This is a genomic window from Paraburkholderia sp. MM5384-R2 (assembly GCF_014201025.1).
Taxonomy (GTDB): domain Bacteria; phylum Pseudomonadota; class Gammaproteobacteria; order Burkholderiales; family Burkholderiaceae; genus Paraburkholderia; species Paraburkholderia tuberum.
The window spans coordinates 1-222,570 of sequence record NZ_JACHDI010000011.1; the positions used below are offsets into that span (position 1 = coordinate 1).

Consider the following 222,570-nt stretch of genomic DNA (forward strand, 5'->3'; position numbering starts at 1 on the left):
CAGTCCTTCACCTTCTCACACGACGTCGGCAAGGCAACATTGCGACAACAGAAAACCACATTTGTGCTTGCGCTCAATGGGGAAGCCCTTGTAGTTGCCTTAATTTGACATAAATATAATGACCAATTTTTTGTGCCTATGTGTAGGATCACTAATTATTTGTAGTGTTGCTCCATACGTGCCTTACTTCACCGATGACCGTTTCCCCGTCCACGAGTCCGTCGGGAACCCAGTCGTTTCACGCTAGCAACAACGCCGGCTCGACTGGCCGGATCAGGGCATCCATTCATCTATCGGAAGCGCAGTGCTTCTGCCGACGGCTGGTGATCGGCGCGTGAACCATGCATCCACGATGCAAACGTCAGGAGCTGCGGCTTCGCGCGATATGTTGGTGATGGGCGCGATACTGTAAATTGTTGATCGGATGCGCGTACCTGGGCGCCGAAGACTGTGGAGTGGATGCCAGATCCTGGGCGGCCATTGGCGCGGAGTGCCTAGCAAGCCCTGCTGATCGAGGGGGCGATGAAATGAGGAACGAGACATGAGCATGCCCGCAGTCGGTTCGTCCTGTGGATCAAAGGCGAAGTCCGGCGATACCTGACACGGGGCGACTATGACGGCTTCTTTGCCGGCTGGCCGGGAAGCACAGTGATTGATATCGCGACCGACGCCACGCAACGGCTCCGGGCGGCGCTTGTGGAAGTCACCCTGCGCCGGGCGCGTGGTTTCGAGCGATCGGTGACATTGCCGGAGCCGATCGATCGATGGCTGCGCAGCAAGCTCGGCCCCATGGTGCAGGGACTGTTCACCGTTTATGAGCGTGACTGCGTGCTCGACGCGCTCGCAGGGGGAATCATCTTCCTCACACCGCACAATATCGTCGACGTGCTTACCACGGAACCGTGGCTGTCGACCGCGTGGCGCCTCGCGAATCTGTATCTGGATAGCCTGGGCGCGCAGCGGCTCGGCTCGCAGGCCGGCGAGCTGGTCGGATTAAGCCAGGGCGCTACCTGCTACGTGTCGCTCGCGTACTTCGACCAGACCGATCCGTTTGCGGACTACGTCGTGCGTGAGGCGGCACACGTGTTGCACAATTGTCGCCGCACAGCGATCGGTCTACCAGAGCGTCGTCACTGCCCAATGCCGCTCGACATCGCTTTCCACCAGCGCGAGACCTTTGCCTACGCGTGTGAGGCCTACAGCCGGATTGTTGCGATGGGGCGCGATGGCGAGTCCAGGCAGACGGCGCTCGAACGGCACAAGGCGTCGGAGTTGCCGCCGGATGAGCGGGTCGATCACGGAACATACCTGGCGATCCTGGAGGAGGCAGTTCGCGCGCGCAATGGCTGGCGATGCATCGCAAAGCGGTGTGCGCCGCCATGACGGATTCAGGACGCGGCCGCATCCGGGATCCGCGCGCTGCAGAGCGCGCTACCCGGCGATCGGAGGCGAGGGGCGCGGGTGAGTATCGCGTCGAGGATTGAGGCAGATCAACACCGAAGCTGAAATATAGCGTTGGTTCAATTTCCGGCACGAAGGCGATGATCATGCAAAGCACTTCCACCTGCCGCCTGCGGCACGCGACAGCAACTGGGGCCCACGTGGATGTCGGGGACTGGGGAAAAACGGGCGAACGGGGCTGGATGCCCATGAATCCATGGAGGGTTCTAATACGATGGCCGCACCGAGTTTTGTCTATACGATCTCCTGTGTCGCGAAGATGCTCGGAGAGCCGGAGGACTGGCTGGAGGAACTGGCGAGTATGAACCTGGAGCCAGAGGACGGGTGTCTCGGGATCATCGACGATCTCGACGTCCCCGCTGAGCAGTTGGCCACGGTAACCGCGTTCACGAATGCCGGGATCGAGGCGCTCAGGGAGCTGGTTGCTGAAGCGAAGCGACAGTCTGGCGGGATGGGCAGCCAAGGGTAGATAGGCGCCGATCAGGTGGGGCGCCTCTTGCACCATGAGACCAAAAAGACCCCTTGGGCGGGTGGGTATGCCGTGGGGCGCGCCAAAGCATTAGTTTGCGCTTGCGAGCGACGTGCCCGGATAGTCGCCCGCGAGCCAATCATCAAAACCGCCCTCGGACTTGAAAAACACTCGTTTGGATATACAATACGATTTATGTGTATCTACTGGAGATCATGATGCAAGTCGCTAAATGGGGCAACAGCCTTGCCGTCCGGCTGCCTGCGAGCGTCGTCGATGCACTCGGTTTGAAGGAGGGCGACGACATTGAGATCTATGCCGAACAGTCCGGCGCGTTCTCGGTCAGCAAAAAGCCGACGGTTGCTGAGCGGATCGAGCGCCTGCGTAAGTACCGCGGACGACTGCCTGCCGACTTCAAGTTCGATCGGGAATCGCTCAGCGAAAGGGGGAAACGCTGAATGACGGTTGAGGCACCGGCGCGATTTGCCGTCGATAGCAATGTGATTGCCTATCTGTTCTCCGGCGACGCCGCGAAGGCTGACCGGGCCGAGGCGCTGGTGGTGCAGGGGGCGCGGATGCCCGTCATCAGCACGCAGGTAATGAACGAGGTTACGCTCGTCATGAGCCGGAAAATGGGGCTCTCGTGGCCGGAGATCAACGTTCTCCTGGGCGATGTGGAGGAGTTCTGCGAGATCGTGCCACTGACGCTTGAAGTCCACAAGGAAGCACGCCGTATCGCCGAACACTACGGATTCAGGTTCTACGATTCGTGCATCATCGCCTTCGCGTTGCTTGAAGATTGCGAAGTACTCTACAGCGAGGATATGCAACACGGCCAGGTCATCTTCGACCGGCTGACGGTGGTCAATCCGTTCCGATCACCCAGTTGACCCGCTGTCTGATTCGTCGCGCGTCGCACGGTTCGTACCGTCGACGCTTTTTCCATCCGGCGCGGCGGACTGCTGCGCCAGGAAACGGTCGACCGTCCATATCCACGCGCCGCTGTTCAGCTCGCAGAATTCCTTGCGCGAGCCGGGGTAATCGTCCTTTTCGTGCTAAATCTGGCGGTTTCTCCTCAGAGCCTTTATTTATCAGGCTTACAGGGTGACGCTGACTATTGTCAGCAGGCCAAAAAAGCGTCTGCGGTAACATACCTGCCCGCGATTACGGATCGCGCGACCTTGACGGGAGGCAGGAGATGTCGGGCCTCGAATTTCGCTATGTGGGACAGGATCGCCTGCCCACCCGGTTGTCGGAATTTGACGTGGAGGGCTACTTCGCGCTGACCGACAGCGACATTGCCGCAGTCAACGAGCGCTTTCGACGCGATCGCCGTGCGGGCGCCGCCATCCAGCTGGTCTTTCTGCGGGCCAGTGGCCACACCCTCGATCATGTGGGCACGCTGCCGCGCCAGTTGCTGCGCTACGTCGGCGAGCGGCTCGGCCTGCCGACCCCGACGATCGCCTCGCTTCGTACGCTCTACCGGCGCTACAAAACGCTGTACGAGCATCAGGTCTGGGCCTGCGAATACCTTGGCCTGACGTCGATCGGACCGGACCACTGGGCGGGACTGGAAGCGTGGATGCGACAGGACGCCACCGAATCACTCACGCTCGACGAACTGCTCCAGCACGCCCATTGCTGGCTGTATGAGCGCCGCATCCTGATGCCCGCCGAACGCAAGCTGCGGGATCTCGGCCGTTCGATCTGGTCGGACGTTGAGCGCGGTCTGCTCGCAATGATCGAGGCAACTGTCACGGAAACGCAGCTGGTGCACGCCGATGCTGTCCTATCTTCCCAGCACGGCACCTCCGGTATGAGAGTTCTCGAATGGCTGAAAACCCCGCCGGCGCGACACAGCCCCACGACTCTCACCGAAACGCTTGCGAAGGTCCGGTTCCTCAAGGAACTCGGAGCACATACGTGGGCGCTCGGTGCCGTGCCAATCGAAAAGCAGCGTGCGTACGCGCAGCGCATCCAGGCCCGCCGCCCTGCGAAGGTCCGCGAACTCAAGGCGTCCACCCGAACGATCGAGCTGATCTTTTTCCTGCGCGTTACGCTGCTCGAGATGACGGACGCGCTGCTCTATCAAACGGGGCGCAGGGTCTCCGATCTCGTACGGCAGGCTTACGACCGCACGACAGTCCGGCAGGCACGCTCGGCCGTCGAGTACTGGCAGCAGCTGGTCGCGATCAAGGCGCTGGTTCAGGATAGCAGCCGGCCGGCGCAAGAACGTCTCGACGATATTGGAAAGCTGCTTGAGGACCTCGCAGACAAGCCACCGGCAAGTCACGCAGCTAGCGTCCGCGAAACGCTCACCGACGATCACCACCGCATCCGGAATCTGCTGGGGCCGTTACGTGAGCTGGGTTTCGCGGGCCGGGATGCGGAACCAAGCCTGCGGCAACTCGAACTTATCGGCACACTGCACGACAGCGGCGCGACCGAGTTGCCGCCCGACTGCGATGTGCCGGTGAGCGCCGCCTGGCGCGATCTGGTCAAGGGTGACGATCGGGCGCGCGCGCTGCGGGCACTGGAAGCATCGGCAATCACGGGTCTGCGCAAGGGGCTTCGCCGCGGTTCGGTCTGGATCAACCACAGCCTGTCGTTCCGGGAGCGCGACCACCTGCTGATTCCACCCGCGCAATGGGAAAGCGAACGCGACCGGTACCTGTCGTCGCTCGGATTGCCGGGGACAGCGGAGCCGTTCCTCGAACGGCTGACGGAACACCTGAAGGCGGGCCTGGCTGCGCTGGAGGAAGCTCGCGAGGCTGGTCGCGTGACGGTCGGCACCGACGGCGCGCTGCACCTGTCGGCGATCGAAGCGCTGCCAACCGATGGCGTACCGAAGCGTACGCGGGACCTGCTGTTCAGGGAGATCGGCACGGCGCAGTTCGCCGACATGATCATGGAGATGGATGCCCACACAGGCTTCAGTGAAGTGCTGCTGTCACGCAAGGCGCGCAACGCGAGCGAACTCGTCTCGCTGTATGCCGCGCTGATCGCACACGGCACGGAACTCGACGCGAAGAACGTCGCCGCGATGATTCCGCAACTGGACCCGGCGCACATCTCGACGGCGATGCGCGCTCTCGAGATGCCCGGCCGGCTGCCGCGTGCGAACGAGCGCGTAGTGGAATTCCAGCGCACGCATCCGATCACGGAACTCTGGGGCACCGGACAACGGGCATCGAGTGACTCGATGAGTCTGGATACGTCACCGCACCTCTTTTATGCCCGGGTCGATCCGCGACGTCGGACCCATGCGGTGGGCAAGTACACGCACGTGCTGGACCAGCACGGCATTGTCTATAACCAGCCGATCGTGCTTAACGAACGGCAGGCTGGAGTAGCGATCGAGGGCGTGATCCGTCACAATGAGAACCGCGAAGACGGCGGACTGCTGCGGCTTTCAGTAGACACGCATGGGTACACGAGCGTAGGGATGGCCGTGTCGAAGCTGCTCGGTTTCGACCTTTGCCCGCGTCTGCGCAATCTCTCGGAACGCAAGCTGTATCTGCCGAGAGGCATGGCCGCGCCCGAGGGTCTGGCGGCGGTCGTCGCCTACGAGATCTCCCACAAGGCAATTCGCGAAGGTTGGGACGAACTGCTGCGGCTCATTGCCTCGATCCACTCGGGACGTGTGAGCGCGATCGTCGCGTTGCAGCGATTTGGCAGCGCGGCACAGGGCGACCCCGTGTACCGGGCGGCTGACCATCTCGGCAAGCTGTTGCGCACGCTCTTTCTGTGCGATTACTTCAGCAACGTGGAGTTTCGTCGTGAGATGCATACGCTGCTCAACCGGGGCGAGTCGGTTCACCAGTTGCAGCGCGCGATCTACACTGGCAAGATTGCGGCCGAGCGCGGACGGCGCCGTGACGAGATGATCGCGATATCCGGATCGTTGACCCTGCTGACGAACTTGGTGATTGCGTGGAACACACAGCGCATGCAGGTGACCATCGACGACTGGCGACGCAAGGGACAGGAGGTCGACGATGACTGGCTGCGGCGGATGGGGCCGGCGCACTTCGCACATGTCAATTTCCGCGGGACGTTGAGCTTTCCCATCGACCGCTACCGCGAGATGCTGCTGGATGCGGCACCGTGGCAGCGCACGGCAAGCTCGTAAGGCGAGTCTGCGAAGGAGAGACGATGGATATCGATACCGCAGCCATTGATGAGGTGGTGCTGGCACTGCTGCACCTGAACCTGTGCGACGGGAATCGCGCCTGGAAAAGCTTTGACTGGTCTGCGCTGAACCGCCTGCACGCGAAAGGCTTTATCCGCGATCCGGTCAGCCGCGCGAAATCCGTCGGGCTGACCGACGAGGGCCTGCGCGAAGCCGGGCGGCTGTTCACGAAGTACTTCGTGCGCCCGGCCGGTCCACAGCCGGCAGGCAAACCGGCGTGATCAACGCCAGTACCGGTTGGCGATCGGATCGTGCAGCACCGCTTCGGCCATGCAGTCGCACAGCTCTGCCGTCGAGTGGATTTCGCCGAGCAACTCCTCGATGGCGGCTTCCAGTTCCGGACCATGTGCGAACGGCATGACGATTTCGTATCGCGTACGGCGTCCGTTGATGCAGCGCATCCGGTACTGGGACTGGCAGAAGCTTTCGATCCAGCGCCGGGCCTTCGACATGCCCCGAACGAACTTGCTGTTGCGCTCGATGACTAGGTGGAGGTTCAGCGGTGTTTCGATTGTCGGCGGGATTGACGGTCGCTCCACGGACGGCACTGCTTTCGTGGGAACGGCGAGCGCCGATTGTGGCGGCGCAATGGTTGGCGTCACCGCGAGCGCGGATTCGATCCGGTGCTGCGCGAACGGGTCGGCGGCGTCGATGTAGCGCATCGCGGAACGCACGTCCTTCCACCCGACGTACTCCATCAGCATCTTGATATCCCAATCGTTCGAGTTGGCCCAGGTCGCAAAGCCCCGCCGCAGCGAGTGGCTGCTGTAGCTGTCGGGCGCCGGCACGCCCGCTGCGCGAAACAGCGTGCGCAGCAGCGGCACGAAGCTGCCGGCGTGTAGTCCGTCCTCGCTGACGTGCCCCCAGCGGTCAATACTTCGGAACACGGGGCCTTCAGTCAGGCCCGAGGCCGCGACCCACGCTTCATAAGCGGCCACCGGGCACAGACGGGAGAGCGCTGGCGCCCTGAAGGTCGTGCCCAGCTGCGCGCGGTCGCCTTTGGTGCGCGGCAGGAACAGTGTCATGCCCCGGCCGGGTTCGATCGCAATGTGTTCGATCTGCAGGCGGCCGAGTTCGTCGGAACGAAAGCCGCGCCAGAAGCCGAGCAGCACCAGCGACCGGTTGCGAATGTGCGTGATGCGGGTTCGCGGTTCACTCATCGCCGTTGCATTCCCGATCTGCGCGTCGAGCCATGCCACCACCCGTTCGAGTTGTGCAAGCTGCAGCGGCTTCGCGCGCTTTTCGGTTGCGGGATGCAGCGCCGCGATGCCCTTGAGCACCTTGCGCACATGGGGCGTCTTCGTCGGGTCCGGGAAGCCCTGCGTCTGATGCCACTGCGCGAGCGCCGCAAGCCGTGCCCGCAGCGTGTTCACCGACAGCGACTGCGCATGGTCGGCGAGGTACCGCGCGATCGCATCGGCGCTCGCGGGCAGGAAGCCGCCCCATTCGATCTCGAAATGACGGATCGCCGACTGGTAGCTACGCCGTGTGTTCTCGCGTGTGGCGGCATCAACGTAGCGTTCGACGGAGGACATGGAGATTGCTGGCCAACGTGTCAGATGGCCGAATGATACCGGAACAGACGTGAGCGTTTCCGGGACCATTCGCCTGCCACAGCGAGCCGACCTCCAGAGCAGTCATTGGCCTGACCACTGGCGAATGTTCTCTCCCCGAGAAAAAGGTCTCGTCAGTACCCGCTGCAATAAGGTGGCGTGAGCCTTGAACCGGGCTCGCACGTTGCGTTGACGGTGTCTGGCGAGGTCGGATTACCCAACAGCGGCCACCGCCGGTTGTTCCCGGTGCTGGGCAATCCACTCGCTGAAAAGTCTCACCTTTGGCAGGTGTGCAACGGAGTCGGGGTACACAAAATAGTAGCGTGATCCCGTCTCGACCGCGGTATCGAATGGCATGACAAGGCGCCTGGCCGTCACATCCTCGCTGACCAGCGTCCGGTCGCTGATGGCAACGCCAAAACCCTGCATGGCGGCATTCGTTGCCAGATCGAGCGTTTCGAAGCTCGGCCCGAGATTTGGATCTATATGGCCCGCGCCGACGTGATCTAGCCACAGCTTCCAGTCGCGATGGTCCCGGGTCGGATGTAGCAATGTGTGGTTCGCAAGTTCGTCAGCGCTTGCGAGCGGCTTCCCGTCCAGCAGCTCCGGTGCACAGACCGGTGTGAGTTGCTCGTCGAAGAGTGATACTGCGCGCACTTCGGCGCCTGGCGATGAACCATAGATGATCGCCGCATCGAATGGCTCGATCCGAAAGTCGACATCGTGCTGCCAGGTCGTTGTAATCTGCACCTGCAGTTCCGGATGTTCGCCCTGAAAGCGCATGATCCTCGGTAGCATCCATCGCATGACGCAGGTCGGCACCTTCAGCGCAAGATCCGTCCGCTGGCGGGTAAGGCGCAGCGAAACCTCCTCGATGCGCGCAAAGCCTTCCTTCACGGCGGGCAGCAGCATCTCTCCCTCGGCTGTCAGCGTCAGTCCCTTCGCCCCTCGTATGAAAAGCGGAAACTTGTAATAGTCCTCCAGCGCAAGAATCTGACGGCTGACCGCCCCCTGCGTGAGGCACAGATGTTCTGCCGCACGCGTGAAGCTGCGGTGACGCGCAACCATCTCGAAGATCTGGAGCGCGTTAAGTGGAGGAAGTCTTCGCATGGGATGCGGATATCCAGCAGGAGCGAAAGGGAGGCACGTCTAAATCCCGTCCAGCGGGATAGCGCCATTACATTTGTGCATATAGGTCGAATACAGGATTTGCGCGATACGGACTTTCCCGGGGGCGTAGTCATGTCAATTCGTCGGTCTATTTCCGCATACGCCTGCCCGGCGCATACCTGCGCAGCCGGGCATATCAGAACGTGTTGTCGTCCCGGCAACAAAGCGGCGAAACTCCGCGCCCGTTAAACATTCAACCGGCATGCGCCCTTTTTGGGCGCCGCGCTTGTCCCCGTTGCCACCCAACGCGTCAGCCAGCGTGGTTTGGTGCGTGGGTTTTTTGGGGCAGACCTGCCTGGAAGAGCAACCGGGGAGCGCAAATGAACTGCAGACCGGGCAACATGTGGCGAGCCCGGTCCGGTAGCCGAGCGACTAATGCAGGATCTTCGAGAGGAAATCCTTTGCCCGGTCAGACTTCGGGCGCGCAAAGAACTCCTCCTTGAGATCGTCTTCGACAATGCGTCCGTGATCCATGAAGATCACGCGGTGTGCGACCTTCCTGGCGAAGCCCATCTCATGCGTGACGCACATCATGGTCATGCCCTCCTGGGCCAGTTCGACCATCACGTCGAGCACCTCGTTGATCATTTCCGGGTCAAGCGCCGATGTCGGTTCGTCAAACAGCATAGCGATCGGGTCCATCGACAGGGCGCGCGCGATGGCCACCCGTTGTTGCTGCCCGCCGGACAACTGGGCGGGATACTTGTCCGCGTGTGCGCGCAGGCCGACCCTATGGAGCAGCCGCAGGGCCTTGTCCGCTGCCTCGTCCTTCGCGCGCCCCAGTACCTTCGTCTGTGCCAGCGTCAGATTTTCCGTGATCGACATGTGCGGAAACAGCTCGAAATGCTGGAACACCATCCCGACCTTCGAGCGCAGTCTGGACAGATTCGTTCTCCTGTCGCCGACCGACTCGCCGTTGATCGTGATCCCGCCGTTCTGGAAAGGTTCAAGTCCGTTGACTGTCTTGATGAGCGTCGACTTGCCGGAACCGGAAGGGCCGCAGACCACCACGACCTCGCCCTTCTTCACCTCGGTCGTGCAGTCGGTCAGCACCTGAAACTGGCCATACCACTTCGATACATTGCTGATGGAAATCATGTCAAAACCCGCTTCCTGAAATGTTGGACTGATGCGCCTGTGGCTCGTGCCCGTGTCAGCGACGCCGGCCTTGCTGGTAGCGACGCTCGAGCACGCGCGCGTACCAGGTGAGGGGAAAGCACATCGCGAAGTAGATGAGCGCGACCATCCCATAGATGGGGAACGGCCGGAACGCTGCGTTCGTGATCATCGAACCGGTCTTGGTCAGTTCGGTGAGACCGATGATTGACGTCAGCGCGGTACTTTTCACGACCTGAACGAGAAAGCCCACAGTCGGTGGCACGGCGATCTTCCAGGCCTGCGGCCAGACGACGTAGCGCAACTGCTGGGTCCACGTCATGCCGAGGCTTGCTGCTGCGCTCCACTGGCCGCGCGGCACCGCCTCGACAGACCCTCGCCAGATGTCGGCAAGATAGGCGCCCGTGTACAGCGTGAGCGTCACGGCCGCTGCGGCCCAGGGTGACACATCGACGCCCAGCAGCGGCAAACCAAAAAACCCGAGAAACAGCTGCATCAGCAGCGGCGTGCCCTGAAACACTTCGACGTACAGGACCACGACGCGACGCAGCCAGGGCAGCGGGGACACCCGCATGGCGAGCAGCACGAGGCCTGTCACACCACCGCCGAGGAAGGCGATCAGCGACAGCAGGATTGTCCAGCGCGCAGCGAACAGCAGGTTGCGCGCGATATCCCATAGGGTGAATTCGATCATGGCGAACGCTCCGTCGGAAGGGCAGATGCCGCCGCGCGGGTACGGGGGGTGAACAGCGCACGTAGTCTGCCTCGTGGCGCGACTGTTGTGGAACCGCGGGCTGCCCGACCCGCAAAGAGCCCCTTGCCGAGGTGGTTGATCAGCTGGCGCAGCACGATCGACAGCAACAGATAGATTGCGGTGATGATCACGTAACTTTCGAACGAGCGGAAGTTGCGTGACTGGATGAAATTGGCCGCATACGTGAGGTCGGGTACGGAGATCTGCGACACTACGGCCGAGCCGAGCATCACGATCAGCACCTGTCCCAGCAACGCCGGGAACACGTTCGCTAACGCCTGCGGCAGCACGACGTGGCGGAACACCTGCCGACCCTGCAGGCCGAGCGCCATCGCAGCCTGGATCTGTCCACGTGGAATCGAGTCGATCCCCGCGCGGACGATTTCGATCGCATAGGCACCCAGGTTGACAGTCATCGCGAGCACGGCAGCCTGCATCTCGTCGATGTGCACGCCAAGCCCCGGCAGCCCGAAGAACACGAAGAAGAGCTGCACGAGAAACGGCGTGTTGCGGATCAGCTCGACGTAGGCGGCCACCAGCGCCCGGACCCACCTCCCGCCCGCGACCGCGAGGCTCGCTCCCACGATACCAACGATGCCGCCCAGCAGCGTCGAGACTGCTGTCAGGCCTAGCGTCACCGTGACGCCGCGTGCGAGCATGCCCGCATAGAGACCGAAGCCACTGAAGTCAAATGCGTAGGTCATCGCGGCGCCATCCGTTGCCCGGGTGAATAGAAACCGGACTGCATCAGAGTACAGCCGGCAGCGGTGCACGCAGCCACTTCTGCGAGATCGCGTTCATCGTGCCATCCTTCTTTGCGTTCGCGATGGCCTCGTCCACCTTCTGCTTCAGGCGCGGCTCGTTCTTGTTCAGGCCAACGTGGTCCGGCGAGCTGAAGAGCGAAAACTTCTGCTCCGGATCGTTTGCCGGATGACGGGCCATGATCGTCGCGCCAACGTCGTTGCCGACCACCAGCAGCTGCGCCTGACCTGACAGGAACGCCGAAATCGCACCGTTCGGATCATCAAAGCGCTTGATGACAGCGGAAGACGGGGCGACCTTGCTCACGCTCAGATCCTCGAGCGTGCCGCGCGCGACGGCGACCGTCTTGCCGGCCAGATCGTTCGCATTCTTCACCGTGAGCGTCTTGGGCCCAAATACCGCGAGATAGTACGGCGCATACGGCTGCGAGAAGTCGATCACTTTCGCGCGTTCCGGTGTCTGGCCGACGGAGAGCAGCATGTCGGTCTTGCGGTCGGCGAGGTAGGCCATGCGGTTGTCACCCGTGACCTGGACCAGTTCGACCTTCGCGTTGAGCGCCTTGCCGATCAGGTTGGCGACGTCGATGTCGTAGCCCATCGGCTTCATGTCCGGTCCGATCGACCCGAACGGCGGATAGTCCTCGAATACGCCGACGCGCACGACGCCCGATTTCGCAATCGTGTCGAGTGCGTCGGCGTGCGCGAGTGGCGCGAACATGGAAAGGCTCGCCATACCGGCGAAGGCGAGCGTGACGGCGGTGCGTGCAAACAGGCGCTGCACGGGATTCATGGTCTGGATCAGGGTGTTCACGAGGGTGTCTCCTTTTGCTGCTCTTTGGGGTGAAATCGGGTCAATGTACGGCGCGCGCGGCGATCAGCTTGCAGGCATGTTCTGGCAGTTCCGCGAACACCCGCATGCCCACCTGCAGGTCGGGCGTCTCCCGCGGCGTGGTGGCGGCGGTCAGCGTGAAGCCATCGCAGTCGATCGTGGCCTCGATCGCTGCGCCGACGTCCCGGACAAACGTCACCTTGCCGGCCAGGATGTTCGGCCCGGGACTGGCCGTCGCGGACCTCACACATATGTCCTCGGGGCGAATCAGCAGCCGGATGTCGCCCGCCGCGTCCAGTGCGCGCGTGGTGGCGTTCACCACGATCTGCTGCCCACCGGGCAAGCCGATCCTGTTCCGGCCATCGAAGGTGATCGGCAGGATGTTGCCGAGGCCGATGAAGTCGGCGACAAATTCGCTGACCGGATCGCGATAGATGTCGAGCGGCCTGCCGACCTGCGCGATGCGGCCTTTTTCCATCACGACGATCTCGTCGGCCATCGTCATCGCTTCGCGCTGGTCGTGCGTGACCATGATCGTCGTGATGCCAAGGCGCTGCTGCAGCAGGCGGATCTCGACCTGCATCGCCTCGCGCAGCTTCGCGTCGAGCGCGGAGAGCGGCTCGTCGAGCAGCAGCAGTTTCGGCGCCGACGCAATCGCGCGCGCGATCGCGACGCGCTGGCGTTGTCCGCCGGAAAGCTGTGTGACCGGCCGGTTTGCCATATGCGGCAACTGGATCAGTTCGAGCAGCTCGGCGACGCGCCTCTTTTGCGCTGTCTTGTCGAGCTTGCGCAGCCGCAGCGGATAGGCGACGTTCTCGGCGACCGTCATATGGGGAAAGAGCGCAAGTGACTGGAACACCATGCCGAAATCGCGCCGGTTCGCCGGCACGTGCGTGAGGTCGCGGCCGGCGAACCTCACTGTGCCGGAGCTTGGCGTTTCGAGGCCTGCGATGATCCGCAGGAGCGTCGTCTTGCCGCAACCGGAAGGCCCAAGAAAGCACACGAGCTTGCCGTCGGGCACGCTGAGATCGACCTGGTCGACCGCGTATGCGGTATGAAAGCGCTTCGTCACGCCCTGGAGTGTCAACTGAGTCATGAAGGTTCCTTATGCTCGCGATCGGAGAGTCGGTGGGACTTACAGCGCCACGCCTTCATCACCGACCAGCTTCTCAAGCAGCCAGATCAGCCCGAAGTCGATCGCGACGATGAACACGGCAAACGAGAACACGGTCGGATCAAGCGACGATACAGTGCGGCTATACAGCCAGATCGGCAGCGTCATCGTGTTGATCCCGTAGAGAAAGAACGTCACCGTGAATTCGTTGAACGAGATGATGAACGCGAACAGCATGCCGGCCAGAATGCCCGGCCGCATCAGCGGCAGCACCACGTCGATGAGTGCGCGGCGCGGATTCGCGCCCATTACGCAGGCCGCTTCCTCGAACTCCGGTCCGATCGACGCTACCGATGCCGCGCAATTCTTCACGGTGAACGGCAGCGACAGGATCACGTGCGCGATGATGAGTCGAAAGATGCCGAGTTCGACCGGCAACGCGTTGAAGACGAGCAGCAGCGACAGCCCGAGCATGACGAGCGGGTAGACGAGCGGCAGCGCGACCAGCTGCTCGACAAGCCCCTTGCCGCGGAACCGGTAGCGGGAGAGCGCATACGCGGCAGGGACCGAGATGGCAGTCGCGATCAGCATGGTTGACACCGCCACAATCAGGCTGGTGCTCAACGCGCTGCCCATCGACATCACGTCGCTCGCGTCGGGCGACACGAAGGTATGCCATGCCGCGCGATACCAGTGCAGCCCGAAACTTTGGGGTGGGAATTCGAGCGTGTCCGAGTTGCCGAACGACATCGTGATCATCGTCAGGATCGGCAGCGCAGCCAGAAACAGCACGATCGTGGCAAGCAGACTCGCCGGCCGGCCGAGCCGGCCCGGCATCGTCGTCGGAAGGCGTAGGGTATTCATGTACGGGGCTCCTCGATACGTTGCATGCGACGCACGAGTCCTTGCGATACCGCCATCACCGTGAGCGTGGCGACCATCAGCACGACACCCGATGCGGACGCGGCAGGCCAGTTCAGAAGCGGCGCGACCTGGTCGTGCACGAGCACCGCGAGCATCGGCACCCGCCGGCCGCCGAGCAGCAGTGGCACGGCGAACGCGCTTGCGTTGTACGCGAAGACGAGCAGCGCACCAGAGATGAGCCCTGGCATCGCGAGCGGCAGCATCACGTGACGCAGCGTTTGCCAGCGCGTTGCGCCAAGCGTCGCCGCTGCTTCTTCATACGAGCGTGACACGGCGCGCATCGCGCTCGACAATGGCAGCACGGCGAGCGGAAACGCAGTCTGGATGAGCCCGAGCAGCACGCCGTTCTCGCGATAGAGCCACTGCAGCGGCCGCTGAATCACACCGCTCGCGAGCAGCGCCTGATTGAGCAAGCCCGCGGGTCCAAGTATCACGAGCCAGCCGTAACCTTGCAGCAGCAGATTGACGAGCAGCGGCAACAACACGCCAGCCAGCAGGAGGCGCCGCGCGAGCCGCGATTCCGTGCGTGCCATTGCCAGCGCGACCGGGATCGCGAGCAGCACCGCGCACACCATGCTTTGAAACGCGAGCCGCAGCGTGAGCAGCAGCGAGTGCACGAAGTACGAATCGGCGAGATCCACATAATTCTGCAGCGTGAACGCATGCCACTCGTTGCCGGGCGCCCCGAAGCTCATGCGCAGCACGGCAATCGCCGCCGCGACGAGCACCGCGAGGAATGCCAGGATCGGTGCGAGCAGCAGCCACGCCGGCACCTTCGGCAGGGCGGCAGCAGCGGATGGTTCGGCCGCCGCCGATCCTGCGCGGCGCGAAGAGAGCGCGGACATGGTGGTCATGCCGAGAAGAGTTCGGTATAGCGTTTGATCCACGCCGGTTGGACGACGGCCAGCGCCTTGTCGTCGTGCAGGATCGACTTCTCGGCGATCTGCTGCGGCGACGGCACGAACGCACGGCTCGCTGTCGGGATCACCGCCTTCGAGTTCACCGGGCCGTTCAGCACATCGGCCGCCATCTGGCCTTGCACGCCCGCATCGAGCGAATGATTGATGAACGCGTGGATCAGGTCGCTGTCACCGGGATGCGATTTCGGAATGACGGTGAACAGCAGTTGCGTCGCGAAGCCTTCCTTCATTCCATACGTGATGGCCATCTTGTACTCGGGCTTGCGGATCTGGTCCGGGAAGAACGCGGGCGAATAGATCCCGCCAATATCCAGAGAACCCGTGCGGAACAGATCGGCAATCTGATTCGGGTTTTCGCCGAGCGTCAGTACACGATCCTTCAGAAGTGCGAGCTTCCTGAAGCCGGGCTCGATGTTCTGCTGCGAACCGCCAGACATCTTTGCCGCGATGATCGCGAGATCGACGGCCTCGGCGAATTCGGGAGGCGGCAGGAACAGGCGGCCCTTGTATTTGGGGTCCCACAGCGCTTCGTAGCTTGCCGGCGCCGTCTTCACGGTCGACGTGTTGTAGATCAGCCCGTCAGACCACAGCAGATAGCCGACGCCGAAGCCATTGGCGCCGGTTCGATATTTCTCGGCGACGTCCTTCAGATTCGGCAACTGGTTCAGGTCGGGCTTCACGAGCAGACCTGCATCGGCAAGGCCGGATGCGCCGACACCCGCAAGCGTGATCACGTCATAGGTCGGACGGTCGCCTGCTGCCTTGACTTTCGCGACCATGCCGGACGTCCCGTCGGCACGGTCCGCGATGACCTTCGCACCCGTCTTCGCCGTAAAGGTCGCGGCGATATTGCGCAGGGCCGCTGTACCGGTATCGTCGGACCATGTGAGCAGACGCAGCGTCTTGCCCGAGAAGTTGCGTTCCTGCGCACGTACGTTGATGAAAGGCATCGGTAACGCCGAAGCTGCGAGCGCCAGCCCCATCGTCTTGATTGCCTGCCTTCTGCCCTGTTTGATTTTTTGCATGGCCGTCTCCAGTTTGAACAACACGATCGTGGATCAATTGAGATCCATCGATCGATGGCGTGGTGCGTAAATCCACTCTAGGTGTGTGATGGTTCGGCAACAAACGAAATCTCTGCATGAGCGCCATGACGCAAGCACATGCGCTTCCGTCAGTCGGGCTTGATCGCCGTCAGTACCTGCTTGATTTCCTGAAAAGCTGCGAGCCCGAACGGACCGAGTTCGCGACCGATGCTGCTGTGCCTGTAGCCGCCCCACGAGGTCTGCGGAAAGATCAGTTGCGGCGCGTTGATCCAGACGACCCCCGCAGCCAGGGCGTCCGCGACCCGTTTACCGCGCACCGCATCGCGGGTGACGACCGTCGCGACCAGTCCGAACTCGGTGTCGTTGGCGGCATCGATCGCGTCCTCTTCGGTGTCGAAGCTGCGCACGCACAGCACCGGGCCAAAAATTTCCTCGCGCCACACCGCGCTATCGGCTGGAACGTCGACAAACATGGTTGGCTTCACGAAATAGCCTGGACCCGATGGCACTTCGCCGCCGATCACGAGACGCGCGCCGTCGGCCTTGCCCTGCGCGATGAAGCGCTGCACACGTTCGTATTGCGCGCGGTTCGTGAGAGGGCCCATCTGCACGCCAGGCGCAAACGGATCACCAACCACGGTTTGCGTCGCACGGTCCGCGAGCCGCTCGATCAGCGCGTCGGCCATCGATTGCTCGACCAGTACACGCGAGGTCGCCGAACACATCTGTCCCGCGTTGTAGAAGGCTCCGCTTGCCACGAGGTCGACAGCAAGATCGAGATCGGCATCGCCGAACACAATGATCGACGACTTGCCGCCGAGTTCGAGACTCACGCCCTTGATGGTTTCAGCGGCGGTCTTCATGACCTGCTCGCCGACGCCGGTACTACCCGTGAACGATACCTTCGCGACGAGCGGATGAGCGGTCAGCGGCGCGCCCACCTCCGCGCCGGTTCCTGTGACGACGTTGAACACACCGGGGGGCACCCCTGCTTCGGCGACGATCGCGGCCAGTGCCAGCTCGGGCAGCGGGGTGACTTCCGACGGCTTCAGCACTACGGTGCACCCGGCTGCGAGCGCGGGCGCCAGCTTCCATGCGGTCGTAACCATCGGGAAGTTCCACGGCACGATCAGCGCGGCGACCCCTGCCGGCTCGCGACGGATCACGGCCCGGTGGTCAGCGCTCGGAATCGCGACTTCGGACTCACCCGTCTCATCGAGCTGTTCGGCTAGCTCGGCGTAGTAGTCGAAGGTCGCGACGACGTCACCGATGTCGACCCGCGCCTCAGCAAGCGGTTTGCCGTTGTTGAGCGACTGGAGCGTGGCGAGATATTCGCCGCGGGCCTCCACGCCGCGGGCGATCGCACGCAGGCAGACCGCACGGCTGGCACCGGTTGTGTTCTTCCAGCTGCGCAACGCGCGGGCGGCGGCCCGCACTGCGCGATCGACATCGGGTGCGCCACCCGCTTCAACTTCGGCGAGTGTCTCTTCGGTGGACGGATTGACGATTGACAGGCGGCCAGCGCCTTCGCTGTTGCACCAGCGCCCGTCGATATAGAGCTGGGTCCTCAGCAACTGATCGAATCGCAGGAGTTCTGGCGTGCTCATGCGGACACCTGCTCGAACCAGTTGGCCTCGCGGATCTCGATCACGGTCGGGACATTGCGCAACACAGCGTGCTGCAGCTCGGCGATAAGGGCATCCGGGGTATCTACACGACTTGCCGTACACCCGAAGCCGCGTGCCAAAGCGGTGAAGTCCGGCGTATAGATATCGACGCCGACGGGCGTGATATCGCGCCCGACCATGTATTTTCGAATCTCGCCGTAGCCGAAGTTGTTCCAGAGCAGCACGATCACCGGCACCCGTGCCTCGACTGCGCTCGCCAGCTCCGGCAGCGTGAATTGCAGGCCGCCGTCACCGATCAGGCAGACGACTGGCCGCTGTGGCGCTGCAAGTTTCGCTCCGATCGCAGCCGGCAAGCCGTATCCCAACGTGCCGTAGCCTGTCGACGAGTTGAACCACGAGCGGGGCGCAGGTGCGTCGTGCACGAAGTTCCCCGCATAAACGGGGCTCGTGGAATCACCGGCGATGATCACGTCGGGTAGCACGCTGATGATCGTATCGATGAACCGCTTTTGCGAGCGCGTCGCTGCATCGTAGCTGGCCATGACCGCGTCGCGCACCGTCGCGACGCGCGCTGCGCCCCAGTCGCCTTGACGCGATGGCATCGGGCGCTCATGCAGCCGCACCGAGAGGCTGCCAAGTGCCTGCCTCGCGTCGGCAACGATCGCCACATCCGGACGAAAATTGCGCATCAGCTGCTGCGCATCGATATCGATGCGAATGAGCTGGCCCTCGATTGCGAAGCCGCTATCAAAAACGACGTCGTAGTCGGTTTCGCCCAGTTCGGTCCCAACGGCGAGGATGACGTCGGCTTCCCGGACCAGAGCCCGCGTCTCGGGCAGCGATTGTGTTGAACCAATCAACAGAGGATGACCACACGGCAGGAGTCCTTTCGCATTGATCGTGAGCGCGACCGGCGCCTGCAGGCGCTCGGCCAGCTCGCGCAGTTCGACCGCGGCCTCTAACGCCCCGCCGCCAGCCAGGATCAGCGGGTGCCGGGCGTTGGCGAGCCGGTCCGCGGCGTCAGCCAGCGCAATCGCGCTGGCGCTCGGTCTGGCCGGCAAAGCCGCAGGTGTCAGCGTCAATCCGCCCGCCGACGCAACGATCACGTCGAGGGGAATCTCGATGTGCACCGGACGGGGCCGCGCGCTCCCAAACACCGCAAATGCGCGGGCGAGCACCTGGGGCAGTTCGGCCGCATCGAGCAGCGTATGCGAGAACGCAGTGAAGCCCGCGAATACTTCGCGTTGCGATGGCAGTTGATGGAGACGCCCGTCCCCGCTGCCCAGCTCTCGCCGCGCATTCACGCTGGAGATCACGAGCATCGGGATCGAGTCCGCATAGGCCTGTGCCATTGCAGTCGCGATGTTGGTCATGCCTGGACCCGTGATGATGAAGCAGACGCCGGGCCTGCCGGTGACCCGCGCATAGCCGTCCGCCATGAAGCCGGCTCCCTGTTCATGGCGTGGCGTCACGTGCCGGATCGACGAAGCAGCGAGACCCCGGTAAAGCTCGACTGTATGCACCCCCGGGATACCGAACACGTACTGGACGCCGTATCCTTCGAGCAACGCAACGAGCGCTTCGCCACAGGTTTGATCTGGCGTAGACCAGAGGTCGGTTGTCCTGGCGACGACTTCACTCAAGCAGGTAGTGGTTTCGGGAAAATTCATTGATCATCACACTCGTGGTTGGTTTTAACCCTGCAGACAGGTGCCCGCGTCAAGTCAGAATCTTTTCCGGAATTTGCTGCATACGCTCGCAATCAACTACGCGGCCGGCTGACAGGTCTGGGTGCATTCACACGCTCTTCCATGCGACCAATTCTCGTCGCTGGACACGCCCGGAACAATCGATGGTTTTTCATGACGCGCATGTTCTACGCGCATGACCGAGGGGAAACCCGACTCCGTTTGATCTGCATATCTAATGGATGTCGCCTCCCCACCGAGAACGCGTCACCGGTTGGCAACTTGTCACATAAGTGCGGGACCCTGGCCAGACGTTTTGGATCTTCGTACGACGGCGATCGCTTCTCAACGCTTTGCCAGGCTTCGATACGATTGCGGGCCATCGCGGCTTTGCCGAAGCAGCTGATCGGCCCTGTGTGGCGCAACGCGCAACAGGCCACCAGATCCGGTCATTGGACGATTACCACGGTTTCGCTTATTCGCCCGGCAAGAAAGTTGGCGTTGCCCTCTGAGGGCAAAAGGTCGCTGCCTGCCCTCAAGGTATGCTGCGCGAGTTCGAAGAGGTGACGCCAAGGTTGTGCCAGCGTGAAAGTTTGCACTCCATGTACCGCCGCGCCGATGGGTTCAATCCCGCAAAAAGCATCCGGCGTCGAGCCGACTGTATGGGCGCACATGTGCAGAGAATGGACTCATGGCATTAGCACGAGGATTTCCTGATGGAGCCGTTCGACGCAGCGATCGTCGACGGACCATTGGCGCGTGTCAATGTTCACCGGGCGAGATCTTCTGAAGAGAGCCCCGCTCCTGTTTGCGCGTCAGCATGGCTGAAGCACAACCTCACCCAATCCCTCGCGCTCGTGCGTCGCACACGACTGCCCCGACCTGCGGCCGGGGCGACTGACGGATCTGGCTGCAGTTTCCAAACGACCGGGATGCTGATGCCGTGCCCGGCCGACGCCTTGAAACGCTGCATTGGGCGACCAACGCTGCCATGCAGGGTTTCGGTGGCGCGACAGGCGCTGGCCTGCGCGGAGAGGGATGTTGCCGGGCGACGCCTTGCGGCATCCTTCAGAATCGCGCTGGAAACTGGACAAGCCGCAGGCTGCAGCGTGTCGCGCGGGAGTCCCTGAGGTTGACCCTCGGGAGACTCCCGGCCAGGTGTCAGGACCCTGCGAGCGGTTAATCAGTTCGCGGACACGTCAATGTTTCCGAAGTACTTCTGCGCCAGCGTCTTGACCGTGCCGTCGGCCTCCAACTTCGCGATTGCCGCGTCCAACTCCTTCTTCAGCGATTCGTCGCCCTTGCGGATACCGAACGCAATGCCACTGCCAAGGATCCTGTCATCACGCACCGGCTGGCCGACGAACGCGAAGCCCTTACCATCCGGGCGCGACAGGAAACCCGTCTGACCTGCTGGCGCGAGCACCAGTGTCGCGTCGAGTCGTCCGGCAACGAGGTCCGCATAGACCTGGTTCTGGTCCTGGTACGACACGACGTTGACGCTCGCGCTTTCCCAATGCGCCTTCGCAAAGGTTTCCTGGATTGACGCCTGCAGCACCCCAACGCGCTTGCCCTTGAGCGATTCAGCCGTCGCCACCAGGCCGCTGTCGCTGCGTGCTATCAGCTTCGTCGGCACGCGGTAGATGACCTTCGTGAAGTCGATCGCCTGGCGGCGCTGTTCGGTGGCGTTCATCGCCGAGTTGATCGCATCGAACTTGCGCCCCTGCAACGCCGGGATCAGGCCGTCGAACGACGTCTCGACCCACTTGCACGTCAGATGCGCGGTCGCGCACACCGCGTTGCCGACGTCGATGTCGAAACCTTGCAACTGGCCGCTGGCGGCCTTCGATTCGAACGGCGGATACTGCGCTTCGAGCCCGAAGCGTAGCGTCGAGGTCCCGGCGAGCGCCGGCAGCGAGACGAAGGCACACCCGAGTGCGAACCAGATTCCGGATCTTTTCATGAGAGAGTCTCCTTACAGTTGGCAGCGCGCTGCGCAATTCGGACGTGACGCGCCGCAGTGTCAATGACGTTAGAATTTGGGGCGGCAAAAGAGAGCGCTTTTTTTTATTAGGTATGCTAGTTACGAAAACGGGAATTCACGTAGTTCTTGTGACACTCACGAAAGCACTGAAGGCCGGTCGCCCCCCGCGGCGAGCCGCTGCGCGTTACACCGGGCAGCCCCCATCGCACTTTTCGACGAGACGTGCTGCGAAGAGGGCGGCGGCGCCAGACCGTCGATTCCCGACTCGCGGGTTGAGGATCAATCCCGTCGATATCGAATAATGAAGTCCAGACGGAGGCGGCCCGTCAGCGATCGACGCCGCCCATGCACAGGTACTTCAGTTCAAGGTATTCCTCAATGCCGTATTTCGAACCTTCACGGCCCAGGCCGGACTGCTTGACGCCGCCAAACGGCGCCACCTCGTTCGAGATCAGGCCGGTGTTGATGCCGACCATGCCGTACTCCAGCGCTTCCGCAACGCGCCAGATGCGGCCGATATCGCGGCTGTAGACGTACGACGCCAGACCGGATTCGGTGTCATTCGCCATCGCAATCACTTCCGCATCGCTGGAAAACCGGAACAGCGGCGCCAGCGGCCCGAACGTTTCCTCCCTCGCCACGCGCATGGCCGGCGTCACGTCTGCCAGCACGGTTGGCTGGAAGAACGTGCCGCCCAGGCTGTGGCGGCTACCGCCAGTCAGCACCCGCGCCCCCTTGCCCAGCGCATCGGCAATATGCAGTTCCACCTTCGCCACAGCGGCTTCGTTGATCAGCGGGCCCTGCAGCACACCGGATTCCACCCCGTGGCCGACCTTGAGCGCGGCGACGGCAGCCACCAGTTTCTGCGCGAAGGCGTCGTACACGGCGTCGTGCACGTAGAGCCGGTTGGCGCAGACGCAGGTCTGGCCGGCATTACGGTACTTCGAGACGATCGCGCCTTCCACGGCCGCGTCGAGGTCGGCGTCGTCGAACACGATGAAGGGTGCATTGCCGCCCAGCTCGAGCGAGAGCTTCTTGATGGTGTCGGCCGACTGGCGCATCAGGGTGCGCCCCACTTCCGTGGAACCCGTAAAGCTCAGCTTCCGGACCACCGGATTGCTCGTCAGCTCGCCGCCAATGGCCACCGCGTCGCCCGTCAGCACGCTCAGCACGCCGGCGGGCACCCCCGCGCGTTCGGCCAGCACGGCCAGCGCGAGCGCCGACAACGGGGTGTCCTCGGCAGGCTTGAGCACCATCGCGCAACCCGCGGCCAGCGCAGGGCCCGCCTTGCGGGTGATCATCGCCAGCGGGAAATTCCAGGGCGTAATGGCGGCGCACACCCCGACCGGTTCCTTGATGACCAGCAGCCGCCTGTCGCCCGCCGGCGTTGCCAGCACGTCGCCGCACACCCGCTTGGCTTCTTCGGCAAACCATTCGATGAACGAGGCGGCATACGTGACCTCGCCACGGGCTTCGGCCAGCGGCTTGCCCTGCTCACTCGTCATCAGCAAGGCCAGATCCTCGGCATTAGCCAGCATCAGCTCATGCCATTTGCGCAGCACCTGGCTACGCTCGCGCGCCGTCCTGGCACGCCATGCAACCTGCGCCACGCGCGCGGCGTCGACGGCACGCCGCGTTTCGGCCGCGCCCATCGCTGGCACCGTGCCAAGCACAGCGCCGGTTGCCGGGTCGGTTACGGCGAAGGTAGCGCCGGAATCAGCGTCCGACCACTCGCCTCCGATCAGGGCCTGTGCTCGCATCAGGCCCGGGTCCTTGAGTTTCATGTTTGGCTCCCTTGCTGAGCTTGTCAGCGAGTCAGGGCGTCGGTGAGGATGTCCAGGCCTTCGTTCATCACTGCGTCGGAGATCGTAAGGGGGAACAGGAAGCGGATCACATTGCCGTGCACACCGCATATCAGCAGGATCAACCCACGCTCGAGGGCGCGCGCCTGCACGCGCTTCGCAAACGCCGGGTCCGGCGCGCCGGTCTGCGGGTCGATGAATTCGGCGGCGACCATGCTGCCCGGGCCACGGACTTGCGCGAGTTGCGGCACGTCCGACTTCACGCGGGCCAGCCGCTCCCTGAGCTGCGAGCCGAGCTGAACGGCGCGCGCCGAGAGGTTCTCTTCGACGATCACGTCGAGCACCGCGTGCGCCGCGGCGATCGCGAGCGGGTTGCCCGCATACGTGCCGCCGAGCCCGCCCGGTGCCGGCGCGTCCATCAGATCGGCGCGCCCGACCACGCCCGAAAGCGGCATGCCGCCGGCCAGACTCTTGGCCATCGTCATCAGGTCCGCCTCGACGTCGTAGTGCTCCATGGCAAACAGCTTGCCGGTACGCGCGAAGCCGGTCTGGATTTCATCGGCGATCAGCAGGATGCCGTGCTGATCGCACAGCGCGCGCAGGCCGCGCACGAATTCCGGCGGGGCCATGTAAAAGCCGCCTTCACCCTGCACGGGTTCGAAGATCATGGCCGCGACGCGCTGCGGATCAATGTCCGACCTGAAACGCTGCGCGATGCCTTGCAGGGCATCGGCAGCCGTGACGCCATGCAGTTCGTGCGGATACGGTGCGTGATAGATCTCGGCCGGAAACGGGCCAAAGCCGAGCTTGTACGGGATGACCTTGCCGGTCAGCGCCATACCCATCATCGTACGGCCGTGGAAGCCCCCGTCGAACGCGATCACACCCGAGCGGCCGGTTGCGGCCCGCGCGATCTTGATCGCGTTTTCGACGGCTTCGGCGCCCGTGGTAAAGAACGCCGTCTTCTTCGGCTGCGAGCCTGGCGCGAGCCGGTTGATCCGCTCCGCAAGCTCGACGTATGACGCGTATGGCACGATCTGGTACGCGGTATGGATGAAGCCTTCGTCGAGCTGCCGGCGGATCGCCGCCACGACTTTCGGATGACGGTGGCCGACGTTGTTGACCGCGATTCCGCTCGCGAAGTCGACGAAGCGACGTCCCTCGACGTCCCACAATTCGGCGTTTTCCGCCCGCGCCGCGTAGAAGTCGCACATCACGCCGACGCCCCGCGGTGTGGCGGCGTTCTTGCGGGCCTGGAGGTCCTGGTTGCTCATCATCAATGTCTCCGGGTATGTCTATAGTGTTTGAACGGTCTTGAACGACGGCCCGTCGTGAAGCGGGCCCTGCCTGTCAGTCGCGACGCTTCACGCCCGGAAGCACGCACAGCATCTCGTACGCGAGATTCGCGCCGAGCAGCGCGGTCGTGCCGAACGGGTCATACGGCGGCGCTACCTCGACCACATCCGCGCCGACCAGATTGAGGCCCCAGCTTCCGCGAATGATCTCCAACGCCTGCGGCACGGTCAGCCCCGCGATCTCCGGCGTGCCGGTGCCTGGCGCATACGCCGGGTCGATGCCGTCGATGTCGAAGCTCAGATAAACCGGACCGCCGTCGACGCGCGCCCGCACCTCTTCCATCAGCGGCTCGAGCGAGCGGTTCCAGCATTCCTCCGCCTGCACGACCCGGAAACCCTGCTCCCGGCACCAGTCGAAGTCCTCGGCGGCATAGCCCGTGCCGCGCAGGCCGATCTGCACGACGCGCCCACAGTCGAGCAGCCCTTCCTCGACCGCGCGGCGAAACGGCGTACCGTGCGCGATCTTCTCGCCCATCATCGTGTCGTTGACGTCCGCGTGCGCGTCGACGTGAATCAGCCCCACCTTGCCGTGCTTCGCGTGGATGGCCCGCAGGATCGGCAACGCGATTGTGTGGTCGCCGCCGAGCGTGATCGGCTTCACGCCGTGCTTCAGGATCCCGGTATAGGCGGCCTCGATGCGCGCGATCGAGTCATACAGGTTGTATGGATTGATTGCGACATCGCCGATGTCGGCCACGCGCAGCGAATCGAACGGCGCGGCGCGTGTGGCCATGTTGTAGGGCCGCAGCAGCACCGACTCCGTGCGGATCTGGCGCGGGCCGAAGCGCGCACCGGTGCGGTTCGACGTGCCCAGATCGAACGGCACACCGACAAAGCATGCGTCGAGTCCTTCGGCGGTCGGAACGTTCGGCAGCCGCATCATCGTCGCGATGCCGCCGCAGCGCGGCATTTCGTTTCCGCCCATCGGTTGAAAGTATTCGGTTGCCACGATTTCCTCCATTTGCATTCAGCCCGTCGTATAATTGCAAGTCACTACAGGCACAGTTGTATGCCACCATAAAGGAAAGTTGAATCACGGTTTTCAAATGTTCACATTGACGTTTTCTTATGCAACGTTGCGACAAGGGGGGCAGAAGTGCTGGGAGCGCTATCCGATCTTGATCTGCGGCTGATCCGAGTGTTTCTGGCGGTCGCCGATGCCGGCGGCGTCACGGTCGCGCAGACCATACTCAACGTCAATCAGCCGACGATCAGCACGCAACTGTCCACGCTCGAGACGCGTCTCGGCTTCCGCCTGTGCGAGCGTGGCCGCAGTGGGTTCTGGCTCACTGAAAAGGGAGAGCGCTTTCGTGAACAGTGCAGGCGGCTTCTTTCGGCCGTCGATGAGTTCAGTGCCGAGGCCCGAAACATGGACCGGAAGCTGGTCGGGACGTTAAGGATCGGCCTCATCGGCCACACGCCGATCAGCCAGAACGCGCGGATCAGCGACGCAATTGCGCGCTTCCGGCAACGCGACGAAGCGGTTCGGTTTGCGATATCGGTCAGGTCGCCGGGCGAGCTGGAAGAGCACCTGCTGAGCGGCGCGATCCAGATTGCAGTCGGCTATTTCTGGCATCGCGTGCCGACACTCGACTACACGCCGCTCTTTACGGAGCGGCAGCTCGCTTTTTGCGGCCGCGGCCATCCGCTATTTGCGCGGGCAGGGGGAGTAAAACCGGAGGAGGTTGCGGGGTTCGAGTGGGCGTGGCGCAGCTATCCGCTGCCGGAGGCGCAACTGCCTGTGATGCCAGGTCGAATCACGGCGCAGGCAGACAACATGGAGGCCGTGTCGCTGCTGATCCTGTCCGGCTATCACCTCGGCTACCTGCCCGAGCACTTCGCGGCACCGTATGTCGCGCAAGGGCTGCTCGCGGCACTCAACCCGGCGAAGCTCAGCTATGAGGTACCGTTTCACATGGTCACGCAAAAAGAGGGCCGACGCCATCCGATTATCGCGGCGTTTGTCGAGGACCTTCAAGTCGCCCACGCTGGAAATGGCTGATCAGAATACGCCGCAGTGATAATGCAACGGCTATACGTTGCGAACAATCCGATGGCTCAGTGCCTACGGGAGGGCTATCGCAACGCTTGCGCCGCACCGCGCTATAAGGCGGTGCAGTGCACTCGTGTCGGTCGGCCGGCCTGATTTTGCGAAGTCAGGACCTGCTGCGGGCCGCAACGTTTTCCTTTGACCGCTGCCGCGATCGGCTACGACCTATGCTTGCGGTGCAAGACGGCCCGCCGCTACTGCCGCAGTGCTTTTGGACAAGGCGGCGCCCGGAACGAATTGCTTGCAAACTCACTCGCGCGCCGCGCTCAACTCGGCCCGACGCCGATCTCCATTGAGTCATTCCAGAAGGACGGCGGGACCTGCTCGTTATTTCTGAATCGCCAGACGAAATCCGGCTCCACAAAATCTGCGGTACGCAAGCCATCGGAGCCGCCCAGAATCCCATAAAGGACGGCGGGAAGCCACGGCTGCTCTCGTGGGCCGGAGAATGCCGTGGCCCGTGCACTTCTGGCGGGCTTACGCATTGGTTTATGCGCTTCGCATCCCGCTGGCGCGGGCGGTGTTGTACCGCAGGCGACCACGGGTCGCCATTTTTTGCGCCTGACACGGGATAATGGGCGATTATCCAATGCCAAAAATCAGCGCTCCCAGAACATCTTGACGCCTTCAATTGGTGCGTATATACATATTACGTACCACAGTACGAAATTCGAAGGAGGAACGATGGCTCGCGCCGGTCTCAGCCGCACGGACATCAAACGCGCCCGCGACGCCTTGCTGGCGCAGGGGCAACACCCGTCGATCGACGCGATACGTATCGCGCTCGGCAACACCGGCTCGAAATCGACGATCCACCGCTACCTGAAAGAACTCGAAGAGGAGGACGGCGCGTCGCTCACGCGCACCGGGTCGCTCTCCGATGCCATTCAGGATCTCGTCGCCCGGCTGGCCGCGCGCCTGCACGAGGAAGCGCAGGCGGCGGTCGACCAGCAGACGGCTACGGCGGCGGCGCAGCGCCTCCAGGCGCAGGCCGAGGTCGCAAAGCTGGCTGGCGACGTTGCGGCGCTGCGCACACAACTGGCCGAAGCCGGCGCCGCCGTCGTACGCGAGCAGGCCGCGCATGCAGACACCCGGACGGCTTTGCAGCAGCGCGCGCTTGATGTCGAACGCCTCACGCAGCAGGCACGCGACCTGACTGAGCGGCTCGCCGAACACGACGGCTTCCGACGCTCGCTCGAGGAGAAACTGCAGCACGCGCACGCAGCACTCGAACACTACCGCATGGCCAGCAAGGAACAGCGCGAACAGGAAGCCCGCCGGCACGAGCAGCAGGTTCAGCAACTGCAGGCGGAACTGCGCCAGGTGAACCAGACGGCGATCGTCAAGCAGAACGAGATCACCCAATTGAACAGGGACAACGCGCGGTTCGTCGCCGAAGCCGGCATCGCGACCAGGCATCTACGCGAGCAGCAGGCGCACAGGGAGCAGTTGCAGAATACGTTGAACCAGGCACTCGTCGATCACGCACGCGCCAAGGCCGAGCACGATGCACTGCAGGCAACGGCAAGGACTCAGGCGACTGAACTGACGCAGGTGCGCGAGGCACGTGAATCGCTGACCGCCGATCTAACGAAGCTCGCGGCGCAGTTCGACGCGCAGCAGCAGTTGCTTGGGGACTACCGGATGCGTCTGGGACTCACAGACGCGGCGGGGTGAAAACGCCAGATTCTGCATCAAAAGGATGCGTTTTTCGCGAAATCGCAGCGCATTCAAGCTGTTGATTTTTCGCGTTATTTAAAAACAAACCGCCAGATTTTCCACGAAAAGGACGATTACCCCAAGACGTGCTTCATGTCGGCCAGCTGCGGTACCTCGGCCCTTGCCGCCGGATAGCTGCGCAGCTGGTCGGTGACAATCTTGCGCGGTACCGGGTACGCACGCAGCACCTTTCTGAAGAAGCGCTTTGCCGCGGCCTTGTCGCGGTGCTTTTGCAGCAGCACATCCAGTTCGACGCCGTGCTCATCCACCGCGCGCCACAAGACATAAGGCTCACCGCGCAGTTTCACGAACAGCTCATCAAGATGCCACGTCGTGCCCGTCCGCGGCCGGACCGCTTTCATCCGGCAGGCGAACATCGTGCCGAACCGGTCACACCAGTTGCGCACCGACTCGTACGTGACTGTCACGCCGCGCTCGAGCAGCAATTCCTCGATGTCGCGCAGGCTCAGGTTGAAGCGGTGGTACCAGCGTACCGCGCAGCTGATGACTGCAGCTGGAAAACGGAAGCCGTGATACGGCGAGGGGTTCTTCTTCGTCCCGCCGTTCTACCCAGCGCCACCTTCAACTTGACAATGCCGAGCCAGCATATCCGGATGAAACTGAACCTTGCCGGGAACTGCACCGGGAAGCACGCAGTTGACGAGAATCTGGTCGCGGGCATAGTCCAGCGCTGCGGAGCGCACTAAACCCGCTACGCCCGCTCGCGCGGCACCGTAGGCGCCATTGCCATTCAGTACGGCATGCGTGGCTCCCATGGTAGTCACGTTCACGATGCGTCCACCCCGGCCTGCGGCGAGCATGTGTTTGATCGCTTCTCGCATGCAAAAGAACACAGACTTCAGGTCGATCGCCATCACTTCGTCCCAGGTGGCTTCGGAGAACTCCGTAAGCGGCCCGTTATTGGTCATGGCCGCGCAATTGACCACGATGTCCGGGCTACCCAGGCTGCGCTGACCTGATTGAACAACGCAATCACGGAGGCTTCACGTTCCACGTCTGCCTCGATAGCGATTGCTTCGCCGCCCGCCGAAACGATCTTGTCGACGACCGATTGCATGTGCGCTGCGCTGTGATCGGCGACTACGACCCGTGCGCCAGCCTCGGCCAGCACAGGGGCGATATCGATGCTGGAATTGCATCCCTTGTCAGTCACGACAGCGATTTTTCCGCTGATGCCGAATAGCCGCACAAGCATGGATGTGGTCATCGAGTTGTCTCCAGGGGGCTGTGTGTCGTTTTTTATGAATTCTAGCGGCAACGTCCGACGCGCAATGGTCACCGTGGGGAACAATTAGAGTGAGCTGGTTTCACTAATCCCGCGCTCTAACGAACAGCAGGAATGAAGCGACTCGGCGCCGTGCTAGCGGGGCCTCGTCGGAATGGGTTGAGCGAAAATACGCACGCCATTCTAAAAACGCAACGATAATACCAGCCGGGATTTCCCTCGTTGCGGGTTTTCGGACGTGCCGCGCAACATGCGCGTGGAGAACGTCGGTCCGCCAATGATGATGTCGGCACGAACGCACATACAACCTCACAGGAAGGCGCCAAGATGAAAGTTGCGAAAAGAAGCCCCGCCCAGATGGAATCGCACCGACCGCAGCCAGATACCGGCACGCTTCCTTTGCAGGTTGAGGACATCACCCCTTCGTGGCTGACGTCGGCGCTCGCGCGCAGCCATGAAGGGGTGGCGGTCGAATCACTGGCCATCGACGACGTGATGTACGGCACGGCTACCAAAGTCAGGGTGCGTCTTGCTTACAACGCAACAGGGCGCGAGCTTGGCTTGCCGGAGTCTCTGATCGTCAAGGGCGGTTTCGTTCCCGAGTACCGGAACTTGAACGCCTACATATACGAATACGAGGCGAAGTTCTTCAAGGAAGTCCATCCCTGCTTGCGTGCAAATGTGCCTGCCTGCTTCTATTCAGAGACCGAAAGTCGAAGCGGGCAGTCGATCGTGATCCTCGAGGATCTACGTTCACGGGAAGTGGAGTTCTGTCGTGTGCAGCGGACGCTGACGTTTGCGCAGGCGGCGGCAAACCTGGACGCGCAAGCGCGGTGGCACGCGCAGTTCTGGCAATCGCCTGCGCTCGAAAGCGATGGCGAACTGGCGTGGCTCGCGTCGCAAGACCCGCTGCCCGATGGCGAGTCCGGCACCTATCACTGGGGCCAGTTGAAACCCGAGGTGTTCGCCCGCTATACACAGTTGCCGCGCGGGGCCGCCGTGCCAAAGCGGTTTCACGATCGTGACTGGATGGAGCGGGCGCTCCTCGATCTGCGCGCTTTCGACCGCATCGGGCCGATGACGTTTCTCCATGGCGATGTTCACCTCGGAAACCTGTATTTCGACCGCGACGGCACGCCCGGCTTTCTCGACTGGCAGTCATATCGACGCGGACCGTGGGCTCATGACGTCACGTACTTCCTGATATCGGCTCTGGATATCGCGGATCGGCCGAGATGGGAGCGCGCGTTGCTCGAATACTATCTTGAGCGGCTCGCCTTTCACGGCGTCAACAACCCGCCGTCAATTGAAAGCGCGCTAGATGCCTACCGGCGCCACATCGTCTATGGGCTGTTCTTCTGGCTCGTGAATCCGGTGGAGTGGCAGGTCGAAGTCAACAATTGTGCAGTTGCGCCCCGGTTCGCGATGGCGGAACTCGATCACGAGATTCATGACCTCATGGGTCGATAACCCACCAGGCGTTGAGCGACACGCACTTGACGTCGCCGTTTCCGCAGGAGTACAGTTTTGCGATCGACATTCTAAAATGTGAATGCCGGGAATAATGTAGGAGGCAAAGCATGTCGGAAATGGTCGCTCGACGCAGCACAACCTGGCCCAGCGTGTATGCGTGGGCAGGGCTCGGTGCGCTTTTCGCTTTTGCACAAATCCGCACCTACGTCGCATGGATTCGTTCGGAGGACTTCCGCCCCGTCGAGTTGGGCGCGGATCCGCTACCGGAATCCGTGAAGGCGACGATCGACCATTACCAGTGGGTCAGCGTGCTGATCCTGATTCCCGTAGCGATCTGGTATGTCTACGGAATCGTCAAGAGTCGCCGCATCGACGCGGTGCGTTTGCTGATGATCGGTTGGCTCTCGGCATATTGGCTTGATCCGTGGCTGGACTTTCTTCGCCCGATGTTCACCTATAACGCCTATGCGCTGAACTACGGCTGCTGGTGCCGCTTCATTCCCTTCTGGCAATCGTCCCATGCTCGCATCGCTGAGCCTGTCCTGATCGACGCGCCAAGCTACTTCTATACCTTTACAGGCACCGCCGTAGTGGCGGTGTGGGCGATGCGCGCGGTCCGTAAGCGTTGGCCCCGCGCGGGCAACGTACGACTCGCACTCGCTGGTTTTGCCGCCATCTGGATGACAATGGGGTTGCTCGACATCGCGGCCAGCCGCTTCATGGGCTTCGACGCGTGGCCGGGCGCGTTCCAGAGTGTCTCCTTCTGGGGCGGTCACTACTACCAGTTTCCGGTCTATGAGTTCCTGCTGTTTCCGTCTGCTTTCGTGGCGTCGGCCTTCCTTCTGCTGAACGTCGACGAAGACGGATATACGGCCATCGAGCGAGGTGTCGATCGTGTCGGGTGCCATCCAGCGGTGCGCACGGCGCTTCGGGTGCTGGCTTTCATCGCATTTTGCAACATACTGAATCTGGCCTACACGAGCGCGATGGGTGTGCACGCGGTGTATGCCGATCCGTGGCCGGCGGATATGCCGAGCTGGCTCGCTAACAACCGTTAGGCGTACAGTGCCCGCCATCGTCGAACGCCATGGCGGATAACCGATGACGCATTGCAAGCTGCATCGCTTCGCCGACGTCGAGTATCGTGTAGAAGACGAAATCGCTATCGTCACGATGAGCCATCCGCCAGTCAACGGATTAGGTCTGGGCATCCGTCGCGGACTCGTTGCCGCGTTTGAAGCGGCCCGGCGCGACGCGCGGGTTCGCGCGATCGTACTCAATGGCAGTGGACGCGGCTTTTCCGCGGGAGGTGACATTCGCGAGTTCGGCACTTCCGCGGCCACAGCTTCGCCAGCGTTGTCGCTGCACGTTCATCCGGTGATCGAGGCGAGCGACAAGCCGGTTGTAGCCGCTATCCACGGGTTTGCCATTGGCGGTGGTCTGGAAACCGCGTTGGTGTGCCACTACCGTGTGGTCGCGGACAATGCGCAGATCGGTCTGCCCGAATACAAGCTCGGCGTGATCCCTTTGTCCGGCACGCAGCGCTTGCCGCGTGTGCTGGGCTTCGCGAAGTCGATCGAATTCATTCTTGGTGCTCAAATCGTGCGCGCAGGAACCTTCCGGGGCACCGCGTTATTTGACCGGATCGTCGATGGCGATGAGCATGAAATGTCGCGCCTTGCGCTCGAGCTTGCGCGTGAGAAGATAGGCGGTACATCGTTGCCATTGATTCGCCGGTTACCATTGCCTGGTGGCGATCCGGTTTCCATTGTCGCTGAAGCGCGCTCACGCCTCAGCTGTAGCGATGCAATAGAAAGGCAGTGTCTGGATGCCATCGCCGCCGCGGCCGAGTCGCCCGATTTCGATGCCGGCATGGCCGCAGCGCGTGCGATCTACGATCGGCTCGTTTCGTCCGATCAGGTGTCAATGCAACGAGATCGGTTTTTCAAGTCGCGCCGGGACGGCTCCGCTCGATAAGCGCCAGCTGATTTGCTACTACGCGGAAAGTTGCTTGCGCAGATCGCCTTTTCGCACCTTTCCCGAAGGCGTGCGCGGCAGCTCTGCAACGATGCAAAGTTGCTCGGGCGTCTTTTGCTTCGCCACCCCGGCGCCGGCAAAGTGGGTCTGGACTGCGATCAGGTCGAGCGACGTGCGTTCGTGCAAGACGACGACCGCACAGACTCTTTCTCCATATCGTGCGTCTGGCTGCGCCACGACGGCGACATCGCGCACGGCCGGGTGAGTGGCAAGTACTCGCTCTACTTCGAGCGACGATATATTTTCTCCTCCGCGAATCACGATGTCCTTCTTTCGGTCCGTGATGGTCAGGCAACCGTTTTCGTCGAGACGGCCGATATCGCCGGTCCGGAACCATCCGTCGTGAGTGAACGCGGCCGCATTGAGCGCCGGGTCGGTGTAGCCGATGAACAGCTCCGGTCCTTTGATCAGAATCTCGCCGTCGCGTCCGGCAGGCAGGTCGGTGTCCAACTCGTCGACAACGCGCACCTGCGAGCCGGGTTGAATGCGACCGTCCGTGCAGGCCCGGATATCAAAAGGCGAATCGGCCCAGCCGACACTCACTGTCGAATGCTCGGTCAGCCCGTACGCGCGGGTTCCCGCGAATCCGGCCCGATCGGCCATGGCGACGTGCTCCGGCGTGACACCCGTGCCGCCCAGACCGTAAGAAGCGAGGGACGCCAGGCTGCGCCCGTCGCGGCGGGCGGCTTCGAGGAGCCCCTGGAGATGAAACGGCGTGCCACCCGAGAGGCGCACGCGATACTCGTCGACCAGTCGCGCGGCAAGCGAGGCGTCCCATCGGTCCATGAACACCATCTCGGTGCCTGTAATGAATGGACGCAACAGGAAATTGAAGCCTGCAATATGGCCAGCAGGGAACGGCGTGAGATACGGCCCAGGCCCGTCGATGAACGGAATCTGCCACTCTGCGCCTACTGTGCGATGAGAGTGCTGCACGCCTTTGGGCGAAGCCGCCGTTCCCGACGTGTACAGCAGCAGGCAGATGTCTTCCGACGTTGGCGGGTCAGCAGGGCGTTGTTCATGCGTTGTCGCGGCGAGTCGTTGCAGCGCGTCAAACGTGATGCCGTTCGAGGGCGCCCGATCGCCAACGACGATCACGCGCTCGAGGTCGGGCGTGTCGCCGAGCGCGGCGACACGTTCCAGGTAGTCGGTTCGGGACCAGACATCGGGCACGCACAGAACGCGGGCGCGGGATTGTCGAAGGATGAAGCCGACTTCGGCGGGACCGTAGATGTGTACGATCGGCACGAGTACCGCACCGATCTCCAGTGCAGCCAGATACAGAAGCGCAGTCTCGCGCTGTGTGGGAAGCTGTATCGCGATCACATCGCCTCGACGCAGACCGATGGCTGTGAGTGCCTTGCCAATCTCTTTCGCGTCGTGCAGCAGGGACTCGGTGGTGCAAGTGTAGGCACCGGCCTGGGTATGAAAATGGAGTGGCGTCGCGCCGTGCTTTGCGACGGCGCGCGCAATCAGGGCCGCAAGAGGCAAACCGCTCGACCACGGCGCAGTTTTCGATTCGCGCAGATTGGAATTCATGCTAGCAAGGCTCGCAAGAGACTCACCAGCGCGAGTGGCTGGTCAAGCATCATGTGATGGCCCGCGCGTGGCATCGTGATGGGACCCTTCGCGCCGGGAATCGCAGCTACGATGCGGCGCGCGCGATCGGCGCTGACGACGCTGCTGCACTCGGCGTGCACGTAGCTGACGGGAACCGCGATGCGGGTCAGCAGCTCTTCTTCGCCTTCGACCGGCTGGAGATTCCGCAACTTCGGGTCGAAGCGCCATACCCAGCCGTCGGCGGTTTGACGAAGTGATGTCCGCGCGAGATGCTCGAGCAGCCACGGCTCGCAATCTTGTTCCGGGATGAGTCGAAAGCGACTGAGTGCAGTATGCCAGTCCGCATAGGGACGGGGCGGCGGGCGTCGTTCCACTGCAGGCAAGATTTCGCCGCGTAGCATGAAATACGAATCCAGCACGACCGCATGCGAGAGACGATCGGGAAAGGTCGCGCACGCCTGGAGCAGACGCGATCCGCCGAAACTGTGGCCCACCGCGACGCACGGTCCAGAGCCGATTGCATCCACGACAGCGACGAGGTCGCGCACGAAAACGTCGGCGCTGTATTCCTGCCTGTAGGCGCTGTCGCCCATGCCGCGGAAATCCAGAGCAAAGACGCGAAAGCGATCGGTGAAGAAGGGCGCAATGAAGTCCCACCAGTGCGTGTGCCCGAGAAAACCGTGTGCGAAGACAAGTGGCGGCTTACCGGTGTCTGCGGCGTTCCACGAGACATAATGGACAGTCACCCCGCCGCCTTCGGTGAAGTGAGATCGACGCGGCTGGGCCATGGCGTGGTCGAACCATGAGGGGACACGATCATTCATTGCGGATTTTCCATTACCTGAGGCTTGCACACGCGGTCCAGCGACCAGCTATGCGAGTACGATGTGCTGTCGATTCGCATCGATCCAGTCCACCATCGGGGTGAGCTGGACACCACGTTTGGAAAGCGAATCGATATCGACGCGGTACCCGACCGCGTTGATCCATTCTTGTGCATTCACCCATCCGGGTGCGAGACCCTTTGCCCGGGCTTCATCCGGTGACACGTGCAAAACGTTGATCTGTGCGCCCAGAACGTTGCCGAGGCGATTCGCAACTTCAGACATCGTGAGCCTTTCCGACGCCAGCGGCACGGTCTCACCGTGCCAGCGTTGTGGATCGTTTAGCGCGCTGGCCGCGAGCGCGCCCACGTCGTCGGCGGCAATCCAGTCGAGTCGTGCGTCGGGTAGCAACGCGCTGAGCAACAAGCCTTCGCGCAGGTGCGGAAACATCGCGCCCGCTTTCGGTTCAGCGAGATTGTCCATCATGAATGCCGGTTGCAAGACCGTCCACGATTCGAAACCCGCGGCGCGAACGGCCTCTTCCACTTCCCATTTGTCCGTCCAGTATTTTCGGTTCCAACGTTTCTCGCTCCAGCCAGGAAACGTCTCATGATTGCCGGCCTGCGCCACGGAGGTGTGAACGAACTGCGGGACCTCCGCGTTGCGCGCTGCGTTGACGAGCGCAAAACCCTGGCGGCGTTCCCTGTCGCTGCGATCAAAATCAGGCAGGAGAACGGAGAAGACGGAAACGACGTCCTCCATCGCTTTTGCGAGCAAGTCGCGGTCGTCCAGATCTGCCCGTAGCGCCTGCGCATCCATTTCGACGAGTGCCCGCGCAGCCGGCGAGTCTGGATTTCGTGTCAGGAACCGTACCTTGCGTCCAGCCGCAAGAAGATGGCGAGCCGCGGCGCCTCCTTGTGCGCCAGTGGCGCCGATGACGAGTACCGCGGCGGATGAATCGATCATGACTTGTCCCGAGGTCGAACGTTAGACGTTGGCCAGGCGTGTCACGCCTGGGCGGCTTGCGCGCGATGCCGCTAACCCTGTGACAGCCATTGCAGGCTCGCGGCCTGGTTGTTCACAAGCAACCGTTCCGATATTAGCACGATGTTCACAAAACCGCGAGCAAAGGATGCCAGTGATCGATGCTTCAGAGTTGCCACGCCAGAGAGCAAGGCGAATGGCGCGAGGCGCAAAGACGAAGCTTCGTCTTTGCGCCTGACACGACGATCAATGCTGCGGGCGCAGCGTTTGAACGAGGCCGCCTTCATGTGCAACGATCACCTCGGATCCCGGCTGATAAACCCCGGCAATTTCGTCTCCGCGCAGGCGGTTGCCCTGGAGGCCGCGCAGATAACTCGTGTCGTCGAGTCGCAACACATGTTCACCATGCGCGTCGCGCACGACGATCTGGTCCGATGCGATCGACGTCAGCGTGCCCACATAGGGCAGCCGGGGCTCAAACGGGAAACTTCCGCCGTGCGGCAGGATGCGCGTGTCGAGTGACAGACGAAAACGGTCCGAATGATTGCTGAGACCGGAGTGCGGCGTGCGTCGGCTCATCAACAGGACGTCGCCCAAGCGGTAGTTCGTGCGGCGCCATGCGTCTTCTGGCACGCTCGCGAGATCGATAGGAACGATCTTGTCGCCGTCCTTCCTGTGCAGGCACGCAAGCTTATGCAATCCTTCCGCGACGGCCAGTCCGCCGACTTGCGCATCGATATCGCTGAGCGGAATCCAGCAGATGATGAAATCGAGGCGGTCGCTGTAGATCGCATCTTCATGAATGAAGTCGAACCGTGTGCGGCTTTTGTCGATAGCGGGCGGCGACGTGCGGTATTCGGTGAAAGGTACCCAATAAAGCGGTACGCCGAAGAGCCGCTGACAGAATGCACGAACCGCGGGGTCTTCCATCACGGTGCGTGCCGCACGCTGCTCGTTCATCGCCTTCACGGGAAAAAAGCTGAAATTTTCGCGGTCTTTGCCAGTCCATCGCACGTCTCGGTCGTTGCGGTCCACGAAGCCGTTGCTGTCGAGGTGATCAACAAGCAGACCGCGCATGCGCTCCAGCGGCTCGTGATCGAGAACGTCGCGAAAGAACAGGTAGCCGTCTTCGTTCCAGCGTTCTTGCAACTCGGCGTGATTGCCGAGCAGGTCATTGGAAACGTTGAATTCGCGCATCGTCGGCACGATATCCACGCCTGGTGTGCTCATAAATTGTCTCCTTTGGTCGCGGGGGCGCTCTGATGTCGGCTCACAGCAATCCGCGTTCTTCCGAAGTGCGGGTCGTGGTGTCGATGCCAAGTTCCCGCAGTGTCTCCAGAACGGCCGTGGTCGCGGAAGCGACGGCCGGGAAGCCTGCATACGGAAGCGCCTGAATCAGCACCCCTTCGAGTTCCCGTGCGCTCAGACCGTTGCGCACGGCAATGCGGACGTGGTTCTTCAGTTCGAGCGTCTGCCGGCTGGCGATGAGAATGCCCAGCGTGACGAGGCTGCGCTGCTTGCGCTCGAGTTTGTCGTCGCCCCAGACATCCGCGAACGCGTAGTTGATGGCAAGGCGTGAAATGTCGGATCCGAAGCCGGTGGACTCGCTTGCGGCACGTAAGCCCGCTGCCTTGTCTTCACCCATGATTTCGCCGAATACCTTTAAACCATAGGCAAGTTTTTCTCCGAGGCTCTTCACTTGTGTCTCCTGTTTAACTGCGGCGGCGCGGCTATTGATAGCGGATGCGACTCACCCGAGCCGCCTTGGTCATTGTTCGTATTATAGAACGACATTCTAAAATGTATGTTGAACGGTGCGGGACGTCAAGATAGTGCGGACCCGATATGACCAGGGTTCGTCCGTAGTGCACCGCAACGGGACAAAGGCGATATGCTGGGGACACCCGATATCAAAGCCATATCACGTCATGGAATTGCGGCATCTCAGACACTTCGTTGCGGTTGCGGAGACCCAGCACTTTGGCCGTGCGGCTGCGCGCCTGGGCATGGCGCAGCCGCCGCTCAGCCAGTCGATCATGCGGCTGGAGGAGCAGCTTGGTATCAAGCTGCTCGAACGTACACCGCGAGGCGTTTCGCTCACAGCCGCCGGAGCCGCGTTGCTCGCGGAAGCGAAGCCACTGATCGCGCAAGCGGAGCTGGCCGAGCGGCGCGTGCGGCAAGCCGCCGACGAACTGGCGAGCCTGAGCGTAGCGTTCGTGCCGATGTGTGCACTGCGAATCATGCCGCTAGCCATTCAGGGGCTTCGCAAGCAATGGCCGGGCGTTGACGTCCGGTTGATCGAGCGCGGCAGTGCTTTGACCGTCGCCAGCGTGAAAAACGGCAGCATCGACCTGGGCGTGGTAGTCACCAGCTCGGCGGACGTCTCCGGTTTGGAAAGCGTGGTCATCGAGCGTCTGCGTGTGGTGGCCGCGGTTCCGGCGAAGTGGCCCGTGGCGGCGCAGCCTTCAATTCGTATCGCGGATCTCGCGCGATACCCGCTCATCATGTTCCCTCAGCAGATGTCGCAGCCGCTGTTCGCTGCGTTCGATACAGCGCGCCGCGAGGCGGGGCTGTCGCCGCGGGTGACCCAGCAAGCGCGCCATCCATACACGATGCTCAACCTCGTGTCTCATGAACTGGGCATCGGTCTAATGCTGGACTCGGCGCGATACCTGCCCGTGGAGGGTGTCGCCTTCGTCGACATCGAGGACGTTCCGGCTGCAGGCGAAACTGAGGTGTCGCTGGTGTGGGCCGATAGACCTCACAAGCCCTACCACCGTTCTATGCTCGACATCATGCGCGATATCGCGTCGCCGGCGGCGGGGTGATACGCGCAATCGCACTGCTCGACAGCTTCGTCCATGCTGCTCCTTTCGTCATCCGCTTCCCGTTCATCTTGACACTCCAAGGTGGTGTGTTTATCTTTGCGAATGACGTTCAGAAAACAACCCGCTCGCGCGGCGAGCCAAAGGAGGAGCAATGAGCACGAATGTGGCGAGTCTTTTCAATCTCGATCAGAAAGTGGCGGTGGTAACAGGGGCGGGCTCAGGCATCGGCCGCGAGACGGCTTTGCTGCTGGCGTCGGCCGGCGCGGCGGTGGTCGCGGCGGACCTGAATGAGGAAGCGGTGCAGCAGACGGCCAGGCAAATCGAAAGTGCGTCTGGCAAGGCTATCGCGATCAAAGTGGACATCGGCGATGAATCGTCGATTCTTGCGATGTACGAAACGGTGCAGGCCAAACTTGGGCGCCTCGACATTCTCGTGAACAACGCGGGTATCTATCCGAAGACGCAATTCGTCGAGACGTCGGCAGAAAAGTGGGACAAGGTGCTCGGCATCAACTTGCGCGGCACCTTCCTCTGCATGCGAGAAGCGATCAAGCGAATGCAAGGTGCCAAAAACGGCGGTTCCATTATCAATATTTCGTCGGTGGCTTCGCTGCAGCCGGTGATTTTCGACAACGGTGACTACGGCGCGTCGAAGGCGGGTGTCAACAACCTCACCAAGGTGGCAGCGCTCGAATTCGCAGCAGACGGAATTCGCGTGAACGCAGTGCTGCCCGGCGGCGTGGCAACCGAGGGCGCGGCCGCATCGACGAAGGTTCATCAGGCCCACGGGCCGATCACCCAACCTGGCCGCATGCCGCTGGGCCGCATCGGCGTCGCCTCCGATATCGCCAGGGCAGTGTTGTTTTTCGCGTCGCCGGCATCGGACTACGTCACCGGTCAGCTTCTCGCTGTCGACGGCGGCTTCCAGGTCTCCTGATTACTCGTCTGCGTGTCATTTTCGAATCGCTAAGCTGCGTCGAGAACGCGGCTTAGCACTGCAATTGCCTTTCCCCGATTGATTGCCGACCCGTTCGCACACACGTCCATGTGTGCAGCGGGCGCTCGCGCATGCGCGTCGGTCTGTGCCTTGTCGGGTAGTGAAAACACCGACGCCGTTAATTGAACGACGTGTTGCATAACCATATTCCATGGCCTAGGATGTCCATCAAGAGGCGCCATGCAAGCGCCCGAGAGGCATAAGCCTGATCGGAGACATGCGATGTACTTTCTCGACAGCGATTTACGTGGTCCTCTTGCCGACTATACGTACGACTATCGTCGCCAGCGCGCTGAAAAGGGTGCTCCGTCGTCGGACGAATCGGCTCGCGCAAAGCAATCAAATTGGGTGGCGCGCGTGTTGGGCGCGGTGGCGCCTCGTGCTTTGGGCAAACTGCGGACGGAGGGCCGGGCGCGATGAAAACGCTGACTCGCGAGAGCGCTCGGGAAGCGCGTAGAGTATGGCTCCCACTCATTCTCCTGGCGATTTCCGCGGCGGCGGTCTGGCTGCTGCAACGCGATGTGCGCATGGAAGAGCTAGGCCGGTCCGCACTCTTCGACGTCGTGATGATGTTTGCCGTGCTCGGGGCGACGGCAATGGCGGGCATCGTCGGATGTGCGATTGCGAGCCGTGCGCGAGCGCAGGAAGCCGATTTGTCGACAGGCGAGGGTTATTGCTTCATTGGCGCCGTGATCGGTGCGGTCGTCTTTTTTGTCACCATGACTATCTAACGGTAGAAGCCATGAATGAAGAACTGAGCGCACGCGTCGAAGCACTGTTGGATAAGCAGGACATACTCGAATGCGTACACCGCTATTGCCGCGGGGTCGATCGCATGGACCGGAAGTTGACGCTGTCGGCGTACCATCCGGACGCAATCGACGACCACGGCGCATTCGTCGGAGATGCAGAGGAATTCGTTGACTGGGCCTTTGCGTACCATACCGAGCATCAGTTGTCGCACCACCATATGGTGTTCAATCACAGCGTCGAATTGCAGGGCGACGAGGCGCACGGGGAGACGTACTGGCTTTTCTTCGGAGAAAATCGCGTCAAGCCAGACACGCTAGCGGTGGGGCGCTATATCGACCGCTTCGAAAAGCGTGATGGCGTATGGGCGATTGCCGCCCGTGTCTGCATCTCCGAAGCGATCAACGAACTGACCCCGGCGGAAGTGCCCTCTGCGTGGCGCGAAATCCTGATGGGCAATGGCGTCAGTGAACGAAATCGTGAAGACGTCTCTTACGAACGGCCTTTAAAGACGCGCCAACCCAGCGAGGTTTAAGGCCAGACGCAAGCCTGCAACGACGCTTGCCACCACGGATACCAGCATCGATTTGCCATGAAAGCCAACGTCGGCAGGAAGCCGACGTTGGCTTTCAGCTATTGGGTAATGGCGCAATCGTGCTGTGACCGACAATCGACAGAAACTCGCGGCGGGTGGAAGGATCGTCACGGAATGCGCCCAGCATTCGACTCGTCACCAGCGATGCGCCGGGCTTGTGCACGCCTCGCGTACTCATGCACTGATGCGCGGCTTCGAGAATGACAGCGACTCCCTTCGGCTGCAGCACGGTGTTCAGCGCATCGGCGATCTGAACGGTCATCTTCTCCTGAATCTGTAGGCGCTTGGCATAGACATCGACGAGGCGCGCGAGTTTGGAGATGCCGACCACGCGATGCTCGGGCAAATAGGCAACGTGCGCACGTCCGATGATGGGCACCATATGGTGTTCGCAGTAGCTCTCGAAACGGATGTCCTTTAGCACCACCATCTCGTCGTAGCCATCCACTTCGGAAAACGTGGTGGCGAGAATCTGCATCGGATCGGAGTCATAGCCCGAGAAGAACTCGCGGTATGCGCGCGCCACCCGTGCAGGTGTTTGAATGAGACCTTCCCTTTCGGGATCGTCACCGGCCCATCGGATCAGCGTGCGAACGGCTTGTTCCGCCTCGTCCCGCGTGGGGCGAATCGACGCTTCCGCAGCGCCAATCTGATTGTCTCGCTTGTTCATCAACTCTCCTGATCATTCATGCCTCGTGCAATCGCATCGGCGTCCGCGAGTGCGGCACACGACTGTCGGTGATGTGGAGGAAGTGTATATAATTGCACAGTGTTCGTAAATACAAACGACCGGCGAATCTGACACGCGACGTTCGACCATTGCGGGTCGAAAAATCAGGTTGCACTTACACAGGGATCAGCACATGAAAACGCGCATTACAGAGCTGCTTGGGATTCGATACCCCATTGTTCAAGGGGGCATGATGTGGGTGGGTCGCGCTGAACTTGCCGCTGCCGTCTCGAACGCCGGTGCGCTCGGCACCATCACCGCTCTCACGCAGCCCACGCCCGAGGCGCTGCGCAACGAGATCGCTCGGGTTCGCTCAATGACGGATCAGCCGTTCGCCGTCAACCTGACCATTCTGCCGACGATCAAGCCAGTGCCGTACGACGAGTACGTGCAAGCGGTCGTGGAGAACGGTGTGAAGATCGTCGAGACGGCGGGCCGCAATCCCGAGCCATATATGCCCGCATTCAAGGCTGCGGGAATCAAGGTCATCCACAAGTGCACGTCGGTGCGTCACGCGCTGAAAGCGGAGGCGTTGGGCTGCGACGCCGTGAGCGTGGACGGATTCGAGTGCGCCGGACATCCGGGCGAGGACGACGTGCCCAATCTGATCCTGTTGCCGGCCGCGGCCGCGAAACTGCATATTCCGATGCTTGCGTCAGGCGGCATTGCCGATGCGCGCGGCATGGTCGCCGCGCTCGCGCTCGGCGCGGATGGGATCAATATGGGTACGCGCTTCATGGCGACGCGGGAGGCGCCGATTCACGAGAACGTCAAGCGCAGGCTCGTAGAGCATGACGAGCGCAATACGGCGTTGATCTTCCGCACGCTGAAGAACACGTCGCGTATCTTCAGGAATTCGGTAGCGGAGCAGGTGTTGGAACTCGAGCAAAAAGAGGGGGTGACGTTTGCGGATCTCAAGCCGCTGGTGAGCGGTGAGCGCGGTAAGCGAGTGTACGAGACGGGTGACACCGAAGACGGAACGTTTCCGGCTGGCCTCGCAATCGGGCTTATCGAGGATATTCCCACCTGCGCGGAACTCGTGAGTCGGATGGTCGCCGAGGCGCGCGCACTCATTCATGGCCGGCTGGCCGCGCTTGTAGAAGAGAGCTGAGTCCGCAACAAGACGGCCGTCGAACAAGGCTGCCCGTGCCCCCGGTTTTAGCGGACGTGGCAGCCGATGGATGCATGACGATCACAATCATGCCTGCGAAGTCGGACGACCTTGTTCGTCGAGTCGTTCGAGATGCGCCAGCAGCGACCGGGATGCCGCTGGCCAGAGCCTTTCGGGAACATCGGTATAAGCAAGACGCAGCCAGTCGTCGATCGAACCGGTCGGCAGTGCCTTTACCGCGCCGGCGATCTTTGCTTCCCGGGCGAGACGGTGTGCCCCTTGAGGCGGGCGATCTGGTCATGCGGTCGGTCCAGCACGTACCCATGGGCGGGCAGAATAAAGTCGATCTCACGTTCGGTGCAAATCGCGTTCAACCGGTCGAGTGACGTAAGGTACGCCGTCATGTTGCCGTCGGGAGGATCGATGATGGTCGTGCTGCCATTCAGAATGTGATCGCCGCTGAATAGCAGTCCGTCTTCCAGAAGGACCAGGCACACGTGGTTGCTTGCGTGCCCCGGTGTCGAGACGACCAGCAATCGATGCGTCTCGCCGTCATGCGCAAGTGTCAGCACATCGCCATCGAGCAATCCCGGTGTCGTGTTTAACAATGAGAATGGCGTTCAGAAATTAGTGCAATTTTTGTTTTCTGTCCACGTTGTTGTGCGATGCGCAAGGCCGCGATCGTGCCGGACATTGCGCGCATCATTCGCGCCAGATTGCGTGTGTGCTATCAGGCCTTCCTCGTGGTTGACGACGGATAGACGTGGCTGGGATTTCGCGTTATTCTGGTTCAACTAGATGATCGACGTTCAATTATTGGTTGAACTTGGCCCGCAACATTTCCAGGTATCGGAAGGCGATGCGAGCGCTCGCGGGACATGACTTGCCAGATAACAACAGGACGACTCAGATGGATGCAGGTACGGCTTCGCACGATGCCCTGATGGATGTGCCGTTTCGCCCGATTCGCGTCGGCAGCATGGATGCCATCGTCGAGCGAAGGCCAGACGGAAGCGTGGTGTATGAACTGCAGGAACCGCTCCAGGCGTATCCCGTCCGCTTGACGGAGCGGCTCGAACACTGGGCGAGCGTCACGCCCGAGCGCGCGTTGCTCGCGCGGCGGACGCCGGACGGCAAGTCATGGGAGTCTCTGACCTACCGCCAGGCGTTCGACGGTGCGCGTGCGCTGGGGCAGGCGCTGCTCGATCGAGGATTGTCGCCGTCTCGTCCGTTGATGATTCTTTCCGATCGAAGCTTTGAACACGCGCTCTTCGCGCTCGCCGCATTGCACGTCGGGATTCCCTATATCCCGGTGGCGCCCGCGTATTCGCTGTTATCGCAGGACTTTTCGAAGCTCAGGCAACTCGCGGCGGTATGCACGCCCGGCCTCGTCTTCGCGGAGGACGGCGCGCAGTATGGCCGTGCATTGCGTGAGGTGTTCGGCGACGTGGAATGTGTCGTCGTCGGTCCGTTGCCGGAGGGTCGTGGCGGTTCGCGCGTCGCGCAGTGGCTGAAGACGCCGGTTACAGCCGACGTCGACAAGGCGTTCAAGGCAGTCGGCCCGGATACGGTGGGCAAGATCATGTTTACTTCGGGAACGACAGGCGCACCGAAAGGCGTGATCTACCCGCAGCGCATGTTGTGCAGCAATCGACAGCAAGTCGCCCAGGTGTTCGCGTTTCTTCAGGACGGGCCATCGGATCTCGTCGACTGGCTGCCTTGGCATCACACTTTTGGCGGCACGCATAACTTCGGCATGGTGCTGTACGGCGGGGGGACTTACTACCTGGACCCAGGCAAGCCAACGCCGGAGGAAATTGGCCCGACGGTGCAGGCATTGCGTGAAATCGCGCCGGCGGTCTACCTCAATACGCCGCAAGGGTTGGCCTCGCTCATTCCGCATCTGCAGGCGGACAAGGCACTGCGCGAGAAATTCTTTAGCAAACTCGCGCTCATCTACTACGGCGGCGCAAGTCTGCCGAAATACATCTGGGCTCAACTCGACGAGCTCGCGGTGCGTACCATCGGCCAGCGTGTGCTCATCATGTCGGGCATCGGCAGCACGGAAGCAGGCCCAACGCCGCTATCGGCGGCCTGGGATCCGCGACGCGAAGCGATTGCGGGGTTGCCCGTGCCCGGCGTCAAAGTGAAGGTGGCGCCGGTCGGCGCAAAGCTGGAAATCCGTTTCCTCGGCGACTGTGTGACGCCCGGCTATTGGAAAGATCCCGAGCGCACCGCCGCCGCGTTCGACGAGGAAGGCTATTTCCGCTCCGGTGACGCAGCAACGTTCATCGACCCGCAGCGCCTCGAACTGGGACTGCGCTTCGACGGACGCATTGCGGAAAATTTCAAGCTGTCCTCGGGCACCTGGGTCAACGTCGCCGAGTTGCGACTGTACGCGCTGAACGTGTTGGGCCCGTATGCGCGGGATATCGTGATTGCCGGGCACGACCGCGACTACCTGAGCGCGCTCGTCTTCCCTGACATCGAAGCGTGCCGTGCGCTTTGCGACGACCTTCACGATCCGATGCCGGGCGCCGACCAGATCATCAACAGCCGCGGCGTGCGCGCGTTCTTCCAGACCGGACTCGACCAGCTCGCCGCGCGTCCTGGCGGCAGCTCTACGCGCATTGCGCGCATCGTGCTCGAAAGCGAGCAGCCGACGCTCGATAACGGCGAATTGAGTGCAAAGAGCGCAATCAGCCAACGCAATGTGCTCGAGCGACGGCGCGGTGTCGTGGACGAGCTTTATTGCGTGCCGCCCACGCCGCGCACATTGGTCGGCAACGCTGGCGCAGCAGCGGGCGCAGATCGAGTTCAACGTACTGAAAACGCTGGAAGCTAAACCATGGATTTTCGCGTAGATCCCGCGGACATCGCATTCCGCAAAGAAGTTCGTGCGTTCCTCAACGAGCATTTGCCGGCCGACCTGGCCTTTCGCGGGCAGCAGGGCTTTCTGGCAGGTGACGACGATTCACAGCGCTGGACTCGCATCTTGCACGAAACGCACGGCTGGTCGGTGCCGCATTGGCCGGTTGCTGACGGCGGCACGGGGTGGACCGCGATGCAGCGTTACATCTTCGAGGAAGAATGCTATCTGGCAGGCGCACCGATACAGAATCAGGCGGGCGTGTCGCTCGTCGGACCCGTGATTTGCGAGTTCGGCAACGAAGAGCAGAAGCGCCGCTTTCTTCCTCCTATTCAGCGTGGTGAAGTGTTCTGGGTACAGGGTTTTTCAGAGCCGGGCTCGGGTTCCGATCTTGCATCGCTACGTACGACGGCGGTTCGCGATGGAGACCACTACATCGTCAATGGACAGAAGATCTGGACCAGCTTCGGCGCCTACGGTCAATGGAATTTCGTGCTGGTCCGCACGGATAGCGAAGCGAAGCCACAAAAGGGCATTTCCTTCCTGCTGCTCGACATGTCGTCGCCGGGCGTTACCGTACGGCCGATCGCGTCGCTCGATGGCTGCCATCACCTGGCGGAAGTCTTCTACGACAACGTGCGTGTGCCCGCTGAAAACCTTATCGGCGAGGTCAACAAGGGGTGGGGATACACCAAGTTTCTGCTGTTTAACGAGCGGGCGTTTCTTGGCGCTGAAGCGCCTGCCCTCAAGCGCTATCTGCGCAAGATCCGGCACTACGCCTCGCGCGAACGGATGGCCGGCAAGCCATTGATCCAGGATCCGACGTTTGCGGCACGTTTCGCGCAGCACGAATTGGAGGTTCGCGCTATCGACATGGCGGTGCAGAAAATCCTGCATCAAGGGATAGACGAGCGCAGCGGCGGTATGGCGATCGGATCCATGCTCAAAGTGCGCGGATCTGAACTCCATCAGAAGCTCACGGAGATGCTGCTTGAGGTGATCGGCGATTACGGCGCCGTGTTCTATCCCGATCCGAATGAAGAGCGAGAGCTGCGCGACGCCCGGTTCATCGGACCTGAATACGCGCCAGGCCTGGCGGCAGAGGTCTTCTATCGACGGGCTTGCTCGATCTATGGCGGGACGGCCGAAATTCAGCGAAACATCATCGCCAAAGCACTGTTCGATCTTTGACGCCGTATCGAGTCACGACGGTCTTCGATCCCCGAGACGTGGGATCGCATCAATTGCCGGCATAAAGAGGGTGCAGCATGGACTTCGAGTTGAGCGACGAACAGCGGATGTTGCAGGAAAGCGCGCAACGCTTCTTGCAAAAGAGTTATACGTTCGAACATCGTCGCAATCTTGCTTCGCAAGGAGGCGGATTTTCGCGCGAGACGTGGCGTACGTTCGGCGAAATGGGTTGGCTCGGTGTCGCGGTGCCGGATGAATTGGGCGGGCTCGGTTTCTCGTCAGTCGAAAGCGCCATCGTGGCCGAGCAGATCGGGCGCGCGCTGGTGCTGGAACCATACGTGATGTGTAGTGTGTTTCCTGCGTCGCTTGTCACGCGCTGCGGGCGAGACGGGCAGCGCGAGGCGATACTTGGCGAGATCGTTTCAGGCGAGACTGTCTACGCAGTCGCGCACAGTGAACGTGAAGCGCGGGGTCAGGTGCATTACGTGACGGCCGCCGCGAAGAAGACAGAGGACGGGTCTTGGCGGCTGGACGGCTATAAGACGCTCGTGGTTGGAGCGCCCGTTGCAGACCGTCTGCTTGTTGTCGCGCGCGCGGCGGGTGCAGCCGATGCCACGGACGGCATCGGGGTTTTCGTCGTCGATCCGAAGCAGGCAGGCGTGACGCTGAAGACTTGCGCGTTGCTCGACGGCACGCCATCTGCCGACTTGCTGCTCGATGGTGTGATCGTCGCGGAATCGAATGTTCTGGGTGAGGCTGGGCGAGCGTTCGAAGGACTGCAGGCCGCCGTTGACGAAGCGGTCGTTGCGATCTGTGCCGAACTGGTGGGCGATATGGAAGACGCTATCGAGCTCGCGGCGGAGTACTTGAAAACGCGCAAGCAGTTCGGGGTGGCGATTGGCAGCTTCCAGGCGCTGCAACACCGGATGGCCGACATGGCGATCGAAGCGATGCAGGCGCGCGCAACCCTGCACCGTGCGTTGCTCTCTATCAGCGAGGACAGGGAGAACCGGAGCGTCGAAATCTCGGGCTGCAAGGCACAGACCACTCGTGGCGCGAAGTTCGTCACGCAACAGGGTATCCAGTTGCACGGTGGCTACGGCATCACGGATGAATACAAGGTGGGCCATCACTATCGCCGTCATCTGGTGCTCGACGCATTGTTCGGCAACACGGACTACCACCTGAATCGCTACGCACGCCAGATTCAGCACGAGGCATTGGTCGCGGCGGCGTGAACCCTTTCGAGGCATTGCCATGAACGCGAAAGCAACCGATCTGCTCGGCGTGCAGAGTGACGGAACGGTTCTCACGTTGACACTGAACCGGCCCGCGGCCCGCAACGCACTGAACCTCGCATTGACCGAAGCGCTGGTCGACGCATTGCATCGTTTCGAAGCGGACCAAAGCCTGCGCGTCCTTATCGTGACGGGCGCCGATCCGGCCTTTTGTGCTGGGCTCGACCTGAATGATTTTTCCGCGCCCGATGCGCCGCGCATGCGGGTCGCGGACATGATCGATATGTGGCCGCGCATCACCAAGCCGGTAATCGCGGCGGTCAACGGCGCTGCCGTTACAGGCGGACTGGAACTTGCAATGGGGTGCGATTTCATCATTGCGTCCGAGCGTGCGCGCTTTGCCGACACGCACACGAAAATCGGCGCGCTCGCGGGGGGCGGCATGACCGCGAGGTTGCCGTATATCGTGGGTCCGCGGTGGGCGAAGCAGTTCAGCTTGACGAGCGATCCGATTGACGCGGCCACGGCGTTGCGCATCGGCCTCGTGAACGAGGTGGTCAGCCACGAGCAACTGATGGAGCGGGCAGCATCACTAGCGAAGACGATTGCGAGCCGCCGACCCGAGCTCGTCGCGACGGTCAAGCGGGTGATCGATCAGGGTGCGCTAGCTTCGCTGGAAGAGGCGTTGCGGATCGAGAAGGCGGCATTGGCGCAAAGAAAGCAAAGCGGCGGCATGGCGTGGCAGGTGGGGAAATAATCGCTTGCCTGAGCGAAGCGCGCGACGCGAGGGCTTTCATCGACAAGCCTCCATTTTTGTGGAGTACGTACGCCCTCATCGCTTTTTGACCTCACGGACAAGGTCGCAATCGTCACCGGATCGAGTCGCGGCATTGGCTATGCCAGTGCGCTCGGCATGGCGGAACATGGCGCCAAAGTCGTCGTTTTCGGCCGTAACGCCGACGCCTGCGAAACTGCCGCGCAAGGCATCAACGAAAAGGTCGGAACTCGGGTGGCCTTGCCGTTTGCCTGCAACATCGGCCGAAAAGCGGAATTGCAAGGTCTCGTGGCTGCGGCGAACGGCGAGTGGGGCAGGGGCGACATCGTGATGGCCAATGCCGCGATTCACCCATGGATAGGCTCGGCACTCGATCTGCAAGACGAAACGTTCAACAAGTTCATGGAGGTCAACGTCCAGAGCAATATCTGGCTCGCGCAGATGACTGTGCCCGGCATGATCGAGCGTGGCTTTGGGCGGTTTATTTCGGTGGCATCCGTGGTTGGCCTGTTCGGCGATGCCGTGACGGGAACCTACGGGCTCACCAAAGCCGCCGACATGCAACTCGTGAGAAACCTCGCGATGGAATTCGCCGCAAAGGGCGTCACCGCCAATTGCATCGCGCCTGGCACCTTCAAGACCGAGATGGCGCGATCGCAATGGGAGGACGAGGCGATGGTCGAATGGTACCGTGGTCGCAATCCATAACAGCGCTTCGGTGAGGTCGACGAGATCGCTGGGCTAGCCGTGATGCTCGCATCGCGTTCGGGCGGCTATATTAACGGCCAGACGATCGCGGTGGATGGCGGCCACACGATCTCGTTTCGCTGACCTGCAGGAGGGAAGGACATGGTGCGCCCCCAGATGTTCAGGACGCGAATCACCGATCTGCTCGGCATTCGTCACCCGATACCGAAGAGAACGTTGCCTGCGTGGAGACCGGTGACCGTTGAGGCGGACAGGCAAGCGCAGCGCTGCCGCTACTCCAGCCACGTCCTGATACCCGCGATGTAGTCGGCCATTTGCCTGCGAGCCTGCTCTTTATCGCGGGCAATGATCGCGCGCGCGATCTCGCGATGGTATTCCTTGATCCTCGCCACGACGCGGTCGCGGTCCGTTCGGCTGCGCCGATGAAACGTGGAATGCGCATCGGCCAGTTGCAGGACGATGCCGTCGAAGAGACACAGTGCGGGATCGCCGCAAAGTTCAGCGAGCAGGAAATGAAATCGCAGCAACTCATCGGCGCCGGCACGACCGTCGAGTGGCGCCTCGGCCTGAACCTGGTCGTGCACGCGTCGCTCACCTTCATGGTCGAGCCGTTCGATGACGAGATTCAGGACGGCCAGTTCGAGCGTGCGGCGCGTCGCGAGGATATCGCGCGGCGCGATGCCCGCATACTCCAGATAGACGCTGACTGCCTGCATCGTCGCGCTCAGGTCCGGCTGGGCGACGATCACGCCGCCTGCGGTGCCGCGCTGCACCCTCACGATGGAGTGGTGCTCGAGCAAGCGGATCGCTCCGCGCAACGCAGCGCGACTTACTCCATGGACCTTCATCAATTCCTGCTCGGAGCCGAGCGGTAGTCCTGCCGGCCATCCCAGATCGATGATGTGTTTCAGCAGCGCCATGAAGAGCGTCTGCGCGCGCGTGATCGGTGCGCCGATCGCATTGCGCTTGCGGCGCGACTCGGCAGTTTGGGGCAGCGCAGGCGTCATCGCGGCCAGCATCGAGAGCCACTGCTGGCGCGGGGCTTGGCCAGGATGCATGTTGTCGCGCAGCTTTTCGCGGCGTTGCGCGGCGAACTGGCTGAAGAGGGCGACGTCGGCTGCCGGGACGACCAGTGTCAGGCTCACCATGCCTTCGGCCTTCTTGCGGGTGCGATAAGCGGCGACGCGTTCGGCAGACGACTTTGGCATGTCCGGGATCAGTATTAAATGCGAACGTCGTTCAATATATCGCACATGATCGTTACGTGTAACGAAGTTTTCGTGCGCGCAGGCAGCGCGCGTTTCCGGACCGCAGAGAAAGCCGGTAAATCAATACGTTAGCTCCTGTGCCCCTGTGCTGATCGCGCGCCGGGCGTGCTCGTGGCCAGACGGGCGGATCGATCGGTTTTCGGCCACGCGCGAGGATACCTATAGTGAGCCGCTCCAACCACTTCACCATCGTGACGGGTGTAACGACCATGAGCGACACCAAACTATCCATGCCGCGCCGCGGCGACTTTGGCTGGCAGCCTCTTGTCAGCGCCTTCGAGCCCACCATCGAGGACATGCTGTCCAACCGCGCCTACTTCGGCATGCCGCCCGAAGCGCTCTACCTGTGGGGAACGCTGCGCGACGAGGATGGCGAGATCTATTGCCCGATGCGGCGGATTCCCGCTGGCCTGCGGACCGACGCGAAGGACACGCGGCGGCGTTTCTACCTGTGCACGACGCTCGGCCACGACGACGGCATGCATATGCATCCGGTAGGCAAGGAATCGGTGCCGAACGATGGATTCGCAAGAACGCTCGAAGAGGAGCGCATCCACTGGCGAAGCCACCCGCAGGCGCCCGGCAATCGCTTTCACGTCACCTGGACGCCCGAGGATTGCAGCTGGTACGAAGAGAACGGCATGGATATCAAAGGCAAGCTCGTCAAGCCCGGCATGCACTGGTATCTGCCGGGCCGCGACGCGGGCATGTACTACGTCGCGAACATCTTCGAGATGGAAGGGACGATACTCGGAAAGAAGGTACGCGGCATGATCGGCTTCGATCCGATCCATATGTACGAGGGCGGCGAGATCTACAAGACGAAAGATGCGCTGGTGCAGGAGAAGCTGGAACTCGTCTGGTACACGTGGGCGACGCGTTATAAGGACGGCAGCATCGACTTCGGGCACTTCACGCTCGGTAACGACATGTTCGGCTTCGCGATTCTCGGCAACGAGAAGGGCGAGGTGCGCTTTACCTATGACGTGACGGGCACCATCGATTTCGGCGCGAATGGGTATTGGCAGGAAGGCATCCGTTACTCAGCGTTCGGCGAAAAGTGGGAGTTCATGCCCGATCCGAAGGGGCGCCTGGTCGGCCTCGGCACGCTAAAGAACCCGCAAGTGGACGGCCGGTGGCGCCGCGTTGGCGACACACGCGAACCGGACGTCTGGTTTGCGTGGGGAGAGGCAGCACCGGAGCACGGCGATCGCCCGGTCAACCGGCTGCCGGGCCTGGGCACGCGTGTCGGCGTGAACTTCCGCAAATACTGAACTTCGGCGCGCGTATGCGAAAAGGGCGACGCCGAAGCTGAGCGTCGCCCCGCCGGCATTTCCGCCGGTCACTTCACGTACTTGCGAAACTCAGGCTTGCGCTTTTCGCGGAACGCATTGCCGCCTTCCTTCGATTCGTCGGTGTCGTAGTACATCGCAAGCGCCTGCATCGCGAACGCGCCGATGCCGCGGATGTTCTCGGTATCGATATTGAACGAGCGCTTTGCGAGCGCAATAGCGGTGGGGCTCATCTGCAGAATCTCGTCGCACCACTTCTTCGTTTCGGCGTCGAGTTGTTCCGCAGGCACGACGGCGTTGATGAGACCCCAGTCGAGCGCCTGTTTCGCGCTGTATTTGCGGCACAGGTACCAGATTTCGCGCGCGCGCTTCTCGCCGACGATGCGCGCGAGGTAGGCGGTGCCGAAGCCCGGATCGACCGACCCGACCTTCGGGCCGACCTGACCGAAGACCGCGGTCTCGGCAGCGATGGCGAGATCGCAGAGCGTCACCAGCACGTTGCCGCCGCCGATTGCATAGCCGTTCACGCGTGCGATCACGGGCTTCGGAATGTCGCGGATGATGCTTTGCAGTTCCTCGATCGGCAGGCCGACGGTGCCGCGCCCGTTGTAGCCATCGCCGGACTGGTCGCCGCCCGTGCAGAACGCCTTGTCGCCTGCGCCCGTGAGCACCACGACGCCGATATCCTTGTTCCATCCCGCGAGGCCGAAGGCCTTGATGAGCTCCTCGACGGTGTTGGCGCTGAATGCGTTGTACACCTTCGGGCGATTGATGGTGATCGTCGCGACCCCGTCCGCCTCCTGATAGCCGATGTCCTTGAATTCCATGTCGTATTCCAATGTTGTTGGTTGATTGCGTTCGCGCTGCCGTTTATCCAGCCATCGTCAGACCACCCGACACGCTGATGACCTGACCGCTGATGAACGCGGCGTCGTCACTCGCGAGAAACGCCACCACGCCCGGGATGTCGCCAGGTTCGCCCATGCGGCCGAACGGCACGGCCTTCACGAGGGCCGCCTTGATGCGCTCGCCTTTCTCGCCCTGCGCGAGGTTGTCGAGAAGCGGGGTCGCGGTCGGGCCGGGGCAAACGACGTTGACGGGAATCATCTGGCGGGCCATTTCGCGTGCCATCGTCTTCGTGAAGGCGATGAGGCCGCCTTTGCAGAACGAGTACACCGCTTCCATCGAGGAGCCCACGCGTCCCGCATCCGACGAGATGTTGACGACGCGGCCACGGCCACGTTCGGCCATCCGTCGCAGCACGGCATGGTGCATGTTCAGCGGTCCGTACAGATTGATCGCCACCACCTTGTCCCAGAACGGTTTCTCGGTTTGCAGGAAGAACGCACCCATGTCCCAGCCGGCGTTGTTCACGAGAACCTCGATCGGTCCCAGTTCTTCCTCGACTCTCGCCACCGCGGCATGCACACCTTCGTGATCCGTGATGTCGACGCGGTAGGCTTGGGCCTTGCCGCCCGCCGCCTCGATTTCCGCCGCGACACGCACGGCGCCTTCTTCGTTCAGGTCGAACAGCGCGACGGTCGAGCCTTCGTCGCCGAATCGTCTGCTGATGGCGGTTCCGATCCCACCTGCCGCGCCAGTGACGACGACGACCTTCTCCTTGAGCCCCTTCATTGATTCCCTCCGTGATGTGCGAGGCGCTGTCGCGCCAGTTAATCCTTGCTCAGCGCTTCCGATACGGCTTCGCCCCTTCCTGTGGCCAGGGCGAGGAGCGCGCTCGCTTCGTCCGCGCTATATCCCGCTTCGACCAGAACCTGGATGCTGTGCTCGCCGAGATTCGGCGGCAGATAGCGAACGTTGCCGGGCGACTCGGAGAAGTGCACCGGTATCGAGGTCATGACCATGTCGCCTTCGGTCGGGTGCTCGAAGCGCTGGAAGAACCCGGTCTCCTTGATGTACGCGTCGTGCATCAGGTCTTTCAGGTCGCGCACGGGGCCGTGCGGCACGTCCGCCGAGGCGAAGATCGCATTCCATTCCGCAGTCGTCTTGTTGCGGATGGCGTCGCCGACGATGCGATACAGCTCGCTGATGTTGCGCATACGCTCGGCCATGTGGCGGAAGCGCGGGTCGTCGAGCAGATGCGCTGCATCGATTGCGCACAGCACGCGGCGCCATTGCTCGTTATTCACGGCGAGCAGGCAGATATGCCCGTCTTTTGTCGCGTAGGGCCGGCGGTGCGGCGAGAACATGCGCGGATAGCCCAGGCCGGTTCCGTCATTGGAGCCCAGCGCACCTTCCCAAAGATGCTCGAACAGATTGAATTGCAGCATCGTTTCGAACATCGGCACATGGACGAGCTGGCCGACACCGGTCCGCTCGCGGTGATAGAGCGCCATGCCGATCGACGACGCCAGCACGTAGCCGCAGAACTTGTCGACGATCACGGTGGGGAAGTACCGCGGCGAGCCGTCCGCGTCGCGGTTCATCGCGGCAATGCCGGTTTCGCCCTGAATCACGTCGTCGAAAGCGGGGCGGTCCTTGTAGGGTCCGTCGATTCGATAGCCGGCACCCGACGCGTACACGATGCGTGGGTTGCGCGCCCGCACGGTTTCATAGTCGATGCCGAGGCGCTCGGCGGCACTCGGGCGCATGCTGTGCACGATGACGTCGGCGGTCTCGACGAGCTTGAGCAGCGCTTCGCGGCATTCGGCCTGCTTCAGGTTCAGGATCACGCTGCGCTTGTTGCGGTTCATGATCGTATAGAACACTGCCATGTCGGGATTGCGGCCAGGGCCATTCTTGCGGTTCTGGTCGCCTTCGGGCGGTTCGATCTTGATGACGTCCGCGCCCATGTCGCCGAGTAGCTGCGTGGCGACCGGACCGAGCACGTTGATGGTCAGGTCGATCACGCGGACACCGGCTAACGGGCCGGTCGCCGGTTCGAGGGGTTGTTGGGGATTGTCCATGCTCAGGCCTTGTACTCCTTGCCTTTAACGAGCCTGAGCGGCGTGTACACCATCACTTCCGTGCCGTCCTGCTTGATCACGCGGTTACGGGTGCGCACCAGCCCAAGTCCGGGGCGTCCCTTGCTAGGCCTGCATTCGATCACCTCGCATTCCACGTGAATCGTGTCGCCCACATAGGTCGGGCCTTTGATGTCGAGTTCCATGTTGAGGAACGCGAAGCCGACGCCCTGCATGGTGGCCTGCGTGAGCAGCCCTTCCATCAGCGTGAAGACCAGCGCGCCCGGCGCGACGCGCCCCTTGATGGCCGACTGCTCGCGAAGAAACTCGGTGTTGGTGAACAGAACTTCCAGCATGCCGGTCACCGAAACAAAATTCACGACATCCGTTTCGGTCACCGTGCGGCCCACGGTCTTGAACTTGCGTCCAACGGGCAGGTCCTCCCAGTGAATTCCCAGACCAACCGTTTCGATTTCTTCCATTGCCTGTCCTCTGTCGTTGTCGGCTCGGCTGTTAGCTGAGCTGTCGTTGTCAGTTCTTCTTGATGCGGCCTAGCACGCTGTCCGCGACGATGTTGCGTTGGATCTGGTTGGTGCCTTCGATGATCTGCACCACCTTCGCGTCGCGGAAATAACGGTTGATCGGGTACTCGTTGGAGATGCCTGCGGCGCCGAATAGCTGCACGGCATCGGTCGCGACCTTCATGGCGACATCCGACGCGAACATCTTCGCCATCGCCGCCATTGGGGCGAGCTCGCGGCCGCTAACGCCCGCATCGACGAGCGACGCCGTGCGATAGACGAGTTGGCGCGCGGCCTCGGTCTGGGTGACCATGTCAGCGATCATCCAGCGCACACCCTGAAAGTTGCTGATGCTCTGGCCGAATGCAACGCGGTCCTGAATGAATTTGACGGTGTGATCGATCGCGCCCTGCGCGATGCCAACCGCGCGCGCGGCCACGATGGGACGGCTCGTGTTGAGCGCCTCCATTGCCACCTTGAACCCCTGGCCGCCTTCCGGCCCGAGACGGTCTTCCGCGCGGATGAAGGCATCGTCGAAATAAAGGGGGCACGACGCCACGCCGCGCGCGCCCATCTTGTCTTCTTCGTTGCCGATCGTCAGGCCCGGCGTGTGGCGATCGACGATGAAAAGATTGATCCCCAGCGCCTGTCCTTCCTCGTCGAGCGTCCTGGCGGCGACGAGAATGAAGTCGGCGATATGCGAATTCGTGCACCAGATCTTTGAGCCGTTGAGCACATAGCCGCCGTTCTTGCGGCGCGCTGTCGTGCGAATGCCCGAAACGTCGGAGCCGCTTTGAGCCTCGGTAATGGACAGCGCACCGCGCAATTCACCGGAGGCGAGACCCGGCAGCAGGCGAGCCTTCTGCTCTTCCGTGCCGCCTTCAAGAATGGCTCCGAACGGTGTCCATTGCACGACCAGCAGATAGCCCGTGTTGTAGCAAACCCGCCCGAATTCCTCGACGGCGATGCAGGCCGACATCACGCTGCCGGCGCCGCCATACGCTTCAGGAAACGGCAACGTGAAGAGGCCGAGTTCCTTGAGCAGTGCGTACATGTCGTGCGGATACCCGGCCGTACGGTCGATCTCGTCGGCCCGCGGCGCCACGCGCTCCCGTGCGACGCGACGGATGAGGTCGCGGATCTGAAGCTGGTCGTCTGTTAGTTCGTATGTCACTTCGAGCTCTCTTGCTAACGGTTTTTTCGGGCCGGCCCCCCGGATTCGTCTCCGGAGTGGGGATACGTCGCCCCCGCCGACCACTTCCTGATCACATTCGAAGTCTTCACGTTTATGAACGATGTTCGATAAATTAAACGAAGGGCCGGGTGATCGTCAAGCGCTGAAACCGGCTCCCGCGGGTTTGTCCGAGGTGCGTCGGGAATTTGGTCGGGATGTAGTTTCAGCCTTGCGCGGCGGGGCACGGCAGGGCTTTCCCGCCGTTGACAGCGCGCTCCCAGTACGTTTAAGATTTGGAACAGTGTTCGGTTATTTGTTCCATTTTGGCCCGACAGAACGGCTCGATTCGGCGCGAGCCCATGGCAAAACGATTTGGAGGAGCGGGGAATGGACTCTCTTTGTCCTGAAGTCGATTATCAGAAATTCCTGGCCGAGGGCCGCTTGATGATCCAGCGCAGCCGCGGCAGCGGCCGCTATGTCTTCTACCCGCGGGTGGCTGAGCCGGTTACCGGGATGCGCGATCTGGAGTGGGTCGAAGCCTGCGGGAAGGGGACGGTTTATTCCACTACCGTGGTGCGCCAGAAATCGCCCACGCCCAGCTACAACGTCGCAGTGATCGATCTGGAAGAAGGTGTGCGCATGCTGAGTTGTGTGGAGGGCATCGAGCCGGAGGCCGTGCGCATCGGCATGCCGGTGCAGGCGAAGATCGTGTACCGAGGGGATGCGGCATTGCTTGTGTTCGAACCGGCCTGACGCCAGCTAACCCGCAGCCGGCCGTCAAAAGCCGGTCACACCGATGAAAGGTAGATCGAATGGAATTCAACTTGCGCGGGCGTACCGCACTGGTGGCAGGCGCCACCTATGGGATGGGGGAAGCACCTGGCTTGTCGTCGCTGGACCTTGCTGCGCGTGCGTCCGTTGACGCGCTCGCCCAGGTGGGACTTACGCCTGGCGATGTAGACGGCCTTTTCGTGTGCACGCCGGACGACATGCTGTCGGGTCTCACGTTTGCCGAATACCTCGGTATTAACCCGAAGTTCACCGACAACAACCGAAGCGGCGGATCGGCGTTCGAAATCTACGCGCACACGGCGGCCATGGCGTTGTGTACGGGACAGATCGATGTTGCCTTGATTGCATATGGGAGCAATCAGCGCAGCGCGGCGGGCAAGCTCGTGCAGTCGTCGCGTCCTTCGCCGTGGGAGAGCCCGTATAAGCCGATGAATCCGGTGTCGTCGTATGCGCTTGCGGCGGCGCGTCATATGCATCAGTACGGCACGAAGCGTGAGCATCTGGCCGAGGTGGCCGTCGCCGCCCGCAAGTGGGCGCAACTGAATCCGGATGCGTATATGCGCACGCCCATATCGATCGACGACGTGATGGGCGCGCGCCTCGTGTCGGATCCGCTTTCCGTGCGCGATTGCTGCCTCGTGACGGATGGCGCGGCAGCGATCGTCATGGTGCGCGCCGGTCGAGCGCGTGATCTCACCGACAAGCCGGTGTATCTGCTCGGCGCGGCTTCGGCCACTTCGCACCGCGAAATCGCGAGCATGCCGGATCTCACGGTGACTGCCGCAGCGGAATCGGGCAGGCGTGCGTATCAAATGGCGGGCGTGAAGGCGAACGATATCGATGTCGCGATGCTGTACGACGCCTTCACGATCAACACCATCCTGTTTCTCGAAGACCTCGGCTTTTGCCCTAAAGGCGAAGGCGGCCGCTTCGTTTCAGACGGCGGCATCGCGCCGGGCGGCCGGCTCGCGGTCAATACGAACGGCGGGGGTTTGTCGTGCGTTCACCCCGGCATGTATGGGCTGTTCCTGATGGAAGAATCGATGCGGCAATTGACGGGCCGCGCTGGTGAGCGCCAGATACCCGGTGCGAAGCTGGCGATCGCGCACGGTAACGGCGGTGTGCTCTCGAGCCAGGCCACGGTGATTCTCGGGACGCAGGAAACCCTGTAAAGACACGCTGTAAGACACGCCGCCCGCCAGGGTCACTGTCAACAGCTTTGCATGGGATCGGAGTAAGCGCTAAAGCGCTAACCCCGATCGACAGGAGACGGACAGATGAGCGAAGAGACCAGCAACGATGCGGCAGAGATCGTACAGGTCCGGCAAGACGGTGCAATCGCGATCGTCACATTGAACTATCCCCAACGGCGAAACGCGTTTTCGCTAAAGATGCGCGAGACGTTGTACGCGCGGCTTTATCGCCTGATGCATCACGAGGAAGCGTGCCGTGCGATCGTACTGACCGGCGCGGGCAATACGTTTTGCGCGGGTGGCGACATCTCGGAAATGCAGACGCGCAAGGTGCTCGAATATCGACAGCGCAATGAACTGCCGCTCGATATCTTCAGACTGATGGTGGAAGGCCCGAAAGCGATCGTCGCCGCCGTCGAAGGGTTTGCGTTTGGCGCTGGTCTGTCGCTCGCCGCTGCTTGCGATCATGTCGTCACGTCATCGGCCGCGTGCTATGCGAGCGCGTTCGTCAAGGTCGGGCTGCTGCCCGATACGGGGCTCTATTGGTCGTTGTCGCAGCGCGTGGGCGGTGGCCTTGCACGCGAGCTCATGTTGAGTGCTCGTGAGTTCGACGGCGTCGAAGCGGGCGAGACCGGTTTTGCCAATCAGGTCGTCGAGCCCGGCGAGGCGCTGAACGCGGCCTCGAAGGTGGCGCAACAGTACGCGGAACTGCCCTCGGTGGCCACCGCGCACCTGAAGGCCGCGCTCGCGACGGGCATCCGTACGCTCGACGACGCCATCGAAGCGGAAGTCAACCTGCAGCCCATCCTGCGCCGCAGCCGCGAACACCAGGAGGCAGTGAGCGCCTTCATGGAAAAGCGCAAGCCGGTGTTCGTGGCCGACTGAAGGAAGCCAACATGAGCGAAAAAGAAACGGCAGAAAACGATACGACGTCGCTGATCGAGGTGACCCGCGAGGGACCGGTCGCGATCGTGACGCTAAACAATCCCCGACGCCGCAACGCGATGGGACGTCAGATGCGTCAGTTGTTGCGCGACACGATGCATCGGCTGATGGTGGGCGATCCGGACTCGCGGGCAATCGTCCTGACGGGCGCGGGCGAGCACTTTTGCGCCGGCGCCGACATCTCCGAGATGACGCAGCGCACGATCCTGCAAAGCCGCGAGATTCTGGCGGAGTCGTGCGTGGTAGTGCGTGAAATGGAGGCGGGACCCAAGCCGGTCGTGGCTGCCGTGGAAGGCGTAGCCTTCGGCGCCGGGCTGTCGCTCGCGGTCGCGACCGACTATGTCGTGGCTGCGTCGAATGCGCGCTTTTGCGCGGCGTTTCTGCGCGTCGGCCTGACTCCGGACACCGGCATTCTGTGGACGCTTCCGAAGCGCATCGGCATGGCTCGCGCGAGGGAGATGCTCTCGCTCGCCACTGAAATCGACGGCGACAAGGCCGGAACGATTCACCTTGCCAACGAAGTCGTCGGGCAGGGTACTGCGCGCGCAAAGGCAATCGAAGTTGCGCGCGGTCTTGCCGACTTGCCGCCGCTCGGCGTGGCGCTGCTGAAGGACGCGCTGACCAACGCCGCGACGACCATGGAAGGCGCGCTGCGAGCCGAGATCGACTATCAGCCCATCCTGCGTCGGTCGAAAGACCATCAGGCTGCGTGTAAGGCGTTTATGGAAAAGACCAAACCGGTCTTCACGGGTGAGTGAGCGCGGGGAGCAAGGCGATGAGTATCGAGCAGAAGGAAAAGGCCGCGGGCGCCGACGAGATCGTGCAGGTGCGCCGTCAAGGCGACGTGACCATTGTCACGATGAACTATCCCGAGCGCCGCAACGCATTCTCCATGAGGATGCGCGTTGCGCTGACCGAGCTCTTGCACCGGCTGATGCACGACGATCCGCAAACGCGCGCCATTGTGCTGACAGGCGCGGGCGGCCATTTTTGCGCGGGCGGCGACCTGTCCGAAATGCACGCGACCACTCTACAGTTGCTGGCGCTTCGTGAGCGCATCGCGGTGGGCGTGCGTCTGTTCAAGCTGATTTATACGGGCACGAAGCCGGTCGTCGCGGCGGTGGAGGGCACGTGCTATGGAGCGGGGCTGTCGCTGGCGGCTGCATGCGATGTCGTGGTCGGTGCCGATACCGCGAAGTACTCATGTGCGTTCGGCAAGGTCGGACTGCTTCCCGACACTGGAATGCTATGGACGCTGCCGCAAAAGGTCGGCGGCAGCAAGGCGCGTGAGTTGATGCTGAAAGGCGATGTCATCGACGCGGCCACGGCGCGCCGCATCGGCCTGGTCAGCGAGGTGGTCGCGAGCGGCGGCGCGCTCGCTGCGGCGATCGAGGCCGCGGCGCGCTTCGCGAGCTATCCGCCAGTGACGCTGGCGCTCGTGAAGGCGAGCCTCGTCAATGCGGGCAATTCGATCGAAGACGCATGCCGCCTCGAAACTGACCTCAATCCGCTGACCCGTCAAACGAGCGACCACGCGGAGGCGGTGACGGCCTTCATGGAAAAACGCAAGCCGGTTTTCACGGGTGCCTGACGCTGCCATTCTCCGTTGCTGTCCCTACTGGAAGTTCAACGCATATGTTTACGCCTGACCTGCTGAAGAACAAAAGAATCCTCATCACCGGGGGAGGCACCGGCCTTGGTAAGAGTATCGGCCTGCGCTACCTCGAACTGGGCGCCGATCTCTTCATCTGCGGTCGCCGCAAGGAAGTGCTGGACGCGACGGCCGCCGAGTTTCGCGGCGTCGTGCCTGACGCGCGTGTCACGACGGTGCAGGCGGACGTGCGCAGCGCCGAGTCCGTCGAGTCGATGATGGAGACCATCTGGCGGGATGGTCCGCTCGACGTATTGCTGAACAACGCGGCGGCCAACTTCATCGCGCGCACGGAAAGCCTGTCGGCGCGCGCGGTGGATGCGGTGCTCGACATCGTGCTGCACGGCAGCTTCTATTGCACGATCGCGGCGGGCAAGCGCTGGATCGACGCGGGTCACCCGGGCAACGTGATCAGTACCGTATCGACGCCCACGATGACCGGCTCGGCCTTTACCGTGCCGTCCGCGGCCGCGAAGGCGGGTATTCTCGCCATGACCCGCAGCCTTGCGGTCGAGTGGGGCCCGAAGGGCATTCGCCTGAACGCGGTGGCGCCCGGACTGTTCCCGACGCCGGGCGCATGGGAGCAGTTGTACCCGCCGGGCTCGCAGGTCGAGCCGCAGGAGCGCTCGGTGCCGCTGAGGCGCTTCGGCGATCACGCGGAACTTGCCAATCTCTACGCCTATCTGGCGTCCAATGGCTCCGGCTACATCACCGGCGACATGATCGTGATCGACGGCGGCCGCTGGATGCAGGGGGTGGGCGGCCCGACCTTCCGCGCGATGCAGGACTGGACCGACGAGCAATGGGACGCCATGCGCGCCCACGCTCGCAAGGGTTGAACCATGGGTCCGCTTGCAGGAGTTCGAATCATCGAGCTGGCCGGCATCGGCCCGGGGCCCATGGCGGCGATGCTGCTCGCCGATCTGGGTGCGACGGTGTTGCGCATCGAACGTCGCCAGCCGGTCAAGCTCGGTATCGAGCGTCCGCTGCGCTACAACCTGTTGCTGCGCAACCGGAAGACGATTGCGCTCGACCTGAAAGACCCGCAGGCCGTCGAACTCGTGCTCACGCTGGTGGAGCGCGCCGATGCCCTGATAGAAGGTTTCCGACCCGGCGTAACCGAGCGACTCGGGCTGGGTCCGCAGGCCTGCCTCGAACGCAATCCGAAGCTCGCTTACGGACGCATCACGGGATGGGGCCAGCAAGGTCCGCTCGCGCAGTACGCCGGGCATGACCTGAACTACATCGCGATCACCGGCGTCCTCAACGCAATTGGTCGCCGCGATCAGCCACCGTCGATACCGCTGAATCTGATCGGCGACTATGCGGGCGGTTCGCTGTACCTTGCAATGGGGCTCCTGTCGGCGATCCTGCATGCGCGTAACGGCGGCGCGGGACAGATCGTGGATGCCGCGATCGTCGACGGCACGGCCAACCTTGCTACCACGTTCTTCGGCATGCAGGCTGCCGGCATTTGGCGCGACGGGCGCGGGACGAATATCACGGATTCGGGATCGTACTTCTACGACGTTTATGAATGCGCGGACGGCAAGTGGATTACGGTCGGCCCCATCGAGGACAAGTTCTATCTCGAACTCCTCCGCCTGCTCGACATCGATCCGCAAACGCTGGGTACGCAGCTCGACGCAAGCAACTGGCCCGCCGCGCGCGCACTGTTCGCGCTGAAATTCAAGCGACGCACACGCGAGCAATGGACCACCTTGCTCGAACACACGGACGCGTGCTTCGCGCCGGTTCTGTCGTGGACCGAGGCACCCGAGCATGCGCATCTGAAGGCGCGCGGCACGTTCATCGAAGTGGACGGCATCGTGCAGCCCGCGCCGGCGCCGCGCTTCTCCGCCACGGTGCCCGCGAAGCCGACGGCGCCCGAGGCGCCCGACGCGACCACGATCGACGCCGCGCTGGCGGCATGGCTCGAACCGGGCCGCATTGGCGAGTTGAAAGAAGCGGGAACGCTGGCCTGAGCCGCACCCGACAGGCGACCCATAAAGACGAAACGAGACACTCATGGATCTGCGATATACCGACGAAGAGCTGGCGTTCCGCAATGAGGTCAGAGCCTTCTTCAAGGAAGCGCTGCCGGCCGACATCCGACGCAAAGCTACCTTGGGGCAGCGCTATTCGGCGGCCGACCTGCGCCGCTGGCAACGCATGCTCTACGAGCGAGGCTGGGCGACGCCAGCGTGGGACAAGGCGTGGGGCGGGACGGGCTGGAGCGCGGTGCAGCAATACATCTTCAAGGAAGAGCTGCACATGGCCCCGGCGCCCGAGACGCTGTCATTCAACGTGAACATGATCGGTCCGGTTTTGATCGCGTTCGGCAGCGAGGAGCAAAAGCGCCATTTCCTGCCTCGCATCGCGAGCCTCGAATACTGGTTCTGCCAGGGATTCTCCGAGCCCGGAGCCGGTTCGGACCTGGCCGCGCTGCGAACCCAGGCGGTGCGCGACGGGGACCACTATGTCATCAACGGCCAGAAGCTCTGGACTTCGACGGCGCATCACGCGGACTGGATGTTCTGTCTCGTACGCACGGATTCGAGCGGCAAGAAGCAGCAGGGCATCACATACCTGCTGATCGACATGAAGACACCGGGCCTGACCGTCCGCCCGATCATCACGATCGACGGCCACCACGAAACCAACGAGGTGTTCTTCGACAACGTGCGCGTGCCGGTTGCGAACCGAATTGGCGAGGAGAACAAGGGTTGGGACTACGCGAAGTATCTCCTTGGCAACGAACGCAGCGGCATTGCGCGCGTGGGCGTTTCGAAGATGCGCGTGCGTCACGCGAAGGATCTTGCGAAGCGCGTGCCCTGCGGCGACGGTGTGCTGTGGGACGACTCGCGTTTTCGTGAACGTGTCGCGGCAGTTGAGGTGGAGCTGAAGGCCCTGGAGATGACGCAGATGCGCGTGATCGCCGAGAGCAGCTCGCAGCAGAGCCACGTGCCCGACCCGAAGACCTCGATCCTGAAGATCAAGGGTTCGGAGCTGCAGCAACTCGCAGCTGAATTGCTCCTCGAGGTGGCAGGGCCGGATGCTCTACCGCTCGACCTCGACTTCCTGCGTGGGCTTGCCGATCCGGTTCGCGAACCCGAATGGGCGCTCACGATCGCGCCGAATCACTACTTCGCGCGCCACGTCTCGATCGTGGGCGGCTCCAACGAGATTCAGAAGAACATTCTCGCCAAGTCCGTACTCGGACTTTGAGCGACGGGCGAACTGCGGAGAAGCATGAGACATGGACTTTGATTTCACCGATGAGCAACGCATGCTCAAGGACAGCGTCGACCGGCTCGTCAAAGACGAGTACGGGTTCGAGCAGCGCGCGAAGTATCTCGCTGAGCCGGACGGTTTCAGCCGCGAGCTTTGGGCGCGTTACGCCGACATGGGTCTGTTGGGCCTTTCGTTTGACGAGGAATACGGCGGCAGCCACTGCGGCCCTGTCGAAACGATGATCGTGATGGAGGCGTTGGGCCGCGCTCTCGCGGTCGAACCGTATCTTGCGACGGTCGTGCTGGGCGGCGGCTTGGTGCGGCTTGGCGGCAACGCGGCGCAACGCGCGGCGATTCTGCCGCAGATTGCGCAGGGCGAGTTGCAGATGGCGTTCGCGCACAGCGAGGCGCAGGCGCGGTACGACCTCGCGGACGTTGCGACCACCGCACGACGCGAAGCCGCCGGCTGGGTGCTCGACGGCGCCAAGCGCGTTGTCCTCCACGGCGGTAGCGCCGACCTTCTCGTGGTGTCGGCGCGCGTGTCCGGTGGGAGGCGCGAGCGTGACGGCATCGGGCTGTTTGTGGTCAGGGCCGACGCGCAGGGCGTGACGCGCCACCCGTATCCGACGCAAGACCGGCTGCGTGCGGCCGACGTTGAGTTGTCGCGGGTGCGCGTTCCAGATAGCGACGTTCTGGGCGGCGCGGGCGCCGCGTTGCCGCTGATAGAAACGGTCGTTGCGCACGCGATCGCGGCGGTGAGCGCGGAAGCCGTAGGTGCAATGGCAGCTGCGCACGAAGAAACCGTGGAGTACCTGAAGGTCCGCAAGCAGTTCGGGGTGCCTATCGGATCATTCCAGGCGCTCCAGCATCGTGCAGTCGACATGCTCGTCATGGTGGAGCAGGCGCGCAGCATGGCGCTCTTCGCGACCATGATGAGCGAGGAGCCGGACCTGGCGGAACGCGATCGCAGTATGTCGGCGGCGAAAGTGCAGATCGGGCGCTCGGGCCGCTTCGTCGGTCAACAAGGCGTGCAATTGCACGGCGGCATCGGGATGACCGAGGAGTGCAAGATCGGTCACTACCTGAGACGCCTGAGCGTGATCGATATCCAGTTCGGTTCGACCGAACATCATCTGACCCAGCTCGCCAATGCAGGCGGACTGATCGATGCAGCAGCGTGAGCCGCGCGTCCAGCCAAGCAAACGGAAACCATTCATGAGCCGAATTTCCCCACCCGATCAATATCAGGAACTGCGCGACGCCTTGCGCGACCTCTCGAAGGCGTACCCGGACGAGTACTGGCGCCGTATCGATCACGAGCGCGTCTATCCCGAGGCGTTTGTGGACGCGCTGACGAAGGCCGGCTGGATGGCCGCGCTGATCCCTCAGGAGTATGGCGGTTCAGGTCTCGGGTTGACCGAGGCGTCCGTGATCATGGAGGAGATCAACCGCAACGGCGGCAACTCTGGCTTTTGTCATGGCCAGATGTACAACATGAATACGCTGCTCAGAAACGGCTCGGAGGCGCAAAAGCGCAAATACCTGCCGAAGATCGCGAGCGGAGAATTGCGTCTGCAATCGATGGCTGTGACCGAACCGACCACCGGAACGGACACGACGAAGCTGAAGACCACTGCTGTAAAAAGAGACGACCGGTACGTGATGAACGGCCAGAAGGTGTGGATATCACGCGTGCAGCATTCGGACATGATGATCCTGCTCGCACGCACCACGCCGTTGTCGGACGTGAAGAAAAAGTCGGATGGGCTGTCGTGCTTTCTCGTGGACCTGCACCAGGCTATCGGCAATGGCCTGACCGTGCGGCCGATTCCGAACATGGTCAATCACGAGACGAACGAACTGTTCTTCGACAATCTTGAGATTCCTGAAGAGAACCTGATTGGCGAAGAAGGCAAGGGCTTCAAGTACATCCTCGACGGACTCAACGCCGAGCGCGCACTGATCGCGGCCGAGTGCATCGGCGACGGCTACTGGTTCGTCGAGCGCGCGTCGAAGTACGCCAGCGAGCGTATCGTGTTCGACCGGCCCATCGGTATGAACCAGGGCATCCAGTTCCCGATCGCCGAGGCCTACATCGACGTGCGCGCGGCGGATCTGATGCGCTACAAGGCCTGCGAACTGTTCGACAACCATCAACCGTGCGGCGCGGAAGCGAACATGGCCAAGCATCTCGCGGCCACGGCTTCGTGGAAAGCCGCCAATGCCTGTCTGCAGACCCATGGCGGCTTCGGTTTCGCTTGCGAATACGATGTCGAGCGCAAGTTTCGCGAAACCCGGCTCTATCAGGTGGCGCCGATTTCGACGAACCTGATTCTGTCCTACGTCGCCGAGCACGTGCTCGACCTGCCGCGTTCATTCTGAGCTTTGGAGGGATCTGATGCGCTTCGAGACCATTCTGTACGACGTCAAGGACCGGGTAGCGACGATCACGCTGAACCGCCCGGAACATATGAACACCTGGAACGACCAGGTGGCGACCGAAGTGTACGAGGCGATGCAGGCGGCGGGCGCGGACCATGGCGTGCGCGTCATCGTTTTCACCGGCGCGGGCAAGGCGTTTTGCGCGGGCGGCGATATTCACAGCTTCGGCGGTGATCCCGCCGCGCTCATGACGAAGCTCCCGCGTCCGTTCGATATGCGCAAGCGCGCCGACTGGCAAACGCGCTGCTCTTACTACCCGGCCATTCCGAAGCCGGTGATCGCGATGCTCAACGGCGCCACTGTCGGCATTGGCCTGATCCACGCCCTTTTCTGCGACATCCGCTTTGCGTCCGAAGACGCGACCATCACGACGGCATTCGCGCGCCGCGGCCTGAGCGCGGAATACGGCATGGCCTGGATACTCGCGCGTCACGTCGGCCAGGCGCACGCGCTCGACCTGCTGCTGTCGGGACGCAAGATCAAGGGGCGCGAAGCCGAACGTATGGGACTCGTGAATCGGGCAATCCCGGCGGACAAGCTGGTCGAGGAGACCTATGCGTACGCGCGAGAAATGGCGGAGTACTGCTCGCCGCGCTCGATGCGCATCATGAAGGAGCAGGTCTGGGAGGTGCCGTTCCAGACGCCCCACGAGGCGGTGATACACGCCGGGTTGGACATGCCGATCGCCAACCAGTGCGATGACTACAAGGAAGGCATGGCGAGCTTTCTCGAGAAGCGCAAGCCCAACTTCACGGACTACTGAGCACACATAGGACTACCACCTTATGCTGAACTACGAAGTCGTCAAGAACTGGCCGATCGAAGATGTCACGCAGACATATAGCGAGCGCGACGTGATGCTGTATTCGCTGGGTCTCGGGTTGGGCGCAGACCCGCTGGACGCAGAACAGCTGCGCTACGTCTATGAAAAGGACCTGCAAGCGATGCCGACTTGCGCGGCCGCGTTCGCGTGGCCGAAATCGTGGATGCGCGATTCGCGTACGGGCATCGACTACCTGAAGCTCGTGCACGGTGAGCAGGACGTTCGCTTCATGCGCCCGATGCCGGTTGCAGCGACCATCGTCAGCAAGACGCGGGTGAGCCGCATCTCGGACAAGGGCGCGGGCAAGGGCGCAATCGTCGAGCTCAAGCGTGACATCATCGACGCCTCGACGGGCGAACAACTTGCCGAAGTCCGGCAGGTGTCCTTTCTGCGCGGCGACGGAGGGTTCAGCGCCGGGTCGGGCGCGAGCGACGCGCCGCCCGAAGCGCTTCCGGCTGTGCCGGAGCGCGCGCCGGACGCGGAATACGTCTTTTCGACCGGCGCGCATGCAGCGTTGATCTACCGCCTTTCGGGCGACGCCAACCCCCTGCACGCGGACCCGGAGGTGGCGTCGAAAGCCGGATTCAACCGGCCCATTCTTCACGGCCTCGCGACCTATGGCATGGCGGGTTACGCCGCGATCCGCACCTTCGCGGGCAACGACGCAAAGCGTCTGAAGCGACTCGCCTTGCGCCTGACCGCGCCGGTGTACCCCGGCGAAGAAGTGCGCTTCCAGTTCTGGCGGGACAGTGACACGCGTCTGCATCTGCGGGCGCGCGTCGACGCCCGCGATGTGGTGGTGCTGAACAACGGAATCGTGGAAATTGCCTGAAACCGCGCCCGGCAGCGCCGACGTGCTTTGCCGGGCCGCGACTGGAGCCTGACGATGGACCTGAAAGAGAGTCCCGCCGACAAGGAATTTCGCGCCACGGTGCGCGAATTCGTAGCGACTCATTTGCCCGACGACATTCGTGAACGGGTGCTGAACTTCCGCCATGTGCCGCGCGAAGACTACGTGCGCTGGCAACGCATTCTGGCCGGGAAGGGATGGGGCGCACCTGCGTGGTCCGCGCAATTCGGCGGCGCCGCCTGGAATGCCGCGCAGCGCAACATTTTCGACGAGGAATGCTTTACCGCCGGCGCGCCGCGCCAGATGCCGTTTGGCCTTTCGATGGTTGGACCTGTAATCCAGAAGTTCGGCACCGACGCGCAGCGCGAACGGTTCCTGCCGCGCATCATCTCGATGGAGGACTGGTGGTGTCAGGGTTACTCCGAGCCAGGTGCGGGTTCCGATCTGGCGTCGCTCAAGACGCGTGCGGACCGCGTCGAGCTCGACGGTCAACCGTTCTACGTCGTCAACGGCCAGAAGATCTGGACCTCGTTTGCCCAATGGGCGAACTGGATTTTCTGCCTGGTCCGCACGGACGGCAGCGGCCGCCCACAGGAGGGCATCTCGTTCCTGCTGATCGATATGTCGACGCCCGGCATTACGGTCAGACCCATCCGCACGCTTGACGGCGGCCACGACGTCAACGAAGTGTTCTTCGACAATGTGGCAGTGCCAGTGAGCAATCTCGTCGGTGAGGAGCATCGCGGCTGGTCGATCGCCAAGTATCTGCTCGGCCACGAGCGGACCAACATCGCCGGCCTCGGCAACTGCAAGCGTTTCATGCGACGTCTGAAGGAGATTGCCAGCACCGAGCGTAAGCACGGCAAGCCTCTCATCGAGGACGTTCGCTTTCGCGATCGCATCGCCAGGGTGGAAATCGATTTGATCGCGCACGAATGGTCGCTGCTGCGCGTCGTCTCAGCCGAAACTGCAGGACGTCCCATCGGACCGGAGGCTTCGGTGCTGAAAATCCGCGGTTCGGAGATTCAGCAGGAGCTTACGGAGCTGATCATGGAATGCGCAGGCCCCTATGCGGTGCCTTTTGTAAGCGAAGCGCTGGAGGCGCACTGGCGCGGCGAAACCGCGAACGGCGAGTTGCTCAACGCGCTGGCCGCGCACTACCTGGACTGGCGCAAGATTTCGATCTACGGCGGTTCGACTGAAGTGCAGAAAAACATCATCGCCAGGCAGGCGCTCGGCATCTGAGGACACGCCATGGATTTCACGCTGGTTGAAGAGGAACAGATGCTGGCCGACGTGGTCGGCCGTTTCGTCGAAAAGGAATACGACTTCGAGGCGAGGCGCCGTCTCGCCGCTACTCCCGAGGGCTGGTCGGCTGCGCACTGGACTACGCTCGCCGAAATGGGCGTGCTGGCGCTGAACGTGCCGCAGGATCATGGCGGCCTTGGCACGGGCCCGGTTGAGACCATGCTTGTGATGGAGGCCTTCGGCCGTGGGCTCGTACTGGAGCCGTTTGTTTCGACGGCCGTGATCGGCGCGAAGCTGATCGGGCGCGCGGGACACGAGGCGCGCAAGGCCGAGTGGCTGGCTGGTATCGCCGACGGCAGCCTGAAGACCGCGCTGGCGACGCTTGAACCGGGCGCGCGCTTCGATTTGTGGAATGTTGCGATGAAGGCCGATCCAACGCGTGACGGGTTCATCCTGAATGGACGCAAAGGCGTTGTACTTCACGGCGACAGCGCGGACATTCTGCTGGTTTCGGCGCGTACCGCAGGCGAGCAGACCGACAAGCACGGCATCACACTCTTCGCCGTCGATGCGCGAACGCAAGGCGTGAGCGTCAAAGGATTTCCGGCACTCGATGGCCAGCGTGTCGCCGAGGTGGTGCTGGACGACGTGCGCGTCGATGCAAGGGCTGTCATCGGCGTCGTCGATCAGGGCTACCCGTTGCTCGAATGGACCGTCGATCAAGGCATTTTTGCGCTGTGTGCGGAAGCGGTCGGCGCGATGTCGCGGCTGAGCGATCTGACCTTTGAATACCTGCGCACGCGAAAGCAGTTTGGTTCGCCGATCGGCAAATTCCAGGCGCTGCAGCATCGCGCCGCCGATATTTTGACTGCGGTAGAGCAGGCGAAATCGATGGTCTTCTTTGCTGCCGCGAAACTTGGCGAGGACGACGAACTGGAAGCCCATCGTGCTGTGACTGCCGCAAAGGCGCTGATTGGCCGTAGTGCACGCTTCGTGGCGCAGCAAGCGGTACAACTGCACGGCGGAATGGGCATGACGGACGAACTGGCGGTGGGGTGGTACGTGAAGCGGCTCACCTGCATCGACATGACTTGGGGAAACACCGAACACCATATCGAGCTGTACGGTGCGTTCCTGTAATTGCAGTTAATCAGATGACAAGAATGGTCCCGACCGCACATGCCGGTCGATTCGAAGAAAGGAGACAACTGATGTCAGTAGCTTCCCATGGCGCGACTCCGGAGCTGGCGCCAATTCCCGCGCACGTATTGCCTGAACGAGTGTTCGACATCGATATCTACAATCCGCCGGGTGCCGAAGACGACTACCATCTCTCGCTCAAGCAGTTGCACGCCGAAGGCATTCCCGACATTCTCTGGACACCCCGCAACGGCGGACACTGGATCGCGACGCGCGGCGATGACATCTATCACATCCTCAAGGACTATGAGAATTTCTCGTCGAAGCAGCTCACGGTGCCGCTCGTCGAGCATCAACCGTTGCCGCCGATCTTCTTCGATCCTCCGCAGCACACCGCCTATCGCGCGCTGATCGCGCCCGCGTTCATGCCGCAGGCAATCGGCAAGCTCGAGGAGAAGGCGCGCGAAATGGCGATCGAATTGATCGACGGCTTTTATCCTAAGGGCGAGGTGGAATTCGTATCGGGGTTTGCACAGCATCTTCCGATCGGCATTTTCATGAACATGGTGGCGCTGCCCGCCGAGGATCGCGAGTACTTGCTCGGCCTCGCTGACAAGATGGTCCGCCCGGTCGATGCCAACGAGAAGCTCAAGGCGCTCGGTGCGATTTTTCAGTACCTGGGGGTGAAGATTGCGGAACGCCGCGCGAACCCGGGTGACGATCTCATCAGCAAGATTGTCCATTCGAAGATCGACGGGCGCGCGCTCACCGACGAAGAACTGCGGGGGCTCTGTGGTCTCGTGCTGATTGGCGGCCTCGACACGGTTGCCTCGGCAATGGGCTTTATCGCGCGATTCCTCGCCGGGAGCCCGGCCCACCGGAAGCAGCTCATCGACAACCCCGAACTGACGCAGAAGGCCGTGGACGAGCTTCTGCGGCGCTTCCCGGTGGTCAATCAAGGGCGGCGGATCACACACGATTTCGAGTACAAGGGCGTGCAGATGAAGGCGGGTGACATGATCATCATGCCGACCACACTGCACGGTCTGGACGAGCGGAAGTTCGACGATCCGCTGAGCGTCGATTTCGCTCGGCCTACGCCGATTCATTCGACGTTCGGCAATGGCGCGCATCGTTGTCCCGGTTCGTTCCTTGCGCGCGTGGAGTTGAAGGTTTTCCTTCAGGAATGGCTGAAGCGGATTCCTGATTTCCAGATCAAGCCTGGCGAGAAAGCGGGTGTCCACGGAGGTGTGAACGGTACGCTATACCACTTGCCTCTTGTCTGGGAGGTGGTCCGCTGAGGATCGGTCACAATGGCCTGAGCTGGCCATTGTGATCATGTGCGTCTGTAGAAGGCGATCTGCGGCTCGGTGCGCCCGTCACATGGCGCGCCGACCGCTCCATCCGGGCGCGATTCTGGCACAAGAAACCTGCCTTGTAGTTTTATGGAGATGCCTTGCTCAACGCTCGCCAGACGACCTTCATGGCGTGACGGAATGAGTCGACATTAACTGTGTCCGCGCCGGACCGGCGAAGAAAGACGACCAGACCGTGCAGATGTGAAAGGAGTAGGGCGCCGCGCAACGTGCATTCTCCCGAGGGCAAGGTTGGGTTGATCTGCGCGATCAGTTCCGCCAGGAGACCCTGAAAATCCGCAGTAGATTTCGCCATCAGGGCATGCAGAAAGGGCTCGTGCTCTGCGAGGCTCCAGCATTCCAGCACGAAGGCGCTAACGCGGTTTCCGCCGCTCGCCGTCAGTACGGAGAACGCCTCGTCGACGATGACGTCCAGTCGCGCTTCCGGTGGCCGGGATTTGTCTTGGGCGATCGCCCGATAGTGCTCGAAATAGCGATCCGTGTATGCCTCGATCGTGGCCCGCAATAGTTCTTCGCGGGTGCTGAAGTAGTGCTGCAAGGTCCTCAGTCGAATCCCTGCTTCGCTGGCAATGCGGCGTTGAGTGAAACCAGCGTTACCTTCGGTGGCGAATACCTCGATCGCCACTTCGATGATGGCGGGCACGCGGGTCGTTCTGTTCCCGCGCCGTCTGGGCCCGTCTGCTGCCGTGTTGCCGAAGTCTGCCGATGAGATGGTCAGGTCTTTCATCTGTTGTGCTCTCCTTGGCGTCTGCTGTCCTCTCGCTTGTTGCCAGTCCGGGACGTGTATCCGCGGGCTATACCCAGCCTGATACGAGCGCCGTTCGATCCTGATCGGGCAGCACCGGCATTAATCCGATGATAGTCAGATGACGAATAAATATGCGTCTGTTGACTAATTAGCTTTTAGATAAAATCTGATCCACTCACTCGCGACATCACATATCCTACCCGAATAAAGGGTAGATTTGTCCATACCAGCATTTCCCCTGGTGTCATCTTGGCTTGATAATGGGTCGGCTGACTACTACTATTTAGTCAATCGACACATTACGCCGGAAACCGACCATTCCCGTGTGTCGCAAGCCGAACCAGCAGATTCGCTGGGTTTGGGGTTGGCCGGTTAGAGTCGCCAATTTGCGTTCGTGGTTGTGATGTCAGCAGCGCGCACAGGGCGGTAGAAGGAGCTGGACATGAAGGTTGGGGAAGGTTCTTTGCGGTCGCTGATCGACAAGTGGATTGCGCCCACTGCAGCCACCCCAGTGCACATAACCCGGTGTACTTTCGCAAACTCAGGCCAGACGAGGTGGGTACTTGCGCGGTCGTCCGCCGCTGAGAAGTCCTTCGCGATATTCTTCTTTCGGCACGACGACGGGGCATGGCGCGTGTTCCCGCCTCCTCCCCGCAAACCAGAAAGGCACTTCTACGCAGGAACGGGATAAGGGATTCGTCTGATCGCGGTCGATGAACAGCCTATATAAAAGGACTGCAAAGGAAACTGATCCGATCGCACAAGCGTTTTCTGCTACTTCTGCGATTCACCTGCTTTCGCGCTTGAATGGAACGACGAAAGGCCGGCTCATCGTGGCCTGTGCTGCGTACCGGACTAGAATCGAAGAATCCGGGCTGCGCCCGGCCTGCCTATCGATTCATCATCGGCTCGGACGGTTTTCCGAAAGCCATCCATGGTTTGCATCGTCAATCTGCGCAGTCGAATCGGACACCTCGCAAATGCAAGCGTCGCCACTGTCTCGTCAGCGTCACGCGGCCATGCGCGGACCGCTTCGAGTTCATCACCAAACTCAAATCCACGTTTACCCCTCATTTTGAACGTCGTTCGGAAAATTGCATCACTTAGGGGTGAGCGAGCGTTGACAGTCGAGTTTCGAGCGTTTATCTTTCCGAACAGCATTCGCATTCTGGTGGCGCTGTGGGAGGTATCTGAAGCGCGATGCTGACGAGGTAGGGAGGCCGGTTTCGCTTCATTGCAAAAGTCTGCGGCAGTCCAACGGCCTGGGCCTTTTCTGCGGCAGCGCGACAAAGACAAGAGGAGACGCATGAAACAGAAGAGTCTAAAGCCAAGTGCGATCAGCCTTGGCGTGCACGCGACCTGCATCGCTGCAGCGTGCGGGTTGTGGAGCGCGAACGCCAACGCCTTCCACTTCGATGTGCCGAACCCGGACATCGACATGGAATGGGACAACACGGTGCGTGCGGACTACGGCATCCGGCTTCAGAACCCGAGCCACTTCTACACGAACAGCCCGACCTACGACGAAGGCGATCTATCGACGCCGAAGTTCAGCACGATCCAGTCGATGCTGAACCTCTACAGCGAATTCGATTTCAAGTACAAAGACACGTCCGGCTTCCGCATCAGTATGGACGCGTGGTACGACCCGACGTTCAAGAATCACAATACGAGCAATCCTGCATTTCCTCCGAACTATCCGAACAACGAGTACACCAGCTACATCAAGAAGTACTACCAGGGGCCGAGCGCGGAGCTGCGTGATGCGTTCGTGTTCCACACTTTTGACCTCGGTGGTCACTCTGTCAACGTCAAGCTCGGCCGGACGGCAGTCACCTGGGGGCAGTCGGCGTTTGCTACGCTGGGCGGCGCGAACTCGGTGGCCATCGGTCAGCAGCCGCTCGACCTGATGAAACTGACGCAGAGCCCGAGCGCTTCGCTCAAGGAAATCGTGTTGCCGACGGCTCAGGCCGACGTGACGACGAGCATTACCGACACGTTCTCCCTCGGCGCGCAGTACACGTTCGAATGGAATCACGATCGGCTGCCTGAAGGCGGCACATATTTCGGCGGTGCCGATCCTATTCTTTACGGCCCTCCGATCGCCAGCTACCAAAACATTCCGGGGCTGGGCACATTCGCGATTCCGCGCATCGCGCCGACGAAAGGCCAGATCGGCGATATCGGCATCGACGGCAAGTGGCGTGTCGATTCGATCGCAACGACCTATGAATTTACGTACCGCCACTTCGCCATGAAGATGCCGTGGGCGGCGGTGCTACTCCCGGGTGCCGGACCCGAACTCTTCCCGGGCACCAACCTTCCGGGCGTTACGGCGAAGTACGGCAACGACGTGAACCTGATCGGCGCTGGCTTCAACAGTGCGATCGGCAGCGCGGCAGTGGCAGGCGAGCTGTCATATCGCTGGAACATGCCACTCAATGCCGTCAACACGACGACGGTCAACGATGCGCCGACGGGTCGCACCCTGCACGGTCTGCTGAACGTCACGCAGTCGTTCGGCAAGACGCCCATGTGGGACAACATGTTCCTGCAGGCGGAATTCGCGTTCAACCAGCTGCTAAGCGTGCAATCGAATGCGCGGAATTTTGCCAATTCCAGCTATGACACCACGGGCCAATGTTCGGCATCGGGCAACTCCGCGTTTAACAACTGCTCGACGCGCTTCTGGGCCGGAATCGGCATTGGTGCGAGCCCGCAGTGGTATCAGGTATTCCCTGGGGTTGATTTGACGATGCCGCTGTTTGTTAATCTGAATCTGAAGGGCTACTCATCCGTCATCGCGCCAGCGGCCGAAGCACAGGGGCAGAACACCTTCGTGGTCGGGCTTGATTTCACGATCTACAACAAGCATGAGGTGGACATTACCTACACCTACTACATGAACAAGAAAGGGTACTCAACGGCGGGAGCCGCGACGGCGCTCGGTGCACCGTACAGCGACAAGTCGTGGATCGGCATCACCTATCAGACAACGTTTTGATGATGGAGGCACGTGTGAAAAGATTCCCAAAGCTTCTTAAGGCGCTGGCGATACTCGCCGCGGTTTGGGCCTCACCGTATACGCTGGCGATCGAGAGTGGGATCACGCCGTTCGGCGCGGAAATTGCCGGCAACAAGGACGGCACGATTCCGGCATACACGGGGGGCATCAAGGATTTTCCGACCGGGTTCAAGGCCGACTCCGGAAAATGGGCCGACCCGTTTCCTGGTGAAAAGCCGGTTCTGCAAATCACGGCTCAGAACTATCAGCAATACGCCGACAAACTGAGCGCCGCCTCGATCGAGCTGTTCAAGCGCTATCCGACTTACCGGATGGACGTTTACCCGACGCACCGCTCGGTTTCGTATCCGGACTGGTATCTCCAGAACTCGGAAAAGAACGCGGGAAGTGCCAAGCTCGAAAAAAACGGCCTTTATATCGATGGGGCGTTCGGCGGCAAGCCGTTCCCGGTGCCGAAAAACGGTCAGGAGGCGCTGTGGGACTGGGAATTACGCTACGTCGGAACGGCCCAGAAAAACAACGTGAAGACGTGGCTCGTCGATTCGAGCGGCACGCCGATTCTTGCTGCGCAGTTCAAGAGTTCGCTGCTCTATCCGTATTTCGAGCCGAAGGACGAAGCGGAGTTTCGCAAGAAGGGCCCGCTCGCGATCTGGTATCAGGTATATAACGACTACGCGTCACCGGCCCGCCTGATTGGCGACACGACGCTCTTCTGGTACTTCACGGATTCGGCCGATCACGATCAGCAATCGTGGGAATACAACCCGGGCCAACGCCGCGTACGCGTGGCGCCCGATCTCGCCTACGACACGCCGAACCCCGGCTATTCCGGCGCGATCACGATGGACGACGTCCAGTTGTTGTACGGCAAGATCGATCGCTGGAACGCGAAGCTGGTCGGCAAAAAGGAAATGTACATTCCGTACAACGACTACAAGCAGCAGTACGACACGCCGGCCAGCAAGATCACCACGCCGCATTTCGTGAATCCCGATTATGTCCGGTGGGAACTGCACCGCGTATGGGTCGTGGATCTGACGCTCAAGCCGGGCGCGCGTCACATCTACAGCAGGAAGACGCTGTACTTCGACGAGGATGGCGGCGGGGGAATGATGGATGCCTACGACCAGTCCGGCAAGCTCTATCGCGCCGGCTTTGAGACCACGGTTCCCGCGTACGACTACAAGGTGCCGTATTCGCTCGGTAACTGGTTCTACGACTTCAACAGCGGCATTTATATCTTCGGCAGCCATCCGGCGGACTCGCCCGGGATTTTCTTCAACGTGAATTTCCCAAATGACTACTTCACGCCGGAGCGTATGCAATCCGCGGGTGTGCGCTAATTGCGCGCCGAGTTGAGGATGAGGTATTGAGTGATGCGTCCTGCCCGGCTTGCCTGGCGGGACGCATCACCAGCAGAACGCGAAGCTCGAAAAGAATGGCCTGTTCGTTTCCGGCGCATTCGGCGGCAAGCCGTTCCCGGTGCCGAAGGACGGTCAGGAAGCGTTGAGGGATTGGGAACTGCGCTACGTGGGTACGGCGCAGCGCAATAATGTGAAGACATGGCTGGTCGATTCGAGCGGCACGCCGATCCTCGCTGCGCAATTCAAGAGTTCGCTGTACTGCAGGCCCAGGCACAAGGAAGGACGCAGCACGTGCGCCGTGCCGGCTATGGCATGGCGCACAAAGAAGTTTTCATAAAAAGCTCAGGACTGTTCGCGTGATCGATCGCCAGTTACTGTGAAGGAGACACAATGCGCAAGACCCTGTTTCGTTGGCTGGCAATCGTCGCCGCGGCATGCGCCGCGAGCGGGTCGGTCTACGCCGAATTCGCCGACCCGATGCGCTCGCCCGCCGTCATCAACCCGCAGGCCGCGCATGAACCGCTGATGGCGCTGGCGCAGGCCGGACAGCGCCTGGTCGCGGTAGGTCCGCGCGGAGCAATTCTCGTATCGGACGACGCCGCCGTGCACTGGCGCCAGGTACAGGTGCCGGTGAGTTCCGATCTGGTGGCCGTTACGTTCAAGTCGGCCGCGCAGGGCTGGGCGGTCGGACACGACGGCGAGGTGCTCCATACCACCGACGGTGGCAATAGCTGGACGCGACAGCTCGACGGCCAGCAGGCGGCCAGGCTGATGAGCGAGTACTACGCGAAGCAACACGGCGATTCACCTGATCTCAAGGCATCGCGCGAAGAGGCCCAGCGCTTTGAAGCAGACCAGGGAGGCCGTCCGTTTCTCGACGTCTGGTTCGATGACGAGCGTTCCGGCTGGGTCATCGGTTCGTTCAACATCATTTTTCATACCGACGACGGCGGCAAGAGCTGGGTGCCCTGGTTCGACCGCGTCGACAATCCCAACGCGTTGAACCTGCATGCGATGCGCCGTATCAACGGCACGCTTTATATCGCGGGCGAACAGGGGCTGCTGCTCAAGCTCGATCCCGACAAGCAGCGTTTCGTCGCGGTGCCTACGCCGTCGAAGGGTAGCTTCTTCGGTCTCGCTTCCACGCACAACGCGCTGATCGTCTACGGTCTGCTCGGCAACGCGTATCGCTCCACCGACGGCGGCGCGACGTGGGACAAGATCACGCTGCCGACCGGCGCGAGCATTCTCGCTTCGGCTGAACTGCCGAACGGTCACCTTATTCTCGCGACCCAGGCGGGCGAACTGCTCGAGAGCGCCGACCAGGGGGCAACGTTTCATACACTCGGCGCGAGCCAGCCAGGCGGCATCTTCGCCATGGCGCTGCGCGGCGACACCGCGGTGCTGGCCGGTGCGGCCGGCCTGTCGCGGATCGCATTGTCGAAGTTGCACTAAGGGGGAGCAGACATGGCTGGCGGCAACAATGCCCAATTCGACAAGATGCCCGTGGTGGCGGATCTTGCCAGCTTCGATACGCGCTCGGGTAACGCGCTCGAGCGGTTGATCTTCAACCGGCGTCCGTGGCTCATCATCATCTGCGCGATCATCACGGCGGTGCTGGGATTTCAGGCGCTGCGGCTCGATGTGAATGCGAGCTTCGAGAAGATGATTCCGCTGTCGCATCCGTACATCAAAAACTACCTCGCCAACAAGGCGGATCTGAAAGGGCTCGGCAATTCGCTGCGGATCGTCGTCGAGAATCCGTCGGGTGACATCTACGATCCGAAATATCTCGCGGCGCTGCGGCGTATCAACGACGCGTTGTTCCTGATTCCGGGTGTCGACCGGCCTGGCGTGAAGTCGCTCTGGATGCCGATCGTGCGCTGGAACGTGGTCACGGAGCGCGGCTTCGCAGGGGGGCCGGTGATGCCGGACGGCTTCGACGGGTCCGCGCAGGCAGTCGAACAGCTGCGCACCAACGTTGCCCGCGCCAACATCGCGGGCAGCCTCGTGTCGAACGATCTGCATTCGAGCATGATCCAGCTGCCGCTGCTCGATCATTACGCCGATACCGGCAAGCCGCTCGACTACGCGAAGCTCTCGCACCGGATCGACGAGGTCATCAAAGCGGAGGGCCGCGGCGAGGTCCGGGTTCACGTGGTGGGCTTCGCGAAACTGATCGGCGACCTGATCGACGGACTCAAACTGGTAGCGATGTACTTCGGCGTGGCCGCGGGGATCGCCCTCGTCGTGATCTTTCTCTATACGCGCTGCTATCGCAGCACGCTGCTGGTGGTGGGGTGTTCGCTGATTGCGGTGGTCTGGCAGCTCGGCATCATTCGCACGCTCGGCTATGTGCTAGACCCGTACTCGGTGCTCGTACCGTTTCTCGTTTTCGCGATCGGCGTCTCGCATGGCGCGCAGAAGATGAACGGGATCACGCAGGACATCGGGCGTGGCACGCATCGCTACGTGGCGGCGCGCTACACGTTCCGGCGGCTTTTCCTCGCCGGTCTAACGGCGTTGCTCGCGGACGTGGTTGGCTTTGCCGTGCTGATGGTGATCGACATTCCGGTAATCAAGGATCTGGCATTTACCGCGAGCGTTGGCGTCGGCGTGCTGGTCTTCACCAACCTGCTGCTGCTGCCGGTACTACTGTCATACATTGGTGTGAGTCCGTCGGCTGCACGACGCAGCGTGCGTGGCGAGCAGAACGACGCGCGCGGCACCTCGTCGGCGGGCGCGTTGTGGAATCTGCTCGACCGCTTCACCGAGCGCCGCTGGGCTGTCGGTGCGATCGTTTGTGCGGCGGCGCTCACGGTGTTCGGCTGGTCGATCAGTCAGCACCTGCAGATCGGCGACCTCGATTCGGGCGCGCCGGAACTCAGGCCGGAGTCGCGTTATAACCTCGACAACGCGTACACCAACGCGCACTACGGTCTGTCGAGCGACCTGTTCGTCGTGATCGGCAAGTCGTCGCACGGCACCTGCGATGCCAACAACTTCCCGCTGGTGCTCGAGGCGGACCGGCTCGAAACCGCACTGCGGGGCGTGCCGGGGGTGCAGACCACCACCTCGGTCGGCGGTCTCGCGCGCTGGATGACGTCCGGGTTCTACGAGGGCTACCCGAAGTGGTACACGATCGACCGCGTGCCTTCGATCGTGAACAAGACGGTGTGGCAGATCCTGCTCGATCATCCTGATCTGCTGAGCCAGACCTGCGGCACCGCACCGGTCATCGCCTATCTGACCGATCACAAAGCCGCGACGCTGTCGCGCGTGATGGCGGCTGCAGAGGCATTCGCGAAAACCCATAGCGACGCCGATCATCAGTTCCTGATGGTCGCCGGGTCGGCGGGCATCGACGCGGTGACGAACGTCGTTGTCGCCAAGGCGAACCGCACGATGCTGTTGATGGTGTATGCAGCGGTGATCCTGCTGTGCTTCATCACGTTCCGCAGCTGGCGCGCGGTCGTGGTGGCGGTCGTGCCGCTCGGGATCACGTCGGTGCTGTGCGAGGCGCTGATGGTCAAGCTCGGCATCGGCGTGAAGGTGGCAACGCTGCCGGTGATCGCGCTGGGCGTGGGCATCGGCGTCGACTATGCGCTCTATCTGCTGAGTGTGCAGCTCGCGTATCAGCGCGCTGGGCAGCCGCTGCGTGTAGCCTATCGGCACGCGGTGCAGTTCACCGGGAAGGTCGTGGCGCTGGTCGGTGTGACGTTGGCTGCCGGCGTCATAACGTGGGCGTTCTCGCCGATCAAGTTCCAGGCCGATATGGGCATCCTGCTCACGTTCATGTTCCTGTGGAACATGATCGGCGCGCTGATGCTCATTCCGGCGCTGTCGCATTTCCTGCTGCAAGGCATTTCGCGTAAAGCTGTGGCGAAGGGCGGCGCCGCCGGTTCCACGAAGGTCGAGGCCTGTAGCGGTGAGGCAACGCTGCGGTCGTGACCGCGTAACGGGTGCCGCTCTTCAAGCGACACCCTGGCAGGACAAAAGAATTGGCTCGCTATGTGTGGAGATCGCGGGCCGGGTTGCCTGCAGGTCACGCGGCGTGTTGGGGCGAACCGCTCGTTGCGCTACACCACGGACATCGAGAAGCTCAGGATCTCCGAGACCCCGCCGTCGACCATCAGCATTTGCCCATTCATGTAGGAGCTCGCTTCGGAGGCGAGAAAAACCGCGACGCCGCCGAGTTCCTCGGGGTTCCCCCAGCGTCCCACCGAGATATGCGAACGCACGATTTCCTTCATCCGCGGGTTGGACGTGACAGGCTCGGCCATTTCGGTGAGGAAGTAGCCGGGGCAGATGCCGTTGCAACGAATGCCGTGTCGGCCCAGTTCCGCGCCGAGCGATTTCGTCAGTCCTGCGATCGCGTGCTTGCTGGCCACGTATGCCTGCAGCTTCTCGCGACCGAGCACCGACACATAAGACCCGACGTTGACGATGCGTCCGTGTCCGCGTTCGATCATCTGGCGCGCAACTTCCTGCGCGAGCACGTAGGCGGCCGTGACGTTGATATCCATCGTTCTTTGCCACATGTCGAGGTTCGACTGCAGAAAATCACTCCACTCGCAAATGCCGGCATTGTTGAGCAGGACGTCGATGCGTCCGTGGCGTGCAAGGACGTTGCGAACGCCGTTTCTGATTGCGCCCTGATCGGTGAGGTCGAACGGTTCGATATCGACGTCGCCGCCCGCTTGACGAATCGATTCCGCGGCGGTTTCGAGGCTCGCGCGCGAACGCGCGCACAGTATCACCGTCGCACCCGCTGCCGCCAGCTCGTTAGCCATGGCGAAGCCGAGGCCGCGCGACGCGCCGGTGACGAGCGCAATCTGTCCTTCCAGTGAAAAGAGTTTCATAGTCTGACTCCGTGGATCATGCGAAGGCTGGTTACCGGTGGCGAATGACGATCTTGCCGACATGCTGCTGGCTTTCGAGGTGCCGCAGCGCATCCGGTACGCGCGCAAAGTCATAAACCGAGTCGATGACGGGCTTGAGCTTGTGCAGTCCGATCGCGCGGTTCATCGCTTCGAAATCCTGACGGGAGCCGACGCGGATCGGCGCGATCGACAGTCCGCGCGTGAAGAATCCTTCGCCGGGAGAAGGGGCGCCGGTCAGCAGTCCGACCACGCTGATGCGCCCGCTGTCGCGAGTGGCGGCAATGGACTTGCCGAAGGTTTGGGCGCCGCCCACCTCGACGACCAGATCGACCCCAAAGCCATCGGTCAGGCGCAGCACGGCGTCATCCCAATTCGGCGTGTCGCGGTAGTTGATCGTGGCGTCGGCGCCGAGTTCGGCAAACCGTTTGAGCTTCGCTTCGCTCGACGAAGTCGCGATCACGCGCGCGCCGAACAGACGGGCGAGCTGCAGAGCGAACAGCGATACCCCGCCAGAGCCCTGTATGAGCACGGTTTGGCCAGGCAGCAGCGGCGCATGCTGGCACAGCGCGTTCCATGCGGTGAGCGCGGCGCAAGGCAGCGTTGCGGCCTCCTCGTCGGAAAGATGATCCGGAACGCTAACCAGCTCTTCCTCGCTCAGCACCGCCTTGTCGCGCAGCATGCCTTCGACGATAGCGCCGCGGCCCAGCGTATCCGCGTGTTGCGGGCGCGTGCCGCCGTGCCAGTTCTGCGCGAAATTGGCCATCACCCGGTCGCCGGGTCGGAAGCGCCGCACGCCTGGGCCGACGGCAAGCACGACGCCCGCGCCGTCCGAGGCCGGAATGAAGTTAGGCGCCATCCAGTCGCGATACGCACCGTTGATCAGCAGCAACTCGCGGAAATTCAACGAACTCGCATTGACCTGTACCAGGGCCTGATGAGCGCCGGGCGGCGCCGGATCGGGTTCCTCGCGCAATGCCAGACCCGCAATACCTTCAAACCGTTCACATCGATAGAGCTTCATTGGTCGTCTCCATGGTGTCGAACGAGGGCGTCGAATTGAGCGACAAGCGACGTTCTCCTCATTCTTCTCGTTGACAGCTACAAAAAGATGAGTTCAGAATATAGAACATTGTTCAACAAAGCGTTTGGAGCGTCAAATTGAAAATACTGGTCGCGGTGAAGCGCGTGATCGACTACAACGTGAAACCTCGGGTGAAATCCGATGGTTCGGGCGTCGATCTGGCCAACGTGAAAATGGCCATGAACCCGTTCGATGAGATCGCGGTGGAGGAGGCGGTGCGCCTCAAGGAAGCGGGTGTAGCGAGTGAAGTCGTCGTGGTGTCGGCGGGAACCGCGCAATCGCAGGAGGTGCTACGTACGGCGCTCGCGATGGGGGCTGATCGCGCGGTGCTGGTGGAAAGCGATGCGGATCTGCAGCCGCTCGCGGTCGCCAAACTGCTGGCCGCCGTGGCCGCGCGGGAAACTCCGCAACTGGTGCTGCTCGGCAAGCAGGCCATCGACAACGACGCGGGACAAACCGGCCAGAAGCTCGCCGCGTTGCTCGGTTGGCCGCAAGCCACGTTCGCGTTCAAGACGGAAGTGGACGGTCAACAACTACTCGTCACGCGTGAGATCGATGGCGGACTCGAACGTGTCGCGCTCGATCTGCCGGCGGTGGTCACGACGGACTTGCGTCTGAACAGTCCGCGCTATGTGACGCTGCCCAACATCATGAAAGCGAAGAAGAAGCCGCTGGAGACGCTGAGCCCCGACGCGCTGGGGGTCGACGTTGCACCTCGTCTGAAGGTTCTCGAAGTGACCGAGCCGCCGGCGCGTAAGGGCGGCGTGATGGTTCCCGATGTTGCAGCGCTGATTGAAAAGCTTCGTAACGAAGCGAAGGTGATCTGATCATGACTATTCTCGTTATCGCCGAACACGACAACGCAAGCCTCAAGCGCGCCACGCTCAACGCCATCACGGCGGCGGGCGCTGCGGGCGGCGACATTCATGTACTGGTCGCAGGCCACGGCGCGTCGGCGGTGGTAGAGCAGGCCGCGAACGTTGCCGGCGTCGCCGAAGTGCTCGTCGCGGATGCACCCGAATACGCGCATGGGCTGCCGGAAAATCTGGCCGCACTCGTCGTTTCGCTGGCTAGCGGTTATACGCACGTGATCGCGGCCTCCACGGCCGTGGGCAAGAACTTCATGCCGCGGGTCGCCGCGCTGCTCGACAGCGCGCAGATTTCCGACGTGATCGCTTTCAAGGCCCCCGATGTGTTCGTGCGTCCGATCTACGCCGGCAATGCACTCGCCACGGTCCAATCGTCCGACGCAATCAAGGTCGTCACGATTCGTCCGACCGCTTTCGATGCGGCCGCTACCGGTTCGGCCGCGGCGCCGTCGCGCGCCGTCGCATCGGCAGCGGCTTTCGACAAGGCCCGTTTCGTCGGCCAGGAACTGACGAAATCGAGCCGGCCGGAGCTTGCGGCAGCCAACATCGTGGTGTCGGGCGGCCGAGGCATGCAGAACGGCGACAACTTTAAACTGCTCGACGCGCTCGCGGACAAGCTTGGCGCCGCGGTCGGCGCGTCGCGCGCCGCGGTCGACGCCGGCTACGTGCCGAACGACTTTCAGGTCGGCCAGACCGGCAAGATCGTCGCGCCTCAGTTGTATATCGCGGTGGGTATCTCAGGAGCGATTCAGCACCTCGCCGGTATGAAGGACTCGAAAGTCATCGTCGCGATCAACAAGGACAGCGAGGCGCCGATCTTTCAGGTGGCCGACTACGGTCTGAGCGCCGACCTCTTCGAGGCCGTGCCGGCACTGACCGCGGCGCTCGATTGACGTTCGCCCGGATTGACACCGAACAGAACGCTGTTCAAGATAATTGAACCGCTAGTTGCAATATGGCTGTCGACCGCGCGGCCGCTACACAAAAAGCCGGAACCGGTGCCTACGCCGGTCATATGACGAAGGAGATAACAATGGGTAACACCAGTCCCGATTCGGGTGAGCACACTGTCCGCCTCGATTTTGTCCCGAAGGACAGTTACCTGTCGAAGCAGTTTCTCGAGCGCGAGAACGAGCGCCTCTGGCCGCGAGTCTGGCAGGTCGCCTGCCGTCTGGAAGAGATTCCCAACGTGGGCGACTTCGTGACCTTCGACGTGGCCGGCGAATCGATCATCGTGGTACGAACCGCGGGAGATCAGATCAAGGCCTTCTTCAACGTCTGCCAGCACCGTGGCCGGCGCCTGACTAATGGCTGTGGCAAGGCCGCGAAATTTCACTGCGCCTATCACGGCTGGCAGTGGAATCTGGATGGCAGTCTTGCGCGTGTGCTCGACAGGCAAGATTGGGAAGGTTGCCCGGACATGGCTGACGGCGACCTTCGTCTCACGGACCTGCTGGTCGATACGTGGGGCGGGTTCGTGTTCATCAATATGGATCCGGATGCAGAGCCGCTCGCGAAATTTCTCGACCCGGTGCCGGAGATCACGAACTGCTTCGAGTTCGAAAAGATGCGCTACCGCTGGTACAAGTCGATTCGTCTACCGTGCAACTGGAAGGTTGCACTCGAAGCGTTCAACGAGGGTTATCACGTAGCGGCAACCCATCCGCAACTGCTCGACGTCGCCGGCGATGACGTGACGCGCAGTTTCTCCTATGGCCGCCATGGGATGTTTGGTTATTCGACGGCGACGCGGATGATCGGTGCGCCCTCGCCGCGAACCGGCAAGCCGATGCCGGAAGACGTACGCCAGGGGCTCGTGAGCTTTTTCCGGGTAATGGAAGAGACTCTGAAGGCGATCAATACCGCGCGCGATTACGAAGCCGCGAAGCGCCTGATGACCGAAATGTCGCCGTCGGGTAACCAGTTCGAAGTCCTTGGGAAGGCGATGGAATTTCAGCGCGAGGCGGCCATCGCCGAGGGTGCGGGCTGGCCCGAGATCTCTTTCGAGCAACTGGGTCGCGCGGGAGCGGACTGGCACGTCTTTCCGAATCTGGTGTTCCTGCCGTACCCGGACGGCGCGTTGTTCTATCGCGCGCGGCCGGATGGCGACAACCCGGATTCGTGCATCTACGACATCTGGTCGCTGCAGCGCTTCGCGCCTGGGGCGGAGCCGCCGTTGAGGCGCGAGTTCTATTACGGCGTGGACGACTGGAAGGAGAACGCGCAGGAGAACTTCGGCCTGATCCTGTGGCAGGACTTCCAGAACATGACCAACGTTCAGCAGGGCATGAAGTCGCGCGGCTTCAAGGGTTTGCGCACCAATCCGCTGCAGGAATCGTCGGTTTCGAACTTCCATCGCGCGCTGCGCGAATTCATCGCGCGGGATGAGTGATGTCGACAAACTGGGACGCAACCTACGACTTCGTGGTGGTCGGCAGCGGCGGGGGTTCGATGTGTGCGGCGCTTGCCTGCAAGTCGGTCGGCAAAGAAGCACTGATCATCGAGAAGCAGGCGAAGGTCGGCGGCTCGACTGGATATTCGGGCGGGGTCTGGTGGCTTCCGAACAATCATGTGATGAAGCGTCATGGCGTCAGCGATTCCTATGAACGCGCGCGCCAGTACTTCGATGCGGCGGTTACTTATCAAGGGCCGGGGACTTCTGACGCGCGACGCGAGGCTTACTTGCGCACCGGCCCGAAGATGGCCGAGTTTCTCGAGCAGCAGGGGATGCAGTTCGTGTACGCGGACGGCTGGTCCGATTACTACGACACGCTGCCCGGCGGCGAGCCGCGTGGCCGGTCGCTGCTGGCCAGGTTGTTCGACGTGAAGGAACTGGGCGAATGGGCGCCGCGTCTGTCGCGCTACAAGGGCCCGTCGATGCCGGCCAACTCGGACGAGTATCCGCAACTGTTTCTGATGAAGCGGACGTGGGGCGGCAAGCGCAAGGCGATGCAACTGGGTGGCCGGATGCTCTATCAGAAGATCACCGGCAAGGAGCTCGTGGCCAACGGCGCAGCGATTCAAGGGCGCATGCTGCAGATGGCGCTGCGCGCGAACGTGCCGATCTGGACGGACACGCCGGTGCGCGAGTTCATCGTCGAGGACGGACGCGTGACCGGCATCGTCGCGGTACGCAGCGGCCGCGAGTTGCGCGTGCGCGCTCGCGAAGGCGTCCTGCTGAATACCGGCGGCTTTTCACACAACGCGGAAATGCGCCGCAGGTACCAGCCGCAGCCGTCGTCCGCGGACTGGACCAATGCGAATCCGGGCGATACCGGTGAAATCCTGCAAGCCGCGATTGCGCTCGGCGGCGCAGTGGACTGCATGGAGGAAGCGTGGTGGGTCGTGACGTCGCTCGGTCCCAACGAGGAATTGCCCGAAGGTGCACGCGCGCCGGATGGTTCGTCGCTGCCGTTCATGCATCACCTCGACCTGTCGCTGCCGTTTTCGATCATGGTCGACCAGGATGGCGAGCGCTTTTGCGACGAAGCGGGGGCGTACATGGAAATCGGTCAACGCATGTACCAGCGCCACAAGCAGACGGGTAAGGCCGTTCCCGCATGGGTCGTGATGGACAGCCGGCAGCGTAAGTACTACCCGTGGGGCACGGCGATGCCGGGCCAGATTCCGCAGAAGTGGCTCGACAGTGGATACATGATCAAGGCTGACACGCTCGAAGAACTGGCCGCGAAATGCAGCATCGACCGTGCTGGACTGCTCGGGACCGTCAAGCGCTTCAACGGCTTCTGCGAAACGGGCGTCGACGAAGATTACGGTCGCGGCTCGCGCGCATTCGATCGCTGTCACGGGGACCCGACCATCAAACCGAACCCCAATCTCGGGCCGATCGAGGAGGGGCCGTTCTACGCCGTGCGCATGTATCCAGGGGATGTGGGCACGGCAGGCGGTCTCGTGACCGACGAATACGGGCGCGTGCTGAAGGACGATGGCTCGCAAATCCCTGGGCTGTACGCCACCGGCAACTGCACGGCATCCGTGGTTGGCCGGTGTTATCCGGGCGCCGGCAGCAGCATCGGCGCATCGTTCGTGTTCGGTTACATCGCGGCGCTGCATGCGAGCGGCGCGCAAAAGATCTGGTGACACAGGAGAGTGACGAATGAATGCCTATCAGCCGCCCAGCAGCGAAGTCCTGGTCGACATCTACAGGCGCATGGCTCTCATCAAGCAGAACGATGAGCGCTTTCGTGCCGTTATCAAGGCCGGCAAGCTGGTGATGCCGTACTACTCGCCGCGCGGCCAGGAAGTGATTCCGTCGGCGATGTCGGTGTGTCTCACCGACGACGACTACATCTGCACGATCTACCGCGGCGTCCACGACATGATCGCCAAAGGTGTGCCGCTCAAGGAACTCTGGGCCGAGCTCGGAGGGCGAGTGACGGGGACGTGCAAAGGCAAGGGCGGCCCGATGCACGTCACGCATCCCGCGTCGGGCGTCATGGTGACGACCGGCATTGTCGGCAGTTCGATGCCGATCGCAAATGGGCTTGCGCTCGCCGCGCAGATTCGTGGTGAATCGCGCGTGGCCGTGGCCTATTTCGGTGACGGCGCATCAAACATTGGCGCCTTCCACGAGTCGCTGAACATGGCGTCCGTGTGGAAGTTGCCGGTGATTTTCGTCTGCCAGAACAACGGCTATGCCGAGCACACCAAATACGCGTACGGCACGTCCGTGCCGAACATCGCCCAGCGCGCCGTCGCGTACCAGATGCCGGGCATCACGGTGAACGGCAACGATCCGATTCAGATGCACAAGGCGGCGCACGAAGCGGTCGAACGCGCGCGCAACGGCGGCGGCCCGACGCTGATCGAAGCGAACACGTTCCGCTTTCAGGGGCACGTGTTCGGCGACCCGGATGCCTATATGGACACGCACGAAAAGGCCGCCTGGCTCGCGAAGGATCCGGTGCCGCTGTTCCGTCAGTGGCTCATCGATGCGAAGCATGCGACCGAGGAGCAACTGGTTGCGATGGAAGCCGAACACGAGGCGCAGATCGACGCTGCGGTCGAATTCACGCTGTCGAGCGAATATCCCGATGTCGCGGAGCTTCGGCGCGACATCTTCAAGGACGAGGTGCTTGCATGAGCCAGCAGCCAACCAACATCAACACCATCCAGGCGGTCAACTTCGCGCTCGACGACGCGATGGCCGCCGACGCCAACGTAATCGTGCTGGGTGAAGACGTTGCCGACGGCCAGGAGGGCGGCATTGTCGGCGTAACGAAGGGACTGTCGTCGAAATACGGCACGTCGCGGGTGCGTTCGACGCCGATTTCGGAGCAGGCCATCACCGGTGCGGCAATCGGCGCTTCGATGGTCGGGATGCGTCCTGTGGCGGAAATCATGCTGATGAACTTCACGACCGTCGCGATGGACATGATCGTGAATCACGCCGCGAAGCTGCGGTTCATGTCGGGCGGACAGACCCATGTGCCGATCGTCATCCGCACCATGACGGGCGCGGGCTTCGGCACGGGTGGCCAGCATGCCGACTACCTCGAGGCCTGGTTTGCGCACGTTGCCGGCATCAAGGTCGTCACACCGTCGAATCCTGCCGATGCGTATGGCCTGATGCTGTCCTGCATCCGTGATGACGACCCTTGCCTTTTCATCGAGAACATGCCGACCTACTGGAATCCGGGCACTGCGCCGGAGCGCGGCGTGGCGATTCCGCTTGGCAAAGCCAACGTGATTCGCGCGGGTACCGACGTGACGGTGATCAGCTACAGCCGCCGCGTGCAGGAAGCCATGGCTGCTGCCGAAGCGCTGGCGAAAGATGGTGTCGCCTGCGAGGTGATCGATTTGCGCACTGTCTCTCCGTTGGATACCGAAACTATCCTGACTTCGGTTGCAAAAACCGGGCGCGCCGTTGTCGTGCACGAAGCCGTCAAACCGTTCGGCGTGGGTGCGGAAGTCGCATCCCGTATCTACGAAGCCCTCTTCCGCGAGCTCAAGGCGCCCGTGCAGCGCGTAGGCGCGCAATTCTGCCCCGTGCCGTTCTCGAAGCCGCTCGAAGACGCGTTCGTACCGGGCGTGGCCGAAATCGAATCGGCGGTTCGCGCGACGCTGAAATGACCAGCACGAACACCCGGAATTCCATCATCAATTGAGCAAGGCCATGACCACACAAGTTCTGCTTCCCAAACTGGGCTTTTCCATGAACGAAGGCACGCTAGCCGAATGGCTGGCGGACGACGGCGCAACCGTGAGCGAAGGGCAGATTCTCTACGCGCTCGAAAGCGACAAATCGATTCAGGAGGTCGAGTCGCCCGCGTCGGGCACGCTGCGCATCGTTGCCCAGGTTGGCGAAGTGTATCCCGTCGGCACGGTGCTGGCGGAAATCGTCTGATTGGCCGTAGGCCGTCACGTTGTCCAACAGTCGTTCGAAGAGGCATCCGCGATGAGTGTCGAATCCGTTGCTACGCGACCGCAGTCCGATGTGAATACCGGCCCCGGCGGGGCTGCGGTCCCCGCTTTCGGCGCGAATCTGCCGCCTTGGCCGCAGGTCGATTTCGCCGAATTCGGCGAGGTGGAAGTCAAGCCGGTGTCGCGCATCCAGAAGCTCACAGGAGCCTTCCTGTCGCGCAACTGGCTGACGATCCCACATGTGACCCACCACGACGACGCTGATATTACGTCGCTCGAAAGTTATCGCAAGGCCCGTAACGAGGCGGGCACGGTGGTTAAGCTGACGCCGCTCGTCTTCCTTATCAAAGCCGTGGTGCGGGCTTTGCAGGAGTTCCCGCAATTCAACGCGTCGCTCGACGGTGACGGCAAAAACATCGTTCTGAAGAAGTACTTCCACATCGGGGTCGCCGTGGACACGCGCTTCGGATTGCTGGTGCCGGTGCTGCGCGATTGCGACCGGAAGAGCGTCGAAGAACTCTCGGTGGAACTTGCAGCAATTTCGCAGAAGGCACGCGAAAAGGGTTTATCGATGGCAGAGATGTCGGGCGGTTGCTTTTCGATCAGTTCGCTCGGCGGCTTTGGCGGTACTGGTTTTACGCCTATCGTCAATGCGCCGGAGGTGGCGATTCTCGGCGTGACTAAAACCCGGCTGGTAGCCGCGCCGGCGGACGACGGCGGCGTCAGCTGGCGCAAGATGCTGCCCCTGTCGCTCAGCTATGACCATCGCGTGATCAACGGAGCCGACGCGGCGCGGTTCGCCGCATTCATTGGAACCGTGTTGGCCGATCCGCAGACGCTCGCTGGCTAACAGTCGATCTGACAAAACAACGACAGGATTGAGATGAGAACCCTTGGCGAGATGATCGAGCGAAACGCTCGCTTGCATGCCGACCACACGGCGCTCGTGTACGCCGACCGGCGTCTGACGCACAGTCAGTTGGCGGAGCGCGCACGCCGCTTTTCGGGAGCGCTATATGAGCGCGGCCTGCGGCGTCAGGACCGGGTTGCGATCCTCGCGATGAATTGCGCGGAGTACTACGAGAGCTACCGTGCATGCGAATGGGCCGGCTTCATTCTGGCAACCGTCAATTTCAGGCTGGCCCCCGCGGAGATTCTTTATATTCTTAAGGACGCGGCCCCTAAGGCGCTCGTATTCGAGGCTCAGTATGCCGATGTCGTGAACGGACTGCGTTCGCAACTGCCCGAAATCGAGCAGTACATCTGCATTGGCGACGCGCCGGAATGGGCCGTTTCGTTCGAGGCGGTGATGGAAGCCGGCCCAGTGGAAGGGCCGCCGATCCGTTCGAAACCGGAAGACTACGCGTACCTGATGTACACGAGCGGCACCACGGGGCGTCCCAAGGGCGTCGTGCGCACGCACCATGCCATGTGCGTCACCGCGGAAAGCTGCGCGCTGGTGACGGAGTTTTCGGGCAATACCCGCGTGCTACAGACGACCCCGGCGTTCCATGTCGGCGGGATTGGCTTCGTTAATTCGGTGGCCTGGATGGGCGGCACGACGGTCGTGCATCGCGTCTTCGAGCCGAAGCAAATGCTCGAGACGATCGCCGAAGAACGCATCACCTTCACGTTCATGGTTGCCGCGATGCTTCAGGCGGTCCTCGATGTGCCCGAACTGTCGAGCTATGACGTGTCCAGCATCGAAAACATCGTCACGGCGGCAGCCCCGGTGCCGGCACCGTTGCTGTCGCGCGGCATTCAGGTGCTCGGCCCGGTGTTTTCGGTCCAGTACGGCATGACCGAGAGCAACGCCTGCTGGTTGCCTGCGCACGAGGTCAAGCCCAAAGGGTCCCCTGAACAGGTACGGCGTCTCGCATCGGTCGGGCGCCCGTGCCCCGGCATCGACCTGCGCATCGTCGACGATCAAGGCAACGATCTGCCGCAAGGCCAGACCGGCGAGGTCTGGCTGCGCTCGCAGACGCAGTTGAGTGGCTACTGGAACAACAGCGTGGCGACGGTGGAAGCACTGCGCGATGGCTGGTATCGCTCGGGCGACATGGGCTACCAGGACGAGGACGGCTACATTTTCCTCGTCGACCGCAAGAAGGACATGATCATTTCCGGCGGCGAGAACATCTACAGCCGTGAAGTCGAAGATGCGCTGCTCCAGCATCCGGCAGTCATCGACGTGGCCGTGATCGGCGTGCCGCACGAGAAGTGGGGAGAGTGCGTCAAGGCGATCGTCGTGTTGCGCCGTGGCGAGCAAGCGGGCGAAGCCGAATTGATCGAGTTCTGTCGCGGCTTGATCGCGAGCTACAAATGTCCGAAAGCCATTGCATTCGTCGACGAATTGCCGAGGCTGCCGACGGGCAAGATCAGCAAGGTCAGTCTGCGCGCGCAGTTTGCCCGGTGAACGGCAATCGCCTCAATTGGAGGGAATCGACCATGGCCAAATGGCTGAAAACATCGGAGTGCGTGAAGTTTGAAGTGGCGCAACGCGTTGCGCGCATCACGCTGAGTCGTCCGGACAAGCGCAACGCCATCAACAATCCGCTTCTGCAGGAACTCAAGGCGGCGTTGCTCGAAGCCGACGACCTCAAATCGGTGAACGTGATCGTACTGTCGGGAGCTGGCCGCGACTTCTGCGCGGGCTACGATCTGGTGACGACGTATTCGGATCGGGCCGCGGACGCCGCTGATCCGGGTGACTATCGTGGAACGATTCGCAGCTTCGACGACGACTGCTGGTCGATGGAGCGGCAGTCGGAGACGGTCAATCTGATGGCCGATATCCACAAGCCGATCATCGCGCAGGTGCATGGCAACTGTCTTGCGGGCGGCACGGATCTCGCGCTGGCGTGCGACATGGTGATCGCCGCCGACAACGCAAGGATCGGCTTTCCCGCCACGCGCGCGAACGGCTCGCCGCCTGCGCATATGTGGTTCTATCACGTCGGCCCGCAGTGGGCGAAGCGCCTGCTGCTGTCTGGCGACTCGCTGACGGGCCGCGACGCCGCGAAGATCGGGCTCGTCATGGATGCGGTGCCGGTAGAGCAGCTCGAAGCGGAGGTGGGCGAGTTGGCACGCCGTCTGTCGTTTGTCGATGCCGATCTGCTTGCGGCCAACAAGCGCATTGTCAACATCGGGCTGGAGCTGGCCGGTTCGCGCACGCTTCAGCGGCTCGCGGTGGAAAACGACTCACGGGCTCACCAGAGCCTGGGGCCGCGCCGCGCGCAGTTCAAGGCGGACATGGAAGCGGTTGGCCTGAAGGAAGCGCTCAAGCGCCGCGACGAGCCGTTCGGCGACGGGATGATCCGCCTGCATGCTCGCGGCAGTTGACCAGACCGTCGAACGGACGAACCAAACTCAGACGAAGATCCGACCATCATGGATGTTGAACTCACTTTGAACGGCGCGGTTGCGACGCTGTGTCTGAACCGCCCCGAGAAGCTCAACGCGCTGACGCCGGAAATGCTTGATCTGATTCTCGGCCACCTCGATCGCATCGAAAAGGATCCGGAGATTCGCGCGGTGATTCTCACTGGCGCAGGCCGCGCATTTTGCGCCGGTGCCGACATCAAGGGCAGCGGCGCCGCGCCACCGCAGATGAGCGTGGCGCACGCGCGCGCATCGATGGCGGTGTATCAGAAGATCGCGCTTCGGTTGTACAACCTGAACAAGCCAGTGGTCGCGGCGGTACGCGGGGTTGCCGTGGGAATTGCCTGGAGCTTTGCGCTGTGCGCGGACCAGCTCATCGTTTCCGATACGGCGCAGTTCATTCCCGCCTTCCTGATGCGCGCCACCTTACCTGAAGGCGGCATGGTGTATCTGCTTGCGCGTCATTGCGGCGAGTTTCGCGCCAAGGAAATCATGTATCTGAATCGCCGGCTGAGTGGCAAGGAAGCACTCGATATGGGTCTTGCCAGCCATCTCGTCGAGGACGGCGAGCTTGACCCGGCCGCCGAAAAGCTGGCTGGCGAGCTGGCGGCTGGCCCGACTTTCTCGCTCGGGCTGACCAAGCAGTTGTTCAGGTTGAACCCCGGTGGCATGGAAGAGTTTCTTGCGCAGGAACTGAACGCGGTGGCGCTCGCGGTGAACTCCGAGGACGCCGCGGAGGGCCGGCTCGCCGCGAGAGAAAAACGCGCCCCGGCTTTCAGAGGCCGCTAGGCGGAGCACCCGCACAAGCGCGGCGCAGTGGCGCGACAGAGCAGACAACGAGGGCGCAAGAGATTCAGGAGTCAGGTATGCATTTTGGCTATAGCGAGGAAGACGAATCATTTCGTCGGGAAGTCAGAACGTTTTTCAGTGAGCATGCGCCGGCCGACATTTCACGCCGCTGGCGTGTCGGCGTGCATCCGCCTGCGCGCGATGACATCCGCAGATGGCAGCGCATTCTGTACGAGCGCGGCTGGGGTGCGCCCCATTGGCCCGTCGAACATGGCGGCACCGGCTGGAGCGCGCTTCGCAAGCATATCTTCATGGAAGAGCTGTACAACGCCGATGCCATGGACTATGGGTGGCAGTCGACGCAGATGGTGGCGCCCGTCATCATCGCGTTCGGCTCGGACTGGCAGAGGGAGCGTTTTCTCGGGCCTATTCTGCGTGGCGACGAGTTCTGGTGCCAGGGCTTTTCGGAGCCGAACGCGGGCTCGGATCTGGCTGGACTGAAGACCACGGCCGTGCTCGACGGTGACGAGTACGTGATCAACGGCCAGAAGATCTGGACCAGCGACGCAACGATTGCCGATTGGGGCTTCTTCCTCGTCAAGACCGATACGAGCGTCAAGCCGCAACGAGGCATTTCCTTCCTGCTGGTCAAAATGGACACACCGGGCATCACGGTGCGTCCGATCGTTTCGATCGAGGGCGGCAAGGGCCTGAATGAAGTGTTCCTCGAAAACGTGCGTGTGCCGAAGTCGCATCTCGTGGGCGAGGCCGGCATGGGATGGACCTATGCGAAGTACCTCCTCGAGAAGGAGCGCACGGCGAGCGCGTTCCTGTACTTCAACAAACGCGAGCTGCAGCGCGCGAAAGATATCGCGGAGCAGGAGCGGGAGGACGGCGTGCGGCTCATCGATACACCCGGGTTCGCGCGCAAGGTCGCGGAGGTCGAAGCGGACCTGATGGCGCTCGAATGGTCGGTGCTCCGCATCCTTGCGGAAGAGAAGAGCGAGCGCAATCTCGATGCGGTCGTCTCTGCGCTGAAGATCAGCGGGTCGGAGATGCAACAGCGCGTGACGCAGCTGCAAATGGACGCACTCGGTCCCCGCGCGATGCGTTTCGACGACCACGGCGAGCCGCAGGGTGATCTGGCGGTCGACGAAAATTGGCCGGATTACATGGGCGGCCGCACGTCGGGCTATCTGATCGCTCGCGCCTCCACGATCTATGGCGGCGCGCGCGAAGTGCAGAAGAACATCATTGCCAAGCTGGCTTTTGGACTGTAGCCATGGACTTCAACTTCTCCGAAGAACAATCGATGCTGAAGGACGGCGCAGAGCGCTACGTTCAGCAGGAGTATGGATTCGAGGCGCGCACGCGCATCGCGGCGGGGCAAGAGGGTTTCAGCCGCGAACATTGGCGCGCCTATGCCGAACTTGGCTGGCTCGGGCTGACGATGCCGGAAGACGTCGGCGGTCTCGGGTGCTCGTTCGTCGAAACGGCGATCGTGATGGAGGCGCTCGGCCGCGGTATGGCGCTCGAGCCGGTCGTGCAGACAGCGCTGCTTTGCGCCACGATCATCGAACGAGGCGATGCGCGGCGCCGGCGTGAGACGCTGCTGCCCGCCGTCATCGACGGCACGCTGCTGCTGTCGCTCGCGGACAGCGAAGCGGGAAGCCGGTACAAGCTGGGATGCCACGCGCAAACGCACGCGCTCAAGAGCGCCTCGGGTTACCTGATCAGCGGCGCGAAGACGCTGGTGATCACCGGCGCGTCGGCGGACCAGCTGCTCGTGACCGCGCGAGTCGAAGGCGCGTCGCAAGGCGTGGGCGTTTTTCTTGTCGATCGCCGGGCCGCGGGCGTAACGTGCCGGTCGTACCGCTTGCTCGATGGATCGCGTGCCGCGGATATCGATCTGCACAACGTCGAGCTCAGTGAAGATGCATTGATCGTCGGACCTGAACACTCGCTGCAGGTGCTCACGCAGGCAACGGAACTCGCCAGTCTCGCGAGCGTGGCCGAGAGCCTTGGCATGATGGAAGCCGTGATGGCGATCACCTCGGAGTACATCAAGGGACGCTCGCAGTTCGGCCAGCCGATCGGCAAGTTCCAGGCGTTGCAGCATCGCATGGCTGAGATGTTCGTTGCCACGCAGGAAGCGCGCTCGATGCTGTACTGCGGGATCGCGCACCTGAACGGCCCGGCGGCCGAACGCAGCCGCGTCATCTCGGCGGCCAAAGCCGTTGCCGCGCGCGCCAATCGCTTCGTTTGCGCGCAGGGCATCCAGTTGCACGGTGGCATGGGGCTCACCGAGGAATATCCGGTAGGGCACTACTTCCGCAAGATGACGATGATGGAGAAGATGTTCGGCGATATCGACTTTCATCTCGACCGCGTTGCAGCAGGCGGCCGGACACCGATAACGGCCTGAGACAGGGAGCAGATCATGCAACGCGTGAAGCAAAAGATTGCCATCGTGACCGGGGCCGCATCCGGTATCGGCGCTGCCTGTGCCGCCATGCTCGCGCAGGAGGGCGCCTTGCTCGTCGTGGCGGACCTGAATCTCGAAGGCGCGCAGGAACAGGTTCGTCGTATTAACGAAGCGGGGGGCCACGCGGTCCCGGCGCAGGTCGATATCGGCGACGAAAGTTCGATCGATGCATTGTTCGATCTGACGCTCAAGACTTGGGGCGGGCTCGATATCCTGCATAACAACGCCGCGGCCACATCGCTTTCCAGTACGGTCGATGCGGCAGTCGAGGCACTCGACGTCGGAGTCTGGGACGACACGATGCGCATCAATCTTCGCGGCACCATGCTGGCCTCGCGGTGCGCGCTGCCGCTGATGCGCGCACGAGGCGGCGGTTCGATTATCAATACCTCTTCCGGTGCCGCTCAGGCGGGCGCGCTGGGGTACAGCGCGTACGGTGTCTGCAAGGCCGGTATCGAGGCGCTGACGCGCTACGTCGCCGCGCAGCACGGCAAGGAGGGGATACGCTGCAACGCGATCGCTCCGGGCCTGATCGTCACGCCGGTGACCCAGGCGTACTACGCGGGGGTCACCGGAGAGATGATGCTGAGCCACCATCTCACGCCTCGCCTCGGGCAGCCCGAAGACATTGCACACGCGGTGGTGTATCTCGCTTCGGATGAGGCGGCGTTCGTCACGGGCCAGGTGTTCAACGTCGATGGCGGACTTCTTTCACACCAGCCTTACTATGCCGACGAAATCCGCGCGCGCCCGGCCGCGATGGCCAACGCTACGAAGGGGAAGGCATGACGACGGATTCAGCGCTGCTCGCGCGTATCGAGCGCATCGAGGCGCAGCTCGCCATCCAGCAGTTGCCCGTCCGATACGCGCTCGGGGTCGATTCGCGCGATCTGGACAGCCTGGTGCAACTGTTCGCCGAAGACGTCGATTGCGGCCGATGGGGCGTCGGGCGCGCGGCATTGAAGACGTTCTACGGGTCCGAGCATATTCTGCGTGGCTTTTATCGCAGCATTCACCAGATCTGCGGCCACGTCGTCGATTTCATCGATGCCGACCATGCGACGGGAAGCGTCTATTGTCGCGCGGAGCACGAGGACAACGGAGCGTGGGTGGTGATGGCGATCTGCTACTTCGATCACTATGTGCGGCGCGACGGGCAATGGTGCTTCGAGCGTCGCGACGAACAGCATTGGTATTCGACGGACTGGCTCGCTCGCCCCGGTGCGCCGCGCTTGCAGAACTGGCCCGGCAAGTATGAAGGCGATCGGTATCAGCCGCGTCTTCCGCAAGGATTTCCGACGTGGGCGGCGTTCTGGAGCAACAGCGAACAGCCCGCGATCGACGCGTTGACGAAAGCGCCGTAAGCGCGGTCTCGTCTTCGGCTCCTGGCCCGCCACGTAGCCATTCGTGGGACTGGCGAGGAATGCAAGGAGTGAGGTCCGCGCAAACTTCCGCATCGTGGAGATCGGCGTCGTGCGACAGGCCTTCGTGCTCCTCGCGCTTACGCCGTCAGATCGGGCAGACGCACCACCAGGCCGTCCAGTTCCGGCGTCATGAAGATCTGGCATGTCAGACGGCTGTTTTCGCGCACGTCCATCGCGCAGGTGAGCATGTCGACTTCATAGGATTCCGCCGCTGGCATATGGCTGCTCCAGGCGTCGTCGACATACGCGTGACAGGTTGCGCAGCTGCAGCTGCCGCCGCAATCGCCGAGAATGCCTGGGATCTGATTGTTCACCGCTGTTTGCATGACTGAGTCGCCAACGTTGGCGCTTACGGCGGCCTCGCTGCCGTCCGGCTGGATGAATCGAATGAGCGGCATGGCTTGTGAACCTCATGAAAAATGAATTGGACTAGGGAAGCAGGCTTTTCAACGGGATCGATTCGTTGGCGAGATCGGCGGCGCGGACCGGAATTTTCTCGGCAACGAAACGCTTGGCCAGCACGAATTCGGGTACACGACTGACCGTATCGGCTGCGAGCATGACGCCGTCCTTGAGATAAAACGCCGAGAAAGAGCGGGCTTTGGGATCGCCGCGCAGGACGAACTCGTCGTAGCCGAAGGACAAGCCGACCATCTTGAGCTTCAGATCATATTGGTCGGACCAGAACCACGGCACGCTGTTGTAGACACGCTCCTTGCCGCACAACGACGCAGCGGCGGTGCGGGCCTGCTCCAGCGCGTTAGGGACGGACTCGAGACGCAGGCGGCGCCCAAGGGAAGGGTTGGGGTGGTTGGTGCAATCCCCAACCGCAAAAATGTCCGGGTCGGACGTGCGCGTGTGTTCGTCGACCATGATGCCGTTGTCGACAGCAAGGCCGGCCGCTTGCGCGAGTTCGGTGGCGGGCTCCAGTCCCACGCCGACGATGACGAGATCCGCGGCGACGCGCGTGCCGTCCGCGCAGCACACGGCGGCGACGGCGTCGCCGGATGCGTCGAGTTCGAACCCACTCACGATCGCGTTGGTACGGATGTCGACTCCGGCTTCGCGGTGAACTTCCTCGTAGAACCTGGAAAGCTCGGGAGCCGTGACGCGCGCGAGGACGCGCGGCAACGCCTCGAGCACGGTGACGCGCAAGCCGCGCTTCACGGCTACGGCGGCCACTTCCAGCCCGATATATCCACCGCCGATGATCACGAGGCGCGAGCCGGCATGAAACTGGTTTCGAATGCGCGCGACGTGATCGAGCGTGCGAAGGTAGTGAAAATTCTGCAGCTTCTCGGTCGCTTCGATACCCGGCAACGCGAGGCGCCGCGCGCGGCCGCCGGTGGCCAGAACCAGTTTCGTATAGCTGATTTCGCTGCCGTTGGACAGCGTGACCCGTTTCGCGTCACGGTCGATGCGCTGCGCGCGCGTGTTCGGGATGAACTCGACACGCGCTTTGTCGTACGTCGACAGCGGTTTCAGGTACAGCTGCTCGGCGGTCGATTCGCCCGACAGGAATGCCTTGGAGAGCGGCGGCCGTTGGTAGGGCAAATGCGGTTCTTCTCCTACCATCACGATGCGTCCCGTCCATCCCTGTTCGCGGATCGCGGTCGCGCATTCTCCTGCTGCGTGACCCGCCCCGACGATCAGCGCGATGTTCTCTGCGTCTCCAGCTGTCATGAGGCTAACTCCATCTCGCACGGCCGCAGGCTCGCTGCGGCCACAGTAAGTCTGAATAATGTTCTAAATTGTGAACGACGGTCGCTGCGACTGTCAATGCTCATGAACCCCGTTGGGCCGAGGCGGAGCTGACCATCGCCTCGATGCCGCCAACCGCGAAACGAATCAAATAGGTGCGCATGCGCTCGATATGTGCTGTCGTGAGTGCCTTGGCTCCGGAGCGCGCTTCCTGCGCGTAAAGCTCGTTGAGCACGAGATGAAACACGGACTCGACGAAATGCTGCACCAGTTCGACGGTCTCCCGCGTGACGCGGGGAAGTGCCTTGGCGAAGGCGTCACGGTAGCGCGCGGCCGCAGGCGCGTATTGGTCATAAAACGGCGCCGTGAGATCGGGGCGCTCCAGAAGACAGCCAATCTGGGTTAGCAGGCGCAAGTAATTTCGCCACCCCGGATCGCCGCTCTTCAGATGCGCGAAGGCCGGTGCGGAAAGTGCGGTCACGATTGCTTCGACGCCGGGGCGCTTGTCTTGCAGGGGTGCCAGTTCGGCCTCGAGCGATTCGATGACCTGCCGGCTGATCACCGCGGCGCGACGGCCGATCGCTTGCTGAAACAGCGCGTCTTTGCTGCCGAAGTGGTACCGCGCGAGGCTCAGCTCCATGCCACAGCTCTGCATGATGTCGCGAATCGACGTGCCGAAGTAGCCGTGCATCGCGAACAGCCGCTCGGCCGTATCGAGAATGCGCTCTGGCGTCGTGCTGCGCGCCGTGGCACGCGGCTCATTGTCGGCAGTTGCCCGTCTGCTGGCGGCGTGCGTGGTGCTGGACGGCATGGTTTCCCTTTGATGGCGGGCGCGAGCCAGAAAGCGCGCAACATCCCCTTCCGTGAATGATAAATCGATCTTGCACACTTGTGCAAAATAGAACATAGTTCAACTATTGGTACCTCGCGCAAAAGCAGAGGTGCCTGCAAACAAACGATTGATGGAGACAGGAACCATGGCCGGCGCGCTGCGACTTGAGGACTTCGACGATCCTAAGTTCAACCCCTTTTTCGAGGATTCACTCGCTTACGGTGCCGATGCGGACCCTTATCCACGCATTGCGGAACTGCGGGAAAAGGCTGCGGTTCAGGAAGGCGACTACCGTGTGCTGATGGGCGGCGCGGCGGACCTGACCATGTCCGATGTCGCGCACTATTCCGTATTCGGATACGACGAAGTCTCGAAGGTGCTTGGCGACCCGGCAACGTTTTCAAACAAGTCTTACGAGCGCAATCTCGGCATCAGCTTCGGGCGCAGTATCTCGACGATGGATGCGCCCGAGCACTCGCGCTACCGCCGCATCTTCCAGAAGGCCTTTTTGCCGCACACCGTCGCGGCATGGGGCGATACGCTGGTCGACCCAGTGGTGAGCGAGCTGATGTCGAAGTTCATGGATCGCGGACAGGCGGATCTCGTCAACGAGTTCACGCTTCACTACCCGTTCAACATCATCTATCGGCAACTGGCATTGCCGCCGGAAGACGTAAAGATCTTTCACAAGCTCGCCATCGCACAGACGCTGGTTTCGATCGATGTCGAGCATGGCGTGGAGGCATCGACGAAGCTGGGCACCTATTTCGCGCGGCTCGTCGACGAGCGCCGCAGTCATCCCGGCGACGATCTGGTGAGCTCGCTGGCCACCGCGGAGGTGGACGGCGAGCGGCTACCGGACGAGGTCGTCATTTCGTTTCTTCGCCAGCTGGTGAATGCGGGCGGCGACACGACCTATCGCGCGACCAGCGTACTGTTGCTTGCGTTGCTGCGCGATCCGGTACAGCTCGAAGCGGTGCGCCAGGATCGCACGCTGGTCGCGGCGGCGATCGAAGAGGCTCTGCGCTGGGACGGCCCCGTGCTGATGCAGTCGCGTATGGCGACGCGTGATGTCACGCTCGGCGGTGTCGAGATTCCTGCCGGCGCATTTCTCGACGTGGTGGCGGGCAGCGCCAATCGCGACCCCAGCCGTTTCGCCGATCCGGACAGGTTCGACATCTATCGCAAGGCGGCTCACCGGCACTTTGCATTCGCCTATGGCCCGCACGTGTGCATCGGCCAGCACCTGGCGCGCGTGGAAATGACGCGCGCGCTCAACGCGATTCTCGATCGCCTGCCCAATCTTCGGCTCGATCCGGCCGCGCCAGCTCCACCGATCAACGGGATCATGATGCGGGTTCCGCATTCGATTCCCGTCATCTTTGGCTAACAGGAACAACGCCGGCCTCGCGTGCTATGGATGGGGCTGGCCGACAAGGCACGGACGGTGGAGAACGCATAGATGACCGAGTTTGACTTTATCGTGATTGGCGCGGGTGCGGCGGGTTGCGTGCTAGCCAATCGTCTTTCGGAGAGCGGGCACCATACCGTGCTACTCATCGAGGCAGGTCCGGAAGATCGCAATCCGTTGATCCGGATGCCAAAGGGCTTTGGCAAGCTGCTGGGCGACCCAGCTCATGCCTGGTTCATTCCGGTGCAGCCCGATCACGGCAACGGGCATCGCAACGAAATCTGGCTTCGCGGCAAGATGCTCGGCGGTTCCAGCAGCATCAACGGCATGGTGTATATGCGAGGTCATCCCGAGGACTACGACGGATGGGCCGAACTGGGTGTCGAGGGCTGGAGCTGGCAGAACCTGGCGCCTTGCTTCCGGCGCATCGAAGATCACGCGCTCGGCGCCGACGAGCTGCGTGGAGAGGGCGGCCCGCTGAAACTGTCACCGTACGCGCAGCGCAATCGAATTGGCGAGGCCGTACTCGAAGCGTGCCGGTCGCTCGGCGTGCGGCGCGTGGAAGATATCAACAGGCTCGATCATGAGGGGGTGGCCTATCTGATCTATACGATACGCAACGGTCGTCGGCAAAGCTCGGCCGAAGCCTTTCTGAAGCCTGCGAGGGCGCGCAAGAACCTCACAGTCGCTACCGGCACGCAAGCCGCGCGAATCGTGTTTGACGGCACGCGCGCCGTCGGCGTGCAGTGCGAAAGCGCGGGGCAGCAGATCGCTTACCGTGCGCGTCGCGAGGTGGTGCTCTCGGCGGGCGCGATCGAGTCGCCGCGGCTTTTGCAGTTGTCGGGCGTGGGCGATCCCGGCCATCTGCAGTCGCTTGGCATTCCTGTCGTGGCGGCGAGTCCGGGGGTCGGACGGAACCTGCGCGAGCACTATCTATATATGCTGCAGGCCCGTTTGCGGCACTGGCGTGATTCGCAGAACCGGCAGTTCAGCGGCATGCGCTTATGGCGCAACGCGATGCAGTATCTGCTGTTCCGCCGTGGCGTGATGTCGCTCGGCTCGTACCAGGTGGGCGGCTTCGTCAAGACCGCGGCTGATGCGATGCGTCCCGACGTTCAACTGATGATGGCGCCGTACTCGATGGATTTCGGCGCGGCCGGTTACGCGTTCGAGTCGTTCCCAGGCATGCAGCTCTTCAGCTACCCGCTGCGCCCGCGCAGCGAAGGGCACGTCAGGATCCAGTCCGCGGACCCCCACGTGCCGCCCGAAGTCGTCGCGAACTACCTTGCCGATCCGTACGACCGGCAGATGGCTGTCAACGCATTCCGGTTCATGCGCAGCGTGCTGGCCGCCGAGCCGCTTGCCAGCCTGCTGGCAGGAGAGACACGCCCAGGTCCCGCCGTCCAGACCGATGACGAGATTCTCGACCTCTACCGGCGTGAAGGCCAATCCGGCTATCACGCTTGCGGCACCTGCAAGATGGGATCGGACACGCTTGCCGTGCTCGATTCGCGACTGCGCGTGCGCGGTGTCGAACGCCTGCGCGTGATGGATCTCTCCATAACACCCACGATGATCTCCGGCAACACGAATGGCCCCATGATGGCGATGGCATGGCGCGCCGCCGGCCTGATCCTGGAGGACGCGCGATGAGCCGCCTTGAAGACTACAGCGGGCGCTTTACGAACATCGACTTCGAGCGACGCGACGGTGTTTTGCAAGTGCGCCTGCATACCGATGGCGGCCCGCTCAAGTGGGGCGCGCTCGATCGCAGCATTCACAGCCAGCTAGGCGAGGCGTTCTACCAGATCGCACGCGACCTCGATAATCGCGTAGTCATCCTGACCGGCACCGGCGATTCGTTCTGCGACGCGATGAATGACGCCGAGTTGCCGACGGAGCCGCTTGCGCAAGGCTGGCCGCGCCTGCAGCGCGAAGGGCAGGACCTGCTGATGCAACTGCTGGACATTCCGGTTCCGGTGATCGGCGCGATCAACGGGCCGGCACTCATTCATGCCGAGTTGCTCGTGCTGTCGGATATCGTGCTGGCCTCCAGTCGCGCCCAAATCTCGGACCAGGCGCACTTCGTTCACGGCGTCGTGCCGGCGGACGGCGTGCAGATCGTCTGGCCGATGCTGATTGGCCACAACCGCGCCCGCTACTTTCTTCTCAGCGGCGAGCGCATCACGGCGCAGCGCGCGTGGGAGCTTGGCGTCGTCGGCGAAGTCGTCGCACACGACACCTTGCGCGAACGTGCGTGGCAAATGGCGCACGAACTCGCGGCGAAGCCGATCGAAACGCTGCGATACACGCGCGCGGTCTTCACGCAGCCGTTCAAGCGCCGCATGGTTGACGAACTGGGCTACGGGCTCGCGCTCGAAGGGCTCGCCGGTATTGCCGCGCAGTCCGGCAAGAGGTAGCCCGTCAACGCGAATGTTCACGAATGGGAGACACGATATGACCTTGGTAGTGCAAGCATCAACGGAGCGCAACGCGATCGTTCAGCAGGCGCTCAACCGCGCCACGCGGGAAGGCGGTGAGGTCGGCGTGCAGGTGGCGGCCTATCTGAACGGCAAGCTCATGATCGACGCATGGAGCGGCGTGGCCGATCCGTCCACCGGCCGTCTGGTCGACGGCGAAACGCTGTTCAATGTGTATTCGGTGACGAAGGTGGTTGCAGCAACTGCGTTGCATATCCTGGCCGACCGCGGGCTCATCGAATACGACGCGCCGGTGACGCGCTACTGGCCGGAGTACGGTGCCCACGGCAAGCAGAAAACGACGGTGCGCGATGTGCTGACTCATCGCGCGTGTGTGCCGCAAATGCCCGAAGGCGTCACACCGGAGCTGATGTGTGACTGGCAGTGGATGACCAGCGCCATCGCCAACCTTGAGCCGCTTGCGGAGCCGGGGACGAAGACGCTGTACCTCTCGATGACGTTCGGCTGGATCGTTGGCGAACTGGTGCGGCGCGCCGATCCGAAGAAGCGCTCGCTGGGCCGTTTTGTCCGGGAGGAGATTGCGATGCCACTCGGCATCGACGATCTATGGATCGGCATTCCCGACGAAGTCGAACCGCGCATCGCACGTCTCACCGATGCGATGGTGCCGGTTCCCGCGGAATACCTGCCGCCGCTGTTCCTGCGCTCGATGCCGCAACAGGTCGCATTGGCGCCGCAAGTGTTCGAGCGTCCGGACGTGCGGCGCGCGGAAGTGGCGGGCGTTGGCGGGATCTTCAACGCGCGCAGCGAGGCGCGCTTCTGGGCAATGCTGGCATGCGGCGGCGAGTTGGACGGCGTGAGGATCCTCTCGAAGGAGCTCGTCGCCACGCTGAACACGCCACGCGCCAATAGCGAGGAGCCCGACCCGGTAATGTTCGGCTTTCCGATTCCAATCACGATCGGAGGCTTCTGGTTCGGCGGCAACCATCCGCCGGTGACGGCGGCACGTTCACCGCGCGCTTTGTGCCATCCGGGGCAGGGCAATTCGATCGGCTGGGCGGACCCGGATACCGGGCTCGCCGTCGCGATCTGCCATAACAAGCTCTTCAACCCGGCCACGCCGGAAGAAGATCCGCTGCTTCCGATCGCTGCGGCGATTCGCGACGCACTGGATCTGAAGTGATTGGCACGATGCGCATGGATATCGAGTATTTGCAACAATGGACTGGGCGCACTGAGGAAGTGCGGGACCAGGTCACCTCCACGCCGATGGCGGCTCTCAGCGCCATGCTTGACCACGATGACGCGCTTTCAGCACGTGGCGATGACTTGCCGCCGTTGTGGCACTGGCTTTATTTTCTGCCGGTTCATCGCCAGTCGATGGTGGGGGCGGACGGTCATCCGAAACGCGGCGGCTTTCTGCCGCCGGTCGATTTGCCTCGCCGCATGTGGGCGGGCAGTCAACTCGAGTTTCTACGGCCGCTGAAAGCGGGTAGCGCGATCACGCGTCTTTCATGCATCGAGAGCGTTTCGCACAAGCATGGACGTACCGGCGATCTCGTGTTCGTGAAGGTCAAGCACGAGGTCAGCGACGCTGCTGGCCTTGCGATCGTCGAGCGCCAGGATATCGTGTATCGCGATCATCCGGCTGCCAGCGAAAAGCCTGCAGCATTACAGGCCGCGCCCATCGGCGCTCAATGGGCACGCGAGATCAATCCCGATCCTGTGCTGCTGTTTCGCTACTCGGCGCTTACGTTGAATGGACATCGCATTCACTACGATCGGCCTTACGCGATCGGCGCAGAGGGATACGAGGGACTCGTCGTGCATGGCCCGCTGCTCGCTACGCTACTGATGGACTCGCTCGGATCGGAGTTGCCGGGCGCGCGCGTCGGAGCGTTTTCGTTCCGCGCGATCAAACCGGTGGTAGACACTTCGCCTTTCTATGTTTGCGGAAAGCAACACGAATCGGACCAAAGCAAGGTGAGCTTGTGGATCGCCGGCAGCGACGGATCGTTGCGCATGGAAGCCACGGCTATTCTGGTCTGATCGTCGAGCCGGTCCGCTGGCGGGGTCGCCATAGCCGGACCGGACGCTGAATGGGAGACTTTATGCGTTCGTTTCTTTTTGTGCCGGGCAGCAAGCCCGAACGATTCGCCAAGGCGCTCGCGGCAGGCGCCGATGCGGTGATCGTGGACCTCGAGGACGCTGTTGCAGATGCGGACAAAGCGTCGGCGCGTGCATATGTTGCCGACGCGGTACGTACATTTCTGGCATCGACGGTTCGGGTACTTTTGCGCATCAATGGCGCGGGGACGCAGTGGTTCCAGCGGGACCTCTCGCTCGCAGCGTTCGATGGTATCGATGGCGTGGTGTTGCCCAAGGCGGAGAATCCGGCTGCTCTGACCGCTGTCGCGGCGGCAACGGCAAAACCCATATTGCCGATCATCGAATCTGCCGAGGGCGTCTGGAACGCACTGGACGTGGCGCGCATGCCCGGCGTCGAGCGACTCATATTCGGCTCGGTTGACTTCGAGCTCGATGTGGATTGTGACGGTTCATGGGACGCGCTGCTGCTCGCGCGTTCGCGTATTGTGCTGGCCTCCCGCGTAGCGGGCATTCAGTCTCCCGTGGATGGCGTTAGCGTGGCAATCGATGACGAACGACAACTCGCGCACGACTCGTCGAAGGCGCGATCGCTGGGCTTTGGCGGGAAGCTATGTATTCATCCGCGCCAGGTTGCAGCGCTCAATGCGGCGTTCAGCCCGAGCGCGAATGAAATTGCCAAGGCGCGGCGAATCGTCGACGCGTATGAGCGGGCAGAAGGCGGGGCGGTGTCAGTAGATGGACGGATGGTGGACTTGCCGGTATTGCTCAAGGCAAGACGCATCGTTGGCTTGTCGGAAAGCGTGCGAGGTTCAGAGGAAGGGTGAGTGGTGTGACGGGTGAGCGCCGCACCGCCCGCGCCACCACCGCATCATGTGGCACGGGCGTGACACGGTATCGCTTACACCGGATCCCAGGGCGTGAGCGCCATGGACGGCACGTTCGGGAAGAAGCTCGATTCGAACGCCGGCATGACCTGCTCGGCAATCGCTTCAGGCGTCCAGCCGCCGTCGCGATGCAGCGAGCGGATCATGCGGATCTGGTTGAAGAAGTAGATCTCGTTGGCGCGCACGCCGAAGATCTGACCCGAAACCTTTGCGGCCTGGTCGGACGCAAGGTAGACCGCGAGCGGCGCGATCTTGCGCGATTCCATGCGCTTGAGAATTTCGACGCGTGCTTTTTGCTCAGGCGTCTCCGAGGGGATCGAGGCCGTCATCGCGGTCCATGCCCATGGTGCGATGCAGTTCGAGCGCACGTTGAATTTCGCCATGTCGAGGGCAATCGACTTCGACAGACCGACGACCCCCATTTTGGCGGCGGAGTAGTTGGCCTGTCCGATGTTGCCGATCAGACCCGAGGTGGAGGTCATGTGAACGAAGCTGCCGCCGTTTTGTGCCTTGAAATGCGGAGCCGCCGCGCGTGCCACGAAAAACGACCCGTTCAGATGCACGTCGACTACGGCCTTCCACTCGTCGAGGCTCATGTTGAAGAACATGCGGTCACGCACGATGCCGGCGTTGTTGACCACACAGTCGACGCGGCCGAACGTGTCCAGCGCGGCCTGCACGATCTTCTGCGCGGAATCCCATTCGGCGACGCTATCCGTCGAGGCAAGCGCTTGCCCGCCGGCCTCCTTGATTTCTTCGACGACGCGCTCTGCGGCGAACTGGCCGGATTCGGCGTTGCGACCCAGGTCGTTGACGATGACCTTTGCGCCGTTCGCCGCGAATTGCAACGCAAAATCGCGCCCGATGCCGGCACCCGCACCCGTTACCACTACCACCTTGTCCTTGACGAAATCGCTCACTCTTGTCTCCGTTCGATAGGCGTTGATGTAAAAAAGCTCGCTTCGGTATAATATCAAAACTGAACGGCGTTGCATAATATGAACGCTGGCACGTTGATGCAAAGTGTGACGACTCATCCATTCGAAGACGACCAAATGATAGGAGACGCGAGATGAACCCTACGAAAGACTGGACCGTGCCGGACCATGTTCCGCGAGAACTCGTGGTCGATTTCGACTATATGAATCCGCCAGGCGTGCAAGACGATGTTCATATGGCGTGGAAGACGCTGCACACCGGGCCCGATATCGTCTGGTCCCCGTACCATGGCGGCCACTGGATCGCCACGCGCGGCGAAGACATCGAGGCGATGCAGAAGGACCACACCCATTTTTCGCATCGCAGTGTCAACATCCCGCCGCTCAACGAGACGCAGCTCGTGCCGCTCGAGCTTGACCCGCCCGAACATACCGCGTACCGCAACCTGATTACGCCCGCTTTCCTGCCGCAAGCTATCGCCTCGCTGGAAAGCGACGTGCGCAGCCTCGCAATCGAGCTGATGGAAGAAATCGCTCCACGCGGCGAATGCGAGTTCGTCTCGGAGTTCGCGAAGATCCTGCCGATCGTGATTTTCCTGCGTCTTGCCGATCTTCCGTTGAGCGATCGAGGACAATTGCTCGAATGGGCGGAATGGGCCGTGCGCGGCAACGTCGAGCAGCGCAACGAATCCCAGCACCGGCTGATTGGCTATATCTCCACCTGGGTGGAGAAGCGCAAGGCAGAGGCGGGCGGCGATCTCGTCAGCCTCATCGCCAACGCGCAGATCGACGGCAAGCCGATCAGCCCCGAGCGGATGTTCGGGATGTTTATCGTCGTGCTGTTTGGCGGCCTCGATACCGTCGCGTCGATGATGGGTTTCATCGCGCGCTTTCTGGCGGAGAATCCGGCGCACCGGAGGCAACTGATCGAGAATCCCGATCTGATGGTGTCGTCGGTCGATGAGATGATTCGTCGCTTTGGCGTGGCGAACACCGCGCGGCTCATCACGCAGGACATGGAATACAATGGCATCCAGTTCAAAAAGGGTGACCAGATTCAATTGCCAAACTCCCTGTTTGGCCTCGACGAGCGCAAGTTCGGCGATCCGCTCGCTGTCGATCTGACGCGCAAGCCAGTGCTGCACGCCGCGTTCGGCAACGGCCCGCATCGCTGCCCGGGGTCGTTCCTTGCGCGTACGGAGATCAAGGTTTTCCTCCAGGAGTGGCTCAAACGCATTCCCGATTTTCGCATTCGCGAGGGCGACAAGCCCCGATGCGGCTCGGGCTCCGTCAACGGCATGCTCTATCTGCCGCTCGTCTGGGACGTAGCGCCCTGAAGTATCCCCACCCTCAACGACTCATCGACGATCATGAAAAAGTGGCAATGCATTTTTTGCGGTTTTTACTACGACGAAGCAGCGGGACTTCCCGCGGAGGGCATCGCGCCTGGCACTCGCTGGGAAGACATCCCGGATGACTGGGCATGCCCCGAGTGCGGTGCGACCAAGGCCGACTTCGTGATGTTCGAAGTGGAGGCCTGAGCGCGGGCGCGCGCACGGCGCAAGGCGGTGCGCTTCATCGCTCAGGATCAGGCGCGCTCGAACACGGCGGCAATACCCTGGCCACCGCCGATGCACATGGTCTCGAGTGCATAACGTCCTTTCCGGCGCGTCAACTCGTGCAACAGCGTTGTCATGATGCGCACGCCCGTTGCGCCAATCGGGTGGCCCAGCGATATGCCAGCGCCGTTCACGTTGAGCCGGTCGGTATCGTGCCAATTCCAGCCTTTGAGGACTGCCAGCACCTGACACGCGAATGCTTCGTTTACTTCGACAAGATCCATCTGCTCGAGCGTAAGCCCGATGCGCGTCATCAGCTTCTGCACTGCGGGCACGGGCCCAATGCCCATGCGTGATGGCTCGCATCCGGCTGCGGCCCAGCCGGTCAGCCAGGCCATGGGTTCGAGTCCGAGCGCTTCGAGGCGGTCTTCCGCGACGACGAGGCAAGCGGCAGCGGCATCGTTTTGCTGGCTGGAGTTGCCTGCGGTGACTGTGCCGCCCGGCATCAACGCGCGAAGCTTGCCGAGGCTTTCCATGCTGGCGTCGGCGCGGAATCCTTCATCTTTGGAAAACAGAAGCGGCTGGCCTTTTTTCTGAGGAACGCTGACCGCCACGACCTCTTCGGCCATATGGCCGGACTCCCATGCGGCGGCCGCGCGCTGATGGCTGCGCAGCGCGAACTCGTCGGCGGCCTCGCGGCTGATGCCATAGTCGGTGGCCAGATTTTCCGCGGTCTCGATCATGCCGGAGATAAAGCCGAAGCGCGATTCCGGCTGTGAGCGCTCGCGGCCCCGCGCGAGCCGGTCGTGAAACTGGACGGAGCCCGACCGTGCGCCCCAGCGCATGTCCGTGCTGTAGTACTCGATATTGCTCATGCTTTCCACGCCGCCGGCCAACACCACGTCGGCGGCGCCGGTCTGCACCATCATCGCGGCGGTGACGAGCGCCTGCAGGCCGCCGCCGCAACGTCGGTCAAGCTGCATGCCCGGCACCTCCACGGGCAGGCCCGCCTGCAGCGCAATCCAGCGGCCCACGCAAGGTGTTTCGCTGTTTGCGTACGCTTGCGCGAAGACGACGTCGTCGATGCGAGCGGGATCGAGTCCTGCGCGCCGGATCGTTTCATTCGCAACGAGCGCGCCGAGATCTTCGACGCAAACGCCGCGCAGGCTACCGCCAAAGGTGCCGACGGGCGTTCGTACAGGGGAGACAATTGCCGCGCGTTTCATCGGACGTTTCCTTGCAAAGTTTGAAAGTTCTGATTCGGGTGCGGTTGCAATCAGCCGACGAGCCTCGCGCTTCCTAAGCGATTGGAAGGCGGGACGCCCGCCATCTGATCGAGAGCGCTGCGATGGTCCGGATGGGCGATTGCCAGCATGCGTTCGCGCCTTTGGCGCAGCGTCAGGCCGCGCAGATCGGCCACGCCGTATTCGGTCACCACGATGGCGGCGTCGCTGCGCGGCGTGCTGACCGGTCCGTTCAACGACGCGACGATGCGGGTCGCGGCCTTGCCCGCTGTGGACGGCAATGCGATGACAGGAACGCCGCCACGCGAGCGCCGCGCGCCGCGCAGGAAATCCAGTGCGCCGCCCACCGCGCCCACATACACGCCACCGGCAATTTCGGCGTTGATCTGGCCACTCAGATCGACCTCGACCGCCGAGTTGATGGCGACGAACCGGTCGATGCTTGCGAGCACGTTCGGATCATGCGTGTAGCGGGTCGAACGAAACTGCACGGCGTCGTTTCGATGCGCGAACTCGTGTATGCGGCGACCCCCCATCATCACGCCAGCAATGGTCTTGCCCGTGTCGATGGTCTTGCGCACATTGTTGATCACGCCGCTTTCCATCAGATCGGCGACTTTGTCGCCGATCGTGCCGGAATGGATGCCAAGGTCTCGCCGGTCGCCGAGGCAGGCGAGGATCGCTTCTGGAATCGCGCCGAGACCGAGTTGAATGGTGGCGCCGTCTTCGATCAGACCGGCCGTGTGCCGTGCAATCGCCAGCTCCGTCGGGCTGACGGCGCTGGGCGAACTCTCGGGCAAAGCGCGCGACGTCGGGACCATGAAGTCGAGGTCGTCGTCGCGAAGATATCGCTCGCCGTAAGTCCAGGGTGCCTGTTCGTTGACTTCCGCAATGATGACGCGCGCGCGCTCGAGCGCCGGGATCAGATACTCATGCGCGACGGACAAGCTGTAGCGGCCGTGCGCATCGGGTGGCGCCAACTGCAGTAGCAGGACGTCGATCGATAGCTGACCCGACTCCATCATCTCTGGCAACTGCGAATAATGGCAGGGCAGGATATCAAGCGCGCCAGCCTTGGCCAGTGCGCGATTGGAGCCGCTCCCGCAGTACGAAACGAAATCGATGCAGTCCGCGTGCTCAGGCCGGCACGTGTCGTAGTTGCCGGCGCCGAGAAAGACCCGGAACGCGCCGATGCTGTGCCGCTGCTGAAGTAGAGTGCGCGTGAGCGCAAGGGGCTCTGCGTTCGATTGGCCCCATGCGACGGTATCGCCGGGGCGGATGATGGACGCGAAATCGACGGCGTCCGCCTCTAGCTGTAAGGGCATGGTGTTGTTTGCGTCAGGTGGTGGGTTGCGCAAGGGCCTGGGCTTCATCGTGCTGCCCACGTACCGCGCCTGTCGCGACGAGTTCTGCAATCCTTTCTTCGCTGTAGCCGATGCTCCGCAGCACGAGTTCTGTGTGCTCGCCAAGGTGTGGAACGGCGAGCGGTGGCGACCCAGGCTCCAAACGGAAGTGAATCGGGTTTGCAACGTGGTTGCGTCCGGACGGATCCCTCTGGACCATCCCGCGCTCGTGCGCATGCGGATGGTCGAGCGCTTCGGCGAGCGAGAGCACCGGCGCCACACTGATGTTTCGGCCTTCGAACCAGCAGAGCCATTCATCGAGTGTGTGAGTCAGGAAGATTTGCGTCAGAAACGCCCGGACGCGTATCTGGCCTTCACCGGCTGGGCCGATCGCGTCGGCGACGAGATCCGGACGGCCGAGTGGTGTAAGCAGGTTGGTTGCGAAGCTGTGTTCCCGGCCGCCAAGGCAGAGCCACTTCGAATCGGCGGTCTCATAGGTGTCGAGCAACGCGAGCCCGCTGTCGCCTTCAGTCGGCCCTCGCAATTGGCTGTCCGGCGCGTTGAGCAAGCGGCCGCTCAGATACGGCTGCGATGTGAGCGCCGCATCGAAAAGCGCCATGTCGATGTAGTCGCCGCGCCCCGTTTCCCGCGCGCGCAGCAGCGCCATCAACACGGCGGACAACGCCGTCAATGAACCGGCCAGCGCAGCGAGCGACGGTCCCGTGGCAATTGGGATTCCCCGGCCATCGCGCGGCAGCGTGCCTGCAAGCGATTGAACTACCGGATCGTGTGCGGGCAAATGAGAGAGCGGGCCGGATTGGCCGAATGCGGTAATCGCACAATAAACGACTCCCGGGTTCGTCCGGCTGATCGTGTCGTAGTCGATGCCAAGCCGAGCGGCCACGCCCGGCCTCGACGATTCGATCACGACATCGGCCTCGTTCATCAGCTTGAGGGCGACCTCGCGTGCGTCCGGATGTTTCAGATCGAGCGCGATGCTGCGCTTGCCGCGGTTGATCGCGGCGAAGAACGCGCCGTCGGTGCCGGGTGCGCCGCGGGTGGGGTCGCCGGTGACCGGTTCGATCTTGACGACGTGCGCGCCGTGATCGGCGAGGTTGGCGGCGAGGAATGGACCCGGCATGAATTGCGACAGGTCCACGACGCGAAGGCCGGTCAGTTTCATGCCAGAGCAGCGCTGAAGCCGAGCTGGCGTTGCGCAATCGCGGCGGCTTCCTTCACGATGCGACCGATCAGTTCCGCACAGGTCGGCAAGTCGTGAATGAGGCCGGTCACGATACCGGCGGGGAAGGCGCCGCCTTCCACTTCTCCTGTCACGAATGCGTCCATCCAGCGCTGTGCTTCGGTCAGCGCGTAGAGGTCCGAGCGCGTCACGTTGCCGGCGCGCTCGAGTTCGAGCGCGGCGAGACTCACGCTGTTCCTGACCACCCGGCTTGAATCGCCGATCGAGCGGCCAACCAGCACCGTATCGCGCTCGCTCGCTTCCAGCAGCCGTTGCTTGATCGCAGGGTGGACGGGGGACTCCTGCGTGAGCATGAATCGGGTTCCCATGTTGATGCCGTCCGCGCCGAGCGCGAGAGCCGCCATCAGCCCGCGCCCATCGGCAAAGCCGCCGGACGCGAGAATCGGCACCTTCAGCTTGTCGGCGGCAGCGGGAATCAGGATCAGTCCAGGGATGTCGTCTTCGCCAGGGTGCCCCGCGCATTCGAACCCGTCGATGCTGACGGCGTCCGCGCCAAGCGATTCGGCCTTCACCGCGTGGCGAACCGTCACGCACTTGTGCACGACCTTGACGCCGTGCACCTTGAACTCGGCGATGTATTTCGCCGGATTGCTGCCTGCTGTCTCGACGACCTGGACGCCTTGAGACACGATCGTGCGCACATACGCGTCATAGTCGAGACCGACATTGGCGCCGAGAACGGTCAGGTTGACTCCAAAGGGCTTGTCGGTGAGCGAACGCACCCTGTCGATTTCGCGCGCGAGTGCATCGGCGCTTGCATGGGTGTGCGCGGAGATGAAGCCTAGACCGCCCGCATTGGCCACGGCCGCCGCCAGTTCGGCCCGCGCCACCCAGCGCATGCCGCCTTGAATGATGGGATATTGAATGCCGAGTAATTCAGTAATGCGATTGACATACGGTTTCATCGCGCGCCTGTAGCCTGGATAGGAAGTATGGGTGCCAGAGAAATGCGCGTGACGCGCGTGAACTGGCGGGCTCTGTTCGCCACGACAGCGTGGCGCTTTTTAGCAATTCAACAATCGCGAAACTGGGGTTTGCGCTTTTCGGCGAAGGCTGCCATGCCTTCCTTTCGATCTTCTGTGGCGAAGGTCGAATACGCCATACGCCGCTCGAACAGGATGCCTTCTGCCAGGCTCGATTCGTAGGCGCGATTGACGCACTCTTTGGCCATCGCTACGACGGGTTGCGAGTATCGCGCGATCTCGTCGGCCGTTTTCAGCGCTTCCTCGACGAGCGTGTCGGCGGGCACGATGCGGCTCACGAGGCCGCATCGTTCGGCTTCAATGGCGTCCATCCTGCGGCCGGTGAGGATCATTTCCATCGCCTTCGATTTGCCGAGCGCGCGCGTAAGGCGCTGCGTGCCGCCAGCGCCGGGAATGGTCGCGAGCGTGATTTCGGGCAGGGCGAAACGTGCGTTGTCGGCGGCGAGAATGAAGTCGCACATCATGGCCAGTTCGCAGCCTCCGCCTAACGCAAGACCCGCGACCGCGGCGATGACCGGCTTGCGGCAACGCGACGTGCGTTCCCAGTTCGACGTGATGAACTGATTCTTGTACACGTCCATGTACGTCCATTCGTTCATCATCTTGATGTCGGCGCCGGCGGCGAACGCCTTTTCGCTACCGGTCATCACGATGGCGCCGATGGCAGGGTCGGTTTCGAGGTCGTCGAGTGCCGCCGTCAGCTCATCCATCAGCTGGTTGTTCAGTGCGTTGTAGGCTTGCGGACGGTTCAACCTGATCAAGCCGGTTTTCCCGTGCGTTTCGACGATGATCGTCTCGTAGGCCATGGTTCTTCCTTGAACGAATGAGGGTGAACACCTAGACCCGGATGGGTCCTGCTCGCCGATGATTTGCGTGTCTGTGGTGCGCCGCACGGCAGCGTCAGAGCGTATCGTGCGTTGCCAATTTTGTGAACGACGTTTATGATTCTGAATGTGCGACCCAGCTTTGTCAATTGAGCGGAGGTCAGAATTGCTAACGGAAAACACCGCGAGGAGACACTGCATGACCACTCGTCACGAGGACGGACAGATTCGCGTTGAGCAGCGTGGGAACCTGCTCTTGATGGGCATTGACCGGCCGGAAAAGCGCAATGGTTTCACGCCGAAAATGTTCAGAGAGCTTGCGATGGCTTACACGCAGCTCGAGAAGAGCGGCGATATTTTTTGCGGGCTGGTATACGCCGAAGGCGATCACTTTACGGCAGGGCTCGACATGCCAAAGGTCGCGCCGTTGCGCCGCGAAGGGAAACCGCTGCTTCCTGAAGGCGAGGTCGATCCGTTCAACTTGCGCGCGCCGCTGCGTACCAAGCCGGTCGTCATTGCGCTGAAGGGAATCTGCTTCACGGTCGCGGTCGAATTGATGCTTGCATCGGAAGTGGCTGTTGCGGCCGACAACTGCCGTTTCTCCCAGCTTGAAGTCAAGCGGGGGATCATGGCAGGTTGTGGTGCGACGTTTCGCATGGTGCAGCGAGCCGGCTGGGGCAACGCAATGAAGGTACTGCTTACCGGCGACGAATTCACCGCAGACGAGGCACGGCACATGAACTTCGTGCAGGATGTCGTGCCTGTGGGGCAGGAGTTCGACCGGGCGCTCGGGATCGCCGAGCGAATCGCGGCGCAGGCACCGCTAGCCGTGCAGGCCACGATGCAGAACGCGCGCGTTTCGCTGGGACAAGGCTGGCAGGATGCTTACGCGACGATTCAGTCGACCCAGCAGTTTCTCTACAACACTGAAGACGCGAAGGAAGGCGTTCAGTCCTTCATCGAAAAACGTACGGCGAAGTTCGTCGGACGCTGATGCAAGGCTTCCGGCGCAGCCGGTGTGAATTCAAGGGGACCGTTTGCTATGACAAAAGGCGCGTTGGCGGGTGTTCGCGTACTCGACCTGAGCCGTATTCTCGCCGGGCCTTGGGGGGCTCAGATGCTGGCGGATCTCGGCGCGGAGGTCATCAAGGTCGAGCGTCCCGGCAAGGGCGACGATTCGCGGCAATTCGGCCCCCCGTTCCTGATGGATCGGGAGGGAAAGGTCACGCGCGAGTCGACGTTTTTTATCAGCGCGAACCGAGGCAAGAAGTCGATCACGTGCGATATCTCCACGGCCGAAGGCCAGGCGCTGATCCGCTCGTTGGCGGCGCACTGCGACGTGTTGATCGAGAACTATAAGGTTGGCGACCTCAAGCGTTACGGGCTCGACTACGACAGCCTCAAGCTGGTCAATCCGCGCCTGATCTACTGTTCGATAACCGGGTTCGGTCAGACCGGACCGTATAGCCCGCGCCCCGGCTACGACTCGATTTTCCAGGCGATGGGTGGCCTGATGAGCGTGACCGGAAACGGCGACGACGTGCCGGGCGGCGGGCCAATGAAAACCGGGCCCAGTCTTGCGGACATCCTGTGTGGTCAGTACGCCGCTTCGGCGATCATCGCAGCGCTTTATCATCGCGACGCGGCGCAAGGTGGTACCGGGCAGGGGCAGTACATCGACCTGGCGTTGCTGGACGCGATGATTGCTGCCACATCGCACTATGCAAGCCAGTATCTCGTTTCAGGCCAGATTCCCATTCGGCGCGGTACCGAGGGCAACGGTGGTATGCCGTCGCGCATGTTCCGCTGCGCCGATCGCGACATCATGATCGTGGCGGGCAACAACGAGCAATACGCGCGGATGTGTAACGTTCTGGGGCACCCCGAGCTAGTCAGCGATCCACGATTCAGCGAGATTGCGCTGCGCGTGAAGAATCGTCGCGCGCTGGGCGAAGTGTTCGAGCCGCTGATCCTTCAATGGCAGAGCGATGAACTGCTCGCAGCACTCGACGCCGCCGGGGTGCCGGCCGGACCGATCAACAATCTGGAGCAGGTGTTCGCAGATCCGCATGTGCAGGCACGCGCGATGTGCGTCGAAGTTGCGCACCCGCTCACGGATAAGGCGGTTCGGATGGTCGCCAACCCGGTCAAGATGTCGGGCACGCCTATCGATTCGTATGGGGCGCCGCCGATGCTCGGACAACATACGGACGACGTGCTGCGTGATGTGCTGAGTATGTCGCAGTCGGATATCGATATCCTGCGCGAAAAAAAAATTCTATAGAAAGGACATCAACGGCGAGTTCGGCAAGATCAACGTGGTGCTCGTGTTCGGCGACGCGAAGAAGGTGATCGAGGAGATGGCGAAAAGTTGCAGCTAAGGGGGAGTCATGACGACTGAGAGAAGCAACAGCCGTATCGTATGTACAGACCACGTAGAACTCGGGTGTATCCACTCCGGTAGGGACGCCCCGAATATCTCGCGTCCGCATCAACGTTCGGACACTCCCGTGCGCAGCGGAAAGTCACCTCATTGGGCTTGGGCGAACTGCCGCAGCGAGTTCGACTGGATGGACGTGCACTTGCCGTTCTTCACGTCGGAATGGTTTTAAGAAATTTCTCAACAGACGAGATCGAGTCCCAAAGATAACGGTGAAAAAACGCCTTGGCTCGGTGTCCCGCAGCCAAGGCCAAACTCCACACGCTCTCGCGAAGTGTGTGAGAGGAGAACCACCTGATCGCTCTTCAAGCTTCGTGGTACGCGCCCGGCGCGAAGCTCACTGCTCAGATCGAGGCTCGCGATAATGCAACTGGACGTTTCATATATTGCACCGTGTTCAAAAAGACGCACTAGAGCATTGACTGTCCGCCGTCCACACTGATAGTCTGCCCGGTTATGAAATTAGCGTCGTCACTACATAGAAATGCAACTGTTCGTCCAATATCGCGCTGAGGATCGCCGAAGCGGCCAAGCGCAATTTCAGAGAGATAGCGAGTGCGTTCCTGAGGATTGGCTTCGAGGTAGGCTTCGGCGGCAGGTGTGAGCGCTGCCGGGCAAATGACGTTGACGGTAATGCCGTAGACGCCCCATTCGCGCGCGGCAACTCGCGAGAGCCCGCGAATGCCCTCCTTGGTTGCGGCGTACGCGCCGAATCCCTTGAGGCCTTCGATACCGGTGCGCGAGCCGAAGTTGATGATGGCGCCGCGGCCCTGCGACTTCATCCGCGGCAATGCGGCCTGCATGAAATACAGCGTGCCGTACAAGCCTGATTCGAGCGTGTTGCTCCAGTCATCGTCGGTAACGGATTCGAGCGGCACCCCCGGGCTGCTGCTTTGGGCATTGTTGATGAGTGCGTCCACACGTCCGAATCGCTCGACGGCAAGCTCGACCGTCCGCACGGCGTCGGCACGATTGCGCGTATCGCCGGGCACGACCAGCACTTGCGAACCGAGGGCGCTCAATTCCTCAGCAGCCCGCGTGAGTTTGGCCTCCGTGCGACCAGTGAGGACCAGACTCGCCCCCTCGGTGGCAAGCGCAAGGGCGATGCCGAGTCCAACGCCTTGGCCGCCTCCGGTCACGATGGCGACCTTTTCTGCCAGTTTTTTCGTGTACATGAGTGAATCCAGAAGTGAAGGTTGATGTTGCTGTTCGACGCGCGAGCGTATTCCGTAAATGGTCTGGAAGATGATGCTTCCACATTTCAATTTTTCGAACGATGTTCAAATATATCTCAAGCGGTGTGATGGAGCGCCCTGGCGTATTCCCGAATTCGGGTGGTGTAAAGGTGTGCCAGATTGTGATCGATGTAAAACTATGTGAATAGTTCCCGTATAATCTATACAGTCAATTCATGGGGAAAATCATGTTGAAAGAGACCTCAGCGCCGGCGGACCGGGACGTCAGCGGGCCGCGCTCGCTGACCCGACTCCTCGGAATTTTCGATGTGCTGGCGAAGTCTCCGGACGGGATGTCGCTAGCAGAACTGAATGTCGCTCTCGAGTCACCTAAGAGCAGCCTGCTCAATCTGCTGCGACCTCTGGTGGCGGAAGGGTACTTGATGCACGACGTAGGCCGCTATCGCCTGGGACCGTCGATCTTCCGGTTGTCGGCAGGCGTGATGGCCGCGTGGAATTTTTCGAAGATACTGCGCCCGTTCCTGGTGGATCTCTCGAAGAGCACCAATGAAACCGTGTATGTCGGTGTCCTTGACGTCGAACACAAAGAGATCACCTATGTCGACGTGATCGAGAGCGAGCAATCGGTGCGCTATTCAATGCACATCGGTTTGCGTCGCCCGCTCTATTGCACGGCTGCGGGCCGCGTGCTGCTCGCCCATGCACCGGACGCTTTCGTTAACGACTACATGAAGACGGTCAAGTTCGAGCGCCGCACCCCGCAAACGATCGCAACGAAGAAGGCGTTGCGTGACGAACTCGACCACATCCTCGAAAGCGGCCTGTCGGTGAGTCGCGGTGAACTACTGCCGGATTCGGCCGGCGTGTCGTCGCCGATCTTCGGACCGAATGGCAATGTCATCGCGGCGATGGCAATTGGTGCGCCGCTCGAACGCTTCGACCGCGAACGTCACCGGCTCGAAGAGAACATGATCAGAGTCGCACAGCGGGCGTCTGCGTTGGGTCAGGCAGAAGAGGAGTGACTCGCCAGTCGGTCGGCGGCGCATTGAAGCGGGTGCTTCAATGCGCCGCGGTCGCGGTGCGGTCCAAGAAGCGTCGTACCCACGCGCAACGGATCGGTCGCAACGACCGTCAGCGTGTACGACGCTTCGGCAGCATGGAGGCGACCAGCAGTCCGGCGATCGAACTACCTGCGATGTAGACGAATACCGAAACATAGCCAGTATCGGCCGGAAACGATGCACCGTCGTGTCCCGCCGTCGCGCTGCGCAGCAGCGCAAACACGGCCTGGGCGCCTACCGCGAAGAAACACGAGAAGAAAACGTAGAGCATGCCCGTTGCCTCGCCTGTCTGATGTGCAGGCGTCGCTTCCACGATCTGGTTGTACAGCGCCGTGCTTGCGAAGGCGAGGCCGAACGAGCACAGCACCGCACCCGGAACGAAGAGCAGCAGGCTGCGATGAAGCACGATCAGCGAGGCCCAGCCCAAGGCCAGTATGAGCATGCCAATCAAGGCAGCGGGCCGGGCCTTGTAGCGGGCCGCAACCCGGCCGCTCCATGGGCTCGCGACCAGCGCGACGATGTTGACGCTGAACATCAGTAATCCGGCCGCCGTCGCGCTCAACCCGAATCCGGCGTGCGTGCCGGCAGGTTGCTGGGCGAGCAGCGAGAAGACCTGTCCTAGTTGCATGGCGCCTGCCGCGAGGAATGCCATGCATGCATTGGCCAACACGACTTCGCGCCTCTTCAGCAGACGCACATTGATGAGCGGATGACGCGCCCCGTGTTGATGGCGTGCCCAGAGTCCGAGCACGGTCATCCCGCCAGCGATCAAGCCCCACAGCCGCGGATCGCCGAGCCCCCACGTGCGGATTTGCTGCACGGCGAAGAGAATGGCGCAAAGTGCCGGAGCGAACGCGAGACCTCGAATGTAGTCGATCCGCACGCCGGGATTCGGTGGCGACGGCGGTGCCCACGCGCGTACCGCCGCGACGGCCACGACGCAAAGCGCGACTTTGAACCAGAAGCCGCCCTGCCACGAATAGTGATCCACGACAACGCCCGCGCAGACGTAGATCAGCCCCGCCGACACCATGCCTGCCGCACTGATCATCCCCACCGCGGCAGGCAGCCTCGCGGGTGGCAGATTCTCACGAACCAGACCGATGGAGAGTGGCGTAATGCCTGCCGCGATTGATTGCATCGCACACCCCGCGACGAGCATGCCCACATCGGTCGCGCATGCGGCCACGACTGCGCCCGCCGCAGCGATCGATATCACCACGAGCAGGATGCGGCGGTAGCCCAACAGGTCGCCGAGTCGCCCGCTCACGGCGGCAAAGACGGCCGAGCCGAGCCAGTACGCGGTGACGGTCCAGCTCACGGAGTTCGACGCAGGAAAAGCCTTGTAGAGCGTGACCAGCACGGTGTAGATGACGGTGATGCCGGACGAGGCCGCTACCGCGGCAAGCAGGATCGCCATCGTGAACCCGCGCGGTGGACCCACCACGGGTTGCGCTCGGTGTGCCGGCTGGGAGAGTACTTCGGCTTGCATAAACGTCTCCGGTTGTGTGTCTTCGTTTCGATTATACTTATATACGAACGGCGTTCGTATTGATGTTTTTGGAGAGTTCGATGCCGACCGCAAGGATCGCGAGGCCACCGCCCGATATCAAATCGATATCGACGTTTTCGAGTTCGATATGAGAGTTTTTAGGTCGATGGCTTGACCCGATACTTCTCTCAAGGGCGCACGTTCTGAAGCGCTCCCCACAATCAGGAGCGAGACCATGCAAACGTATCAAGGGAAGATCTACGACGCCGACACGCACTTCTACGAAGTCGAGGACGCGTTCAACCGTCATTTGCCCGAGAAGTTCAGGAAGGACTGGTCTTTTACCAGCCGTGTCACGGCAGACGGCAACCGCTGCATGTATGTGGGCGACCGGAAGGTGGAAATCAGCGAGGGCTACACATCGGCCGAGGGGCACGTTCCGCCGCCGGGCAAGCTGCATGAATGGCTGCGCGCGATGAAGGATGGCAAGGATAACGTCGATATGCGGGTTTCGCCGACGCCGGACATGTTCAACCGCGACGCGCGCCTGAAGAAGATGGACGATTTCGGTGTTGAAGCCTGCACGATGTACATCGGCGAAATGGTCGCGTGTATTTCCTACCTCAACGAGCCCGTTGCGGCAAATGCGGTGTTGCATGCGTATAACCAGTGGATGCTCGACGACTGGGGCTTCAACTACAAAGACCGCATCTACACGACGCCGGTCGTCACGCTCGACGATCTCGATGCGGCTGTCGCCGAGGCCAGGTGGCTGGTTGCGAACGGTGTGCGGGTGATCCTGATGCCGATGGGGCCGTTCAATGGCCGTGCACCTGCGGATCCATACTTCGATCCGTTCTGGTCGGTCCTCAACGAAGCGGGCGTGCGCGTCACCTTCCATGTGTCGGAAGCGATCTACATGAAGGATCATATGGCGGTGTGGGGCGAGCCCGTGCAGCAGTCGCGCCAGCGTCAGACCGCCTTTGTCTGGATGCACGGTTACGGCGAGCGGCCGGTCATGGAAACGCTGTCGTCGTTCATCTTCTACAACTTCTTCGAGCGTTTCCCGCGGGTCAAGCTGTGCAGCGCCGAAAACGGTGCCGAATGGGTGCCTTCGCTGCTCGTCAAAATGGACAAGTGCCGGGGGATGGCGAAGAATGGCTACTGGCCGTGCGGTCAGCTGAAGAAACGCCCGAGCCAGATCTTCAAGGAAAATGTCTTCGTGGTCGCGTATCCGGAGGACGACATCGCCCAGATCATCGCTCAAACGGGATCGTCGGACTTCCTGTTGATGGGCTCCGACTATCCGCACGCGGAAGGCGTGCCCGAACCGAAGGACTTCGCGTCGGAAGCATGCAATGAGCTCTCGGAAGAAGACACGCGCAAGATCATGTACGACAACGGCCGCCGGTTCATTCCGCTGCACGTGTGATCGGCCTTGCACCGGTCGACGGCGGCAGACGGTCTGTCCGTCCCGCGCGATTTCTTCATTACGAACAGGTTAGCCATGAATATTTCGGACTATCAGGCGCTATTGCTCGAACGCGAAGGCGGCGTCTTGACCGTTACGCTCAACCGCCCGGAAACGTTGAACGCGTTCGACGAGCAAATGGACATCGAGATGTCACGGCTCTTTCTCGATGTCGCCGAGGACGTTGAGACCCGTGTCGTGGTGTTGACGGGCGCAGGGCGGGCTTTTAGCGCGGGCGGCGATATCGAGCATATGCAGCAGGTCATCGACAACCCCACGCTGTTCCTCGAAGGCATGCAGCGTGCAAAGAAAATTGTCTTCTCGATGCTGGATTGTCCGAAGCCGGTCATCGCCAAGATCAACGGTCATGCAATTGGTCTCGGCGCGACGATCGCGCTGTTCTCGGATCTGAGCTACGCGGCCAATCATGCAAAGATTGGCGATCCGCACGTGAAAGTCGGCTTCGTGGCGGGCGATGGCGGCGCGGTGATCTGGCCGCAGCTCGTGGGCTATGCGAAGGCCAAGGAATACCTGTTGACGGGGGATCTCGTCACCGCGGAAGAGGCGGCACGACTGGGTCTCATCAATCATGCCGTACCGGCCGACCAGCTGGATGCCGTGGTCGACGCGATGGCGAAGCGTCTCGCAAACGGCGCTTCGCGCGCCATCCAGTGGACCAAGGCGTCGATCAACATCGGCCTGAAGCAACTTGCGCATGCCATTCTCGACGCGTCGATTGCATACGAGGCGCTGTCGAACCTGACGGAAGACCATCAAGAGGCGGTCAACGCGTTTCGCGAGAAACGCGAGCCGGTGTTCAAGGGACGTTGAGCTTTTACAGTGTCCGGCGCCAGCGGTACCCGCGGCGCCGGGCGCGGCGAGGGAGAGATGCACATGCAACGGGTAGTGGCGATAACGGGTGGATTCGGCACGCTTGGGCGCACGGTTGGCCGCGTGTTTGCTGAGAACGGCTGGAAGGTCGCGCTGATTGACAAGGCGCTCGAGCCGGAGAACGCGAGCGCGGAGCAGCTGCACGCTTCCTGGTGGCGAGGAGGCGTCGAGCTGACTGATCTCGATGCGGCGCGCTCGGCGCTTTCCGCGGTCGTCGAGCAGCTTGGCAAGCTCGATGCGATCGTCAATGTAGCGGGAGGCTTTCGCTGGGAAACGCTGGCGGACGGCAGTCTCGACACTTGGGATCTGATGTACCGGACGAACGTGCGCACGGCGGCGACTGCGTCGAAAGCGGCACTCGACCATATTGCCGGCAGCGCGGAGGGCGGACGCATCATCAATATTGGAGCCGGCGCTGCGCTGAAGGCGGGCGCGGGCATGGGAGCGTATGCGGCCTCGAAGTCAGGGGTGATGCGTTTGACTGAGGCGCTGGCCGAAGAACTCAAAGGCCGTTCCATCACCGTCAACGCTATCTTGCCAGGCATCATCGATACGCCACAGAACCGCAAGGATATGCCCGACGCTGACTTTTCCCGCTGGGTGCGGCCTGAAGAAATCGCCGAGCTGATTCTCTTTCTCGCGTCTGGCGCCGCGTCGGGGGTGACCGGTGCGTTGATTCCTGTCACCGGGCGTACGTAAAGATCCCGAACCGGAAATAGCAGTTGATGCCCGAGTCAAGGCGCCAACTGCAAATCGCGCTTCAGGTGAGGTGTGCGAGCGAGTCGTTGCTGAACCCGAGGAACGGCTCGCCAAGCCGTACGCGCCGCGCCCAGTTCGGATCATGTAGAAGCGAGCGTCCCACGCCAACAAGATCGAACTCGCCGCGTGAGAAACGATCGAGCAGGGCAGTGAGGTCGGGCTGCGCCGCTGTCGCGGCCCCGGCCATTGAATCGTAGTAGCCCTTGTTAATGCCGATCCCACCAACAGTCATCGAAAGCTTGCCGGTTACCTTCTTTACCCAACCGGCGAGATTCATCTCTGAGCCCGCGAATTCCGCCCGGTTGAAATAGCGCGTGCTCGCCTCGAAGATGTCGACGCCAGCATCCGCGAGCGGCGCGAGAATGTGCTCGAGTTCGTGCGGGTCGTTGGCGAGACGCGCGCGGAAATCCTGCTGCTTCCACTGGGAGAAGCGGAACGTGATCGGCATCGTCGCGCCGATCGCTTCGCGGATTGCGCGGACAACTTCGGCGGCAAAGCGGCTGCGCGCCGTGAGATCCTTGCCCCATCGATCCGTGCGTTGATTGGTTTCCGCCCACAGAAAAGCGTCGATCAGATAGCCGTGAGCTCCGTGAATCGCGATGCCGTCGAAGCCGGCGGCCGTCGCATAGCGCGCGCTTCGACCATAGGCTGCAATGACGTCCGCGATCTCGGCATCGGTCATCGGGCGAGTTGGCGGCATGACGCGCTCCATGTAACCTGCGTTGAGCGATGTCGTTCGTCCTTCCGGTCCCCACAGTCCCGATGGGCGCAGTGGCGAGGCGCCCGGGAAGGGGCCCGTATTCGCCTCTTTCATGGGTCCCATATGCCACAACTGAGGAAAGATGATTCCGCCGCTAGCGTGAACTTCGTCCGTCACGCGTCGCCACGCGGCAACTGATTCCTCTCCGGCGAGCACGGGAATCGAATTTTCTCCGAGTCCGGCTTCGCCGAGCGCCGCGGGGTGATCGACGCCGACGCCTTCTGTGATGATCAGGCCTGTCTCGCCCTGCGCACGCCGCTTGTAGTAGGCGGCGACGTCACTACCGGGCAATCCGTTCGGCGAAAAGCCGCGAGTCATGGGTGACATGACGATACGGTTGGCAAGCGTGACCCCGCGCACGGTGAGAGGCGAAAAGAGCGAATTGGTATCCATTGGGCATTCACATAGTTGACTTGTGTGCGGATAATGATACGCTATGTTCTATCGATGAAAAAGCAATATTGGCGCCGTCTCGTGTGTGTGTGTGTGTGTGTGTGTGTGCAGGCGGCGTTGAACAGGAGGATTGCATTGGAGCAAGCAGACTCATTGGCGGTAGACGCGCTCGAAGAGAGCGGCGCAAAGCTCATCCCGGAGGGCTTTGCGTTGATGCCGGAGTTCGGTCCCTTCCATCGGATGTTCGGACCTACCTACTTTCGCAAGAGCGAACGCGGACACGTCGTCGGCATGTACGTTCGCGAAGCGCATCGCAACCTTGGCCAGATGATGCACGGGGGCGCTGTTTGCATGCTGGCAGACACCGCCATCACGTGGGCGAGCAAGTATTCGCGTCAACCGGCCGTCAGGGCGTTGACGACGGGCTTGACGGTCAATTTCATGGGGAACGCGGAGCCGGGCGACTGGGTGGAAGCACACGTCGACGTTCTACGTTCGGGAAAGCGCGTGATTTTCTCCGACTGCCGGATCTGGGCGAATGCGAAATGCATCGCCCAGGCGTCGGGGCAATTCCAGGTGATGGGTGAAATTGACAGCTAGTGCGTCGGCGAGACCTGGATGGCCGCGCGAACGTTACGGCATTGACCTGGCTCGAACCTTATCCAGTGCCGCACGGTACCTCCACGCGGTCAACAGAAGCCGATGAATCCGCTCAGCCCGGCGTTTCCGTTCGGAGCGAGTGGTCTGAACCGCGAGGTGCACTTCGGGCGCGCCTGTGACCAGTGTGAGAAGATCGCGCGCCGCGTTCGAGGGATCGTCGATGGCGATCACGCCGCTGAGCGCGGCGGCTTCCAGAACGCCGGTTAGCGGCTCCAGCATCGTCACCACGAACTGCAGAAACTGCTTTGCGACATCGGGAAAGCGAATCGCCTCGCCAATGACCATGCGTGAAGTGTGCATGCTGTCCGGTATTGCCATGTGTTCGACGAGCGCATCGATAAGGGATGCCATGTTCGTCGAAAAATCGCGGCCCGGTTCCAGGTGCTCCGAGATCTTGCCCCGCAGATCGGCCATCCCGCGCCAGACGATGGAGCGAAAAAGCTCTTCCTTCGTGCCGAACTGGCGATACACGGTCGTTTTGCTGACGCCAGCCAGCGATGCGATTTCCTCGACCCTGGCGGCGCCGAAACCTTCTCTGATGAACACGGATTTGGCGGCGTCGAGCAGCCGCTCGCGCAACTGAACCGCATCGTCGTGGGTGGGCCGGCCAGCCGTTCGAGGTTTGTCCGCTGCAGCGAGCCGCGAGGCTCCGTTGGGAGCCTGAACTGACATAGGTTTGTACATCGGGGACTGTTTGATGTCGGAATCAGGACATCAGTATACTCATGAGCCCAAGGGGGCGCCAGTAATGGCGCCCCCTTGGGCTCGGACCGCGCGCAGCAGGGCTCAAACGTTGATCATGCCACGTACATACGACTCCATCGTGCCTGCGCACGAGAGCTTGTCTTCGCCTTCCTCGAGATCGGCGTAGCGGCCGACTTGACGGACCAGCGGCCCCTGCAGGCCGTCGGTGTTCCCCGCCGGTGAAAAGTCGACCACGACCTTGTCGCCAGTGATGAAACCACCCCAGTATCCTTCGGCCAGCAGGTCGAAAAACGCGAAGCGCCCCTCAACAACGCCCAGTCCATCCGCAGGATTCAGCAGTTGCTCTCCCGCCTTGTCGAGGACAAACGGGGCGATCCACGGGCAGATTGCATAACCCTGCGCAACTTCCGACCAGGGGCCGGTTCCGATCATCTCGGACATGCCATAACTGTTCTGGATGTTCTCGGCACGAATACCGTAGAAGCGGATGATTTGCTCCCGATAGTCGGCGGGGGCCGAGGTGCCCTTCAAGCCGCCACCGGTGGTGATTACCGTATCCGGATGGCAGATGCCATCGGCGCTGCCGCGCTGACGGGCGCGCTCGACGAGCGTCCAGTGCAACGACCAGTTGCCCTGGACCAGCACCGGAACTTCGCGCTGCGCGGTGAGCTTGTCGAGAAACCGGTCGATCATCTTGCCGGTATGACGCTGGCGCGCCACCGCCTGCTCCTGAAACGCCGCGACCTCGCTCGGTTTCGCGGAGCCGTCGGCGATTGCGCGGCGCATGCGGCCCATCGAAATCGTTGCGGATGCGAGCACCGGTTCGTCGAACATCAGCGTGGTTTCCGCGCCGAGCCGTTGCGCTGCGTTCAGTACCGGTTCGATATGCCGATGCGCGCCGGCAGGCGGCATCATGAGGAAAGCCGGGCGCTTGCCGAAATCTCTTCGGATCATTGCGTTGCCGTAGACGCCCAGCTTCACGCACGACTCGGTGACATTGTCGAGATCGGCTTGCGTCTGACTGATGAAGCTGCACTTTCCGGATGTGCCGCTCGAGCTGAAAACATGGTGTCCCGCTGTGCGCAGACGGTCCATCCATGCGTCGACGTTGTCCAAGCCGTCCAGATCGACTTCGGCTACCCGTTTGCTCGATAGCGTTTGCAGCCATGCCGAAAGATGTTTCCAGCGGCCGTTGTCGATGAATGACTCGGGGTAGCTCTTGTAGATCTGATGCGCGAACAGCAGGGGCACCATATCTTCATGGCGGGTCACTTCGTTGACGCCGACATCTTCCGCTCTGCGACGCAGTAGCCTGATCTGTTCGCGGCGCTCGGCGAAGCGCTCTTTCATGGCAGCGAGCTGAAGCTCGCGAAGGTTCTCGGGGTGCTTGCGAAACGGGTCGCTTTCACCGCGCAGCATTGCATAGAACGGGTCCAGAGCGGACATGTCGTCTCCAAGGCTATGAGTTGCCAGGCGTCAGTGGTCGAAGTCGGTGGAACTCGACACGTCGAGCCAGGCTTCGAGGTCGTGTTGCACGGACGAAAGTTTCTTCCGAACGAGGTCGACGGCGTCCGGACCTAGCGGTAGCCGCAGCGGTGGGACGTCTGCGGAAACCGCGCGCACGATGGCGTCGGCAGCCTTCGCCGGATCGCCCGTTTGCGTACCGTGATAGCTGCTCATGTAACGACGCATCTTGCCCACGGTCTCCGTATAGACGGGTGATTCGACCTCGCTCCACTTCAGCGATCCGCCCGCGAAATTGGTGCGGAAGCCGCCCGGCTCGACCACGGTCACACGAATCCCGAACGGGCTCAGTTCACGAGCGAGCGATTCCGAAAGCCCTTCGATCGCATGCTTCGAAGCGCAATAGAAACTGCAGCCCGCGATGCCGATCACGCCCGCGACCGACGAGAAGTTCAGGATATGACCGCGGTTGCGCTCGCGAAAATGAGGCAGTACGGCACGTATCACGTTGACCGTTCCAAACACGTTGGTATCGAACAGCTGACGTGCTTCCGCGTCGGAGACCTCTTCAAATGCGCCGAAGAGACCGTAGCCCGCATTGTTGACGAGTACGTCGATCGGTCCCGCGCGCTCGATGGCCTGCGCGACGGCGCGAGGCGCCGCTGCTGCGTCGGTCACGTCAAGCAGCACACCGTGCGCGCGTCCGGGTGCGAGATTTTCGAACGGCGTGATCTGTGCGTCATTCCGAACGGTCCCGACCACTTTGTCGCCACGGGCGAGGACCGCCTGCGCAAGGGAACGGCCGAAGCCAGACGAAACGCCGGTAATGAACCACACGGCTGGGCTTGTCTGTGTTTCAGTCATTGTCGATTGGCCTTCAGATGAGTAGGAAACATCGATTTAGTTGGCGGTCCGGGCCTCGGTCATGTCGGCGATCTCTCCGCGGACGTAGGCGTCGATCGTTCCCGCGCAGGACAGCTTGTCGTCGCCGCCGGGCAAATCCTTGTAGCGCACCACGTCGCGAATGATCGGCGTGCGCACGCCGTCGATGCCGTGACCGAACTCCACGGTGACTTTGTCGCCGCTGATCACGCCTCCCCAGCGCCCATCCGCGAGCAGGTCGATCATGGCGAGCCGTCCCTCGACGATGCCTTTCCCGTCCGCAGGATTAAGCAGTTGTTCGCCGGTCGAGTCGAGCACCAGCGGGACGAGCCAGGGCGGGACCGTCCACGCCTTCGCTTCGTGAAACCACGGGCAAAAGCCCGATACTTCGCCCATGCCGTAGCCGTCGTTGAAGTTGGTCGCGTTGAAGTTGAAGAAGCGCTCGCACTGTTGCTGGAAGTCTTCTGGCAGGTTCGCACCTTTCTTGCCGCCGCCGATACTAATGATCGTGTCGGGGTGAAAGTCGGCGTCGGGAATGCCACGCTGGCGCGCCGTGGCGACGATCTGATAAAGCATGCCCATCATGCCCATGATGAACATGGGCTCGTGACGCCGTTCGAGAAGTTGGTCGATGAACTGCCGGAAATCGGCTTGTACGCGTTCGCTGCGTTCTCGACTTTCGTTCTGGAAGGCTTCGATTTCACTGGGGAGCACGGTGCCGTCCGCGATGGCCCGCCGCATGCGCGCCATGCGCGTGGTGTGCGCGGCGCTTTGCGGCACATGCGACATGTAATGAAGGTCGCCCGGCATCGCAATCGATTCGGCGAATTTCGCCATGCGCTCCGTTCCGGTGTAAGAGCCGGAGGAGGGCGTCAGAAGGAACACGGGATAGCGACGCGACGGATCGCGCATGCCGCTCGCCGCCCAGCGAATGCCTTGGGAGAGAAGGCGCCAGCCGAGATCGCGGTCGGCTTCGCTCTGGTAAATGAAGGACTGCTTGCCCGAGGTCCCGCTCGAGCTCATTACATAGTGGCCGTTTCGACGCAGCGCATGGATCCAGCCGTCGAGATCGGCGATCGTGCCGTAGTCGAGTCCGTCGATCTTGCGGGTTGTGAGCGTTTGAAGCCACGCCGTGAGGTGGCGCCATTTCCCCTGCTCGATGAACGAATCGGGATAGCTCTTGTAGACGGAGTCGGCAAAAAGCAATGGCACGGCGTCGCTCATGCTCTTCACTTCCGTCACTCCGGCCTCGCTTGCTCGCTTGTCGAGAATGCGAATCTGCTGCCGGCGCTGCGCGAAGCGCTCGCGCACGGCTTGCAGTTGCGCGGCATGGAGGCTTTCCGGCGCGTTGCGGAAGGGGTCTTGAAGATCCGTGAGTTGAAGCAGCGTGGAAAGGGCTTGCATTATTGGGTCTCCCCCGGATTCGGGCCCGATTCCTCCGAGACCCATTTCATGAATCGATGGATCGGGAACATGCCGTCGTGCGGATAGCCGCCAACCCCATCTGAAATAGACTCGCCCAGCGCCACGATGCGTTGCACGCCAGCGCACGCGAGTGCGTCGCGCACCTCTGTGACCCGGTGCGGCGGATAGATGCCGACCGTTTGCGTGGCGACGGTCGCATAGCGCGCACCGTCGCGCAGGCTTGCCACGGGAACGACGTTGACGGTCTTGCAAATGGGATGAAAATCGACCATTTCTTCCGAGCGAATGACGAGCCCCTTGCCGTCGTATCCGCCGAACACCCGGTAGAGCGGCTCCATCTCACGCAGCACATCAACCGCTTCGCGAATGTCGCTGGGCACCAGCGGGCCCTGGCCGTCGCCATAGCGAAAGTCCTGGCCGAGTGCCAGCGCCAGTTGCTCGGCATAGCGGTCGGCGTCGTCTTCGTCGCCTTCGATGAATTGATACCGGCTCGCATTGCACGCGTCCTGGTTGAACGACAGCACATCGGCTGCGCCGGCACGCGCGACGTCGCGCAGCACCTCGTCGGATGCAAAGGCTTCACGGCCGACCAGCGAGATAGATACCTTCGGATCGAACGCGACCAGCTCGAGCCCGGGGCCAGCGTAGCGCATCACGTGCCGAACCGCGCTGTCGCCACCCCATACGACAATCTTGTCGAAGTACTGCGGACGATAAAGAATCGACTCGACATTTTCGTCTCCACCGCGCCAATACGCAGCCGAAAACGACTGGGTGACGGGATGATCCGGGTCGATGTCGGCCATCGTGCGCAGAATTGCAGTGGCCGTGAAAAGATCGTTCGAAGGCAGCTTGAGCAGGTGGACGCCTTTCGTCAGCGCCGCGCGCATGACCGTCATGGCTGCCACCATCGGCGAGTTGCCTGCGAGCACATGTACGAGGCGTGGTGGAAACGCGCGCAGACGACTCGGGCGCCCGCGCAGCGTGCGTGCCACCCAACCGTCGACGAGGCGCGCGTCGCCAAGACTTACGCGCAACTCGTCCTCGATCACCTCGCGTGCGAAAAGGTTGGGAATGTCGCGATAGCAGTTTTCGAGAATCCGTCGCCCGAGCGGACTCACTTTGATCATTGACTCGAGCGCGGCCTGCATCAGCGGATTGACGTCCAGATGCAAACGCGGCCCCAGCTCGACAAGAAAGTCGATAACCTTCGCAATCTGAATTTCGAAAGCGGGACCGCGCTCGGCTCGCGGCCACACGAGGTCGTCAAGCTCGATCCTGGGCGTGCAGAAACCTTGGCCAAGATCACGCGACACGTGCTTGATGGCGCTTCCGGTGACAGTGCGACCGCGGTACACGTGAGGAACCGGCAGCGGCGCGAGGCTGGGCTCCCGCGCCGGGTTCCCGCGTTGCCTTTCCGTTGTTTCGGGGTGCTCCATAAAAGCTCCTTTCAAATATCGATACGCGTTGACTTGGGGCGCAGACGCTGGTCCATTCCGAGCTTGCTATCGCTAGTCAGCTCAGATTGACGATCATCCGATCGAGTAAATGTTTGACGGTTCGGACTTCTTCGACCGTGAAGCCGCGAAGCTGCCGATTGCTTGCATCGACGATGTGCGGCAGGGTTCCGCGCAACAACTGGCGGCCGTTTGCTGTCAGTGTGAGCTCGACACAGCGTCGGTCGGAAGTGCTGCGAATTCGTTCGATCAACCCTCTTTTTTCAAGCGAATCGAGCTTGCGGGTCATGATGCTACTGTCAGCGAGCAGCACCCGGCACAAGGCGGTAGGTGTGCGAGCACGTCCGTCGTACAGTGCTTTCAGGATTCCCCACTGTATTGCTGAAAGCTCGCTCGCAGCGAGCTTTGCGTCGATTTCCGCGCCAAGCAGAAGATGAACCAGGTTCATCTTGAACGCGACACTATCTTCAGTACGGTATTCCTTCGGCGCAATTCTCTGTGCGAGTTCGGCGCCAGCCGATTCTCGCTCGAGCGTGACGGAGTCGGATAGATTCATCGATTTCCTGCCAAAAAAGTAGCTGCATTTGCAAGCAACTATATGCACGGCATTCAAAATATGCAACGATAGGCGAGGTGTGGTTTTCCCCATGTTGCGACGGGGAGCAGGTATGCGCGACGATGCGCACGCGTCTTTTTGTTTGCAATCTTCGGGAGGAACCTTGTCGGAATCTGGTGTGGTAAGTGACATGGCGTTGCCTGTCGCTGTTGAGGAAGTGACCGCAAAGTGGCTAAGCTCCGCGATCGCGTTCCGCTTTCCCGGCGCCGAAGTAACTTCGTGCCGGCACGTGGAGGTATTGCCGGGTACGTCGACCAAGGTACGCGTCGCACTCGAGTACAACGACGCGGGACAGGCAATGGCGTTGCCGGCGCGCATGATCGTCAAGGGCGGTTTCGAGGATCACAGTCCTTCGATGAGAGACATGTATCGCAACGAAATGCGGTTTTATCGCGACGTTCTACCGTTCATCAACATGAACGCGCCTAGATGCTTTTTTGCAGGCACGGATCCTGACGCCTGGCAATCGGTCGTCGTGATGGAAGACCTGCGCGAGCGTAACGTTCAGTTTTGCCGTGCCCAGCAATCGCAGGGCTACGAACAAGTCGCCCTACGGTTGAGTGCGATGGCGCGCTATCACGCGCAAACATGGAACAGCCGGGAGTTCGACAAGGGCGGTCGGCTCGAATGGGTGGGAGAGCGCTTTTCGGACTGGTCGCTGGAATACCAGAACCGATACCTCGAACCGGACGTCTGGGCCCACTACATATCGCTGCCGAGAGGAGCGGCAGTAAGCCGGTGTCTGCACGATCGGGACTGGATGATGGCATCTCTCGCGCGCATTGCGCGCGAACATAAGAGCAAACCGGTATGCCTTATTCACGGCGATACGCATCTGGGAAATCTGTACGTCGAAGCTGACGGGACGCCAGGTTTTTTCGATGCCCAGGTCAGTCGGGCGCCTTGGAGCCTCGAGGTTGCCTATCACATAGGGTGCGCACTCGATATCGAGGACCGTCGCTCATGGGAGCGGTCGCTGCTCGAACACTATCTTTCGCAACTGGCGATTGGCGGGGTCGAGGCGCCCGATTTCGACGAAGCGTGGAACGACTATCGACGCGATCTCGCGTATGGATACTTCATCTTTGCGATTAACGAAACCCGCTTCCAGACCGAAGCAGTGAACACAGCGTATGCGGCACGCTTTGGCGCGGCATTGTTGGATCACGGCACGGTGCGCGAATCGACATGATCCAGGCCAATAATGCAACCGTATGTTGCATTATTGGCCTGGCGAGACTAAGCTCGACCATCGGCAGCCTCCTGGCGAGTTATGGCTTGAACGTGCAGGTGCTCGCTCGAACGTTCAAGATGACAATCGACTTTCATCGACCGATTACAGCATGCCTGTTCCGAAAATCTTTCATCAACGTTTAAGCGGCAAGATCGCGATCGTGACCGGCGCAGGATCGCTCGGTCGGGGTTTTGGCACGGGCAAGGCCATTGCCTGTCTTTTTGCGGCGGAGGGCGCGTCCGTCTGTCTCGTCGATCAGCAGTACGAGCGGGCGGCGGAAACGCTCGCGCTGATCACGGAAGCGGGCGGCCGAGCGTTCGTATCGACCGGCGATATCACGGACGGCGCTGTCTGTGCGCGCATTGTCGAAGAGACCGTTCAGCGGTATGGAGGTCTGGACATTCTCATCAACAACGTCGGTATCTCAGGCGCGCCGGGGAGACTGCAGGACGTCGACGAAGCGTCCTGGGACCGTGTGATCGACGTCAATCTGAAAAGTGCGTTCTTGATGAGCCGAAGTGCGGTGCCGAAGATCGTGGCGCGCGGGGGCGGGGCCATCGTCAACATCGGTTCGGTCGCAGGCATCCGCAGCCACGGGTCGGCCGCGTATGGCTCGTCAAAGGCGGGAATGGTCGGCTTTACGCGTGAACTCGCGGTGATGTACGGCCGCGATCAGGTTCGTGCCAACGCGATTGCTCCGGGGCATATTTTTACGCCAATGGTGGAAAGCATGCTTGACGATAAGGCTCGCGAACGTCGCCGCAAGATCGCGCCTCTCCCATTGGAGGGAGATGCATGGGACGTCGCGGCCGCCGCGCTGTTTCTCTCCAGCGACGAATCGCGATTCATTACCGGCACGTGTTTACCCGTGGACGGTGGCGTGACGCAGATTGCGGCGCTTGCGGCGTACGATCTGGTCCAGCAATAGCCACCGTATCGGGCCGGGTACGTCGGGCAGCAAAGCGTCACTTTTCGCTGTGCTTTCCTGGTCAAATTTTCTGGTAACTTAGCGGGGCCGAATTTGACCCGCGTTGCAGGAAACGGCACCTGTCTGGCATTGGCATGGCCGTCGAATTGCGGTTAATGCCAATCGCTCCTTTGCTCGGCACGCATTTTTGCGATCCGAGAGGCGAGGGTCTCCACCGATCGATGATGGCATGACTGCTCGCAAGGCCGCAGATTCGCTTTTTGCCGCGTTAGCGGACGCTTCCAGACGACAACTGTTGACGCTGCTGAGCAAGGGGGCGCAAAGCGCAGCCGCATTGGCGCGTGAACTGAACATGTCACGTGCGGGGGTGACGCGTCACTTGAATGCGCTTGACGAGGCCGGCTGGATCGATGTTGCCGTCGATAACAATGGCGAGGCGTTCTATTCGAGACGTTCTCAGGCTGAAGCACAATTCCTGACGGAATGCGTAGCGTTGCAGATGTCGGCATGGCCCGAAGATGGCGATGCGTTGGACCAACAGGCCGTAGTGTGGGCGCGCGAGTGGCCAGCGGAGGACGCGAACATCTATCTGATCGGGCAACGACTTCTACGGCTATCTGCGCACATCGACCGGGCGCTCAAGGAAGCCGCTGCGAGTCAGGGCCTGCTGGCAGCCGAACTGTTGCTATTGGACGCGCTGCTGGTTTCAGGGCCGCCTTATACCCAGTCTCCAACGCAGCTGCAAAAACCGCTGGCGATGACGCTCGGCGGCATCACCAAGTGCGTCAGCAGACTTGAGCAGATCGGCTTGGTGGAGCGCTTGCCGGATCCGGCGGATGGGCGTGGAATTCTCGTGAGAATGAAGTCACGGGCGCGCAAGGTTTTAACGAACATTCTCCATGAGGGGACGTATGGCACCGACTGGGTGGCATCCAGTCATATGACGCCTGAGCGGCGAGCGGCACTGTCGATTTTGTTGCGGGAACTGCATTTGTTCGCGGACGCAGAGGCCGCACGTCGGAGTGCCGAGCGCGCCTGACATAGTTGCGGTGCTCACCGTCTCGATAGCAACGCCTAACTCATCGCCATCTCGGCTGGCAACAAGCGCGCAAGACGCAAGACCAGTCACAGGCCAGCGTTCTTAGCGGGCCTTCTTCTGCGTCTTTTGTTGCCTCCGACGCATCCGGTGGCAATCACCACTCCCCCACAACGGTATCTTGCCGAGCGATAGCTCCGCGGCAACGCATTGGAGCGCTGTCTTCTCGTGCTCGCTCGGTACAAACACCTGGATTAACCGAGATACTTTCCCAGTAAAGTACATTTACAGATGTTGGTGACGAGCAGGACATTCACGCCAAACGGAGATCCGAGCGATGAGAGCCGCGTATTTCACGAGGGTAGGTTTGCCGCTGGAAGTTAGGAGTGTTGCCGATCCCAGTCCAGCAGCCGGAGAAGTCGTGCTAAAGATTCACCGCTGCGGTATTTGCGGATCGGATCTTCACATGACGGATGGGCACGCTCCGCATTTCACGCTTCCAGAAAATTCAACACTTGGCCACGAATTCGCTGGCGAGGTGATTGCCCTGGGAAAGGGTGTAGAGAAGCTGAAGGTTGGCGACCCAGTTACCGCACTGCCGTTCGTCGGATGCGGGCACTGCGCGACTTGTCTATCCGGCAAGCCCAACTTTTGCGCGCATTTCAAGGGCGCCGCCGCCGGCTTCGCTCAGTATGCAGTCGTCACCGAGCGCGTAACGACCAGGCTCCCGAAGACGCTGAGCATGGAGGACGGCGCACTGATCGAACCAATGGCGGTTGGCTTGCACGGCGTTGCGTTGGCAAAACTCACGCCGGGTGCGAAAGCGCTCGTGATTGGTGCGGGTCCCGTCGGGCTCGCGGCGACGTTCTGGGCCCGCCGCCTCGGCGCCGGACGCATCGTCGTCACCGCTTCCTCACTGCGCCGCGAAGCGCTTGCGCGGCACATGGGTGCGGACGAGTTCGTCGTTCCGGAGGAGGGGCAGGATCTGGCGACGCTGGCTGGCGAAGCTCTTAAGGGTTCACCGGACGTCGTTTTCGAATGCGCAGGGCAAAAGGATCTGATTGCGAAGGCGATTCATTGCGTCAAGCCGCGGGGTGACGTCGTAGTGCTCGGCTTCTGCACGGTGCCAGATCAATTTATCCCGGCAGTAGCGGTGTGGAAGGAAGTGCGAATTCAGTTCGCTGTCACCTACAGTATGCAAGAGTTCACTCATGTCGCTAACGTGTTCGACGCGGGCTGTGTCGAACCGCGCGCGATGATCACGGATCGCGTCTCTCTCGACGCGTTACCCGAGATGTTTGAGGCTCTGCGCAATCGCTCGACGCAATGCAAGGTAATGGTGAATCCATGGCTGAGCTGAAATCCTGGCGCGACTATCTCTCCCAGTTGGCAACCGCGGACAGTCTGCTCGAATTGACTGAAACACCCAGCGATCCTCAAACGCGCGCGGAGCTGTATCGGCAGTTTCAGATGAATCTTTCGCTGGCCTACTTCATCTACTTCCAATCCGATCCGTTTCATCCTGACTGGCTGCCCTTCCTTAACTCAGTCTTCATGCTGCAGCCGAATCCCGACGATACCTATTTCGTCGCACCGTTGCGAGGAGACCTGCGATACCGGATAGTCGGAGAGCGCGGCAGCGTGTATTTGCTGACGCTCGACCTCGGCCGCGGGATCATGGGCACTACCGATGAAGCCCATCCGCCGCTCGGTCAGTTCGACCTCGACGACGTAGAAATTGGCGATGACGGCAGCTTCGAAATTTTGTTGAGCGCACAGCGTCCTGCCGGGTACGACGGCAACTGGATCGAGCTGCATCGCGAGGCCGACTTCGCCATGCTGCGCCAGCGCTCGTATGCATGGGGAAGGGAACGCGACGCGCGAATCGCTATCGAGTGCCTCGATGCCCCGCTGTTGAAGCCGTCGATGGGCCACGAGGAGATCGCGAGGCGTACCGGCGAGTTGATGGGCTACGCGGAGCGTTTGTCACGTCGCTGGCTCACACATATGCAGCAACTGCGCACGCGAATCAAGGTGAACGAGTTCGAGTTTTTCGCTTTCGGCGGTGGGCTCGCGAAGCAGGCGTACTGGCAGGCCATTTTCGATTTCGGTGATGACGAAGCGCTCATTCTCGAAACCGCGCTGCCGCAGACGCGCCGCTACTGGAACGTGCAATTGAACGACACACTGTTCAACGCGCTTGACTATATCGATCACCAAAGCAGCCTCAATGGGCATCAGGCAAACGTCGACGACGACGGCCATTTTCGCGCGGTGATTGCTCATCGCGATCCCGGTGTCCTGAACTGGCTGGATACGTGCGGCGTCAATCGTGGGACTGCGATAGGCAGATGGTATGGGTGTAGCTCGGAACCAGTTCCGACACTCAAACGTGTGCCGCTTTGCGAGTTGCGCAATCACTTGCCGGCAGGAACTCGCTTCGTAGACGCGAGCGAGCGCGGCAGACTTCTGCGCGAGAGACGCATAGGTGCGCAGTTGAGACGGCGGTGGTAGCGACAAGAATGGATTTCGGGAGACAACAGATGTCAGTATCGAAACGATTCACGGGTGCGGAGGACGAACTTCACGCGAGCGCGAGTGCTGCCGCTGGCCTGACGGATTTCGGCTCCAGCGCTGAGTACAGGCCGGGCCTGACACAGTTTTTGAACGCGCTCGACGAAGATGGTCCGCGCTTCGCGCCGGGTGGACGGGAATTTGCGTGGAACGCTGTTGTCGGTGCTTTGGTTTCGCGCCTGACGCTGGTAGAGGGGCTGCGCAAGCATGCCGATGTGTTGTCGCGGACGCCGCGGCGCCCACTCGTCATCACCGGCATACCGAGAACCGGTACGACCGCGCTGCACAAGCTGCTTTCGGTTGATCCACAATTTCAGGGTTTGGAAAAATGGCTGACGGTCTTTCCGCAGCCGCGGCCTCCGCGCGATACGTGGACCAGCCATGTTCAGTTCCAGGCGACCGCGGCCGGGCTCGAGGCCTTTTTCAGGTCAGCGCCAGAGATGCGCGCGGCACACAATATCGTGGCTGACGAGGTAGATGAATGCCTCGAAATACTCAAGCAGGGCTTTTGCAGCAATCTGTGGGGCTCGTCGTTCCGTGTTCCTCAATACGATCGCTGGTGGCGTGAACAGAGCGAATTGCCTGCATATCGTTACCTGGCAAAGACGATCAGTCTCATCGGTGCGCGCGACAGCGAAAAGACGTGGCTCCTGAAGAATCCCGGACACCTGATGCAGTTACCCGCGCTGTTCGAGGTCTTTCCCGATGCATGCGTGGTACAGACACATCGAGATCCGGTGGCGGCGCTGCCTTCGCTCGCGAGCGTGCTGGCGATGGCGCGTCGGATTTCTGAGGGCGAGCAGGTCGACAGGCACGAGATCGGCAGGCGCGAGCTGGATAACTGGGCGCGCGCCAGCGAAGCGGCAATTGCGGCGCGCGCGTCCTTGCCGAACCGGCAGTTCCTCGATATCAGGCAGGCCGACTTCCACGCCGATCCGATTGGCACCATGACGCGTATCTACGGCCACTTCGGCTTCAGACTGACCGCCGAAACGATGGAAGCGATGCGCCGACGCGTCAAGCAGAGTCCCGAACGCGCTTATGGCGCGCATCGATATACGCAGGACGAATTCGGCCTTGCACCGGCAGCGATCAGGGAGCGCTTCTCCCGCTATATGACCACCTATGGACTGCACTGATGAAAACGCCGTCGCTTTCCCCGTTTTCCGGCTTTCTACAGATCGCGTACGTCACCACCGATGTGGACGAGGCAATTGAGCGCTTTCGCAGAGAACAGAAGGTGCCGACGTGGGCGCGCTTGCCGGGTATTGAAATAGAGTCCATCGCGGGACGTCGCTGCAAGCTGAACATCGCGCTCGCGTTCGTCGGGTCGCTTCAGCTGGAACTGATCGAGCCGCTGTGCGGCGACGACCGCGTCTATCGCGATGCCCTGCCTCGAGACGGCTTCGCGATTCGCCATCATCACATAGCGCAGCTGATCGAGAGCGAAGCGGCATTCGAAACACAGCGTGAGCAAATGGCTGCCGCGGGCGTGCCCATCGTCATCGACGGCCAGTCGCGTGGTTCCGCCCGGTACTTCTATACGGATCACCGGGGGACGCTCGGGCACTATATCGAGCATATCTGGTACACCCCTGCCGGTCTCGCAGCGATGGAACAGGTGCCTCGCAATGGAGCGGTCCAATGAACGCTGTCAGCACGGCGCTTCCGGTTGACGATGATCACTGTCTCGCAGTGCACATCGCTACGGCGGCCGGCGGCGCCTTGAACGCGATGCGCGCGTCGGCCGTGCTTGCGGGCAAACCGTTGGGCGCAGTCGGCGATGCCAAGGCGAACGAGCTGATTGCAGACATTCTCGCTCGCACCCGACCAGATGACGGCTTTCTGTCGGAAGAATCCGCGCCGGATCCAAAGCGGCTAGCTCTCGATCGTGTATGGATCATCGACCCGCTCGATGGCACGCGCGAGTATGGCGAACGACTCGAGGGGCGCGAGGACTGGGCGGTCCATGTGGCACTGACGGTTTGCGGCGAACCCCGCGCTTGCGCTGTGGCACTTCCGGCCTGTGGGGTCACATTCGGAACGTTATCGCCGCCGGAGTTGCCGCCAGCGCCCGAAGGGCGCCTGAAAATTCTGGTGAGCCGTTCCCGCGCTCCGGAACTGGCGCTGAGGGTCGCCCAGCGACTGAATGCTGAACTTGTCCCCATGGGCTCGGCAGGCGCAAAGGCAATGGCGGTACTGCGTGGCGAGGCTCACGCGTATCTGCACGCAGGCGGTCAATACGAGTGGGATTCGTGCGCTCCAGTAGGCGTCGCGCTCGCGGCTGGCCTTCACGCCAGCCGCATAGACGGGAACCCGTGCATCTATAACGGAGTAGACGTCTGGATGCCCGATTTACTCATATGTCGACGAGAGATCGCCGAATCGATGCTGGCCGCCATCGCGGCCGCGCTGTGACTCTGCTTTGTAAAGGATGTGCCATGCCGACGTTGACTCATTTGCGGCGACTTGAAGCCGAGAGCATTCATATCATGCGGGAAATCGTCGCTGAGGCAAATCGCCCAGTGATGCTTTACTCGATCGGCAAGGACAGCGCCTGCATGCTCCACCTGGCAAAAAAGGCCTTTTACCCGGCGCCCCCTCCGTTTCCGCTTCTGCATGTGGATACCACCTGGAAGTTCCGCGACATGTACGCGATGCGGGACCGGATGGCTCGCGAGACCGAAATGGAGCTGATCGTTCACCAGAATCCGGAAGCGAAAGAACTGGGCATCAACCCGTTCGATCATGGTTCGCAGGTTCACACCGACATGTGGAAGACCCAGGGTCTGAAGCAGGCGCTCGACAAGTACGGCTTCGATGCCGCTTTCGGGGGCGCTCGCAGAGACGAAGAGAAATCGCGTGCGAAAGAGCGAATCTTTTCATTCCGTACGGCAACCCACCAGTGGGACCCCAAGAATCAGCGACCCGAACTGTGGCGCCTATATAGCGCGCGAAAGAACAACGGCGAGTCGATCCGCGTGTTTCCCCTCTCTAACTGGACCGAGCTGGACATCTGGCAGTACGTCTACCTCGAGAATATCTCCATCGTGCCACTCTATTTCGCGGCGAGGCGGCCCGTGGTGAATCGGGACGGCATCCTGGTGATGGTGGATGACGAGCGCATGCCACTCAAGCCGCACGAGAAAGTAGAGGAGAAAATAGTGCGCTTTCGCACGCTTGGTTGCTATCCGCTTACCGGTGCAGTCGAGTCGAACGCCACGACATTGCCGCAAATCATCCAGGAAATGCTCTTGACGACGACCTCAGAGCGGCAGGGGCGCGTGATCGATCATGACGGCGCCGCGTCCATGGAGAGGAAGAAACAGGAGGGGTACTTCTGATGGCACATGTCTCTGAGCTGATCGGGACCGATATTGAACGGTACCTGAAGCAGCACGAAAGAAAGAGCCTTTTGCGTTTCATCACATGCGGGAGCGTGGATGACGGCAAAAGCACGTTGATCGGCCGATTACTCTACGAATCCAGAATGCTGTTCGAGGACCAGCTTGCCGCGCTCGAAGCCGATTCGGAAAAGGTCGGTACGCGTGGCGGGGAAATAGACTACGCGCTGCTGCTGGACGGTCTCGCTGCGGAGCGCGAGCAGGGCATCACCATCGACGTGGCCTACCGGTTTTTCTCGACCGACCGGCGCAAGTTCATCGTTGCTGATACGCCCGGGCATGAGCAATACACCCGCAACATGATAACGGGTGCTTCTACGGCCGATCTTGCCATCATTCTGGTCGATGCTCGCAAGGGCATTTTGCAGCAAACGCGGCGGCACAGCTATCTGGTGTCGTTGATCGGCATTCGCAACGTTGTTCTCGCGGTCAATAAGATGGACCTGGTCGAGTACTCGCGTGAACGATTCGACGAAATTTCTCGTGAGTATTGCGAATTCGCCGGAAAGATTGGCATCCCTGGTGTGACTGCAATGCCGATTTCGGGCGTAAATGGCGACAACGTTGTTGAAAGGAGCACGAAGACGTCGTGGTACGAAGGGCCGTCCTTGATGCGTCACCTCGAGACTGTCGAGATCGACGAAACGCATTTGCAGACGCAGCCGTTCCGTTTCCCAGTGCAGTGGGTCAATCGCCCCAATCTTGATTTCCGCGGGTTTGCAGGCACTATTGCGTCCGGTGTGGTGCGTGTCGGGCAGCGTATACAGGTACAGCCATCAGGACGGGAAAGCACTGTCGCAAGAATCGTGACGGTGGACGGCGATCTTGACGAGGCCTTCGCGGAACAGTCCGTGACGCTGCTGCTCGCCGACGAAGTGGATGTCTGTCGTGGAGATCTGATTTCAACGGCCGATTCGCCCGCGCAGGTTGCCGACCAGTTCGAAGCAACGCTCGTGTGGATGAGCGACCAACCCATGCTCCGGGGGCGCAGTTACTTGCTGAAAATTGGCACCCGGACCGTCACGGCAACGATATTGCCGCTCAAATACAAACTGAATGTCGATACGCTCGACCGCGTGGCGAGCGAGACTCTCGCCTTGAACGAGATCGGTGTCGCGGAACTGGAGTTTGATCGCGCGATTGCTTTCGATCCGTACGAGCAAAACCGCGAGACGGGCGGTTTCATAGTCATTGACCGTATGACCAACAGCACGGTCGGTGCCGGTATGCTGCGCTTCGCACTGCGCCGTGCGAACAATATTCGCTGGCAGACGCTGGAGGTCGACAAACGCGCGCGGCGGGTGCTGAACGGGCACCAGAGCGGCGTTGTATGGCTGACAGGGCTTTCAGGTGCGGGAAAATCGACAATTGCAAATCTGCTCGAGAAGCGTTTGCACGCGATGGGCAAGCGAACCTATCTGCTCGACGGGGACAATGTTCGTCACGGGTTGAACAAGGATCTCGGATTCACGGCCGAGGACCGGGTGGAAAATATCCGACGCATTGCCGAGGTGGCGAAATTGATGGCAGATGCGGGCGTGATTGTCATTACTGCATTCATTTCGCCGTTTCGCGCCGAGCGCGCCCTGGCACGCGAGCTGATGGAGGAGGGTGAATTTATCGAGGTCTTCATCGACACGCCACTCGAAGTGGCCGAGGAGCGCGATCCGAAAGGACTTTACAAGAAAGCGCGTAGCGGCGAGTTGAAGAACTTCACAGGCATCGATTCGCCGTACGATATGCCGCAGAATCCTGAGATCCACATCAACACTCTGACCGTTTCTCCCGAAATTGCCGTAGAGGTGATTTTCGAGAAACTCCAGACCGCGGGATTTCTTGACGTGTCGAGGGGAGCGCCGCTCTGAGACGGGGCGGGGCGGGCGCTTCGCCCGTCGGTCCCGTCCCATTGTTGATCCCTGTGCGTTCATATTGTTATACGTCATTCATTTATGTATACTCCTTTGCTGTCCGCTACGGGGAGATGCAGTCATGCGTTTCCCACGTATCTCATCGCGACGATGCAAAACCGAAATTTGACATAAAAGGAATTAGCATTTTCATTAGGATAACAAAGTATCGTGCGACATATAAAATCCGCCTGCGGACCGGAGAAGCCTCGTCAGGAACTGCTCAGGTGGGTGAGCTGTAAGACCGCAGGTTTTTGCACAGCGATAGCGCTGATCCTGGAAAGTGCCGAATGACGTGCCCGGGCGATGCCGTGCCTAGTGGATGTCATGCATATGCGCGATGCCGAGTTCACCGGCGAGCTGGGCGAGTCGTTTGTCCAAGGTCCAAAGTGACGCACCGGGAGTCATCAAAGTTGACGCAAGCAGCGTAAGGTCGCTGCTGCCGCAGCCTCGACCATAAAATTGTCTTGCCTCGATAAACTCCATCACCTCAGTCCATGTCGCGTGCGTCGCATGTTGCAGCAGCCCGATGTCGTGGAGCGTACGTGCGCGGGGTGCAGGCGGAGTGCCGCAGGCGAGCTCAACAAGCACGACTGGATGGGTGAGCGCCTGATCGCTGGTGATCAGCTGGACAAGTCTCGCATTCGCGCGACGGAAATGATCGACCCACACAGATGTATCGATGAGGACGCTCATTGAGCCGCAGGCTCCGATCGGCGCCGCGGGATGTCGGGCATACCGGGCTCGGTACCGCCCAGCGACGCCAGACGCTTACCAGCCTGAACGCGAACAAACGTCTGCATCGCCACTCGAAACAGGTCGGCCTTATCCATGTCAGGGTCGGCGAGCTCGAGAGCGCGCTCGTAAAGGTTGTCGTCGATCGTAACAGTGGTTCGCATTTGACTTCCAGTTGATGCTGAATTGCATCAATTATAGCATCAAATATTTGACGCTTCTTCCTGGACGAAAGATGGGGTAGGCCGCACGGGAGTATCGAAGGAGCTGTGTTGCGTGCAACGCGCCGGATCCACGGCGTGCTCACTGCGTCAGTGTGGGGCGACCATCCGCAACGACTCGACCAACTGCCGCAGCGACGGGCTCCGCGGAGAAATCGTGCTTCCACGCGATCAAGTTTTCGAGAAACGTGCCGAAAAACTGCTTATCCCCAGGCTTGGCTTCGCGCTGCTAGAGATCACCGCTCACACCCGGGAATGTCGTAGCTTGAACTCATACACCTACAAGCCAGTGCAGCGGCGCGAGTGTTACTCCTCGACGACGATAGGCGAACTTTCGGTTCCTGCGAGAAAATCCCTGAGTTGCTCTTCGGCGTGACGTACCGCATGCAGTGGTGCGCGGGCAAGTTGCGCGTCATACAGCGCTATCAGTTCTTCAAAGTCACCGATGACGTCCGGCGTCAGACGCCATTCGCCCGTCCCATACGCGTGCGCCAGCGCCACCTCCACTGCGCACTCGGCGACCTTGAAGTGCGCGGCGGGATGCCTTCCGTAGCCCGCGCGTTGCAAAAAATAAGCAAGATAGACGGCGCGCATCAGTTCGTTGATCAGGTGACTATTGGCCTGGCACTCACGACAAGCGACCAGCGCCAGATGCAGCCTCAGGGACTGTTCGCTAGCGGACGCACGATCCATCGGTAACAACAGCGCCTTTGTCAGCGGCCGGCGTGGCTGGCCGGTCCGAGACCGGTTTCGTTTGACGGACATCTGCTCGAAGCAGGGTGGTCTGGGAGGATAGCCCGATTATAGCGAAGCTGTCTGCCGGATCAGTTTCGGTGGTCACACCACCGACTTATGCGTACAAGTATTGGAAAGGGAGTGCATCCGCAAAAAGGTTGTGAAAAGGCCGTGCTCCTGGACGTCAATAGTTCGGCAGCAGCTCAATCAATCCTGATTTCTCGCAAATCGTCCCGCGCTTCCGTAGACCGCCGTGAATCTGTCACTGTTGCGACAATCAATCCATTACGGGCCACGCCTCTTGTCCCCCTGGGCAACCACTCCGGCCGTGTCATCGAAGAGGTGCCGGTCGGCCGGAAAGATACCGTCAGAAGGAACAAGCCGATCGACCGCCTCGGCTGGTTCCGGCCGACCGCATCAGGCAGTAGCCGGCCAACTTCCGCCGTTCGACGGGGCGATCTGCCGCCACTCCAACGGCTTAGGTATGTCGGGCCGTTCCAGCAACCGACAGAGAACGGCCCTTGCGATGGCTGAATCTCCGAAGTCGACAATAAGTCATGGTCCTTTTACGACGCCGCGTCTGGCTGTCTGCTCGGATGCGCGTTCTGAACGGCCTGTAGTGCGCTGCAGGCCTCGTCGATTTCCAATAAACGCGGGCATTGGGAGAGATCGACCTCGAACCGTCGCGCATTAAACAACTGAGGCACCACGCAACAGTCTGCCAGCGTGGGTCGATCGCCATGGCAGAAGCGCCCGGATGAACCCATATCCACCAGTAGCGCTTCCAACGCCTCGAGTCCGGTCGTCATCCAGTGGCGCATCCAATCTAGCCGTGCCGCCTCGTCGACATGTATCTCGTGCTCCAGATATTTTAGAACCCGCGGATTGTTAAGCGGATGGATTTCACACGCGATCGATAGCGCCAACTGCCTTACCTCTGCACGCGCAAATGGTGCGTCGGGCAGCAACGGCGGGTCGGGGTGGCATTCGTCGAGGTATTCGATGATGGCCAACGATTGACGGATGGTTCGACCATCCTCGCGGTAGCTCGGCACGGGCCCGAAAGGATTTACCGCGCGATATTCGGGTTGATGTTGCATCCGCCGTCACGAAGCAAGTGGACGGGCACTGTACGGTAATCGAGACCCTTCAGGTTGAGCGCAATGCGCACCCGGTACGCCGCAGAACTGCGGAAATATGTGTAAAGGACGCGATCTGAGACCGCAGCTTCCGGCTTGTTCGAAACTGTCATCGGTGGTTCCTTTTTAGGCCAGGACGGTGCCACGGACTTCGCCGAGTCCGATGCGAACCGCGCCGGGACGTTCGCACCATCCACGCAGAATCAGCGTGTCGCCGTCCTCCAGGAAGGTCCGTTGCTCGCCATTGGCCAGCACGACGGGCTGCCTGCCGCCCTCGGTCAATTCGAGTAGCGAGCCAGCCTCATTGGCGGCGGGGCCCGACAATGTACCGGAACCAAGCAGATCGCCTGGCTGGAGATTGCAGCCGTTGACCGTGTGGTGGGTCACCAGTTGTGCCGCTGTCCAGTAGGCCGCTGTGCCAGCGTTGCCCAGCGTCAAACGCTGAGGTGGGAGGCCTGACCCGACCATGCGCTCCGTTAGGATCAACACCTCAAGTGTGATGTCGAATGCGCCTTCCTTGCGATTACAGGCGGCGTCGAGGTAAGGGAGCGGCTGCGGGTCACCGTCGGGACGCGTCAACGGCGCGCGGAAGGGTGCCAGTGCCTCGGTCGTGATTAACCACGGAGAGACGGTTGTGGCGAAGTTCTTGGACAGGAACGGGCCGAGCGGCTGGTACTCCCACGCCTGGATGTCGCGCGCGGACCAGTCGTTGAGCAGTGTCACACCGAAAAGATGATTCTCCGCGTCTTCGATGGAGACGGGTTGCCCCAAATCGTTGCCGCGACCGACGAAGTAGCCAAGTTCGAGTTCGTAGTCCAGTCGTCGGCTGGGACCAAAGGTGGGTTGCGCGGCGTCCGGCGTTTTGGTTTGCCCACGCGGACGCCGAAACGTCTGGCCGCTCACGCGAATGGATGAAGACCGACCGTGATAACCAATCGGCACCCATTTGTAATTCGGCATCAGCGGCTGGTCGGGCCTGAACAGCTTGCCGACAGACATGGCGTGGTGAATGCCCGTATAAAAATCTGTGTAGTCTCCGATTCGGCAAGGCGTTGCCATCTGCGCCGCGCTCTGGTTGATAAGCAGCGTCGACCATGCTTGTTGCTGCTCGCTGCCGTGCGCCAGGCCTCGGGAAATGGCGCGACGCAACTCCAGTCGAGTTGTTGAATCAAGTGCCATCAACGCGTTCATGTCCGGACCGTCGATCAGGCCTGTGCCCTGCAGATCTAAAATCTGGTCGCCAATGGCTACCCCAATCTTGAAGTCCTCGTCCGTGCCCATCGGTCGATAACGACCAAGTGGAAGGTTCTGGATCGGAAAATCGCTCCCCGGTCGGTTTGCCTGTTCCACCCAACTTTTCAGAGCCGGGCTGTGCGTCTCGTCGATCAACGACATGTGATTTCTCCAACGTCCTATCAGGCTTGTGCCGGGTTGAAATGCTTCTTGAGGCCCTGCCAGCACCGGTAATACTCGCCTTGGAGCTGCGACGATTCGAGCGCATGGCGCGTCGGCCGGATGACGGCGGGCGTTTCGAACATGAACGCCAGCGTGTTCGTGATGTGATCAGGCCGGGTCGTGTCTGCGGTGCTCGCCCTGGCGAAGGTTTCGGCATCTGGGCCATGACCACTCATGCAGTTGTGAAGCGACGCACCGCCGGGCGCAAAACCTTCAGCCTTCGCGTCATACGCGCCATGAATCAGTCCCATGAACTCGCTTGCGAAATTTCGGTGGAACCATGGCGGACGGAACGTGTTTTCCATCGGCAACCAACGCGGCGGGAAAATGACAAAGTCGATCGAATCGACGCCGGGGGTATCAGTGGGGGACTGGAGCACCAGGAAAATCGAGGGGTCGGGATGGTCGAAGCTTATTGAACCAATCGTGTTGAAGCGCCGCAGGTCGTACTTGTACGGCGCATAGTTTCCGTGCCATGCGACGACGTCGAGCGGCGAGTGGTCGATCCGGGCGCGCCAGAGATTGCCTTCGAACTTCGCGATCAGTTCGAAGTCGCCTTCCCGATCTTCATACGACGCGACCGGCGTCAGAAAATCACGCGGATTCGCCAGGCCGTTGGAGCCAATGACGCCAAGGTCGGGCAGCTTGAACAGCGCGCCATAGTTCTCGCACACGTAGCCGCGCGCCTCGCCATCGGGCAGTTCAACCCGGAAACGCACGCCTCGCGGGATGACGACGATCTCCTGCGGTTCGACTTCCAGCAGTCCCATTTCGGTTGCCACGCGCAGCCGTCCTTGTTGCGGCACGACAAGCAACTCACCGTCGGCGTTGTAGAAAAACCGGTCGGTCATGGAACAGTTCGCGGCATACAGGTGGATACCGCATCCTCGCCCTACATCGGGCGCACCGTTGCCCGCCATGGTTACAAGGCCAGCCACGAAATCGGTCGGGGCATCGGGCATCGGAAGGGGATCCCAGCGCAACTGATCCGGTGGCGTCGGTACTTCGTCGAAGCGGCTCAACAGGCGCGAGTTCTCGATATGCTGGAATGGCGAGTGCATGGCCGCTGGCCGGATCCGGTACAACCACGAACGCCGATTGTTATGACGCGGCGCCGTGAATGCAGTCCCTGAGAGTTGTTCTGCGTATAGGCCATAAGGCACGCGTTGCGGAGAGTTACGCCCCACGGGAAGGGCGCCCGGCAGCGCCTCGGTGGCAAACTCATTGGCGAAGCCGGTTTGATAATTGACGGTCATTGTTTCGCGTTCCTGCGAAGGATATGGGAAGCCAGAAAAAGTGCTACGAGGCGGGCTTGTGGATTGGAACCCTACCGCGGCGCTGATTCAGTCATTCCTTCGCTTGCGTCGTCGATTAAATTCAGTGCGACGGTGGGGTCGTCGATCCTGTCGATCGCGAGCATGGCGAAGCGCGCGAGGAAAAGCGAAGTGTTCGGCTGACCCAGTTGAGTCATGGTCTTGCACAGCCGGGTATAAATGATGTCGAGGTCGCTGTCGGTCATGGCGTTCTCCTTTACCGGTTTGGTGATCACATTTGAAGGGCGTGGTGGATGGCGGCCGCAACATCTGCAGCCGCTGCCGCATGCCAGCGTCCCAGTACATGGCCGTCCGGGCGAACCAGGTATACGGTACCGGGTCTGGCGGTGTACATGGCGAACAGCCGACCTGTGTGGTCCCAGTTGTGATTGTTTTTCGTCTCGGGGTGAAGATGCGAAGTCACGGGAATCAGCTTGAAAGGCAGCTTTTCCTCTTGAAGCGTTGCTTCGAGTTCGGCAAATTCCACCGGTACGCGTCCGTCTTCGCTGAAGTACAGAGCGGTGAACCTTGGAGTGATCAAGTCCGTCAGATGAGCCTCCCTCGCGCTGCCGCCCTCGACGATCGTCAGTGGGCATTCGGTCAACACGGCCCCCGGCGCAGGACCAGCCTCAAACGCGCCCGACTGTGCTTCAGGCGTGTTGAGCGGCGACTCCGTATAACTGATGGCCGAAGTCTGCCGCGGGTTAATCAGAGAACGCACGCGTTCATGCTTGATCGCCAGACTCAATACGGCCTTGCGCATCAACTCGAAGGCGAATGAGGGCGGCGCCATGAATTCGGTGCTCTTGGTACCGTAGCTAAGGTTTTCGTGGGCCGCAAAGACGCGCTCGTCTGAATAGCTGTCGAGCAATCCTTCGGACGCAAGGCCACGGACGACGAACGCCAGTTTCCACGCGAGGTTGTCCGCGTCATCGATTCCTGAATTCGCGCCGCGCACGCCAAAAATCGGCACCAGATGGGCTGCATCGCCGCCAAACAGCACGCGATCGTGACGATAGCTTTCCAGGGTCAAGGCATTGGCCTTGTAGATCGTGATCCAGATGGGTGCCCAGGCGCCACGTTCGCCCATCATGTCCAACAGGCTTTGCACCCGTGGCATGACATTTTCAGGCTTGACTGCCTGTTCGGCGTCCTCGCCGTCCCGCAATTGGTAATCGATGCGCCAGACATTGTCAGGCTGCTTGTGGACCAGCACAGTGGAGCCCGGGTTCGACGATGGATCGAAGTAGGCAAGACGCTCGGTCGGCCGCTCGCTCTCGAGCTCGATATCGACGATGACGTAACGGCCCTCGTAGCTCGTCCCATTGAGCTGCAAGCCCAATGCCTCGCGGATCGTGCTGCGCCCACCATCGCAGGCGACCACCCAGTCCGTATTGAGCGAATAGTCGCCTTCGGGAGTCACGAGGCGAAGCATGGCGCCGTCCGTACGCGAATCGATGGCGGTCACCTTGGTCTGCCAGCGGATGTCGATCAGATCAGACTTCCGTTGCGCGGCGTCCAGGAGAAACTGTTCGATGTGATATTGCGCGACGTTCACCATCGGAGGCAGTTTCTGGTTGTCGTCCTGCGGCATCTTGAAGTGCAGCACTTCGGTGTCGCGATAAAAACTGCGCCCACCGGCCCACGGCAGTCCGGTCTTCAGAAACCCGTCCACTGCACCCAGGCGCTCGATGATTTCCAGGCTTCGACGCGAGATACAGATGGCCCGGCTGCCAAAGCATACGGAATCATCGGCTTCGATCAATACGGAAGGAACGCCGTGATTGGCGAGGCCAAGTGCCACGGCGAGTCCGACAGGGCCACCGCCGACGATCGTCACTGCATGTCGCTTTGTCTCGATGCCGTTGTCAAGATTCGGCATCTGGCCAGCGTATTTTTTTGCAGTGAAGGGATAAGCTTTGAATTCCATCGTTTGCTCCTTAACGAATTCTGGTAAGCGGGGGGCCACGCATGAGCTGCGCCTCGATGCTGCCGTAACGCCATCGGCGTATTCGCCCAAGTAGGGCAATCCGCACTAACGTGCGTTGCTAGATAGTTCCGCGTCGCGGGAGCGCTTGGGCTGAACGGGCAGCACTGCCACCACGATGGAGCCGATCACGAGCAATGCCGCTGCATAGAGCAATCCGGCCGAGAAGCTATGGGTGAGATCCTTCAGCCATCCCACGACCAGGGGGTTCAGCGCCGACCCGATGTTGCCGGTCGCGTTGATCACTGCGATCCCAACGGCACGGGCCCGGAGGCTCAATGCGTGATCAGGGGTTGTCCAGAAGATCGACATGGCGGTGTACGATCCCGCCGACGCGAGGCAGATGCCTAACATCTGAATCACGGGGTTGGTGGAATAGGCGGTGCAAAGCCAGCCAGCAGCGGAAAACAGCATCGGCAACATCAGGTGCCATTTGCGCTCCTGTTTGCGATCAGAGCGCCTTCCCCACCAGATCATTGCAACGATCGTGCAGATTTGCGGGATCGCGGCCAGCAGGCCGACGGTCCGGTTGCTCGCGTCAGCGCTGAAGCTTTTGACGATCAGGGGCGTCCAGACGGCAACCATTGCTAGCGTGTTGACCAGACAGAAATAAGCGAGCGCAAATTTGAGGACCGTTGGCGAGACGAGCTCGCTGAGAAGGCTTCTTTCGTCGGTCGCGGGCGAATGCGGCACGGGGTCGGTGTTGTGCTCGGCCGCGAGGATCTTCGAAAGCGTGCGCTTCTCATGGGCAGTGAGCCAGTGCGCCTTCTCGGGGACATCGCGCAGATAGCCGAATACGACCAGACCCAAGATCGCCGAAGGCAGACCCTCCAGACAGAAGAGCCACTGCCATCCTTTGAGGCCAAGCGTTCCATCCAGCGCCAGAATGTATCCCGAGAGTGCGGAGCCGACCGCGGCCGTGACGGGCATCGCGATCATGAACAAAGCGTTGGCCCTCGCGCGATATGCGCTCGGAAACCAATACGTCATGTAAAGCAGGATGCCTGGTAGAAAGCCCGCCTCGGTCACGCCGACGAGGATTCGCAACAGGTAAAGCGTTCCCGGACTCGATGCGAACATCGTCGCTGTAGAGGCCAGACCCCAGGCGATCATGATAGTCCCGATCCATTTCCGCGCGCCGATGCGCGCCAGGACGATGTTGCTGGGAATGCCGAACGCGATGTATGCAACATAAAACAACGTGGTCGCCAGACCGAACTGGACGCCGGAGAGGCCGAGATCCTTCATCATGGTAAGACCGGCAAATCCGATATTGATCCGGTCCATGAACGAGAAGAAGAACAGGACGAAGAGAAACCACAGAAGGTGCCGGGAGACCTTGGCGATGACACGCTGCTCTCGCATCGATTCACCAGATCCAGCACTGTTTGCCGGACCGCCAGGAAGCGGACTGCGGTCAGCCAATGGGGTCGTTTCCATACGGGTCGTCTCCAAACTCAGCTCTATGTCGAGCACCACAGCACTCAATGCAATCGCGTCAGGCTCGTCAGGGCGGCGAGGTATGGCGATGAGTGGAGTATGGAGATTCGCCCGCGCGCGCTGTCCCCAAAATGGGTACGACTCGACGGGTGAAATGGATTAGGAAAAACCCTCAGTGCCAGGCAAGCAGAAGATCGGGCACGGTCAGAGAGATGACGCAGTGCATGATCATTCTCGGCTGGTAGCCAGGCACAAGGCAAACAACTGACGCTGGCTCGAAATGCCGAGGCGGCGAAAGGCCCGCTTTTGATAGGTCACGACGCTGGAGGCCTTGACGCCCATAAGTTCTCCGATGTCTTTCGCGGTACGGCCCTCCAGAACGCCGCATAGGACATCGAGTTCGCGCTTCGACAACTCGGGGCAGATCCCTCGAATACGCACCAGCATCAGTTGCGGAATGCCGGTCTGGATCTGGCCGCATAGCGCGTAATGATGCTTGGCGGTCTGGGCGATGAGCGGCGCAAAGGCCTCAATCAGCGCGATCTCGTTCGCGTGGAAATGGCCGCGCCTGCGGTCGCGGTAGAGATTGACGGAGAGCCAGATGTCCTGCGAGGGCTGCAGCAAAAGGGAGAGTCGGCCCGAAACGTCCGGCTGGTGATAGCAAGCGGCTCGATACCCTTCATGCGAGATGTCTTCGATGGCCTGCTGGTGGAGCAGGACGGCCGAGTCGAGCTTCTGAGGACGGGCAGAGGAGATAATCGTCTGATTTCCGTCCAACGCATAGAAAGTCCTGGCGTAGGTATCCGCGACGTTGCTCAGATATCGACCGCCACGGTGGTCTGCGACCGAGACCGTCCGAGGACGATTGTTGAACTCGTAAGCAAAGACGGTGCACTGCGATATGCCTGCGGCGTCCCCCAGGAGTTTCAGAACTTCCGCGGCGAAGGCGTTCGCATCGTTAGACCCGATGGCCGAGACCAGGCTCGTTGCCCGTGACAGATCCAGATGGCCGGAGAGGTTGGGACGATCAAGCCGCCATGAGCGCATGATTGGCCTCGAAGAGTGCCGAAAAGATGATTTTAAGCGACTCTGCGGCGGAAGATCGCTCGCTTTTGTTCCCATCAGAACTTGCGGCAAAGAGGAGAAGGCGACGCAACGCGATGGCCAAAATACTAGCCTTCGCGTTCGTAGCACTGACCGAGCGTCGTGGTTGATTTCCGGAAAAATTCGTCGGGAGATTAGCAGATCCGGTGACCGTTGCAGGACCGGATACAGACAATCATTCTGCTTGGGTGTACGGCCATTGGGCCGGCTTGCGACGGTCGCCGACTTGCTTTATCTTCCGTTTTCTGGAGCGGCCCCTAAACGTACCGTACTGGCGCGAAGTCGTATCGCTTTATCTGGTCATCGTGGGTCAACAACACGATTCCTTCTGCCATCGCTTGACCGACGAGGAGCCGGTCGAACGGGTCCTTGTGAAGAGGCGGGAGGGCCGCAACTTCGAACGCATGCTGTGCTTCAATCGACAGCTCTTCATAACCAGCATCAAGCAGGTTCCTGCGAAGAACGCGTGCATCGACCTGAAAGTCCTCGCGGCCCAGTGCGCTTTTGATGACAATTTCCCAGATGCTGGCGACGCTGAAGTAGAGGGTGTTGTCGGCGTCCTCGATGGCAGCGCGCGCTTCGTTCGACAAGGCAGGGTCGTCAGCCGCAGCCCAGACCAACAGATGAGTATCGAGCAACAGCCTCACTTTGTCTTATCCTCAAACATGTCACAGATCTCGTCCGCTGCCATAGTGTCGAAATCTGCGGGTACCTTGATTTGCCCCTTCAGGAACCCGATGCGCCGCGGCGGCTTTGCGGCTTCGGCATCGATGCGCACGACCTTGACCAATGGCTTGCCGGCCTTAGCGATGACGAACGGCTCGCCGCCGTTCACGGTTTCCTCGATCAGCCGCGACAGGTTGGTCTTGGCATCGTGAATGTTGTAAATATGCATGGCAGCCCCACATGAACTTAGTTTAATGAACTTAGTTTACTTCAAACTTTATCCTCCTGCAAATAGTTCAAAGTGATGCTTGAAGTGGGGGCTTTACCGCGCGCGCTGCCTCAGATGGCGTGTTCGCGTCCATGCCCGCAGTGAGGTGGCTAAGCTTTACGACCGCTGACATCAGCTCAATGTCAGGGCTGAAGCAGGAGGGAGCCGCCTGCTCCGCTGTTCGAAGCGTGGGCCGGTCGCGCAGTCCGTGCTGCAGACGGGCGAAGCTTCAAGGGTTGCGCAGCATTGTAGCAATTTGACATAACATAATTTATCAACACAATCGTGTGTGTGTGGTGCATTTAAAACCTCAAGGATCCACTGTTGATGGTACGTCTCTATAGCGCCAAAGGTCTGACTACCCGGCTCAATAGGAACACGACTCAATTTGCTGACCTGAACCGTGCTTCGAAAAATGACGTCGTGGACCAACTCGGCCGTGCTGGCGGAGCGACGAAGGTCACGGGTTGATCCCGCATCCAAAATGGATCAGACGGATGCCTGGGGTGTTGATGGAAACAGGACGCAGCTAGTCCGAATCAAGCAGACTTGCCGCGGGTCGCTTGTATGGACCATAATGCACATAAAATGCAACGTGGATGGGCACATGGGTAAGGCACTCGAAGTTCGACCGCGCAAGTCCACAAACGTCACATTGCCGCCTGAAGTCCTGGATCGGGCCAAGGAGCTGGGGATTAACCTTTCGCGAGCGAGCGAGCGCGGTGTGCGGGAAGAAATTCAGGAGGCGGAGGCTCGCCGTTGGGCCGATGACAACGCCGAATTGGTCGCCGCCTACAGTGCGATGGTCGATCGCGACGGGCTTCCGCTAGCGAAATTCAGGACGTTCTAATGGCGCGGTTCGATCTCTACGTCAACCCCGACAAAGAGACGCGGAGACTCGCGCCGTACCTGCTCGACATACAGAGCGCGCACGTTGGGATTTTGCCGACGCGCATTGTGATCCCTCTGCGACCTGTCGAGCATCTCGCTTTTTCGGGCAAACCATCCGATCTGCTGCCGGTTTTCGAGGTTAACGGCGAAAAATGTTTCCTTGATACGCCCGGCATGAGTGCAGTTCCTCTGAACGCGCTCGGCAAACGCATCGGTTCTCTTTCGGATGAACGTGAAGCCATCCTGGCGGCGCTCGACCGGATCTTCGGTGCATTCTGACCGACAGCAATGCAGCGCGATAGCCAGCGACGTGACGATCACAGCGCCGGACCGGCGCTGTGATCGCCGGTCACAAGGCGCCTGGTTCGATCTTCAGAATCGCCCCTTTCGCTGCAAGCCGGGTTTGCTTTTGTGGTGTGAGCAGTTGCCACAGACCGTTAGTTGCGAATCTGCAATTGTTAATCTTTGCAAATGGTGAGCTTTTACAGGAGTAAGGTGCGCCAACCGGAACATCGAAACCCGGGCGCTCAATGCGCGAATCGCTGCACCCTGCGTGGGAAGTTAAAGAATTCTGTCGTGGCAGTTCAGGCATCTCCGGCTAGGAACTGCCCGTCTGAATCAGTCACCGAGGAAGCAGCCGTTCCCGCTTGACCGCATCCGGGAAAGTCACCACGAATGCGCGCCCTGCCCGGCATGTCCGTTAGCCTGCGACGGGCGCTGCCGCGTGCTGACGGGCAGCGCCGCGCTGTTCAGGCTCCGCCCGCGGTAGGCTGGCTCAACAGGAAAAACAGAATCGGATCCGGAGCGCACAATTTTAACTAAAAAGTTCACGAAAAGTGATCATGTTAATTATGTCAAATCAATCCTGCGACGTCTCTTAATCGTATGGTCGGATGCTTTTCACGAGGTGTTCATGCATCTCGTCTCAAACAGCATTCGGCACGTCACGTGCCTACCGAAAATCTTTCATACACGAAACGCTCAGGCAATTAAGCCTTCACTGGCGACAGGGTGTCGCACTCCGCACTGGGATAACCCATTTATAGTGCACTGCACAAGGCTTGTCGAATCGTCAATTTCGATCTGAAGACCGTGTTATACTGCACTGCACAAACCGCGTCCGATCAGCAAATGCGATTCGACGACCGTGCCCGGCGGTGCCCGGTCGCGGACAGACATGCCGCTGAAGGTGATTCGACATGCCTGTCAGCTTCGCCAGTTCCTGTTTAGCCATCAAACGAGGTCTCTGTGAAATACCTTCCCCGCATCGCCGCGTCTGGAGCGCTCCTGGTCGTCGCTCTCGGCGTCGTCACGTTCGCCCAGATCAAGTTCGCTCCACAGTCCGCAGAGGCCAACCCGGTCGCACGGATCGTCCTGAACGTCGAGTCGCAACTGAACGGCTGAGCGACTCCACCGCTTCATGTAACCCGCGCTCCGCAGGCAAAGAGAAACCTGCCAGGCTCTGAAGAGAACTGGCGGGTTTGAGCCACTGATCTCGGATTCACATACCAGGCGATGTAACGGAGTTGACGCATGTTCAGGCTCCTCCAGCAACCAGTCAGCCTCCATGTCCACGGCATCCAACACCTTGGCGAGGTCACCAATCGCCAATTCGAGACGTTTCATCGTGGCCTCATGAGACGGGCAATTTTCCCCCTTCGACGTTTCTCATCAGAAACCTGAAGAGCGTGTCGCCGCACTGATCCAGAGCAGCCCGAAATGCCTCGAGGGTCGGACATTGCAGCCCGTACGCAAACTCACCTTCGGCGCAATCGTCACCTGTGACGGTGTCAGTTCAGGCTTTGACGCGGGCATATCCTCAGCGGCTTGTTCAGCCTTGCGTGCCGCCATATAGGAGCGCGTGGCGTCACTCGCTTCATCGAACGCTTCCTGAATCTGGTCATCGTCGTCCGGGAACATGCCCTTCATCTGCTCCACTGCATTTCGAGCAAATCGACCGCGCCATACAACTCCCCGGCCACGTCCTTCCGGTTCACCGAAGGGACCACAACATCCTCGACGTTTGCGGAGTTTTCCCGAAAAGGTGAAACCTAATCGTGCCATTGGGTAAGTCTTCGAATCGGCTCCGGGGAGAGTGAGTCTTGCTGACGAGCGTCGCCATCCCGATGGTGGTGTCGAATGGAGACACCTACCATGCTCGCTTCGTTGCGCCTCGCAGGGACCACTATGAGCCTTCAGCGAAAATTGACGATGGATGGAATGGAAAAATCCGTTCTGTTAATTGAGTCAGATTGACCGTGCTTCGAGGCCAAACTGGATCAATAGACGCGGCGCGGTGCGCATCCATCGGGAGGGTCCAGATGTCCGGACTTCTTCTTGCCGGCGACCGCACGCCGAAGCGGTGCCAATTTATACCTTATTAAATAAAGTTAAGGTATAAATTGCCATGCCGTTTCTTATACCTTATAATGCGAATTCAAGGTATAAGAGCGTGAGCCATGACCTCCTTCCATAACGAAGCATTGCAAACGCTGTATTCCTCGGTCGCAGAGCGGGCGAGCGCACAACCGCGCATCCCATTGCACTCCCCGGGCTCAGCCGCCCAGAAAACCGTTGACGGAAAAGCGTACACCTACTGGCGCGTGTACCTCGCTTCTGGCAAACACAAGGAAACATCGCTGGGGCGCACCGGGGAGCCGGACACCGACGCCGCACTTGAGGCGCAGCAACTGGAGAGCGCGGAGATACGGGCGCTGGCCAATGATGTCCAGGTTTTGCGGAAAGCAGGCTTTGCCGCCGCGGATAATTCATCGGCCCTTACCATCGCGACGCTCTTTAACGCCGGCATCTTCACGCACGGCGGACTGCTTGTCGGCTCCCACGCCTTCGGCGCGCTCCTGAACGGTCTCGGTGTCCGTCTGCCTGCGAACTACAGGACCGAGGATATTGACATCGGTAGCGCGGGCTCGATTTCGGTGGCCATCCCGGAAGACCGCAGTTTTCTCGACATCCTGCGCGAGACCGGTCTTCCCTTCATCGAGGTGCCAGAACTGGACTCGCGGAAACCGTCCACCTCGTTCAAGGCGCGCGGACAACCCCTCAAGGTGGACCTGCTTGTACCGGGCACCGAGGCGTACGAAACGAAGCCCCTCCGCCAATTGCGAGCGCATGCGACTGGTTTGCCGTACTTCGGTTATCTGGTCGCCAACCCGGTGAGCGGCTTTATCCTCGGCAAGGAGCACGTGGTTCCCGTAACGCTTCCTGACCCGGCCAGATTTGCGCTGCACAAGCTTGTCGTCAGCACGCTTCGCGACCCGGCGCGCGCACTTAAAGCCGAGAAGGACCAGCGGCAGGCAGCAGTGCTCATTGATGCACTAACAGAACGATTCCCTGAGTGGCTCACGACGGCTGCCAACGAGCTAGATGAAAGCGCACGCCCCCGCGTAGCTACTGCAGCCGCTCGAGCGATGGCTCTTGTGCCCCATCTGTCCGAGCGCGCACGGGATATTCTGGCGGAGCTAAGTGCGCAGACGTAGGCCGGTTCGAATCTCGTAAGCGACCGCATTAATGCCGAGCAGGCGCGATGTCACCATTCGGTTACGTCCCGCAATTGGAGTCTCCCAACCGTCGGAGGCCACCCCGTTGGGCAGAGCTCTGCTAGAGACGAGCGCAAGATTTCACTAAACATAGGATTCCGAATTAAAATTTTGATCATTCCTTTTATGTAAAATCACACGGGCGGCGACTAAGCAACCAACTTCCGGATCCAACGCAGTGCTCGCACGTAAAGTTCCCATGTGAGCCCACCGAATTGCGTCCGGACGATCACAAAGCTCGTTTTTGCAAATTTCGGATGGCTTTAGGTAGATTCGCGTACCAGATGTTGCAGGCGCTTTGTCCTGATTACGCGCAGACGCCGTACCGGCCCCCGCCGGGGCGTCAGTGACGCTACCAAGCGGGACAACTGTTCGAACGCTGGCGGCGACTGGGCGACACTACCGCCGGTTCCAGGATATAAAAAGTTCGTCGCCAGCGAGAAAGTCGGTCGTGTTCTGGCGCTTCATATGCGAGACAGAACTGTGAGCGGAGGCGCCGAGTCCTGAGCGGACGTCCTTAACGTTCTCCTTGCAACTCCCGACGTGTGTCGACCCGCAGCACAACAGCAGAACACTAGCTGTTCAGATCGACCCCGCGCGTTTCCGGTGCAAAAAATGTCGCAAGGAACGTGATGCCCGCTAGAACCATGACATACAGCGCTATCGGCCAATAGGCACCGTGTGACCAGCCAATCAGTGCAGCGGCAATGAAGGGCGCCACGCCTCCCGACGCGACGGCAGCGAACTCCTTGCTCACAGCAACACCTGTATACCGGAAACGCGCGCTGAACAACTCCGGAAAGTACGCTCCCTGGATACCGTACATCCCGAAAACGCCAACGCCTATCGCCAGAGCCATACTTACGATGATCAACAACGGATCCCTTGTCTCGAACAGCCAGAATGCGGGAAAGGCCCAGGCACAGGTGAACAGCGCCGCAAGCCGGTACATCAAGCGACGTCCAAACCGATCCGACAACCAACCCATCAGCGGAATCGTCACAATCGCCAAGCCTGCTGCAACCGTAATCCCGAGCGTTCCAACCGACTTGTCGACAAGCAGTATCTTCGTGAGATAACTGAGGGCGAACACCTGGTACAGATAGGATGAACCATTCTCCCCAACGCGTAGCCCGAATGCGACGAGCAGCGTTCGAGGCGACTCGGAAAGCAAGTCCCTCACCGGACGTTCGCTTACCTGGCCAGATCGGCGGATTTCCTGGAACACGGGACTCTCTTTCACCCGCATCCTGATAATGATGCCGGCGAACACCACCAGAGCACTAAAGAGGAAGGGAATCCGCCAGCCGTACGACATGAACTCATCCTTCGGCAAGCGTTGTACAAGCGTGAACATCGCACCGGCAAGCAATATTCCAAGAATACAACCGGCGAATGGCAGGGCTGCATAAAAACCTCGCCGGGCTGGCGGCGCAAACTCCGACACAATCAGTGAAGCGCCCGCCTGCTCCGCTCCCGCGCCAAACCCCTGAAGCAGCCGTAGTGCCACAAGCAGCACGGTTGACCATACGCCCGCTGTTGCATACGTCGGCAACAACCCGATAAAAAACGTTGATCCGCCCATCAGCAGAACCGTAGCAACAAGTACGACTTTCCGTCCCAGTTTGTCGCCCAGCCATCCGAAGAATAATCCTCCAAAGGGACGTGCGAAGAAGCCCGCCGCATACGCGCCAAAGATGGCAAGGAGCCCGGCCACCTTGCTTAGCCCAGGGAAAAACAGGTCAGCAAAAATCAAGGCGGATGCCGTTCCGTAAATGCTGAAGTCGTACCACTCCATTGCACTGCCGGCTGTGCTCGCCGCGATCACACGGCGAAGATCCGCCATACCGCTTGTCTGCGTGGCATCCGGGCCGGCAGCCACCAAGCCCATCGTGTCAGTTTTCATAAGGGCGTCTCCTTTACAGTTTTTCTCTCAACAGTCAAGCCTGCGTTGGCTCACTCGACTGCATGCGGGGCGCGGCGTGGATATGACAGCACGCAATCTATATGCGGAATTCCGAGGTGCCAGCACAAAGCTTCGATGACCAGTTCATGATCCTTAACGTGATCCAGTCCGGACACTGACACGGCGCCGACGACACCCGCATTGGCCACGCGAAGAGGTACGCCTCCGCCGAATAGCGTGTAGTCCCGCCCGGACAACCCATGCGATGGCAGCGACCACCCCTCGTGCGCGAACATCAGGCCCACCTCAAGAGAACTCCTTCCGAAGTGGAAGACAGTATTCTCCTTGCGGCGAATCCATTGGCCGTTGTCTGCACAGCTTCCTTCCAGCGCGCAATAGAAGAGCGCACTGCGCGGATGAACCACACTCACGGCGACAGGAAGGCTGCGACGGGAAGCGATATTCACAACGATCTCTCCAAGCTTGCGCGCGACTTCCGCGTTGAAAGCAGGCAACATCGTTCGCATCGCCTGTTGATCGAATGTCTCATCTTTCAAACTCAAGGCTCTACTCGGCATCTCACCCTCTCACCGCGCAATCCGGTCCGCAGCCATTGCGATCCAGTTCATCGGACGATTCCTGCCCGCACCTGCAAGAAGGTTTTCATTCGCTGCAGGGCGAGCTCGGGCCTGATCAACACGCCACAGGCGTCCGCTTTCCGGAACACTTCGGCGAAATGCAGCACCGACCGCGCCGACTCCATGCCGCCGGCCATCGAGAAATGGTCCTGATGTCCGTTGAGCCACGCGAGGAAGACAACGCCCGCCTTGTAGTACTGTGTCGGCGAACCGAAGAGCTCACGCGACAGCGCCACCGTGGGTCGCATCGTGTTGTGGTAGGCCGCGATATCGTTTCTGGCCAACTGGCCCAGCGCTTTCGCCGCGACTGGTGCAATCGGATCAAATATGCCCAGTAACGCGTGCGATATGCCCGTGCTATCACCTGCGATCAGATCGCCGTAGTTGAAATCGTCACCGGTATACATCCGCACGCCGTCCGGCAACTGGGCGCGAAGCTCGCACTCGTATTCGGCGTTCAGCAACGAAATCTTGATGCCTTCGATCTTGCCCGAATGCAGGCGGATGATGTCGAGTACAGTTGCCATTGCGGCGCGAACGTCACTACTGCCCCAGTATCCTGCGAGCGAAACGTCGAATGCTTCGCCCAGCCAGTGAAGCACGACCTTGTTGCGACTCTCGGCAAATACGGCGTCATACACCTTCTTGTAGTCATCAGGCGATCGGGCTGCGGCGCACAATGCACGACTCGCCATCATGATGGCCCGGCCACCGGCCGCTTCCACGACTTCGAATTGCTCCTTGTATGCCTGGATCACATCCGACAGGCTATGCCGCCGCCGGTCGTCCAGATGATCGGTGCCAGCACCGCAGGCTAGATCCGCTCCTGGGATAGTTCTCGCGTGCGCGATGCTTCGGCGAATGAGTTCGGACGCCGTGTTCCAGCCCACACCCATGCCTCTTTGTGCGGTGTCCATGGCTTCGGCAACCTTGAAGCCGAGGCCGTACAGATAGGTCCGAAACGCGAGCGTCCTGTCCCAATCGATCGCCGGCGCGTCCGACCACGGCTCATAGCCGAGCGCGGGATCAACCACGACATGCGCTGCAGCGTATGCCACGCGATTGAACTCACATTTCGACTCCAGCGTGATGTTCTCCTCCAAGGTCTTCAACGTATACGGATTCAATTCGCCATTACGGGTTGGCAGAAGGATTTTCATGGCTATCTCTCAGAAGGCGGTCGATGTCGGGATCTCGTTCGCACCTCGTTTGGCACGCACAGCGTTTGGCGCCGGGATGCGACCGAGGATATGATCGGCCGCCTTCTCCGCGACCATGATGGTCGGTGCATTGGTGTTACACGACGGAATGAGCGGCATCACAGAGGCATCGACAACGCGTAGTCCGTCAATGCCAATCACGCGCAGGTCAGGTGTGACTACGCTATGTTCGTCCTCAGGGCGCCCCATCCTGCACGTACCGACCGGATGGTGATCGGTCTTGGCATTGGCACACGCATAATCAAACAACTCGTCGTCCGTGTTGACACGCGGACCGGGCAGGACTTCCGTCTGCACAAAACGCTTCAACGCGGGCTGATTCATTAACTCGCGCGCAAGGCGCAGGCCCTTGAGCGCTGCATGGCGGTCTTCCGGCTCCGACCAGTAGTTCGGGTCGATCAGCGGCGCTGTCGCAGGATCGGCACTTGCCAGGCGTACGCTGCCGCGCGATTTGGGCCGAAGATATGCGGTATTCAACGTGACGCCGCCATGGCGAAGTTTCGCCATGCCCGCTTCGATTCCTGAACCCAGGCCGAGATGGAACTGGATGTCGGGCGATCGGGCCTGAGTCGCTGCGACGCCGTCCGCATACCAGAAGCCGCCTGTCTCGAACAGGCTCGACGCAACCGGGCCCTTCTTCAGGAGCAGGTACTGCAGGCCTGCCCACGCTGCATGCTGGAGCTTGTTGTACTTGTCGTACGTATGATCGCCAGTACATTCGGCGATGACAAACAGATCGAGATGGTCCTGAAGATTTGAGCCGATGCCCGGCATGTCATGCACGACGGGTACACCCGTGGACCTCAAATGATCAGCCGGGCCGATGCCTGATTGCATCAGCAGCTTGGGGGATCCAATGGCCCCGGAAGACACGATCACTTCGCGCCTCGCTCGCGCAACAACTGGCGTGCGGTCGGTTCCACTGACCAGTTCTACGCCGACTGCGCGCCCTCCTTCGACGATCACGCGCAGCGCCTGTGACTGTAACCTGACAGTGAGGTTCGGCCGGCCGAGGATCGGGTCAAGGAACCCGACGGATGCCGATGCGCGCCGCGCGTTGAACTGCGTCAGCTGATAGTAGCCGAGGCCTTCCTGTTCAGCGCCGTTGAAGTCGGCGTTGAAAGGCATGCCCATCTCCTGACCCGCCTGAAAGAACGCTTCGCAGATCGGCAGAGGACTGATCGGATTTGACACGCCTAGCGGACCACCGTAGGCATGGTATTCATTTGCGAAGCGCTGATTGTTCTCCGATCGTTTGAAATAAGGCAGTACATCGCGGTAACTCCAGCCCGTTGCGCCACCCATGCTCTCCCACTCGTCGTAGTCCGCTGGCACGCCGCGCGTATAGATCTGCGCGTTGATCGACGAGCCGCCACCGATGACTTTCGCTTGTGTGAAGCGCAAGACACGGTCCTTCAGATGCTTTTGAGGCACGGTATGCCAGCCCCATGAACCGATGCCCTTGGTCATCTTCGCGAAACCAGCGGGCATGTGAAAAAGCGGGTTCCGATCGCCGCCGCCAGCCTCAAGCAGCAAAACCGTCACGGAAGGATCGGCGCTCAGGCGATTCGCCAGTACGCAACCGGCCGACCCTCCGCCTGTAATGATGTAGTCGTAGCTATCGGTCTTCATGCTGCTCACCTTCAAAAGGCAGAAATGGAGAGGCCACCATCAACCTGGAGCACGCTGCCGGTGGCAAACCGCAACGCACCGCCCGCAAGCTGGCCGACCGCCTTCGCGACATCGTCGGCCTCGCCCCAACGGTTCATGGGAACGAGCCCCTCCTTGAAACGCGCTTCGTACTTCTGCGCAACCGCTTCGGTCATCGGCGTCCGGATAATCCCCGGCCGCACCTCAAAAACCGGGATGCCTGCATGAGCAAGCCGTAGTGCGAACAGTTTTGTCATCATCGGCAAAGCGGACTTTGAGAGGCAATACTCGGCCCTCTCAGGTGACGCCATCGTGGCTGATACCGACGAGACCGTGATAATCGCGCGCGGGCGATCTGGCTCTCCGCTCAACATATGGCGAGCAACCGCCTGAGTCATGAAGAAGGTTCCGCGCAGATTCACTCCAAGCACGGTGTCGAACGCCTCAGAAGTCACATCCAGCAGATCACCACGCGCGGGCGAGCCGATTCCCGCGTTGTTCACCAGGCAATCCAGATCGCCGCACCACGCCAGCACACCTTCGAGCACTCGCGTGTGTGACGCTACGTCCTGCAAATTCGCCTGCACAAAGAGAGACCGCCGTCCCTGGTCCTCAATCGCCCTTAGCGTCAGAGCGGTATCTTCGTCATCGACGACGTCGGTAATGGCCACGTCGTAGCCGCGCGACGCGAGTTCGACAGCGATCGCGCGCCCGATTCCGCGGCGGCCGCCCGTGACGAGCGCTGCGAGAGGTTGCATTGCGTCATCAGGCATGTCGGCCTCCGTCAAAAGCGTGGTCTCCGCTGGCCGTGCGGCTGCGCGTCAGTTCCGAACGAAGGTGTTCGCCGACCCGTAGAGCCTGGGCTGCTACCGTCAGTGCCGGATTGACCGCAGCAGACGAGGGGAAAAAGCTCGCATCAACGACGTACAGGTTCTGGTGGTCATAAGCCTTGCAGAACGGATCGAGCGGCGCGGCGCCAGCGTCATTGCCGAACCGGACCGTCCCACACTGATGGGACGGCGTGTCTTCCCCAAAGCGTCTGCTGACCACCAGCGGATAGCCCGCGTCCTTGAGCAGACGCTTCGCTTTCTGAACGAAGCGTTCATGAGGTATGAGATTGGTGCGATTCCACGTCAGCTGGATCTCACCGGCCGACGTTAGCTCTACGCGACTATCTGCGCTCGGCAAGTCTTCCGACATCGCGTAAAGATCGACACTGTGACGGCTTATGTATTCCAGAAGCTTCCTCGGCACGTACGGAAGCGCGCCACGAAGCATCGGCTCGCGGATCTTTCCCAGCATTTGCAGATTGCCCAGCGGCCACCGGTCATGCACGCCGCCAAAGTAGAAGTCGTTGACTGAAAGCGTCTTCGGAAAACGGGTGTCGTTGACCGTCCTCGGGTCGATTGCCAGAATCGCGGTGCAGTTATGATTCATGTAGTACCGCCCGACCGCTCCGGACGTGTTCGCAAGCCCGTTCGGAAACTTGTCGTTAGCCGAGGCGAGTAACAGAACAGCGCTATTGATCGCGCCTGCCGACAGCACAAACGTGTCGCCAGTGACCGTAAGCGGACCGTCCCGCGTCTGAACTTCGAGGCTCGAAATTCTTCGCCCTGTCGGGTCGGTCAAGAGTCGTGTCGCGCGCGCGCCCGTCAGCAGCGACACGCCTCCTTGTTTCAGCGCGGGGCGCAACAGGCACATCTCGGCGTCTCCTTTCGCGTCAATGCGGCAAGGAAAAGCGTCACATGTGCCGCAGCGCACGCACGTGCCGCCGTCGCCGAAATCGACCGAAGCCGGCATAAAGAACGGATGCAGGCCCTGCTGCCGAAGCTTCTCCCGGAGCCTGCCAATCACAGGTTCGTCAGGTATCGGTCCATGACGATAATTGACGGACCTCGGCGGCTCGGTCGGATCCTGACCAGCGGACCCTCTTACGCCGAAGAGCTCCTCGGCCAGGTCATAGTATTTTTCGAGGTCCTGGTACTTGATGGGCCACGCGGGCGACACGCCTTCCTCATGCGCGAGTTCTTCGAAGTCGGCTTCACGCAGCCGGAACATCGCGGTGCCGAAGAACTTCGTATGTCCGCCGACAAAGTAATACTGACCAGGACGATAGCGCTCGCCAGCGCCGTTGAGCCACGTGTCGCGCGTGCGATACCGGAGCTGGCCGAATACGGCTTCCGCGTCCCAGTTCTGCAGTTCGCGGGGAAGATTGTCGCCCCGCTCGATCACTACGACACTGGCACCCGTAGCCGCGAGTTGCAGGGCAATCGCGCTGCCGCCGACGCCCGAACCAATGATGACGACATCGGCATGCATCACGCTATCCTTTCTTCCGTTTGCGCATCGAAGAGGACCAGCTTCGACAGATCGACCCGCAGGTTGCAGTGCTCGCCCGGGCTATGCGGCATGTCGGCGCCCAGTCGGGCCGCGACTTCGACCCCGCCCATTTCAAGCGCCGCCAGCGTGTCCGGTCCCGTGGGCTCCATGACCAGTACCTTCACCGCTACCTCGCGCACCGCATCCGGGACCCGCGAGGATTCCACGCCGATCGCTTCTGGCCGAAGGCCGGCAATCACTTTCTTGCCAGCGTATCGCGCGACCGCCGCGGGCTGGGCCGGCAGATCAAGGCAAACCGCCGCACTGCCCTCGCCCATCGTTAAAACGAGTGTGTCGTTTCGGGTGGAGAGCACTGCCGGAATGAGGTTCATCGACGGCGAGCCCATGAACGTCGCGACAAAGGTATTGGCCGGCGTACTGTAGATTTCGGCTGGCGTGCCGAACTGCTGGATCACGCCACTCTTCATCACCGCAATCCGGGTCGCGAGTGTCATCGCTTCGATCTGATCGTGAGTCACGTACACGATGGTTGCGCCGAGCCGTTGATGCAGCTTCTTGATTTCGGTGCGCATGTCAACGCGCAGTTTTGCGTCAAGATTGGACAGCGGCTCGTCGAACAGGAAGATTTTCGGGTCCCGCACCAGCGCCCGTCCCATGGCGACACGCTGCCGTTGACCGCCCGAGAGTTGGCCCGGGCGGCGCTTGATCAGGTGCTCGATCTGAAGCAGTCTTGCAGCGTCCGCGACGGCCTTATCCCTCTCCACTTTCGACACTTTGCGCATCTCCAGACCGAAGCTGATGTTCTGGCCGACCGTCATGTTCGGATACAGCGCGTAGCTCTGAAAGACCATCGCGATATCCCGCTCGCTGGGATGCAGGTCGTTCACACGGTCGTTGTCGATCCGGATCTCCCCACCGGAGATAGTGTCGAGTCCCGCGATCAGCGACAGCAGGGTCGATTTTCCGCAACCGGACGGCCCGACAAGTACGAGGAAATCGCCATCGGTCACATCGATGTTGATGTTTTTCAGGATTTCCGTCGGGCCGTACGCCTTGCGGACATTTGAAATATGCAGAGAAGCCATTTCCTTACCCCTTTACCGAACCGGCCATCATGCCGCGCACGAAATAGCGGCCGCCGATCACATAGACCAGAAGAGTGGGCAGCGCGGTAATCACGGCGGCTGCCATCTGAACGTTGTACTCACGCACGCCGGTTGACGTATTCACGATGTTGTTCAGTGTGACCGTAATAGGCGCCGTGCTGCCCGTCGTAAATGAAGCACCGAAGAGGAAGTCGTTCCAGATATTGGTGAACTGCCAGATGACCGTTACTGTGATGATGGCGCCGGAACACGGCAACAGGATGCGCAGGAAGATCCTGAAGAAGCGCGCTCCATCGATCATCGCGGCCTTCACCAGTTCATCGGGAAACGCGACATAGAAGTTACGGAAGTACAGCGTCGTAAAGCACAGACCGTAGACAATGTGCACGAACACGAGACCCGTAATGGACTGGGCCAGCCCGATTTTCCCGAGGAAGGTCGCCATCGGAATGAGCACGATCTGGAACGGAATGAAGCATCCGAACAGAACGAGCCCAAACAGGATGTTGTCGCCCTTGAATCTCCATTTGGTCAGCACGTAACCGTTGAGTGCGCCAAGGAAGGTAGAAATCGCAACGGCGGAAATGACCATCCTTGTCGAGTTCCAGAAAAACCCCTTCACGCCGGAACAATCAAGGCCAACGCAGGCTTCCCCCCAGGCTTTAAGCCACGGTTCCAGTGTCCATGCACGTGGCAACGCGAGAATGTTTCCGCTGTACACCTCCGAAAGAGGTTTGAACGACGTCAGCATCATTACCGCGAGCGGGATCAGATAGACGACGGCAAAAACCGCCAGCAGTCCATAGATCACGATCCTCGATATGTAGTTATGCTTACCCATCACCATTTGCGGCGAGTCCCAGCCTTTTTTCAACATGACGATCTCCTGACTGGACTAATGCGAGCCGCTGCCGCTGCGCGGACGAAGCTCTGAATAGAGATACGGGACCATGATCGCCGCGACCGTGCACAGCATCATGACCGCACTCGCCGCTCCCATTCCCAATTCGTTTCGCGTGAAGGTGAATGAGTACATGAACGTCGAGGGCAACTCCGTCGAATAGCCGGGACCTGCGCCTGTCAAGGCCACGACCAGCTCATAGCTCTTGACCGCGAGGTGAACCAGGATGACGAATGCTGAAACGAAAGCCGGACGCAATTGCGGAATGATGATGCGTCGATAAATAGCCGGCATTCTTGCCCCATCGATCGACGCGGCCTTGACCATGTCCTGATCGATACCCCGCAAGCCTGCGAGGAACATCGCCATGACGAAGCCGGACGCCTGCCACACCGCGGCGATGACCACGGTATAAATGGCCATTCGATCATCGATGATCCAGTCGAACCTGAAACCGGTCCAACCCCAGTCGTGGAAAAGCTTCGTCAGCCCGAGACCAGGATTCAGTATCCATTTCCAGGCCGTGCCCGTGACGATAAAGGAGATCGCCATCGGATAAAGGAAGATCGCACGCAGCCCGCCTTCCGCCCTGATGCGCTGGTCGAGAAGAATGGCAAGGCCCAGCCCGATCCCCATGCACAGGACGACATACAGCGATGCATAGATTCCCAGGTTGGCGACCGCAACGTGCCAGCGCGGATGTGCCCAGACGCGTCCATACTGCATCAGGCCGCCCCAGTGCAGATTGGCAAACGCGCGTGAGCGCGTGAACGACAGGACGGTGGTCCAGACGATAAAGCCGTAGACGAAGATCAGCGTCGTAATCAACGTGGGCGACAACACGAGCTTTGGCAATACCTGCTCGAACCGGTTTCTCAGGGTTGACCGGCGTTTGACGTGAAGCTGGGATTCGTCCGTGGTACCTCGTGACGAGGTATGGGCGGTCCGGTGTGTAGTGTGCATGGCAATCACCTCTACTTCGGGAGCATCGGGTCTTCGCAGGGCACGCTGGAGCGCCCCCGTGAGTTTTAAGACGGTGTACGGCCTACTTGGCGTTGTTGACAGCGTCGACCAGCTGTTTCACCGCATCGGCAGATGACTCGTTAGAGTTGAAGAAATGCGTGACGACGTCATAGACCGCGTTCTTCGGCCCATCGGGCATTGCGTGTCCATGCGCGAAGCTGCCTACCATCGTGCCGCTCTTCAGCGCAGTGCGAAGATCAGCCATCGACTTCTGGCCGCACTCGTCGAACCCATCGGACGGCACATCGAGACGCGCCGGAATCGCTCCCTTGATCTGGTTGAATTTCGCCTGCACGCCCTTGTCCATCACCGTCGACGCGAACGCATATTCACCAGGCAGGCTGGCGTCGCCCTTCTTGAACGTCGCAAACTGATCCGTATTGAAGATGAAGTCGCCCTGGGTGCCGGGGTACTGGAAGCACAGGTAGTCGACATTGGCCTTCTTGCCGGCGTTCACGAACTCGCCCTTCGCCCAGTCGCCCATGATCTGCATCGCGGCCTTGCCGTTGATGACCATCGATGTTGCGAGGTTCCAGTCACGACCCGGGAAATTCGGATCGACCATACCGCGCAGTGTGCGCATCTGGTCAAATGCCTTTTCCATCGTCTTTGAGCCGAGCGCGGCAGGGTCAAGATTGACGAGCGCCTGGGTATAGAATTTCGGGCCGCCGGCAGACATGACGGCGCTATCGAAAATCGTCGCTTCCTGCCACGGCTGCCCGCCGTGGGCGAGCGGCGTGTAGCCAGCCTTGCGAATCACGGCGGCATCGGCAACCAGCTGGTCGAACGTCTGCGGCGGAGTCAGATGCAACTGATCGAAGATCTTCTTGTTCGCCCAGATCCAGTTGGTGCGGTGAATATCGACTGGCACCGCTACCCAATGACCATCGACCTTCGAGAAACGTTGAATCGGACCTGGCACGAGCTTGTCCCATCCTTCCTTTGCCGCGATTGGATCGAGGTTGGTCAGAAAATCCTGCGACGCGTATTCAGGAATGGTAAAACCGAGCATCTGGATGGCGTCAGGCGGATTACCGGATGCAACGCGAGCTTTCAGCACCGTACGCGCTGCTTCGCCGCCGCCCCCTGCAATCGGCGCGTCCTTCCAGGCGTATCCGCGCTGCTTCAAACCGTCCTTTAATACCTCCAGCGCGCGGGCTTCGCCGCCCGAGGTCCACCAGTGCATCACTTCGACGGATTTGGTGTCGGCCGCCGATACCGCGCTACTGCCACTGACGGCGATGGCTGCCACGAGTGCAAAAAGTGTCTTCCTCAACATGTCTCACTCCAGATGGGTTGCTCTCTCTGATGGAGAGGGTTTTCAGTCTTTTTCCCGGCGGACCCTTCCGCCCGAGGCTTGTTTCTTGCCTGCTATTTCTTCGCCGGCAGCCAAAGGTTCTTGCGTTCTCCGATATGCAGTTGAATTGTCTTCGTCTCCGTATAGTCCTCAACCGCCTGCTTGCCGAGTTCGCGGCCGACGCCGCTCGCCTTGAATCCGCCAAACGGGAGTTCCGGATATCCGTCGAGGAAGGTGTTCACCCAGATCGTCCCTGCGTCGACACCGCGTGCGACCTTCAGGCAAGTATCGATATCGCTGCTCCACACCGCGGCTGACAAGCCGTACGCGGTGTCGTTTGCGATTTCGATGGCATGATCCAGATCGCGGAACGCGATGACACTCAAGACAGGGCCGAAAATTTCCTCTCTAGCGACACCCATGTCTGCCGTGACATCGGTCAGGACGGTCGGCTGCAGATAAAGGCCGTTAGCGCTTACGTAACGCCCGCCGCCAAGACGCACCTTCGCACCTGCCGAGACACCGGTCTCGATATGACCGAGGATGTCGTTCATTTGCTGTTCGCTGACGATCGCGCCTACCTTTGCATCAGGATGAAGCGGGTCGCCGACAGGCACTTCGCGGGCACGCTCGATAACAACAGCGACAAACCGCTCCACGATGGACTCATGCACGAGAACCCGGCTACCGCTGTTGCAGCATTCCCCAGCGTTGAAGTACACGCCGAACACGACCGCGTCCACCATTGCATCCCAGTCGCAGTCCGGGAAAACGATCTGAGGATTCTTGCCGCCCAGTTCCAGGGCGACTTTCTTGAGTTTCTTCGAGGCCACCCCGGCGAGCATCGACCCCACATGGGTCGAACCCGTGAACGAGAGCATGTCGACCCGTGGACTCTCGGCGAGAGGCTGACCGACGCGTGAGCCCTTGCCCGTCACGACATTCGCGACCCCGGCTGGCACGCCTGCCTTTTCAAGGATCTCCATCAACATGACGGTCGTGCCGGACGTCAGTTCGCTAGGCTTGATCACGCATGTGCAGCCCGCCGCCATGGCGAATGGAAGTTTCTGGCACAGGATCCACAGCGGAAAATTCCATGGCGTGATGATGCCGACCACCCCGATCGGCTGACGCAACACCAGTCCAAGCATGTCCTCGCCCAAGGTGTTGTAGGCGTCACCGCTGGTGGTGCGAGCAAGGCTCGCGGCGTATTGCCACAGATCGACGCAGCCGGCGACCTCCGCGCGCGCCTGGGTGAGCGGCTTGCCGTTCTCCAGCGATTCGATTAGCGCAAACCGCTCGATCTGGGCCTGGATGCCATCCGCGATCGCCAGCAGCACGCGGGCACGCTCCGCTCCCTTCATCTTCGGCCAGGGGCCGTGGTGAAATGCACGATGGGCCGCATCGATTGCCGCGTCGACGTCCTCGGGCGTCGCCACGGCATAGGTGCTGACCAGCTCGCCGTGAGCCGGACTGAGCCGCTCGACACGTTCGCCGCCACCAGCCTCGCGCCACTGCCCGTCGATGTAGAGGCGACCGTGATACACCTCGAAGTCAGTCTTATGAGACGCCACAAGCAAGGGCGCCAGTTCCGGATTTATGTTTGCAGTCGTCATGTCAGTTACCCTCAAAGTTCGCTGGCCGCTTTTCGCGAAAACTCAGCATTCCCTCACGCGCATCCGCAGTGGTTGCCGCCAATGCACCCGCCATCGCCTCGAGGGTGGCCGCAGCACCCTCGCCGTTTGCCGCGTTCACCAGTTGCTTGGTCAGTTGCACCGACACGGGCGCGAGACGTGCGATCTGTTCGGCCATCTCCAGCGCGGCGTTCAATGCGCCGCCCGCTGACGCCACTTCGTCAATCAGACCAATTTCGTGAGCGCGCGCGGCGTCGATGCGCCTGCCGGTGAGCGCGAGCATCTTTACCCTGCTCGCCCCAATGACCGAGACAAGCCGTTGTGTGCCAGACCAGCCCGGGCACGTCGCTATACCCGCCTCTGGCAGGGCGAAGGTCGCGGCAGGGTCTGCAATCCGGATGTCCGCGACCGCGGCGAGCTCCAGCCCGCCTCCGAGTGCGTGTCCATTGATCGCGGCGATGACCGGTGCACGAAGCGCAGCCCAACGATCAAAGACCCTGTGACCGCGCGGTACCCACTGACGCCACATATCAAGTGGCGTCAGCGCGGACCATTCATTGATGTCCGCACCCACGCAGAAAGCCTTCGTTCCCGAACCCGTCAGGACCACGGCGCGCACATCGGTCCACGCATCAAGCTCAGCGGCGACCGCCTCCAGACGCATCAGCATCGGTGGGGTCAAGGCATTGAGCTTCTCGGGGCGGTTCAACGTGACAACAGCGACTGCGCCGCTGCGCTCAAACTGGATTCCATCGATATCAGCCACGACGTGCCTCCCTGAGTTGCAGGCCGTACGGCGATTCGCTGAAAATCGCGGCATTCATGGTCTTCAGTTCCGATGAAACAATCAAAGGAAAGTCCGCCTGCTCAAGCACGTCCCTGTTCAGGTCGATGCCGGGCGCCACCTCGATCACTTCAAGACCTTGCTTCGTAAGCTGCAACACACAGCGTTCAGTCACATACAGCACCTGCTGACCACGCTGCTGCGCCATGCGGCCGCTGAACGTGACGTGGTCGACGTCGCCGATGAACTTCTTCGATTTGCCTTCCTGAAGGATCGTCAACCGTCCGTGGCCGACCTCCAGCTTCGCACCGGCTGTGAAAAAGCCGGAGAAGACGAGCTTCTTTGCGTGCGTCGTAATGTCGATGAAGCCGCCACATCCGGCAGTCAGGTACGGCTTGCTGGGCAGCTTCGACACGTTCACGTGGCCGTTGCGGTCGATCTGCAGGAACGACAGCAGCGAAACATCGAAGCCGCCTCCCTGGAAGTAGATGAACTGCGAAGGCGACGGCATGATCGCGTCGGCGTTTGCCGAGCAACCGAAGGCGAAGCCGAGCAGCGGCATACCGCCCACCGCACCCTGCTCGATGGCCCACGTCACACGGCCGTTGAGTCCTTCTTCAAGGAGAATGCGCGGAACGTTGGCCGAAATGCCGAAGCCGAGATTCACCGCGTCTCCGTCCGCGATTTCCATCGCCGCGCGGCGCGCGATTACCTTTTCCGCGTTCCAGTCGGCAAATGCAAATTCGCTGTCCGGAACCTTGATTTCGCCGCTGATCTCCGGGTCGTAATCGATCTGCGTCGTCTGTTTCTGCTCGGGGTCGACGACCACGTAGTCAACGAGGTTGCACGGAATATGCACCTGCTGCGTACCGAGCGACCCTGCCTTCACGACTCGCTTGACCTGGGCGATCACAATGCCGCCGTTGTTACGCACTGCAAGCGCCTGGTCGCGGCCGCCGAGCAGCGCGCCTTCGTGTTCGTAAGACAGGTTGCCCCGCTCATCCGCTGTGGTGGCACGCACGATAGCGACGCGCGGCACGATATTCGGAAAGAAGAGCCACTCCTCGCCCGCGAACGTGACCTTGTCCACGATCGGCTCGGATTCCGAGAGACTGTTCATTGCGCCGCCCTGCCGGTCCGGATCGACGAAAGTGTCGAGCCCCACCTTGGTGAGGACACCAGGGCGCTTCGCAGCCGCGTCCCGATGCATGTCAAACATCACCCCGCTCGGCAGGTTGTATGCGCGGATTTCGTTGTCGACGACCATCCGCCAGATGTCGGGCATCGGTAGACTCGATGGGCCGCTGGGAAACGAACCGGCGATGATCGACTTGATAAGCCCGTGCTTCGCCAGATGATCAATGCCTTTGACGCCATACATGTCGCCAGCTGCTATCGGATGCAGCAGCGAAAGTTGTCGCGGATGGCCTTCGGTTTCAAAGCGCGTCCCGATCGCCGCCAGCATGGCGTCGGGGCAGCCAAGGCCACTCGACGAACTGACGGTCACAACGTCACCATCGTTGATCAGGCCTGCGGCAGTCGCCATCGAAATAACTTTGCTGGAACCCACAATAGATCTCCTCAAACTGACTCAGTGCACGAACTGCTGCGGGACGGCGACGTGTGCACCGGTTGAAGCCGACTCTTCAAGCGCAAGCGCGGTAACCAGTGACCGGTATCCGTCCCGGCCAGTGGCTGCGGGATCCTCACCGAGGAGAACAGCGCGATGGAACTGGGCGACCGCGTTGACATAAAGGTCCTGGTGGACGACCTCGATGATTTCGAAACCTGCTGCTGAACGCAGCTCGATTTCTCCGACGGCGCGCTGGGTCATCACGTCACGTGCGATGAGCGAGCCTTCGGTCCCGTGGACCTCGAGGCCGGTCGGCGCGTACGGCACGGTGAACGCGTCGTGAATCTGGGCAAGCACGCCGTTACTGAACCGGATGATTCCCATCACGCCGTCGGCGAGGCCTTGGGTACCCATGCTTCCGGACGAGGTCATCGCGCTCACTTCGACGGGTTCTGCATCCAGAATGAAGCGAAGGGTGTCGGCGTCGTGCACGGAGATGTCGAGCACGACGCCGCCGCCCGCATCAGGGCGCTCGATTCGCCAGCCGCGGAGGTGCGGCGGTAGTGAGACCGCGTGGAAGACTCGCACGTAAAGCGGCGTGCCAACCGCACCGGAAAGGATGAGTTCACGCAGACGGCGGTGTGTCGCTGCACACCGCAGGTGATGGTTCGTGCCAAGGACAACCTGGTGGGCGGCGCACGCCTCGATCATCTGGCTCGCATCAGCCTCGGAGAGCGCAAGCGGCTTTTCGCAGAGCACGTGTTTGCCGGCAGCGGCAGCCGCCAGTACCTGAGGCAGGTGTTTTTCGTTCGTGCTGCTGATGTAGACCGCGTCGATGTCGCGATCGGCGAGGATCTCATCGAGGTTCGTGCCGGACTTTGAAATCCGATGCTTGTCGGCGAACTCGCGGGCGCGCCCGGCGCTGCCGCTGACGACCGCTTCGATCGTGCCGTCCGGCTGCGACCGGATCGCGTTGACCATCCACTCGTCGGCTATCGTGCTGGCGCCGATCAGCGCCCAGCAAATCTTGGAAGTCATTGTCTCTCTCCGTTGGAACGTTCCAACCAGCGTTTATTGGATCGTTCCAACAAACTGTAGTAGACTCATTTCACCGTGTCAAATACTTTTTGGAACGTTCCAATTGTGCAAAGCAACATGAAAACAGTTCCGACGATTCAGGACATTGCGGCGGCTGCGGGGGTATCCAAGTCGACGGTCTCGCTGGTCCTTCAGCAGAGCCCAAAAATCAAGGCGGAGACGGCCGACAAGGTTCGGGCGGCAGCACAGCTCCTCGGCTACGTCTATAACCGCGGCGCAGCAAATCTGCGCGGAACCCGAAGTACCATCGTCGGGATGGTCATTAATGATCTGACTAACCCCTTCTTTGTCGAGTTGCTCGTCGCCATCGAGCGGGTACTCGCGCAGTCCGGATACACGACGCTGATGGCGCATACTGCCGAAAACGTCGCGACCCAAACCCGTGTTCTGCAATCGATGCGTGAGCAGAATGTGGCCGGCCTGATCATGTCTCCTGCGCTGGGAACACCTGAGCAACTGCCGGACGAGATCAAGTCCTGGGGAATTCCACTTGTCCTTGTCATGCGACCAATGGGCACGGATGTCGACACGGTCGGAGTCGACAACAGCTTTGGATTCGCTCTCGCGACGGAACATCTGATTGCTCAGGGCCATACACGTATCGCATTCGCCGGCAATCGAACGGGGTATGCGGTTGCGAACCAGCGCAGGCAGGGTTACCTCACGGCGATGGCCAGTCATGCCCTGACTGTCGCCGACGAGTGGATCATCGATGTTGAACTGACTCCGGAAGGCGGTCGCAAGGCGGTCCGCTCCATCTTCGAGATGCGGCCTCGTCCGACGGCGGTGGTTTGCTATAACGACCAGGTTGCGTTTGGCGTGTTGCATGAGCTGGACCGAATGGGCAAACGTGCGGGCAAGGCGCTCGCGGTCGTTGGCTGTGACAATGTGGTGGCGGCAGAACATACCAATCCGCCACTCACTACTCTTTCCGCTGGAGCGGACAAACTCGGCACGATCGCGAGTGAGACGCTGCTGGCCAGGCTCGATCCAGCGGCGGACGGAAAAGAACCACCCGTGCAGTACTTCGCCATTCCGCAGCTGGTCGTCAGGGAATCAAGCGTGGGCTCCGCGGGGCGCCACCCGCATCTTTCCGTCGATCCCACCCGCACAGAACGTCGCGTTGCAGGCCAGCGGCAATAGACTTCTGCCCCCTTGATGCATCGCGCGTCAGCCAGAGGGCCTGGCCGGATCGTGTCGGGCTGTCTGGCTAACCCCGAACCGACCAGGCTACCCGCCTACGAATCAGTGGATTGCCTTTCAGCCCCCAGCGACCGCGTTTCACAGCGTAAAGCCCATCTGGTCCTTGCCGAGTTCAGTCAGGTCTGTCTCCGCCGCACGTCCGACAAAGTCGACTTCGAAATTGTCCGCAGGAAAGTCCGGCGGGCTATCTCCGTTGAGAAAGGTCGGCAACTGGCGTTTAAGGTAGGCGTCGTTCTTTGCACACGCTGGCGCAGCCGATATGTACATGACGTTGCTGTAGCCCTTGCCACGATGGGCATCTTCGACCGCGTGAATCACGTCGCTATGCCAGAAGACGGTGTCCCCTGCCTGCATCAGTGGAATGGAGGACAACGCTTCTTGAAGCGGACCATGCCACTCCCGCTTGATCGAAAGTGCGCGGCCAGGTAATGCGCCGCACAGGTCGTCATCTGGCACGTCATCCTGGAGCGCGCGCAACAACACATACACCATGGCGTTGGCAATTGGCACAAGCTGAAGCGTGCCGTCTCCCGGACCTTGCGCAGTGAGCGCTGTCCAGCCCTGGAAAGTACGGAACATCGAACAGACAGTCGGTGACGGAATCTCTCTCGCCTCGGGGCGATACGCGGCATCGAACGCGTCGTAGCGGCGCCAGTCGCCACTAAACACGTGTCGATAAACACGCCGGAAATTGTCGTCAAGCCAACGTTCGACTGACCCACCGTCGCAATGAGCAGACAGCCCGAGCGACTCCGAGCCGGGGGGGCGACGCCGCAGCCGGTCCGCGTACACTGGAACGCGGTCCGGATCGAAATGAACGCGCCCTTCACTGTCGTGTTTCCAGAGGCGGTTCAGAAAGACGCGCGTCTGAGTGAGTTCGGGCGCCTGGCGCGCTTCGATCTGAGGCTTCGACCAGTAAATGCCGTAGATCTGAGGCTTGCTCGAAGCGAGGTTACCGAAGTACTTGTCTTCCGCACGATGCGCGAGTTTTTCGTCGAGGCCATTGGACTCGACATACTCGGCGACCTGCGCGTCCCAGCGTTCAGCGCGCTCGCGGCTGAACACACCCCGAACGACGCAGGCTCCTCGATCCTTGATCGATGCGATCTGCCCGGCGCTCACCCGGTCAGCCGCGATATCCGCATACTGGATTTCAGGAATGACGGACTCACCGCGGACACGCTGCTCCGCGATGGTAGCGACCTTGCGCTGAATTTCAGCTTCGACCTGCTGGAATACCTCCTTATAGTTCGGAAGGCCGGCGCGCAACAGCTTTTTAGCCGCCCGAATAGCGGTCGGCAAATCGTCGATGTGAAGGGATTCCATGGTGGCGTCTCCTGGTGTTCTTTGATGACTGAAGCTTAGCCTGGGCCAGGATGGGCGGGTGATACAATAAGGTCAACTTCTTTGCGATTCCAGCCATGAAGGCTCTATACGAACATGTCGAGATGAGCGCCGGATGCTCCGTGCGGGTTTATCACCGGAAGCTTCCGCGTATTCCGTTCGAATGGCACCATCACCCGGAATATGAACTCACCTTGACGATGAATAGCCGTGGCAAGCGCTACATCGGTGACTCGATCGCCGGGTACGAGGGCGACGACCTGGTGCTCGTCCCGCCGGACTTGCCCCATACCTGGTCGTCAAACCGTTCGATCGACGACAGCGCCCCGCAGGTCGCTATCGTCATCTGGTTCGAAGGCGACTGGGCGCGACGACTGGCAGATTGCTGCCCCGAGTACGAAGCACTTCATCGGCTTCTGCGACGCGCTGCCTGCGGCCTTGCGTTCAGAGCGGAAGCCGGGGCAACGGTGCGTAGCCGACTCGAGGGTCTTTTGTCAGTGTCTCCCAGAGAGAGACTCAGCGTTGCGCTGGACATCCTGTGCACATTGGCCGATGAGGAAGCACGGCCACTCGCATCCCCCAGCGCATTTGATCAGGGCAACGTGGGGCGGCCTTCCGGCCACGAGCCGGAGCGGATAAATCGGGCGTTAGCAGTTATCGAGGCACGGTTTGCCGAACGGTTGACACTGGCGGAATTAGCCGCCGCCGCGACCCTTTCAGAGCGCACACTCAATCGATATTTTGTTCAACATATCGGCGAAAGTGTCGGGAAGTATGTGAGCCGCGTGCGAATCGGTCACGCATGTCGAATGCTCGCAGACACCTCATGGCCCGTGTCGGTTATCGCCGCGCATTCGGGATTTCCCAACGTTGCCAATTTCAACCGTCAATTTCGCGCGCTGAAAAAGACGACTCCCGCGGCCTATCGGAAAGAATTCGCGGGTCGGCCACGACATCAACTGAATGCCCCGTTGACACTGGAGGCGAGGTCGCCATCCTTGGACCGCTGATGAATGGCCTTCAGCTTGTGACTAAGCGGACCGCTTGGCTCGCGATATCGTGTGCGACGAAGCTGCGGCCCCGGCTCCCCTACTTTCGATGACCGCGCGCGTGCGCTGAGAGGTTCGCGCCGCTGCCTCCCGGATCGATTCTACGAGCCGGTCCAGATTCGCAAATTCGAGTCGCTGCGTCGGTACGATCACCGCAAGCGATCCGACTGCTTCGCCCGAATCGTCCGTGAACAGCGGCGACGCCAGTGCAGAAACGCCGTTTTCCAGTTCGTCCCTCGACAGGTAAAAGCCCGCGCGTCGGATTTTGAGCAGCGACGCGCGGAACTCGTCGAGTGTCGTCCCCAAGCCGCTTTGCGCGATCTCTTCGGCATACTGCTCGAACAGGACCGCCAACTTGGCCTTCGGAAACGTGGACAGGATCGCTTTTGGAGCGGCGCCGAGAAACAGGGGCCGCGGACGGCCTCGGCCGTATCGGAGGTCAAGCGCCGCCTCGTGCGTTTCGCGATGCGTGTCAACGAGCTCGCTCCCGTACCAGCGCGACATCACCACATCGAAGCCCGAGTGTTCGCTCAACTCGCGCATGATCGGCTGGCCGATCGCAAGCAGCGGATCCGACACGCGCAGATGGTAATCAAGCTTGATGATGCGAGGGCCGAGACCATAGTCCCCGCCTGCAAAGCGGATGAGCAAGCCGGCGTCCACGAGCTCGCGCACATAGCGGTAAGCCGTTGGAATCGAGCAGTCGAGTTCGGTGGCAACGTCTTCGACGGACAGGAACGGCTTCGCCTCCGAAAACAGCTCGAGTATGGATAACAGTCTCGTGATGCTCGACATCTCTGTGCAGGGCTCCTCGTGTGTGAACGGATTATATCCGCGCTTATGCAAGCCCCATCCGCTCGGCCATTTCTGCCTGCCAGACGCTGCGCGGCCTGAACCCCGATAGCGCGCGCGCATGGTGTTCAACGGCCGCGATCAGTTCAGCATCGGGCAAGTTGAAGTCGACAGGCACCCGCATTGGCTGATCGACATACCACGGCGTGTCGATGAAGAGTTCGAGGCGGTTGCCTTCGGGATCGCGCGCATAGATCGAGATCGCATTGCCGTGAGTGACGGGGTTGATTTCCTCCAGGCCTTCCGCGACGAACCGCTGGTAAAACTGCCTCAGCGTGGCAAGGCTGTCCGCTTCGAACGAAATCTGGTTGATCGGATTGAACGTCAAGTGTTCGGGGCGGCCGCTCGCGAGCACGATCTGGTGATGCACCGCGGGATCGCGGCTCAAGAACACGAGTCGCACAGTGCCGTGCGGCGTCTGCAGCGTGCCCCGATCCGTCACGGTGAACTCCAGCACCCGGGAATAAAAGTCCTCCACCCGTGCCATGTCGCTCACATAAAAACCCATGTGACTCAGCGACAGGCCCGCTCGCGCTTGCTTCATACCGTTCATGCTTGTCTCCACGTAGTGATAAACCCCAACAAAAAAGACGTTGTGTCCTTTGTTAAATTTAGTTTATTCTCAAAATAAGATAAATGCACAACTTTTTGAAGGATCGAAGCGCTGATCGCATCGACTTTTTATCCACCGGAGCATCAATGAAACTCGCCAGCTTTTCTACCCATCAAGGCCCCTCGTTCGGCATCGTTCGCGACGCAACTGTATTCGACCTCGGCAAGCGTCTTGGCGGCCGCTATGCGGATCTGAAAGCGCTGATTGCCGCCGACGCATTCGGCGAGGCTACCCAGGCGGCCGAAGACACGAAGGGCGACTACCCGCTGTCGGAAGTCGCGCTGCTGCCGGTGATTCCGAACCCTGAACAAATCTTTTGCGTGGGACTCAACTACGCAGACCATGTCAAGGAAACCAATCGCGAAGCCACCGAGCATCCAGTCATCTTCATGCGGGTGCCGGCTTCGCAGGTTGGCCACGGCCAGCCGATGCTGCGTCCGCCTGAGTCGCACAAGTTCGACTATGAGGGTGAGATTGCCGTCGTCATCGGGCGCGGCGGACGGCGCATTGCCGAAGCCGACGCGTGGAATCACATCGCTGGCTACGCCTGTTACAACGACGGCTCCGTGCGCGACTGGCAGCTTCATACAGGCCAATGGGGCCCGGGCAAAAATTTCTATCGCACCGGCGCATTCGGGCCGTGGATGGTGACGAGCGACGAGATCGAACCCAACGCGGTGATGACGCTCGTCACCCGCCTGAACGGCCAGGAAGTACAACGCGCGACGACGCAGATGCTGATCCACGGCATCGCCAAACAGATCGCCTACCTGTCGACCTTCACCCCGCTCTCTCCAGGAGATGTGATCGTGACCGGCACGCCCGGCGGCGTCGGCGCGAAGCGCAACCCGCCGCTCTTCATGAAGCCGGGCGACGTGACGGAAGTGGAGGTAGACCGGATCGGTGTGCTGTCCAACCCGGTCGCCGACGAGTAACACCCAGCGCCGGACTCACGCTGTGCGTGCGCCCGGCGTCTTCCAGACGGACTCAGACATGTCAGATAAAACCATTTCGACGCACGCGTGTGATTACGACGTGGCAGTCATCGGCCTCGGGCCCACCGGAGCGACGCTGGCCAACCTGCTCGCAATCGAAGGCTTGCGGGTGCTGGTGCTGGAGCGAGACAAGGACATTTTCGCGCTACCCCGCGCAGTGCACTTCGATGGCGAATGCATGCGCGTGTTCCAGACCGTCGGCATCGCGGACTCACTGCTTCCCAAGCTGTTTGTCGGTCCCGGCATGAAATTCGTGAACGCCGAGGGCACGTTGCTGATCGACTGGCAGCGCCCCACTTGCATCGGGCCGCATGGCTGGTGCGCGAGTTACAAGTTTCATCAGCCCGATCTCGAGAACGCGTTACGTGAACGCCTGGCCGGCCAGCCGAATGTCGATGTGCGCCTGCGTCACGAAGTGTTCGCGCTAGACGAGACGAGCAATGGCGTCCGGCTCCGCTTCGAAGACACGAGTTGCGGCAAGCTCGGCCATGCCACGGCCCGTTACGTCGTCGGCTGCGACGGCGCGCGCTCGATTGCGCGGCGCTTCATGGGCACTGAACTCACCGATCTGAAATCGCATGAACGTTGGGTGGTCGTCGACGTATTGCTCGATGCACCGCGGCCAGACCTCGGCGATTACTCGATTCAATACTGCGACCCGGTGCGCCCGACCACCTACACGCGCGGCCCCGGCAATCGCCGCCGCTGGGAGATCATGGTGATGCCCGGCGATGATGCGGCACAACTCGGTTCTCATGAGTGGCTGTGGGGCAAGCTCGCTCGCTGGATTTCGCCGGCCGACGCACGCCTCGAACGTTCCGCCATCTACACCTTTCACTCGGTGGTGGCCAACGGCTGGCGCCGTGGGCGACTTCTGCTTGCCGGAGATGCCGCGCATCAGACGCCGCCTTTCATGGGCCAGGGAATGGCGGCCGGTATCCGCGACGCTTCGAATCTCGCATGGAAGCTGGGTGCCGTCATCCGCGCAGAGGCGCCTGATACCCTGCTCGATACCTACGAATCCGAGCGTTCGCCGCACGTGCGCGAATTTATCAAAACAGCGGTGCAGCTCGGGTCCGTGATTCAGACGACCCGTCCGGAACTTGCCAGCAGCCGTGACAGCGAAATGAGCGCAGCGATTCGCAATTTCGTCACCCCGCAACCGAAGCTCGGCCCGGGAGCCTGTCTCGATGAACCATCAGGCGTTGTTGGACAAATCGCACCCCAACCCCGTCTGGCGGACGGACGCCTGCTGGACGACGTGGTCGGCTATCGCTTTGCACTCGTCGTGCTACCGGAGTTGCTCGCTGAATGTAGCGACATTTCTAGTCGCGCCGCGCAGGCTGGCGTCGAGATCGTCGCCTGCGAAGGGGCTGCCGTCCGTGAGTGGTTAGCTTCAACCGGCGCTTCAGCTGTGCTTATACGTCCCGACCGGTATGTGTATGGCGTCGCTCAGGAGGCGGAATCCTTGTGCTGTCTGCTTGAACACGCATCACCTGGCTTGCAGACAGAGAGCGCATGACCGGGTAAGTCCGCAAAACGCGTTGAAGCGCGAGAGACATCGTCACCAACGCACGCAAATCATTGGACAAAGAAGCCAACAATCACTGGAGGAGTCATGGAGACAACCCGTAATCCGGTCGGCGGCGCCGACCACCCGCAGCCCCCCGGCCTGACATGGTCGCAGTGGAAGATGATTCTCATCGCGAGCCTTGGCGGCTCGCTGGAGTTTTACGATTTCATCGTCTACGGCTTCTTTGCGCATAACATCGCGGCCCAGTTTTTCCCGAATGCGTCGTCGCTGATCAGCATGCTCGCGACTTTCTCCGTGCTTGCGATCGGGTACGTGATCCGGCCGCTCGGCGGGATCGTGCTCAGTAGCTGGGGCGACCGTTATGGCCGGCGTCCGGTATTCCTTGGCTCGATCATTGTGGTCACGACCGCGACCATCTGTCTGGGGCTGCTGCCCAACTACCAGAGTTGGGGCATGACCGCGTCGATCCTGTTGATCATGCTTCGCATGCTGCAGGGTTTTTGCGTCGGCGGAGAAATGCCCGGCGCCATCACCTATGCGGTGGAAGCGGCACCGCATCGCGCGGGCCTTGCCGCGGGCATCATCATTTGCGCGGTCAACGTGGGCGTGTTGCTGGCTACGTTCGTCAACCTCGGCATCCAGACCTACCTGTCGAGTGCGGATGCGGCGGCGTATGGCTGGCGGATCGCGTTCCTGTTCGGCGGCGTTTGCGGGATTGTCTCCTACTGGATGCGCCGCAATCTGGACGAGTCTCCCGAGTTCAAGGAGATGCACGGAGCCGTAGTCAAACAACCGTTTCGCGAAACGCTGCGACGTCATGGCAAGGCCGTTGCGACGGGAGCGCTCACGATCGCGGTGATGGCCGGCGTCAACGGCATACTTTATGGTCACATGCCCGCCTACCTCGTCCAGCAACTGCACTACGCGCCGCGGACCGCGGCAGTTGCCCAGAACGCTTATCTGATCGTCAGCTCTTTCGGCCTGCTCGCTGCGGGCTGGCTCGGCGACAAGATCCCGCGCCGGTACCTCCTGCGCACGTCCGCGGCGCTATTGGTCCTGTTGAGCTACCCGTTCTATCAAGCGCTCGTCAGCCATACCGTCAATCCGGTCGTGCTATTTGTCCTCGCCGGCGTGGTTTTCTCACTGGCAAGCGGGACTTGGGCGTCGGTACTCGCCGATCAATTTCCTGTCCAGGTCAGATTCAGTGGAATCGCGCTTGCATACAACCTGTCAGTCGTCGTCTTCAGCGGCTTTGCGCCGTTGCTGGCGACTCTACTGATTCGCCAGACCGGTTCGCTCGCAGCGCCAGCCTACTACGTTATGGGCGCATCCGCGGTCGCGCTGCTTGCAAGCTATGCATTGCCGATGGGAAGGTTCGCGGCCGAACCCATTTCGCAGGGAAATCGACTGAGCGGCGAATTATTGCGTTGACCGCGGCGAATGATTCGCCGCGCGGAAGATGCCCGCGAACACACAACTCAACAGGCAGCCGGTGCCGTTCCTGACGGGCCTCGCGCATGCCGCATCCGCAGGGGAATCATGATGAAGAATGCGTTCGCTCAAACCGCCGTCGACGCAATGGAAAAACAACGCTGCGACGCTACGGTGTCAGGGGACATGCTGACACTGGCCTCGCTTCTCGACGACGAGTTGATGTTCGTTCACTCATCCGGCTACGTTCATGGCAAGTCGGAGTATCTGACTTTCCTCGCCGAGAAGATCGAGACACGGCAGATCAAGCGGCCGCAGCCGCTCGCGTACCGGTTTCTGCCGGACATGGTGATTACGACGGGTCGGCTTGAGCAATCGCTGGTGCGCAGGACTGATGGATCTGAGGTCGAGATTCGCGCGCTGGTCACGCAGATCTGGATCCAACGCGAAGCTGTATGGAAGCTGTGGCACGTCCATTCGGGGCGCTTGCCGGACTGACGCGAATCGCTATCAGCCCGGCCTCGCAGGACTGCTGCAGGAACTCGGTCACCATTTGCCAGCCGACCTTCAGTCCACGTTCGTAAAACAACGCTCCCACATGCGAGCGGCCGCCTTCATGATTGGCCAGACGGCGTACCGCGAGCAACTGCGGCTTGAGCACCGCGCTCAGGTAGTGCTTGCCGAAGCTGATCAGCGTGTCGCGGATCGGCACCGACGTCTTCAGCAGGCCAATCGTCGCCTTTGCTTCTTGCGCGGCGGCGAGCATGACCTCGGCGAACATCTCTTCCCGCCACGCGATACCCTGATTTGATTACCGCTGTGGCGCGTTTCCGAGAGGCGTCTGAAAAGAGCCATGCTGAGGCCACTGATGACATGACAATCTTCGCCGTGGGGCTCACATCCTCGTTCAGTGCAGACAGTTTCCGGCAAAGATTCGGATGGTAGCCCCTGGACGGCTTACTGCCGCCGCGGCAGCGCTCGTCATCGTGTGGCTCAGCATGAAGACCGCCAAATCAGCCCCGCGAGGCGGCTAGGTCGGGAAGTGGACGGGCTTGCTCATGCCCGCATCGGACAACGCACACAACGCTACGGCCGACCAGTCGTGCGCGGCGCCCAACCCTTGCGAACGCAAGGTCAGGAAGCGGTCACGCACGAGGCTCGCCAGCGGCAACGGCACACCCAGCGCCTCGGCGGCCGCCAGCATCAGACGGTTGTCCTTCTGCCCGAGCGGCAACGAAAAACCCGGCGGCTGGAACTGCTGGGACGCGATCAACGGGCCGTAGATCTTGTACGGCGGCGCGTTGAAGTTCGCGCTCGTCAGCAATTCGACGAGGCGCATCGGGTCGATGCCCGCCTTGCCGGCCACCGCACAGGCCTCGCCCAAAGTCTCGATGATCGCGGACAGCATGAAATTGCCGATCAGCTTCACGAGGTTCGCCTGCGAAGGATCCGTGCCGACGATGCCGACCGACTGTCCGAGTTGCTCGAGAAGCGGGACCGCGACGGTGAGATGCGCGTCCTCGCCCGCGGCCATGATGAAGAGCTTGCGCGCCGCCGCGGCGTCGGGCCGGCCGAATACCGGTGCGGACACGAAAGGGAGTTCCGCTTCGCGGTAGCGCGCCGCGTGATCCTGCGCGGCCGCCACGCTAATCGTGCTCATCGAGATATGCAGCGCGCCCGGTCGCAGCGCGTTAACAATACCGGCCTCGCCGAACGTGACGGCGGCATGCGCGGCATCGTCGGCGACCATCGTGAAAACGACGTCAGCCGACTCTGCGGCGTGCGCCGGGCTTGCGGCGACCCGTGCGCCAGCGGCGCGCAAAGGCTCCGCCCTCGCGGCCGTGCGGTTGAAAACATGCACCTCATGCCCCGACTCGATCAGGTTCATCGCAATTGCGGCGCCCATCGAGCCAAGACCTACGAATCCAATCTTCATGGTGATAATCTAGGAGAACAGTCAAGCGGACACGGGATCGCTCAGACTGCAAGTTGATAGACCTGGCGGCTGACTTCGAGCGTCACGTTGCCGTGCTCGCCCAACGCCGTCATCCCGTGCTCTTCGAGCTTGTTGATCAGCGTGCCGATGGAGTTGCCGCCAATCTGATAGTCGCGCAACCGGGTCCCGAGCGACATGCGCTCGAAGAACACGCGGGTTGCCGTGATCGCCGCGCTGATGCGCTCGTCCTCGCTACCCTCGGTAATGTTCCAGACGCGCTCCGCGTATTGCAGCAGCTTGGCGTGCTTCTGTTGCCGTCGCACGCTCAGCATGGCCGGCAGCACGATCGCGAGCGTCTGCGCATGATCGAGCCCGTGCAGCGCGGTGATTTCGTGGCCGAGCATGTGAGTCGCCCAGTCCTGCGGCACGCCTGCGCCGATCAGGCCGTTGAGCGCGAGCGTCGCGGTCCACATGAGGTTGGCGCGCACGGCATAGTTGTGCGGCTCGGCAAGCGCCTGCGGGCCCACTTCGGTCAACGTGATCAACAGCCCTTCAGCAAAGCGGTCCTGCACTTTCGCATCGACCGGATAGGTCAGGTACTGCTCGACGACATGAACGAATGCGTCGACGACGCCGTTGGCGATCTGCCGCGGCGGCAGCGAGTAGGTCGTGACCGGATCGAGCACGGAAAATCGCGGATAGGTTGCATCGCTGCGAAACGGCAGCTTGTCGCCTTTCGCGCGATGGCTGATCACGCCGCCGTTGTTCATTTCGGAACCCGTGGCCGGCAACGTCAACACACTGCCGAACGGCATCGCGTCGCGCACTTCGACCTGTTTCGCGAGGATGTCCCACGGCTCGCCGTCGAACTTCAGTGCGGCCGCGATGAACTTCGTGCCGTCGATCACCGAGCCGCCGCCGACTGCGAGCAGAAAGTCGAGGTCGCGCTCACGTGCGAACTCGACCGCCTGCATCAAGGTTTCGTAGGTGGGATTGGGCTCGATGCCGCTGAACACGAAATAGGGGCGCTCGCCGAGCGCTGCCTGTACTTGCGCGAGCACGCCATTGCTCTTGATGCTGCCGCCGCCGCACGTGATCATCACGCGCGCGTTGGTCGGGACCTCGGTGTCGAGTGCGGCGATCTGGCCTTCGCCGAACAGAATGCGAGTTGGATTGTGGAAGATGAAGTTTTGCATGGGGACCTTGCTTTCCTGCATTGATATGACCGGTCGTCTCAACTGCGGACAAACCGCGCACCGCAGAGCGATTGCGCGCCGCCCGGCGTGCCGACCTCGCTTACTGTTATTGCCGGGACTTGAAAAACAGATCGAACATCGAATGCACACAGGCCTTCAAAGGTTCGACCGAGTCCTCCAGCTTCATCCGCAACAGGCTGCCTTCCCACATGTTCCAGAAAAGGTCTGCCATTGCTTCAGCCGGAAGATCGCGGCGCACCGAACCGAACTCCTGTCCTCGGCGCAGGTACTCCGCACAACGCATGCGCCATTCGTCGACCGTCAGGCGCGCCGCACGACGGCACAGATCGCTCGACTGCGCGATCTCGCCGGCAAAATTGCCTAACAGGCATCCGCAACGATCTTCACAAGCCTCGTAGTCGGCCACCATGCGCTCGTAGATGCCGCGTAGCGCGAGCAGCGGATCAGGCGCATCCGCTTCGATCGAATACTGCTTCCACTCTGCCGCCTGCTCGTCCGCGTAGTGACGCAGGATCGCCGCGCCAAACGCTTCCTTGCTGTCGAAGTAGTTGTAGAACGAACCCTTCGGCACGCCCGCGCGCGCAACGATGTCCTTCACGCCGGTGCCGTGATAACCGGTTTCGGCAAACAGCGCGACGCCGGCCTCCAGCAGCTTCTGGTGAAAGTCCGCGGTTCTGCGCACAGGTGCTCCCATCGCCGCGTCTCAGGCTCGCCGCGTGGCGAGCTCGGCGCCCTGACGCAAGGCTTCGAGGAGACTGCGCTCATCGGCAATGCCCTTGCCGGCGATGTCGAACGCCGTGCCGTGATCGACCGAGGTGCGGATCACATCCAGACCGACCGTCACATTGACGCCCGCCTCCAGCCCAAGAACTTTGACCGGACCGTGACCCTGATCGTGATACATCGCGACCACCAGGTCGAAATCGCCGCGTCCGGCGCGAAAGAAAAGCGTGTCGGCAGGCAACGGACCTTCAATGTCCCAGCCTCGCTCGCGAAGACGCTGCACCGCGGGAACGATCTTTTCTTCTTCCTCGCCGTAACCGAACAGGCCGTTCTCGCCCGCATGCGGATTGATGCCGCACACGGCGATGCGCGGATTGGCGATGCCGGCCTTCACGAGCGTCGCATGACCGCGTTCGATCGTGCGCTGCACGAGGCCCGGCTCGATCTTGCGAATCGCATCGATGATGCCAATGTGCGTGGTCACGTGAATCACGCGCAATTTAGGCGCGACGAGCATCATCGAGACTTCGTCGATGCCGGTGAGATATGCGAGCATCTCGGTGTGGCCGGGATACTTGTGACCGCCTGCGTGAAGCGCCTCCTTGTTCAAGGGCGCCGTGCAGATCGCGTCGATCTCGCCGGCTTTTGCCAACTCGACCGCGCGCGCAATGTAGCGGTAGGCGGCGTCGCCCGCGAGTGCCGACAGCTTGCCAAATGGCAGGTCGACGGGAATCAGCGCGAGGTCGATACACTCGATGGTCCCCCGCTCATAGCGGGCCTCCGACACGTTCTCGATACGACGCACCGTGGCGCTACCGCCGAGAATCTCATTCGCGCGTTCGAGGCGTGCCGCATCGCCGATGACAAGCGGGCGGCACTGCTGATAGACCGACTCGTGCGTCAGGCTCTTGACCACGATCTCGGGACCCACGCCGGCTGCGTCGCCCATCGTGATGCCGATGACAGGAAGATAGTTGCTCATAGTGTTTTGGCTGAATTCCGTGGGCTCGTGTTGCAAGCCGTTGAGGGTGTGGAGGGGCCGGCCGGGCTGCTGACTTCCGGCCCGCCGCGCGCGGAGTCGGTCGCGCTCCTCAGATGAAGGTAAGCGCCGTACAGCGCATGCGCGCTGCCGAATGCGCCGGCCTTGGTGACAATCCTGAGGTGCTCGCGGCCATGCGGACGCGCTACCGCTACGCCCGGCTCGATCTCCGACAGCAATTGCAAACTGGCGATACCGACCGCGCTCAGCATCGCGCGCGCCGTTTCGCCGCCGGTGGCGATCAGTCCGCTGAGATGCGCAAAGGATGGCGCAACGAGCGCCGCCAGCGCCTTCGACAGATGCGCACCTTCGGCCGGATCGAACGCTTCGTCGCGCCCGATTCGCAGCAGCAGATCGGTGCGTTCGCCAAGGTGAGCGGCCACGCGGGCCTGCCAGCCCGGCCATTGCGGATGCCGCTCGGCGTCTCGCAGCAAGGCGGGCGGCACCATGAACTCGGCGATGCCCGCCCGCTCGCGCAGCATCGCGCATTGCTGCTCCGAGACCGCCGAGAGGCTGCCGACCAGAATCAGCACCGCGCCGTCCTGCCGGTACATCTGCGGCGGCGCCGCGTTTTGGTCCGGCGCGGGCGCGGACTGGCCGCTCACCAAAGCCAACTCGCGAGCCAGTCCGCCGGAGCCGACCCAGAAGAACGCGCCGTCCAGCGACGCCGTGGCCTCGGCGAGCGCCCTGAGGTCCGCATCGGTTTGCGCATCGACGACCAGCGCCTGCATGCCGCCGCGCATCACCGCGCCAAGCGTCTCGCGCAATGCCTGCCGATCGCCGCGCAGCGCTACGACCGTCAGCAGCGCCGTGGTGAGGCCCGCGGACTCCAGCATCGTCGCGAGATCGGCAGAACGTTCAGCGTGTTCGAGCTGCCAGGTTTCGGTCTCTTCGAGCGGAATGCCGTGCACGAAGACCCGGCCGTCACACACAGTACGCCCGGTTGCCGGGTAAGCCGGCGCGACAATGGCGAGCCCCGCGAGCGGCTGCAAGCCGGCGACTTCGGCGGCCCAGTTGCCGCGCAAGGTGGAATCGATTTTTTTGTACAACCGGCAGGCCGGCGCGCCGCATACCTGCCACGCCGCGCCCGTGCAACGTGCCGCGTCAGCGGGCGACATACGGCGCGTGTCAGTATCCACCGCGATCACTTCGGCGTGCGGCATCGCCTGCGCCGCCGTGAGGCTCACCGCCGTGCGCAGACCAGCAGCGGCGAAGGCAATCGCGCAATCGGCGGCGCCGGACAGGTCGTCGGCGACGATCACAAGTTTGGTCATGCTCAACGTGTCGCTCCGACGGTCGAGTCTCTCGCTTCCGTGCGCGTGGCGACACGCTTTGCGACAGCCGCGGTGAGCATGGGCGAGACGATGGCCGTCACGACCACGCACGCGGCGACCAGCAGCGTCGCACTTTTGGCGGCTTCAGCGTAGACCGGATTGGCCGCGGCGATCAGCGCGGGCACCGCCGCGCCGTTGCCCGCCGTGTTGGCGGCCGCCACCCCAGCGACACCCGTGCCGCCCGTCAGCCGATCGGTCAGGTAAAGGGGAATGCCCGTGACGATCACCACGGCAATGCCGAGGCCGATGCCCAGCAGGCCCGCTTGCCATACCTTGTGCAGGTCGAGGCTCGCACCGAGCGCCAACGCGAAGAACGGAATCATGACCGGCACGGCGCGGCCAAGAAAGGCGCGCATTTCCCGGTCGAGATTGCCCAGCAGCATGCCGGCCGCCAGCGGCAGGACGCTGCCGACCAGCGTCTGCCAGGGAAACGCCGAAAGCCCGGCCACGCCGAGCGTGACCATGGTGAGGAACGGGCCGGATTCGAGCGACATGATCGTGTACGCGCCGACGTCTTCAGATTTGCCATATTGCCCCATCAACGCCATGTAGAGGCCGCCGTTGGTGTCGTTCATCGCGGCGACCACCGCGAGCGTCGACATGCCGGCGAACAGTCCGGAGGAGACGGGCATCTCGCCAAGAAAATGGCCTAGCACGAAACCGACGACAATCGCCGTCCCCACCTTCGCGGCAAACAGCGCGCCGCCCTTCTTCAGCAGATAGGGCGTCGCCTTGATATCGATGGACGAGCCCATGCACACGTAGAACACAGCAAGGATAGGCAACGCACCCGTAAACAGCGCATTCGTGAAGGAGCCGAAGAATTCCGGCATGCCCGGCAGAAAGGTGGCGATGACTGCGCCGAGCAGGAGCGGGACGATCATCATTCCGCCGGGTACGCGTTCGATTGCGCGCTTGATGGGTAGTTGGGCCATAGTTGTCTCACGGTTGTTTGTGATCGACATGATCACTTTAATGATCGGTTCAATCATTTATGAGTCTACGCCCGCCCCTCGCTTCACGCAAATTTTTCTGGAATATCCTCTTTTTGCAGATGGAATCTTGAAAATGATGGTGGAGATGGCTTTCGCCTGAATTGATCGATTCAATCAATTTAGTCAATTTGACGCAACAGGCCTGCAGCCGCAGGCGGGCACATTCGCGCGGCGCACACCTGCCCGCCCCGCCCCATTGCCCCGCCAGCCCGTTTGATTACACTTACGCGATTCGACGCCTTTACACGGCGCACCACCCAGGCAAACCCTCACCATGAAAGTTACGAACCGCCGCGAGGCAATGCTGCAGGCCGTCCTCTCCGGCATGACCGATGTGAGCGCGTTGTGCGAGCACTTCGGCATGTCCGAGGCGACGGTTCGCCGCGACCTGCGCGCGCTCGCCGACGAACGGCGCATCGTGCGCACCTACGGAGGCGCGGCCGCTTCGCTCGGTATTCACGAACCCGAGGAATCGCTCGATAGCCGCCGCGAGAGTTTTCGCGAGCAAAAGGAGGCCATCGCGCGCGTGGCCGTGAGCCATGTGCAGGATGGCGACGCCATCTTTCTCGACGGCGGCACCACCACCGCGGCAATGGCACGTTTGCTCGCCGGCCGTCGCGAGGTTCGCGTTGTGACCAACAATCTGTTGGCCGTCAACACGCTCGCTGCGAGCGAAGTGCCCGTCACGCTGATCGGCGGCGATCTGCGTCCCACCAGCATGAGCACGCTCGGCCCGCTTGCGCAGCTTGCCTTGAGCCGCCTGTCGGTCGACAAGGCATTTCTCGGCGCGGACGGCGTGGTGGCTGACCGAGGCCTCTGCGAGGCGTCAGCGGAGCAGGCCTACCTGAAGGAATGCGTCATCAGGCAGGCTGCCCAACTCTTCGTACTGGTCACCTCGCACAAACTGGACCGCGCAAGCCAGCAATACTGGACACCGCTCGAACGCGAGTGGACGCTCGTGACCGATGCCCGTCGCGACGCACCTGAGATGACCTCATTCCTGTTGCACGGCGAGGTGACCGTCGAGACGACGCGGTAGCATGGGCACATTGACTGCCAGGTATAACGGCTGCATCGAGTCGCTGTTCAACTCGGCCTGCGAGCAATGAAGTCAATTTCGACGAGCGCGTCACGCGCCAATCCGGTTACGCCGATACAGGTCCGCGCCGGCAATCTCCCGGCCGGAAAATAAGCTGCATAGACCGCGTTCATCGTTGCGTAATCCCGTTTGAATTCGGTCAGGAAAATCCGCGCCGAAAGGACATGTTCGAGGCCCAGACCCATCCCCTTCATCACCAGGATCAGATTGTCCATCACTCGTGTCGTCTGGGCGGCCACGCCTTCGGGAAGCGGTGCGTTGTCGTCCTCCGGCGACGTCGGCATCTGGCCTGTGAGAAACACCCAGCCGTCGTGCTCGGTTGCATGGGAGAAAGGGCCTACCGGTGTCGGGCCGCCCTCGACCATCCAGAATTTTGTAGATACATCCATTCGAAGTAACTCCGGAAAAAGGAAAGCACCGTGCGCACCGCTTCGGCAGACCGATCGCGCACGCACGACAAGATGATTATTCCGTGAACAAGGCCTTGCGGATGATCGCGTGCACACCCCAGTTGCCGTCGACGACCTGTGTCACACCAAAGTCGACTGCGACCGACATCAACGAGATTGCTTCGTCTTCGGTAAGGCCCTTGGTCGTCATCAGAAAGCGGCGCGTCTTGATGAACGCGTCACGCATCGCGAGATCCAGCGTCGACTTCTCGTAGACCTTGCTCTGCGCGTGCGTGCCGAATTCAGCCAGATAGTTGGCATGACTGAATCCATGCAGCACCCACTCGTCGGCGGTTTCGACGAGCGGATACGTGAGATCCGCGTACGGTTGGCCGGCCAGAGTTGCTCTCTTGTGCAACACCAGTTGGAACTCGCCCGTCAGCGAGCATTCGATCGCCGTCCCACATAGCTCGGAATCGCCCTGCGATGCGTGCGGATCCCCGACCGACAGCAATGCGCCGGGAACACCCACCGGCAGATAGACGCTCGCACCCTGCGCGACGCGCCAGTTGTCCAGGTTGCCGCCGAACGCGGACGGCGGAATCGAGTCGATGAGACCGTCCTGTTGCGGCGCGACCGCGATCAGACCGAAATGCGGGCGCACCGGAATCTTGACACCCTTGAGAATTCCATAATTTTCCTCAACGGTGGAATGATCGACCGGAACGCCCGGATAGTCGATGGTCGGATGCACGACACCGAACGGATCGCATTGTGGCGTCCAGCGGTAGTTGTAGACCGCGCGCGCAAAGGGCGTGCCCTGGTCCGGCCGGGGCTCTGCGTCGAGTTCGTAAATCGTGACGACTTCGCGCGGTTTAGGCTCGGTCAACAATTCACGGTAATGGAAACCCCACCACGCGGCCGCATTGCTGCCGAACGCCCGCCCGCTGAATTGCGGATTCGCGCAGCGCCGCGGATGCACCTCGAGGATCCTGACTTCCAGTATGTCGCCCGGCTCGGCGCCACGTACCGCAATCGGGCCGGTGCAGATATGCACCCCAAACCCTTCGCCTGCGCCTCGACCGTAGATCGATGCGTCGATCGGTCCGGCGCCGCGCCGGTTCACGTTTTTGCGCTCGGCGGTCCAGTGGAACACGCTTTCAGCGCCTGGATCGCCGGCCACCATACGCGCCCAGTCGTCCGACGCATGCTGCGTCAGTGTCTCGATCGTCACGCTATCGCCGCTGTCGACTTCGAGCACCGGCTTCAGGTCGTGTGAGAAATAGCCCCAATGCACCGTGTTGGCCGTTGCACGCAACAGGTGGTGGCGCGGCTTGCCGGACCGGCTGCTGATTGCCTGCCTCGAGCCGGTTCGCGTGTCGACGGGGCGACTGGCCACGATCGCGCCGGCAGCGTCGAGCGTTGCTTCCCGCGCCGCGGCTTGCGCGGGAACCAGCAGCGCATCCGTGTTGAGCGGCAATCCGCGCGAAATGCGCTGCACCACATGCCGGGCCAAATCGAGGCTCGCTTCATGACGGAAGGCGCGCGGCGACGTCTTGTACTGCTCGCGAAACGCACGGCTGAAATGCGCCGGATCGTTGAAGCCCCAACGAAAACAGATATCCGAAATCGACGTCTTTTCGTGGAGCGGATCGACGAGTTCGGCCCTGCAGCGTTCGAGTCGGCTGAGCCGCAAATACGTGGAGAAGCTCTGGCCGGCACTTTCGAACAGCTTTTGCAGGTAGCGCTGCGAGACGCGCTCTTCTGCGGCGAGACGCGTGAGACTGATGTTGGGGTCGCCCAGTTGCGCATCGATACTGCGGCACACGCGCGAGAAGATGGCCGCCTGTGACGATGTCAGTCCGCTAATCGGCGTTTCGCGCTGTTGCACGGACAGAATCGCCACCAGAAACTCGACCAGTGCGAGCTCGAGCGGACGCAGGTCGTTGGCGGACAACATCTCCACGCCTTCCGCAAGCGACGCAAGAAAACCGGAAAACACATGCCCGACACCGACATCTCCGGCGATCCGGCCGGCGTTCATCGACGATGCAAACAGCCGCCCCCTGATCGCCGAGCGCGGTACACGCGCGACAAAAGCGCGGAAATCGGTCGCGAAGAGCAGCGAGGCGCCTTCGCCCGACGGCAGAAAGACGAGGTCGTTCACTGCCAGAGGCTGACGTCCGCTGTTGGCCTGCAGCGTCGCCACACCGTCAAGGTGCAGCACAATCAGCACGCCGTCGCCACCGGCAGCGTTCGGTTCGAGCGTCTGCGCCACCGACGCCAGCAGGCCCAGATCGAAACCGCCGGGCGAGCGCTGCGCGACGATCGTGCCACGCAACGCCCGCACAGAAGCAATCGCACCGCTACGCCACCCCATCGTGTCAAGCGCTTTAACCCACGCGCGAAGCCGTTCGGCCTCCGAATAGGACTCGGTAGTAAAGCGCAGCAAATCCAACGTTGACTCCAGAACAGACGCCCGTCGCACGAGCGCAACGCCCGCTACCCGAGGACAGATTCGACAAGCGGTACGGGTCGCCCAAAAAAGCAATAACCGCACCAACTCGGGTCGGGTGCATCGCGAGGGCGCGGCGGCCCGAGCGCCGGTGGCCGCCCGACCGCGATGATTGCGCGCGCAGGCACCAGCAACGCCCCTGTGCACTGATCTGACGCATACGGGACGCCCGCGCACACGCGCGGCGAATCGCCTGCGGCCCGAGCGGGACGTCTCAGCGGCCGGCGCCGCCGACAAAGACGTTCTTGCGAATTGATCCATGCACACCCCAATTGCCGTCGACCACTTGTGTGACGCCGAAATCCGCGGCGACCGACATCAGCGCAATGGCCTCATCCTCGCTTAGCCTGTGCACGGTCATCAGGAAACGGCGCAGCTTGCGGAACGCGTCGCGCATTGCCTTGTCGAGGCTCGCGTGCTGTGCCACCTCGGTCTGTCCGGCCGGGCCGAGTTCTGCCAGGTAATTGGCGAAAGTAAATCCGTACACGGACCATTGGTCGTCGGTTTCCAGCATCGGGTGCGTGAGGCCTTCGAGAATCGTGCCGCCGAGGTCATTCTTCTTGTGCAGCACGAACTCGAAGTCGCCGGTGAGCGAGGTTTCGATCGCCGTACCGCCAAGTTCACTGTCACCCTGCGCTGCATGAGGATCGCCGACAGAAAAGAATGCGCCTTCGACCGCGACCGGGTAATACATCCGCGCACCTTTTCCGACGCGCCAATCGTCGATATTGCCGCCGGTGTAGCTGGGCGGAATCGAGCTGACATAGTCGAGTTCCGCCGGCGCGAGCCCCATCGTGCCGAAATGCAGCCTGGCCGGCACCTTCACGTTCGGCAGGATGTTCTCGCGTTTGTTCACCCGCGTAGGGTCGACCTTGACGCCCGGGTAATCGATCATCGCGTGGACCACGCCGTCCGGGTCGGTTTGCGGCGTCCACACGTAGTTGTAGACCGCACGCGCAAATGGCTCGCCCGAGGTATCGAGCTCGAAGATCGTCACGACTTCACGGGGCTTCGGCTCCTCGATGAGATCGTGGTAATGAAAGCCCCACGATGCGGCGACATTCGAACCGAAACAACGGCCGCGATAGCACGCATTGCAACTCGGCCGCGGGCGCACGTCGAGGATTCGCACTTCGAGCACGTCGCCGGGCTCGGCCCCTTCGACCGCGACCGGCCCGGTCAGCAGATGCACGCCGACACCTTCGCCCGACCCAAGCGTAAACGGTCCATCGGTTGGCCCCGCGCCCCGGCGCGGCATGGCCTTGTGCTCGCGAGTCCAGTGGAAGATGCTTTCGGCGCCGGGGTCGCCCGCGACCATCCGTTCGTGGTCGTCGTTCGCATGGTGGGTCAGCGTCTCGATCGTGATCCGGTCGCCGGAACGCACCGTCAACGCGGGCGCGACCTGCTTGCTGAAGTAACCCCAATGAACCGTTTCAGGCGAAACCGGGAGTGTATGGTGCTTCATGTCTGTTCGAACCTCGTAAGACGCCCGGCACGAACGGCCGGGCGATGCTGAATGGCGCGCGCCGTCAAGACGCGACTTCGAGCCGGTCGTCCGCGCCCATCACGCTCAGGAATCGAGCTGTCAACGGATGGCGCGGCTGGGTGAGCACTTCATGCGTGGGTCCCTGTTCGACCACCGCGCCGCCGCTCATGAACACGACGCGATCGGCGACCTGATCGGCAAAGCGCAACTGGTGCGTGGAGATGATCATGGTCAGGCCGCCTTCGTCCACGAGCCGCTGAATCACGTCGAGTACCTCGCCGACGAGTTCGGGGTCGAGCGCGGAGGTCGGTTCGTCGAGCAGCAGCACGCGAGGATTCGGCGCCAGCGCGCGGGCAATCGCGACGCGCTGCTGCTGGCCGCCCGACAGATGTCGCGGCAACGCATCCGCGCGATGACTGAGGCCGACGCGTTCGAGCAGTTCGCGCGCGCGGCGCTCGGCGTCGGCCGGTGGTATCCCGTGCACCCAGCGCAGTGGCCCGGCGATGTTCTCGCACGCCGTCAGATGGCTGAACAGATTGAAATGCTGGAACACCATGCCGACGCCGGCACTCGCTCGCTCGTTGGCGAGGTCGCCCTGTGTCATTGGCTGACCGTCGACCCGAAAACCGATGCGCTTGCCGCCGATACGGATTTCGCCGGCATCCCACTGCTCCAGGTGATTGATACAGCGCAGCAGCGTGCTTTTGCCCGATCCGCTCGGCCCGAGCAGCGCAATGACCTCGCCGAAGCGGACCGTGAGGTCGAAGCCGTCGAGTACCGTCTGCTTGCCGTAACGCTTGCTCAGCCCTTTCACCTGCACCGCCGCTTTCTGCTTCTGCAATAGCTCGTAGCGGCTTGCGCGCTCCGCATGGGCCTTGCGCGCAACCGGCACGGGCGCGGCGTCGAGCGGCACACCGACGGATAGCGTCGCGCTCGCGGCGGAGGGCTCCGCGGCGGTCGCGGCCCGGCGCCACGGCAGCAGTCGCGCAAACCGTTCGGACGGACTGCGATCGAGATCGAGCGCGGTTTCGGCGAATAGCTGGATCGCGGCAATCAAGCCGGTCAGCACGAGATACATCAGCCCGGACGCAAAGAAGATCGAGAAGAAATCAAACGTCGACGACGCGAGTTGCGTGCTGCGCAAGGTCAGTTCGTCGACCGCGATCACGGAGGCCAGCGACGAGTTCTTCAACGCGCTGACCGATTCGTTGCCGAGCGCCGGCACCATGGTGCGGATCGCCTGCGGCGCGATCACACGGCGCAGCAACACGGTCGGCGTCATGCCGAGCGCCTGCGCCGCAAGAACTTGCCCACGGTCGACGCCGAGCACGCCGGAGCGCAGGATTTCCGCGATGAACGGCCCCTCGTTCGCCGCAAGCGCAAGACCCGCGGCGCCCATCGCGCTCAACTTCAAACCGATGTGCGGCAGCGCGTCGTATGCGAACACGAGTTGCAGGATCAGCGGCGTTCCGCGAAAAATCACCGTGTAGCCGCGTGCGATGGCGGCAAGCGGCCCCACCTTGCTCAGTTGCATGCTCGCGAGCACCAGTCCCACGATCAGACCGCCAGCCAGCCCGAGGAGCGTGACTGCGATGGTGAAGCCGATGCCGCTTAACAGATACGGCAGGCCGACATAGTGCAGGAACAAATTCATCAGTTCGAGGCAATCAGCTTGGGAGTTTCGAGATTTTCAGCACCAAGCGACCACTTCTTCAGCAGCTCGGTCTGGGTGCCGGACTTCTGGATCGCGACGAGCGCCGCCATTACCGCCGCGCGCATTGCCGGATTCGTTTTAGGTACGCCGATACCGATCGAATACGGCAGTGTCACCGCATTGGCCTTTTCGAGCTGGCCGGGATACGCCTTGACCGCCTGGTCCACCGTATTGACGTCGTTGATGTACGTATCGGCGCGGCCCGAGAGAATCGCCTGGATTGCGTTCGCGTTGTTGTCGTACAGCTGCACGGCGGCTTCCGGCTTGTTCGCCGCCTTGCAAAGCGGTGCGAGCTTCTGGATCAGCGGCACTTCGACGTAACCGGTGTTCTCCGCAGCAGTCGTGCCGCACATCGTCTGGTTGATGCCGCTGATTTTCTTCGGATTGCCCTTCGCAACCAGCACGCCGTCGAACACTTTCGAATAGGTGATGAAGTCCGCCGCCTTCGCGCGCTCCTCGGTCGCATAGATATCGGAGATCACGATGTCGGCCTGACCGCTTTGCAGCGTCGCCAGCAGCGCCGAGAACGCGACAGGCTTGTACGCCATCTTGAAGCCGAGGCAATTGCCGATCGCCTCGCCGAGATCGATGTCGAAGCCGATGTATTTCGTCGGATCGTTCGGGTCCAGCGCTTCGTAACCCGGCGTGTGCGGGTTGATCGCGTTGATCAGCGTCTTGCCCTTGAATTGCGGGTATTTCGCCTGCAACGCGGCGCACTCGGCGGGCACCGGCGCGGCGGCTTGAGCGTGACCCGACATCAGCAGCGCCAGCAGACTGGCTGCGCCGAGAAGCAGCTCGCGCCAGCGGCGGCCAAAACCGCCTGCGCGCGGCATGCCACGTCCATGACCGACAATATTTGTGTTCATCCCCATACTCCTGAACGGCAGATGTCAAAGGCCCACCCTATGTACGCCTCGTTGCATCGCACGAGGCCAAGGGTAGGTGAACGAAATTCCGTGGACTTGTTCCAGCGCGCCCAAATGCTTGCACGGGCGCGAAGCAGACATCAGCGCCGCGAGCGGGTCGATGCTGTCGCACGGCCAGTCGAGTCGGCAGCGCGCCCGGCAAGCTGGACGCTTCGACTGCCGGGCGCAATGCGTCGTACTCAATGCGATGACGCCGTCCCCGCCTGCAGCGTGGCGGCAGGTATTTGCGCTTCGCGCGGGAAGTAGCACGCCGGCGATTTGACGTGCACTTGCTGATTGCCACCGGGCAGGCCCGCATAGTCGACGGTCCGGGTTGTCGCAGTCTGCGCAAGCGGCGCACGGTGAGCCTGTGCCGACGAATAGGCGCAGCCGTTCAGCAGAGCGACGAAGATCAGGCCAACGAGAGTTCGTATCATGAGGAATGTGTCGCGTGATCCGACTCAATGAGCTTCTTTTAGCGCCGCGCTCGAGACCAGCGCATCCGACCTGTTCCACCAACCGCCGCCGACGGCCTGAAAGAGCGCCGCCGTGTCCGCGAGCCTCGCAGCCCTCGCCTGGATCGCGGCAACGTGCGCCGTTTCATAGCTTTGCTGTGCCGTCAGCACGGACAGGTAAGCGATCTCCCCCGTCTGCAGCTTCCGGCGAGCGATATCGAGGCTGCGCGATGCAGCCTGTTCGGCGGCCACGGACGCTTCCAGCGTCTTCGCATCGGCTTGCACACTTTGCAAGACATCGGCAACGTTCTGGAACGCGTTGATGAGCGTCAGGCGGTACTGCCCCGGCCTGCTCGTAGACCGCCTGTGCGGCGCGCTGGCGGTGCAGCAGCGCCCCGCCCTGAAAGATCGGCTGAAGCGCATCGCACTGCAGCGCCCGTTGCTTTTCGAGCGGCGGTACCCGAGCGGAAGCTTGACCTGCGTGGCCACGGCATGTTGCGCAGCGAGCACGAACCCGGCGAAATCGCGGCCGCGCACGTTGGCCTGCACCATGATCACGCGCTGCCCCTGTTCGCGCTCGATCGTCGAAGGACCGGGCTCCATCCGGATGTCGGCGACTTCGGCGAGCGGCACGGCCTTGCCCGCGCCGTTGCTCACGCGTAGCGCGCCGACTCGCGCCACATCAGTGCGGTCTTGCGGCGTCAGACGAACGCGTATGTCGAAGCGGCCATCGTTATTCGAAATCGAGCCAACGGTGCGGCCTCCAAGCGCCTGCACCACGTCGAGCACCTGGCTCGCATTGAGGCCGTAGCGCGCCACCGCATCCCGGTTCACGATGATGCGCAAGTACGGCTGGCCGACCGTCTGTCGCGCTTGCACGTCGGCGGCTCCCGGCACGCGAGCGATCACGCTCGCAATACGCTGCGCGGTAGAGCGCGCCGGTTGCCTGCTCGAGCGCGCTGGCCTGGAGCTCGGTGCGCGCGCCAAGATCGGCATTGCCGGCGGCAATCGCGTGACTCATGCCGGCGACTGCATCGGCGCCATCGCGCACCTGTCCCACGATGTCCGCGAGCGCTTCTCTCATCCGCACGACAGTCGCCATCACGCTAGCCGTATCGCCGGTGCGCAACCCGGCGCGCTGGGAAAGATCGCCGCGCCGAATCGCATCGGCGAACGCGATCAGCTCACGCGGCTCCGCGCCGAGCGAGCGGCCGATGTTGCGCACGACAAGCACCGCAACGCCACCACCGATCACGCACGCAAGTCCGGATAGCGCAAGCATCATCCAGCGGAAATCGACGCTTATCTGACGTGCCTCGGCACCGCCCTGCCGGTTCAGCGCTTCCTGAAAGTCGATCAACTGGTTGATTGCCGCGAGCCACTCGACCAGCGCGGGGCGCGCTTGCTGGAGCAGCACGGTGCGCGCCCCTTCGGTGTCGCCGGAGGTTTGCCGTGCAACTACCTCGTCGATAAACGGCGTGGCCTTGTTGCCCGCATCGATCACGCGCGCCCAGTGATCCGCAATGCCGATAAGGGTGCGCCCTTCGCAGCCGCTATTCGCGCGTCGGCTGAACAGTTCTGTAAGCTCGGCTGCAAGGTGCTTGCTGAAGGTGTCGAAACGGCAGCCCAGCACCACGCATTGCAGAACTGCGGCATCGAACTTGCGCAAGGGTGGCTTTACGGCAAGCCGGCGGCCGTTGCGTCATTGCCAGGCGGCAGATGACCCAACGGCGGGTTCGCAAAACGATTTCGAAAGAACTGGCGCGCACCGAAGCGCACTGAACACCGCCGCCCGCGCACAGCGTTCCGTTGACGCGACAGCTCTATCGTTTAACGCTGATTTCATTCTCACGGTAGGCAGCCGCTCGAACTCCGTTGCATTTTGCCGCTACGTCCGTTTCAACAGCGACGTATCCACCGGTAACGCACGAATCCGCTGGCCGGTCGCGTCGAAGATCGCGTTGCAGATGGCCGCTGAAGTCGGCGGCACGCCCGGCTCGCCAACGCCGCCAGGCGGCGCATCGCTCGGCACGATATACACGTGTGTCTCGGGAACGGAATCGATACGGGCGACCTGGTAGTCCGTGAAGTTCGATTGCTCCGACGCACCGTTCCGGAAAGTGAGTTCACTGTATAACGTGTTGCCGAGCGCCATCACCACCGCGCCCTCGAACTGCGCAACAACCCGATCGGGATTGACGATGCGCCCGCAGTCGACGGCCAGATCGACGCGTGTCACACGCACCGAACCGTCGTCGGCCACCTGCACATGCGCGACCGCGGCCACATAACTCAGGAAGCTGCGATGTACCGCAATCCCGCGTCCATGCCGCGCCGGCAATGCGGTCGACCATCCGGAGCGCACGGCGGCCGCGCGAACCACGGCCGCATAGCGGGCGGTGTCGATCGGATACTCGTCGATCGACGCGCCGTAGTTCGGGTAATCGACCCCTAGTGCATGCAGATCGACATGCCGCGGCGTGCCGAGCAGCGTGAGCAGGTGCTGCACCGGATCCTGCCGCGCGGCCGCCGCAAGCTCATCGACGAACGACCCTAACGCGAAGCCGTGGGGAATGTTGTATACCGATCGATACCAGCCGATGCGCGTGTGTGCAGAGGCGGCGCCGTTCTCACACCGCACGTTGGCGATGTCGTAAGGCATGTCGGTCACGCCCTGCCCCAGTTCACCCGCCGCCCCGTAACGGACATCAGCCTTGAATGTCGAACTGATCGACGGAAACACCGTGCGGTGCAACCACGCGACCGTCTTGCCTTGCGCATCGAGCCCGCCTTCCATGTGCTGGGCGCACACCGCATGGAAATAGTCATTGTGCACATCGTCTTCGCGAGTCCACGTGAGCTTCACGGGCGCGCCGACCTCGCGTGACAGGAACGCCGCCTCGGCCACGTAGTCAGGCTTGGACTTACGGCCGAAGCCGCCGCCCAATAACGTGACATTGATCGTCACGGCCGGCTCCTTCACGCCGAGCACCTGTGCCACGGTCGTGCGAGCCTGCTGCGGATTCTGCGTCGCGGTCCAGACTTCAACCGCACCGTTCGCATAGGACGCGGTCGCGGCGAGCGGCTCCATCGCCGCATGCGCCAGGTGCGGCACGTAGTAGTCCGCCGAGACATGGTGGGCGGCGCTCTTTAGCGCAGCCGCTGTGTCGCCGTTGTTGCGAACGATTTTGCCCGGCTGCCGCGCGGTGTCCTCGAGCGCCTTGCGATAAGCCTGACTGTCATACGATGCATTCGGCCCAAGGTCCCAGTCGAGCCTCAATTTCCGCCGCCCTTGCATCGCGGCCCAAGTGCTGGTTGCCACCACCGCGATGCCGCCCAGCGGCTGGAAACCGGCGGGCAACGGCGCAGCGGGAATGCGCACCACATGCAGCACGCCGGGCACTTTCATCGTTTCCGTCGAATCGACGCTCTTGAGCGTCGCGCCATAGACCGCCGAACGTTCGATCGACGCGTACATCATTCGGGGCAACACGACATCGATACCGTACGTCGCCCGGCCGTGGACGATGTCGTCGAGATCGACGATCGGCAGCGACTTGCCGATATAGCGCCAGGTACCCTCGTCTTTCAGATGCAACGTGTCACGGCCCGGCACCGGCTGACGCGCCGCCGCCGTTGCGAGCGCGCCGTAGGCCACGCGCCGCCCGCTCGCCGCATGCACGACATGACCCGGCTCGGTGTGGCAGGTCGCCGGCGCCACGCGCCATTGCACGGCGGCCGCCGCCACGAGCATCTGCCGGGCCGTGCCCCCTGCTTCGCGCAATGGCTGGAAGAACTGGCGGATGCTGCGCGAGCCGTCGGTATTCTGGTCGCCATACTTCGCATCGCCTTGCGCCTGCACGACCTTGACGGCGTTCCAGTCGGCGTCGAGCTCGTCGGCAAGAATCATCGCGAGACTGGTGCGGATACCGGTCCCCATCTCCGAACGATGCACGACCAGAATGATCTCGCCGGACGGCGCGACCGAGACATACACGTTCGGTGCGAAAGCCCCTTTCGCGCCATTCGCGGATGACAGCACGCTCGCCGCGAGCGCGGTGCCCGCGCCGCCGATTTGCAAGCCCAGCACAACCCCACCCGCCAAGGTCCCTTTCAACACCCCGCGCCGGCTCAGATTGACGATTTCGCCCATCACGCCTCCGACGCTGCCGCCTTGATGGCGGCCTTGATGCGTTGATAGGTGCCACAGCGGCAAACATTGCCGGACATCGCTTCGACGATCTGCTCGTCACTCGGCTTCGGCGTCTGCTTGAGCAACGACGCGGCCTGCATGATCTGTCCCGGCTGGCAGTAACCGCACTGCGGCACATTGGCGGCCTTCCACGCGCGCTGCACCGGGTGATCGCCGCCTTTGCCGAGTCCCTCGATGGTCGTTACGGGCTTGCCCTGAACATCCGCCAGTGCGGTCACACACGAACGCACAGCGACACCGTCCAGATGGACCGTGCATGCGCCGCACGCACCGACCCCGCAACCGAACTTGGTCCCGTGCAGCCCGAGCAGATCACGGACTGCCCACAGCAGCGGCATATTCGCATCCGCATCGACGTTGTGATGCACGCCGTTCACAATGAGTTCCATCATCTGATTCCTCGTAGTCGACGCGAACGGCACGAAGTCGTCATGCGCCGTATCGCTTTACCCGCACAAGCCGATCAGGCTCTCGCCTGATAGGCGTTGCACCATCCCGCGCCGCTCACCTGCTTCGCACCGAACAGCGCGCAAAGCGCGCTCGTGTCGGCTGGCTTGCCCTGATAGAACTGGCAGTTCGAGCAGCGCTGGGTGGCGCTGAAGCGCGGATATTTCGCGTGATCGACACGCGATGCGTCGCTCCGGTAGCCGAGCGCCTGCGCGGCCGGATCGCTTTCCTGAAGCTGCGTGGGCGCGGCCCACGCCGTGCCGCCGGTCATTGCCAGCGCCGCGACGCCAACGGTATGCACAATGAAATTTCGTCGATTGGTTCGCATGTTCAATACACTCCTTTCACGACACCAGAACACGTTGCGGCGGTGCCATAAACTCCGGACCTACCGGGTCCTTGACGAATTGCGAGACGATCGCGTCGATTTGCGCGAAGGCCTTGTCGTCGAGTCGCCAGCCGAACGCGGCTTCGAGTCCGTCCAGTTGCGACGGACGGCGCGCACCCCACAGCGCGATCGTCGGGCCGCGGTCCAGCACCCAGCGCACGGCAAGCGCAAGCACCGACTTGTCGAAGTTATCGCGCGCGAAGACGTTCAGTGCTTTCACAGCGTCGACATACTGCTGACGACGCGGCGCACGGAACTTCGGGTCATGTTGACGCAGATCGTCGCCCTCGAAACGCGTTTCGGCGCCGATGCGCCCTGCCAGCAATCCGCGGCACAGTGCGCCATAGGCGAGTGCAACCAGCCCATGCTGTTTCACATAAGGCAGCACGTCGCGGTCGATGTCGCGTTCAAACAGGTTATAAGGCGGCTGGGTGGCGGACAGCGGCGCCACGCGACGGAACGCGTCCATTTGCGCCGCAGAGAAATTGCTGACGCCAAGCGCGCGAACCTTGCCTTCCTTGCGCAGGTCGTCCAGCACCGCGGCGGTCTCTTCGATTGGCACGAGCGGATCGGGCCAGTGAACCTGGTACAGATCGATGTAATCTGTCCGCAAGCGCCGAAGTGTATCCTCTACTTCATGACGAATACGCTCCGGCGAAGCATTGCGAAATACCTTGCCGTCCTGCCATTCGAGAGCGACTTTCGTCGCGATGACTGCCTTATGGCGATATCCATCGGCCAGCGCTTTGCCGACGATTTCCTCCGACGCGCCGAAGCCGTACGCCGGCGCCGTGTCGATAAGGTTCACGCCGCTGTCGAGCGCCCGGCGGATCACCGCAATCGAGTCCTTCTCATCAGTGCCGCCCCACATCCATCCGCCGATCGCCCACGTGCCCAGGCCGATACGCGATACAGGCGTCGATAAACCCTCAACTTCAATTGTTTCAATAGTCATGCGATGCTCTCTGGTTAAAGCGCCGCATCCATGTCGAATGCGGTCCGAGAAAATGCGACGTGCCAAAAGGACGGGCAAGCGAGTCGATTATTTCAGCCGCATCCGGCGATCACAAGAAGGCACCTGAAGGTTCCATACTTTCCCCATGGAAACAAATTGCTACGACGGCCCTCACGCCGCCGAGAACCCGCAGAAGAAAACCGATGACCTCGCGCGCAACGTCATCGAGCAGATCGCCGACAAGTGGACGATCCTCGTGATCGATGCGCTGGGCACCCATGGCGAGATGCGTTTCTCGCGGCTACGCGACGAGGTGGGGGGCGTCAGTCAGAAGATGCTCACGAAGACCTTGCGGCAACTCGAACGCGACGGTCTCGTCACGCGCTATGTGCATCCCGTGATACCGCCTCGTGTCGACTATCAGTTGACGCCGCTAGGACGCAGTCTGCTCGACAAGATCTGTGGGATCTGGGACTGGGTGGAAGCGCATATGACGGAAATGGAATCGGCGCGACGGCAATTCGATCTCGGCGAAAAGCGTACCGATCGCGCGCCTTCGAACCGTGACGCGGAGTCCGGCTCACAAACGCGCCTGGAATAGCCGAACGCGTTCGCAGCGCGCTTGCCATGGGTGGTCGAGTCGCCGGTGTCTTCCTGAACCGTCTCGAGACACGCGAGGCCGGCCACGATCGATAGCGGCTGTTGCTCGGATTGAAGGCCACCATGAGCGAGGCCGAACTGCATCTCCTGCGTGCCCGGCTGGACGGGATATTCGCAACAAGGGCGCCCGTGGCGAATTGCGCCGCGGCCTGCCCACCGGGATGGGTGTGGGGCGAAGCCGACGGCGAGGTCAGGCTGCACCCCGACGAAGCCGTCGTCGGAGCATTGCGCACCGTGTTCGCACGTTTTGGTGAGGGTTCTGTCGCAGTAAGGCCTTCCACCCGTCTGATTTAAGTGAAGGCATGCACCAATGCGACGCTCGAGCTAGCGACGAAGTCTTTCGGACATCGATGAATTCATCGACCCCACGCGATAAGCCAAGGAATAGCAGACGCGAGAGAGGCCGCCCCCGACACTGTTAGCAGTCCAAGCACGATTTTCCGGAACGCGACTTCACTCATGCCAATGTAAAGCCGTGCGCCGATTACGGATGGGACGACCATTGCCGGCGCCACTACGGCAAACATTGGAAGGTCCGTTGCCGTAATCGTTCCGGTGAAAGTGTACGTGACCATGGTTACCGAAAGTATCGTGAGATTGAAGTTTTGAACGAGCCCGCGCTGATGATCTTTATCGAATCCACGAAGTATGCACCACAGGTTCGGAAATACACCTGCAAATCCCCCGAGGCCGCTCATGACGCCACCCAACAGGCCAACCACGCCGTCGGCCATGGGACCGCCGCGTGAGATTCGCGGCAATCTGGTGGCGAAAAACATGATTGGGCACCATAGCACCAGTAGGGCGCCAAGGAAGGCCTTGAACCGGTTGACGTCCAACACCGGGAGGAGCGCAGCGCCGACCGGAATCCCAATCAAGCCGCCCAGTATGAACGGCAAAAGATCCCGCCAGCAGATCCTTCGACGCACGGTGATAACCGACATGATCTGGCCGGTCAAGGCTCCAAAAATCGCTAGCGGGGCTGCGAGCTGTGGGTCGAGTCTCCATACCCATACGGACATTGCCACAAGGCCAAAAGCAAAGCCAGAGAGCCCCTGAACAAAGCCGCCCGCTGCAGCGCCTACCGCTACGACAATAACGGAGCTTACTGACATGGTAGCGGCCTTCTTCCTGGCTACGAACTGCGATTGATAGATTGCAACCAATGCACGGCATGCGGACCGACGATCAACCCCGTCGATTCAACCTATCCCGCTCTACGACCGAAGCAACCCGCGGATCGCGGCCGACAACCCCGCATCAGGCTTTTCAGGTGGCTTGGCAAAGCTGCCGATTTTCGGGCTGACCGGGCGCAAGCGGCAAAGCGTCTCTGCCTGGCAAACCGCGCTGGATACGCCATCGATGACAGGTACCGGAAGCCTGTCCGCGACCGTTCGCGCGAGACCCGCGAGCGGCGCACCGGCAAGGATTAGCACGTCAGCCCCGTCTTCCTGAACGGCCTGATCGCACAGATCCAGCAACATGGACGCATGGTCATCCTGGACCGTTGAGGCGTTGCGCAGTGGACGATCGAGATGGCGAATACCTGCCAGTCTGCTCAGCATGCCGTATCGATCGACGGACTCGCGATACCAGGCGGTGATGCGCCGCGAGATGGCGATGATGCCGATGCGCTGGCCCATTTGCGCAGCCGTCATCAGCGCAGACTCGGTCATGCCGACCACCGGCACGTCGAGCACTTCGCGCAGTTCGAGGAGACCCGGATCGCCGAACGCCGCGATCATCACTGCGTCGTGTTGTCCAATGCGCTCACCTGCGATGGTTGCTGCCGCGTGAGCACCGAGCAGCGCTTCAAACCGCGTTTCGATATAGGCGACCCCACTCGCCGCCGTTGCCATTTCAATTTGCGTCTCGCTGGCGGCAACATGCCGCGCTTCGGCCTCGATCAAGTCGGTCACGCCGATAGATATATTCGGGTTGATGATCAACAGTTTCATGTTCACTCTCGAAGGATGACTGTCCAGGCGCAGCCACGAGGCGGCGACTAGCCGAAGATCGCGGAAAGATCGACTTCCGTGTCTTCCGGCAGAGAGAGATCAAGAGTTGCCTCGATATGATCGAGATGCGTGATCGCTGCTGCTACCGCCGCAGTCAGATCGCCCCTCTGCATCAGTTCGACGATTTCCGTGTGTTCGTGATTCGGACACGCGGGCACGTTCGGGGAATCGAACAGCAGGATGATCAGACACGTCAGTGACGCGAGTTCCCGCATCAATTTGGTCAGCGGCGGGCTGCCGACCATCTCGGCGATCAGGAGATGAAATTCGCCAGACAGGCGAATGACGGCGTGCTTGTCGCCCTTGTCGCGAGCTGCCCTCTCCTTCGCAATATGCGCGTGCAGCCGGCGGAAATCGTCCTTGTCCGCGCGCTCGACCAATGTGCGAATCAGCGCTGGCTCCATAATGCGGCGAGCCTGGAAGATATGACGTGCGTCATGCACCGATGGACTGGCGATATAAGCGCCGCGATTCGGAATAGTCGTCACGATGCCTTCGTGCGTCAGCCGGGCAAGCACCTTACGAATTTGCGTGCGGTTCACCTTGAATACGCCTGCCAGCTTCTCTTCCACCAGCTTCGTACCCGGGACGAGCCGGTGCTCCATCACGGCCGTCAGGATGCGCCTGTAAATGGCATCGAGCTTGTCGTCATCGACGCCCAGTATCTGTTCGGTGCTGCGCGCCTTGCGCGAGCGTGGCTCTTTCTCGGTCAACACTTCGGGCACCCTCGTCAAGCATGTATGTGTCGATGCAATTGTAGATTGTCACAAAACAAATTGGAATTGTTCAACTGTGCACTGCCATTTGTTCAGCAGCACCATGTGCGCGCTTAACAATACACGGCCGCACCTGAAGAGTGCCGCCGACGCGTCAACGCTTGACTTCCGCCAAGGCGGCCACGCGAGGATCACGAACTGGCAGATACTGCGCCGGTCGCGGCTCACCCGCAATTCAGACCGCCGAGACGACTAAACCAGACGAAGATTGGCACATGAGTTGCTTTGTCTGTCACAACGACAATCTATTTTGTGACAAAAAAGGAATCTCCTGATGCAGCTTGCCCGTCTGTCTTTCTCTACGCTGAGGCGTGCCGCCCGGGCGCTCGTCGCACCCGTCATGATGGCCGTCGCACTCGCCCCGACCGCCGGCCATGCGACGGACGCCGATCCGGTACAGCTTGGATACGCGAAGTGCGCGCATTGCACGCCACTGTCGCTGACTCCCCAGTACGCAACTGGCGTGAAATTAACCGCGGTGCCGTTCAACACGGGCAACGACGTGCTTACCGCGCTACTGTCGAAGAGCATCGACATCGCGCAGGTCACCTACCTCCATTACGTGACCGCACTCGACAAGGGGTTCAAGGTCGTGGCTGTCTCCGGCCAGATCAACGGCGGATCGCGCATTCTGGTAGCGAACGGCCTTCCGGTTCAGCCGGGCGACTGGGACGGCCTTAAAAAGCTCATCATGGAATACAAGAAGGAAGGCAAGCCTTTCCGCGTCGCCGCCTCCCGCGGCAATGCGCAGGATATCCATATGCGTGGCGCGTTTCTAACGCACGGCATCGATATCAACAAGGACGTTCAGTTCATCAACATTCCGAATCCGTCCGATCACGCTTCAGCGCTCCGCCGCGGTGAGGTCGAACTGATCACGTCGGTCGAGCCGTTCGCGACGCAGATCAGTGCCGTGAAAGCCGGCAAGTTCTTCGCCTTTCCGTACGACCAGGCTGCGGGCAAGCTGACCAACCTGATCGTCACGCGCCCGGACGTGATCGAGACCAACCCCCAGGGTGTGCTCGAAACAGTCCGTGCCATCGTCAAGGTCGATGAACTGATGGCGGGTAACAAGCCGCTTTTTATCGACACGATCCAGAAAGTGACCGGTCTCGACAAGGAGATCGCGACGGGTGCGGTACAGAACCTTGATCCGGACTACAAGATGTATCGCACCTCGGCAGTGGCCATTGCCAAAATGATGCACGACCTGAGGTACGTGAACTCGGACGTGAGCGACGCGGTCCAGAAGAACCTCGACTACAGCTTCCTGGAGAAGGTGACCGGCAAGCCCAAGGCTCAACTCGGCTATTAATTCGGATCGCGTGATGACATCGATAACTTCATCGCGTTTCTACCGGCACATCGAGCGGGGCATTGTCCCGGTACTGCTGATCGCCGGCTGGGAAGCGTTCTCACGCTCAGGCATCCTACCGGCGGCGCTGCTGCCCGCGCCTTCGCAGGTGCTGATCGCCTGGGCTGACTGGATCTTTTCGACCGATGGCAACACTCAGACCTATTCGGGCCACTGGATCTTCGACATTGCGGCGAGCGCCGGCCGCGTGTTCGCGGGGTTTGGAATCGCCACGGTAATGGGTGTCGCAATTGGCATGGCGATCGGGTGGTCGCGATCGGTCGAGTCGCTCGTCGAGCCGACATTGCAGACGCTGCGCCCGGTTCCGCCTGTTTCATGGATTCCGCTCGCGATCATCTGGTTCGGCATCGCCAACAAACCGGCGATCTTCCTGGTGTTCATGGGCTCGTTCTTCCCCGTACTGCTGTCGACGATCCATGGCGTCAAAACCTGCGACCGTAACCTGCTGAGAGCGGGCGCGATGACGGGCGGCACGGGCTCCATGCTGCTGCGTCACATCGTCTTCCCGGCGGCACTTCCCAGCATCTTCTCCGGTCTGCGCATCGCCATTGGCTCCGCGTGGATGCTGACGGTGACCGCTGAGATGGTCGCGGTCAAAAGCGGCGTCGGCTATGTACTCTGGGACGCCTACTACTTCCTTCGATACGACGTCGTCATCGCGTCGATGGTCAGCATCGGCCTGCTGGGCTTCCTGAGCGACTACGTGATCAAGGCAATCTCCGCGCGCGTCCTGCGCTGGCAACGGGGTTCCACACTGCAGGCACGGGAGCGCTGAAAACATGGCACTTATCACAATCGATCGCGTCTCGCGCACCTTCGAAGACACAAAACGCAAGCAGACCGTTACCGCGCTCGATAACGTCAGCCTGAGCGTCGAGCGCAACGAATTGCTGTGTCTGCTCGGCCCAAGTGGCTGCGGCAAGTCGACGTTGCTCAACATGATTGCGGGCTTCGACAAGCCTACTGCGGGCACCGTCAGCGTAGGCGGTTCGGTCGTCGAGGAGCCCGGCGCCGACCGTGGCGTCGTCTTTCAGCAAGCCAACCTGATGCCATGGCTACCCGTGTGGGAAAACGTCGCTTTCCATCTGAAGATGCGTAACGTGGGGAAGTCCGAGCGACGCGAGCGTGCACAGCGATACATTGAAATGGTGGGGCTGAAAGGCTTCGAAAACCATTTCCCGAGCGAGTTGTCGGGAGGTATGAACCAGCGGGTCGGCATCGCGCGTGCGCTCCTGATGAATCCGGAAGTGATTCTGATGGACGAGCCATTCGGCGCGCTCGACGAGCAGACCAAGATGGATATGCATGCCGAACTGATCCGGATCTGGCGCGAGAGCCGCAGCACGATTGTTTTTGTGACGCACGGAATCGACGAATCGCTTGCACTCGGCACGCATGTCGCGGTGATGTCGGCGCGGCCGGGACGCATCCGCGAACTGCTGCCCATCGAGCTGGAACGGCCTCGCGATCCGACCAGCGCGACATTCAACGACTACAAGCGCCACATCCTGTCCTTGCTGCGTCCCGAAACCGTGGCGGAGCTGGTTTGATGACAACCTTTGTCACAGGAAGCAGCGGCTTTGTCGGACTGGCGCTGACCGAGCGGTTGCTGGCCGAGGGCGAAACGGTCATCGGCTTTGATTGCAGCGCGCCGCGCGATGCCGCGTTGCGCGCGTTCGCCGCCCTGCCCGGCCGCTTTGTTGCCCTGACCGGCGATACCCGCGACATCCGTGCGCTGACAGATGCGATGCGTACGCACCGGCCATCGCGTCTGGTCACGCTGGCAGCGATCACTGCGGATGCCGCCCGCGAGCGCGCCATGCCGCAGACCATCTTTGACGTCAACGTCGGCGGCGCACTTGCCGCGCTCGCTGCGGCAGCGGCAGTGGGCGTCGAAAGGATGGTGCATGGCAGCTCCGGCTCAGTCTACGGTGCCAGCGGCCGGCAGAACACGCATCAGCTTAGCGAAGATCTGACGCCGCTGTTACCCGAGGCGCTTTACGGCATCTCTAAGCGAACCGCTGAAGAAGCCGTGCTGCGGCTTGCACGGCTGCATGGGCTCTCGCTGACCATTGGCCGTATCGGCACATGCTTTGGACCCTGGGAAGCCGACTCGGGCGTGCGCGACACGCTTAGCGCACCGCTCCAGGTACTGGAACGGGCACGCAGAGGCGAGACGGTCGTGCTGCCGCGCACTCATCGCCGCGACTGGCTGTACGTGCGCGATGCGGCGGCAGCGCTGGCTGCATTGCTCGCGCAGTCAGCGCTTGCGCACGTCGCATACAACGTGGCAGCAGGTTTCGAATGGAGCGTTGCCGACTGGTGCGACCGGCTTGCAGCAAGGTATTCCGGCTTCGATTGGCGGATCGCCCGCGAAGGCGACGTGCCCAACATCGATTACTACGCGGACTACGATCGCGCGTCGATGGATATTACCCGCCTTCTAAACGACACCCCATTCGTCCCGCAATACGACCTCGCTGCCGCGGAAGCGGACTTCGATCGATGGATAAAACGCTGATTCCATGAACGCCAAACCGCATTTGACTGCAAGCCTGAGCATGGAAGGCAAGGTCTGTATCGTGACGGGCGCCGCGTCCGGCATCGGACGCGCCATCGCGCGTCAGCTCGCCGCGAACGGTGCGGTTGTCGTGATTGCGGACATAACGACCGACGTCATCGAAGGCGGTGAGCCGACTGCGACATTGATTGTTCGCGACGGCGGCATAGCACACTTTATTTTTACCGACGTGAGCGACACGGCCCAGGTCGATGCACTCGTTGCGCAGACAGTCGCGCGTTTTGGCCGGCTGGACGTGCTGGTGAACAATGCCTGCATCCGGCATGCGCGCCCCCTGCTCGACATGGAAGAGGCCGACTGGCAGCGCGTGCTCGACGTGAATCTGACTGGCGTCTTTCGCTGCAGCCGCGCCGCCGTGCGGCAGATGACCGGCCAGCCGCCGGTAGATGAAGTGCGCGGTCGCATCGTTAATCTGTCGTCGCAACACGGCATGATCGCGGCGCCGGGGGATCTCGCTTACGGCACCGCGAAAGCCGCGATCGACTACATGACGCGGCAGATCGCAACCGACTACGCGCCCCACGGCATTGTCTGCAACGCCGTCGCACCCGGCAAGATTCAAACCGGTGCTAGCGGCCGCGCAATGGATCCCGTGGTGCTCGATCGCGCGACCCGGCGAACGCCGTGGCCGCGCCTCGGTCACCCGGACGACATTGCGCGCGCCGTTCTTTTCCTGGCAAGCGATCTCTCCACGTTCACGACCGGCACCACGCTGATGGTCGACGGTGGCTGGATGGCCGCATGAGCGCACACGACGATCTGCACGCTCCACTCGATCTGCTGATCACCGATGCCACGCTGCTGCTCGCAAATGGCCAGGCGCAGCGGGCGTCGCTCGGTATTCGAGGCGCACAGATCGCGTATATCGGAAGAGCGGCCGGCGCGGCGCCGCCCGCCGCTCGGCGCGTAGTGCCGCTTCCGGGACGCGTCATCACGCCCGGATTCATCAATACGCACTACCATGCGGGGTTGAACTTCGTGCGCGGCGTCGCGGCGGACTGCGGGTTTGCGCCGTCGTACACGCCCGGCTTACCGCAGGCGTCCTGGCTCACGCCCGACGAAGCGTGCGTGCTGTCGCGGCTCGGCGCGCTCGAAGCGTTGCAAGCGGGATGTACAACGCTCGTCGATAGTTTCGTGCATGCCGAGGCCACGGTCGAAGGCATCGCCCAGACAGGCGTGCGCGTCTTCGCGAGCCAGCGTCTGGCCGACGTCGATTTCACGTCGTTATTGGCGGGCGAGCGGCGGTTTGAACGCGCCCGTGGCGAGCGTCAGCTCGAACGCGCCGAAGCGTTCGTTGCACGATGGGCGGGCTGCGCCAACGGACGAATCCAGACCCACCTGACTGCTCACGCGCCCGATACCTGTTCGATCGACATGCTGAAGGATGTCGATGCGCCAGCCCGCCGCCTGAATCTGCAGGTCAGCACGCACCTCGCGCAAAGCGCAGAAGAAGTGGCGTGGGTTCGAGCGCAGTATGACCGCTCGCCGGTCGAACTGCTCGATGAACTCGGACTGCTCAATGAGCGCCTGCTGGCCGCCCACTGCATACACGTCAATGACACGGACATCGCACTGCTTGGCAAGAGCGGCGCACACATCGTCCATATTCCATTGGGCAACGCGATATCTGGACGCCTTGCGCCGACGCGCCGCCTGATGGAAGCAGGCGCGTCCCTGTGCCTCGCCACCGACACCATGCATGGCGACATGATCGAAGCCATGCGCTGGGCGCTCGCCATGGGCCGCCTTCAGGGAGGCGGCGTGGACAGTGACTGGCAACCTCACGATGTCTTCTCGATCGCTACGCGTCACGGTGCGTTGGCGCTCGGCTGGGGCGATCGCCTCGGCGAGATCGCGCTCGGCCGTCTCGCTGATCTGGTCATTCTCGATTTTCGCCGCTCACATCTCACCCCGTGCGTCGATGCGCTCGGCAATCTCGTTCACAACGCGAGCGGTGCCGACGTCGAAAGCGTCATCGTCAATGGCGAGTTCGCCGTCAGCGACGGGCACGCTCTGTTTGTCGATGAAGACGCCGTTCGCGCGGAAGCCCAAGGCGTCTGCGAGGCCGTCTGGCGACGCTGCGACACCCCACGGCGTCCCTATCCACCTGCTTCAGGTATCCACTCATGAGTCAACGCATCCGGCTGGGTATTCTCACGCCCTCTTCCAATACTTCGCTTGAACCGCTTACGCAGGCAGTTGTGGCCGCCCTTCCCGGCGTCAGCGTTCATTTCGCCCGCTTTCCGGTTACGCAGATCGCACTTAGCCCCGACGCGCTCGCCCAGTTCCAGCGCGACCATATCCTCGATGCCGCACGGCTGCTCGCCGACGCGCATGTCGACATGATCGGCTGGAGCGGCACGTCTGCAGGCTGGCTTGGCTTCGACCAGGACGAAGCACTGTGCGAGGCAATCACCGAGGCCACCGGCGTGCCGGCGAGCACCTCGGTCCTCGCGCTAAACCGCGCGCTCGGTGCCCTCAAGATCCGCCGGCTCGGGCTCGTGTCGCCGTACCTCGCCGACGTTCAGCAGAAGATCATCGCGAACTACGCGGCACGCGGCATCGATGCGTCGTGCGAAAGCCATCTCGGCATTCAGGACAATTTCGCCTTCGCTCTGGTGGACGAACCGACGTTGGACCGCCAGGTGGCCGACGTGGTCGCTGCCGGCGCAGAAGCCGTAACGACTTTCTGTACCAATCTGTATGCCGCGCACCGTGTCGTTCATTGGGAACAGCAGCACGGCGTGCCGGTGCTCGACACTGTGACGACCGTCGTTTGGGACATGCTTCGCCGCCTTAACGTGGACACTCGCCGCATCGACGGCTGGGGCCGACTTTTTCGGGAAATCTGATATGCCTGCATTCGATACTGTCATTCGCAACGCACGCGTGGTCACGGCCGCGGACATCTTCAGCAGCGACATTGGCATCCGCGATGGCCGGATCGTCGCCCTCGGACTCAGCCTGGGCAGTGGCGAGCGTGAAATCGACGCCGCCGGCCGTCACGTGACACCGGGCGGCGTCGATAGCCACGTGCACTTCGACCAGCCAACCGGGGACGGCTCCATCATGGCCGATGACTTCCTGTCCGGCACGACATCCGCAGCGTGCGGGGGCACGACCACGGTGATTCCGTTTGCCTGTCAGCAGAAGGGACACACGTTGCGCGAAGCGATCGACGATTACCACCACTGCGCCGGCGCGAAAGCCGTGATCGATTACTCCTTCCACATGATCATTACGGACCCGACGCCTCACATCCTCAAGGAGGAACTGCCCGCGCTGATCGCCGAAGGCTATACCTCCTTCAAGATCTACATGACGTACGACGCGCTCAAGCTGAGCGACCGGCAAATGCTCGATACGCTGTCGGTGGCGCGCAATGAGGGTGCGATGGTGATGATCCACGCGGAAAACGCCGACTGCATTGCCTGGCTGACGGAGCGCCTGCTCGAAGCGGGTCATACCGCGCCACGCTATCACGCGACGTCGCGACCGATGCTCGTCGAGCGCGAAGCCACCCATCGCGCAATCGCCTTCGCCGAACTGGTCGACGTGCCGATTTTGATCGTGCACGTGTCGGGCCGGGAGGCCGTCGAGCAGATTCGCTGGGCTCAAAGCCACGGTCTGAAGGTCTACGGCGAAACGTGTCCGCAATATCTATTTCTCACCGCCGACTCGCTTGGCTGCGACGACAGTTTCGAAGGCGCCAAGTGCATCTGCAGTCCGCCACCGCGTGACAAGGCGAACCAGCAGGTGATTTGGGACGGCCTCGAAAACGGTTCGTTTGAAGTCTTCTCGTCCGACCACGCGCCGTTTCGCTACGACGGCCCAGATGGCAAGAAAGCGCACGGCGAGAACGTTTCGTTCGATCAAGTCGCCAACGGTATTCCCGGTGTCGAGACGCGCATGGCTTTGCTGTGGTCCGAAGGCGTGCGTCAAGGCCGCATCACGCCGCAAAGCTTTGTCGCGCTGACGTCGACGAATGCAGCAAAACTGTATGGGCTGTATCCGCGCAAGGGGAGTATCGCGATCGGCGCCGACGCCGACCTCGTCATCTGGGACGAAGGGCTTGAATTCGAGATCAAGAATGAAAACCTTCATCATAACGTCGATTACACCCCATACGAAGGCATCCAACTGAGCGCGTGGCCCGCCCTCACGATGGCGCGCGGAGAGGTCGTATGGGACGGGCAGAAGCCTTGCGGGGAATCGGGACGAGGCCAGTTCCTGCCTTGCGCGCGACCCGATCCGGCGAAGCCCCGGCGGCGCAAGACGCTGTTGCCGCTTTGATTATCCGCCTCGAAGTCCGGGGGCTCGCGCGGCCCTGCCTCGCGTGTCTAGCACTTCAAGCCATGCGCTCTCAATTGTCCACATCGCGCATTTTCGCGCCAGCGCGGGCGATAGGCGCGTGCAGTTGTCGCCGGTCAGGCCAGTGTCTCCGTCCCTGAGAAGGGACGGATTGAACCGCTGACGAGCCGCCGCCTGCACGTATGGGTTGTTGCATTAAAAGGCCAGACTTAGAACCCTTAAAAAAATGAACGAAGGGGCTGTTAAGGAAGGTCTGCATAACCCCTCTAGTACTAAACCGCTGACGCGGTAGGGGGAGGAGTGCGAGGGCTGATGGCTGACGTTCATTGGTGGCGGTGAGCTGACGCAAGATCCCAACGAGGGGACGCAAACACCTCCAGGAGCAGTATGTGGATGCCCAACCGGGCTCCACCACTGCTTCCAGGAGGCTCGCCATGACACTACTGCGCCAACGCATGCTGAATGACATGCAGATCCGCATTCTTGCGGATAATACCCAGAAGTCCTATCTGATTCAGATACGCAGTTTCGCCCGGCACTTCCGCCGCCCGCCGGAACTGCTGGGTCCCGAGGAGATCCGGGCCTGGCTCGTCTACCTGCGCGAAGAGCGCAGGCTGGCACCCGCCAGTCTCGGCGCAACGATCGGTGCACTGCGCTTCCTTTACCGCGTGACGCTCAAACGCGACTGGAGCGACGAGGATTTTCCCTTGCCGAGAAAGCCGTTCCGACTGCCAGTCGTCCTCAGCCTGGAGGAGATCACCACCTTCTTCGAGTCGGTCGCCAGTCTCAAGCACCGCACCATCCTGATGACCGCGTACGCCGCCGGACTGCGGGTGTCGGAAGTCGTGCATCTGAAGGTGACCGATATCGACAGCAAGCGCATGGTGATCCGCGTGAACCAGGGGAAGAACCGTAAGGATCGCTATGTAATGCTCTCGCCGAGGCTACTCGAGATCCTGAGGCTGTACTGGCAGGACGCCCATCCTAAGGAATGGCTCTTTCCAGGCAGCATTCCGGGGCGGCCCATCACCCGCCATGCCGTGGGCGACGCATGCGAGCTTGCACGCAGGCGCAGCGGCATCACCAAACCCGTGACACCCCATTCCTTGCGCCACGCGTTCGCCACGCATCTGCTGGAAGCCGGTACTGATGTGCGCCGGATCCAGCTGCTGATGGGCCATAGGTCCTTATCGACAACGTCCCGGTATTACCGGCCGAAAGTTTTTATGTGCAGTGTCGAATCCAGCCCGCGATAGCAAAGGTCTCCGGTCGTAGAAACTCTACATAAAAGTTGGG

At 61.6% G+C, this 222,570-nt stretch carries 204 protein-coding genes and 5 pseudogenes; 105 read left to right on the forward strand and 104 right to left on the reverse strand.

Features of this window, described 5'->3' with window-relative positions:
• Positions 1 to 648: 648 nt before the first annotated feature.
• The 6 genes from HDG37_RS18510 (at position 649) to HDG37_RS18535 (ending at position 6,343) form a co-directional block, all read left to right on the forward strand.
• Complete coding sequence (locus HDG37_RS18510; RefSeq protein ID WP_311541503.1) at positions 649 to 1,383, forward strand: hypothetical protein; 735 nt, start codon at positions 649 to 651, stop codon at positions 1,381 to 1,383.
• A gap of 292 nt (positions 1,384 to 1,675) precedes the next feature.
• On the forward strand, positions 1,676 to 1,930 hold the full coding sequence (locus HDG37_RS18515) for a hypothetical protein (RefSeq protein ID WP_184050122.1): 255 nt from the start codon (positions 1,676 to 1,678) through the stop codon (positions 1,928 to 1,930).
• A 218-nt stretch (positions 1,931 to 2,148) separates the two neighbouring features.
• Positions 2,149 to 2,388, forward strand: a complete 240-nt coding sequence (locus tag HDG37_RS18520; RefSeq protein WP_184050469.1) for an AbrB/MazE/SpoVT family DNA-binding domain-containing protein — start codon at positions 2,149 to 2,151, stop codon at positions 2,386 to 2,388.
• On the forward strand, positions 2,389 to 2,820 hold the full coding sequence (locus HDG37_RS18525) for a PIN domain-containing protein (protein WP_184050124.1): 432 nt from the start codon (positions 2,389 to 2,391) through the stop codon (positions 2,818 to 2,820).
• Positions 2,821 to 3,128: 308 nt separating this feature from the next.
• Positions 3,129 to 6,062: a Tn3 family transposase gene (locus HDG37_RS18530; protein WP_184050126.1), complete on the forward strand. Its 2,934-nt coding sequence runs from the start codon at positions 3,129 to 3,131 to the stop codon at positions 6,060 to 6,062.
• 23 nt (positions 6,063 to 6,085) lie between these two features.
• A complete protein-coding gene (locus HDG37_RS18535; RefSeq protein WP_184050128.1) occupies positions 6,086 to 6,343 on the forward strand; it encodes a DUF6429 family protein in 258 nt (85 codons plus the stop codon).
• Here HDG37_RS18535 and HDG37_RS18540 read toward each other — a convergent pair whose 3' ends face one another.
• The 16 genes from HDG37_RS18540 to speB form a co-directional block, all read right to left on the reverse strand.
• Positions 6,344 to 7,657: a site-specific integrase gene (locus HDG37_RS18540; protein ID WP_184050130.1), complete on the reverse strand. Its 1,314-nt coding sequence runs from the start codon at positions 7,655 to 7,657 to the stop codon at positions 6,344 to 6,346.
• 231 nt (positions 7,658 to 7,888) lie between these two features.
• Positions 7,889 to 8,785, reverse strand: a complete 897-nt coding sequence (locus HDG37_RS18545) for a LysR substrate-binding domain-containing protein (RefSeq protein ID WP_184050132.1) — start codon at positions 8,783 to 8,785, stop codon at positions 7,889 to 7,891.
• 432 nt (positions 8,786 to 9,217) lie between these two features.
• On the reverse strand, positions 9,218 to 9,943 hold the full coding sequence (locus HDG37_RS18550; RefSeq protein ID WP_184050134.1) for an amino acid ABC transporter ATP-binding protein: 726 nt from the start codon (positions 9,941 to 9,943) through the stop codon (positions 9,218 to 9,220).
• 55 nt (positions 9,944 to 9,998) lie between these two features.
• Positions 9,999 to 10,655 (reverse strand): amino acid ABC transporter permease, encoded by a 657-nt coding sequence (locus HDG37_RS18555; protein WP_184050136.1) that lies wholly within the window; start codon positions 10,653 to 10,655, stop codon positions 9,999 to 10,001.
• Positions 10,652 to 11,419: an amino acid ABC transporter permease gene (locus HDG37_RS18560; protein WP_184050138.1), complete on the reverse strand. Its 768-nt coding sequence runs from the start codon at positions 11,417 to 11,419 to the stop codon at positions 10,652 to 10,654. The genes HDG37_RS18555 and HDG37_RS18560 overlap by 4 nt, the downstream gene beginning before the upstream one ends.
• Positions 11,420 to 11,462: 43 nt before the next feature.
• Positions 11,463 to 12,266 carry a transporter substrate-binding domain-containing protein gene (locus HDG37_RS18565; protein ID WP_184050471.1) on the reverse strand — a complete coding sequence of 268 codons (804 nt, stop codon included), beginning with the start codon at positions 12,264 to 12,266 and terminating at the stop codon, positions 11,463 to 11,465.
• Between the two features lie 61 nt (positions 12,267 to 12,327).
• Positions 12,328 to 13,401: an ABC transporter ATP-binding protein gene (locus HDG37_RS18570; RefSeq protein WP_184050140.1), complete on the reverse strand. Its 1,074-nt coding sequence runs from the start codon at positions 13,399 to 13,401 to the stop codon at positions 12,328 to 12,330.
• Positions 13,402 to 13,440: 39 nt separating this feature from the next.
• On the reverse strand, positions 13,441 to 14,283 hold the full coding sequence (locus HDG37_RS18575) for an ABC transporter permease (protein WP_184050142.1): 843 nt from the start codon (positions 14,281 to 14,283) through the stop codon (positions 13,441 to 13,443).
• The gene (locus HDG37_RS18580; RefSeq protein ID WP_184050144.1) at positions 14,280 to 15,197 is read right to left on the reverse strand and encodes an ABC transporter permease; all 918 of its coding nucleotides are present in this window, start codon (positions 15,195 to 15,197) and stop codon (positions 14,280 to 14,282) included. Before HDG37_RS18580 ends, HDG37_RS18575 begins: the two co-directional genes overlap by 4 nt.
• The gene (locus HDG37_RS18585; protein ID WP_184050146.1) at positions 15,194 to 16,288 is read right to left on the reverse strand and encodes a PotD/PotF family extracellular solute-binding protein; all 1,095 of its coding nucleotides are present in this window, start codon (positions 16,286 to 16,288) and stop codon (positions 15,194 to 15,196) included. The genes HDG37_RS18580 and HDG37_RS18585 overlap by 4 nt, the downstream gene beginning before the upstream one ends.
• Before the next feature lie 149 nt (positions 16,289 to 16,437).
• The gene (locus tag HDG37_RS18590; RefSeq protein ID WP_184050148.1) at positions 16,438 to 17,916 is read right to left on the reverse strand and encodes an aldehyde dehydrogenase family protein; all 1,479 of its coding nucleotides are present in this window, start codon (positions 17,914 to 17,916) and stop codon (positions 16,438 to 16,440) included.
• Positions 17,913 to 19,607: a 5-guanidino-2-oxopentanoate decarboxylase gene (locus HDG37_RS18595; protein ID WP_184050150.1), complete on the reverse strand. Its 1,695-nt coding sequence runs from the start codon at positions 19,605 to 19,607 to the stop codon at positions 17,913 to 17,915. Before HDG37_RS18595 ends, HDG37_RS18590 begins: the two co-directional genes overlap by 4 nt.
• A gap of 1,201 nt (positions 19,608 to 20,808) precedes the next feature.
• Positions 20,809 to 21,588: an ABC transporter substrate-binding protein gene (locus HDG37_RS18600; protein WP_184050152.1), complete on the reverse strand. Its 780-nt coding sequence runs from the start codon at positions 21,586 to 21,588 to the stop codon at positions 20,809 to 20,811.
• Positions 21,589 to 21,935: 347 nt separating this feature from the next.
• Positions 21,936 to 23,393 (reverse strand): NADP-dependent succinate-semialdehyde dehydrogenase, encoded by a 1,458-nt coding sequence (gabD, locus tag HDG37_RS18605; RefSeq protein WP_184050154.1) that lies wholly within the window; start codon positions 23,391 to 23,393, stop codon positions 21,936 to 21,938.
• Positions 23,394 to 23,416: 23 nt separating this feature from the next.
• The gene (gabT, locus tag HDG37_RS18610) at positions 23,417 to 24,685 is read right to left on the reverse strand and encodes a 4-aminobutyrate--2-oxoglutarate transaminase (RefSeq protein ID WP_184050473.1); all 1,269 of its coding nucleotides are present in this window, start codon (positions 24,683 to 24,685) and stop codon (positions 23,417 to 23,419) included.
• A gap of 76 nt (positions 24,686 to 24,761) precedes the next feature.
• Positions 24,762 to 25,733 (reverse strand): agmatinase, encoded by a 972-nt coding sequence (speB, locus tag HDG37_RS18615; RefSeq protein ID WP_184050156.1) that lies wholly within the window; start codon positions 25,731 to 25,733, stop codon positions 24,762 to 24,764.
• A 129-nt stretch (positions 25,734 to 25,862) separates the two neighbouring features.
• On the opposite strand from speB, the gene HDG37_RS18620 reads away from it, so the two are divergent.
• Positions 25,863 to 26,768, forward strand: coding sequence for a LysR family transcriptional regulator (locus HDG37_RS18620; RefSeq protein ID WP_184050158.1), 906 nt, complete (start codon positions 25,863 to 25,865; stop codon positions 26,766 to 26,768).
• A gap of 501 nt (positions 26,769 to 27,269) precedes the next feature.
• Positions 27,270 to 28,493: a DNA-binding protein gene (locus tag HDG37_RS18625; RefSeq protein ID WP_311541504.1), complete on the forward strand. Its 1,224-nt coding sequence runs from the start codon at positions 27,270 to 27,272 to the stop codon at positions 28,491 to 28,493.
• A gap of 125 nt (positions 28,494 to 28,618) precedes the next feature.
• On the opposite strand, the pseudogene HDG37_RS18630 reads toward HDG37_RS18625, so the two are convergent.
• Positions 28,619 to 29,086: pseudogene (locus HDG37_RS18630) on the reverse strand (IS6 family transposase); the annotation flags it as partial.
• Between the two features lie 15 nt (positions 29,087 to 29,101).
• Positions 29,102 to 29,763 (reverse strand): annotated as a pseudogene (locus HDG37_RS40385) (SDR family NAD(P)-dependent oxidoreductase).
• Positions 29,764 to 30,003: 240 nt separating this feature from the next.
• On the opposite strand from HDG37_RS40385, the gene HDG37_RS18640 reads away from it, so the two are divergent.
• The 3 genes from HDG37_RS18640 (at position 30,004) to HDG37_RS18650 (ending at position 33,231) form a co-directional block, all read left to right on the forward strand.
• The gene (locus HDG37_RS18640; RefSeq protein ID WP_260334922.1) at positions 30,004 to 31,251 is read left to right on the forward strand and encodes an aminoglycoside phosphotransferase family protein; all 1,248 of its coding nucleotides are present in this window, start codon (positions 30,004 to 30,006) and stop codon (positions 31,249 to 31,251) included.
• Between the two features lie 110 nt (positions 31,252 to 31,361).
• A complete protein-coding gene (locus tag HDG37_RS18645; protein WP_184050160.1) occupies positions 31,362 to 32,312 on the forward strand; it encodes a spirocyclase AveC family protein in 951 nt (316 codons plus the stop codon).
• Positions 32,313 to 32,355: 43 nt separating this feature from the next.
• A complete protein-coding gene (locus HDG37_RS18650) occupies positions 32,356 to 33,231 on the forward strand; it encodes an enoyl-CoA hydratase-related protein (RefSeq protein WP_184050162.1) in 876 nt (291 codons plus the stop codon).
• A gap of 18 nt (positions 33,232 to 33,249) precedes the next feature.
• Here HDG37_RS18650 and HDG37_RS18655 read toward each other — a convergent pair whose 3' ends face one another.
• The 5 genes from HDG37_RS18655 to HDG37_RS18675 form a co-directional block, all read right to left on the reverse strand.
• A complete protein-coding gene (locus HDG37_RS18655) occupies positions 33,250 to 34,830 on the reverse strand; it encodes an AMP-binding protein (protein ID WP_184050164.1) in 1,581 nt (526 codons plus the stop codon).
• Positions 34,827 to 35,675 carry an alpha/beta fold hydrolase gene (locus HDG37_RS18660; RefSeq protein ID WP_184050166.1) on the reverse strand — a complete coding sequence of 283 codons (849 nt, stop codon included), beginning with the start codon at positions 35,673 to 35,675 and terminating at the stop codon, positions 34,827 to 34,829. Before HDG37_RS18660 ends, HDG37_RS18655 begins: the two co-directional genes overlap by 4 nt.
• Before the next feature lie 48 nt (positions 35,676 to 35,723).
• On the reverse strand, positions 35,724 to 36,641 hold the full coding sequence (locus tag HDG37_RS18665; RefSeq protein WP_184050168.1) for an NmrA family NAD(P)-binding protein: 918 nt from the start codon (positions 36,639 to 36,641) through the stop codon (positions 35,724 to 35,726).
• A 264-nt stretch (positions 36,642 to 36,905) separates the two neighbouring features.
• Positions 36,906 to 38,039 carry a phytanoyl-CoA dioxygenase family protein gene (locus HDG37_RS18670; protein WP_260334923.1) on the reverse strand — a complete coding sequence of 378 codons (1,134 nt, stop codon included), beginning with the start codon at positions 38,037 to 38,039 and terminating at the stop codon, positions 36,906 to 36,908.
• Positions 37,930 to 38,358: a carboxymuconolactone decarboxylase family protein gene (locus HDG37_RS18675; RefSeq protein WP_184050170.1), complete on the reverse strand. Its 429-nt coding sequence runs from the start codon at positions 38,356 to 38,358 to the stop codon at positions 37,930 to 37,932. The genes HDG37_RS18670 and HDG37_RS18675 overlap by 110 nt, the downstream gene beginning before the upstream one ends.
• Positions 38,359 to 38,587: 229 nt before the next feature.
• Between HDG37_RS18675 and HDG37_RS18680 the strand changes: the two genes are divergently transcribed.
• The 4 genes from HDG37_RS18680 (at position 38,588) to HDG37_RS18695 (ending at position 41,769) form a co-directional block, all read left to right on the forward strand.
• Positions 38,588 to 39,487 carry a LysR family transcriptional regulator gene (locus HDG37_RS18680; RefSeq protein WP_184050172.1) on the forward strand — a complete coding sequence of 300 codons (900 nt, stop codon included), beginning with the start codon at positions 38,588 to 38,590 and terminating at the stop codon, positions 39,485 to 39,487.
• A gap of 151 nt (positions 39,488 to 39,638) precedes the next feature.
• Positions 39,639 to 40,424, forward strand: a complete 786-nt coding sequence (locus HDG37_RS18685) for an SDR family NAD(P)-dependent oxidoreductase (protein WP_184050175.1) — start codon at positions 39,639 to 39,641, stop codon at positions 40,422 to 40,424.
• 476 nt (positions 40,425 to 40,900) lie between these two features.
• Positions 40,901 to 41,215, forward strand: a complete 315-nt coding sequence (locus HDG37_RS18690) for a hypothetical protein (RefSeq protein ID WP_184050177.1) — start codon at positions 40,901 to 40,903, stop codon at positions 41,213 to 41,215.
• 11 nt (positions 41,216 to 41,226) lie between these two features.
• Complete coding sequence (locus HDG37_RS18695) at positions 41,227 to 41,769, forward strand: nuclear transport factor 2 family protein (protein ID WP_184050180.1); 543 nt, start codon at positions 41,227 to 41,229, stop codon at positions 41,767 to 41,769.
• A 94-nt stretch (positions 41,770 to 41,863) separates the two neighbouring features.
• Here the strand turns inward: HDG37_RS18695 and folE are convergent, their stop codons facing one another.
• Complete coding sequence (gene folE, locus HDG37_RS18700; RefSeq protein ID WP_184050182.1) at positions 41,864 to 42,499, reverse strand: GTP cyclohydrolase I FolE; 636 nt, start codon at positions 42,497 to 42,499, stop codon at positions 41,864 to 41,866.
• A 193-nt stretch (positions 42,500 to 42,692) separates the two neighbouring features.
• On the opposite strand from folE, the gene HDG37_RS18705 reads away from it, so the two are divergent.
• Entirely contained in the window at positions 42,693 to 43,670 is a 978-nt protein-coding gene (locus HDG37_RS18705; RefSeq protein ID WP_184050184.1) for a nitronate monooxygenase family protein, read from the forward strand.
• Positions 43,671 to 43,757: 87 nt separating this feature from the next.
• Here the strand turns inward: HDG37_RS18705 and HDG37_RS18710 are convergent.
• Positions 43,758 to 44,257, reverse strand: a pseudogene (locus HDG37_RS18710) (MBL fold metallo-hydrolase); the annotation flags it as partial.
• A 323-nt stretch (positions 44,258 to 44,580) separates the two neighbouring features.
• Between HDG37_RS18710 and HDG37_RS18715 the strand changes: the two are divergent.
• The 5 genes and pseudogenes from HDG37_RS18715 to HDG37_RS18735 all read left to right on the forward strand — a co-directional run bounded on the left by HDG37_RS18715 (position 44,581) and on the right by HDG37_RS18735 (position 50,574).
• Positions 44,581 to 46,515: an AMP-binding protein gene (locus tag HDG37_RS18715; protein ID WP_184050186.1), complete on the forward strand. Its 1,935-nt coding sequence runs from the start codon at positions 44,581 to 44,583 to the stop codon at positions 46,513 to 46,515.
• A gap of 3 nt (positions 46,516 to 46,518) precedes the next feature.
• The gene (locus tag HDG37_RS18720; protein WP_184050188.1) at positions 46,519 to 47,730 is read left to right on the forward strand and encodes an acyl-CoA dehydrogenase family protein; all 1,212 of its coding nucleotides are present in this window, start codon (positions 46,519 to 46,521) and stop codon (positions 47,728 to 47,730) included.
• Positions 47,731 to 47,807: 77 nt separating this feature from the next.
• A complete protein-coding gene (locus HDG37_RS18725; RefSeq protein ID WP_184050190.1) occupies positions 47,808 to 48,968 on the forward strand; it encodes an acyl-CoA dehydrogenase family protein in 1,161 nt (386 codons plus the stop codon).
• 19 nt (positions 48,969 to 48,987) lie between these two features.
• Complete coding sequence (locus tag HDG37_RS18730) at positions 48,988 to 49,725, forward strand: enoyl-CoA hydratase (protein WP_184050192.1); 738 nt, start codon at positions 48,988 to 48,990, stop codon at positions 49,723 to 49,725.
• Between the two features lie 156 nt (positions 49,726 to 49,881).
• Positions 49,882 to 50,574 (forward strand): annotated as a pseudogene (locus HDG37_RS18735) (SDR family NAD(P)-dependent oxidoreductase).
• Positions 50,575 to 50,723: 149 nt separating this feature from the next.
• Here the strand turns inward: HDG37_RS18735 and HDG37_RS18740 are convergent.
• On the reverse strand, positions 50,724 to 51,659 hold the full coding sequence (locus HDG37_RS18740) for a FadR/GntR family transcriptional regulator (RefSeq protein WP_184050194.1): 936 nt from the start codon (positions 51,657 to 51,659) through the stop codon (positions 50,724 to 50,726).
• Positions 51,660 to 51,928: 269 nt separating this feature from the next.
• Between HDG37_RS18740 and HDG37_RS18745 the strand changes: the two genes are divergently transcribed.
• The gene (locus HDG37_RS18745; RefSeq protein WP_221312066.1) at positions 51,929 to 52,993 is read left to right on the forward strand and encodes a hypothetical protein; all 1,065 of its coding nucleotides are present in this window, start codon (positions 51,929 to 51,931) and stop codon (positions 52,991 to 52,993) included.
• Between the two features lie 68 nt (positions 52,994 to 53,061).
• On the opposite strand, the gene HDG37_RS18750 is transcribed toward HDG37_RS18745, so the two are convergent.
• The 5 genes from HDG37_RS18750 to HDG37_RS18770 are packed head-to-tail and all read right to left on the reverse strand — an operon-like array spanning position 53,062 to position 57,630.
• Positions 53,062 to 53,838, reverse strand: coding sequence for an enoyl-CoA hydratase-related protein (locus HDG37_RS18750; protein WP_184032198.1), 777 nt, complete (start codon positions 53,836 to 53,838; stop codon positions 53,062 to 53,064).
• Between the two features lie 43 nt (positions 53,839 to 53,881).
• The gene (locus tag HDG37_RS18755) at positions 53,882 to 54,646 is read right to left on the reverse strand and encodes a glucose 1-dehydrogenase (RefSeq protein WP_184050198.1); all 765 of its coding nucleotides are present in this window, start codon (positions 54,644 to 54,646) and stop codon (positions 53,882 to 53,884) included.
• Positions 54,647 to 54,684: 38 nt separating this feature from the next.
• A complete protein-coding gene (locus tag HDG37_RS18760) occupies positions 54,685 to 55,938 on the reverse strand; it encodes a CaiB/BaiF CoA-transferase family protein (protein WP_184050200.1) in 1,254 nt (417 codons plus the stop codon).
• Between the two features lie 2 nt (positions 55,939 to 55,940).
• Positions 55,941 to 56,417: a MaoC/PaaZ C-terminal domain-containing protein gene (locus tag HDG37_RS18765; protein ID WP_090870024.1), complete on the reverse strand. Its 477-nt coding sequence runs from the start codon at positions 56,415 to 56,417 to the stop codon at positions 55,941 to 55,943.
• A gap of 49 nt (positions 56,418 to 56,466) precedes the next feature.
• Positions 56,467 to 57,630, reverse strand: a complete 1,164-nt coding sequence (locus tag HDG37_RS18770; RefSeq protein WP_184050202.1) for an acyl-CoA dehydrogenase family protein — start codon at positions 57,628 to 57,630, stop codon at positions 56,467 to 56,469.
• A gap of 387 nt (positions 57,631 to 58,017) precedes the next feature.
• Between HDG37_RS18770 and HDG37_RS18775 the strand changes: the two genes are divergently transcribed.
• From HDG37_RS18775 to HDG37_RS18845, 15 genes are all read left to right on the forward strand, one after another.
• Entirely contained in the window at positions 58,018 to 58,383 is a 366-nt protein-coding gene (locus HDG37_RS18775; protein ID WP_018425526.1) for a Zn-ribbon domain-containing OB-fold protein, read from the forward strand.
• A gap of 59 nt (positions 58,384 to 58,442) precedes the next feature.
• Positions 58,443 to 59,594 (forward strand): thiolase, encoded by a 1,152-nt coding sequence (locus HDG37_RS18780; RefSeq protein WP_184050204.1) that lies wholly within the window; start codon positions 58,443 to 58,445, stop codon positions 59,592 to 59,594.
• Positions 59,595 to 59,699: 105 nt separating this feature from the next.
• The gene (locus HDG37_RS18785) at positions 59,700 to 60,500 is read left to right on the forward strand and encodes an enoyl-CoA hydratase/isomerase family protein (RefSeq protein ID WP_184050206.1); all 801 of its coding nucleotides are present in this window, start codon (positions 59,700 to 59,702) and stop codon (positions 60,498 to 60,500) included.
• A gap of 11 nt (positions 60,501 to 60,511) precedes the next feature.
• Positions 60,512 to 61,318 carry an enoyl-CoA hydratase/isomerase family protein gene (locus HDG37_RS18790; protein WP_184050208.1) on the forward strand — a complete coding sequence of 269 codons (807 nt, stop codon included), beginning with the start codon at positions 60,512 to 60,514 and terminating at the stop codon, positions 61,316 to 61,318.
• A gap of 17 nt (positions 61,319 to 61,335) precedes the next feature.
• Positions 61,336 to 62,151, forward strand: a complete 816-nt coding sequence (locus HDG37_RS18795) for an enoyl-CoA hydratase/isomerase family protein (protein WP_184050210.1) — start codon at positions 61,336 to 61,338, stop codon at positions 62,149 to 62,151.
• 44 nt (positions 62,152 to 62,195) lie between these two features.
• A complete protein-coding gene (locus HDG37_RS18800) occupies positions 62,196 to 63,050 on the forward strand; it encodes an SDR family oxidoreductase (protein WP_184050212.1) in 855 nt (284 codons plus the stop codon).
• Between the two features lie 3 nt (positions 63,051 to 63,053).
• On the forward strand, positions 63,054 to 64,196 hold the full coding sequence (locus HDG37_RS18805; RefSeq protein ID WP_184050213.1) for a CaiB/BaiF CoA-transferase family protein: 1,143 nt from the start codon (positions 63,054 to 63,056) through the stop codon (positions 64,194 to 64,196).
• A gap of 43 nt (positions 64,197 to 64,239) precedes the next feature.
• The gene (locus HDG37_RS18810) at positions 64,240 to 65,439 is read left to right on the forward strand and encodes an acyl-CoA dehydrogenase family protein (protein WP_184050215.1); all 1,200 of its coding nucleotides are present in this window, start codon (positions 64,240 to 64,242) and stop codon (positions 65,437 to 65,439) included.
• 31 nt (positions 65,440 to 65,470) lie between these two features.
• A complete protein-coding gene (locus HDG37_RS18815) occupies positions 65,471 to 66,625 on the forward strand; it encodes an acyl-CoA dehydrogenase family protein (RefSeq protein ID WP_184050217.1) in 1,155 nt (384 codons plus the stop codon).
• Between the two features lie 34 nt (positions 66,626 to 66,659).
• Entirely contained in the window at positions 66,660 to 67,826 is a 1,167-nt protein-coding gene (locus tag HDG37_RS18820) for an acyl-CoA dehydrogenase family protein (protein ID WP_184050219.1), read from the forward strand.
• Between the two features lie 16 nt (positions 67,827 to 67,842).
• Entirely contained in the window at positions 67,843 to 68,649 is an 807-nt protein-coding gene (locus HDG37_RS18825; RefSeq protein WP_090808781.1) for an enoyl-CoA hydratase, read from the forward strand.
• 22 nt (positions 68,650 to 68,671) lie between these two features.
• Entirely contained in the window at positions 68,672 to 69,541 is an 870-nt protein-coding gene (locus HDG37_RS18830; protein ID WP_090808783.1) for a MaoC/PaaZ C-terminal domain-containing protein, read from the forward strand.
• Between the two features lie 54 nt (positions 69,542 to 69,595).
• Entirely contained in the window at positions 69,596 to 70,804 is a 1,209-nt protein-coding gene (locus tag HDG37_RS18835) for an acyl-CoA dehydrogenase family protein (RefSeq protein WP_184050221.1), read from the forward strand.
• 39 nt (positions 70,805 to 70,843) lie between these two features.
• Entirely contained in the window at positions 70,844 to 71,947 is a 1,104-nt protein-coding gene (locus HDG37_RS18840; RefSeq protein WP_260334939.1) for an acyl-CoA dehydrogenase family protein, read from the forward strand.
• 71 nt (positions 71,948 to 72,018) lie between these two features.
• On the forward strand, positions 72,019 to 73,248 hold the full coding sequence (locus HDG37_RS18845) for a cytochrome P450 (protein ID WP_184050481.1): 1,230 nt from the start codon (positions 72,019 to 72,021) through the stop codon (positions 73,246 to 73,248).
• 142 nt (positions 73,249 to 73,390) lie between these two features.
• On the opposite strand, the gene HDG37_RS18850 is transcribed toward HDG37_RS18845, so the two are convergent.
• Positions 73,391 to 74,050: a TetR/AcrR family transcriptional regulator gene (locus HDG37_RS18850; RefSeq protein ID WP_184050236.1), complete on the reverse strand. Its 660-nt coding sequence runs from the start codon at positions 74,048 to 74,050 to the stop codon at positions 73,391 to 73,393.
• Between the two features lie 1,327 nt (positions 74,051 to 75,377).
• Here HDG37_RS18850 and HDG37_RS18855 point away from each other — a divergent pair.
• From HDG37_RS18855 to HDG37_RS18875, 5 genes are read left to right on the forward strand one after another with little or no spacing between them, the layout of a single operon-like run.
• Positions 75,378 to 77,075: a DUF1302 domain-containing protein gene (locus tag HDG37_RS18855; protein ID WP_260334924.1), complete on the forward strand. Its 1,698-nt coding sequence runs from the start codon at positions 75,378 to 75,380 to the stop codon at positions 77,073 to 77,075.
• A 14-nt stretch (positions 77,076 to 77,089) separates the two neighbouring features.
• On the forward strand, positions 77,090 to 78,439 hold the full coding sequence (locus HDG37_RS18860; protein WP_311541505.1) for a DUF1329 domain-containing protein: 1,350 nt from the start codon (positions 77,090 to 77,092) through the stop codon (positions 78,437 to 78,439).
• A 49-nt stretch (positions 78,440 to 78,488) separates the two neighbouring features.
• Positions 78,489 to 78,797 carry a DUF1329 domain-containing protein gene (locus HDG37_RS18865; protein ID WP_260334925.1) on the forward strand — a complete coding sequence of 103 codons (309 nt, stop codon included), beginning with the start codon at positions 78,489 to 78,491 and terminating at the stop codon, positions 78,795 to 78,797.
• Positions 78,798 to 78,850: 53 nt separating this feature from the next.
• Positions 78,851 to 79,915: a YCF48-related protein gene (locus tag HDG37_RS18870; RefSeq protein WP_184050238.1), complete on the forward strand. Its 1,065-nt coding sequence runs from the start codon at positions 78,851 to 78,853 to the stop codon at positions 79,913 to 79,915.
• Positions 79,916 to 79,927: 12 nt separating this feature from the next.
• Positions 79,928 to 82,411, forward strand: coding sequence for an RND family transporter (locus HDG37_RS18875; protein WP_184050241.1), 2,484 nt, complete (start codon positions 79,928 to 79,930; stop codon positions 82,409 to 82,411).
• A gap of 128 nt (positions 82,412 to 82,539) precedes the next feature.
• On the opposite strand, the gene HDG37_RS18880 is transcribed toward HDG37_RS18875, so the two are convergent.
• Both HDG37_RS18880 and HDG37_RS18885 read right to left on the reverse strand, forming a co-directional pair.
• Positions 82,540 to 83,322, reverse strand: a complete 783-nt coding sequence (locus tag HDG37_RS18880; protein WP_184050243.1) for a glucose 1-dehydrogenase — start codon at positions 83,320 to 83,322, stop codon at positions 82,540 to 82,542.
• 31 nt (positions 83,323 to 83,353) lie between these two features.
• Positions 83,354 to 84,364, reverse strand: a complete 1,011-nt coding sequence (locus HDG37_RS18885) for an NAD(P)-dependent alcohol dehydrogenase (protein ID WP_184050245.1) — start codon at positions 84,362 to 84,364, stop codon at positions 83,354 to 83,356.
• Between the two features lie 137 nt (positions 84,365 to 84,501).
• Between HDG37_RS18885 and HDG37_RS18890 the strand changes: the two genes are divergently transcribed.
• From HDG37_RS18890 to HDG37_RS18960, 15 genes are all read left to right on the forward strand, one after another.
• Positions 84,502 to 85,251: an electron transfer flavoprotein subunit beta/FixA family protein gene (locus tag HDG37_RS18890; protein WP_184050247.1), complete on the forward strand. Its 750-nt coding sequence runs from the start codon at positions 84,502 to 84,504 to the stop codon at positions 85,249 to 85,251.
• Positions 85,252 to 85,253: 2 nt separating this feature from the next.
• Positions 85,254 to 86,186 carry an electron transfer flavoprotein subunit alpha/FixB family protein gene (locus HDG37_RS18895; RefSeq protein ID WP_184050249.1) on the forward strand — a complete coding sequence of 311 codons (933 nt, stop codon included), beginning with the start codon at positions 85,254 to 85,256 and terminating at the stop codon, positions 86,184 to 86,186.
• 140 nt (positions 86,187 to 86,326) lie between these two features.
• A complete protein-coding gene (locus HDG37_RS18900; protein WP_184050251.1) occupies positions 86,327 to 87,685 on the forward strand; it encodes an SRPBCC family protein in 1,359 nt (452 codons plus the stop codon).
• Positions 87,685 to 89,394, forward strand: coding sequence for an FAD-binding protein (locus HDG37_RS18905; RefSeq protein WP_184050253.1), 1,710 nt, complete (start codon positions 87,685 to 87,687; stop codon positions 89,392 to 89,394). Before HDG37_RS18900 ends, HDG37_RS18905 begins: the two co-directional genes overlap by 1 nt.
• A gap of 16 nt (positions 89,395 to 89,410) precedes the next feature.
• Entirely contained in the window at positions 89,411 to 90,397 is a 987-nt protein-coding gene (locus HDG37_RS18910) for a thiamine pyrophosphate-dependent dehydrogenase E1 component subunit alpha (RefSeq protein WP_184050255.1), read from the forward strand.
• Complete coding sequence (locus HDG37_RS18915) at positions 90,394 to 91,386, forward strand: alpha-ketoacid dehydrogenase subunit beta (protein WP_184050257.1); 993 nt, start codon at positions 90,394 to 90,396, stop codon at positions 91,384 to 91,386. The genes HDG37_RS18910 and HDG37_RS18915 overlap by 4 nt, the downstream gene beginning before the upstream one ends.
• A 43-nt stretch (positions 91,387 to 91,429) precedes the next feature.
• Positions 91,430 to 91,660 carry a biotin/lipoyl-containing protein gene (locus tag HDG37_RS18920; protein ID WP_018425497.1) on the forward strand — a complete coding sequence of 77 codons (231 nt, stop codon included), beginning with the start codon at positions 91,430 to 91,432 and terminating at the stop codon, positions 91,658 to 91,660.
• A gap of 51 nt (positions 91,661 to 91,711) precedes the next feature.
• The gene (locus tag HDG37_RS18925; protein WP_184050259.1) at positions 91,712 to 92,527 is read left to right on the forward strand and encodes a 2-oxo acid dehydrogenase subunit E2; all 816 of its coding nucleotides are present in this window, start codon (positions 91,712 to 91,714) and stop codon (positions 92,525 to 92,527) included.
• Between the two features lie 33 nt (positions 92,528 to 92,560).
• Positions 92,561 to 94,093: a class I adenylate-forming enzyme family protein gene (locus tag HDG37_RS18930; RefSeq protein ID WP_184050261.1), complete on the forward strand. Its 1,533-nt coding sequence runs from the start codon at positions 92,561 to 92,563 to the stop codon at positions 94,091 to 94,093.
• Positions 94,094 to 94,125: 32 nt separating this feature from the next.
• Positions 94,126 to 95,019 (forward strand): crotonase/enoyl-CoA hydratase family protein, encoded by an 894-nt coding sequence (locus tag HDG37_RS18935; RefSeq protein ID WP_184050263.1) that lies wholly within the window; start codon positions 94,126 to 94,128, stop codon positions 95,017 to 95,019.
• Positions 95,020 to 95,067: 48 nt separating this feature from the next.
• On the forward strand, positions 95,068 to 95,847 hold the full coding sequence (locus HDG37_RS18940; protein ID WP_184050265.1) for an enoyl-CoA hydratase/isomerase family protein: 780 nt from the start codon (positions 95,068 to 95,070) through the stop codon (positions 95,845 to 95,847).
• A 77-nt stretch (positions 95,848 to 95,924) separates the two neighbouring features.
• Positions 95,925 to 97,127, forward strand: a complete 1,203-nt coding sequence (locus HDG37_RS18945; RefSeq protein ID WP_184050267.1) for an acyl-CoA dehydrogenase family protein — start codon at positions 95,925 to 95,927, stop codon at positions 97,125 to 97,127.
• A gap of 2 nt (positions 97,128 to 97,129) precedes the next feature.
• A complete protein-coding gene (locus tag HDG37_RS18950) occupies positions 97,130 to 98,272 on the forward strand; it encodes an acyl-CoA dehydrogenase family protein (protein ID WP_184050269.1) in 1,143 nt (380 codons plus the stop codon).
• Between the two features lie 15 nt (positions 98,273 to 98,287).
• Positions 98,288 to 99,121: an SDR family oxidoreductase gene (locus tag HDG37_RS18955; protein WP_184050271.1), complete on the forward strand. Its 834-nt coding sequence runs from the start codon at positions 98,288 to 98,290 to the stop codon at positions 99,119 to 99,121.
• Positions 99,118 to 99,696 carry a nuclear transport factor 2 family protein gene (locus tag HDG37_RS18960; protein WP_184050273.1) on the forward strand — a complete coding sequence of 193 codons (579 nt, stop codon included), beginning with the start codon at positions 99,118 to 99,120 and terminating at the stop codon, positions 99,694 to 99,696. The genes HDG37_RS18955 and HDG37_RS18960 overlap by 4 nt, the downstream gene beginning before the upstream one ends.
• A 137-nt stretch (positions 99,697 to 99,833) precedes the next feature.
• Here the strand turns inward: HDG37_RS18960 and HDG37_RS18965 are convergent, their stop codons facing one another.
• The 3 genes from HDG37_RS18965 to HDG37_RS18975 all read right to left on the reverse strand — a co-directional run bounded on the left by HDG37_RS18965 (position 99,834) and on the right by HDG37_RS18975 (position 102,364).
• Positions 99,834 to 100,154 (reverse strand): 2Fe-2S iron-sulfur cluster-binding protein, encoded by a 321-nt coding sequence (locus HDG37_RS18965; RefSeq protein WP_184050275.1) that lies wholly within the window; start codon positions 100,152 to 100,154, stop codon positions 99,834 to 99,836.
• Between the two features lie 31 nt (positions 100,155 to 100,185).
• A complete protein-coding gene (locus HDG37_RS18970) occupies positions 100,186 to 101,439 on the reverse strand; it encodes an NAD(P)/FAD-dependent oxidoreductase (protein ID WP_184050277.1) in 1,254 nt (417 codons plus the stop codon).
• A 100-nt stretch (positions 101,440 to 101,539) separates the two neighbouring features.
• Positions 101,540 to 102,364, reverse strand: a complete 825-nt coding sequence (locus HDG37_RS18975) for a TetR/AcrR family transcriptional regulator (RefSeq protein WP_260334926.1) — start codon at positions 102,362 to 102,364, stop codon at positions 101,540 to 101,542.
• Positions 102,365 to 102,434: 70 nt separating this feature from the next.
• Here HDG37_RS18975 and HDG37_RS18980 point away from each other — a divergent pair, with 70 nt between their 5' ends.
• The 6 genes from HDG37_RS18980 (at position 102,435) to HDG37_RS19005 (ending at position 109,074) form a co-directional block, all read left to right on the forward strand.
• Positions 102,435 to 103,679, forward strand: a complete 1,245-nt coding sequence (locus HDG37_RS18980) for a cytochrome P450 (RefSeq protein WP_184050489.1) — start codon at positions 102,435 to 102,437, stop codon at positions 103,677 to 103,679.
• A gap of 72 nt (positions 103,680 to 103,751) precedes the next feature.
• Complete coding sequence (locus tag HDG37_RS18985; RefSeq protein WP_184050279.1) at positions 103,752 to 105,353, forward strand: GMC family oxidoreductase; 1,602 nt, start codon at positions 103,752 to 103,754, stop codon at positions 105,351 to 105,353.
• Entirely contained in the window at positions 105,350 to 106,120 is a 771-nt protein-coding gene (locus HDG37_RS18990; protein WP_184050281.1) for an enoyl-CoA hydratase/isomerase family protein, read from the forward strand. The genes HDG37_RS18985 and HDG37_RS18990 overlap by 4 nt, the downstream gene beginning before the upstream one ends.
• 37 nt (positions 106,121 to 106,157) lie before the next feature.
• Complete coding sequence (locus HDG37_RS18995) at positions 106,158 to 107,324, forward strand: serine hydrolase (protein ID WP_184050283.1); 1,167 nt, start codon at positions 106,158 to 106,160, stop codon at positions 107,322 to 107,324.
• Between the two features lie 8 nt (positions 107,325 to 107,332).
• Entirely contained in the window at positions 107,333 to 108,190 is an 858-nt protein-coding gene (locus tag HDG37_RS19000) for a MaoC family dehydratase N-terminal domain-containing protein (RefSeq protein ID WP_184050491.1), read from the forward strand.
• A gap of 62 nt (positions 108,191 to 108,252) precedes the next feature.
• Entirely contained in the window at positions 108,253 to 109,074 is an 822-nt protein-coding gene (locus HDG37_RS19005; RefSeq protein WP_184050493.1) for a CoA ester lyase, read from the forward strand.
• Between the two features lie 74 nt (positions 109,075 to 109,148).
• Here HDG37_RS19005 and HDG37_RS19010 read toward each other — a convergent pair whose 3' ends face one another.
• Positions 109,149 to 110,054 carry an SDR family NAD(P)-dependent oxidoreductase gene (locus HDG37_RS19010; RefSeq protein WP_184050285.1) on the reverse strand — a complete coding sequence of 302 codons (906 nt, stop codon included), beginning with the start codon at positions 110,052 to 110,054 and terminating at the stop codon, positions 109,149 to 109,151.
• Between the two features lie 152 nt (positions 110,055 to 110,206).
• Between HDG37_RS19010 and HDG37_RS19015 the strand changes: the two genes are divergently transcribed.
• Both HDG37_RS19015 and HDG37_RS19020 read left to right on the forward strand, forming a co-directional pair.
• On the forward strand, positions 110,207 to 111,409 hold the full coding sequence (locus tag HDG37_RS19015; RefSeq protein ID WP_184050287.1) for a cytochrome P450: 1,203 nt from the start codon (positions 110,207 to 110,209) through the stop codon (positions 111,407 to 111,409).
• A 33-nt stretch (positions 111,410 to 111,442) separates the two neighbouring features.
• Positions 111,443 to 111,613 (forward strand): rubredoxin, encoded by a 171-nt coding sequence (locus HDG37_RS19020; protein WP_090808851.1) that lies wholly within the window; start codon positions 111,443 to 111,445, stop codon positions 111,611 to 111,613.
• 47 nt (positions 111,614 to 111,660) lie between these two features.
• Here HDG37_RS19020 and HDG37_RS19025 read toward each other — a convergent pair whose 3' ends face one another.
• The 5 genes from HDG37_RS19025 to HDG37_RS19045 all read right to left on the reverse strand — a co-directional run bounded on the left by HDG37_RS19025 (position 111,661) and on the right by HDG37_RS19045 (position 117,268).
• Positions 111,661 to 112,857 carry an acetyl-CoA C-acetyltransferase gene (locus HDG37_RS19025; protein ID WP_184050289.1) on the reverse strand — a complete coding sequence of 399 codons (1,197 nt, stop codon included), beginning with the start codon at positions 112,855 to 112,857 and terminating at the stop codon, positions 111,661 to 111,663.
• 50 nt (positions 112,858 to 112,907) lie between these two features.
• A complete protein-coding gene (locus HDG37_RS19030) occupies positions 112,908 to 114,200 on the reverse strand; it encodes an acetyl-CoA hydrolase/transferase family protein (protein WP_184050291.1) in 1,293 nt (430 codons plus the stop codon).
• 13 nt (positions 114,201 to 114,213) lie between these two features.
• Entirely contained in the window at positions 114,214 to 115,401 is a 1,188-nt protein-coding gene (locus HDG37_RS19035; RefSeq protein ID WP_184050293.1) for a CaiB/BaiF CoA-transferase family protein, read from the reverse strand.
• Entirely contained in the window at positions 115,398 to 116,384 is a 987-nt protein-coding gene (locus tag HDG37_RS19040) for a nitronate monooxygenase family protein (RefSeq protein ID WP_184050302.1), read from the reverse strand. Before HDG37_RS19040 ends, HDG37_RS19035 begins: the two co-directional genes overlap by 4 nt.
• A gap of 107 nt (positions 116,385 to 116,491) precedes the next feature.
• Positions 116,492 to 117,268 carry an enoyl-CoA hydratase gene (locus tag HDG37_RS19045; RefSeq protein ID WP_184050304.1) on the reverse strand — a complete coding sequence of 259 codons (777 nt, stop codon included), beginning with the start codon at positions 117,266 to 117,268 and terminating at the stop codon, positions 116,492 to 116,494.
• A 217-nt stretch (positions 117,269 to 117,485) separates the two neighbouring features.
• On the opposite strand from HDG37_RS19045, the gene HDG37_RS19050 reads away from it, so the two are divergent.
• A complete protein-coding gene (locus HDG37_RS19050) occupies positions 117,486 to 118,280 on the forward strand; it encodes a crotonase/enoyl-CoA hydratase family protein (RefSeq protein ID WP_184050306.1) in 795 nt (264 codons plus the stop codon).
• A 48-nt stretch (positions 118,281 to 118,328) separates the two neighbouring features.
• On the forward strand, positions 118,329 to 119,570 hold the full coding sequence (locus tag HDG37_RS19055; RefSeq protein ID WP_184050308.1) for a CaiB/BaiF CoA-transferase family protein: 1,242 nt from the start codon (positions 118,329 to 118,331) through the stop codon (positions 119,568 to 119,570).
• A gap of 566 nt (positions 119,571 to 120,136) precedes the next feature.
• On the opposite strand, the gene HDG37_RS19060 is transcribed toward HDG37_RS19055, so the two are convergent.
• Positions 120,137 to 120,901 (reverse strand): SDR family NAD(P)-dependent oxidoreductase, encoded by a 765-nt coding sequence (locus tag HDG37_RS19060; RefSeq protein ID WP_018425469.1) that lies wholly within the window; start codon positions 120,899 to 120,901, stop codon positions 120,137 to 120,139.
• A 248-nt stretch (positions 120,902 to 121,149) separates the two neighbouring features.
• Here HDG37_RS19060 and HDG37_RS19065 point away from each other — a divergent pair, with 248 nt between their 5' ends.
• On the forward strand, positions 121,150 to 121,944 hold the full coding sequence (locus tag HDG37_RS19065) for an IclR family transcriptional regulator (protein WP_184050310.1): 795 nt from the start codon (positions 121,150 to 121,152) through the stop codon (positions 121,942 to 121,944).
• 109 nt (positions 121,945 to 122,053) lie between these two features.
• Here the strand turns inward: HDG37_RS19065 and HDG37_RS19070 are convergent, their stop codons facing one another.
• Positions 122,054 to 123,475 (reverse strand): MFS transporter, encoded by a 1,422-nt coding sequence (locus HDG37_RS19070; protein WP_260334928.1) that lies wholly within the window; start codon positions 123,473 to 123,475, stop codon positions 122,054 to 122,056.
• Between the two features lie 235 nt (positions 123,476 to 123,710).
• On the opposite strand from HDG37_RS19070, the gene HDG37_RS19075 reads away from it, so the two are divergent.
• The 3 genes from HDG37_RS19075 to HDG37_RS19085 all read left to right on the forward strand — a co-directional run bounded on the left by HDG37_RS19075 (position 123,711) and on the right by HDG37_RS19085 (position 126,536).
• The gene (locus HDG37_RS19075; RefSeq protein ID WP_184050312.1) at positions 123,711 to 124,907 is read left to right on the forward strand and encodes an amidohydrolase family protein; all 1,197 of its coding nucleotides are present in this window, start codon (positions 123,711 to 123,713) and stop codon (positions 124,905 to 124,907) included.
• Positions 124,908 to 124,982: 75 nt separating this feature from the next.
• Positions 124,983 to 125,777, forward strand: coding sequence for an enoyl-CoA hydratase/isomerase family protein (locus HDG37_RS19080; protein WP_090808869.1), 795 nt, complete (start codon positions 124,983 to 124,985; stop codon positions 125,775 to 125,777).
• A gap of 63 nt (positions 125,778 to 125,840) precedes the next feature.
• Positions 125,841 to 126,536, forward strand: coding sequence for an SDR family NAD(P)-dependent oxidoreductase (locus HDG37_RS19085; protein WP_184050314.1), 696 nt, complete (start codon positions 125,841 to 125,843; stop codon positions 126,534 to 126,536).
• A gap of 61 nt (positions 126,537 to 126,597) precedes the next feature.
• On the opposite strand, the gene HDG37_RS19090 is transcribed toward HDG37_RS19085, so the two are convergent.
• Positions 126,598 to 127,749, reverse strand: coding sequence for an NADH:flavin oxidoreductase (locus HDG37_RS19090; RefSeq protein WP_184050316.1), 1,152 nt, complete (start codon positions 127,747 to 127,749; stop codon positions 126,598 to 126,600).
• Between the two features lie 135 nt (positions 127,750 to 127,884).
• On the opposite strand from HDG37_RS19090, the gene HDG37_RS19095 reads away from it, so the two are divergent.
• On the forward strand, positions 127,885 to 128,349 hold the full coding sequence (locus HDG37_RS19095; RefSeq protein ID WP_221312068.1) for a PaaI family thioesterase: 465 nt from the start codon (positions 127,885 to 127,887) through the stop codon (positions 128,347 to 128,349).
• 33 nt (positions 128,350 to 128,382) lie between these two features.
• Here the strand turns inward: HDG37_RS19095 and HDG37_RS19100 are convergent, their stop codons facing one another.
• The 6 genes from HDG37_RS19100 to HDG37_RS19125 form a co-directional block, all read right to left on the reverse strand.
• Positions 128,383 to 128,988 (reverse strand): TetR/AcrR family transcriptional regulator, encoded by a 606-nt coding sequence (locus HDG37_RS19100; protein WP_260334929.1) that lies wholly within the window; start codon positions 128,986 to 128,988, stop codon positions 128,383 to 128,385.
• Positions 128,989 to 129,195: 207 nt separating this feature from the next.
• Positions 129,196 to 130,560 carry a hypothetical protein gene (locus HDG37_RS19105; RefSeq protein WP_184050322.1) on the reverse strand — a complete coding sequence of 455 codons (1,365 nt, stop codon included), beginning with the start codon at positions 130,558 to 130,560 and terminating at the stop codon, positions 129,196 to 129,198.
• Positions 130,561 to 130,590: 30 nt separating this feature from the next.
• Entirely contained in the window at positions 130,591 to 131,442 is an 852-nt protein-coding gene (locus HDG37_RS19110; RefSeq protein ID WP_184050324.1) for an oxidoreductase, read from the reverse strand.
• A gap of 36 nt (positions 131,443 to 131,478) precedes the next feature.
• Positions 131,479 to 132,864 carry a hypothetical protein gene (locus HDG37_RS19115; RefSeq protein ID WP_184050326.1) on the reverse strand — a complete coding sequence of 462 codons (1,386 nt, stop codon included), beginning with the start codon at positions 132,862 to 132,864 and terminating at the stop codon, positions 131,479 to 131,481.
• Positions 132,864 to 134,324: an acyl-CoA reductase gene (locus tag HDG37_RS19120; RefSeq protein WP_221312069.1), complete on the reverse strand. Its 1,461-nt coding sequence runs from the start codon at positions 134,322 to 134,324 to the stop codon at positions 132,864 to 132,866. Before HDG37_RS19120 ends, HDG37_RS19115 begins: the two co-directional genes overlap by 1 nt.
• 76 nt (positions 134,325 to 134,400) lie before the next feature.
• On the reverse strand, positions 134,401 to 134,898 hold the full coding sequence (locus HDG37_RS19125; protein WP_184050328.1) for a MarR family winged helix-turn-helix transcriptional regulator: 498 nt from the start codon (positions 134,896 to 134,898) through the stop codon (positions 134,401 to 134,403).
• Positions 134,899 to 135,010: 112 nt separating this feature from the next.
• Here HDG37_RS19125 and HDG37_RS19130 point away from each other — a divergent pair, with 112 nt between their 5' ends.
• The 10 genes from HDG37_RS19130 (at position 135,011) to cysN (ending at position 145,999) form a co-directional block, all read left to right on the forward strand.
• The gene (locus HDG37_RS19130) at positions 135,011 to 136,150 is read left to right on the forward strand and encodes a phosphotransferase (protein WP_260334930.1); all 1,140 of its coding nucleotides are present in this window, start codon (positions 135,011 to 135,013) and stop codon (positions 136,148 to 136,150) included.
• Between the two features lie 22 nt (positions 136,151 to 136,172).
• A complete protein-coding gene (locus HDG37_RS19135) occupies positions 136,173 to 137,120 on the forward strand; it encodes an SDR family NAD(P)-dependent oxidoreductase (protein ID WP_260334931.1) in 948 nt (315 codons plus the stop codon).
• A 229-nt stretch (positions 137,121 to 137,349) separates the two neighbouring features.
• Positions 137,350 to 138,159 (forward strand): ArsR family transcriptional regulator, encoded by an 810-nt coding sequence (locus HDG37_RS19140; protein WP_184050330.1) that lies wholly within the window; start codon positions 137,350 to 137,352, stop codon positions 138,157 to 138,159.
• Between the two features lie 418 nt (positions 138,160 to 138,577).
• Complete coding sequence (locus HDG37_RS19145) at positions 138,578 to 139,516, forward strand: alcohol dehydrogenase catalytic domain-containing protein (protein WP_311541506.1); 939 nt, start codon at positions 138,578 to 138,580, stop codon at positions 139,514 to 139,516.
• A complete protein-coding gene (locus tag HDG37_RS19150) occupies positions 139,504 to 140,670 on the forward strand; it encodes a DUF1214 domain-containing protein (protein ID WP_184050334.1) in 1,167 nt (388 codons plus the stop codon). The genes HDG37_RS19145 and HDG37_RS19150 overlap by 13 nt, the downstream gene beginning before the upstream one ends.
• 8 nt (positions 140,671 to 140,678) lie before the next feature.
• Positions 140,679 to 141,869 carry a sulfotransferase gene (locus tag HDG37_RS19155; RefSeq protein ID WP_260334932.1) on the forward strand — a complete coding sequence of 397 codons (1,191 nt, stop codon included), beginning with the start codon at positions 140,679 to 140,681 and terminating at the stop codon, positions 141,867 to 141,869.
• On the forward strand, positions 141,869 to 142,378 hold the full coding sequence (locus HDG37_RS19160; RefSeq protein ID WP_184050336.1) for a VOC family protein: 510 nt from the start codon (positions 141,869 to 141,871) through the stop codon (positions 142,376 to 142,378). The genes HDG37_RS19155 and HDG37_RS19160 overlap by 1 nt, the downstream gene beginning before the upstream one ends.
• Positions 142,375 to 143,148 (forward strand): 3'(2'),5'-bisphosphate nucleotidase CysQ, encoded by a 774-nt coding sequence (locus tag HDG37_RS19165; RefSeq protein ID WP_184050338.1) that lies wholly within the window; start codon positions 142,375 to 142,377, stop codon positions 143,146 to 143,148. The genes HDG37_RS19160 and HDG37_RS19165 overlap by 4 nt, the downstream gene beginning before the upstream one ends.
• Positions 143,149 to 143,171: 23 nt before the next feature.
• Complete coding sequence (cysD, locus tag HDG37_RS19170) at positions 143,172 to 144,074, forward strand: sulfate adenylyltransferase subunit CysD (RefSeq protein ID WP_184050340.1); 903 nt, start codon at positions 143,172 to 143,174, stop codon at positions 144,072 to 144,074.
• Positions 144,074 to 145,999 carry a sulfate adenylyltransferase subunit CysN gene (cysN, locus tag HDG37_RS19175; protein WP_184050342.1) on the forward strand — a complete coding sequence of 642 codons (1,926 nt, stop codon included), beginning with the start codon at positions 144,074 to 144,076 and terminating at the stop codon, positions 145,997 to 145,999. Before cysD ends, cysN begins: the two co-directional genes overlap by 1 nt.
• 357 nt (positions 146,000 to 146,356) lie before the next feature.
• On the opposite strand, the gene HDG37_RS19180 is transcribed toward cysN, so the two are convergent.
• The 12 genes and pseudogenes from HDG37_RS19180 to HDG37_RS19235 form a co-directional block, all read right to left on the reverse strand.
• Positions 146,357 to 146,737: a type II toxin-antitoxin system VapC family toxin gene (locus HDG37_RS19180; RefSeq protein ID WP_184050344.1), complete on the reverse strand. Its 381-nt coding sequence runs from the start codon at positions 146,735 to 146,737 to the stop codon at positions 146,357 to 146,359.
• On the reverse strand, positions 146,734 to 146,940 hold the full coding sequence (locus HDG37_RS19185; RefSeq protein ID WP_018420240.1) for a type II toxin-antitoxin system VapB family antitoxin: 207 nt from the start codon (positions 146,938 to 146,940) through the stop codon (positions 146,734 to 146,736). Before HDG37_RS19185 ends, HDG37_RS19180 begins: the two co-directional genes overlap by 4 nt.
• Before the next feature lie 363 nt (positions 146,941 to 147,303).
• Positions 147,304 to 147,762, reverse strand: a complete 459-nt coding sequence (locus HDG37_RS39390) for a hypothetical protein (RefSeq protein WP_239499055.1) — start codon at positions 147,760 to 147,762, stop codon at positions 147,304 to 147,306.
• 536 nt (positions 147,763 to 148,298) lie between these two features.
• Positions 148,299 to 148,984, reverse strand: a pseudogene (maiA, locus tag HDG37_RS19195) (maleylacetoacetate isomerase).
• A gap of 13 nt (positions 148,985 to 148,997) precedes the next feature.
• Positions 148,998 to 150,266, reverse strand: a complete 1,269-nt coding sequence (gene fahA / locus HDG37_RS19200) for a fumarylacetoacetase (RefSeq protein ID WP_184050346.1) — start codon at positions 150,264 to 150,266, stop codon at positions 148,998 to 149,000.
• A 20-nt stretch (positions 150,267 to 150,286) separates the two neighbouring features.
• Positions 150,287 to 151,582: a homogentisate 1,2-dioxygenase gene (gene hmgA, locus HDG37_RS19205; RefSeq protein WP_018420245.1), complete on the reverse strand. Its 1,296-nt coding sequence runs from the start codon at positions 151,580 to 151,582 to the stop codon at positions 150,287 to 150,289.
• 71 nt (positions 151,583 to 151,653) lie between these two features.
• A complete protein-coding gene (locus HDG37_RS19210) occupies positions 151,654 to 151,845 on the reverse strand; it encodes a hypothetical protein (protein ID WP_184050348.1) in 192 nt (63 codons plus the stop codon).
• Between the two features lie 26 nt (positions 151,846 to 151,871).
• Entirely contained in the window at positions 151,872 to 153,569 is a 1,698-nt protein-coding gene (locus HDG37_RS19215; protein ID WP_184050350.1) for an FAD-dependent oxidoreductase, read from the reverse strand.
• Between the two features lie 105 nt (positions 153,570 to 153,674).
• Positions 153,675 to 155,066 carry a 4-hydroxyphenylacetate permease gene (gene hpaX / locus HDG37_RS19220; RefSeq protein ID WP_184050352.1) on the reverse strand — a complete coding sequence of 464 codons (1,392 nt, stop codon included), beginning with the start codon at positions 155,064 to 155,066 and terminating at the stop codon, positions 153,675 to 153,677.
• A 228-nt stretch (positions 155,067 to 155,294) separates the two neighbouring features.
• Positions 155,295 to 156,113, reverse strand: a complete 819-nt coding sequence (locus HDG37_RS19225; protein ID WP_184050354.1) for a LuxR C-terminal-related transcriptional regulator — start codon at positions 156,111 to 156,113, stop codon at positions 155,295 to 155,297.
• Between the two features lie 314 nt (positions 156,114 to 156,427).
• Entirely contained in the window at positions 156,428 to 156,817 is a 390-nt protein-coding gene (locus HDG37_RS19230) for a type II toxin-antitoxin system VapC family toxin (RefSeq protein WP_018420319.1), read from the reverse strand.
• Positions 156,814 to 157,065 carry a type II toxin-antitoxin system Phd/YefM family antitoxin gene (locus HDG37_RS19235; protein ID WP_184050356.1) on the reverse strand — a complete coding sequence of 84 codons (252 nt, stop codon included), beginning with the start codon at positions 157,063 to 157,065 and terminating at the stop codon, positions 156,814 to 156,816. Before HDG37_RS19235 ends, HDG37_RS19230 begins: the two co-directional genes overlap by 4 nt.
• 646 nt (positions 157,066 to 157,711) lie before the next feature.
• Here HDG37_RS19235 and HDG37_RS19240 point away from each other — a divergent pair.
• Together HDG37_RS19240 and HDG37_RS19245 are read left to right on the forward strand one after the other, a co-directional pair.
• Entirely contained in the window at positions 157,712 to 157,954 is a 243-nt protein-coding gene (locus tag HDG37_RS19240) for a type II toxin-antitoxin system CcdA family antitoxin (RefSeq protein WP_244145174.1), read from the forward strand.
• The gene (locus HDG37_RS19245) at positions 157,954 to 158,274 is read left to right on the forward strand and encodes a CcdB family protein (protein WP_184050358.1); all 321 of its coding nucleotides are present in this window, start codon (positions 157,954 to 157,956) and stop codon (positions 158,272 to 158,274) included. Before HDG37_RS19240 ends, HDG37_RS19245 begins: the two co-directional genes overlap by 1 nt.
• A gap of 954 nt (positions 158,275 to 159,228) precedes the next feature.
• Here the strand turns inward: HDG37_RS19245 and HDG37_RS19250 are convergent.
• Together HDG37_RS19250 and HDG37_RS19255 are read right to left on the reverse strand one after the other, a co-directional pair.
• Positions 159,229 to 159,621 carry a hypothetical protein gene (locus HDG37_RS19250; protein ID WP_184050360.1) on the reverse strand — a complete coding sequence of 131 codons (393 nt, stop codon included), beginning with the start codon at positions 159,619 to 159,621 and terminating at the stop codon, positions 159,229 to 159,231.
• A gap of 45 nt (positions 159,622 to 159,666) precedes the next feature.
• Positions 159,667 to 159,924 (reverse strand): hypothetical protein, encoded by a 258-nt coding sequence (locus HDG37_RS19255; RefSeq protein WP_184050362.1) that lies wholly within the window; start codon positions 159,922 to 159,924, stop codon positions 159,667 to 159,669.
• A 530-nt stretch (positions 159,925 to 160,454) separates the two neighbouring features.
• Between HDG37_RS19255 and HDG37_RS19260 the strand changes: the two genes are divergently transcribed.
• A complete protein-coding gene (locus tag HDG37_RS19260) occupies positions 160,455 to 161,492 on the forward strand; it encodes a GSU2403 family nucleotidyltransferase fold protein (RefSeq protein WP_184050364.1) in 1,038 nt (345 codons plus the stop codon).
• Positions 161,493 to 162,126: 634 nt separating this feature from the next.
• Here HDG37_RS19260 and HDG37_RS19265 read toward each other — a convergent pair.
• The 14 genes from HDG37_RS19265 to HDG37_RS19330 all read right to left on the reverse strand — a co-directional run bounded on the left by HDG37_RS19265 (position 162,127) and on the right by HDG37_RS19330 (position 178,662).
• Positions 162,127 to 163,458 (reverse strand): MFS transporter, encoded by a 1,332-nt coding sequence (locus HDG37_RS19265; RefSeq protein ID WP_184050366.1) that lies wholly within the window; start codon positions 163,456 to 163,458, stop codon positions 162,127 to 162,129.
• A 50-nt stretch (positions 163,459 to 163,508) separates the two neighbouring features.
• Positions 163,509 to 164,036: a heme-degrading domain-containing protein gene (locus HDG37_RS19270; protein WP_184050368.1), complete on the reverse strand. Its 528-nt coding sequence runs from the start codon at positions 164,034 to 164,036 to the stop codon at positions 163,509 to 163,511.
• Positions 164,037 to 164,083: 47 nt separating this feature from the next.
• Positions 164,084 to 165,256 (reverse strand): dihydrodipicolinate synthase family protein, encoded by a 1,173-nt coding sequence (locus tag HDG37_RS19275; protein WP_184050369.1) that lies wholly within the window; start codon positions 165,254 to 165,256, stop codon positions 164,084 to 164,086.
• 9 nt (positions 165,257 to 165,265) lie between these two features.
• Positions 165,266 to 166,948 (reverse strand): GMC family oxidoreductase, encoded by a 1,683-nt coding sequence (locus HDG37_RS19280; protein WP_184050371.1) that lies wholly within the window; start codon positions 166,946 to 166,948, stop codon positions 165,266 to 165,268.
• Positions 166,949 to 166,959: 11 nt separating this feature from the next.
• Positions 166,960 to 167,739: a 3-ketoacyl-ACP reductase gene (locus HDG37_RS19285; protein WP_184050373.1), complete on the reverse strand. Its 780-nt coding sequence runs from the start codon at positions 167,737 to 167,739 to the stop codon at positions 166,960 to 166,962.
• Complete coding sequence (locus HDG37_RS19290) at positions 167,732 to 169,285, reverse strand: FAD-dependent oxidoreductase (protein ID WP_184050375.1); 1,554 nt, start codon at positions 169,283 to 169,285, stop codon at positions 167,732 to 167,734. Before HDG37_RS19290 ends, HDG37_RS19285 begins: the two co-directional genes overlap by 8 nt.
• Positions 169,285 to 170,391, reverse strand: a complete 1,107-nt coding sequence (locus HDG37_RS19295; RefSeq protein WP_184050377.1) for an ABC transporter ATP-binding protein — start codon at positions 170,389 to 170,391, stop codon at positions 169,285 to 169,287. The genes HDG37_RS19290 and HDG37_RS19295 overlap by 1 nt, the downstream gene beginning before the upstream one ends.
• 4 nt (positions 170,392 to 170,395) lie before the next feature.
• A complete protein-coding gene (locus HDG37_RS19300) occupies positions 170,396 to 171,253 on the reverse strand; it encodes a carbohydrate ABC transporter permease (protein WP_409260198.1) in 858 nt (285 codons plus the stop codon).
• A gap of 54 nt (positions 171,254 to 171,307) precedes the next feature.
• Complete coding sequence (locus HDG37_RS19305; protein WP_184050381.1) at positions 171,308 to 172,276, reverse strand: carbohydrate ABC transporter permease; 969 nt, start codon at positions 172,274 to 172,276, stop codon at positions 171,308 to 171,310.
• Between the two features lie 82 nt (positions 172,277 to 172,358).
• A complete protein-coding gene (locus HDG37_RS19310) occupies positions 172,359 to 173,615 on the reverse strand; it encodes an ABC transporter substrate-binding protein (RefSeq protein WP_184050383.1) in 1,257 nt (418 codons plus the stop codon).
• A 92-nt stretch (positions 173,616 to 173,707) separates the two neighbouring features.
• Positions 173,708 to 175,249, reverse strand: coding sequence for an aldehyde dehydrogenase family protein (locus HDG37_RS19315; RefSeq protein WP_184050385.1), 1,542 nt, complete (start codon positions 175,247 to 175,249; stop codon positions 173,708 to 173,710).
• Between the two features lies 1 nt (position 175,250).
• On the reverse strand, positions 175,251 to 176,033 hold the full coding sequence (locus HDG37_RS19320) for an enoyl-CoA hydratase/isomerase family protein (RefSeq protein WP_184050387.1): 783 nt from the start codon (positions 176,031 to 176,033) through the stop codon (positions 175,251 to 175,253).
• Positions 176,026 to 177,597 carry an acyl CoA:acetate/3-ketoacid CoA transferase gene (locus HDG37_RS19325; protein ID WP_184050390.1) on the reverse strand — a complete coding sequence of 524 codons (1,572 nt, stop codon included), beginning with the start codon at positions 177,595 to 177,597 and terminating at the stop codon, positions 176,026 to 176,028. The genes HDG37_RS19320 and HDG37_RS19325 overlap by 8 nt, the downstream gene beginning before the upstream one ends.
• A gap of 45 nt (positions 177,598 to 177,642) precedes the next feature.
• A complete protein-coding gene (locus HDG37_RS19330) occupies positions 177,643 to 178,662 on the reverse strand; it encodes a Gfo/Idh/MocA family protein (protein WP_184050392.1) in 1,020 nt (339 codons plus the stop codon).
• Between the two features lie 117 nt (positions 178,663 to 178,779).
• On the opposite strand from HDG37_RS19330, the gene HDG37_RS19335 reads away from it, so the two are divergent.
• Complete coding sequence (locus tag HDG37_RS19335) at positions 178,780 to 179,865, forward strand: LacI family DNA-binding transcriptional regulator (protein WP_184050394.1); 1,086 nt, start codon at positions 178,780 to 178,782, stop codon at positions 179,863 to 179,865.
• A 138-nt stretch (positions 179,866 to 180,003) separates the two neighbouring features.
• Here the strand turns inward: HDG37_RS19335 and HDG37_RS19340 are convergent, their stop codons facing one another.
• The gene (locus tag HDG37_RS19340) at positions 180,004 to 181,251 is read right to left on the reverse strand and encodes a DUF1479 domain-containing protein (RefSeq protein WP_184050396.1); all 1,248 of its coding nucleotides are present in this window, start codon (positions 181,249 to 181,251) and stop codon (positions 180,004 to 180,006) included.
• 95 nt (positions 181,252 to 181,346) lie between these two features.
• Between HDG37_RS19340 and HDG37_RS19345 the strand changes: the two genes are divergently transcribed.
• Entirely contained in the window at positions 181,347 to 182,279 is a 933-nt protein-coding gene (locus tag HDG37_RS19345; RefSeq protein WP_184050398.1) for a helix-turn-helix domain-containing protein, read from the forward strand.
• A gap of 21 nt (positions 182,280 to 182,300) precedes the next feature.
• Here the strand turns inward: HDG37_RS19345 and HDG37_RS19350 are convergent, their stop codons facing one another.
• Both HDG37_RS19350 and HDG37_RS19355 read right to left on the reverse strand, forming a co-directional pair.
• Entirely contained in the window at positions 182,301 to 183,113 is an 813-nt protein-coding gene (locus HDG37_RS19350) for an IclR family transcriptional regulator (protein ID WP_184050400.1), read from the reverse strand.
• Positions 183,114 to 183,156: 43 nt separating this feature from the next.
• Positions 183,157 to 183,723 carry a VOC family protein gene (locus tag HDG37_RS19355; RefSeq protein WP_184050402.1) on the reverse strand — a complete coding sequence of 189 codons (567 nt, stop codon included), beginning with the start codon at positions 183,721 to 183,723 and terminating at the stop codon, positions 183,157 to 183,159.
• Positions 183,724 to 183,869: 146 nt separating this feature from the next.
• On the opposite strand from HDG37_RS19355, the gene HDG37_RS19360 reads away from it, so the two are divergent.
• From HDG37_RS19360 to HDG37_RS19375, 4 genes are all read left to right on the forward strand, one after another.
• The gene (locus HDG37_RS19360; protein WP_184050404.1) at positions 183,870 to 184,718 is read left to right on the forward strand and encodes a fumarylacetoacetate hydrolase family protein; all 849 of its coding nucleotides are present in this window, start codon (positions 183,870 to 183,872) and stop codon (positions 184,716 to 184,718) included.
• A 58-nt stretch (positions 184,719 to 184,776) separates the two neighbouring features.
• Positions 184,777 to 186,300 (forward strand): bifunctional 3-(3-hydroxy-phenyl)propionate/3-hydroxycinnamic acid hydroxylase, encoded by a 1,524-nt coding sequence (locus HDG37_RS19365; RefSeq protein WP_184050505.1) that lies wholly within the window; start codon positions 184,777 to 184,779, stop codon positions 186,298 to 186,300.
• 96 nt (positions 186,301 to 186,396) lie between these two features.
• Positions 186,397 to 187,743: an MFS transporter gene (locus HDG37_RS19370; RefSeq protein ID WP_184050406.1), complete on the forward strand. Its 1,347-nt coding sequence runs from the start codon at positions 186,397 to 186,399 to the stop codon at positions 187,741 to 187,743.
• 9 nt (positions 187,744 to 187,752) lie between these two features.
• Positions 187,753 to 188,241 (forward strand): nuclear transport factor 2 family protein, encoded by a 489-nt coding sequence (locus HDG37_RS19375; RefSeq protein ID WP_260334933.1) that lies wholly within the window; start codon positions 187,753 to 187,755, stop codon positions 188,239 to 188,241.
• Here the strand turns inward: HDG37_RS19375 and HDG37_RS19380 are convergent.
• The 7 genes from HDG37_RS19380 to HDG37_RS19410 all read right to left on the reverse strand — a co-directional run bounded on the left by HDG37_RS19380 (position 188,168) and on the right by HDG37_RS19410 (position 194,927).
• Complete coding sequence (locus HDG37_RS19380; protein ID WP_260334934.1) at positions 188,168 to 188,509, reverse strand: TetR/AcrR family transcriptional regulator C-terminal domain-containing protein; 342 nt, start codon at positions 188,507 to 188,509, stop codon at positions 188,168 to 188,170. The two genes, HDG37_RS19375 and HDG37_RS19380, sit on opposite strands and share 74 nt — an antisense overlap.
• Before the next feature lie 264 nt (positions 188,510 to 188,773).
• Complete coding sequence (locus tag HDG37_RS19385; RefSeq protein WP_184050410.1) at positions 188,774 to 189,679, reverse strand: NAD(P)-dependent oxidoreductase; 906 nt, start codon at positions 189,677 to 189,679, stop codon at positions 188,774 to 188,776.
• A gap of 41 nt (positions 189,680 to 189,720) precedes the next feature.
• A complete protein-coding gene (yqhD, locus tag HDG37_RS19390) occupies positions 189,721 to 190,875 on the reverse strand; it encodes an alcohol dehydrogenase (RefSeq protein ID WP_184050412.1) in 1,155 nt (384 codons plus the stop codon).
• A gap of 106 nt (positions 190,876 to 190,981) precedes the next feature.
• A complete protein-coding gene (locus tag HDG37_RS19395) occupies positions 190,982 to 191,578 on the reverse strand; it encodes a TetR/AcrR family transcriptional regulator (protein WP_184050414.1) in 597 nt (198 codons plus the stop codon).
• A gap of 21 nt (positions 191,579 to 191,599) precedes the next feature.
• Positions 191,600 to 192,601: a 4-hydroxythreonine-4-phosphate dehydrogenase PdxA gene (pdxA, locus tag HDG37_RS19400; protein WP_184050416.1), complete on the reverse strand. Its 1,002-nt coding sequence runs from the start codon at positions 192,599 to 192,601 to the stop codon at positions 191,600 to 191,602.
• Positions 192,598 to 193,932, reverse strand: a complete 1,335-nt coding sequence (locus HDG37_RS19405; RefSeq protein ID WP_260334935.1) for a four-carbon acid sugar kinase family protein — start codon at positions 193,930 to 193,932, stop codon at positions 192,598 to 192,600. The genes pdxA and HDG37_RS19405 overlap by 4 nt, the downstream gene beginning before the upstream one ends.
• Before the next feature lie 2 nt (positions 193,933 to 193,934).
• Entirely contained in the window at positions 193,935 to 194,927 is a 993-nt protein-coding gene (locus HDG37_RS19410; RefSeq protein WP_184050420.1) for a 2-keto-3-deoxygluconate permease, read from the reverse strand.
• Between the two features lie 334 nt (positions 194,928 to 195,261).
• On the opposite strand from HDG37_RS19410, the gene HDG37_RS19415 reads away from it, so the two are divergent.
• Positions 195,262 to 196,026: a DeoR/GlpR family DNA-binding transcription regulator gene (locus HDG37_RS19415; protein WP_184050421.1), complete on the forward strand. Its 765-nt coding sequence runs from the start codon at positions 195,262 to 195,264 to the stop codon at positions 196,024 to 196,026.
• A 47-nt stretch (positions 196,027 to 196,073) separates the two neighbouring features.
• Here the strand turns inward: HDG37_RS19415 and HDG37_RS19420 are convergent, their stop codons facing one another.
• The 7 genes from HDG37_RS19420 to HDG37_RS39395 form a co-directional block, all read right to left on the reverse strand.
• Entirely contained in the window at positions 196,074 to 196,475 is a 402-nt protein-coding gene (locus HDG37_RS19420) for a RidA family protein (RefSeq protein ID WP_184050423.1), read from the reverse strand.
• Between the two features lie 76 nt (positions 196,476 to 196,551).
• Complete coding sequence (locus HDG37_RS19425; RefSeq protein WP_184050425.1) at positions 196,552 to 198,933, reverse strand: acetamidase/formamidase family protein; 2,382 nt, start codon at positions 198,931 to 198,933, stop codon at positions 196,552 to 196,554.
• 271 nt (positions 198,934 to 199,204) lie between these two features.
• The gene (locus tag HDG37_RS19430) at positions 199,205 to 200,455 is read right to left on the reverse strand and encodes an acetamidase/formamidase family protein (RefSeq protein ID WP_184050427.1); all 1,251 of its coding nucleotides are present in this window, start codon (positions 200,453 to 200,455) and stop codon (positions 199,205 to 199,207) included.
• A gap of 64 nt (positions 200,456 to 200,519) precedes the next feature.
• Positions 200,520 to 202,130, reverse strand: a complete 1,611-nt coding sequence (locus HDG37_RS19435) for an amino acid ABC transporter permease/ATP-binding protein (protein WP_184050429.1) — start codon at positions 202,128 to 202,130, stop codon at positions 200,520 to 200,522.
• Positions 202,130 to 203,056, reverse strand: a complete 927-nt coding sequence (locus HDG37_RS19440; RefSeq protein ID WP_184050431.1) for an ABC transporter substrate-binding protein — start codon at positions 203,054 to 203,056, stop codon at positions 202,130 to 202,132. The genes HDG37_RS19435 and HDG37_RS19440 overlap by 1 nt, the downstream gene beginning before the upstream one ends.
• A gap of 239 nt (positions 203,057 to 203,295) precedes the next feature.
• Positions 203,296 to 203,532 (reverse strand): hypothetical protein, encoded by a 237-nt coding sequence (locus HDG37_RS19445; protein WP_184050433.1) that lies wholly within the window; start codon positions 203,530 to 203,532, stop codon positions 203,296 to 203,298.
• Positions 203,533 to 203,556: 24 nt separating this feature from the next.
• Positions 203,557 to 204,546 carry an efflux RND transporter permease subunit gene (locus HDG37_RS39395; RefSeq protein ID WP_260334936.1) on the reverse strand — a complete coding sequence of 330 codons (990 nt, stop codon included), beginning with the start codon at positions 204,544 to 204,546 and terminating at the stop codon, positions 203,557 to 203,559.
• Between the two features lie 16 nt (positions 204,547 to 204,562).
• On the opposite strand from HDG37_RS39395, the gene HDG37_RS19460 reads away from it, so the two are divergent.
• Together HDG37_RS19460 and HDG37_RS19465 are read left to right on the forward strand one after the other, a co-directional pair.
• Positions 204,563 to 204,823, forward strand: coding sequence for a hypothetical protein (locus HDG37_RS19460; protein WP_184050435.1), 261 nt, complete (start codon positions 204,563 to 204,565; stop codon positions 204,821 to 204,823).
• Positions 204,824 to 205,063: 240 nt separating this feature from the next.
• Positions 205,064 to 205,273 (forward strand): EAL domain-containing protein, encoded by a 210-nt coding sequence (locus HDG37_RS19465; RefSeq protein ID WP_311541508.1) that lies wholly within the window; start codon positions 205,064 to 205,066, stop codon positions 205,271 to 205,273.
• 165 nt (positions 205,274 to 205,438) lie between these two features.
• On the opposite strand, the gene HDG37_RS19470 is transcribed toward HDG37_RS19465, so the two are convergent.
• The 4 genes from HDG37_RS19470 to HDG37_RS19485 form a co-directional block, all read right to left on the reverse strand.
• Positions 205,439 to 207,703 (reverse strand): xanthine dehydrogenase family protein molybdopterin-binding subunit, encoded by a 2,265-nt coding sequence (locus HDG37_RS19470; RefSeq protein ID WP_184050437.1) that lies wholly within the window; start codon positions 207,701 to 207,703, stop codon positions 205,439 to 205,441.
• Positions 207,703 to 208,155: a (2Fe-2S)-binding protein gene (locus HDG37_RS19475; RefSeq protein ID WP_026226223.1), complete on the reverse strand. Its 453-nt coding sequence runs from the start codon at positions 208,153 to 208,155 to the stop codon at positions 207,703 to 207,705. Before HDG37_RS19475 ends, HDG37_RS19470 begins: the two co-directional genes overlap by 1 nt.
• 71 nt (positions 208,156 to 208,226) lie before the next feature.
• A complete protein-coding gene (locus tag HDG37_RS19480) occupies positions 208,227 to 208,538 on the reverse strand; it encodes a high-potential iron-sulfur protein (RefSeq protein WP_184050439.1) in 312 nt (103 codons plus the stop codon).
• A gap of 16 nt (positions 208,539 to 208,554) precedes the next feature.
• Positions 208,555 to 209,553 carry an aldo/keto reductase gene (locus tag HDG37_RS19485; RefSeq protein WP_184050441.1) on the reverse strand — a complete coding sequence of 333 codons (999 nt, stop codon included), beginning with the start codon at positions 209,551 to 209,553 and terminating at the stop codon, positions 208,555 to 208,557.
• A gap of 145 nt (positions 209,554 to 209,698) precedes the next feature.
• On the opposite strand from HDG37_RS19485, the gene HDG37_RS19490 reads away from it, so the two are divergent.
• Both HDG37_RS19490 and HDG37_RS19495 read left to right on the forward strand, forming a co-directional pair.
• The gene (locus HDG37_RS19490) at positions 209,699 to 210,154 is read left to right on the forward strand and encodes a helix-turn-helix domain-containing protein (RefSeq protein WP_184050443.1); all 456 of its coding nucleotides are present in this window, start codon (positions 209,699 to 209,701) and stop codon (positions 210,152 to 210,154) included.
• Positions 210,155 to 210,276: 122 nt separating this feature from the next.
• Positions 210,277 to 210,507 carry a hypothetical protein gene (locus HDG37_RS19495; protein WP_221312072.1) on the forward strand — a complete coding sequence of 77 codons (231 nt, stop codon included), beginning with the start codon at positions 210,277 to 210,279 and terminating at the stop codon, positions 210,505 to 210,507.
• Between the two features lie 62 nt (positions 210,508 to 210,569).
• Here the strand turns inward: HDG37_RS19495 and HDG37_RS19500 are convergent, their stop codons facing one another.
• The 3 genes from HDG37_RS19500 to HDG37_RS19510 all read right to left on the reverse strand — a co-directional run bounded on the left by HDG37_RS19500 (position 210,570) and on the right by HDG37_RS19510 (position 212,947).
• Positions 210,570 to 211,328 (reverse strand): sulfite exporter TauE/SafE family protein, encoded by a 759-nt coding sequence (locus HDG37_RS19500; protein WP_184050445.1) that lies wholly within the window; start codon positions 211,326 to 211,328, stop codon positions 210,570 to 210,572.
• A 102-nt stretch (positions 211,329 to 211,430) separates the two neighbouring features.
• A complete protein-coding gene (locus HDG37_RS19505) occupies positions 211,431 to 212,171 on the reverse strand; it encodes an aspartate/glutamate racemase family protein (RefSeq protein WP_184050447.1) in 741 nt (246 codons plus the stop codon).
• 47 nt (positions 212,172 to 212,218) lie between these two features.
• A complete protein-coding gene (locus HDG37_RS19510) occupies positions 212,219 to 212,947 on the reverse strand; it encodes a GntR family transcriptional regulator (protein WP_184050449.1) in 729 nt (242 codons plus the stop codon).
• 334 nt (positions 212,948 to 213,281) lie between these two features.
• Between HDG37_RS19510 and HDG37_RS19515 the strand changes: the two genes are divergently transcribed.
• The 9 genes from HDG37_RS19515 (at position 213,282) to HDG37_RS19555 (ending at position 222,530) form a co-directional block, all read left to right on the forward strand.
• Entirely contained in the window at positions 213,282 to 214,322 is a 1,041-nt protein-coding gene (locus tag HDG37_RS19515; protein ID WP_184050451.1) for an ABC transporter substrate-binding protein, read from the forward strand.
• A 13-nt stretch (positions 214,323 to 214,335) separates the two neighbouring features.
• On the forward strand, positions 214,336 to 215,157 hold the full coding sequence (locus HDG37_RS19520) for an ABC transporter permease (protein ID WP_184050453.1): 822 nt from the start codon (positions 214,336 to 214,338) through the stop codon (positions 215,155 to 215,157).
• A gap of 4 nt (positions 215,158 to 215,161) precedes the next feature.
• Entirely contained in the window at positions 215,162 to 215,932 is a 771-nt protein-coding gene (locus HDG37_RS19525) for an ABC transporter ATP-binding protein (RefSeq protein WP_184050455.1), read from the forward strand.
• The gene (locus HDG37_RS19530) at positions 215,932 to 216,903 is read left to right on the forward strand and encodes an NAD(P)-dependent oxidoreductase (protein ID WP_184050457.1); all 972 of its coding nucleotides are present in this window, start codon (positions 215,932 to 215,934) and stop codon (positions 216,901 to 216,903) included. The genes HDG37_RS19525 and HDG37_RS19530 overlap by 1 nt, the downstream gene beginning before the upstream one ends.
• Before the next feature lie 4 nt (positions 216,904 to 216,907).
• A complete protein-coding gene (locus tag HDG37_RS19535; RefSeq protein ID WP_260334937.1) occupies positions 216,908 to 217,708 on the forward strand; it encodes an SDR family NAD(P)-dependent oxidoreductase in 801 nt (266 codons plus the stop codon).
• Positions 217,705 to 219,093: an amidohydrolase family protein gene (locus HDG37_RS19540; RefSeq protein WP_184050459.1), complete on the forward strand. Its 1,389-nt coding sequence runs from the start codon at positions 217,705 to 217,707 to the stop codon at positions 219,091 to 219,093. Before HDG37_RS19535 ends, HDG37_RS19540 begins: the two co-directional genes overlap by 4 nt.
• Complete coding sequence (locus tag HDG37_RS19545; RefSeq protein WP_184050461.1) at positions 219,090 to 219,815, forward strand: aspartate/glutamate racemase family protein; 726 nt, start codon at positions 219,090 to 219,092, stop codon at positions 219,813 to 219,815. Before HDG37_RS19540 ends, HDG37_RS19545 begins: the two co-directional genes overlap by 4 nt.
• A 1-nt stretch (position 219,816) precedes the next feature.
• The gene (gene hydA, locus HDG37_RS19550) at positions 219,817 to 221,256 is read left to right on the forward strand and encodes a dihydropyrimidinase (protein ID WP_184050463.1); all 1,440 of its coding nucleotides are present in this window, start codon (positions 219,817 to 219,819) and stop codon (positions 221,254 to 221,256) included.
• Positions 221,257 to 221,708: 452 nt separating this feature from the next.
• On the forward strand, positions 221,709 to 222,530 hold the full coding sequence (locus tag HDG37_RS19555; RefSeq protein WP_184050465.1) for a site-specific integrase: 822 nt from the start codon (positions 221,709 to 221,711) through the stop codon (positions 222,528 to 222,530).
• The last annotated feature ends 40 nt before the right edge of the window (positions 222,531 to 222,570 follow it).

Coding starts and splice junctions, on each gene's coding strand:
- HDG37_RS18515 (WP_184050122.1), top strand. CDS start 1,676: ATGGCCGCACCGAGTTTTGTCTATACGATCTCCTGTGTCGCGAAGATG.
- HDG37_RS18520 (WP_184050469.1), top strand. CDS start 2,149: ATGCAAGTCGCTAAATGGGGCAACAGCCTTGCCGTCCGGCTGCCTGCG.
- HDG37_RS18525 (WP_184050124.1), top strand. CDS start 2,389: ATGACGGTTGAGGCACCGGCGCGATTTGCCGTCGATAGCAATGTGATT.
- HDG37_RS18530 (WP_184050126.1), top strand. CDS start 3,129: ATGTCGGGCCTCGAATTTCGCTATGTGGGACAGGATCGCCTGCCCACC.
- HDG37_RS18535 (WP_184050128.1), top strand. CDS start 6,086: ATGGATATCGATACCGCAGCCATTGATGAGGTGGTGCTGGCACTGCTG.
- HDG37_RS18540 (WP_184050130.1), bottom strand. CDS start 7,657: ATGTCCTCCGTCGAACGCTACGTTGATGCCGCCACACGCGAGAACACA.
- HDG37_RS18545 (WP_184050132.1), bottom strand. CDS start 8,785: ATGCGAAGACTTCCTCCACTTAACGCGCTCCAGATCTTCGAGATGGTT.
- HDG37_RS18550 (WP_184050134.1), bottom strand. CDS start 9,943: ATGATTTCCATCAGCAATGTATCGAAGTGGTATGGCCAGTTTCAGGTG.
- HDG37_RS18555 (WP_184050136.1), bottom strand. CDS start 10,655: ATGATCGAATTCACCCTATGGGATATCGCGCGCAACCTGCTGTTCGCT.
- HDG37_RS18560 (WP_184050138.1), bottom strand. CDS start 11,419: ATGACCTACGCATTTGACTTCAGTGGCTTCGGTCTCTATGCGGGCATG.
- HDG37_RS18565 (WP_184050471.1), bottom strand. CDS start 12,266: ATGAATCCCGTGCAGCGCCTGTTTGCACGCACCGCCGTCACGCTCGCC.
- HDG37_RS18570 (WP_184050140.1), bottom strand. CDS start 13,401: ATGACTCAGTTGACACTCCAGGGCGTGACGAAGCGCTTTCATACCGCA.
- HDG37_RS18575 (WP_184050142.1), bottom strand. CDS start 14,283: ATGAATACCCTACGCCTTCCGACGACGATGCCGGGCCGGCTCGGCCGG.
- HDG37_RS18580 (WP_184050144.1), bottom strand. CDS start 15,197: ATGACCACCATGTCCGCGCTCTCTTCGCGCCGCGCAGGATCGGCGGCG.
- HDG37_RS18585 (WP_184050146.1), bottom strand. CDS start 16,288: ATGCAAAAAATCAAACAGGGCAGAAGGCAGGCAATCAAGACGATGGGG.
- HDG37_RS18590 (WP_184050148.1), bottom strand. CDS start 17,916: ATGAGCACGCCAGAACTCCTGCGATTCGATCAGTTGCTGAGGACCCAG.
- HDG37_RS18595 (WP_184050150.1), bottom strand. CDS start 19,607: ATGAATTTTCCCGAAACCACTACCTGCTTGAGTGAAGTCGTCGCCAGG.
- HDG37_RS18600 (WP_184050152.1), bottom strand. CDS start 21,588: ATGAAAAGATCCGGAATCTGGTTCGCACTCGGGTGTGCCTTCGTCTCG.
- gabD (WP_184050154.1), bottom strand. CDS start 23,393: ATGAAACTCAAGGACCCGGGCCTGATGCGAGCACAGGCCCTGATCGGA.
- gabT (WP_184050473.1), bottom strand. CDS start 24,685: ATGAGCAACCAGGACCTCCAGGCCCGCAAGAACGCCGCCACACCGCGG.
- speB (WP_184050156.1), bottom strand. CDS start 25,733: ATGCAAATGGAGGAAATCGTGGCAACCGAATACTTTCAACCGATGGGC.
- HDG37_RS18645 (WP_184050160.1), top strand. CDS start 31,362: ATGTCGGAAATGGTCGCTCGACGCAGCACAACCTGGCCCAGCGTGTAT.
- HDG37_RS18650 (WP_184050162.1), top strand. CDS start 32,356: ATGACGCATTGCAAGCTGCATCGCTTCGCCGACGTCGAGTATCGTGTA.
- HDG37_RS18655 (WP_184050164.1), bottom strand. CDS start 34,830: ATGAATTCCAATCTGCGCGAATCGAAAACTGCGCCGTGGTCGAGCGGT.
- HDG37_RS18660 (WP_184050166.1), bottom strand. CDS start 35,675: ATGAATGATCGTGTCCCCTCATGGTTCGACCACGCCATGGCCCAGCCG.
- HDG37_RS18665 (WP_184050168.1), bottom strand. CDS start 36,641: ATGATCGATTCATCCGCCGCGGTACTCGTCATCGGCGCCACTGGCGCA.
- HDG37_RS18670 (WP_260334923.1), bottom strand. CDS start 38,039: ATGCAGGCTTCCCGGCCGTCGCTTCCGCGACCACGGCCGTTCTGGAGA.
- HDG37_RS18680 (WP_184050172.1), top strand. CDS start 38,588: ATGGAATTGCGGCATCTCAGACACTTCGTTGCGGTTGCGGAGACCCAG.
- HDG37_RS18685 (WP_184050175.1), top strand. CDS start 39,639: ATGAGCACGAATGTGGCGAGTCTTTTCAATCTCGATCAGAAAGTGGCG.
- HDG37_RS18690 (WP_184050177.1), top strand. CDS start 40,901: ATGAAAACGCTGACTCGCGAGAGCGCTCGGGAAGCGCGTAGAGTATGG.
- HDG37_RS18695 (WP_184050180.1), top strand. CDS start 41,227: ATGAATGAAGAACTGAGCGCACGCGTCGAAGCACTGTTGGATAAGCAG.
- folE (WP_184050182.1), bottom strand. CDS start 42,499: ATGAACAAGCGAGACAATCAGATTGGCGCTGCGGAAGCGTCGATTCGC.
- HDG37_RS18705 (WP_184050184.1), top strand. CDS start 42,693: ATGAAAACGCGCATTACAGAGCTGCTTGGGATTCGATACCCCATTGTT.
- HDG37_RS18715 (WP_184050186.1), top strand. CDS start 44,581: ATGGATGCAGGTACGGCTTCGCACGATGCCCTGATGGATGTGCCGTTT.
- HDG37_RS18720 (WP_184050188.1), top strand. CDS start 46,519: ATGGATTTTCGCGTAGATCCCGCGGACATCGCATTCCGCAAAGAAGTT.
- HDG37_RS18725 (WP_184050190.1), top strand. CDS start 47,808: ATGGACTTCGAGTTGAGCGACGAACAGCGGATGTTGCAGGAAAGCGCG.
- HDG37_RS18730 (WP_184050192.1), top strand. CDS start 48,988: ATGAACGCGAAAGCAACCGATCTGCTCGGCGTGCAGAGTGACGGAACG.
- HDG37_RS18740 (WP_184050194.1), bottom strand. CDS start 51,659: ATGCCAAAGTCGTCTGCCGAACGCGTCGCCGCTTATCGCACCCGCAAG.
- HDG37_RS18745 (WP_221312066.1), top strand. CDS start 51,929: ATGAGCGACACCAAACTATCCATGCCGCGCCGCGGCGACTTTGGCTGG.
- HDG37_RS18750 (WP_184032198.1), bottom strand. CDS start 53,838: ATGGAATTCAAGGACATCGGCTATCAGGAGGCGGACGGGGTCGCGACG.
- HDG37_RS18755 (WP_184050198.1), bottom strand. CDS start 54,646: ATGAAGGGGCTCAAGGAGAAGGTCGTCGTCGTCACTGGCGCGGCAGGT.
- HDG37_RS18760 (WP_184050200.1), bottom strand. CDS start 55,938: ATGGACAATCCCCAACAACCCCTCGAACCGGCGACCGGCCCGTTAGCC.
- HDG37_RS18765 (WP_090870024.1), bottom strand. CDS start 56,417: ATGGAAGAAATCGAAACGGTTGGTCTGGGAATTCACTGGGAGGACCTG.
- HDG37_RS18775 (WP_018425526.1), top strand. CDS start 58,018: ATGGACTCTCTTTGTCCTGAAGTCGATTATCAGAAATTCCTGGCCGAG.
- HDG37_RS18780 (WP_184050204.1), top strand. CDS start 58,443: ATGGAATTCAACTTGCGCGGGCGTACCGCACTGGTGGCAGGCGCCACC.
- HDG37_RS18785 (WP_184050206.1), top strand. CDS start 59,700: ATGAGCGAAGAGACCAGCAACGATGCGGCAGAGATCGTACAGGTCCGG.
- HDG37_RS18790 (WP_184050208.1), top strand. CDS start 60,512: ATGAGCGAAAAAGAAACGGCAGAAAACGATACGACGTCGCTGATCGAG.
- HDG37_RS18795 (WP_184050210.1), top strand. CDS start 61,336: ATGAGTATCGAGCAGAAGGAAAAGGCCGCGGGCGCCGACGAGATCGTG.
- HDG37_RS18800 (WP_184050212.1), top strand. CDS start 62,196: ATGTTTACGCCTGACCTGCTGAAGAACAAAAGAATCCTCATCACCGGG.
- HDG37_RS18805 (WP_184050213.1), top strand. CDS start 63,054: ATGGGTCCGCTTGCAGGAGTTCGAATCATCGAGCTGGCCGGCATCGGC.
- HDG37_RS18810 (WP_184050215.1), top strand. CDS start 64,240: ATGGATCTGCGATATACCGACGAAGAGCTGGCGTTCCGCAATGAGGTC.
- HDG37_RS18815 (WP_184050217.1), top strand. CDS start 65,471: ATGGACTTTGATTTCACCGATGAGCAACGCATGCTCAAGGACAGCGTC.
- HDG37_RS18820 (WP_184050219.1), top strand. CDS start 66,660: ATGAGCCGAATTTCCCCACCCGATCAATATCAGGAACTGCGCGACGCC.
- HDG37_RS18825 (WP_090808781.1), top strand. CDS start 67,843: ATGCGCTTCGAGACCATTCTGTACGACGTCAAGGACCGGGTAGCGACG.
- HDG37_RS18830 (WP_090808783.1), top strand. CDS start 68,672: ATGCTGAACTACGAAGTCGTCAAGAACTGGCCGATCGAAGATGTCACG.
- HDG37_RS18835 (WP_184050221.1), top strand. CDS start 69,596: ATGGACCTGAAAGAGAGTCCCGCCGACAAGGAATTTCGCGCCACGGTG.
- HDG37_RS18840 (WP_260334939.1), top strand. CDS start 70,844: ATGCTGGCCGACGTGGTCGGCCGTTTCGTCGAAAAGGAATACGACTTC.
- HDG37_RS18845 (WP_184050481.1), top strand. CDS start 72,019: ATGTCAGTAGCTTCCCATGGCGCGACTCCGGAGCTGGCGCCAATTCCC.
- HDG37_RS18850 (WP_184050236.1), bottom strand. CDS start 74,050: ATGAAAGACCTGACCATCTCATCGGCAGACTTCGGCAACACGGCAGCA.
- HDG37_RS18855 (WP_260334924.1), top strand. CDS start 75,378: ATGAAACAGAAGAGTCTAAAGCCAAGTGCGATCAGCCTTGGCGTGCAC.
- HDG37_RS18870 (WP_184050238.1), top strand. CDS start 78,851: ATGCGCAAGACCCTGTTTCGTTGGCTGGCAATCGTCGCCGCGGCATGC.
- HDG37_RS18875 (WP_184050241.1), top strand. CDS start 79,928: ATGGCTGGCGGCAACAATGCCCAATTCGACAAGATGCCCGTGGTGGCG.
- HDG37_RS18880 (WP_184050243.1), bottom strand. CDS start 83,322: ATGAAACTCTTTTCACTGGAAGGACAGATTGCGCTCGTCACCGGCGCG.
- HDG37_RS18885 (WP_184050245.1), bottom strand. CDS start 84,364: ATGAAGCTCTATCGATGTGAACGGTTTGAAGGTATTGCGGGTCTGGCA.
- HDG37_RS18895 (WP_184050249.1), top strand. CDS start 85,254: ATGACTATTCTCGTTATCGCCGAACACGACAACGCAAGCCTCAAGCGC.
- HDG37_RS18900 (WP_184050251.1), top strand. CDS start 86,327: ATGGGTAACACCAGTCCCGATTCGGGTGAGCACACTGTCCGCCTCGAT.
- HDG37_RS18905 (WP_184050253.1), top strand. CDS start 87,685: ATGTCGACAAACTGGGACGCAACCTACGACTTCGTGGTGGTCGGCAGC.
- HDG37_RS18910 (WP_184050255.1), top strand. CDS start 89,411: ATGAATGCCTATCAGCCGCCCAGCAGCGAAGTCCTGGTCGACATCTAC.
- HDG37_RS18915 (WP_184050257.1), top strand. CDS start 90,394: ATGAGCCAGCAGCCAACCAACATCAACACCATCCAGGCGGTCAACTTC.
- HDG37_RS18920 (WP_018425497.1), top strand. CDS start 91,430: ATGACCACACAAGTTCTGCTTCCCAAACTGGGCTTTTCCATGAACGAA.
- HDG37_RS18925 (WP_184050259.1), top strand. CDS start 91,712: ATGAGTGTCGAATCCGTTGCTACGCGACCGCAGTCCGATGTGAATACC.
- HDG37_RS18930 (WP_184050261.1), top strand. CDS start 92,561: ATGAGAACCCTTGGCGAGATGATCGAGCGAAACGCTCGCTTGCATGCC.
- HDG37_RS18935 (WP_184050263.1), top strand. CDS start 94,126: ATGGCCAAATGGCTGAAAACATCGGAGTGCGTGAAGTTTGAAGTGGCG.
- HDG37_RS18940 (WP_184050265.1), top strand. CDS start 95,068: ATGGATGTTGAACTCACTTTGAACGGCGCGGTTGCGACGCTGTGTCTG.
- HDG37_RS18945 (WP_184050267.1), top strand. CDS start 95,925: ATGCATTTTGGCTATAGCGAGGAAGACGAATCATTTCGTCGGGAAGTC.
- HDG37_RS18950 (WP_184050269.1), top strand. CDS start 97,130: ATGGACTTCAACTTCTCCGAAGAACAATCGATGCTGAAGGACGGCGCA.
- HDG37_RS18955 (WP_184050271.1), top strand. CDS start 98,288: ATGCAACGCGTGAAGCAAAAGATTGCCATCGTGACCGGGGCCGCATCC.
- HDG37_RS18960 (WP_184050273.1), top strand. CDS start 99,118: ATGACGACGGATTCAGCGCTGCTCGCGCGTATCGAGCGCATCGAGGCG.
- HDG37_RS18965 (WP_184050275.1), bottom strand. CDS start 100,154: ATGCCGCTCATTCGATTCATCCAGCCGGACGGCAGCGAGGCCGCCGTA.
- HDG37_RS18970 (WP_184050277.1), bottom strand. CDS start 101,439: ATGACAGCTGGAGACGCAGAGAACATCGCGCTGATCGTCGGGGCGGGT.
- HDG37_RS18975 (WP_260334926.1), bottom strand. CDS start 102,364: ATGTTCTATTTTGCACAAGTGTGCAAGATCGATTTATCATTCACGGAA.
- HDG37_RS18980 (WP_184050489.1), top strand. CDS start 102,435: ATGGCCGGCGCGCTGCGACTTGAGGACTTCGACGATCCTAAGTTCAAC.
- HDG37_RS18985 (WP_184050279.1), top strand. CDS start 103,752: ATGACCGAGTTTGACTTTATCGTGATTGGCGCGGGTGCGGCGGGTTGC.
- HDG37_RS18990 (WP_184050281.1), top strand. CDS start 105,350: ATGAGCCGCCTTGAAGACTACAGCGGGCGCTTTACGAACATCGACTTC.
- HDG37_RS18995 (WP_184050283.1), top strand. CDS start 106,158: ATGACCTTGGTAGTGCAAGCATCAACGGAGCGCAACGCGATCGTTCAG.
- HDG37_RS19000 (WP_184050491.1), top strand. CDS start 107,333: ATGCGCATGGATATCGAGTATTTGCAACAATGGACTGGGCGCACTGAG.
- HDG37_RS19005 (WP_184050493.1), top strand. CDS start 108,253: ATGCGTTCGTTTCTTTTTGTGCCGGGCAGCAAGCCCGAACGATTCGCC.
- HDG37_RS19015 (WP_184050287.1), top strand. CDS start 110,207: ATGAACCCTACGAAAGACTGGACCGTGCCGGACCATGTTCCGCGAGAA.
- HDG37_RS19020 (WP_090808851.1), top strand. CDS start 111,443: ATGAAAAAGTGGCAATGCATTTTTTGCGGTTTTTACTACGACGAAGCA.
- HDG37_RS19025 (WP_184050289.1), bottom strand. CDS start 112,857: ATGAAACGCGCGGCAATTGTCTCCCCTGTACGAACGCCCGTCGGCACC.
- HDG37_RS19030 (WP_184050291.1), bottom strand. CDS start 114,200: ATGCCCTTACAGCTAGAGGCGGACGCCGTCGATTTCGCGTCCATCATC.
- HDG37_RS19035 (WP_184050293.1), bottom strand. CDS start 115,401: ATGAAACTGACCGGCCTTCGCGTCGTGGACCTGTCGCAATTCATGCCG.
- HDG37_RS19040 (WP_184050302.1), bottom strand. CDS start 116,384: ATGAAACCGTATGTCAATCGCATTACTGAATTACTCGGCATTCAATAT.
- HDG37_RS19045 (WP_184050304.1), bottom strand. CDS start 117,268: ATGGCCTACGAGACGATCATCGTCGAAACGCACGGGAAAACCGGCTTG.
- HDG37_RS19050 (WP_184050306.1), top strand. CDS start 117,486: ATGACCACTCGTCACGAGGACGGACAGATTCGCGTTGAGCAGCGTGGG.
- HDG37_RS19055 (WP_184050308.1), top strand. CDS start 118,329: ATGACAAAAGGCGCGTTGGCGGGTGTTCGCGTACTCGACCTGAGCCGT.
- HDG37_RS19060 (WP_018425469.1), bottom strand. CDS start 120,901: ATGTACACGAAAAAACTGGCAGAAAAGGTCGCCATCGTGACCGGAGGC.
- HDG37_RS19065 (WP_184050310.1), top strand. CDS start 121,150: ATGTTGAAAGAGACCTCAGCGCCGGCGGACCGGGACGTCAGCGGGCCG.
- HDG37_RS19070 (WP_260334928.1), bottom strand. CDS start 123,475: ATGCAAGCCGAAGTACTCTCCCAGCCGGCACACCGAGCGCAACCCGTG.
- HDG37_RS19075 (WP_184050312.1), top strand. CDS start 123,711: ATGCAAACGTATCAAGGGAAGATCTACGACGCCGACACGCACTTCTAC.
- HDG37_RS19080 (WP_090808869.1), top strand. CDS start 124,983: ATGAATATTTCGGACTATCAGGCGCTATTGCTCGAACGCGAAGGCGGC.
- HDG37_RS19085 (WP_184050314.1), top strand. CDS start 125,841: ATGCAACGGGTAGTGGCGATAACGGGTGGATTCGGCACGCTTGGGCGC.
- HDG37_RS19090 (WP_184050316.1), bottom strand. CDS start 127,749: ATGGATACCAATTCGCTCTTTTCGCCTCTCACCGTGCGCGGGGTCACG.
- HDG37_RS19105 (WP_184050322.1), bottom strand. CDS start 130,560: ATGTCCGCTCTGGACCCGTTCTATGCAATGCTGCGCGGTGAAAGCGAC.
- HDG37_RS19110 (WP_184050324.1), bottom strand. CDS start 131,442: ATGACTGAAACACAGACAAGCCCAGCCGTGTGGTTCATTACCGGCGTT.
- HDG37_RS19115 (WP_184050326.1), bottom strand. CDS start 132,864: ATGCAAGCCCTTTCCACGCTGCTTCAACTCACGGATCTTCAAGACCCC.
- HDG37_RS19120 (WP_221312069.1), bottom strand. CDS start 134,324: ATGGAGCACCCCGAAACAACGGAAAGGCAACGCGGGAACCCGGCGCGG.
- HDG37_RS19125 (WP_184050328.1), bottom strand. CDS start 134,898: ATGAATCTATCCGACTCCGTCACGCTCGAGCGAGAATCGGCTGGCGCC.
- HDG37_RS19130 (WP_260334930.1), top strand. CDS start 135,011: ATGCGCGACGATGCGCACGCGTCTTTTTGTTTGCAATCTTCGGGAGGA.
- HDG37_RS19135 (WP_260334931.1), top strand. CDS start 136,173: ATGTTGCATTATTGGCCTGGCGAGACTAAGCTCGACCATCGGCAGCCT.
- HDG37_RS19140 (WP_184050330.1), top strand. CDS start 137,350: ATGACTGCTCGCAAGGCCGCAGATTCGCTTTTTGCCGCGTTAGCGGAC.
- HDG37_RS19150 (WP_184050334.1), top strand. CDS start 139,504: ATGGCTGAGCTGAAATCCTGGCGCGACTATCTCTCCCAGTTGGCAACC.
- HDG37_RS19155 (WP_260334932.1), top strand. CDS start 140,679: ATGGATTTCGGGAGACAACAGATGTCAGTATCGAAACGATTCACGGGT.
- HDG37_RS19160 (WP_184050336.1), top strand. CDS start 141,869: ATGAAAACGCCGTCGCTTTCCCCGTTTTCCGGCTTTCTACAGATCGCG.
- HDG37_RS19165 (WP_184050338.1), top strand. CDS start 142,375: ATGAACGCTGTCAGCACGGCGCTTCCGGTTGACGATGATCACTGTCTC.
- cysD (WP_184050340.1), top strand. CDS start 143,172: ATGCCGACGTTGACTCATTTGCGGCGACTTGAAGCCGAGAGCATTCAT.
- cysN (WP_184050342.1), top strand. CDS start 144,074: ATGGCACATGTCTCTGAGCTGATCGGGACCGATATTGAACGGTACCTG.
- HDG37_RS19180 (WP_184050344.1), bottom strand. CDS start 146,737: ATGAGCGTCCTCATCGATACATCTGTGTGGGTCGATCATTTCCGTCGC.
- HDG37_RS19185 (WP_018420240.1), bottom strand. CDS start 146,940: ATGCGAACCACTGTTACGATCGACGACAACCTTTACGAGCGCGCTCTC.
- HDG37_RS39390 (WP_239499055.1), bottom strand. CDS start 147,762: ATGTCCGTCAAACGAAACCGGTCTCGGACCGGCCAGCCACGCCGGCCG.
- fahA (WP_184050346.1), bottom strand. CDS start 150,266: ATGTCGTTGATCGACGAGACGCACAGCCCGGCTCTGAAAAGTTGGGTG.
- hmgA (WP_018420245.1), bottom strand. CDS start 151,582: ATGACCGTCAATTATCAAACCGGCTTCGCCAATGAGTTTGCCACCGAG.
- HDG37_RS19210 (WP_184050348.1), bottom strand. CDS start 151,845: ATGACCGACAGCGACCTCGACATCATTTATACCCGGCTGTGCAAGACC.
- HDG37_RS19215 (WP_184050350.1), bottom strand. CDS start 153,569: ATGGAATTCAAAGCTTATCCCTTCACTGCAAAAAAATACGCTGGCCAG.
- hpaX (WP_184050352.1), bottom strand. CDS start 155,066: ATGGAAACGACCCCATTGGCTGACCGCAGTCCGCTTCCTGGCGGTCCG.
- HDG37_RS19225 (WP_184050354.1), bottom strand. CDS start 156,113: ATGCGCTCATGGCGGCTTGATCGTCCCAACCTCTCCGGCCATCTGGAT.
- HDG37_RS19235 (WP_184050356.1), bottom strand. CDS start 157,065: ATGCATATTTACAACATTCACGATGCCAAGACCAACCTGTCGCGGCTG.
- HDG37_RS19240 (WP_244145174.1), top strand. CDS start 157,712: ATGGGTAAGGCACTCGAAGTTCGACCGCGCAAGTCCACAAACGTCACA.
- HDG37_RS19245 (WP_184050358.1), top strand. CDS start 157,954: ATGGCGCGGTTCGATCTCTACGTCAACCCCGACAAAGAGACGCGGAGA.
- HDG37_RS19250 (WP_184050360.1), bottom strand. CDS start 159,621: ATGAAACGTCTCGAATTGGCGATTGGTGACCTCGCCAAGGTGTTGGAT.
- HDG37_RS19255 (WP_184050362.1), bottom strand. CDS start 159,924: ATGAAGGGCATGTTCCCGGACGACGATGACCAGATTCAGGAAGCGTTC.
- HDG37_RS19260 (WP_184050364.1), top strand. CDS start 160,455: ATGACCTCCTTCCATAACGAAGCATTGCAAACGCTGTATTCCTCGGTC.
- HDG37_RS19265 (WP_184050366.1), bottom strand. CDS start 163,458: ATGAAAACTGACACGATGGGCTTGGTGGCTGCCGGCCCGGATGCCACG.
- HDG37_RS19270 (WP_184050368.1), bottom strand. CDS start 164,036: ATGCCGAGTAGAGCCTTGAGTTTGAAAGATGAGACATTCGATCAACAG.
- HDG37_RS19275 (WP_184050369.1), bottom strand. CDS start 165,256: ATGAAAATCCTTCTGCCAACCCGTAATGGCGAATTGAATCCGTATACG.
- HDG37_RS19280 (WP_184050371.1), bottom strand. CDS start 166,948: ATGAAGACCGATAGCTACGACTACATCATTACAGGCGGAGGGTCGGCC.
- HDG37_RS19285 (WP_184050373.1), bottom strand. CDS start 167,739: ATGCCTGATGACGCAATGCAACCTCTCGCAGCGCTCGTCACGGGCGGC.
- HDG37_RS19290 (WP_184050375.1), bottom strand. CDS start 169,285: ATGCATGCCGATGTCGTCATCATTGGTTCGGGCGTCGGCGGCAGCGCG.
- HDG37_RS19295 (WP_184050377.1), bottom strand. CDS start 170,391: ATGGCTTCTCTGCATATTTCAAATGTCCGCAAGGCGTACGGCCCGACG.
- HDG37_RS19300 (WP_409260198.1), bottom strand. CDS start 171,253: ATGGGTAAGCATAACTACATATCGAGGATCGTGATCTATGGACTGCTG.
- HDG37_RS19305 (WP_184050381.1), bottom strand. CDS start 172,276: ATGCACACTACACACCGGACCGCCCATACCTCGTCACGAGGTACCACG.
- HDG37_RS19310 (WP_184050383.1), bottom strand. CDS start 173,615: ATGTTGAGGAAGACACTTTTTGCACTCGTGGCAGCCATCGCCGTCAGT.
- HDG37_RS19315 (WP_184050385.1), bottom strand. CDS start 175,249: ATGACGACTGCAAACATAAATCCGGAACTGGCGCCCTTGCTTGTGGCG.
- HDG37_RS19325 (WP_184050390.1), bottom strand. CDS start 177,597: ATGGCGACTGCCGCAGGCCTGATCAACGATGGTGACGTTGTGACCGTC.
- HDG37_RS19330 (WP_184050392.1), bottom strand. CDS start 178,662: ATGACTTCCAAGATTTGCTGGGCGCTGATCGGCGCCAGCACGATAGCC.
- HDG37_RS19335 (WP_184050394.1), top strand. CDS start 178,780: ATGAAAACAGTTCCGACGATTCAGGACATTGCGGCGGCTGCGGGGGTA.
- HDG37_RS19340 (WP_184050396.1), bottom strand. CDS start 181,251: ATGGAATCCCTTCACATCGACGATTTGCCGACCGCTATTCGGGCGGCT.
- HDG37_RS19345 (WP_184050398.1), top strand. CDS start 181,347: ATGAAGGCTCTATACGAACATGTCGAGATGAGCGCCGGATGCTCCGTG.
- HDG37_RS19350 (WP_184050400.1), bottom strand. CDS start 183,113: ATGTCGAGCATCACGAGACTGTTATCCATACTCGAGCTGTTTTCGGAG.
- HDG37_RS19355 (WP_184050402.1), bottom strand. CDS start 183,723: ATGAACGGTATGAAGCAAGCGCGAGCGGGCCTGTCGCTGAGTCACATG.
- HDG37_RS19360 (WP_184050404.1), top strand. CDS start 183,870: ATGAAACTCGCCAGCTTTTCTACCCATCAAGGCCCCTCGTTCGGCATC.
- HDG37_RS19365 (WP_184050505.1), top strand. CDS start 184,777: ATGTCAGATAAAACCATTTCGACGCACGCGTGTGATTACGACGTGGCA.
- HDG37_RS19370 (WP_184050406.1), top strand. CDS start 186,397: ATGGAGACAACCCGTAATCCGGTCGGCGGCGCCGACCACCCGCAGCCC.
- HDG37_RS19375 (WP_260334933.1), top strand. CDS start 187,753: ATGATTCGCCGCGCGGAAGATGCCCGCGAACACACAACTCAACAGGCA.
- HDG37_RS19380 (WP_260334934.1), bottom strand. CDS start 188,509: ATGCTCGCCGCCGCGCAAGAAGCAAAGGCGACGATTGGCCTGCTGAAG.
- HDG37_RS19385 (WP_184050410.1), bottom strand. CDS start 189,679: ATGAAGATTGGATTCGTAGGTCTTGGCTCGATGGGCGCCGCAATTGCG.
- yqhD (WP_184050412.1), bottom strand. CDS start 190,875: ATGCAAAACTTCATCTTCCACAATCCAACTCGCATTCTGTTCGGCGAA.
- pdxA (WP_184050416.1), bottom strand. CDS start 192,601: ATGAGCAACTATCTTCCTGTCATCGGCATCACGATGGGCGACGCAGCC.
- HDG37_RS19405 (WP_260334935.1), bottom strand. CDS start 193,932: ATGACCAAACTTGTGATCGTCGCCGACGACCTGTCCGGCGCCGCCGAT.
- HDG37_RS19410 (WP_184050420.1), bottom strand. CDS start 194,927: ATGGCCCAACTACCCATCAAGCGCGCAATCGAACGCGTACCCGGCGGA.
- HDG37_RS19415 (WP_184050421.1), top strand. CDS start 195,262: ATGAAAGTTACGAACCGCCGCGAGGCAATGCTGCAGGCCGTCCTCTCC.
- HDG37_RS19420 (WP_184050423.1), bottom strand. CDS start 196,475: ATGGATGTATCTACAAAATTCTGGATGGTCGAGGGCGGCCCGACACCG.
- HDG37_RS19430 (WP_184050427.1), bottom strand. CDS start 200,455: ATGAAGCACCATACACTCCCGGTTTCGCCTGAAACGGTTCATTGGGGT.
- HDG37_RS19435 (WP_184050429.1), bottom strand. CDS start 202,130: ATGAATTTGTTCCTGCACTATGTCGGCCTGCCGTATCTGTTAAGCGGC.
- HDG37_RS19440 (WP_184050431.1), bottom strand. CDS start 203,056: ATGAACACAAATATTGTCGGTCATGGACGTGGCATGCCGCGCGCAGGC.
- HDG37_RS19445 (WP_184050433.1), bottom strand. CDS start 203,532: ATGATACGAACTCTCGTTGGCCTGATCTTCGTCGCTCTGCTGAACGGC.
- HDG37_RS39395 (WP_260334936.1), bottom strand. CDS start 204,546: ATGCCGATCTTGGCGCGCGCACCGAGCTCCAGGCCAGCGCGCTCGAGC.
- HDG37_RS19470 (WP_184050437.1), bottom strand. CDS start 207,703: ATGGGCGAAATCGTCAATCTGAGCCGGCGCGGGGTGTTGAAAGGGACC.
- HDG37_RS19475 (WP_026226223.1), bottom strand. CDS start 208,155: ATGATGGAACTCATTGTGAACGGCGTGCATCACAACGTCGATGCGGAT.
- HDG37_RS19480 (WP_184050439.1), bottom strand. CDS start 208,538: ATGCGAACCAATCGACGAAATTTCATTGTGCATACCGTTGGCGTCGCG.
- HDG37_RS19485 (WP_184050441.1), bottom strand. CDS start 209,553: ATGACTATTGAAACAATTGAAGTTGAGGGTTTATCGACGCCTGTATCG.
- HDG37_RS19490 (WP_184050443.1), top strand. CDS start 209,699: ATGGAAACAAATTGCTACGACGGCCCTCACGCCGCCGAGAACCCGCAG.
- HDG37_RS19495 (WP_221312072.1), top strand. CDS start 210,277: ATGAGCGAGGCCGAACTGCATCTCCTGCGTGCCCGGCTGGACGGGATA.
- HDG37_RS19500 (WP_184050445.1), bottom strand. CDS start 211,328: ATGTCAGTAAGCTCCGTTATTGTCGTAGCGGTAGGCGCTGCAGCGGGC.
- HDG37_RS19505 (WP_184050447.1), bottom strand. CDS start 212,171: ATGAAACTGTTGATCATCAACCCGAATATATCTATCGGCGTGACCGAC.
- HDG37_RS19515 (WP_184050451.1), top strand. CDS start 213,282: ATGCAGCTTGCCCGTCTGTCTTTCTCTACGCTGAGGCGTGCCGCCCGG.
- HDG37_RS19520 (WP_184050453.1), top strand. CDS start 214,336: ATGACATCGATAACTTCATCGCGTTTCTACCGGCACATCGAGCGGGGC.
- HDG37_RS19525 (WP_184050455.1), top strand. CDS start 215,162: ATGGCACTTATCACAATCGATCGCGTCTCGCGCACCTTCGAAGACACA.
- HDG37_RS19530 (WP_184050457.1), top strand. CDS start 215,932: ATGACAACCTTTGTCACAGGAAGCAGCGGCTTTGTCGGACTGGCGCTG.
- HDG37_RS19535 (WP_260334937.1), top strand. CDS start 216,908: ATGAACGCCAAACCGCATTTGACTGCAAGCCTGAGCATGGAAGGCAAG.
- HDG37_RS19540 (WP_184050459.1), top strand. CDS start 217,705: ATGAGCGCACACGACGATCTGCACGCTCCACTCGATCTGCTGATCACC.
- HDG37_RS19545 (WP_184050461.1), top strand. CDS start 219,090: ATGAGTCAACGCATCCGGCTGGGTATTCTCACGCCCTCTTCCAATACT.
- hydA (WP_184050463.1), top strand. CDS start 219,817: ATGCCTGCATTCGATACTGTCATTCGCAACGCACGCGTGGTCACGGCC.
- HDG37_RS19555 (WP_184050465.1), top strand. CDS start 221,709: ATGACACTACTGCGCCAACGCATGCTGAATGACATGCAGATCCGCATT.